This is a genomic window from Pseudomonas sp. V88_4, from assembly GCF_029967985.1.
Taxonomy (GTDB): Bacteria; Pseudomonadota; Gammaproteobacteria; order Pseudomonadales; family Pseudomonadaceae; genus Aquipseudomonas; species Aquipseudomonas glycinae.
Window position 1 is genome coordinate 54,892 of record NZ_JASCAF010000044.1, and the last position, 230,686, is coordinate 285,577.

Here is a 230,686-nt window from a genome sequence, read left to right on the forward strand (position 1 = left end):
TAGAGCATCGGCCCGGAGCAGGCGTTGTAGAAGTCGATCAGCCCGGTCAGGTGCGTGCCTTCGAACATCGCGTTGTCGCGGAACAGGTCGGCGTGGATGTTCGCCCGTGGCAACGCGAGAATTTTCTCTTTCTGTTGAGTGATTTCATCCAGAGACTTTTGCAGCAACGCGCGCGGTTCGTCGTTCAAGTGCGAAAGAAACTGCGTGCCCTCTTCCAGCATCCAGTCCAGGCCACGATCAGTCTTGCGCTTGATCATGTTGTCGCCCTGGGTCGCCAGGTGCAAATGCGCCTGCAAGTCACCGACCTGCGCGCAATGCTGGGCGTTGGCCTGCTTGATGTGCTTGCCAGCCAGGCGCGGTTGCAGCAATGCCGGTTTGCCTTTCAGCTCGCGCAGGGCCACGCCGTCGGTGGTGCGCAGTGCGTAGGGCACGGGCAGATCGGCTTGGTGCAGGACATCGAGCAGGTCGATGAAAAACGGCATTTCCTGCACCGGGCCGCGCTCGACCAGGGTCAGGACGAACTCGCCCTTTTCCATGCTGATGAAGAAGTTGGTGTTTTCACTGCCGGCGGCGATCCCCTGGAAATCGAGCAGACGGCCGAGCCCGTACGGGGCGAGAAAGGTTTCCAGCTCGGGCCGAGCCAGGGGGGTGAACACAGACATGGTTAAAAACTGCTCAGTTCTGGCGCCGCCATCAAACGGCGCCGATTAAAAGTCAGGAAACTTACTTCCAGGTAAAGATTTCCCACGACGGAATCAGCATATCCGGCTGGTCGGACCGGATGTAGTTCGCGTCCGAACCATCGGCGCGCACCAGGAAATAGGGTTTACCGCCCTTCGGTGTGACCTTGATCGCGTAGACGAATCCACTGCGGCTGTATTCCTGAATGACCTTGTCGCCTTCCGTGTGCGTGCTAATGGTAACTTCCGGCTCCGACGATGGCGCATCATCCGCCGCGATCGCGGCCAGCGGTAAGACAGCAATCAGACTGACCAGCAGCAAGCGATTTAACGTACGCATGATAACCTTGTCCCTTTGTCGTCAACGGTCCCGCTATTCTAGCGCCGGGCCCGCCGAAAAGGTTGATTCTGCTCATGAGCCAAGCCCCCCTCGTCCTGGTGGACGGTTCGTCTTACCTGTACCGCGCCTTCCACGCGCTGCCACCGCTGACCACCTCCAAAGGCCTGCCGACCGGTGCGGTCAAAGGCGTGCTGAACATGCTCAAGAGCCTGCGCAAGCAGTATCCGGACAGCCCGTTCGCCGTGGTGTTCGACGCCAAGGGTGGGACATTTCGCGATGAGATGTACGCCGAATACAAAGCCAACCGCCCGAGCATGCCCGACGACATGCGCGTACAGATCGAACCGCTGCACCAGAGCGTGATCGCCCTCGGTTTCCCGCTGCTTTGCGTCGAAGGCGTCGAGGCCGATGACGTGATCGGCACCTTGGCCCGCAGCAGCGCGGCCGCCGACCGCCCGGTGATCATCTCTACCGGCGACAAGGACATGGCGCAACTGGTCGATGGCCACATTACCTTGGTCAACACCATGTCCGGTAGTTCGATGGATGTGGAGGGCGTGAAGGAGAAATTCGGCGTCGCTCCGGAGCAGATCATCGATTATCTGGCCCTGATGGGCGATTCTTCCGACAACATCCCCGGCGTTCCCGGCATCGGCCCGAAAACCGCGTCCGGCCTGCTGGTGGGCGTCAACGGCGGCCTGAACGAGCTGTATGCGCAGCTCGACATCGTGCCAACCCTGCCGATCCGCGGCGCCAAGACCTTGCCGGCCAAGCTCGAAGAACACAAGGAGATGGCGTTCCTCTCCTATCAACTGGCGACCATCAAGGTCGACGTGCCGCTGGATATCGGCCTCGACGACCTGCAAATGGGTCCGGAAGATCCGGCCAAACTTTACGAGTTGTACACCCTGCTGGAATTCAAGAGTTGGCTGAATGACCTGGATCGCGATGCCAAGCGCCAGGAACTGAGCGCGGCCGCCGAGCCTGCGCCGGCCGGTGATCTGTTCAGCGCGCCTACCGAAGAAGCGCCTGCCGCTCCGGCTGAAGCCGCGTACGAAACCATCCTCGATCAGGCGCGATTCGACGTCTGGCTGGAAAAACTGAAGAACGCCAAGCTGTTCGCCTTCGACACCGAAACCACCGGCATCGATGCGCAACAGGCGCAACTGGTCGGGCTTTCCTTCGCGGTACAGGCCAACGAAGCGGCCTATATTCCGCTGACCCATTCCTACATCGGCGTGCCGGAGCAACTGGATCGCGACACTGTGCTGCGCGCGCTCAAGCCGATCCTGGAAGACCCGAACAAGCTCAAGGTCGGCCAGCACGCCAAATTCGACATGAACATCCTGGCCAACTGCGCCATCGGCGGTGATCAGAATGAAGGCATCACCGTGCGCGGAATTGCCTTCGACACGATGCTTGAGTCCTATGTGCTCAACTCCACCGCCACCCGTCACGACATGGACAGCCTGGCGCAAAAGTACCTGAATCACACCACCGTGAGCTTCCAGGACATCGCCGGCAAAGGCGCCAAGCAACTGACCTTCGACCAGATCGCCCTGGAACAGGCCGGGCCGTATGCCGCCGAAGATGCCGACGTGACCCTGCGCCTGCACCAGACTCTGTTCGAAAAACTCAGCGCCATCCCGAGCCTGGCCAGCGTGCTGACCGACATCGAGATCCCGCTGGTGCCGGTACTCGCACGCATTGAGCGCCAGGGCGCGTTCGTCGACGCTGACCTGCTCGGCATCCAAAGCATTGAGCTGGGCAACAAAATGGTCGCGCTGGAGCGTGAAGCCTTCGAGATTGCCGGTGAAGAATTCAACCTCGGTTCGCCGAAACAGCTGGGCGTGATCCTTTACGAAAAGCTTGGCCTGCCGGTGCTGAAGAAGACAGCCAAGGGCCAGCCGTCCACCGCCGAAGAAGTGCTGGCGAAGCTGGCCGAAGACGACCACCGCTTGCCGAAAGTGCTGATGGAACACCGTTCCATGAGCAAGCTGAAGAGCACCTACACCGATCGCCTGCCGGAGCAGATCAACCCGCGTACCGGGCGTATTCACACTTCGTACCATCAGGCCGTTGCGTCGACCGGTCGCCTGTCGTCGAGCGATCCGAACCTGCAGAACATCCCGGTGCGCACCGCCGAAGGCCGACGCATCCGTCAGGCTTTCGTTGCGCCGAAAGGTTACAAACTGCTGGCAGCGGACTACTCGCAGATCGAACTGCGGATCATGGCCCACCTGTCCCGCGACGAAGGCCTGATGAACGCCTTCCGCAATAACCTGGACGTGCACACCGCCACGGCGGCCGAAGTGTTCAAGGTCGATCTGAATGAAGTGACGTCCGACCAGCGCCGGGGCGCCAAGGCGATCAACTTCGGTCTGATCTACGGCATGGGCGCGCAGAAACTGGGCAAGGACATCGGCGTCGATACCAAGACCGCCAAGGCCTACATCGACACCTACTTCGCGCGCTACCCGGGCGTTCGCGAATACATGGATCGCACCCGCGCCCAGGCAGCCGATCAGGGCTTCGTGGAAACGATCTTCGGTCGTCGTCTGTATCTGCCGGACATCAACTCCAACAAGCCGCAGGAACGCGCTGCCGCCGAACGTACGGCGATCAACGCGCCGATGCAGGGCACTGCAGCGGACATCATCAAGAAAGCCATGGTGGCGGTGGATAACTGGCTGTGCGCTTCCGGGCTGGACGCCAAAGTCATCCTGCAGGTGCACGACGAACTGGTGCTGGAGGTCCGCGAGGATCTGGTCGATCAGGTTCGCGAAGAAATTCGCGTGCACATGAGCGAAGCGGCGAAACTGGACGTGCCGTTGCTGGTGGAAGTGGGCGTTGGCAGCAACTGGGACGAGGCGCACTGAGGCCTCTGGGGCGAGGTTTTGCCGCGACAGCGCGTCGCGGCAAAGGCATCGAGGGGGCTTAGGTCGGATCGTTCTTGAGCTTATTCCAAAGTTTTTTGAAAAGAATCTGAACTAATCTTGCGCCAGGGTACTCAGAGATACTGAATGGCTGGTGAAGCCCTTCGATGCTCCTATGTTGTGTTAAGTGTTGGCAGATATCTGAACCCCGCCCTAGCGGTTCGGAACTTAAACCCCGGAACTTCTCCCTCCCCATATGAAGTCCGGGGCTTTTTTTGCCTGCGATTTACTCAGCAGGCAATTCAGCGCCTTTATCCGCCAACTCCATCCAGCCCGCCAACACAGTGTAGGCCTCTTCCAGGCCCATGCGTTTCGGGGCGGAGAACAGCTGGATCGTTACCTGATCGCCCCAACCCTTACGGATTTCCGACTGCACCTTGAGCAGCGTGTTCTTGGCTGCGCCGTAGGTCAGTTTGTCGGCCTTGGTCAGCAGGATGTGCATCGGCATGCCGGCGGCAACGGCCCAGTCGAGCATCAACAGGTCGAAGTCGGTCATTGGATGACGGATGTCCATCATCAGAATCAAACCCTTCAAACTCTCGCGGCCACCGAGGTAAGCCTCGAGGTGACGCTGCCAGTGCTGCTTGAGCGGGATCGGTACTTTTGCATAACCGTAGCCCGGGAGGTCGACCAGACGCCGTTCATCGTCTAGCTTGAAGAAGTTCAACAGCTGTGTGCGCCCCGGGGTTTTCGAGGTGCGCGCCAGGCTGGCGTGAGTCAGAGTGTTCAGCGCACTGGATTTACCGGCGTTGGATCGACCGGCGAACGCCACTTCGAAGCCTTCGTCGTCGGGGCACTGATCGACTTTGGCGGCACTGAGCATGAACGTGGACTGTTGGCACAGGCCGAGGATGGGATTCTTGAGTTGCATGGGATTTCCGATGTGGGCGGCGCCGGGATTAGGCGCGGAACGCGGTGTCGCTTCCGTTTCAGTGACGCCAGTATATAATGCCGCAGATTTTGTGTGTGCTTTGTCCCGGCGAAGGATGAAGTTCACGAGAGCGACAGACCTTGATTGCGCATTAGAACGCAGAACGCTCTCAACCCTGAAAAGGTCGTTTTATGACGAAATGGCTGCTGGCTGCCGGAGTCTTGATGCCGCTTTACAGCGCACAGGCTACACAGGATCCGGAAGCCGTGTACAACCGTGTTTGTGGAGCCTGTCATTCCGGCCAACTACCCATGGCGCCCAAAAGAGGCGATCAGGAAGCTTGGACGCCGAGGTTGGCGAAAGGTATGGAGACGCTGGTGCAACACGTGACCCAGGGTTTCAAGGCGATGCCGCCGCGTGGTTTGTGCATGGACTGCAGTGCCGAGGATTACCAGGCCATCATCCTTTGGATGAGCGAGAGTAAGCCCGGTCCATAACTCTTAACCCTTAGCCGTAGTTGGATTAGCTGATGAACAAACTGATCGTGAGTCTGCTGTTGACCGTGGGAATCTCAGGCTTCGCCCATGCTGCCGGTGATGCAGCCGCAGGCCAGGCAAAAGCCGCCGTATGCGGCGCCTGCCATGGCCCGGATGGCAACAGCATGGCGCCAAACTTTCCAAAGCTGGCCGGACAGGGTGAACGCTACCTGACCAAGCAATTGCACGACATCAAGTCGGGCAAGCGCACCGTTCTGGAAATGACCGGCCTGCTGACCAACCTGAGCGATCAGGACCTGGCCGACATCGCCGCCTACTTCGCCAGCCAGAAAGGCAGCGTCGGCGCCGCCGATCCTAAGATCGTCGCGCGTGGTGAAGCCCTGTTCCGTGGCGGCAACCTGGACAAAGGCCTGCCAGCCTGTACCGGCTGCCACTCGCCGAACGGTGCCGGCAACGCCGCCGCAGGCTTCCCGCACCTGGGTGGCCAACACGCTCAATACATCGCCAAACAACTGACCGATTTCCGCAAGGAAGAAGCCGGCCGCAACAACGACGGCGACTCCATGCCAATGCGCACCATCGCACGCAAACTGAGCGACGAAGACATCGCCGCGGTCGCCAGCTACATCCAGGGCCTGCACTAACCGCCCTGAATCGAGCGTTAACGGTGATGGACATCTCCTGCAACGTTAACACTCGATTAATCCGTCGCAGCAAGTATAAAAAGGGTGGCTTTGGCCGCCCTTTTTTGTGGCCGCTGCCGTTACACTACAGAACTCATGCCCGCCAGGATCTGTCTGAAAACAGGTCGCGCGAGGCGACCAAAATTGTCCAGGAGTAAAGCATGCGTAATCTGATCATCAGCGCCGCCCTCGTCGCTGCCAGCCTGTTCGGCGTCACCGCCCAGGCCGCCGAAGCCCCTGCTGCCCCTTACGTCGAGCTGAGCAACCCGGTACCGGTCGCCGTGCCTGGCAAGATCGAAGTGGTCGAGCTGTTCTGGTATGGCTGCCCGCACTGCTACGCGTTCGAGCCGGTGATCAATCCGTGGGTTGAAAAACTGCCGTCCGACGTCAACTTCGTGCGCATTCCTGCGATGTTCGGTGGCCCGTGGGACGCTCACGGCCAGATGTTCCTGACTCTGGAAGCCATGGGCGTCGAGCACAATGTGCACGCTGCCGTATTCAACGCGATCCAGAAAGAACACAAGAAGCTGACCGACAAGAACGACATGGCCGACTTCCTCGCCACTCAAGGCGTGGACAAGGACAAGTTCCTGGCCACCTTCGACTCGTTCGCCATCAAGGGTCAGATCGTGAAAGCCCGCGAGCTGGCCAAGAAGTATGAAATTTCCGGCGTTCCAACCATGATCGTCAACGGCAAGTATCGTTTTGACATCGGCTCTGCCGGCGGTGCAGAACAGGCGTTGAAACTGGCCGACCAACTGGTGGCCAAAGAGCGAGCGGCCAACAAGGCAGCCGCCAACTAAGCGCGGCAATCGCCATGCGCCGCTGGGGAGCCGAACGCGTCGTTGGCCTGCATGAACCGCAGGTCAACGAGCATCACCTGGAATCGACGGGCCTGCCCGCAGACAGCCGTCTGCGCCTGCTCAGTTTCAATATTCAGGTCGGCATCAGCACCGAGCGCTATCGGCACTACCTGACCCGCAGCTGGCAGCATCTGCTGCCGCACCCCGGGGGTTCGAGCAATCTGCAAAAGATCGGCAATCTGCTTGGCGACTTCGATCTGGTCGCCCTGCAGGAAGCCGATGGCGGCAGCCTGCGTTCAGGCTACGTCAATCAGGTCGAACACCTGGCCCAGCTCGGCGCCTTCCCCTACTGGTATCAACAACTCAATCGCAATCTTGGCCGACTGGCCCAGCACAGCAATGGCGTGCTCAGTCGCCTGCGGCCGTGGGCGATCGAAGACCACCCTTTACCGGGTCCGAAGGGGCGCGGGGCGATTCTGGTGCGCTTCGGCGAAGGCCCGGAAGCACTGGTGGTGGTCATGATGCACCTGGCGCTCGGCGCCCGAGTGCGCAGCATGCAACTGGCCTATATCCGCGAGCTGATCGGCGGCTACAAGCATCAGGTGCTGATGGGCGACATGAACACCCACGCCAGCGATCTGCTGCAACACTCGCCATTACGCGACCTCGGCCTGCTGGCCCCACAACTCGAAGCGACATTCCCCAGCTGGCGCCCCCAACGCTGCCTGGACCATATTCTGCTCAGCCCGACCCTGACCCTGGAAAAGGTCGAAGTGCTGGCACAACCGATTTCCGATCACCTGCCGGTCGCGGTAGAGATTCGTCTGCCGGGTTCGCTCACGGCCGATGCATTGCCCGCGTTGAGCACTGCCCTTCGCGGAACCCCTGAATGAGCGACGAAGCCCAGCGCTGGAAAGAGAAATACCTCAAAAGCATCGAACAACAGGAAAAACTCGAACGTCGATGGGACGCCCGGCTCGACCTGCTGCGTCGCGGGCTGGTGCGCAGCACCCTGGCAGCGGAAGGCACCGACCGGGTCGTCGATCAATGCATGAAAGAGATGCGCGACGTGGTGCGCACCGATGACATGGACGCCGGCCTCGCCGCCCTGCTCCCTCGCCTGGAAAAAGCCGTGCTCGATTCCGAGCAACGCCGGGAAACCCGGATCGAACAGGTCAGCACCGCACTGACTGCGCTGGTTACTCAATTGCAATCCCTGCCGCTGCCCCGAGAAGTGGCCCAGCCGCTGAAGAAGTTCGCCAAGCAGCTGGACGGCCGGGTGAGTCAGGCAAGGGAAATGCCGCTGCTGCTCAGCGAACTCAGCGGCCTGCAGGGCAAGGCCTTGAGTCAGCTGGCGACGCCGGCGGAACCGGGGCGTCCCGGGTTGTTGCAGCGCCTGTTCGGCAGCCGCGACAGCGAGGAAACATCTGCTCAAGTGGCCCAGCCCCCTGCGATGACCCCGTCAGTGCAGCCAGAGCAACCACCCGTCACACATGAAGCTGCGCCAACGCCGCAAGCGCCTGTTACAAGCGCTGAACAGGTCGCCACTGCGCCCGTCAGCCCAGCGCCGATCGCCGCCCCCGTGGCCGAACCATCCAAAGCTCCAGAGCCAATCCCAGAAGACTTTGCAGAGCCGGAGGTAGTGGCCTTCGAGCCCGCCAGAATCCTCACCGAATCCCCCGCCGCCTTCAGCGAACCAGAACCCGCCGAGCCAGAACCGGAGCCGCAGGCCTTCTCGCCTCCTCCGGTTTTCGCGCCGGCAGTGCCCACGGCCATCAACCCCGACGAGTTGATCCACCCCGGCGATACCCCACCGCCCGTGATCCTCGACAGCCTGCCCCTGCCCGAACCCATCGCCCAGGCATTGGCCGCCATCGATCCGGAACAATCCGAGCATGACATTCTCTATGCCCTGCCGGACTCGCCAGAGCCGTCCTACAGCTCGGTCGCCCGACACATTGAAGACACGCTGATCGGGTTGCTGGATGACCTGACCCTGCCGGAGCGCCACCGCCCGCAAGCCGAGGCGATGCGCGACCGGCTGAAAAATGGCCTTAACTGGTACGAACTGCTACCGATACTCGACGATCTTGCGACATTGATGCTGGCCATCACAGACAGCGGCCAGCACGAGTTCGAAGCCTATCTGCAGCAACTCAATGAACGCCTTGAAGCATTCCAGAGCAACTTGCAGGCGGCCAGCGAAGGACACGCCGACAACAGCTCCGCCGCGAGAGCAATGGACACGCAGATCCGCGAACAGGTCGACGGCTTGCAGACCAGCGTCCAGGAGGCGGCGGATCTGGATGATCTCAAGCAAGTGCTGGAAAACCACCTCGAAGGCCTGCTCGGCACCATGGATCAGCACCAGAAGCAGCGCGACGCTCGGGAACAGGAAGTCGCCGGACGCCTGAAAAGCCTGGCCGAGCGTGTCGCGCACATGGAACAGGAAGCGCTGGGCTATCGCGAACACCTTGAAGAACAACGCCAGAAAGCCTTGATCGATCCGCTTACCGGCCTGCCCAACCGCGCCGCCTGGACCGAACGACTCGAACATGAAATCGCCCAGTGGCAGCAACACGGCAATACTCTGAGCCTGGCCATGCTCGACCTCGATCACTTCAAACGGATCAACGATAACTACGGGCACCTGGCCGGCGACAAGGTGTTGAAGATCATCGCCACGGTCCTGCGCAAGCGTATGCGTGGCAACGATTTCATCGCCCGTTTCGGCGGTGAAGAGTTTGTCCTTCTGCTTCCCGCCACCTCCCCGGCGGTCGGCGCCAAACTTCTGGAAACCCTGCGCGCCGCCATCGAGGCCTGCCCGTTTCATTTCAAGGGCGAACGCGTCACGATCACCGTTTCCATGGGTCTGGCGACGTTCCGGGCCGGAGAACACAGCGATTTGGTGCTTAAAAGAGCCGATCAGGCGCTTTATCGGGCGAAAAACGCAGGACGAAACCGGGTGGAGCTGGGCTGAGGCAATTGTTCCATATTGTTTAAAACAGCCCTTTAAGCGTCGAAGCGCAAGGCGATACGTTACACTGTTGCATTATCGTCTTGCGTGTACTGCCCTCTGCCATGAAATTTTTTACCCTGCTCGCGTCGCTGCTCTTACTGGCCGGTTGTGCCAGCGGCCCGCGTTTCGACACCAGCCATCCTTCGATCAATCACGACAGTCGCGTGCAGTTTGTGATCGTGCACTACACCTCCGCCTCGCTTGAACGCTCACTGCAGTTGCTGACCCATGGCGAAGTCAGCAGCCATTACCTGATCGGCGACGACAAGAACGCCACCATCTATAAGCTGATGGACGAAAACCTGCGGGCCTGGCATGCCGGCGAAAGCGAATGGCAAGGCCGGACCTGGCTCAACTCCAGCTCCATCGGTATCGAGATCGTCAATCCGGGCTTCAAGGACACTCCGACCGGTCGCCTCTGGTACCCCTACAGCGAAGCTCAGGTACAGTCGTTAATCGTCCTGCTCAAGGACATCAGCAAACGCCAGGGCATCAGCCCGCGCCACATCATCGGCCACAGCGACATCGCCCCGCTGCGCAAGCTCGACCCGGGACCGCTGTTCCCGTGGAAACGCCTGGCAGCCGAAGGACTGGGGCTGTGGCCCGACGAGCAAGCGGTGGTACGCCAGCAGGCGCAGTTCGACGCCGAACTGCCGAGCATCACCTGGTTTCAGAGCCAACTGGCGCGCCTGGGCTACTCGACGCCGCAGACCGGCGAGCTGGATGTGGCAACCCGCCATGTGCTCGCAGCGTTCCAGATGCACTACCGCCCTGCGCGCTTTGACGGCACGCCGGATGCGCAAACGGCAGCGTTGCTGCTGGTGTTGAATCAGACAAAATAATGACGCCCGCCCGACGGTCAGGGCGAATTCACAATCAGCAGCTATAACTCATTGGTAATTCTTCGGATATCCATGATGGTTGCTACCCGAGAGACGCTGCGTAGCTGGTTTTATCGCCCCTGGTTTCTGGCGATGATCGCGGCTGTCCTCAGTGCGAGCCTGCTGATCACCGGTGGGCTGTTCGTGGCCATGCGCCAGGTCGAACAAAGCGAAAGCCAGGAAATGAACGCTCAGGGCGAGCGGTTCCTGGCGCGCCTTGAGCAACTGTTCGGCCAACTGCGCGAAAGCCTCGACGACCTCGAAGCCCAGCCCCTGCGCAGCTGCGACGACGAAATGATCGCAACGTTGCAGCAAGTGACGTTCAACTATCGCTTCGTCTACGAAGCCGCTTACATGGACGCCACGCGGATCTGCTCCAACCGTCCACGCCAGGAAGGCCTGTCGGTCATTCGCCCGCCGGACATCAAAGGCCCGACCTACAGCTACTGGCTGAACACCACCACCGAACCCGATGAAAACCGCGCAGCGTTGATGCTCGGGCGCGGCAACTTTCGCGTGGCCACTTCACGCGGGCATCTGACCGACATGGTTGATCTGTCGCCCGGCAGCAGTCTGCTGGTGGTGCTTGATCATGGAACCCGAGCGATTCCGGTACTTGGCGTGCCACAGGCCTGGCCACCCACCGAGCCCTGGCCGCCGAAAACCCCGAATGCGCTGCAAGTTACCCAGTCGCACCTGATCTATCGCATGCCCACCGACAACCCGGAATACCAACTGGTGCTCATCAGCCCGCGCACGGGCATGCACATTCCGGAGCTCTGGTGGTGGATGGTGCCGTTCTGCCTGGTGCTTGGGGCGTTTGTCGGAGTTCTGGTGTTCTGGATCGTCCGCCAGCGCCAATCGCTGGATGCCGAGCTGCACGGCGCAATCCGCCGGGGCGAGTTGCAGGTGCTTTATCAACCGATCTTCGATCTCGACAGTCGCAACTGCGTCGGCGCCGAAGCCTTGCTGCGCTGGCGTCGGCCGGACGGCACGCTGACCAGCCCCGACCTGTTCATCCCGATGGCCGAGAACACCGGGCAGATTCGCCAGATGACCGACTTCGTCCTGCAACGCTTGCTCGAGCAGCTCGGCCAGTTGCTGCGTGCCAATCCGCAGCTCTACATCTCGGTGAACCTGGCTGCCTGCGACGTGATGGTGCCGCGCATCGGCCAGGTCATGGCGCGGCTGTTGAGCCTGCACCGGGTTGCCGCGCGGCAAATTGCTTTCGAGGTGACTGAACGCGGCCTGATCGATGTGGTAGTGGCCCGGGAGAATCTGCAGGCGCTGCGTGATGTCGGACACCAGGTGCTGATCGACGATTTCGGCACCGGTTATTGCAGCCTGGCGTACCTGCAAACCTTGCCGGTGGACTGCCTGAAGATCGACAAGGCATTCATCGACGCACTCGGCCATGACGCCGCCAGCAGCGGTGTCGCGCCGCACATCATTCACATGGCTCAGGCGCTGGATCTCAAGGTGATTGCCGAAGGGATCGAATTCGAGTCACAAGCGGCGCTACTGAGCAGCGAAGGGGTGAAGTTCGGTCAAGGCTGGCTGTTCGCTCATGCCCTGAGCGCCGTGCAATTCATCGAACTGATCACCCGTGGACGGCGGCTCGCCGGACGCCGGCTCGACGACGAGGCCTAGACCGCCAGCGCCATGTAGAACTGCGTACCCTGCCCCGGCCGCGAGTAAACGCCCATCCGCCCACCGTGCAGCTGGACGATCTCCTTGCACAGCGCCAGGCCGAGCCCGGCCCCGCCCTTTTTCCTGCCGACCTGGACGAAGGGTTCGAAAATCCGCCCTTGCTGACCGTAGGCAATCCCTTCGCCGTTGTCTTCGACGCTGATGATCACCCGTTCGCCGTGCCGCCGGGCCTGCAAACGGATCAGCCCGCCGCGCGCGGTGTGGCGCAGGGCGTTGTCGATCAGGTTGTCGAGGACACGATCGAGCTGCGCCTGATCCGCCTGCAAGCGTGGCAGCGGGCCCTGCGCTTCGACATTCAGGGCAACGCCCTTCTGCGCTGCTGAATCGGCGAAACGCAAACGCGCCCGCTCCAGCAGTTCCTCGATGGAGCAAGGCGCCAACGTGAGTTTTTGCAAACCACTCTGATAGCGCGAGAAGTTCAGCAGATCGTTGATCAGCTGCATCAGGCGCTGCATTTCCTCATTAACCGTGTCGAGCAGGTCGGACTCCCGAGACTCCTCAGGAAACTTGGCCCGCTCGCGGAACAGTCCGAACGCCATGTGCATGCCCGTGACCGGTGTACGCAGTTCGTGAGACGCACGCAGGACAAACTCGCTGCGTACCCGTTCGAAGGCGCGTTGCTCGGTGACGTCATGCAAGACCATCACAGCACCGAGGATATGTCCCTGGGTATGACTGACGGGCGTCAGGCTGTAGGTCAGCAGGCGCGATTCGCCATCAACCTCGATGCTCAAATCTTCCGGTGCCCGTTCAAGGGTGCCGCCGCGCAGTACCAATTGCAGTTGTGCATCCAGCTCGGGTCGCTGAAGCGCGGTGCCGAGGCCCTCGCCGAAACGATCGCTGTCCCAGCCCAGTTGCCGCTGGGCCACCGGGTTCAAGTGTTCCAGTCGACCCTGACGGTCGATCATCAACAAGCCGTCATCGATGCTGTCGAGTACCGCTTGCAGACGCTGCTGGCCGGCAAGCAATTCGTCGACGTTGGTCGCCTGATGTTCGCGCAGGGCTTCGGCCATGAGCCCGAAGCGCCGGGTCAGGAGGTTGATCTCCATCGCCGAGGACACCGGCAGGGTCACCTCGAAATTGCCTTGGCCGATATTGTCCGCCGCTTTGGCCAGCGCTTCGATCGGCGCACCAAAACGCCGGGCAATGCCCTGGGCGGTAACGAAGCCAATGATCAGCACTGCCAGCCCCACCAGTCCCAACAGGCCGGCGATCAGCAACGCGCGGTCGCGAGCGGCGTGCTGGACCGAATTGATGTTGTTCAGCGCGTGTTTGTGTTCGGTGATCAACCCGTTGCGCAGGGTGTTGAACCGTTCACGCAAATCACCCGCACCACTCAGGGCGGCGGCCGGGTCTCGAGTGATGTCGAACGCCTCGAGAAAGCTCAGGTAATCGGCTTTGGCCTGACTGAAACCATACTGACGGTCATCGTCTTTCTGTTCCTGAGCGATGCCTTCATCGAGCAACTGGAAGTAATGCTGCTTGGACGCTTCGAACGCCACGGGATCGGGCTTTTCGGCGAGCATCATGATCAGTTGATCGCCGAGTGTCTGGCGCAGCTTGAGCCCCAGATCCAGGGTGACAAAGTTGTTGCGGATCAGCGCCTCCTGAGTGCCGGCCATCTGCATCACACTGACCAGCCCGAGCATCAGCCCGAGCAAGGCCACGGTGATCAGCGCGGAAATGCTCAGGAACAAGCGAGTCCGCAACTTCATCGCCAGTTTCATCGGCGGATGCTCACAGGTTGTACTGCTTGCGCTTGCGATACAGGGTCGAGGCGTCGATCCCCAGAGTCTTGGCAGCCTGATCGAGGGTCCCGGCGGTCGCCAGTACTGCGCCGATGTGGGCCTTCTCCAGTTCGTCGAGACTCAGCGCGGCGCCGACCCGTGGCGCGTTGTTGGCCGGTTGCTCGGCCATGCCGAGGTGGCTGATTTCCACGCGCTCCTGCGGGCAAATGATGCTCGCCCGCTCGACCACGTTGCGCAGCTCACGGATGTTGCCGGGCCAACGGTAGCCCAGCAGTGCTTCGCGAGCCTCGTCGCTGAAGCCCCGGGCCGGACGCGCATACTCCTTCACGAAACGGGCGAGGAAACGGTCGGCCAGGGTCAGGATGTCTTCGGCCCGCTCACGCAGCGGCGGCAGATGCAGGGTGATGACGTTCAGGCGATAGAGCAGGTCTTCGCGGAAACGTCCGTCGCGCACCATGTCCTCAAGGTTGAGGTTGGTGGCGGCAAGGATGCGCACATCGGCGCGGCGGGTGACCGGATCCCCTACCCGCTCATATTCCTTGTCCTGAATGAAACGCAGCAACTTGGGTTGCAATGTCAGGGGAAAATCGCCGATTTCGTCAAGAAACAGCGTACCTCCATCGGCTTGATTGACGCGACCCAGGGTGCTTTCGCTGGCCCCGGTGAATGCGCCACGACTGTGACCGAACAGTTCGCTTTCCATCAGTTCGGCCGTCAGCGACGGGCAATTGATGGTGACGCAGGATTTCTTCTCGCGCTTGCTCCAGCCGTGAATGGCTCGGGCCAGTTCACCTTTACCGGTGCCGGACTCGCCGAGGATCAGGATGTTGGCGTCGGTGCCCGCCACTTGCCGCGCTGTTTCCAGTACGACTTTCATCGCCGGGCTGTGGGAATCGAGGCCGTCCTTGGGTTTGCGGATCTCGCCTTCGAGGGCTTCCAGACGCGCCGACAGCTGGCGCACTTCAAGCTGCTTGGCGGTCGCCAGGCGCAATTGATCCGGGCTGCACGGTTTGACCAGATAATCGGCAGCGCCGGCCTGAATCGCGTCTACCGCGGTATCGACGGCCGAATGGGCGGTAACGATGACCACCCGCATCCACGGCGCCTGAATGCGCATCTGCGCCAATACATCCAGGCCGTTGTCTTCACCCAGGCGCAAATCAAGGAAGCACAGGTCGAACACCTGGCGTTGCAGCAGCGCGTCAGCCTGAGCCGCGCTGTTGGCGGTGGCGACGGTATAACCTTCGTCTTCGAGGCAATAACGAAAGGTTCGCAGGATGGCGGATTCATCGTCCACCAGCAGAATGCGGCCTTGGTGCTCAGTGGCTGATTCCATTTTTCCTACGCTCCATAAGTGAATGTCTTGGGTTAGTCCCGGAAAAATCGGGCAAGTTGCATGGTTGATTCTGATCGATTCCAGTCATAGCAGGGTAGCTCTCTCCTGCCATAACGGCTAATCCACTGATTTCATTGGTTTTTTAAACATCGCACAGTTTCAGGTCGGTTTCCTGCCTACTTTTCTGACATCCGTACCCTGTCCTCAATTCAAAAATAATGATTTCTCCTACGAAATAATCGTGCATTACGCACGACCCTGCGCGGGCCATCGTGCAGGATGCGTCGTCATGAATTTCCATACCGTTTGTAACTTGCTGATTTTATTGGTTTTTTTCAAACAAAAAAGCTGGCACGCAGGCTGCAATACCTCTTTCAGCCCGGGCAGATATGCACTGCCCCAATCGAACAAGAGTGAGGAACCCAGGATGACTCGCCCACGTGCCGCCCAAATGCGTATCTCGCCACTGCACTTGCAGCAGGCCCTGTTTGGCGCACTTGCGCTGCTGATCACTTTGATCGCCTGCCAGCAATACCTGCGCTGGGAGCACAGTCAGCAACCTGAGCCTTTGATCTCGACGCAACACGCGACGCAGACGCACTTCAGCGCCGTCAGCAGCAGCCAGGCCGACAACGGCGCGATGCGCATGATGGACGTCGACCAGCCACAGCCACTGGGCGACATGCCCCGTGAAGAACGCTGGGTTTTCTGATCAACGAATCTGGGCGCCGCTGCGCCGAGACCGGCAACATCCCTAAATAGAAGCAAGGAGAATCACCATGTTGAGCTGGGCAATCACATTCCTGATCATTGCCATCATCGCCGCAGTACTGGGCTTCGGTGGTATCGCGGGCACCGCCACGGGTATCGCCAAGATTCTCTTTGTCGTGTTCCTGGTGATGTTCATCGCTTCCTTCTTCTTTGGCCGTCGCGGTCGAGGTTGAACATGAAGGGTTTAAAGACATTGGCAGCCGCCCTGCTTCTGGGCGGTAGTGCCTTGGCGATGGCGGCCAATGACGGCCAGACGCGGGTCAACGAACTGTTGAGTTCAGACCCGCAATACAGGGAAACCTGGGAAGGCGTGGTGAAGAAGGAAGAACGCCTGCCGGAATGGGTGATGAACCTGTCCGGCACGCCTGACCAGCAGATGAATGCCGTGACCGAGGATGGCGACAAGTATCTGGTCGGCCCGCTCTGCGAATCCGCAGACAAGTGCATGAACCATCGCTTGATCGTCGCGTTCAGTTTCGACAAGAAAGATGCTTACGCCATGCTTGTGGATGTGCCTGAAGGGCTGCCGGCAGACAAGTCGCCCACGCGACATGCCACTTACCGCTTCCTCGGCAAACCCGATCAGGGCATGCAGGATCTTCTGATGGAAACGCTGAAGAAAGATCCGAACTGGTATTGAACACGAGGGCAGCCGAAAGGCTGTCCTCCATTGTGTCGGCCCGAGGAAGGCCGGTGCATGACCAGGGGGCCGGGATGTTCTGACTGTTGCAGGGTCGGAGTGACCTACGGGTACAGGGAGTGCCTGCGATGAGGGCCGGGTCAGGGTAAAAGCTGCGACGCAAGTTCGCCAACCGAAGCGGTTTGACGGACTTGCGCTGAGCTTTCAACGTGACAAAACGTTGATCCAGAGCGTTCTGCTCTTCATTTTTATCGCCCACACTGCGTGCGAAAGCATTTCGCGGTGTTTCCTGGCGACCGTATATCGAGAAAGAGTCGATCCACCAAGTCGGACATTTAGTTTCCGAACGTAGGCTTTTTCCTAAATTTTTCGTCGAAATCACTCGTTCAAAAAACAACCAACCTAGGCTGTAATGGCCGGTTCACGGCACTTATGCCTGCCGAAATGTCGTATTCGAACCGGTTGGGACGCCAGTTTCATTTAAAAAAGCTCATGCCGATTCGGCATAGGGTAGGCGTTTACGGCATTAGACGGCGCAACCTTGCATCGGAATAGTTGCGCCTTTTTTCGCCTGCCGGAGAGCCGTAAACACGCGCTTCGGGGCACCTTATACGGAGGCAGATGCACAGACTTTTCCGCTGATGAGCGTTCCAGTTCCTGCATGTGCCTGAGTCAAACGCAAGTAAGGGTAAAGATAATGAAGAAGGCAAAGCTTAGCCTCGCCTGGCAGATCCTCATCGGTCTGGTATTGGGAATTGCAATCGGTGCGTTGCTCAACCACTTCAGTGCCGAAAAGGCCTGGTGGATCAGCAATGTCCTGCAACCGGCAGGCGATATCTTTATCCGTCTGATCAAGATGATCGTGATCCCGATCGTTATCTCTTCCCTGATCGTCGGCATTGCCGGCGTGGGCGACGCCAAGAAGCTCGGGCGCATCGGCCTGAAGACCATCATCTACTTCGAAATCGTCACCACCATCGCCATCGTTGTCGGCCTGCTGCTGGCCAACCTGTTCCACCCGGGTGCCGGCATCGACATGAGCACCCTGGGCACTGTGGACATCTCCAAGTACCAGGCGACCGCCGCCGAAGTGCAGCATGAACACGCGTTCATCGAGACCATCCTCAACCTGATCCCGTCGAACATCTTCGCGGCCATGGCACGCGGCGAAATGCTGCCGATCATCTTCTTCTCCGTACTGTTCGGTCTCGGTCTGTCGAGCCTGCAGTCGGACCTGCGCGAGCCGCTGGTGAAGATGTTCCAGGGCGTCTCGGAAAGCATGTTCAAAGTCACCCACATGATCATGAACTACGCCCCGATCGGCGTATTCGCCCTGATCGCGGTGACCGTGGCCAACTTCGGTTTCGCCTCGCTGCTGCCGCTGGCCAAACTGGTGATCCTGGTTTACGTCGCCATCGCCTTCTTCGCCTTCGTGATTCTGGGCCTGATCGCCAAGATGTTCGGCTTCTCGGTGATCAAGCTGATGCGTATCTTCAAGGATGAGCTGGTGCTGGCTTACTCCACCGCGTCTTCGGAAACCGTGCTGCCACGTGTGATCGAGAAGATGGAAGCCTACGGCGCACCGAAAGCCATCTGCAGCTTCGTAGTACCGACCGGCTACTCGTTCAACCTCGACGGCTCGACCCTGTACCAGTCCATCGCGGCGATCTTCATTGCTCAGCTGTATGGCATCGACCTGTCGATCAGCCAGCAACTGCTGTTGGTCCTGACCCTGATGGTCACCTCCAAAGGCATCGCCGGCGTACCGGGCGTGTCCTTCGTGGTACTGCTGGCTACTCTGGGCAGCGTCGGTATTCCGCTTGAAGGCCTGGCCTTCATCGCCGGTGTCGACCGCATCATGGACATGGCACGTACCGCCCTGAACGTGATCGGCAACGCCCTCGCCGTACTGGTCATCGCCCGTTGGGAAGGCATGTACGACGACGCCAAGGGCCAGCGCTACTGGAACTCGCTGCCGCACTGGCGCAGCAAGGAAAAACTGCCGGCCGGCGAGATTTCCAAGAACTGATCGCCGCCTCTGTGCAGCCCTGACAAACCCCGGAGAAATCCGGGGTTTGTCGTTTCTGGCAGCCCCGCTATCATTCGCCGCATCTTCCGGGAGATTTGACTGATGCTTAATGGCCTGTGGCTTGGCTTCTTCGTCGTCGCAGCCGTTTCGGCGCTGGGGCAATGGCTGATCGGCGGCAACGCCGGGATCTTCGCGGCGATGGTGGAAAGCATTTTTGCCATGGCCAAGCTGTCGGTCGAAGTCATGGTGCTGCTGTTCGGCACGCTGACCCTGTGGCTGGGTTTCCTGCGCATTGCCGAAAAGGCCGGCATCGTTGAATGGCTGGCCAAAGTGCTCGGGCCACTGTTCCTGCGGCTGATGCCGGAGGTTCCGGCCGGGCATCCCGCGCTGGGCCTGATCACCCTGAATTTCGCCGCCAACGGCCTGGGCCTGGACAACGCCGCCACGCCGATCGGCCTCAAAGCCATGAAGGCGCTGCAAGAGCTCAACCCCAGCTCGACCATCGCCAGCAACGCGCAAATCCTGTTCCTCGTGCTCAACGCTTCGTCCCTGACTCTGTTGCCGGTGACGATCTTCATGTACCGCGCCCAGCAAGGCGCGCCGGACCCGACGCTGGTGTTCCTGCCGATCCTGCTGGCCACCAGTTGCTCGACCATCGTCGGCTTCCTGTCGGTGGCGTTCATGCAGCGCCTGCGCGTGTGGGACCCGGTGGTGCTGGCCTACCTGATTCCCGGCGCGCTGATCCTCGGCGGCTTTATGGCGTTGCTCGCGACAATGTCGGCCACTGCGCTGGCGGGGCTTTCCTCGATCCTCGGCAACCTGACGCTGTTCGGCCTGATCATGCTGTTCCTGGTAATCGGCGCCTTGCGCAAAGTGAAGGTCTACGAAGCGTTCGTCGAAGGTGCGAAGGAAGGTTTCGACGTTGCCAAGAACCTGCTGCCGTATCTGGTGGCGATGCTCTGCGCGATCGGTGTATTGCGCGCATCGGGCGCGCTGGACTTCGGCCTCGATGGCATCCGTCATCTGGTGGAGTGGGCAGGGTGGGACACGCGCTTCGTCGATGCGCTGCCGACGGCGATGGTCAAACCGTTCTCCGGCAGCGCCGCCCGGGCGATGCTGATCGAGACGATGAAGACCTCGGGCGTGGACAGCTTCCCGGCGCTGGTGGCCGCAACGATCCAGGGCAGCACCGAAACCACGTTCTACGTATTGGCGGTGTACTTCGGCGCGGTGGGCATCCAGCGCGCCCGGCATGCCGTCGGTTGTGCGCTGCTGGCCGAACTCGCGGGCGTGCTCGGCGCTATCGGCGTCTGCTACTGGTTCTTCGGTTAAGCCTCAAGGCCGGGCAGGTGGGGCAACCTTCTGCCCTTGCTCCACCGCCCACGCCACGACTTTCGCGGTGAGACGATCACTGGCCTGCCCGAACCCGGCCACCACCGCCGGAACCTTCACATCACTGAGCGGCTGACGCTCTTCAAAGCGACGACTGGCGAGAATCCGCTGGTCGTAACCGCGCACCAGCAACGCATCGACACGCACCACCACGCTGGCCTGTGTGCCCTGATACTCGGTCTGAAACGCCTGCAGGCTGCCGCCCAGTTCCAGATCCGCCTGGAAATTGCTGTCGTCGGTGCTCAACAGCGATACCCGGCCATCGCGCTGAAAACCATCGAGCAAGCGGTTACGCACCAGCGCCGGCGCCGGATCGCTCCAGCGCGAGGCCTTGTAGCTGCTGATCACATCGCCCTGAGGAATCACCGCGATGCTTGGTCGGTTCAGCGCTTCGCTGGCCTGCAGTTTGTTCAGGCGCAGCGACCAGTGCTGCGTAGATGCCGAACTGGCCGAGGCGGGCGCCTGTGCGGCTGGCAAACGGTAGACGTCCAGCGGTTCGGACTTGGGCAGGATCGAGCACGCGCCGATCAACGTGAAGCCGGCGAGGAGGGCGAGGCGAGTCAGCTTCATGGCGTGAACTCCTTGTTCTTGTCACTGCCCAGCAGGTAACCGCTGGGGTTGGCCTCCAGGCGTTGGGAAATGGCGCGCAGCGAGTTCAGGGTTTCACGCAGTTCGCGGATCGCCGGTGCCAGGCCGTTGAGGCCCTGCATGCCGCTGTCGAGGGAATTCTGATTCTTGCTGAGCAGGCCGTTGATGGTGACGCTGCTTTGCTCCAGGGATTTCATCGCCTGTTCGGCACTGCCCAGCGCCTGTTTGCCCTGATCGTTGAGCAAGCCGTTGGCGTTGCGCATCAGCGCAGACGTCTGTTCGAGCATGTTGCCGGCCTGTTTACCCACTGTCGCCAGTTGCTGCATGGCCTGGCGCAGGTCGCCGCGCTGATCGTTGATCGAACCGGTGGTCTGCTCCAGATGCTCAAGGGTTTTGCTCACGCGCTCAATGTTGTCGGTAGAGAACATCTGATTGGCATTACTGAGCAAGGTCGTGACCCCGCTCATCAGGTCCGTGCTGTCATTGAGCAGCCGCGAGATCGGCGAGGGCGAGGCGACGATGGTTGGCAGATTCCCATCGTGCCCCTTGAGTTTCGGGCTCTCTGGCGTGCCTCCGCTGAGCTGGATGATCGAGGTACCGGTGATCCCGGCCAGGGCCAGTTTGGCCTGAGTGTCTTCCTTGACCGGCGTATCACCCGCCAGGCGAATCCGTGCCAGCACTCGACGCGGATCCTTCGGGTCGAGGCGCAGGCTGACCACATCGCCGACCTTGATCCCGCTGTACTGCACCGGGCTGCCCCGGGACAGACCGCTGACCGCCTCGTTGAAGACGACTTCGTAATCCTTGAACTCGGTATCGACACTGGACTTGGCCAGCCACAGGCCGAAGAGCAGGGCGCCTGCCACCACAATCACCGTGAACAGGCCGATCAATACATGATGGGCTCGGGTTTCCATGTCAGACCTCGTTGAGCTGTGTGGCGGCGTCCAGCGCCGAGCGGCCGCGAGGGCCGTGGAAGTATTCGTGAATCCACGCGTCGTCGGTTTCCGAGACCACGTCGATGGGACCGGCCACCAGCACTTTCTTCTGCGCCAGTACCGCGACGCGGTCGGTGATGGTGTAGAGCGTGTCGAGGTCGTGAGTCACCAGAAACACGCTCAGGCCCAGCGCGTCGCGCAAGGTCAGGATCAATTGGTCGAACTGCGCCGCGCCGATCGGATCGAGGCCGGCGGTGGGTTCGTCGAGAAACAGGATGTCAGGGTCCAGCGCCAACGCCCGGGCCAGTGCCGCGCGCTTGATCATCCCGCCGGACAGTGAGGCCGGGTACTTGTCCGCCGCCGACAGCGGCAGCCCGGCCAGCGCCAGCTTCACTGCCGCCAGATGCTCGGCGTCGTCGCGGCTGAGCCCGGCGTGTTCGATGAGGGGCAGGGCGACGTTCTCGGTGACGGTCAGCGACGAGAACAGCGCGCCCTTCTGGAACAGCACACCGAAGCGCCGCTCGATCAGCGAACGCTCATGCTCCGCCAGGCTCGGCAGGTTCTGGCCGAACACCTTGACCATGCCTTCGCTGGGCTGGCGCAGGCCGACGATGCTGCGCAGCAGCACCGATTTACCGCTGCCGGAACCGCCGACCACGGCCAGGATCTCGCCTTTGTACAAGTCGAGGTCAAGGTTCTCGTGCACGCTCTGGCGGCCGAAGCGATTGCACAGGCCACGGACTTCGATCACCGCCTCGGACGGCGCGCGGGGTAGACGACTCACCAACCCATCTCCATGAAGAACAACGCGGCGACCGCATCGAGCACGATCACCACGAAAATCGATTGCACCACGCTGGAGGTGGTGTGGGCGCCGACCGATTCGGCGCTGCCGCTGACCTTGAAGCCTTCCAGACAGCCGATAGCGGCGATCAGGAACGCAAAGATCGGGGCTTTGACCAGGCCCACCAGGAAATGTTGAATCCCTATGTCGCTTTGCAGCAGCGACAGGAACATCGCCGGCGAGATATCCAGCGACACCGCGCAGACCACCGCACCGCCGACGATCCCGCAGATCATCGCCAGAAAGGTCAGCATCGGCAGGGCCACCAGCAGCGCCAGCACCCGCGGCACCACCAGCAATTCCATGGGATCGAGGCCGAGGGTACGAATCGCGTCGATTTCCTCGTTGGCCTTCATCGAACCGATCTGCGCGGTGAAGGCACTGGCGGTGCGGCCGGCCATCAGGATCGCTGTGAGCAACACACCGAACTCGCGCAGGAAGGCGAAGCCGACCAGATCCACGGTGAACACGCTGGCGCCGAAACTGGCCAGCACCGTCGCCCCGAGGAACGCCACCACCGCGCCCACCAGAAAGGTCAGCAACGCCACGATGGGAGCGGCGTCGAGGCCGGTCTGTTCGATGTGGGCGATCATCGGCGTGATCCGCCAGCGCTTGGGCCGGAACAGGCTGCGGGCGATGGTTTCGAGGATCAGGCCGACGAAGCCGAGCAATTGCAGGGTGTCTTGCCAGACCGTGTCGACGGCCCGACCGATGCGCGTCAGCAGTTGCACGCTGACGCTGATTTCCGGCTCCTTGATCGGCACGCAGAAATCGGTCAGCGAGCGATACACGGTTTGCAGCAAGGCGCGGTCGGCGCTGGAAATCGTGCAGTCGGGGTGTTCGGCGGACTTGCCCAGCCGCTCGGAGCCGAGCAGTTCCACCAGCAGCGACGCGCCGGCGGTGTCGAGGGCGCCGAGGCCGTTGAGATCGATGGGGGTGTTGGCGTCGTACTGGCCGTGGAGCGTTTCGCTCAGTTGCTTGAGCTCGGCGTAATGGGCAAGCGTCCAGTCCCCGGTCACCCGCAGGCGGGCAGGGGTGATCGAGGTGTCCAGGCGGGCACTGCCGGTCGTTGGGCTGCTGGTCATAAGCTCCGTGCTTGTTCGGCTTTTGAGACGAACCTACGTAATAGCACGAACCCGGTTACTTTTCTTTGGTCGGTGTGCTGTCCGTGACCTCGAAGCGCAGCACGCCGATCACCTGTCCGTCCTCGGTCAACACCCGCACCTGCCACTTGCCCGCCGGGTTGCCGGGGAAATTCTGTTTGTGGGTCCAGGCCCGGTAGCCTTCCTTGCGCCCGCCGTGAATGTCGAGGGCGATGCGGTCGACCTCTTTGCCGTTGAACTGCCAGACGTGATAAATCCGCTCATCGAGCCCGCGCGGTGCGTTGATCGCGGTGTAGGCGTAGAGCCCGCCGCCACGAATCTGTTCGGCGCTGACTTCCTTGAGGCTGGCGCCCGGAACCCGGTCCTGCACCTGGGTGCTGATCGCCACGTCAGTCATCCACAGCGTCGCCGGCGGCACCCATGAACGCAGGACCCAGCCCACGCCGCCGATCCCGATAGTGATGCTGAGAATCGCCAGCGCGTTGCGCACGGTGCGGATCGGGAAGATCGACGCCAGGCTCGGGAACGACAACACCACCGCAATCCCCAGCGCCCATTTGAAGCTTTGCGAGGTGGTCAGGTGCATGATCACCGGCAGCGCCGTAAGCAGGGCGGCGAACAGGGTCAGAGTGTGCAGCGCGAGGAACGCCCAGCGCCGTGGCGCCAGCCACTTGTAGTAGAGCGGGTCGATGATCGAGATCAGCGCCGCGATGCACAGCAGTCCGGTGAAAAACAGCTGGCCGCTGTTCCAGGTGGTGGTGATGAAGAAGAACGGCAGGACGAAAAACAGGCTTTCCTGGTGGATCATCTGCGTCGCGTAACGCAGCAGCGGCTGAGGAATTTCCCGTTTGAAGATCCGCGTGAACAGCCTGGTCAGGCTGTTTTCCAGCATCAGCCAGATCCAGCTCAGCAGCATGATCGTGGTGATCCAGCTCGCCAGTCCCTGTTGCCGGTCGACCAGAATGAAGCTGCCGACCCCGGAAATGAAACCGCCGAGCGCAATGACCCCGGGGTAGCGCTTCATCAGTTCGAGAATGCGCTGGATCAGGAGGGTCAATTTAGACATGGGGGCGGTTCACGACTGGATAGGAAAAAAACCTCGACAGAGTACCGCCCGCCGGGCCCCGTGGCGAGGCTGCCGGTCAGTCTGGATCCACGGGCTTGCGCCGATGCAGGCGCCAGCCCAGCAGAATCAGCACCAGCACGCCCAATCCGCCCGCCAGCAGCCACAGCACCTGATCATCACTGAGCAGCGCCTTCTCGATCCGCAGATAGCCGGGTTGCAGCAGCAACTCGCGCATGGCCTTGTTCGCCGCCTCCAGCGTCACGCCTTGCAGCTCCCGCGCAGGATCGGCAAAGCGGCCATCCTCGTAGTCGCCCAGCGCGCTCCAGTAGTAGTCGGCCAGGGCACTGGTGCCTTGCACGGCCCAGGCCTGATGGGCGATGGCGGCTTGTTTCAAGCGATTGAAAGTGTCCGCGTCGAGGCCGTTTTTTAGCAGGTCGGCCTTGAGGTCTTCCAGCACTTGTTCGGCTTCGGCGATGTCACCGCGATCCAGGTCGGCGTTGAGGCTCATGAAGCCGACACCGCCGAACACTTCGCGCTCGGCCCACGGCCCGTAGGACAAGCCGTGGTTCAAACGCAATTGGCGGTACAGCGCCCACTCCAGGTACTCCTTGAGCAGGTCGAAGGTTTCATCGTACTGATCGTCCAGCACCGGCTCCGGCACCAGCCAGTGCAGCTTGGCGCTGTTGCCGATGAAGCCGCGCATTATCGTGCGTTCGTGGGCGGCGCTGGCGCGGATGTCCGGCAATGGACGGTGCTCGCTCGGCTCGACCGCTTCCAGCGCGCCCCACGCCCGTTCCAGATAGGCCGGCAGCAGTTTGTCGAGGTCACCGACGACGATCAGGGTCATATTGTTCGGCGCGTACCAGGCCTTGCGCACCTTATCCAGCTGCTCGCGGGTCAGGCCATCGACTTCGGCCCGCTGCGGGCACTTCAGGCCCAGCTCGACCGCCAGTTGATTGCTCGCGGTGTGGCCCAGATCCTGCCGGTCGAGGAAGCGTTGCAGGCGGGTGTAATGGCCGCCGTCCTCACGCTCGACCACCCGCTTGGCGGCGTTGATCGCGTTGTCGTCGAAGCGGGTCTGGGTCAGCAGAGCCAGCAGCAGGTCGAGGACCTTGCGCTGGTTTTTCGCCGGGGCTTCGATGACGAACGTGGTATCGGCGTTGCTGGTGAAGGCATTCCAGTCACCGCCGAGGGCCTGCATGCGCTCTTCGAGGCCACCTTCGCCGGTGGCGTCGATGCCGCTGAACAGCAAGTGTTCGAGCAGGTGCGGCAGCTCCTTTTCATTGCAGTCGAAATCGTCGAGACCGACGCCGATCACCAGCCGGATCGCCACGTGCCCACGCTCGGTGCCGGGCTTGAGCAGCAATTGCAGACCGTTGGGCAGCGCATAGCCTTCGACCTGAAAACGATCCAGGGCGAAGGCGGGCAGGGAACCGAGCAGCAGACAAGCGAACAACAGGCAACGCATAACGAGCTTCCATACGGCTGAATTGGAGATCCGTGTCGTCAGTCCGGCCGCGAGGCCAAACCTTGAGTTACTGACTGACCACAACCCCAGACGTTCAAGGCGAATGCGTGATGTCCGCCATATCGTCCGCCGCCAGCGCGCCGGTATCGGAAGTTTCCAGCACCACATAGGCGCTGCTGCAGAACAGCGAGTTCAGGCGTTTCATGTCGGCAATCAACTCCAGGTGCAACGAACTGGTCTCGATACTCTGCACGATCTTGCGTTGCAATCGGCTGACATGGGCGTGGGCCAGGCGCCGTTCCTGGGCGCGAAAGCGCCGTTTCTCGCGCAGCAACTGGCGGGCGCTTTCCTTGTCGCCGCTGAGGAACACCGACAGCCCCAGCCGCAGGTTGGCAATTAATTGCTGGTGCAGGCCGGCCAGCTCTTCCAGCCCGTCTTCGGAAAACGACCGGCGTTGCGAGGTCTTCTGCTGCTGCACTTTGCGCAGCATGCGTTCGATCAGATCGCTGGCGAGTTTAAGGTTGATCGCCAGCTCGATAATTTCCGCCCAGCGCCGACTGTCCTGTTCGCCGAGATCCTCGCGGGGCATCTGCGCCAGATACAGCTTGATCGCGCTGTACAGCGCTTCGACGTCATCGGTCAGCTTGCGCATTTCCTGGGTGACGGCGGTCTGCTTGCCGCGCAGCACGTCGAGGGTCGCGTCGAGCATGTTGTCGATCAGGTCGCCCATGCGCAGGGTTTCCCGGGCGGCGTTGGCCAGCGCCAGACTCGGCGTGACCAGCGCGGTGGGATCAAGGTGACGGGGCTTGGCGGTGCCGTTGACCTCCGGCCGCTCCGGCAGCAGCCAGGCGCACAACCGCGCCATCGGCCCGACGCTCGGCAGCAGGATCAGGCAACGCGCGGTGTTGTAGAGCAGATGGAAGCCGATGACCATTTCCTGGGGGCTGAAATCCAGGCTGTCGATCCAGTGCACCAGCGGGTCGAGCACCGGGATGATCAGCAGCAGTCCGATCAGTTTGTACAGCAGGCTGCCCAGCGCCACCTGCCGGCCGGCGGCGTTCTGCATGCTGGTGCTCATGAACGCCAGCACACCACTGCCGATGTTGGCGCCAATCACCAGACCGATCGCCACCGGCAGGCTGATCACCGCAGCGCCAGCGAGCGTCGCGGTCAGCAGCACAGCCGCCAGGCTGGAATAGGAAATCATCGCGAACAGCGCACCGACCAGGGCGTCGAGCAGGATATCGCCGGTCAACGACGCGAAAATCACCTTCACCCCTTGGGCATGGGTGATCGGCGCGGCAGCCTCGACGATCAGTTGCAGCGCCAGAATGATCAGCCCCAGCCCGATCGACACACGGCCCATCTGCCCGAGCCGCGTCTGTTTGCGCGACAGAAAGAAAATCACCCCGATAAAAATCAGCAGAGGCGACAGCCACGACAGGTCGAACGTCAGCACCCGCGCCATAAGCGCCGTACCAACGTCGGCGCCGAGCATGGTCGCCAGGGCCGGGGTCAACGCCATCAGGCCCTGACCGACAAAGGACGTCACGAGCATGGCGGTGGCGTTGCTGCTCTGCACCATCGCGGTGACGACGATGCCGGCGACAAAGGCCAGCCAGCGCCTGGACATGTTCTGGCCGATCACGTGGCGCAGATTGGTGCCGTACACCCGCAGGATGCCGGTTCGGACGATGTGCGTGCCCCAGATCAGCAGGGCCACGGCAGACAGCAAATTGAGCAGGGTGAGCATGCAGACCCCCTGTAATAGCAGCGCCCCAGAGGGGCAAGTTGACGGTACCGCGCAATTTCTACGTTCTGATACTTAAGCTGTAGTTGGCTAACGGTCTGGGCGCCAGCATTGCACAGCTAAAGCGGGGATTGAAACAAAAGTGTCATGAAAACAGGTTCATGCGGCCATGAAAAAAGGGCCCGAAGGCCCTTTGATCATCAGTGCAGCATTCGGGTTACTGACCCGGAATATCCTTGCGCAGTTTTACCGGATCCTGCTGTTTCTTCTTTTTTGCGATGGCGGTGCGCATCTTGATGTTGATCGCTTCGACCGCCAGCGAGAACGCCATGGCGAAGTAGACGTAGCCTTTCGGTACATGCACATCGAACGATTCGGCAATCAGCACGGTACCAACCACCAGCAGGAACGACAGCGCGAGCATTTTCAGCGACGGGTGCTTGTCGATGAATTCGCTGATCTTGCCCGAGGCCGCCATCATCACCAGCACCGCCACGATGATCGCCGCGACCATCACCGGTACGTGGGACACCATGCCGACGGCGGTGATCACCGAGTCCAGCGAGAACACGATGTCGATGATCGCGATCTGGATGATGGTGTAGAGGAAGTTGCCGCCCTTGCCCGAAGGCTCGTCGTCGCTTTCGTCTTCACCTTCCAGTGCGTGGTACATCTCCTGGGAGCTTTTCCACAGCAGGAACAGGCCACCGAAGAACAGGATCAGGTCGCGGCCGGAAATGCCCTGGCCGAACACTTCGAACAGGTCGGCAGTGAGGCGCATGACCCAGGTGATCGACAGCAGCAACAGGATTCGCGTGATCATGGCCAGGCCAAGACCGAAGATCCGGGTGCGCTGCTGCATGTGTTTGGGCATGCGGCTGACCAGGATCGAAATCATGATGATGTTATCGATGCCCAGAACGATTTCCAGGGCGGTCAGGGTGAAGAAGGCAACCCAGATCTCAGGGTTGGTCAGCCATTCCATGTGTATTCCTTTGAGCGAGTGTTAAACCAGGACGCCAGCAATCAGCTGGCGTCCGGGTGAGTTTGGTGCCGTTACAACGTGCTGAACAGCGGGAAAGTCCCCAACAGCAAGGCTGCGACCAGTATGCACAGGCAGACCAGCACTGCCCACTTCAGGGTGAAACGCTGATGATCGCCGAATTCGATCCCCGCCAGTGCGACCAGCAGGTACGTCGACGGCACCAGTGGGCTCAGCAGGTGAACCGGCTGGCCGACGATCGAAGCACGGGCCATTTCCACTGCGGTAATGCCGTAATGGCTGGCCGCTTCGGACAACACAGGCAACACACCGTAGTAGAACGCGTCGTTCGACATGAAGAACGTGAACGGCATGCTCACCAGCGCCGTGATCACCGCCAGGTACGGGCCGAGGAAATCAGGGATCACCGCCAGCAGGCTTTTCGACATGGCATCGACCATGCCGGTGCCCGACAGGATACCGGTGAAAATGCCCGCCGCGAAGATCAGACTGACCACCGACAGCACGCTGCCGGCGTGGGCCGCGACACGATCCTTCTGCATTTGCAGGCACGGATAGTTGACGATCATGGCAATACTGAACGCCACCATGAACAGCACCGGCAGCGGCAGCAGGCCGGCGATCAGGGTGCACATCAGAGCCAGAGTCAGCAGGCCGTTGAACCAGATCAGTTTCGGACGACGGGCATCCGGGAATTGCGAGACGCTGATTTCGCTGTGATCGATTTCGTCGCCGATCAGGTGCAGCTCACCCAGACGCGCACGCTCACGTTTGCCGTAGAAGTAGGCAATGATCAGGATCGCCACCACACCGGCAGCCATGGCCGGGATCATCGGTACGAAGATGTCCGACGGGTCCACGTGCAGCGCGCTCGCCGCACGGGCGGTCGGGCCACCCCAAGGGGTCATGTTCATCACGCCACCGGCGAGGATGATCAGACCGGCCATGATTCGCGGGCTCATGCCAATGCGGCTGTACAGCGGCAGCATCGCGGCCACGCAGATCATGTAAGTGGTCGCGCCGTCACCATCGAGGGAAACGACGAGCGCCAGTACGGCGGTGCCGACCGAAACTTTCAGCGGGTCGCCCTTGACCAGTTTGAGGATCTTGCGCACGGCCGGGTCGAACAGGCCGGAGTCGATCATCAGGGCGAAATACAGAATGGCGAACATCAGCATCACGCCGGTCGGCGCAAGCTTGGTAATACCTTCGAGCATCATCGGGCCGATCTTCGGCGCGAAACCACCGAACAGGGCGAACAGGATCGGGATGATGATCAGAGCGATCAGCGCAGACAGGCGCTTGGTCATGATCAGGAACATGAACGTGATGACCATGGCGAAGCCAAGGAAAGTCAGCATGGGAATACTCCAGGCGTAGCGCGGCTAGGTAAGTGAGCGGATCGGGCGGGATCAGCGCAGAACGGGAAGCACGAGACGTACGGGCGGAGTTGCAGCGAAGAGGCGGGTTGCAGAGGACATCAGAATCACCATTGTTGTTGTTAATTGGGCCTGTCGTGCGAGCAATCACACGCGTTGGCCAACCGGTCTGTTGCCGGCAGTGGGGGCGATCCTAATCGGGGAACCTTTCAGCTACCTTTCGCGCAAGAAAGCTTTGGGCGAACGGCCAACCGGCCGTCGGATGCGGGCTAAAGTCAATGAACACTGGAAGCGGAGGACAGGGCGATGGCTGATTTACACGGCGGTGGCTGTCACTGCGGACATATCCGCTATCAGTTCAGCGGAGCGTTGCACGACATCGCCCACTGTCATTGTTCGATCTGTCGAAAGGTCAGCGGCGGCATCGTCACCACCTGGATCACGCTGCCAGCAGCGAACTTCCAGTGGCTGGCGGGGAAACCTTCGCGCTACGACTCCTCGACGAGTTGCGCTCGGTTCTTCTGTCCGAACTGCGGCGCACAACTGGCGCTGGTAACGTTGCTCAGTCCCGAGAGCATCGATCTGACCGTCGCCACCCTGGATCACCCGGAGCGGGCCGCCGCCGAGCGGCACATCTGGACCGACAGCCAGTTGCCATGGCTGCACCTGGACGAGCATTTGCCTGGCGAAGCCGAAGAAACCATCTGATCAAAAAACAGACAGATCCAGCGGCCGCATCGCGCCCATCCAGATTGCGTGTTCGGTGTGATCGAGCAAGTCATCGCCGGTGTCCGGGTGGAGGAACACCACCAACCCTTTGCGATTGAGCGCCAGCCACGGCAGCACGTCGCCGATCAGCTCCGGGCCGAAGGCCAACTGGCAGCTCCAGTCCGGGTGCGGGCCGACCGGACGTTCGTGCACGCGGCCCATCTTCAATGGAAACAGCGCTGCTGCCTGCTCACACAGAGCCCGCGCCTGTTTGATCGTGTCGACATCGTAATAAACGTGGGCGTGATAACCCTTGATCGCCTGCATCGCAAACCCTCTGAATCGGTTCGAACCCTCGCCGTTGACCGTATGTCACACGCCATACAAGGGAAAACAAAAGGGAACTCAGCCATGAAAAATGCCGAAACCCCGGCGGTGAAAGTGGTGCTCTATGGTGCCATGAGTAGCTTGGGCAGTGCGTTGATGGCTGAACTGCTGCGTCGCCAGCATGAAGTCATCGCGATCCTCGACGATTTGACGGCGCTCGCGCCTCGGCCGGGTCTGCGCACTAAAAGCGGCGACCTGCTCGATGCCGAGCGGGTCAACCAGAGTGTCGCCGGCAGCTCGGCAGTGATCTGCCTGCTGAATGCGCCGGGCTTGCCGCTGAGCAGCGATCATGTCGAGAAATCCGTGGTGTTGGGGCCGGTGGAACAGGTGCTGGCGGTGGATGCGTTGATCGACGGGCTGCAGGCGGCGAACGTCTCGCGGCTGTTTGTCATCGGCGAATTCGAAGCACTGGACGATCCGGAAAACGCCGACCCGCTGCAACGCCACGCCGCTCAAGAGGTGCGCGAAGCCCTGCAAAGCAGCCCGCTGCACTGGACGCTGGTGAACGCACCGCGCGGCGTGGCCGGGCTGACGATCGAGCATTTCAGTCAGGTCGGCCGCACGCTTGAATCGGGCCTGGCAGAACCGCTGGAGCGCCTGAACCGGGTGGCGGTGGGCATTGCCGATGAGCTGCGGCTGAATTTGCATCTGCGCCAGCACGTGGATTTTGTCGCCGCTTCTTGAACCGTTACACAGCAATCGACGGCAACGGCAGCCCGGCCAGGGATTCGGCGCTGCTGGCTTGTTCGGCCATCAGCCAATCCACGAACGTCTGGATCAACGCGCCCCGACGTTTGCGCTGCGGCAGCACCACGTAATAACCGAGGCGCGACAGGGTGGTTTCGGCGATCGGTCGGCACAACAAACCCTGGGTGAGCAAGTTATCCACAAGGTGGCGCCAGCCGATTGCCACGCCCTGACCGCCAATCGCTGCTTGAATCAGCAAGGTGTAATTGTCGAAGCGCAACTGGCCCGGGGCCGGCGGCGTGCTGATGTTCAGCGCGCGGAACAGACCGCTCCAGTCGAACCAGTTACTGCTGTTTTCCCCGCGCAGGTGCAGCAGCGGAAACTCCATCAATGCCTGGGCCGGCAAGGGCAGGGAACGATCCTTGAGCAATTGCGGACTGCACACCGGAAACACTTCTTCGCTGAATAGCCAGTGACTTTCGCCCTGTTTGAAGCGACCGTCGCCAAACAGTACGGCAACGTCGATATCCGGGCGCAGCATGTTGTGATTGCGCTCGCTGGTGACCAGGCTCACGTCCACCTGTGGATAAGCTTCATGGAAGCGGTGCAGACGCGGCATCAGCCAATACGCGGCGAAGGCGAAATCGGTGGCGACCTGCAGTACTTCATGTTGCTGCTGCGTGCTGATCGCGCTCAATCCTGCGTCGATATTCTGCAAACCGAGGGTAACCTGCTCGAACAGGATCGAGCCGACCTCGGTCAGTTCGATGCCCCGGTAGATGCGGTCGAACAGCCGCGTCCCGAGCTGTTCCTCAAGCCGCTTGATCTGCTGGCTGATGGCCGGTTGGGTCGTGCCGAGCTCCACCGCCGCAGCGGTAAAACTGCGATGACGGGCCGCCGCCTCGAAGGCGCGCAGCAGGTCCAGCGACAAATCACCGAGGGCGTCATACATAAGCTGTGCTTATCCTAGTCATTGTCCGGCGCGGGCTTTACCGGATATCGCGGGGAATCCATGCTCGATCGCAGCAATGTCGCATAAATATTCACTATGGAATGCCGCGATCACATGAAGCGCAAGAACATTCTTTTCATCATGGCCGATCAAATGGCCGCGCCAATGTTGCCGTTCTACGGCCCGTCGCCAATCAAACTGCCGAATCTCAGCCGCCTCGCCGAACAAGGCGTGGTGTTCGATGCCGCGTACTGCAACAGCCCGCTGTGCGCACCGTCGCGTTTCACCCTGGTCAGCGGGCAGTTGCCGAGCAAGATCGGCGCCTACGACAACGCCGCCGATTTCCCCGCCGACATTCCCACCTACGCCCATTACCTGCGCCGCCTCGGTTACCGCACCGCACTCTCCGGCAAGATGCACTTCTGCGGCCCCGATCAACTGCACGGTTACGAAGAACGCCTGACCAGTGATATCTACCCGGCCGACTACGGCTGGGCGGTGAACTGGGACGAGCCCGATGTGCGGCCGAGCTGGTACCACAACATGTCTTCGGTGTTGCAGGCCGGGCCGTGCGTGCGCACCAACCAGCTCGACTTCGATGAAGAGGTGGTGTTCAAGGCTCAGCAATATCTGTACGACCACATTCGCGAAGACGGCGACCAGCCGTTCTGCCTGACTGTGTCGATGACTCACCCGCACGATCCGTACACGATTCCCAAGGCATTCTGGGATTTGTACGACGAGGCGGATATCCCGCTTCCGACGACGCCGGACCAACATTCGCTCGATCCGCACTCACAGCGCTTGCTCAAGGTTTATGACCTGTGGGACAAGCCGCTGCCTGTGGATAAAATTCGCGATGCGCGCCGTGCCTACTTCGGTGCTTGCAGCTATATCGACGCCAACGTCGGCAAACTTCTGCAAACTCTCGAAGATTGTGGACTGGTGGACGACACGGTCATCGTGTTTTCCGGTGACCATGGCGACATGCTCGGCGAGAAGGGCCTCTGGTACAAAATGCACTGGTTCGAAATGGCCGCGCGGGTTCCCCTGTTGATAAGTGCACCCGGTCAGTTCAAATCGGGCCGTGTCAGCGCTGCCGTCTCTACCGCCGACCTGTTGCCGACCTTCGTCGAACTGGCTGGCGGTAGCCTGGAACCGAATCTGCCGCTGGACGGCCGCTCGCTGGTTCCGCACCTGAACGGGCAAGGCGGTCACGACGAAGTGTTCGGCGAATACATGGCCGAAGGCACCGTCAGCCCGCTGATGATGATCCGGCGTGGCGCCTACAAATTTATCTACAGCGAAACCGACCCTTGCCTACTCTTCGATGTGGATAACGATCCACGCGAGCAGGAAGAACTCAGCCAATCGCCACAACATCGCCAACTGTTCGACGATTTTCTCGCCGAAGCGCGGGCCAAGTGGGACATCCCGGCCATCCACCGCGAAGTCCTCGAAAGCCAGCGCCGCCGGCGTTTCGTCGCCGAGGCGCTGACGATCGGCAAACTGAAGAGCTGGGATCACCAGCCGCTGGTGGACGCCAGTCAGCAATACATGCGCAACCACATCGATCTCGATGACCTGGAGCGCAAGGCCCGTTATCCACAACCCTGCCAAAACCAATAACGTTAAGGGGAAGTCCATGGTCAAGTTATCCACAGTCGTGACGGTCAGTCTGCTGGCACTGGGCAGCGCATCCGCGTTCGCCGAGAGCTGCGACACGGTGAAAATGGCCGATCCGGGCTGGAGCGACATCGCCGCGACCAACGCCATCACCGGGTTTCTGCTCGATGGCATGGGCTACAAGGCCAAGGTCGACACGCTCGCGGTGCCGATCACCTTCGGCGGCTTGAAGGATGGCCAGGTCGATGTGTTCCTCGGCAACTGGATGCCGGCGCAGCAGGGTTTCTACGACAAGTTCGTCGCCACCGGGGACGTCACGCAACTGGCGAAGAACCTAGACGGAACCGAATTCACCCTGGCCGTGCCGGATTACGTGTGGGATGCGGGTGTGCATAACTTTGCCGACCTGAACAAGTACGCCGATAAATTCGAGAAGAAGATCTACGGCATCGGCTCTGGCGCGCCGGCGAACATTTCGCTGCAAGAGATCATCAAGAAGAACGACTTCGACCTGGGCCAGTGGAAGCTGATCGAGTCCAGCGAACAGGCGATGCTGGCCGAAGTGTCGCGGGCGGTGAAGAAGCAGAAGTTCGTCACCTTCCTCGGCTGGACCCCGCACCCGATGAACGTGCAGCTGAAAATGCATTACCTCAAGGGCGGCGAGAAGTACTTTGGCGACACCGGCAGCGTCTACACCCTGACCCGCAAGGGTTACGCCGAAGCCTGTCCGAATGTGGGTAAATTGCTGACCAATCTTTCGTTCACTCAGGAGATGGAGAACAGCATCATGGCCGAGGTGGTGAACAAGAAGGTCAGCAATGCGGAGGCGGTGAAGGCTTGGATCAAGGCGAATCCGGGGGTGTTGGATAAGTGGCTTGATGGCGTGAAGACCGTGGACGGCAAAGATGCGTTGCCGGCAGTTAAAGCCAAACTGTAACTGCGCGGGCCGATCGTTCCCACGCTCTGCGTGGGAATGCCGCAATGCACGCTCCGCGTCCCGGGCTGCGTACAATGCGCAAAATTTCACCCGCGAGGATCCATGGCCCTCCCCAGCCGTCGCTCACTGTTCCCCTTCCTGACCTGGCTGCCGCGGCAGACCCGCGCCAGCGTCGGGCGCGACCTGGTCGTCGGCCTCAGCGGCGCGATTCTCGCGTTGCCCCAGTCGATTGCCTACGCCCTGATCGCCGGTCTCCCACCGGAATACGGGCTCTACGCCGCCATCGTTCCGGTGTTGATCGCCTGCCTGTGGGGTTCGTCGTGGCATCTGATCTGCGGCCCGACAGCAGCGATTTCGATTGTGCTGTTTGCCAGCGTCAGCCCACTGGCCGTGCCGGCATCGCAGGACTACATCACCCTGATCCTGCTGCTGACCTTCCTCGCGGGGATTTTCCAGTGGCTGCTCGGCCTGTTGCGCTTTGGCGCGCTGGTGAATTTTGTCTCGCATTCCGTGGTGCTGGGTTTCACCCTCGGCGCGGCAGTGGTGATCGCCATCGGCCAATTGCCGAATCTGCTGGGACTGGAGCTGCCGGCCAAGGCCACGGCGCTGGACAGTCTGATGGATCTGCTGCGCCACCTCGGGGCTGTGGATAAACCGTCACTTGTCCTCGGTGGGGCGACGGTGGTGGTTGGCGCCTTGCTCAAACAATGGCTGCCACGCTGGCCGACGCTGTTGATGACCTTGGTGCTCGGCAGTCTGGTGGTGTGGCTGTGGCCGGCGATGTTCGGCCATGTTCAATTGGTCAGCGCGTTTGTCGGGCGCCTGCCACCGTTCAGTGGATTGCCGCTGGATATGGACCTGATCCTGCGCCTGCTGCCCAGCGCCGTGGCGGTGGGCATGCTCGGGCTGGTCACCAGCCTGTCGATTGCCCGTTCGATTTCCGCGCGCTCGCAACAGCTGCTCGATGCCAATCAGGAAGTCCGCGCGCAGGGTCTTTCGAACATTGTCGGGGCGTTCTTTTCGGGATCGCTGTCCGCCGGCTCGTTCACCCGTTCCGGGCTGAGTTATGAGGCCGGGGCCTGCTCGCCGCTGGCCGGGGTGTTTTCGGCGTTGTGGGTGGCGTTGTTCGCGATTTTCGGTGCCGGGCTGATCGCGCACATTCCGATTCCGGCCATGGCCGGCAGCATTCTGCTGATTGCCTGGGGACTGGTGGATCATCGCGGCATCCGTGCGTTGCTGCGGGTCAGCCGGGCGGAATTTGTGGTGATGAGCCTGACCTGCGTCGCCACGTTGCTGCTGGAGTTGCAGACGGCGATCTATGCCGGCGTGCTGGCCTCGCTGTTTTTCTACCTTAAGCGCACCTCGCAACCCAGGGTGCAGCATTGGCGTGATGGCGAGGACGATGTGCTACGGGTCGGCGGCTCGATCTTTTTCGGCGCCAGCCACTACCTGCAAGTGCGCCTGCAACGGATGCATGGCGCGCGGGTGGTGATCGAGGCGCAACAGATCAACTTCATCGACTATTCAGGCGTGGAAATGCTCCATCAGGAAGCCCGGCGCCTGCTGCGCCAGGATCGCAGCCTGACCTTGCGCCAGGCGCGACCGCAGGTGGTGGAGGAATTGCGCAAGCTCGAAGGGCCGGAGAAATGTCCGATCCGCTTTGAGGATTGATCTGATATTCAGTGTCGACTTCCATCGCTGGCAAGCCAGCTCCCACCAGGATCAGCTGAATCCCTGTGGCAGCTGGCTTGCCAGCGATGCTTTTAAAGTGCCAGTTGGCGGCGTAGCTCAGCCAGCACTGGCGCCGTGTCGGGACGCACACCGCGCCACAGGAAAAACGCCTCGGCAGCCTGCTCCGCCAGCATGCCCAAGCCATCCATCACCACGCCTGCGCCGTGCTCGCTGGCCCAGCGGCAGAACGCGGTCGGTTCCTTGCCGTACATCATGTCGTAGCACAGCGTTTTGCCGGGTTGGATCAGGCTTGGGGCAATCGGCGGCACATCGCCGGTGAGGCTGGCGGAGGTGGCGTTGATGATCACGTCCACCGGCTCGCGCAACCAGTCGAAACCGCTTGCCGACACTGGCCCCAGGTCGCAGAACAGTTCGGCCAGCAGCTCGGCCTTGTCCACTGTGCGGTTGGCGATGATCACCGAGGCCGGTTTCTCCGCCAGTAACGGCTCCAGCGCACCGCGCACCGCGCCACCGGCGCCGAGCAGCAGAATGCGTTTGCCGGTGAGGCTGAACCCGGCGTTGACCGTCAGGTCGCGCACCAGCCCGGCGCCGTCGGTGTTATCGCCGAGCAGGCTGCCGTCGTCGAGCTTGCTCAAAGTGTTCACCGCACCCGCGCGTTCGGCGCGGGCGGTCAGGCTGTTGGCCAGGCGATAAGCATCTTCCTTGAACGGCACGGTCACGTTGGCGCCGCGACCTTCCTGGAAAAACGCCGTGGCGCAGCCGGAAAAATCGTCGAGCGGCGCCAGCAGGGTGCTGTAGTCGAGGCTCTGCCCGGTCTGTTCGGCGAACAGTTTGTGAATCATCGGCGACTTGCTGTGGCCGATCGGGTTACCGAAAACGACGTAACGATCCATCAGAAGTCCTCAGGCCTGGGCCAGCCAGTCGCGGTCTTGCAGGAAGTACTCGGTCAGGCGCGCTTCTTCGCTGCCCGGCTCGGCTTTCCAGTCGTAGGCCCAGCGCACTTGCGGTGGCAGCGACATCAGGATCGATTCGGTACGCCCGCCCGATTGCAGGCCGAACAGGGTTCCACGGTCGTAAACCAGGTTGAACTCGACGTAGCGACCGCGGCGGAATTCCTGGAACTCGCGCTGTTTGGCGGTGAAGGCGTCGTTTTTGCGGCGCTGCACGATCGGCAGGTAAGCGTCGATGTACGCATCGCCGATGGCGCGCATGAAGGCGAAACTGGTGTCGAAATCCCACTCGTTCAGGTCATCGAAGAACAGGCCGCCGATGCCGCGCGGCTCGTGGCGATGCTTGATGTGGAAGTAGGTGTCGCACCAGGCCTTGTAGCGCGGGTAGACGTCCGGACCGAACGGCGCGCACGCCTGTTCGGCAACGCGGTGCCAATGAATGCAGTCTTCTTCGTTGCCGTAATACGGGGTCAGGTCAAAGCCACCGCCGAACCACCAGACCGGTTCTTCACCTTCCTTCTCGGCGATGAAAAAACGCACGTTGGCGTGGGACGTCGGCACATGCGGGTTGTGCGGGTGGATCACCAGCGACACGCCGAGGGCTTCGAAACCACGCCCGGCCAGCTCCGGCCGATGGGCACTGGCGGACGGTGGCAGGCCACTGCCGAAGACGTGGGAAAAATTGACGCCGCCCTTTTCGATCACTGTGCCGTTCTCGATCACCCGGGTCCGACCGCCACCGCCGGCCGGACGGGTCCAGGCGTCTTCGACGAAGCGCGTGCCGCCGTCTTCAGTTTCCAGCGCGGCGCAGATGCGGTCTTGCAGGTCGAGCAGATAGGCCTTTACGGCGTCGGTGCGGGTCGTCATGGCTTCACCTTGGATCGGGCGGAACTGCGCGGCGCCCCGCGCAAATGGGCGCGTAGCATACCATCGCAAACCGGCACGCCGCAGTTGACGAAGATCAAGCATGAGCGTTCGATAGGGACCTTCCCGAATGACCCAAGGAGTAGGCAGATGGCCAAGCGAATCCAGTTCCGCGCCCACGGCGGCCCCGAAGTGCTCGAGTACGTTGACTATCAACCGGCCGAACCCGGTCCGCAGCAGGTTCGCGTGAGCAACAAGGCCATCGGCCTGAACTTCATCGACACCTACTACCGCAGCGGTCTGTACGCGCCACCGGCCTTGCCGTCGGGCGTGGGTGCCGAAGGCGCCGGCATTGTCGAAGCAGTGGGCAGCGAGGTCACCCGGTTCAAGGTCGGTGACCGCGTGGCTTACGGCAGTGGTCCACTGGGTGCTTATAGCGATGTCCACGTCCTGCCGGAAGCGAATCTGGTTCACCTGCCGGACGCCATCAGCTTCGAAACCGCCGCCGGCGTGATGCTCAAGGGCCTGACCGTGCAGTACCTGCTGCGCCAGACCTACGAACTCAAGGGTGGCGAAACCATTCTGTTCCACGCGGCGGCCGGAGGTGTCGGCCTGCTTGCCTGCCAATGGGCCAAGGCCCTGGGCGTGAAGCTGATCGGCACTGTCAGCTCGAAAGCCAAAGCCGATCTGGCCAAGGCCCACGGCGCCTGGGAAACCATCGATTACAGCCACGAAAACGTCGCCCAACGGGTACTGGAGTTGACCGACGGAAAAAAAGTCCCGGTGGTCTATGACGGCGTCGGCAAGGACACCTGGCCAGCGTCGCTCGACAGCGTGGCGCCCCGTGGCCTGCTCGTGAGCTTCGGCAATGCGTCGGGCGCGGTGGACGGCGTGAACCTGGGGATTCTGGCGGCGAAAGGTTCGCTGTACGTCACCCGGCCGACCCTGGCGACCTACGCCAACAACGCCGAGAACCTGCAGCGCATGGCGGATGAGCTGTTCGGGATGATCATCAGCGGCAAGCTGAAAGTGGATATCAGCCAGCGTTATCCACTGGCTGACGCGGCGAAAGCGCAAACCGAGCTGTCGGCGCGGCGCACGACAGGTTCGACTGTTTTACTGCCTTAAGGCGTCATCGCCGGCAAGCCGGCGATTGAAGGCACCCGGCCTCAGGCCGGGCGCACGATATTACCGGTGGCAAGATCCCGAATCAGGCTCGGGTTCTTGCGACCGCCAAGCGCTCCGCCGAGCACCAGATCGACCTGACCACGGAAATACTGCTCGACCCGCAAGCGCGTGCGCGCTGCCGGCCGCCCTTGCGGATTGGCCGACGTCGAAATCAACGGTCCCACCAGCGAGCACAGATCCCGCACCTGCGGATGATCGCTGACCCGCAGCGCCACGGTGTCATGCACCCCGGTCACCCACTCCGGCAGCAGGTTCTGATGCGGCACCAGCCAGGTGTTCGGGCCGGGCCAGGTGCTGGCCATGCGGTCGATCCAGTCCTGGGGGAAATCCTCGAACAGAAAATCGAACTGACGAATGTTGTCGGCGACCAGGATCAACCCCTTGTCCACCGAACGGTTCTTGATCGCCAACAGACGATCCACCGCCTCTTCATTCCAAGGATCGCACCCCAGCCCCCAGACGGCTTCGGTTGGATAGGCAATCACCGCCCCGGCGCGAATCTCTCGTGCGGCTTGTTGCACACGCCAACTGTTGACCATGAAAAACTCTCCGCAAACAGGTTTCGCGCAGTTTACCGATCTTCAATGTAAAACCTAGCTTGCGCGTGCAAACCAGCGGCCGTTTTCGCAAACGGCGCGGCCATCCATCTCCAGTTCGGTCAATGCCGCCAACACTTTGGGCAACGCCCAGCCACTGCTGTCGGCCAGACCTTCGCTGGTGTGTGGCGCCGCGTGCAACAAGCTCAACAACGGGTTCTCCGGATTCGCTTCGGCTGTGGATACCGGCAGATGCTGCCAGCCGCGCAGGGCTTCGAGAATGTGCTCGATGGTTTCCACCAACACGGCTCCGTCACGGATCAGTTGATGACAGCCGCGAGCGCCGGGGTGATGGATCGACCCCGGAATGGCGTATACCTCGCGACCCTGTTCCGCCGCCAGCCGCGCAGTGATCAACGAACCGCTGGCCACGCTGGCCTCGACCACCAGCACGCCAAGGGACAAGCCGCTGATGATCCGATTGCGTCTTGGGAAGTTGCTGGCCGTCGGCCCGGTGTCCAGAGGAAATTCCGAAACCACCGCACTGCCGGACGCAATCATCACGTCCGCCAACCGCCGATTGCGCTGTGGATAAAAGTTTTCCAGGCCGGTACCGAGCACGCCGATCGTCTGCCCGCCGACGTCGACAGCGGCTTGATGCGCCGCCGCATCGATGCCCAGCGCCAGACCGCTGGTGATAACGAACCCGGCCCCGGCGAGGCTGCGGGAAAACGCAGCGGCGGTGTCCATGCCAGGGCGTGAAGCACGTCGACTGCCGACCATCGCCAGTTGCGGTTTTTCCAGAATCTGCGGGTCGCCAGCGACAAACAGCAGGGGCGGCGGGTCGGGAATCTGCGCCAGCAAGGCCGGGTAATCCGGGTGATCCCACATCAGCAAATGTTGACCCGCACGCTCTAGCCAGCGCAATGCGTGGCTGGCGCCGTCGCGAACTTCAGGACAGCGCCGGGCCTCGGCACAAGCCGCCGGCAAACCCAGCGAGCGCCAGGCGCTGGCCGGCGCGCTGATTGCCTTGGAGGCAGAGCCGAAGGCTTCGAGCAGTTTGGCAAAACGTTTGGGACCGACTTCCGGCAAGCGGTGCAGGCGCAGGCGCGCTTCCAGTTCCGCCGGGGAAACCGACGCAGAGAAAGGCATCATCATGGATCATCCTTGATCGTTATAAGGCCCGAACCTTTCGGAACAAGCTGTGGATAACTCTGTTGGTAACTTGTGAAGCCAGCTAAGGATTTCGCACCTTGTCCAGCACCGCGAGCGAGCGCGATGCGTTCAGCACGAGGCCGTAACTGAGTTTGTCGTAGGTGCGGAACACCATCAGCAATCCGGCGCGTTCATCGGGAATTTTCAGTGGCTGGCCAGTGATTCGGTCGCGCACGGTTTCCCCGGTTTTCATCACCACCAGCACGTTGCCCTCGGCCAGGCCGTCGCGTTTGCCCTTGTTCAGGGTCACCACGTCCATCGCGCCGATTTGAGTGACGCCGCGCGGCACATCGATGATCAGGCCATTGATGTCAGTGGCGGGAGCGCTGGGCATGAAGGTCGAGTTGATTGATCGCTCCTCGCCGCTGAACAAGCGATCACCGAGGCGCACTTCCTGGGTCGTGCGTTGCAGGGCGAGGGTGGCGACGTCTCCTTCAGTGGCGACGATTTCGCCGCCGCCGATGTCGTCGGCGTTGATCCCCAGAAACTCCTTGGTCTGCGGATCGGTGTAGACCTTGCCCTGGCGGAAGATGCCGTAGACCGGCTGATTGGGGTCGAAATGGCCTCGAGCGAAGATCCGGTCGCCGGTGCCGCTGAGCACCCGTTCGGCATCGCCGGCGACGATGTACGGCGCCTTGTCGAAGTCCTCGACCTTGTCGACGATGCGGTTGCTCAGCAGAAAGCTGTTGATGGATTTGAGCGGAATGCTCGGAATCGCCTCGGCCACCGGGCTGGTGCGGATGCGCGGCGACAATTTGATGGTGCCGCGAGACTCACCGCGATTGACAGTCAGGCGCGGCTGGCCGTTGACGTAAGTGAGTGTCAGCGTGTCGCCCGGATAGATCAGGTTGGGGTTTTCGATCTGCGGATTGGCCCGCCACAGCTGCGGCCACTGCCAGGGTTCGCGCAAATATTTACCGGAGATGTCCCAGAGCGTGTCCCCCGAAACCACCGTGTATTGCTGTGGAAAACCTTCCTTGAGTTGCACTTGCCCGTGCGCGGCGCCGGCCGAGGCCAGAAACAGCAGGGCGAGTAGTGATTTCCTCATGCGGTGAATCCCTTTATTATGTGCGTTCGCGTGAAACGCCAGAGCCCCCGTGGCTCGCTCCCTGCTCTATGCTGAAAATCAAGGAGCTACGTTTCACAACGGTAGCCTGCATCTTCGGACCCGCCAGGCCATCGCCCGACTTTACCTCACACGTGCAGCAATCAAGCTTATGGCCATTTTGAACATCCTCGAATTTCCGGACCCGCGTCTGCGCACTATCGCCAAACCTGTGGCTGTAGTGGACGACGAAGTGCGTCAACTGGTCGATGACATGTTTGAAACAATGTATGAAGCGCCGGGCATCGGCCTTGCCGCGACCCAGGTCAACGTGCACAAACGTATCGTCGTGATGGACCTTTCCGAAGACCGCACCGAACCCCGGGTGTTCATCAACCCCGAGTTCGAATCGCTGACCGACGAAATGGAGCAATACCAGGAAGGCTGCCTCTCGGTGCCGGGTTTCTACGAAAACGTCGACCGCCCGCAGAAGGTCAAGATCAAGGCTCTGGACCGTGACGGCAAGCCTTATGAACTGATCGCCGAAGGCCTGCTCGCGGTGTGCATCCAGCACGAATGCGACCACCTCAACGGCAAGTTGTTCGTCGATTACCTGTCCACGCTCAAACGCGACCGGATCAAGAAGAAACTGGAAAAGCAGCACCGCCAGAACGCTTGATGCCCCTCTCCAAAGGCTTGCTGCGGCAAGCCTTTTTCTTTTTATGAGACTCCCCCATGACTGAGCCACTGCGCATCGTTTTTGCCGGCACCCCGGAATTCGCCGCCGAACACCTCAAGGCCCTGCTGGACAGCCCTTACGAGATCGTTGCGGTCTACACCCAACCGGATCGCCCGGCCGGTCGCGGACAAAAACTGATGCCGAGCCCGGTCAAACAGCTTGCCCTGGAAAACAATATCCAGGTGTTGCAGCCGCCGACCCTGCGCAACGCCGACGCTCAGGCCGAGCTCGCTGCGCTCAAGCCGGATTTGATGGTGGTGGTTGCCTACGGCCTGATTCTGCCGCAAGCAGTGCTGGATATTCCGCGTCTGGGTTGCATCAACAGCCACGCCTCGCTGCTGCCACGCTGGCGCGGTGCGGCGCCGATCCAGCGCGCCGTGGAAGCGGGCGACGCCGAGAGCGGCGTGACCGTGATGCGCATGGAAGCCGGCCTGGATACCGGGCCGATGCTGCTTAAAGTCGTGACCCCGATCAGCGCCGAAGACACCGGCGGCAGCCTCCATGATCGCCTGGCCGAAATGGGCCCGCCCGCCGTGGTGCAGGCAATTGCCGGTCTGGCCGCCGGCACCCTGGAAGGCGAAGTGCAGAACGACGAACTCGCCACCTACGCACACAAACTGAACAAGGACGAAGCACGCATCGACTGGAGCCGCCCGGCCGTTGAGCTGGAACGTCTGGTCCGTGCCTTCAATCCATGGCCGATCACCCATAGCACGCTCAACGGCGAAGCGCTGAAAGTGCTGGCAGCGACACTGGCCGAAGGCAAAGGCGCACCGGGCACCATCCTCGGCGCCAGCAAGGACGGTCTGATCGTCGCCTGTGGCGAACAGGCGCTGTGCCTGACCCGTCTGCAATTGCCCGGCGGCAAGGCGCTTAACTTCAGCGATCTGTTCAACAGCCGTCGTGAGAAATTCGCCACCGGCATCGTGCTGGGTGCAGCGGTGGACGCGCAATGAACCCGCGTCTGGCCGCCGCCAAGGCACTCGCCGCTGTTCTCAGTGGCAAGGCTTCGCTCAACAGCTCCCTGCCTACACAACTGGACAAGGTCGAGGATCGCGATCGCGGCTTCACTCAGGATCTGGCGTTCGGCACCGCGCGCTGGCAGCCACGGTTGTCGGCGCTGGCGGAAAAACTGCTGCAAAAGCCGTTCAAGGCGGCGGACGCCGATGTCGAGGCGCTGCTGCTGGTCGGTCTCTATCAACTGCTCTATACCCGCGTCCCGCCACACGCCGCCATCGGCGAAACCGTCGGTTGCGCCGACAAGCTGAAAAAACCGTGGGCCAAAGGCTTGCTCAACGCCGTACTGCGCAATGCCCAGCGCGAACATGAGGCGATCTTCGCCGAACTGGAACGCGATCCGGTGGTGCGCACCGCTCACCCGCGCTGGCTGCAAAAATCCCTGAAGGCCTTCTGGCCTGAGCAATGGGAAGCCATCTGCGAAGCCAACAACGCGCATCCGCCGATGATCCTGCGGGTCAACCGCCGTCATCACAGCCGGGACGCGTACCTGGGTCTGCTGACTGAAGCGGGTATCGCCGCGCAGCCGTGCATTTTCAGTCGCGACGGTATCGTGCTGGAGGCCGCCGCCGACGTGCGCAGCCTGCCGGGCTTCGCCGAAGGCTGGATCAGCGTGCAGGATGAAGCCGCGCAACTGGCCGCCGACCTGCTCGACCTCGCACCGGGCCAGCGAGTGCTGGACGCCTGCTGTGCACCGGGCGGCAAGACGTGCCACATCCTCGAAGCCGAACCGGCGCTGGCCGGCGTGGTGGCGGTGGACCTGGAAGCCAAACGTCTGGTGCGAGTGAAGGAAAACCTTGAGCGTCTCGGCCTGAACGCCGAACTGATCGCCGCCGACGGTCGCGACACGGCAGCGTGGTGGGACGGCAAACCGTTCCAGCGCATCCTGCTCGACGCGCCGTGCTCGGCCACCGGGGTGATCCGCCGTCACCCGGACATCAAGCTGACCCGTCAGGCCGACGACATCGCTGCCCTCGCGCAACTGCAAGGCGAACTGCTCGACGCGATGTGGAAAACCCTCGAAGTGGGCGGCATCCTGCTCTACGCCACCTGCTCGACCTTGCCGACCGAGAACACCGAAGTGATCGCCGCGTTCCTTGAGCGCACACCGGGTGCCCGGGAACTGGATCTGGCCACCGCCGCCGGGATCAAGCAGCCCCATGGTCGCCAATTGCTGGCCCAGCAGGGCGGGCATGACGGGTTCTATTACGCCAAGCTGATCAAGATCGCTGCCGCGCGCGGCTAAACGGATTCAACGGAGTGACTGGATGAAAATCATCATCCTCGGTGCGGGACAGGTCGGCGGTTCGCTGGCTGAACATCTGGCCAGCGAGGCCAACGACATCACGGTGGTCGACACTGACGGCGACCGTCTGCGCGATCTTGGCGACCGCCTCGACATCCGCACCGTGCAGGGCCGTGGCTCGCTGCCGACCGTGCTGCGTCAGGCCGGTGCCGACGACGCCGACATGCTGGTGGCGGTGACCAACAGCGACGAAACCAACATGGTTGCCTGCCAGGTTGCTCACACCCTGTTCCACACCCCGACCAAGATTGCCCGGGTGCGCGAAGCTTCGTACCTCACCCGCGAGGAGCAACTGTTCCAGAACGAGGCGATTCCGGTCGACGTGCTGATCAGTCCCGAGCAGGTCGTCACCAACTACATCAAGCGTTTGATCCAGCACCCTGGCGCGTTGCAGGTGATCGATTTCGCCGAAGGCCAGGCGCAACTGGTCGCGGTGCGCGCCTATTACGGCGGGCCGCTGGTAGGCCAGCAACTGCGCCAGTTGCGCGAGCACATGCCGAATGTGGAAACCCGAGTGGCCGCGATTTTCCGCCGCGACCGACCAATCCTTCCTCAGGGCGACACGGTGATCGAGGCCGACGACGAAGTCTTCTTCATCGCCGCCCGTGCGAACATTCGCGCGGTGATGAGCGAAATGCGCCGGCTCGACGAAAGCTACAAACGCATCGTCATCGCCGGCGGCGGGCAGATCGGCGAGCGCCTGGCCGAGGCCATCGAAAGCCGCTATCAGGTAAAGATCATCGAGATGAACCCGGCACGCTGCCGTTATCTCTCCGATACCCTCGACAGCACCGTGGTGCTGCAGGGCAGCGCGTCGGATCGCGACCTGCTGCTGGAAGAGAACATCGCCGACGCGGACATCTTCCTCGCGCTGACCAACGATGACGAAGCCAACATCATGTCGTCGCTGCTGGCCAAGCGTCTGGGCGCGAAGAAGGTAATGACGATCATCAACAACCCGGCCTACGTCGACCTGATCCAGGGCGGCGACATCGACATCGCCATCAGCCCGCAACTGGCGACCATCGGCACCTTGCTGGCCCACGTGCGGCGCGGCGATATCGTCAGCGTGCACTCGTTGCGGCGGGGCGCGGCGGAAGCCATCGAAGCGGTGGCCCATGGCGATTCGAAGTCGAGCAAGGTCATCGGCAAGGCCATCGAAAACATCGCGCTGCCACCGGGAACCACCATCGGCGCGATCATCCGCGATGAAGAAGTGATCATTGCCCACGACGACACGGTGATCGCAGCAGGCGACCACGTGATCCTGTTCCTTGTGGATAAAAAGCATATTCGCGATGTGGAGAAGCTGTTCCACGTGGGCCTGAGTTTCTTCTGATTTTCGTCATTGACTGCACTGGTCCCATCGCTGGCAAGCCAGCTCCCACATCGTTCTCGGGTGAACATGGCAATTGTGAACAAACGAAGGTTCTGTGGGAGCTGGCTTGCCAGCGATGGCGGTTTCAGCAACACCATGATTCTGACCTGACACTTCTCATGCAAGGAGTCCACCGATGATCGAATCCCTGGAAAAAATGCTCGCCAAGGGTGTGGATAACTCGCTGCTCCGCTTCGGCCTGGGCAAGGGCTATCTGGATCTGGGGGACAATGCGAAGGCGGCCGAGCATTTCCAGCGGTGTGTCGGCTTCGATCCGAAGTATTCGGCTGCTTGGAAACTGCTGGGCAAGGCGCAACTGGCGCTGGGTGACCTGACGGCTGCGCGGCAGGCGTGGGAGCAGGGGGTGGAAGCGGCCCGGGCCCATGGCGACAAGCAGGCCGAGAAGGAAATGACGGTGTTTCTGAAGAAGCTCGATCGGCAGAAACCGTGACGGCTGTGGATATCCCGTTTGATCAGGTTATCCACAATTGCCCAGGTCTGATCAGTACCAGCGCGCCTCACCCGGAGGACGCTTCTTGAAGCGCTTCATGCTCCACATGTACTGGCTCGGATAAGCCGCCACATAACGCTCGACCACCTGACTCATCGCCGCGCAGGAGGTTTCGGTGTCGGTGCTGTACATGGCTTCCGGCGCCGCTTCGAGGATCACCTTGTAACCGGAACCGTCCGGCAGGCGCAGGGCATGCAGGAACACCCCAACGGCTTTGCCACCGGCGAGCATGTTCGGCACGAACTTGCTGGTCAGGGCCTGGGTGGCGAAGAACGGCACGAAGATCCCGGCGGATTCGGCCGGTTCCGGGTCCGCAGGAATCCCCACCTGACCGCCCTTGCGCACTTCCTTGATGACACTGAGAATGCCTTCCTTGGTCGACGCCGCTACGCGGTTGCCCAATTGCACCCGCTGCTTGCGCAGCAATTCATCCACAGCCTTGAGCTTGGGCGGGCGGTAGAAAATGATCGGTTTGCACTGGCTGCAATAGAAGTGGTTGAGCACTTCCCAGTTGCCCAGGTGGCTGGTGATGCCGACTACGCCTTTGCCTGACGCCAATGCATCCTTGAGGATGTCGAGGCCTTCGACCTCGCGCACCAGGTCAATGGAACGCTGGGCCGGCCAGATCCAGGCGCAAGCGCTTTCGGTCAGGGACTTGCCGATGTCTTTCAGGCTCTGGCCGACCAGACGCTCGCGTTCGGCCGGATCCATCTGTGGAAAACATTTGGCCAGGTTGATCCGCACCACATCCCGGGAACGGTTGGGGGTTTTCCACATGATCCAGCCGATCGCCGAACCCACGGCCTGCACGGCCCGCCACGGAAGCAGGGCAAACAGCCGCAGAGCGCCAACCAGCATGGCGCCTTTAAACTTTTCCACAGGTCACTCCTGATCTTGTGCTGTGCGCGAGGCGGCCATTCTAACCGCCGTTGGCGAGCTGCGCGTAGCGGTCGCAGTCCTGAGTGTGATCCATGACCATGCCCGAGGCCTGCATCAACGCATAGCAAATGGTTGGACCGACGAAGGTGAAGCCGGCCTTTTTCAGGCCTTTGCTCATGGCCACGGCTTGCGGGGTAATGGCCGGGACTTCGCTGCGATCCTTGAAATGATTGATCACCGGGCGGTTATCCACAAACGACCAAAGGAACGCCACCGGATCTTCCAGCGCCAGCCAGGCCTGAGCGTTGCGTCGAGCGGCATTGAGCTTGAGGCGGTTGCGGATGATCCCCGGATCGAGCATCAATTGATCGATTTCCGCGTCGCTCATCTGCGCCACGCGCTGTACGTCGAAGCCGAACAGCACCTCGCGATATCGCTCACGTTTGCGCAGCACGGTGATCCACGAAAGCCCGGCCTGGAACCCTTCGAGCAAAAGCAACTCGAACAAACCCTGCGCATCGCGTAGCGGCGTGCCCCACTCCTGATCGTGGTAAGCCATGTACAGCGGATCTTCGTTGCACCAAAAGCAGCGTGGCATAAGGCTCCAGGGGGTGGAGGTGCGACTGAATCGGGTATACTCCCGCTCTTTAAATCGCAGCCCAAGAAACAGGTGAATTTCGTGAGCCAGCCTACGCCAGCCGTGCGTACCTTCCAAGACTTGATCCTCGCGCTCCAGCAATACTGGGCCGAGCAAGGTTGTGTGGTACTTCAGCCCTACGATATGGAAGTAGGCGCCGGCACTTTCCACACCGCGACATTCCTGCGCGCCATCGGCCCGGAAACCTGGAACGCCGCCTACGTGCAGCCAAGCCGCCGTCCGACTGACGGCCGTTACGGCGAAAACCCGAACCGTCTGCAGCACTACTACCAGTTCCAGGTCGTCCTGAAGCCGAACCCGGACAATTTCCAGGAGCTGTACCTGGGCTCGCTCAAGCATGTCGGCCTGGACCCGCTGGTCCACGACATCCGCTTCGTCGAAGACAACTGGGAATCGCCGACTCTCGGCGCCTGGGGTCTGGGCTGGGAAGTCTGGCTGAACGGCATGGAAGTGACCCAGTTCACTTACTTCCAGCAGGCGGGCGGCATCGAGTGCTACCCGGTGACCGGCGAGATCACCTACGGTCTGGAGCGTCTGGCCATGTACCTGCAGGGCGTGGATTCGGTCTACGACCTGGTCTGGGCTGACGGTCCGTTCGGCAAAGTGACCTACGGCGACGTGTTCCACCAGAACGAAGTGGAGCAGTCCACCTACAACTTCGAACACGCCAACGTCGACAAGCTGTTCGAGCTGTTCGATTTCTATGAAAGCGAAGCCAAGCGCCTGATCGAACTCGACCAGCCGCTGCCGTTGCCAAGCTACGAAATGGTCCTGAAGGCCTCGCACACCTTCAACCTGCTGGATGCGCGCCGGGCGATCTCGGTGACTGCGCGTCAGCAATACATTCTGCGCGTTCGCACCCTGGCGCGTTCCGTCGCCCAAGCCTACCTGCTGGCCCGCGCCAAGCTGGGCTTCCCGATGGCAACCCCGGACCTGCGTGACGAAGTACTGGCCAAGCTGGAGGCTGCACAATGAGTGCTCAAGATTTTCTGGTTGAACTGGGCACCGAAGAACTGCCACCCAAAGCCCTGAATACCCTGGCCGAAGCGTTCCTGGCCGGTATAGACAAGGGCCTGCAAGCTGCCGGCCTGAATTACGAGAGCAAAACCGTCTACGCCGCGCCGCGTCGTCTGGCTGTGCTGATCACCGCGCTGGCCACCCAGCAGCCGGATCGCAGCATCAACCTCGACGGCCCGCCACGTCAGGCCGCATTCGATGCCGAAGGCAACCCGACTCAAGCGGCACTGGGCTTCGCCAAAAAGTGCGGCGTAGAGCTGAGCGAAATCGACCAGAGCGGTCCGAAACTGCGCTACAGCCAGAACATCGCCGGCAAGCCGACCGCCAGCCTGCTGCCGACCATCGTCGAAGACTCGCTGAACGACCTGCCGATCCCGAAACGCATGCGTTGGGGTGCGCGCAAGGAAGAGTTCGTGCGTCCGACCCAATGGCTGGTAATGCTGCTCGGCGACCAGGTCATCGACTGCACGATCCTCGCGCAGAAGGCTGGCCGTGAGTCCCGTGGCCACCGTTTCCATCACCCGCAAAGCGTGCGCATCGGTTCGCCGTCCAGCTACCTGGCCGACCTGCGTGCCGCCTACGTGCTGGCCGATGCCAACGAGCGTCGCGAAATCATCAGCAAGCGCACCGAAGAGCTGGCAACCCGTCAGGAAGGCACCGCGATCGTGCCTCCTGCGTTGCTCGACGAAGTGACCGCGCTGGTCGAGTGGCCGGTGCCGCTGGTGTGCTCGTTCGAGGAACGTTTCCTCGACGTGCCGCAGGAAGCGCTGATCACCACCATGCAGGACAACCAGAAGTACTTCTGCCTGCTGGATGCCGACGGCAAGTTGCTGCCGCGTTTCATCACTGTGGCCAACATCGAATCCAAAGACCCGCAGCAGATCATCGCCGGTAACGAGAAGGTGGTTCGCCCACGCCTCACCGACGCCGAGTTTTTCTTCAAGCAGGACAAGAAGCAGAAGCTCGAAGCCTTCAACGATCGCCTGCAGAACGTGGTGTTCCAGGAAAAACTCGGCAGCGTCTACGACAAGGCCGAGCGCGTGTCGAAACTGGCGGCGTACATCGCCGCACGCATCGGCGGCAACGCTTCGTGGGCTGCCCGCGCAGGCCTGCTGTCGAAGTGCGACCTGGCCACCGAAATGGTCGGCGAGTTCCCGGAGATGCAAGGTGTCGCCGGCTACTACTACGCCCTCAATGACGGCGAGCCGGAAGACGTCGCCCTGGCGCTGAACGAGCAGTACATGCCACGCGGTGCCGGCGCTGAACTGCCAGCCACCCTGACCGGTGCGGCCGTGGCCATCGCCGACAAGCTCGACACCCTGGTCGGCATCTTCGGCATCGGCATGCTGCCGACCGGTAGCAAAGACCCGTATGCCCTGCGCCGTGCAGCACTGGGCGTGCTGCGGATTCTGATCGAGAAACAACTGGATCTGGACCTGAACGACGCCGTGGCGTTCGCCGTGAATGCGTTCGGTGCCAAGGTCAAGGCTGCCGGCCTGAACGACGCGGTGCTGGAGTTCATCTTCGACCGTCTGCGTGCCCGTTACGAAGACGAAGGCGTGGATGTCGCCACCTACCTGTCGGTACGTGCCCTGAAGCCGGGTTCGGCGCTGGACTTCGACCAGCGTGTGCAAGCGGTTCAGGCCTTCCGCAAACTGCCGGAAGCGGCAGCGCTGGCGGCGGTTAACAAGCGCGTATCGAACCTGTTGAGCAAGGTGGAAGGCTCGGTACCGACCGAAGTCCAGGCCAAGTACTTCGACAACGCCAACGAGTTCTCGCTGTACTCGGCGATCCAGCAAGCGGACCAGGCTGTACAGCCAATGGCCGCAGCGCGTCAGTACAACGAATCGCTGGCACGCCTGGCCGCCCTGCGCGAGCCGGTGGACGCGTTCTTCGACGCGGTGATGGTCAATGCCGAAGACGCCAATGTGCGGGCCAACCGTTACGCGCTGCTGGCGCGTCTGCGTGGCCTGTTCCTGGGCGTTGCCGACATTTCGCTGCTGGGTTGAGGGACTGCTGTTGAAACTGCTGATTCTCGATCGGGACGGAGTGATCAATTACGACTCCGACGCTTACATCAAGTCGGTGGAGGAGTGGATTCCGCTGCCCGGCTCGATCGAAGCGATTGCGCAGTTGAGCAAGGCCGGCTGGACGGTGGCGGTCGCCACCAACCAGTCGGGCATTGCTCGCGGCTACTACGACCTCGCCACCCTTGATGCCATGCACGCGCGCCTGCGCGAACTGGTGGCGGAGCAGGGCGGTGAAATCGGGCTGATCGTGTATTGCCCGCATGGGCCGGACGAAGGTTGCGACTGCCGCAAGCCGAAACCGGGGATGTTGAAAACCATCGCGCAGCATTACAACGTCGCGCTGACGAATGTCTGGTTCGTCGGCGACAGCCTAGGTGACCTGGAGGCCGCCAAAGCCGTCGATTCACAGCCCGTTTTGGTAAAGACCGGGAAAGGCGAAAAGACTCAGGCCAAGACCTTGCCGGTGGGCACCCTGATTTTTGACGATCTCGCGGCGATTGCCGCAGAACTTATCCACAACTAGAGTGCTTCTGAAGTTCCTGACCAGGGATTGATCGGGAGTGCGCTTGAACAGTCGGGCATTGCCCGTAACGGTAAACGTCGCCATGTCGATACTGCAGGCCATCAGAATCTTCCTCTTTTACCTGCTGCTGGGCACCACCGCCCTGCTGTGGTGCAGCCTGAGCTTTTTTATCGCGCCCTTTCTGTCGTTCAAGGCGCGCTATCGTTTCATCAACGTGTACTGGTGCCGTTGTGCCTTGTGGTTGACCAAGGTGTTTCTCGGTATCCGTTACGAAGTCAAAGGCGCGGAAAACGTGCCTGACCGGCCCTGCGTGATTCAATCGAACCACCAGAGCACCTGGGAGACGTTCTTTCTTTCCGCTTATTTCTCGCCCTTGAGCCAGGTGCTCAAGCGCGAATTGCTGTACGTGCCGTTCTTCGGCTGGGCGATGGCCATGCTGCGGCCGATCGCGATTGACCGCGACAACCCGAAAGCCGCCCTCAAGCAGGTCGCGGCGAAAGGTGATGAGTTGCTCAAGGACAATGTCTGGGTGCTGATCTTCCCTGAAGGCACTCGCGTTCCTCATGGCACCATCGGCAAGTTCTCCCGCAGTGGCAGCGCATTGGCGGTGAATGCGGCGCTTCCGGTACTGCCGATTGCACACAATGCCGGGAAATTCTGGCCGAAAATCGGTTGGGGTAAAAAGCAGGGTGTGATTACCGTGATCATCGGTGAGCCGATGTACGCCGAGGGCAGTGGTCCCCGCGCCATCGCTGATCTGAACGACCGGGTGCAGGCGTGGAACGAGAAAACCCAGCGGGAAATGGGCTCGCTGCCTCCGGCCCCTCAGGCACCGGCTGCGAACAATCAGATCGCTGTCTGAGTTTTGTGGATAACCTGTGTACGGTTTGTTCGTAAAGTCCCGAATTATCAAATTAAGTGACTGATTTACTTATATATTTCCGAAGCTGATAAAACACCGTAAAAGGTGCATAAGTTTTTTTCGGAAGTAAGGAAACCGGCTGATATAGCCGGTTTTTTTATGCCTGCTCTTCGGGAATCAGCGGCAGTTCCAGACAAAACGTCGTACCTTTATCGACCACGCTCAGACACTCGATCCGACCGCCATGGTGATCCACCACGGCTTTGACCATCGACAACCCCAGGCCCACGCCATCGATACCCTGCGCAGAGGAAAAACGCCGGTACTGACTGAACAGGTCGGGCAGTTCCTCTGCAGCGATGCCTTTACCTTGATCGGACAGTTCACAACGCAGCCAATCGTCGTGGCAACTGACACGCAGGCCGACGGTGGATTCGGCCGGGCTGTACTTGATTGCATTTTCCAGCAGGTTGAACAGCGCGCGGGTCAACAAACCCTGATCGGCCATAATCAGACGCTCCTGTGATTGTTCGTCCATGTCGCTCAAGAGCTCGATGCGTTTTTGCTGAGCGATGGGCAACGCCTGATCCAGCACGTCCATGACCAGCATCCCGAACAGACTCGGTTGAAACTGATACGCCTCGGACTCGGCCCGGGCCAACAGAACGAAGCCATCGGTCAGTTCCAGCGCCCGACGGACCTGGCGTTCAATCTGTTCGAACAGCGGCGAATCAGTCCCCGTCTGATGCCGGTGTACTTCGAGCAGGGCAAGAATCGCCGAGTGGGGAGCGCGCAGGTCATGGGACAGGAAGCGCAGCAACACACCGCGCTGTTCCTCGGCGGCGCGTTCGGCGCTCAGGTCAGTGAGACTCAGCAGCCAGCCAATCGGTATGTCGCCATCCACTGGTAACAACGCGGCACGTTCCAGGCGCAGGCTACGTTCCTTGTGATCGCGGAACTCCAGCAGAGGCAGCTCGGACAGCGGCGGGCGCGGCATTGTGGATAACTCCGGGTAGCCCAGGCGCGCCAGCTGCTCGAGGACATCCTCGCCCACCAGAGTGTGATCGAACAGGTTCCGGGCCTTGCGATTGCCCAACAGGACCTGCCCTCGAGGATCACTGATCAGGGTTGCAACCGGCAGATACTCCAGCCCATCGGCAATGAAGCGGCGGGTATCGCGGGTGCGGCTCATGGCTTGCTCAAGCGCCATGATCTGCCCCTGCAAGCGGTCGGCGCTGGGAAACTGCGCCCGACGTCGTTCGGGAAAGACTTTCGGTTCGCTGTCCAGCCGCGCCAGCTCCCAGCCGAAGTAGGTGAGCACTACACTCAAGCGACGCCAGTTCCAGATCAGATAGCCGAACAGCATGCCCAGCACCGCCGGCGTCGGCGACCACCAACGCCTCATCTCCGCCAGGCCTGCACTGGTCAGCAGCACGCCGGCCATTCCGCCCAATGTCAGCCAGAGCGCCAGACGCGGGCGCCACAGCAACAACCCGAGCACGCACGCGACCAAGGCAACTGAAAGTCCCGCGCCCATCAACGGGGCCGGGTCGTGCAAATTGATCTGCGCCCGCCAGGAAAGCAGTGCAGTCAGCGGCAACAGCACTAGACTTATCCACACCCACTCGCGCACCAGTTGCCGGAACAAACGCTGAACCTGGCTGGGTACGCGGCTTTCGTGTCGGCGGTGGTTATTCATGGGGAACAGGGCAGGGCGGGTTGAATGGTTTCATAGGCAACCGGTCTGAGGACGTAGACCCGAAGAATCATAGCGGCTCACCCCACGGCGTGCCGCTTACTTTCACTGCATGGAGTGAGCCGATCCGGTCGGCACCCATTGCCCGAGCGACAAGGAACCACCGCGTATGCGCGTTGCGATACTGGACGATGAACCCGCCGAACTGCGTCGGGTCGAGCAGACCCTGCAACAAATGGCCGAGGCCGGAGGACAGCCCTGGTCACTGCACAGCTTCGAAAGCGGCGAAGATCTGCTACGCCAGTTGCGCCGGGAAACCTTCGACCTGCTGATCCTCGACTGGCAATTGCCCGACCTCACCGGGCTGGCGCTGCTGCGCTGGACCCGAGAACACATGGAAGCGCCGCCAGCGGCCATCATGCTGACCAGCCGCGATGGTGAGAGCGATATCGTCCAGGCCCTGAATGCCGGGGCCGACGATTACGTCAGCAAGCCGTTTCGGCCCAATGAACTGAAGGCCCGCGTGGCGGCGGTACTGCGCCGGCACAGCCTGCAACGTAACGCCCCGGCCGACGTCCTGCGTTTCAATGACCTGGTGTTCGACGACGCCGAACTGACCGTCACCCGCGACGGGAAACCGATTGTCATGACCGAGCGCGAGTATCGCCTCGCCCATTGCCTGTTCAGTAACCTCGGCCGACCGCTGTCACGGGATTACCTGTACGAACGATTCTGGCCCCACGAAGAAATGTCCACGTCGCGACCGCTGGACACGCATATCTATCGCCTGCGCAACAAGCTCGGGCTGACGGCGGATCGAGGTTGGCAGTTACTGACGATCTATGGGTATGGGTATCGGTTGGAGAGTGTGGCAGCGGGGGAGTAAATCGCAGGCAATAAAAAAGGCCAACGCTGGTGCGTTGGCCTTTTCGTTGGTGCCGACCGGGATCAGAAATCCAGGTTGGACACCGCCAGAGCGTTGCTCTCGATGAAGTCACGGCGAGGTTCGACCGCATCACCCATCAGGGTGTTGAAGATCTGGTCTGCGCCAATGGCGTCTTCGATGGTGACTTTCAGCATGCGGCGCACGCTTGGGTCCATGGTGGTTTCCCACAGCTGATCCGGGTTCATTTCGCCCAGACCTTTGTATCGCTGAATGGTGTGGCGCTTGGTGCTTTCGGCCATCAGCCAGTCCAGGGCTTCCTTGAACTCGGTGACCGCTTTCTTGCGCTCGCCACGCTGGATGTACGCACCTTCGTCGAGCAGGGTGCTCAACTGAGCGCCGAGGGTGACGACGGTCTTGTAGTCGTTGCTGCCAAAGAAGTCGCGGTTGAAGGTGACGTAGTTCGACAGGCCGTGGGAGATCAGTTCGACCTCTGGCAGCCACACGCCACGCTCGCGGTCTTCACGCAGGCTGGCCTTGTAAACCAGGCCCGACTTCTCGACGGTGCGCAGACGGACTTCGTACTGGGCCAGCCAGTCCTGCATCTTCGCGTGATCGCCGAGCATTTCCAGGCTCACCGCCGGCAGGTAGATGAAGTGCTCGGTCAGCTCCTGCGGGTACAGGCGCGACAGACGCTTGAGGGTCTTCATCACCATGCGGAAGTCGTTCACCAGACGTTCCAGCGCTTCACCGGAAATACCCGGGGCGTCTTCGTTCAGGTGCAGGCTCGCATCTTCCAGGGCCGACTGCGTCATGTACTCTTCCATGGCGTCGTCGTCTTTGATGTATTGCTCTTGCTTGCCTTTCTTGACCTTGTACAGCGGCGGCTGGGCGATGTAGATGTACCCACGCTCGATCAGCTCCGGCAACTGACGGAAGAAGAAGGTCAGCAGCAGGGTACGGATGTGCGAACCGTCGACGTCAGCATCGGTCATGATGATGATGTTGTGATAGCGCAGCTTGTCGATGTTGTACTCTTCGCGACCGATACCGCAGCCCAGCGCGGTGATCAGGGTGCCCACTTCCTGGGACGAGATCATCTTGTCGAAACGGGCTTTCTCGACGTTGAGGATCTTGCCCTTCAGCGGCAGGATGGCCTGCGTCTTGCGGTTACGTCCCTGCTTGGCAGAGCCGCCCGCGGAGTCACCTTCCACGAGGTACAGTTCGGACAGCGCCGGGTCTTTTTCCTGGCAGTCAGCGAGTTTGCCCGGCAGGCCGGCGATGTCCAGCGCGCCTTTGCGGCGGGTCATCTCACGGGCCTTGCGCGCCGCTTCACGGGCACGTGCAGCGTCGATCATCTTGCCGACGACCAGTTTGGCTTCGTTCGGGTTTTCCAGCAGGAAGTCCGAGAAGTACTTGCCCATTTCCTGTTCGACCGCGGTCTTCACCTCGGAAGACACCAGCTTGTCTTTGGTCTGGGAGCTGAACTTCGGATCCGGCACCTTCACCGAGATGATCGCGGTCAGGCCTTCGCGGGCATCGTCACCGGTGGTGGCGACTTTGTGCTTCTTCGCCAGGCCTTCCTGCTCGATGTAGTTGTTCAGGTTACGCGTCAGTGCGGAACGGAAGCCCACCAGGTGAGTGCCACCGTCGCGCTGCGGAATGTTGTTGGTGAAGCACAACAGGTTCTCGTTGAAGCTGTCGTTCCACTGCAGGGCGATTTCCACGCCGATGCCATCTTCACGCTGGATGTTGAAGTGGAACACCTGGTTGACCGCAGTCTTGTTGGTGTTCAGGTATTCAACGAACGCACGCAGCCCGCCTTCGTATTTGAACAGCTCTTCCTTGCCGCTGCGCTCGTCCTTGAGGACGATACCGACACCGGAGTTGAGGAAGGACAGTTCACGAATGCGCTTGGCCAGGATGTCCCAGCTGAAGTGAATATTCTTGAAGGTTTCCTTGGAAGCCTTGAAGTGAATCTGAGTACCGGTCGTTTCGCTGTCGCCGACGATCGCCATCGGTGCCTGAGGCACGCCGTGGACGTAGGTCTGTTCCCAGATCTTGCCGCTGCGGCGAACGGTCAGGACCAGTTCTTCGGACAGCGCGTTCACCACCGATACACCTACACCGTGCAGACCGCCGGATACCTTGTAGGAGTTATCGTCGAACTTACCGCCGGCGTGGAGGACGGTCATGATGACCTCGGCGGCGGAAACGCCTTCCTCTTTGTGCACGTCTACCGGGATGCCACGGCCGTTGTCTTTAACGGTGATGGACTCATCCGGGTGGATGATGATGCTGATGTCGTCGCAGTGGCCGGCGAGGGCTTCGTCGATCGAGTTGTCGACCACTTCGAACACCATGTGGTGCAGACCGCTGCCATCGTCGGTGTCACCAATGTACATACCGGGACGTTTGCGCACGGCATCCAGGCCTTTCAGCACTTTAATGCTCGATGAGTCGTACGTATTTTCTTCGCTCAATGCCTTCACTCCCGATGGTCGTGGGTCTGGGTGATACGGCCCTGTTCCACGTGGAACAGAGCAACTGGCGTTTCCGTCTGCCAGCCTTCCCTCAATAATTCGTGATCTACACAGGTGATAAAAACCTGGCAGCGTAAGTCTTCCAGCAAGCGGCATAGCGCGCGTCGGTGGCACTCGTCCAGTTCGGACGGCAAGTCATCCACCAGATAAATACACTGGCCGCGTCGGGCCTGGCTCACCAGATGCCCCTGGGCAATCCGCAATGCACAGACAACCAACTTCTGCTGACCCCGGGACAAGATGTCCGCGGCGTTGTGTGCGCCCAATCTAAGACGCAAGTCAGCCCGTTGTGGCCCGGCCTGGGTATGACCCATCTGCTGGTCCCGTTGAACGGATCCGGCAAGCACGGCACTCAATTCCCGGTCCTTGTCCCAGCCTCGGTAATAGCTGAGCGTCAAACCTTCGAGCTCAACCAGTTCGCTCAGGGTTTGTTCAAAGACCGGTTTCAAGGCTTTGATATAAGCGCGGCGGTATTCATCGATTTCAGCGCTGGCCTGGCACAGTTCCCTGTCCCAAACCGCTTGCGAAACGGCGTCAAGTGTACCATGCCGCAGCCAGGAGTTTCTCTGGCGCAAGGCCTTCTGCAAACGCTGCCAGGTGGCCATGAACCGCGGCTCGACGTGGAACACGCCCCAGTCGAGAAACTGCCGGCGAATCTTCGGCGCGCCTTCCAGCAGGCGAAAGCTGTCGGGGTTGATCAACTGCAGCGGCAGGATCTCCGCCAGTTGCGCAGCGCTGCGAGCGTTCTGACCGTCAATGCGGATCTGGAACTCGCCCTGACGGTCACGAGATATGCCCAATGCGCTGTGGCCACCCTCGGCGAGCTCGACCTGGCCGAATACGGTGCAGGCTATCTGCTCGTACTGGATGACCGGCAACAGCCGCGTGCTACGAAACGAACGCGCAAGCCCCAGCAGGTGAATGGCTTCCAGAACACTGGTTTTGCCGCTGCCGTTGGCGCCGTAAAGAATGTTGATTCGGGGGGAGGGGGAGAAGGTCACCGGGTGCAGATTGCGTACCGCGGTGACCGAGACGCGACTTAAAGACATCCAGAGTCAGCTGATTACAGACGCATCGGCATAACAACGTAAGCCGAATCGTCGTTGTCGGACTCTTGCACCAGCGCACTGCTGTTGGAGTCGGACAGGATCAGGCGAACCTGCTCGGTGGTCATCACACCCAGCACGTCGAGCAGATAGCTGACGTTGAAGCCGATTTCCAGGGAGCCGCCGTTGTATTCCACGCCTACTTCTTCTTCCGCCTCTTCCTGCTCCGGGTTGTTGGCCTGGATCTTCAACTGACCGCTGGCCAGTTGCAGACGGATACCGCGGTACTTCTCGTTGGACAGAATCGCGGTACGGCTGAACGCTTCGCGCAGCGCCTGACGATCGCCCAGTACCAGCTTGTCGCCGCCCTTCGGCAGAACGCGCTCGTAGTCCGGGAACTTGCCGTCGACCAGTTTCGAGGTGAAGGTGAATTCGCCGGTGGTCGCGCGAATATGGTGCTGGCCCAGCACGATGCTGACGTTGCCGTCCGGCTCGGTGAGCAGACGTGCCAGTTCGAGAATACCTTTGCGCGGCACGATCACCTGATGGCGTTCCTGCTGACCGATGTCGGCCTGCATCGAGCACATGGCCAGACGGTGACCGTCGGTGGCCACGGCACGGATCACACCGGTCGACACTTCCAGCAACATGCCGTTGAGGTAATAACGCACGTCCTGCTGGGCCATGGCGAAACTGGTGCGTTCGATCAGACGACGCAGCTTGCTCTGTTCCAGGCTGGTGGTCAGCGAACCCGGACCTTCTTCCACAGTCGGGAAGTCGTTGGCCGGCAGGGTCGACAGGGTGAAACGGCTACGGCCGGCTTTCACCACCAGCTTCTGCTCGTCGACCTTGATGTCGATCAGCGCATCGTTCGGCAGGCTCTTGCAGATGTCCATCAGCTTGCGCGCAGGCACAGTGATGGAACCTGTCTCAGCCGGCTCCTCGAGTTGCACGCGACCGACCAGCTCGACTTCCAGGTCGGTACCGGTCAGCGACAGTTGCTGGCCATCGACAACCAGCAGCACGTTGGACAGTACCGGCAAGGTCTGTCGGCGCTCGACGACGCCTGCGACCAGTTGCAGGGGTTTCAACAGGGCTTCGCGTTGAATGGTGAAATGCATGGTCTAGTCCCTTGCCTTAATAAGCTGCGCTGGTGTTCATCAAGTGGTCAGTGTACGCAGCAGGTTCTTGTAGTCCTCGCGGATGTCCGCGTCGGATTCCTTAAGTTCGTTGATCTTGCGGCAAGCGTGCAGCACGGTTGTGTGGTCGCGACCGCCAAACACATCGCCGATTTCCGGCAGGCTGTGGTTGGTCAGTTCCTTGGACAATGCCATGGCCACCTGACGCGGACGAGCGACCGAACGCGAGCGGCGCTTGGACAGCAAGTCGGAAATCTTGATCTTGTAGTACTCGGCGACGGTGCGCTGAATGTTATCCACAGAGACCAGTTTGTCCTGCAGCGCCAACAGGTCTTTCAGGGATTCGCGGATCAACTCGATGGTGATGTCGCGGCCCATGAAGTGCGAGTGGGCGATCACGCGTTTCAGCGCGCCTTCCAGCTCACGGACGTTGGAGCGAATACGTTGGGCAATGAAGAATGCCGCATCGTGTGGCAACTCGACTTTGGCCTGGTCGGCCTTCTTCATCAAGATCGCGACGCGGGTTTCCAGTTCCGGCGGCTCGACGGCAACCGTCAGGCCCCAGCCGAAGCGGGATTTGAGGCGCTCTTCAAGGCCTTCGATTTCTTTCGGGTAGCGGTCACTGGTGAGAATGACCTGCTGGCCACCTTCAAGCAGGGCGTTGAAGGTGTGGAAAAACTCTTCCTGGGAACGTTCCTTGCGGGCGAAGAACTGAATGTCGTCGATCAGCAGGGCGTCCACCGAACGGTAGAAACGCTTGAACTCGTTGATCGCGTTCAGTTGCAGCGCCTTGACCATGTCAGCCACGAAACGCTCGGAATGCAGGTACACGACCTTGGCATTCGGGTTCTTCTTTAATAGGTGGTTACCCACCGCGTGCATCAAGTGAGTCTTACCAAGACCTACGCCCCCATAAAGGAAGAGCGGGTTGTAGCCGTGCTTCGGGTTGTCCGCCACCTGCCAGGCCGCCGCACGGGCGAGCTGGTTGGATTTACCTTCGACGAAGTTTTCAAAGGTGAAGGTGCGATTCAGGTAGCTGGTGTGTTTGAGCGCGCCTTCGACCTGCACGGTGCGCTGTTCGGCACGAACCGGCGCCTGTTGCGAAGCGGCACCAGCCATCGGATCGAAGCTGTCACGGGACGGCTCTTCACTGATTTCTTCGGTTTTCTGCGTCGAACGCTTGGTCGGTGCAGGCGTATGAGCTGGCGCTGGCGCACTGGCCGGCACTGCGTTGGCCTGAGCCTGGGACACTTGCGCCGCGGCCAAGGGTGCATTCGGCGCGGCACGCGGGGCCGAACTGCGTTTGCTGCCTATTAACAAGGAAAGCGACGGTGCCAGACCGTTGCCATGCTCATCCAGCAGTTCAAGGACGCGCCCCAGGTACTTTTCGTTGACCCAGTCCAGAACAAAACGGTTCGGTGCGTAGACGCGCAACTCGTCGCCTTCGGCTTCGACCTGTAGTGGACGGATCCAGGTGTTGAATTGTTGGGCAGGCAGCTCTTCGCGCAAAAGCTCCACGCACTGCTGCCAAAGTTCCACTGACACGGATATCCCCTAAGTTGAAAGCCGGTGAGGCAAAAACAAGCGGCCATTGTAGCGGCCAGTCGTCCACTTATCCACATGCAGGTTGCCCGGTGGACATGATTTATCAATGCGTTAAAGGAGAAAAAGGCGACCGACGGTGTGTGCATAAGCTCTGTGGATAACCCTATCTGAGCACACTGGACAACCGGGGGCGAAAGTCGGTGGATAACCAGCCTGTGGATAACCATCCATTCCACGCACAGGTTATCCGACAGTGCGGCACAGGCTGAACACGGTTTTCCACTGTAGTTGTCATTCTCTGTACACCGCTTGATACAAGGCCTTGAGCCAGTTATCCACAGAGAAGGGCATACCTAGCTTTTACAAGCTTTACAGAAAAGCTTTAAATAATTCCCTTCTTTATTTTTATCTCTGGCAAACGGGTAATCAGGTTCCGGACGCTCCGAAGATCTATTTATAAGGAAACGTTGGTTGGAAATTGACCTATGGACTTGCTTTCTCTAGAATCCCCGGTCTCTTAAAACGGGGGCCATTCCGGCCCGTTGTGGACGAACCAGGTAACACGACATGAAACGTACTTTCCAACCAAGCACTATCAAACGCGCTCGTACCCACGGTTTCCGTGCTCGCATGGCTACCAAGAACGGTCGTGCCGTACTGTCGCGTCGTCGCGCCAAAGGCCGCGCACGTCTGGCAGTTTGATAATCCGGCACTGGAGGTGAGTCAGGACTTCAGTCGGGAAAAGCGTCTGCTTACTCCCCGGCATTTCAAGGCAGTCTTTGACTCCCCTACCGGCAAGGTTCCGGGGAAAAATCTCCTGCTCCTTGCGCGCAACAACGATCTCGATCACCCCCGTCTCGGGCTGGTTATCGGGAAAAAGAGCGTCAAGCTCTCCGTCGAGCGCAATCGCCTCAAACGTCTGATGCGCGAATCGTTTCGCCTGCACCAGGATTCACTGGTCGGCTGGGACATTGTTATCGTCGCGCGCAAAGGTTTGGGTGACGTAGAAAACCCCGAATTGATTCAGCATTTCGGCAAACTCTGGAAGCGTCTGGCACGCAACAAGCCGGTACCAGCAGTCAAAACCGAAACTGTAGGGGTAGACAGTCCAGATGCGTAAACTGGCACTCGTTCCGATCCAGTTTTATCGCTATGCCATTAGTCCCCTGATGGCCAGTCACTGTCGTTTCTACCCCAGTTGTTCTTGCTACGCGTATGAAGCCATCGAAAATCATGGCCTTCTGCGCGGTGGCTGGCTGACCTTTCGTCGTTTAGGTCGCTGTCATCCGTGGAATCCCGGTGGTTATGACCCGGTTCCACCTATCCCTACCTCCCGTTCTTCTTCGATGGCCGAGTAATCATGGATATCAAACGCACGATCCTGATCGTCGCCCTGGCAATCGTGTCCTACGTCATGGTCCTTAAATGGAACCAGGACTACGGCCAGGCTGCCCTGCCGACTCAGAATGTTGCTTCCAGTACGACTACATCCGGTTTGCCGGACACCGCCACTGGCAATAACGCTGCCGCCAGTGACGATATTCCGCGCGCCGCAAGCGATACCAGCGCACCTGCCGAAACGCCGGTCGCCGCCAGCAAGGATCTGATCCAGATCAAAACCGACGTGCTCGATCTTTCGATCGATCCACAAGGTGGTGATGTTGCTCAGTTGACGTTGCCGCTGTATCCACGTCGTCAGGATCGTCCGGACGTTCCGTTCCAGCTGTTCGACAACGGTGGCGAACGTACCTATCTGGCACAGAGCGGTCTGATTGGCACCAACGGTCCGGATGCAAACCCGGCCGGTCGCCCGATCTACTCTTCGGAGAAGAAGACTTATCAACTGGCTGACGGTCAGGACCAACTGGTCGTCGACCTGAAATTCAGCAAGGACGGCGTCAATTACATCAAGCGTTTCACTCTGAAACGTGGCCTGTATGACGTGACCGTGACCTATCTGATCGACAACCAGAGCGCTCAGCCTTGGTCCGGTTCGATGTTCGCCCAGCTGAAACGCGACGCCAGCGCCGATCCTTCTTCCACGACTGCTACCGGTACCGCGACCTACCTGGGCGCCGCCCTGTGGACAAGTTCCGAGCCGTACAAGAAAGTGTCCATGAAGGACATGGACAAGGCTCAGCTCAAGGAAACCGTCACCGGTGGCTGGGTAGCCTGGCTGCAACATTACTTCGTGACTGCATGGGTTGCTCCGAAGGGCGAAAACAACATCGTCCAGACCCGTAAAGACAGCAAAGGCAACTACATCATCGGTTACACCGGTCCTTCGCTGACCGCTGCACCGGGTGCGAAAGTCGAAACCAGCGCTGTTCTGTACGCCGGTCCAAAAAGCCAGGCGGTGCTGAAAGAGTTGTCCCCAGGTCTGGAACTGACCGTCGACTACGGCATTCTGTGGTTCATTGCCCAGCCAATCTTCTGGCTGCTGCAACATATCCACAGCATCGTCGGCAACTGGGGCTGGTCGATCATCTTCCTGACCATGCTGATCAAAGGGATTTTCTTCCCTCTGTCGGCCGCCAGCTACAAGTCGATGGCCCGCATGCGCGCCGTGGCTCCGAAACTGGCTGCACTGAAAGAGCAACATGGCGATGACCGGCAGAAAATGTCGCAAGCCATGATGGAGCTGTACAAGAAAGAGAAGATCAATCCGCTGGGCGGCTGCTTGCCGATCCTGGTGCAGATGCCGGTTTTCCTTTCCCTGTACTGGGTTCTGCTGGAAAGCGTGGAAATGCGCCAGGCGCCGTTCATGCTGTGGATTACCGACCTGTCGATCAAGGATCCGTTCTTCATCCTGCCGATCATCATGGGCGCGACCATGTTCATCCAGCAGCGTTTGAACCCTACACCTCCGGATCCGATGCAGGCCAAGGTGATGAAAATGATGCCGATCATCTTCACCTTCTTCTTCCTGTGGTTCCCGGCGGGTCTGGTGCTGTACTGGGTGGTGAACAACTGCCTGTCGATTGCCCAACAGTGGTACATCACGCGTAAGATCGAAGCGGCGACGAAAAAAGCCGAGGCGTAACTTACTCTGTGGATAACACCACTCAAAACGCCCCCTAGTGGGGCGTTTTGCTATCTGCCATTTTTGTCTGGAAACCGGTTTATGAGCGCACCTCGTGAAACCATCGCAGCCGTCGCCACCGCTCAGGGCCGTGGCGGCGTGGGCATCGTTCGAATTTCGGGGCCGCTGGCCAGCGTCGCGGCCAAAGCCATCAGCGGCCGCGAACTGAAACCACGGTTTGCCCACTACGGCCCGTTCTTCAGTGACGATAAACAGGTGCTGGATGAAGGTCTGGCGCTGTATTTCCCGGGGCCGAACTCGTTCACCGGTGAAGATGTGCTGGAACTGCAGGGCCACGGCGGCCCGATCGTTCTCGACATGTTGCTCAAGCGTTGCCTGGAACTGGGCTGCCGTCTGGCCCGTCCCGGTGAGTTCAGCGAAAGAGCATTCCTCAATGACAAACTCGACCTGGCTCAGGCCGAGGCCATCGCCGACCTGATCGAAGCCAGTTCTGCGCAGGCTGCACGCAACGCGTTGCGTTCCTTACAGGGAGCGTTTTCCCAGCGTGTGCATAACCTCACCGAACAACTGATCGGCTTGAGGATTTATGTCGAGGCAGCCATCGACTTCCCTGAAGAGGAAATCGACTTCCTCGCCGACGGCCACGTGCTGAGCATGCTCGACAAGGTTCGTAACGAGTTATCCACCGTATTGCGCGAAGCCGGGCAGGGTGCATTGCTGCGTGACGGCATGACCGTGGTGATTGCCGGTCGTCCGAATGCCGGCAAATCCAGCCTGCTCAACGCCCTGGCCGGTCGCGAAGCCGCGATCGTGACCGAAATCGCCGGCACCACCCGGGATATCCTGCGCGAACATATCCACATCGATGGCATGCCGCTGCACGTTGTGGACACTGCCGGTCTGCGTGACACCGATGACCATGTGGAAAAAATCGGCGTTGAACGAGCATTGAAAGCCATTGGCGAGGCTGATCGAGTGCTGCTGGTCGTCGATGCCACAGCACCTGAAGCTGCCGACCCGTTCGCCCTGTGGCCTGAATTCCTCGAAACCCGGCCGGACCCGGCGAAGGTCACGTTGATCCGTAACAAAGCTGATCTCACCGGCGAACCCATTGCCCTGGAAGTCAGTGACGATGGCCATGTAACGATCAGCCTGAGCGCCAAATCCGCTGGTGAGGGGCTGGACTTGCTGCGCGATCACCTCAAGGCCTGCATGGGCTACGAACAAACGTCGGAAAGCAGTTTCAGCGCACGCCGCCGGCACCTGGAAGCCCTGCGTCATGCCAGTGATGCTCTGGAACATGGACGTGCCCAGCTGACGTTGGCGGGTGCTGGTGAACTACTGGCCGAAGACCTGCGTCAGGCCCAGCAGTCTCTTGGGGAAATCACTGGAGCGTTCAGCTCGGATGATCTGCTGGGACGGATCTTTTCCAGCTTCTGTATCGGCAAATGACAAAAGGGGCTGTGGACATTTTATCCACAGCCCTTTTTTCTTCTTACCAGTTATAGGAAACCGTACCGAGCAAGGTGCGATCCTCACCCCAGTAGCAGCGGCCGGCATCGTTGCAGCCCGACACATATTCCTTGTCGAAAAGGTTCTTCGCGTTCAGATCGACAGTCCAGTGCGTGTCGATCTGATAACCGATCGCCGCATCCACCAGTGTCACATCGCCGGCGTCCAGCTTTCCGTACAGGGAAGGCGAGGTATAAGCGAATGCACTGTCGAAGTAACGCACACCACCACCCACGTAAAACCCCTTAAGGTCGCCATCAAGGAAGCGGTATTTCGCCCAGACCGAGGCCTGATTACGCGGCACGCCGGTCATCTGATGGCCTCTGACCAGTGATGTCGCTGCATCTTTGGTGATTCTCGCATCGGTATAGGTGTAGGCCGCAGTGACATTCAGGTTTTGTGTCAGATTGCTGTTGAGTTCAAGTTCCACGCCTTTGGAGCGACTTTCGCCCACCTGACGATAACTCGAGGTAGTGGCATCGAAGTAGGTATCGTCCTTTTTGCGCAGGTCATACACCGAGGCCGTGAACGCGGTGTCCCAGCCGTTCGGTTCGAATTTGAGACCCACTTCATACTGGCTGCTGGTGATCGGATCGAGAGGTGCACCGGCGTTGGAGATCTGTTGCACCGGCACGAACGAAGTGGAATAGCTGACATACGGCGTCATACCGTTTTCGAATTGGTACATCACTCCGCCCTGATAGGTGAACTTCCTGTCCTCGGAACTGATGTCGCTGGAGCGGGCCACCTTGTCGCGGAAATCACTGTCGACCCAGTCCTGACGGCCACCGAGCAGGAACAGCCAGCGGTCGTATTTGCTCTGGATCTGTGCATAAACACCTTTCATCTTTTGTTCGAGCAGGGTGTTTTGCACTGCGATCGGCGTGGTCGGATCGCGCAGATAGACAGGGTTATACACATCAATTGACCCGACCAGCCCCGCATTCCAGTCCTGATTGAAGGAGGTACGATCGTAGCTGGCGCCGACCAGCACGGTATTCTCCAGGCTACCGACCTGGAATTTGCCCTCCAGTTGGTTATCCAGCGAGTACACCATCGACTTATTAAAGCGATCGTAGGCGGTCATGTTCAGACGCGTGCCGAACCCGGCGTTGTTAAGGTTGCCCGGCCAGGTCTCATGTCGGGTGATGCGCGACTGCATGTAGCGAGAGTTCTGACGAAACTGCCAGTCATCGTTGAACGAGTGGGTGAATTCATAGCCACTGCTCCACGTTTCCCTTTCGAAGGTGTTCCAGTCGGGGTCTCCGAGCATGGTGCCTTTGGATAACTTGCCGTTGGGGTTTGTCAGCAAAGTCCCGGCGGCCGGCAGGCCCAGTTCCATGTTGGTGTGATCCTTCTGGTAGTTGGCCAGCAGGGTCAGGGTGTTGAAATCATCAAAATTCAGGGTCAGGGAGGGGGCGATGTAGATCCGATCATCCGGGACATGATCGGTCTGGGTGTCCGACTTGCGCCCGAGCATCACCACCCGGCCGAGAATGTTGCCGCTGTCGTTGAGCGGGCCGGATACATCGACGCCGACCTGCCGGCGATTGTTTGAGCCATAACCCAGTTGCACTTCACCCTGAGGGACAGCGGTTGGACGTTTGCTCACCAGATTAACCAGTCCGCCCGGTGCGTTTTCCCCATAAAGCAGTGAAGACGGGCCGCGGAAAATCTCGACTCGCTCAAGTCCGTAAGGCTCGGTACTGGTGTCATAACGGTTGCCCTGTACGCGCAGTCCATCACGCAACAGACCGTAGCCGTAATCGGTGGCGTTAAAACCGCGAATATAGAACAGATCCCCGGCCAGACTGTCGCCAGCGGCAAACGGTGGCGCAAAGATCCCCGGGACGTAGCCAAGTACTTCGGTGAGTGTCTGAGATTTCTGGTCCTTCATGCGTTGGGCGGTCACGACTGACACCGAACGTGGTGTTTCCGACAAAGGTGTACTGGTTTTCGTACCGACCCGGCTGTTCTGCGCCTTGTAACCGACGTCTGCGGCGTAATCCAGGTTCATCGGGTTTGCCAACTGAGCATTGATATTGGTGGGTGCCAGCTCCAGTGAATCGCCGTTTGGCAGGGCTTGCAAAATGTAGCTGCCCGGCGCCTGTGGCACGGCTTGCAATCCCGACCCTTGCAGCAGTTGGGCAAACCCCTGTTCCACGCTGAAGTTGCCGTTCAGCCCGGCGCTGCGCAAACGGCTGGTCTGTTGCGGCGAGAACGACAGAATCACATTGGCGGCAGCGGCGAACTGGCTCAGGGCATTGTCCAGCGGGCCGGAAGCAATGGTGTAACGTTGAGCCGCTTCCGCAGCGAAGGCGTCATTGGTGATGACCAGGCAGGACGCAGCACTGGTCATTAGTAAGCTGTAGGCAATGCAGTGGTGGGAAAAACGCTGACGGATCGTGGGAAGACGCATGTGTGGATAAGCCCTGAAGGTGGCAAAGAGCCGCGTTTATCGCGATTACCTGTAGGGCCGGGTCAGAGCAAAAAAAGATAACCCCTGTTCTTGTTTATTTTTCCCAAGGTGTTTTCGCTCAGGCGTTGTGACGGATAGAAACCCAGTAACGAGTGAAGTACCGGACGTTGATCGGTAGCGAGGCCTGGAGGTTGGCCAGCACTGCGTCGGTGGAATCGAGGCGAAAGGTGCCGGAAACCCTAAGATCCCGGACGCGTGTATCGCAATGCAAAACACCGCTGCGATAGCGCCCCAATTCGTCGATCACATCGCCCAACCGCCCATCGAGCACGATCAGTTGGCCGTTGGTCCACGCTACTTCCGAGGATTTGAAAGGTTGAATCAACCCGATGTGCCGACGATCAAAGTCTGCACCTTCGCCCGCCTTCAGGATCATTGCGGCTGTCGACAGGTCGGCGGGCTGGACGCTGACCCGGTCCTCCAACACTCCCACCCGGGTAGAACCCGATAATTGATGTACGGAGAACCGAGTGCCCAGCGCTTGAACTCGGCCATCGCGGGTTTCGACGAAAAAAGGCCGTTGATCACCGAGCTTGCCGGTTTGAATCAGGATCTCTCCAGTACGTAAACGGATCAATCGCTGGGCTGCGTCAAAAGACACATCAATCGCTGTGCCGGTATTGAGTTGAATCTGGCTGCCATCGGCCAATGCAATGTTGCGGCGCTGGCCGACGCCGGTTTTATAGTCGGCCCAGACATCGCCAAGAGAGGTACGCTGCTGAACATTCCAGCCAACGAAACCTGTCCCCGCGGCGAGCAACAACAACTTCAGCACCTGGCGCCGTTGCTGGCCGGTATTCAGCGCGCGACGTTTCAAATCCTGCGGCAGGGTACCGAGGTGACGCTGCAGTTGTTCAATCTGGTTCCACGCCGCCAGATGCGCTGGATCACTATCTATCCACAGTTGCCAGGCTTTCTGTTCGACGACGGTCGGCGGGTCGGCTTGAAACTGCACGTACCAACTGGCGGCGGTTTCGAAAACCTTGCGGCTGGGTGCAATGGCCATCAACGCTGCGCCATGATCAGGGCACATTCCGTCAAAGCGCGGATCATGTGCTTCTTCACTGTTGTCAGCGACACCTTCAACTGCACGGCGATCTGTTGATAAGTCAGCCCATCGATCTGCGAAAGCATGAAGATCCGCTGTGTTCGTGCGCCGAGGCCGGCCAAGGCTTTATCCACGGCAACCAGAGTTTCGATGATCAGCGCCTTGTCTTCTTCGCTGATGGCTGTGGCTTCGGGTCTGGCGGCGAGGGTCTGCAAATACGCGGCCTCGATCGCGCGTCTTCTATACCGATCAATGACCAGGCCGCGCGCAACGGTGGCCAGATAATCCCGAGGTTCGCGAATCTGAGCCGCATTGCGGGCGGCCAGAATCCGCAAAAACGTGTCATGCGCAACATCGGCTGCATCGCAAGCGTCATGCAGTTTTCCCTTCAGCCATCCATATAGCCACGAATGGTGTTGCTCGTAGATTTGCTCGATCGCAGCGTTATGTGCGGGTAGGGACATGGGAGCGACTGGTGAGTTAATGATAATGGCTATTATTAGCCTCTGTTACGTTCTCTCACAATAGCCCTGTCACTACCCTCCTGCGGCTCTTCTGTCATCACCTGTCCTGAGAGGCGCTTTCATGGCGCCCTGAAAAAGTCGTTTGGTCGATTTTCTGTGGATTAAGCCCTGTGAATAACTGCCGCTGAGGGCAGTTGATAACAGGGCCTGAAAACTGAACATAACTGCCTCTGTGGATAACCACCTCATTCATCCACAGGCTTACACCGGTTATCCAAGGGCCTCATGGCGACATGGCCACAGGGTTTTAAATCTCTGTACACATTGAAAATAGAGGCCTGTAGAGATCTATCCACAGAAAAGAAGGGCAGTAAGAATAAGCTTTAAAACAAAGGTTTTATAAATTTCTCTCTTTTTTATTCTTTTAACCGCGAGTTCTCCACAGCTGGTTAAATTTTGTGCAAAGGGTTCTTTAGGAAGGGCGAAGTCCCTATACTTGCCGACCAGGTCCAGAAACCTGATCTCAAACTATTCCTGAATGACCTACTTAAGCAGGCACGAGGTGCGTGGTGGATTTCCCTTCCCGTTTTGAAGTGATCGTCATCGGCGGCGGTCATGCCGGTACCGAGGCAGCACTGGCCTCAGCACGCATGGGTGCAAAAACCCTTCTGCTGACGCATAACGTGGAAACCCTCGGTGCCATGAGTTGCAACCCGGCCATTGGTGGCATTGGAAAAAGCCATCTGGTGAAGGAAATCGACGCCCTCGGCGGTGCGATGGCCATGGCTACCGATTTGGGCGGTATCCAGTTTCGCGTGTTGAACAGCCGCAAAGGTCCGGCTGTACGGGCGACCCGTGCACAAGCCGACCGTATTCTTTACAAGGCCGCTGTTCGCGAAATTCTGGAAAATCAGCCGAACCTGTGGATATTTCAACAAGCCGCTGACGACCTGATCGTCGAGCAGGAACAAGTGCGCGGTGTCGTCACGCAGATGGGTCTGCGGTTCTTCGCCGATTCCGTGGTGTTGACCACCGGTACGTTCCTGGGCGGACTTATCCACATCGGTTTGCAGAATTTTTCCGGCGGTCGCGCCGGTGATCCACCGTCGATCGCCCTGGCGCATCGTCTGCGCGAACTGCCGCTGCGCGTAGGTCGCCTTAAAACCGGTACGCCACCGCGTATCGACGGCAAGTCTGTGGATTTCTCGGTGATGACCGAGCAGCCAGGCGATACGCCGATCCCGGTGATGTCGTTCATGGGCAACAAGGAACAACATCCACGGCAAGTCAGTTGCTGGATTACCCATACCAACGCGCGCACCCACGAAATCATTGCCGCGAACCTCGACCGTTCGCCGATGTATTCCGCTGCAGGCGAAATCGAAGGCATTGGTCCGCGTTATTGCCCGTCGATCGAAGACAAGATTCACCGCTTTGCCGACAAGGAAAGCCATCAGGTGTTCATCGAGCCGGAAGGCCTGACCACCCATGAGCTGTATCCGAACGGGATATCCACAAGCCTGCCGTTCGACGTTCAATTGCAGATCGTGCAATCGATTCGCGGCATGGAAAACGCGCACATCGTGCGTCCGGGTTATGCGATCGAGTACGACTATTTCGATCCGCGTGATCTGAAGTACAGCCTGGAAACCAAAGTCATCGGCGGTCTGTTCTTCGCTGGCCAGATCAACGGCACCACCGGTTATGAAGAAGCCGGTGCGCAAGGTTTGCTGGCCGGTGCCAACGCCGCATTGCGTGCGAAGGGCAAAGAAGCCTGGTGCCCGCGTCGCGATGAAGCGTACATCGGGGTATTGGTTGACGACCTGATTACCCTCGGTACCCAAGAGCCGTACCGCATGTTCACTTCCCGTGCCGAGTACCGCCTGATCCTGCGTGAAGACAACGCGGACCTGCGTCTGACCGAAAAAGGTCGCGAACTGGGTCTGGTCGATGACGTGCGCTGGGCAGCGTTCTGCAAGAAACGCGAAAGTATCGAACTCGAAGAGCAGCGCCTGAAAAGTACCTGGGTTCGCCCGGGCACTCCGCAGGGCGATGCGATTGCCGAGAAATTCGGTACGCCGCTGACTCACGAATACAACTTGCTCAATCTCTTGAGCCGTCCGGAAATCGACTACGCTGGTCTGGTCGAAGTGACCGGGCAGGGCGCCGAAGATCCACAGGTCGCCGAGCAGGTCGAGATCAAGACCAAATACGCCGGTTACATCGATCGCCAACAGGACGAAATCGCCCGTCTGCGTGCAAGCGAAGACACGAAACTGCCTGTGGATATCGATTACACCAACATTTCCGGTCTCTCCAAGGAGATCCAGAGCAAGCTTGGCGCCACGCGTCCAGAGACGCTTGGCCAGGCTTCGCGGATCCCGGGCGTGACCCCAGCAGCGATTTCGCTGTTGATGATTCATTTGAAAAAACGCGGCGCGGGCCGTCAGTTGGAGCAAAGCGCTTGAGTTCTAAGGTCACTTCGCAACACGCCGAAGAGTTATCCACAGGAGCACGCGAGCTCGGTGTCAACCTCACTGAAACCCAGCATGAATTGCTGCTGGGTTATCTGGCCCTGTTGATCAAATGGAACCAGGCCTACAACCTGACTGCCGTTCGCGATCCGGACGAAATGGTGTCCCGTCACTTGCTCGACAGCCTCAGCGTGATGTCGTTCATCGAAAACGGCCGCTGGCTGGATGTCGGCAGCGGCGGCGGCATGCCGGGGATCCCTCTGGCGATCCTGTATCCGGACTCGCAAGTGACCTGCCTGGACAGCAACGGCAAGAAAACCCGCTTTCTGACCCAGGTCAAACTCGAACTCAAACTGGATAACCTGCAAGTTATCCACAGCCGCGTCGAAGCCTTCCAGCCTGCACAGCCGTTCAACGGGATCATTTCCCGGGCATTCAGTAGCATGGAGAACTTCACCAACTGGACTCGCCACCTCGGCGACGCCGATACGCGCTGGCTGGCAATGAAGGGCGTTCATCCGGCCGATGAGCTGGTAGCATTGCCGGCAGACTTCAAACTCGATAGCGAACACGCCCTGGCCGTACCCGGTTGCCAAGGCCAACGCCATCTGCTGATACTGCGCCGCACGGCATGATTGGGAACACAAGCAAGAATGGCTAAGGTATTCGCGATAGCGAACCAGAAGGGTGGTGTGGGCAAGACCACCACCTGCATCAACCTCGCAGCATCCCTGGTCGCGACCAAGCGCCGGGTGCTGTTGATCGATCTCGATCCACAGGGCAACGCCACCATGGGTAGCGGTGTGGATAAACATGGCCTGGAAAACTCGGTCTACGACCTGCTGATCGGTGAATGCGATCTGGCCCAGGCCATGCACTATTCGGAACATGGCGGTTATCAACTGCTGCCGGCCAACCGTGATCTGACGGCGGCTGAAGTGGTCCTGCTGGAAATGCAGATGAAAGAAAGCCGCCTGCGCAGCGCGCTGGCGCCGGTCCGTGAAAACTACGATTACATCCTGATCGACTGCCCGCCGTCGCTGTCGATGCTCACGCTGAACGCACTGGTCGCTGCTGACGGGGTGATTATCCCCATGCAGTGCGAGTACTTTGCGCTCGAAGGTCTGAGTGACCTTGTGGATAACATCAAACGCATCGCCGAACTGCTGAACCCGAACCTGAAAGTCGAAGGCCTGCTGCGGACCATGTACGACCCGCGCCTGAGCCTGATGAACGACGTTTCGGCGCAGCTCAAGGAACACTTTGGCGATCAGCTGTACGACACGGTGATCCCGCGCAACATCCGCCTCGCCGAAGCCCCGAGCTATGGCATGCCGGCGCTGGCTTACGACAAGCAATCGCGTGGTGCGCTGGCCTACCTGGCCCTGGCGGGCGAGATGGTTCGCCGTCAGCGCAAAAATTCACGCATCGCCGCTGCCCAGCCAACTTAAGGAATCCCCATGGCCGTCAAGAAACGAGGTCTCGGACGAGGACTGGACGCGCTGCTGAGCGGTCCGACTGTCAGCTCGCTGGAAGAACAGGCGGCGCAGGCTGACAGCCGTGAGTTGCAGCACCTGCCACTGGACCTGCTGCAGCGCGGCAAGTATCAGCCACGCCGGGACATGGATCCGCAGGCGCTGGAAGAGCTTGCGCAGTCGATCAAGGCCCAGGGCGTGATGCAGCCGATCGTGGTTCGCCCGATTGGTGGTGGTCGCTTCGAGATCATCGCCGGTGAACGTCGCTGGCGTGCAAGTCAGCAGGCCGGGCAGGAAACCATCCCGGCAATGGTCCGTGATGTGCCGGATGAAACGGCAATCGCCATTGCGCTGATCGAGAACATCCAGCGCGAGGACCTGAACCCGATCGAAGAAGCGGTGGCCCTGCAGCGCTTGCAGCAGGAATTCCAGCTCACTCAGCAACAGGTTGCCGACGCTGTGGGTAAGTCCCGCGTCACCGTGGCCAACCTGTTGCGCCTGATTGCGCTGCCGGAAGTGATAAAGACCATGTTGTCCCACGGCGACCTGGAGATGGGTCATGCCCGTGCATTGCTCGGTCTGCCGGACAATCAACAGGTGGAAGGGGCGCGACATGTTGTCGCACGCGGTCTCACTGTGCGCCAAACTGAGGCACTGGTTCGCCAATGGTTGAGTGGCAAACCGGAGCCGGTAGAGCCTGCGAAACCTGATCCGGATATCGCCCGCCTCGAACAGCGTCTGGCCGAGCGCCTAGGCTCTGCGGTGCAGATCCGCCACGGCAAGAAGGGCAGGGGGCAATTGGTGATTGGTTACAACTCCCTCGATGAGCTTCAAGGTGTGCTCGCACACATCCGCTGAAACAATTCCTCTTGTAGCGCGCAGTCGGAAATCACTACCTGACAGTTGAATAGGGGCAGAACCGCCCCTATACTCTGCGCGCATTTTGTCGGCACAAATTATGCCAAGTTATTGAATTTCGGCAGCCGACCATTGGAGAGCAATAGTGATGGAAACCCGCAAGCCAAACCGCCTGCCGTTCCATCGCCTGGCGGTCTTTCCGGTGTTGATGGCTCAATTTGTCATTTTGCTCATTGTCGCTTTGGCGCTCTGGCAATGGCACGGAGTCGTTGCCGGATACTCGGGACTTTGCGGAGGCCTGATAGCCTTGCTGCCCAATGTTTATTTCGCTCACAAGGCATTTCGGTTTTCCGGCGCCCGAGCAGCCCAGTCCATCGTCCGGTCTTTCTATGCCGGCGAGGCAGGCAAACTGATTTTGACGGCAGTGCTGTTTGCACTGGTGTTTGCAGGTGTGAAGCCACTGGCGCCGATCGCTGTATTCGGCGCCTTCGTGCTGACTCAGTCGGTCAGCTGGTTCGCTCCCCTGCTGATGAGAACAAGACTTTCGAGACCTTAGGGCGTTTGAGGCAACCATGGCAGAAACAACCGCTTCGGGCTATATCCAGCACCACTTGCAGAACCTGACCTTCGGTCAGCTACCCAACGGCGGCTGGGGCTTTGCCCACACCGCAGCAGAAGCCAAGGAAATGGGCTTCTGGGCTTTCCACGTCGATACTCTCGGCTGGTCGGTCGCACTGGGTCTGATCTTCGTCATTCTTTTCCGCATGGCGGCCAAGAAGGCGACTTCCGGTCAGCCGGGTGCACTGCAGAACTTCGTTGAAGTCCTGGTCGAATTCGTCGATGGCAGCGTGAAAGACAGCTTCCATGGCCGTAGCCCGGTGATCGCACCGCTGGCACTGACCATCTTCGTCTGGGTGTTCCTGATGAACGCCGTCGACCTGGTACCGGTCGACTGGATTCCTCAGCTGGCCATCCTGATCTCCGGCGACCACCACATCCCGTTCCGCGCCGTGTCGACGACCGACCCGAACGCGACCCTGGGCATGGCGTTCTCGGTTTTCGCACTGATCATTTTCTATAGCATCAAGGTCAAGGGCATCGGCGGCTTCATCGGCGAGCTGACCCTGCACCCGTTCGGCAGCAAGAACATCTTCGTTCAGGCCCTGCTGATCCCGGTGAACTTCCTGCTGGAATTCGTGACCCTGATCGCCAAACCGATCTCTCTGGCTCTGCGTCTGTTCGGCAACATGTATGCCGGCGAGCTGGTGTTCATCCTGATCGCTGTGATGTTCGGCAGCGGCCTGCTCTGGCTCAGCGGCCTGGGCGTTGTCCTGCAGTGGGCGTGGGCTGTGTTCCACATCCTGATCATCACCCTGCAGGCGTTCATCTTCATGATGCTGACCATCGTCTACCTGTCGATGGCGCACGAAGAAAACCATTAAGACCAGTCTCGACTAGTCTGATGTCCTTCCCGGTCAAACGGGAAGGGGCTCCTCACGGGGCACCATGAAACGATTTGTTTTACCGCTTTAATCTAAAAAACCTAAACCATACGACGTAAAAGTCGGGAGGAAAGATGGAAACTGTAGTTGGTCTAACCGCTATCGCTGTTGCACTGTTGATCGGCCTGGGCGCACTGGGTACCGCAATTGGTTTCGGCCTGCTGGGCGGCAAGTTCCTGGAAGGCGCAGCGCGTCAGCCAGAAATGGTTCCAATGCTGCAAGTTAAAATGTTCATCGTTGCCGGTCTGCTCGACGCCGTAACCATGATCGGTGTTGGTATCGCTCTGTTCTTCACCTTTGCGAACCCGTTCGTTGGTCAGATCGCTGGCTAATCATTCGGATCTCCGAGTGATTTGGTGTGATGGACAACGTAACTGCGAGGTGTTGGCGTGAACATTAATGCGACCCTGATTGGCCAGTCCGTTGCGTTCCTGATTTTTGTACTGTTCTGCATGAAGTTCGTATGGCCTCCGGTCATCGCGGCTCTGCACGAACGTCAAAAGAAGATCGCTGATGGTCTGGACGCTGCCAGCCGTGCAGCTCGCGACCTGGAGTTGGCCCAAGAGAAAGCGGGTCAGCAACTGCGCGAAGCGAAAGCTCAGGCAGCTGAAATCATCGAGCAAGCCAAGAAACGCGGTAACCAGATTGTCGAAGAGGCCGTTGAAAAGGCCCGCGTCGACGCTGACCGTGTGAAGGTTCAGGCTCAAGCCGAGATCGAACAGGAACTGAACAGTGTCAAAGACAAGCTGCGCGCCCAAGTGGGCTTGCTGGCTGTCGGCGGCGCCGAGAAGATCCTGGGTGCCACAATCGATCAAAACGCGCACGCAGAGCTGGTTAACCAACTGGCTGCTGAAATCTAAGCGAGGGCGATCATGGCAGAACTGACCACGTTGGCCCGACCTTACGCTAAGGCGGCCTTCGAGCACGCTCAGGCCCACCAGCAACTGGCCAATTGGTCAGCCATGCTCGGCCTGGCAGCAGCGGTGTCGCAAGACGACACCATGCAGCGCGTGCTCAAGGCCCCGCGACTGACGAGCGCAGAAAAGGCCGCCACGTTCATTGACGTGTGCGGCGACAAGTTTGATGCCAAGGCACAAAACTTCATCAATGTCGTTGCCGAAAACGACCGTCTCCCGCTTCTGCCGGAGATCGCCGCTCTGTTCGACCTGTACAAGGCCGAGCAAGAGAAATCGGTAGACGTTGAAGTGACCAGTGCTTTTGCATTGAACCAAGAACAGCAAGACAAACTCGCCAAGGTTCTCAGTGCACGACTCAACCGGGAAGTGCGCCTGCAAGTCGAGGAAGACAGCTCCCTTATCGGGGGGGTGGTCATCCGCGCCGGCGACCTGGTTATCGATGGCTCGATTCGCGGCAAAATCGCGAAACTTGCCGAAGCATTGAAATCTTGAGTTTGAAGGGGCAGCAGAGCAATGCAGCAACTCAATCCTTCCGAAATAAGTGAAATTATCAAGGGCCGCATCGAAAAGCTCGATGTGACCTCCCAAGCCCGTAACGAAGGCACTGTCGTCAGCGTATCTGACGGTATCGTGCGGATTCACGGTCTGGCCGACGTCATGTACGGCGAGATGATCGAGTTTCCGGGCGGCGTCTACGGTATGGCCCTCAACCTGGAGCAAGACTCCGTAGGTGCCGTTGTACTGGGCGCATACACCAGTCTGGCTGAAGGCATGAGCGCCAAGTGCACCGGCCGCATCCTCGAAGTTCCGGTTGGCAAGGAACTGCTGGGTCGCGTTGTCGACGCACTGGGTAACCCTGTTGACGGCAAAGGTCCACTGGGCAACACCGAGACCGACGCGGTCGAGAAAGTTGCTCCGGGCGTGATCTGGCGTAAGTCGGTAGATCAGCCTGTACAGACTGGCTACAAGGCTGTCGATGCCATGATCCCTGTCGGCCGTGGCCAGCGTGAGCTGATCATCGGTGACCGTCAGATCGGTAAAACCGCTCTGGCGATCGACGCGATCATCAACCAGAAAGACAGCGGCATTTTCTGCGTCTACGTTGCAATCGGTCAGAAGCAATCGACCATCGCCAACGTGGTTCGCAAGCTGGAAGAAAACGGTGCACTGGCTAACACCATCATCGTTGCTGCGAGCGCTTCGGAATCTGCAGCACTGCAATTCCTGGCTCCGTACTCCGGCTGCACCATGGGTGAATTCTTCCGCGACCGCGGTGAAGACGCGCTGATTGTTTATGACGATCTGTCCAAGCAAGCAGTGGCTTACCGCCAGATTTCCCTGCTGCTGCGCCGTCCACCAGGCCGTGAAGCTTACCCAGGCGACGTGTTCTATCTCCACTCCCGTCTGCTGGAGCGCGCATCCCGCGTTTCGGAAGAGTACGTAGAGAAGTTCACCAACGGCGCAGTGACCGGCAAAACCGGTTCCCTGACCGCACTGCCGATCATCGAAACCCAGGCTGGCGACGTTTCCGCGTTCGTTCCGACCAACGTGATTTCCATCACCGACGGTCAGATCTTCCTGGAATCGGCCATGTTCAACTCGGGCATCCGCCCTGCAGTGAACGCCGGTGTTTCGGTATCCCGTGTGGGTGGTGCCGCTCAGACCAAGATCATCAAGAAGCTGTCCGGTGGTATCCGTACCGCTCTGGCTCAGTACCGTGAACTGGCGGCATTCGCCCAGTTCGCTTCTGACCTGGACGAAGCGACCCGCAAGCAACTTGAGCATGGTCAGCGCGTTACCGAGCTGATGAAGCAGAAGCAATACGCGCCAATGTCGATCGCCGACATGTCGCTGTCGCTGTATGCCGCTGAGCGTGGGTTCCTGACTGACATTGAAATCGCCAAGATCGGCAGCTTCGAACAAGCGCTGATCGCTTTCTTCAACCGCGATCACGCCGACTTGATGGCCAAGATCAACGTTAAAGGTGACTTCAATGACGAAATCGACGCTGGCCTGAAGGCTGGTATCGAGAAGTTCAAGGCCACCCAAACCTGGTAAGCCGCAGCGGGAGCCGCAAGGCTCCCGCTTGCTAACCTGATAGGTGTTACATGGCAGGCGCAAAAGAGATTCGCAGTAAGATTGCGAGCATCAAAAGCACGCAAAAAATTACCAGCGCCATGGAAAAAGTGGCGGTCAGCAAAATGCGCAAGGCACAAATGCGCATGGCTGCTAGCCGTCCTTATGCGGAGCGTATCCGCCAGGTAATTGGGCATCTGGCCAACGCCAACCCGGAATACCGCCACCCGTTCATGATCGATCGCGAAGTAAAGCGCGTCGGTTATGTCGTCGTGAGCAGTGACCGTGGTCTGTGCGGCGGCTTGAACACCAACCTGTTCAAGGCCCTGGTCAAGGACATGGCGGTAAACCGCGAAAACGGCGTCGAGATCGATCTGTGTGTCGTTGGTAGCAAGGGTGCGGCCTTTTTCCGCAACTTCGGCGGAAACGTCGTTGCAGCTATCAGCCACCTGGGTGAAGAGCCGTCGATCAATGATCTGATCGGCAGCGTCAAGGTGATGCTGGATGCCTATCTGGACGGCCGTATCGACCGCCTGTCCGTGGTATCCAACAAGTTCATCAACACCATGACACAACAGCCTACCGTGGAGCAGTTGATTCCACTGGTGGCAACCCCGGATCAGGATCTCAAGCACCACTGGGACTATCTCTACGAACCGGACGCCAAAGAGCTGCTTGACGGCCTGATGGTGCGTTACGTGGAGTCGCAGGTGTACCAGGCGGTGGTCGAGAACAACGCGGCCGAACAAGCTGCGCGGATGATCGCGATGAAGAACGCTACCGACAACGCCGGTGATTTGATCAGCGATTTGCAGCTGATCTACAACAAGGCGCGTCAGGCTGCGATCACCCAAGAGATCTCGGAAATCGTCGGCGGCGCTGCCGCGGTTTAACGGTTCAAATATTCAGAGGATCCAGCTATGAGTAGCGGACGTATCGTTCAAATCATCGGCGCCGTTATCGACGTGGAATTTCCACGCGACAGCGTACCGAGCATCTACGACGCCTTGAAGGTTCAAGGCGCCGAAACCACTCTGGAAGTTCAGCAGCAGCTGGGCGACGGCGTGGTTCGTACCATTGCGATGGGCTCCACCGAAGGCTTGAAGCGCGGTCTGGACGTCAACAACACTGGCGCAGCCATCTCCGTACCGGTCGGTAAAGCGACTCTGGGCCGGATCATGGACGTACTGGGCAACCCGATCGACGAAGCTGGCCCGATCGGCGAAGAAGAGCGTTGGGGTATCCACCGCGCCGCTCCTTCCTTCGCAGAACAAGCTGGCGGCAACGAGCTGCTGGAAACAGGCATCAAGGTTATTGACCTGGTTTGCCCGTTCGCCAAGGGCGGTAAAGTCGGTCTGTTCGGTGGTGCCGGTGTAGGCAAGACCGTAAACATGATGGAACTGATCCGTAACATCGCCATCGAGCACAGCGGTTATTCCGTGTTCGCCGGTGTGGGTGAGCGTACTCGTGAGGGTAACGACTTCTACCACGAGATGAAGGACTCCAACGTTCTCGACAAGGTAGCCCTGGTCTACGGTCAGATGAACGAGCCACCGGGAAACCGTCTGCGCGTAGCGCTGACCGGTCTGACCATGGCCGAGAAGTTCCGTGACGAAGGTAACGACGTTCTGCTGTTCGTCGACAACATCTATCGTTACACCCTGGCCGGTACCGAAGTATCCGCACTGCTGGGCCGTATGCCTTCGGCAGTAGGTTACCAGCCGACCCTGGCTGAAGAGATGGGCGTGCTGCAAGAGCGCATCACTTCGACCAAGCAAGGTTCGATTACTTCGATCCAGGCCGTATACGTACCAGCGGACGACTTGACTGACCCGTCGCCAGCGACCACGTTTGCTCACTTGGACGCTACTGTCGTTCTGTCCCGTGACATCGCTTCCCTGGGTATCTACCCGGCGGTAGACCCACTGGACTCGACTTCGCGTCAGCTGGACCCGAACGTGATTGGCAACGATCACTACGAGACCGCTCGTGGCGTTCAGTACGTGCTGCAGCGTTACAAAGAACTGAAGGACATCATCGCGATCCTGGGTATGGACGAGCTGTCGGAAGCCGACAAGCAGTTGGTAAACCGTGCTCGTAAGATCCAGCGCTTCTTGTCGCAGCCGTTCTTCGTGGCTGAAGTCTTCACCGGTGCTTCGGGTAAATACGTTTCCCTGAAAGACACCATTGCTGGCTTCAAAGGCATCCTCAACGGTGACTACGACCACCTGCCAGAACAAGCGTTCTACATGGTCGGCGGCATCGAAGAAGCGATCGAGAAAGCCAAGAAACTGTAATCCCGGCGCCCGGCAACGGGCGCTAATTTAGGTTGAGGCAATCAGATGGCTATGACAGTCCATTGCGATATCGTCAGCGCGGAAGGAGAAATCTTTTCCGGTCTGGTCGAGATGGTGATTGCGCACGGTGCTCTGGGTGATCTTGGTATCGCTCTGGGCCACGCGCCGCTGATCACTAATCTGAAGCCAGGTCCGATCCGCCTGATCAAGCAAGGCGGGGAAGCCGAGGTGTTCTACATCTCCGGTGGTTTCCTCGAGGTTCAGCCGAACATGGTCAAGGTGCTTGCCGATACCGTGCAACGTGCCGCCGACCTGGATGAAGCTCAGGCTCAAGCAGCTCTCAAGGCTGCCGAAGCTGCTCTGCACGAGAAGAGCGCAGATTTCGACTACGGAGCTGCGTCCGCACGTCTGGCCGAGGCTGCAGCTCAGCTGCGCACCGTCCAGCAGATCCGCAAGAAGTTTGGCGGTTGATCCGTCAGCCACTTTTTGTGCGATTGTTAAAAAAGGGTAGCCTCGGCTACCCTTTTTTCTTTTCAGAATTCTACAAACCCGGTCGCAGTTGCTGACCACCCAGGATTGGTAGCCAGTCATGTCTCTTGAAATCGTTATCCTCGCGGCCGGCCAAGGCACCCGCATGCGCTCCGCGCTGCCAAAAGTGCTGCACCCGATTGCCGGCAATTCCATGCTCGGTCATGTTATCCACAGTGCCCGTCAACTTGATCCACAGCGCATTCATGTGGTCATCGGCCACGGCGCTGATGTGGTGCGTGAACGTCTGGCCGCGGACGATCTGAATTTCGTGTTGCAGGACAAGCAACTGGGCACAGGCCACGCCACCGCCCAGGCTGTTCCGTTCATCACAGCCGATACCGTACTGATTCTCTACGGCGATGTGCCGCTGATCGAAGTCGAGACCCTGCAGCGTCTGCTCAAGCACGTCGTACCCGGGCAGATGGGCTTGCTCACCGTCGAGCTGGACGACCCGACCGGTTATGGCCGCATCGTGCGCGATGCCGATGGCAAGGTCGCCGCGATCGTCGAACACAAGGACGCCAGCGAAGCGCAGCGGGCGATTACTGAAGGCAATACCGGCATCCTGGCGGTGCCGGCCAATCGCCTGGCGGACTGGATGAGTCGCCTGTCGAACAACAACGCGCAGGGCGAGTATTACCTGACCGACGTGATCGAGATGGCGGTCAGCGATGGCCTGACGGTCGCCACCGAACAACCTCACGACCCGATGGAAGTGCAGGGCGCCAACGATCGCAAACAGTTGTCCGAGCTGGAGCGTCATTACCAGTTGCGCGCCGGTCGTCGACTGATGGCTCAGGGTGTCACCCTGCGCGACCCGGCCCGTTTCGATGTACGGGGCGAAGTGACCGTCGGTCGCGACGTGCTGATCGACATCAACGTGATTCTCGAAGGCAAGGTCGTCATCGAGGACGACGTGGTCATCGGCCCGAACTGCGTGATCAAGGACAGCACCCTGCGCAAAGGCGTGGTGGTCAAGGCCAACAGCCACATCGAAGGTGCGGTGCTGGGCGAAGGCAGCGATGCCGGCCCGTTTGCCCGTCTGCGTCCGGGTACCGTACTGGAGGCCCGCGCCCATGTGGGTAACTTCGTCGAACTGAAAAACGCCCGGATGGGCGAGGGCGCCAAGGCCGGACACCTGACTTATCTGGGCGATGCCGAGATTGGTGCCCGCACGAACATCGGCGCCGGCACCATCACCTGCAACTACGACGGCGCCAACAAGTGGAAAACCGTGCTGGGTGAGGACGTGTTCATCGGTTCCAACAACTCGCTGGTGGCGCCTGTGGATATCTCCGCCGGTGCAACCACCGCTGCCGGTTCGACCATCACCCAAAATGTGGATAACGCGCAATTGGCTGTTGGCCGCGCACGGCAGAAGAACATCGATGGCTGGAAGCGGCCGGAGAAGATCAAGAAGAGCTGAGTTATCCACAACGCTGGAATCAAAAAAGACCGCCGCCAGCGGTCTTTTTTTATGGGCGTCGGCTTGACGATTTGCAGCTGATAGGTTTTGATTGCTTCCGTTATCTTTCGAATCGAAACTTACTCAGCCATGTCGAAACGCAACACACCTCAGCGCCGTCACAGCATTCTGGCTTTGCTCAATGAGCAGGGCGAAGTGAGTGTGGATGAACTGGCCAAGCGCTTCGAAACTTCGGAAGTTACGATTCGCAAGGATCTCGCAGCCCTGGAAAGTCATGGCTTGCTGCTGCGTCGCTATGGTGGCGCGATCACCATGCCCCAGGAACTGGTGGCGGACGTCAGTCAGAACGTTTCCAAATACAAACAGGCGATCGCCCGCGCTGCCGTCACACGCATCCGCGAGCACGCCCGCATCATCATCGACAGCGGCAGCACCACCGCCGCCATGATTCCCGAGCTCGGTCAGCAGCCAGGTCTGGTGGTGATGACCAACTCCCTGCACGTGGCCAACGCCCTGAGCGAACTCGAACACGAGCCTGTGCTGCTGATGACCGGCGGCACCTGGGATCCGCACTCGGAATCCTTCCAGGGCCAGGTCGCCGAGCAGGTACTACGCTCTTACGACTTCGACCAGTTGTTTATCGGTGCCGATGGCATCGACCTGGTGCGTGGTACCACCACCTTCAATGAATTGCTCGGACTGAGCCGGGTGATGGCGGAAGTGGCGCGGGAAGTGATCGTAATGGTCGAGGCCGACAAGATTGGTCGCAAGATTCCCAACCTGGAGCTGCCATGGAGCAGCGTCCATACCCTAATTACCGATGATCGCCTGCCCCTTGATGCGCGCGATCAGATTCAGGCTCGCGGTATCAACTTGATTTGCGCGACCGTCAGTCAGGAGAAATAAGCATGTGTGGAATTGTCGGCGCGGTAGCTGAACGTAACATCACCGCCATTCTGGTCGAAGGCCTCAAACGCCTCGAATACCGGGGCTATGACAGCGCAGGCGTGGCTGTCTTGACCAATGACGGAACCCTCGAGCGCACTCGTCGTGTCGGCAAGGTCAGCGAACTCGACGCGGCGCTGGCCGAACATCCGCTGGTCGGCCGTCTCGGTATTGCCCACACCCGCTGGGCCACCCACGGGGCGCCGAGCGAGCGCAATGCCCACCCGCATTTCTCCGGCGACGTCGCTGTCGTGCACAACGGCATCATCGAAAACCATGAAGCGCTGCGTGAGCAACTCAAGGCGCAGGGTTATGTGTTCTCTTCCGACACCGACACCGAAGTCATCGCCCACCTGCTGACCGAAAAACTCAAGAACCTGCCGGATCTGACCGACGCCGTGAAGGCAACGGTCAAGGATCTGCATGGCGCCTACGGTCTTGCGGTTATCCACGCACAGCAGCCGGATCGACTGGTTGCTGCTCGCAGTGGCAGCCCGCTGGTGATCGGTCTGGGCCTGGGCGAAAACTTCCTCGCTTCCGACCAACTGGCCCTGCGTCAGGTCACCGACCGTTTCATGTATCTGGAAGAGGGCGATATCGCCGAAATCCAGCGTGACAAGGTGCAGATCTGGGACGTGACCGGCAAAGCCGTCGAGCGCCAGACCGTGCAGTACACGGATGGTGCGGAAGCCGCCGACAAAGGCGAGTTCCGTCATTACATGCTCAAGGAAATCCACGAGCAGCCGTCCGTGGTGCAACGCACCCTCGAAGGTCGCCTGAGCCCGAACCAGGTGCTGGTGCAGGCTTTCGGCCCGCAAGCCGCCGAACTGTTCGCCAAAGTGCGCAACGTGCAGGTTGTTGCGTGCGGCACCAGTTATCACGCCGGTATGGTTGCCCGTTACTGGCTCGAAGAGCTGGCCGGAATCCCGTGCCAGGTCGAAGTGGCCAGTGAGTTCCGCTACCGCAAGGTCGTGGTTCAGCCGGACACGCTGTTCGTCACCATTTCTCAGTCCGGCGAAACCGCCGACACCCTGGCGGCCCTGCGCAACGCCAAGGAACTGGGTTTCCTGGGCAGCCTGGCGATCTGCAACGTCGGCATCAGTTCGCTGGTGCGCGAATCCGACCTGACCCTGCTGACCCAGGCCGGTCGTGAAATCGGCGTGGCCTCGACCAAGGCGTTCACCACACAATTGGTTGGTCTGCTGCTGCTGACCCTGTCTCTGGGTCAGGTGCGCGGTACTTTGGGTGAGGGCGTAGAAGCTACGCTGGTCGAAGAACTGCGCCGTCTGCCAACCCGTCTGGGCGAAGCGCTGGCGATGGACAGCACTGTGGAAAAAATCGCAGAGCTGTTCGCCGAGAAAAACCACACGCTGTTCCTGGGCCGTGGTGCGCAATTCCCGGTGGCGATGGAAGGGGCCCTGAAACTCAAGGAAATCTCTTATATCCACGCCGAAGCCTACCCGGCCGGTGAATTGAAGCATGGCCCGCTGGCGCTTGTGGATAACGACATGCCGGTGGTCACTGTCGCACCGAACAACGAGCTTCTTGAGAAGCTCAAGTCCAACCTGCAGGAAGTCCGCGCCCGCGGTGGTGAACTGATCGTGTTCGCCGACGAAAAGGCCGGGATGACCAACGGTGAAGGCACTCACGTGGTACAGATGCCGCACATCCACGACATCCTGTCGCCGATTCTCTACACCATTCCGCTGCAGCTGCTGTCGTACTACGTCGCTGTGCTCAAGGGCACCGACGTGGATCAGCCGCGTAACCTGGCGAAGTCGGTGACGGTGGAATAAGTTATCCACAGTTGATCACCCCATAAAATCGCAGCTTCGGCTGCGATTTTTTTATCCGGATCGAGGGCACCATGGATCGCTTCCAGGAAATGCAGGTTTTCGCCATCGTCGCCCAGGAACAGGGTTTTTCCGCCGCTGCGCGGCGTTTGGGTCTGTCGGCGGCGAGCGTGACCCGGGCGGTGGCGGCGCTGGAGCAGCGAATTGGTACGCAGTTGTTGATCCGGACCACCCGCAGCGTGCATTTGAGCGAAGCCGGTCTGCGTTATCTGGAAGACTGTCGGAGAATTCTCGCCGAGGTGCAGGAAGCGGAGGATTCCGCTGCCGGCAGTCATGCCGAGCCCCGCGGCCAGTTGACGGTAACGGCGCCTGTTTTATTCGGTGAACTGTTTGTCACGCCGGTGATGGCGCGTTATCTGACGCAATACCCGGACGTTTCCATCAACGCCCTGTTGCTCGACCGGGTGGTGAGCATGGTCGAGGAGGGCGTCGACGTCGCGGTGCGAATCGGCGAGTTGCCGGACAGCAATCAGCATGCGATCCGGGTCGGTGAGGTGCGGCGGGTAATTTGCGGCTCGCCGGAATACTTCGCGGTCCATGGTCGGCCTGCCCATCCGCAGGCCTTGGCCGGGGCGCCAGTGGTGGCGACATCGGCCATCGGTCAACAGCGCAGTTGGCCATTCATGGAACACGGTGAACTCATCGGCGTAAAACCGGAACCGCGTCTGGTGGTCACTGCCAATCAGGCCGCGATCACAGCAGCGTCGCTGGGCCTGGGGCTGACTCGGGTGCTGTCTTATCAGGTGGCCAGCAAGGTGGCTTCCGGCGAGCTGGAAATCGTCCTCGCCGAGTTCGAATTGCCTGCTCTGCCGATCCATGTGGTGTATCAGGGCGGGCGCAAGGCGCCGGCGCGGATACGCAGTTTTGTCGACTTCATAGTGCAGGCGCTGCGCGAGCATCCGGCGCTGAAAAACGCTGCGTTATTTCATCCAGAGAAATAATGGATTGCATTTGCTGGTGATTCTTTTGTTTTCGCGATCAGGGGAAGATGGCTCCCACGGCCACCGTCCATCCTGAACGGCGCCATCATCCAGCGGAGTCGACCATGCAAGCGATCAAACTCTACAACTTCCCGCGTTCCGGCCACGCCCATCGCGTCGAACTGATGTTGTCACTGTTGCAACTGCCGACCGAGCTGATCTTCGTCGATCTGGCCAAGGGCGAACATAAACAGGCGGCATATCTGGCCATCAACAGTTTCGGTCAGGTTCCGGCCATTGATGACAATGGTGTGGTGCTCGCGGACTCCAACGCGATTCTTGTCTACCTGGCACAGAAATACGGCAATGGCCGCTGGCTGCCAAGTGATCCGGTCGGCGCCGCGCACGTGCAGCGCTGGTTGTCGGCCGCCGCCGGGCCGATTGCTTTCGGACCCGCTGCCGCACGCTTGATCACAGTGTTCGGGGCGAAATTCAACGCCGAGGAAGTCATCACCCGTGCACACAATTTTCTCAAGGTGATGGATGCGGAACTGGGCAAAACCCCGTACCTGACCGGCACTGAGCCGACCATTGCCGATGTCTCGGCCTACAGCTATATCGCCCACTCGCCGGAAGGCAATGTATCGCTGGACGACTACGCTAACGTTCGCGCCTGGCTCTCGCGTATCGAAGCGCTGCCCGGTTTTGTCGGCATGCCGCGCACCGTTGCCGGCCTGCAAACCACCGTCTGACATTCAATCTGTGCCGACGGCGCAGGGGAGAGACCGTGATGGAACGTTCACCGTGGCACGCTGGCGAGCAACAGTTGCAGGCCCATGTCGGCGTTGCCGAGCGCATGGAGGAATTCGGTCGTAAGGTGATTCGCACCTGGATGCCGGATCAACACCGCCAGTTCTATCAGCAATTGCCATTCATGCTGTACGGCGCGGTGGATACCGAAGGTCGCCCCTGGGCCAGTGTGCTGGAGGGGGAGCCGGGCTTTGCTCACTCTCCCGAGCCGACGCAACTGCAGTTCGCCAGTCTGCCGGCTGCCGATGACCCGGCGCAGTTACACGCCGGCGCCGCGATCGGCCTGCTTGGTATCGAACTGCACACCCGCCGGCGCAATCGGCTCAATGGCCACATCGATCATCTCGACGCGAACGGCTTCGGGTTGACGGTCGATCAGTCGTTCGGCAACTGCCCGCAGTACATTCAGCTGCGTCAGTTTCAGCGGGTACCACTGACGGATCCGCAGAGCCGCAAAGCCGAACACCGTGACAGCCTCGATGATGCCGCCATTGCGCTGATTGAAAGTGCCGACACCTTCTTCGTCGCCAGTTACGTTGATGTCGACGGTGAGCGTTCAGTCGATGTTTCCCACCGCGGTGGTCAGCCCGGTTTTGTGCGGATTGAAGGCAATCGCCTGACGATTCCGGATTTTGCCGGCAACCTGCACTTCAATACCCTCGGCAATCTGTTGCTCAATCCCTTGGCCGGCTTGCTGTTCATCGACTTTTCCACAGGCGACGTGTTGCAGCTCAGCGGTCGCACCGAGGTCATTCTTGAAGCGCCGCAAATCGAAGCGTTTCAGGGCGCCGAGCGGCTGTGGACATTTGAGGTGGAAAAACTGGTCCGGCGTCCTGCGGCACTGGCACTGCGCTGGCGCTTCGACGGGATGTCGCCCACCAGTCTCCTGACCGGCAACTGGGCCCAGGCCGATGCACGGTTGCAGGCCAAGGCATTAGGTGACAGCTGGCGCCCATTGCGCGTGGCAAGAGTCGAAATGGAAAGCCGTCACATCCGCTCGATCTACCTGGAGCCGGACGATGGTGCGGGGCTGCCGGTGTTTCTCGCCGGGCAGCATCTGCCGCTGCGGTTCAACCTCGATGGTGAGATGCACATCCGCACCTACAGCCTGTCGGGTGCGCCGTCGGACGATTTCTTCCGGATCAGCGTCAAACGTGAAGGTCGGGTGTCGACGCATCTGCATGAGCAGATTCGTGTGGGCGATGTGCTGGAGGCGCGCTTGCCCCAGGGGCATTTCACGGTCGCGGCGCTGGAGCGCCGTCCGCTGGTGCTGTTGGCGGCCGGGGTCGGCATCACGCCGTTGCTGTCGATGCTGCGTGAGGTGGTCTATCAGGGCCTGCGGACGCGGCGGATTCGTCCGACCCTGTTTGTTCAGAGTTCCCGCAGCCTCGCCGACCAGCCGTTCCGCGCAGAGGTGGATCGTTTGCTGGAGGATGCCGGTGACGCCGTGAAAGTGTTGCGAGTGCTCAGCCAGCCGGAAGACGATCTGGTCGAAGGAAAAGACTTCGACCTGCGTGGCCGTATCGATGGCGATCTGTTGCGCAATCTGCTCACCGATGAGGACTTCGATCAGGTCGACTTCGTGCTCTGCGGTCCCGGCGGCTTTACCCAAGGCCTCTACGACATCTTGCGCGAACTGGATGTGCGGGACGGGCAGATCCACGCAGAAACCTTTGGTCCTTCGACCCTCAAGCGTCAACCCGATCCGGATGCGATCGTGATGGAACAACCGCCGGCCGCGACCACGTCAGTACCGGTGGTGTTCGACCGTTCGGCCAAGGAGGCGCGCTGGCAGCCCGACGGCGGCAGTCTGCTGGAGCTGGCGGAAAGCCGCGGCCTGCGGCCGGAATTCAGTTGCCGCGGTGGTTCGTGCGGCACCTGCAAGACGCGGCTGATCAGCGGCGCGGTGAATTATCCACAGCCTCCGGCTGAAGTACCGGAGGAAGGGCAGGTGTTGATCTGCTGCGCGGTGCCGGCCCAGAGTGCCCAGCCGCTGGTGCTGGATCTGTAACGGATCAGGCGTAGGACAACGCCTTTTCCTCCAGCAGCTCCTGATACAGCTCGGTCCATTTGCGGCCCATTTCATCGGCTGTGAATAACTGCCGATAGCGGGCCTCGGCCTTGAGGCCCATTTCGGCAGCGAGGGCCGGGTTTTCCCACAGGGTGCGCATCGCTTCGCGAAACGCCTGTGGATGACTCGGTGGCACCACCAGTCCCGTTTCTTTGTGGATATTGATGTAGCTGGTGCCGGTGCCGATCTCGCTGGAAATCATCGGTTTGCCATACATCGCGCCTTCGAGCAGCGAAATGCCGAACGCTTCCGAGCGCAGGTGCGACGGGAAGACGATGGCGTAGCTCAGTTGCAGCAGGGCGACCTTGTCTTCGTCGCTCAAACGACCGAGGAAATGAATGTTACGCAGACCCAGGGCGGCGGCCTGGGCGTGCAGTTCCTGCTCCAGCGGGCCGGCGCCGACGATCACCACCGGGTAATCCACATCCTTCAATGCATCGAGCAGGATGTGCAGGCCTTTGTAATAGCGCATTACCCCGACAAACAGGAAAAACTTATCCCCAAGCTGCTGCCGCCAGCGGTTCATGCGCTCAACGTCAGGCTGTGGATAACCGGCCTTGTTCAAGCCATACGGGATGACGCGGGTCTTGTCCTGAAATTGCTGCAACACATCGCTGGTGTGCAGATAGTTCGGCGAAGCCGCGACAATCCGGTCGGCGCTGGCGAGAAAGCGGTTCATCAGCGGGCGATACAGTTTGAGCAGGTGCTTCTGGCGAATGATGTCCGAGTGGTACGTCACCACCGTCGGTTTGTTCACGCCGCTGGCGAAATGCACCAAATCCATAAACGGCCACGGGAAGTGGTAGTTGATTACGTCGGCTTCGGCGGCCAGTTCACGAAACTGCTTGAACACGCTCCAGGAAAAACCCGTGGAGGCGAACTGGATATCCAGTTTGGCCCGATGCACCTCGTGCTGGCCGAGACGCACCACCGCAGGCTCTGGATTGGCGCTGAGGGTCAGCACCTGGCCTTCGATACCGTGCTGGGCGCCACTCTCGCAGAGTTGAAAGATGACTTGTTCGATACCGCCGACCGAGTCAGGCAGGTACGTCTTGAAGAAATGAAGAACTCGCATTCAACCTCCCATGGCCTGGTGGTAGGCGCCGGCCGTGGCCTGCGCGCAACGCTTCCAGGAAAAAAGCCGTGCCTGCTGCAATCCGGCTTCCCGGCATGCCTGCCAGTGCGCTTGATCATCGATCAGTCGGCTCATCGCATTACGCAAGCCGTCTGCATCGTCAGCTTCAATATAGTTGCCAGCGTCTCCCGCCACTTCCGGCATGGCCGAAGAGCGGGTGAGCACCACCGGCGTGCCGCTGGCCATCGCTTCCAGCACCGGCAGGCCGAAACCTTCATACAGCGAAGGAAAAATCAGCGCCCGGGCGCCGGCCAGCAATTGCGCGACTTGCTCATCGGGCAAATAGCCGAGCAGGCACACGTGCCCGCAAGCCAGGGCCTGATTCAATTCTTCACTGAACTGGTCGCGCTGCCAGCCGGCCATGCCGACGATCAACAGCGGGAAACGCTGGCGCACGGGATCCGGTAACAGCGCGTGGGCGCGCAGGGCCAGGTTCAGGTTCTTGCGTGGCTCCAGAGTGCCGACGCAGAGGAAATACTCCCGATACTCGACCGCATGGGCCTTGAGCACCGCATTGATGTCCTGCGGCTCGCGCGGATGGAAACGCTCGGCGACACCCAGCGGCGCGACCACGAAGCGCTCGGCGGGCAGTCCGAAATACTCCCGGGCCTCGTCAGCGATGGCTTGCGAGTCGGTCAGAATGATCCGCGCCTGGCGTACGCCTTCGGCGAGCCGGCGCTCGATTTCCCGCAGCCGCGCTGGCGGCTGGGTCTCGGGGAAATGCAGGTGCGTGAGATCGTGCAGGGTAATCACGGTCGGGCCATCGAAGGCCAGCGGCCACAGGCTCGGTTCGTGATACAGATCGACCGGTTGCGCCGGGCCCTGATCGAAGCGTTTCTGCTCAAGCCACCGGCGCGCCTGATAGGCCCCGGGGATCTTCCGCAGCAGCGGGGTCAGGCGCGAATAACCGGGCATCGCCGCTTCCGGCAGTTGCGAGCTCCAGCCCCAGCCATGGAACAGCGCCACGTCGATATCGGTTTCGGCGTGCAAGGCATTCACCAGTTCGGCCACGTAATGGCCGATGCCGGTGCGCGGCGCCTGGAGAATGCGGGCGTTAAGGGCTATGCGCATGTTGCCTCGCCGGCACCTGAGGCGCCTCCAGCACATGGCGCGCGGTACGCTCGGCCAGTTGCGCACTGGCTTCACGCCAGCCGATCCATTGCCAGTCGCTGACATCGCGGGCGGCGGGGAATCGACCGCTGCGCTCAAAGCTCTGCACCAGATCGGCGAGGCTTTGCGGTGACTGCAGGTCGAAATACGCCATGAACTCGCCACCGATCTCGCGAAATACCGGGATGTCGCTGCCCATCGCCGGCAGCCCGCGCTGCATGGCTTCCACCAGTGGCAGGCCGAAACCTTCGACGAACGATGGAAACACCAGCGCGCTGGCATGGGCGTAGGCGTGTTCGAGGCTGGTGTCGCTCAAGTCGTTGAACATGAACAGGCGTCGGTTCAGCTCGGGATGATGATGGATCCGGGCCAGCAGTGCGTCGCACTTCCAGCCAATGCGCCCGGCAATGCACAACCGGGCTTTCGAGCCGTTCGCCCAGGCGTGGTCGAAGGCATCCAGCAGATAGTCGTGGTTCTTGCGCGGCTCGATGGTGCTGACCATCAGGAACACAGGCTCCTTTGTTGCGAACAGCTTTTGTAGACGTGGTTCGACGGCGGCTTCGACGCTCTGCAGATCCAGCTCCGACCCGAGGTGAAAGTAGTCGAACCAGCGTTTGCCGACTTGTGCCGAACCCAGGCGACGTTGCAGTTCTGCACGTAGCTGATCGCGCACGGTGGCGGAAATCGCCATGAAGCCGTCGGCATTGCGGGCGATCCAGTCGAACCACTCGCTGTACACCTCGACCAGCCGCGTGTCGTAGAACTGCGGGTGGGACAGGGGAATCAGGTCGTAGATCACCGCAACGATGCCCATGCCTTCCTGTTTGAGGCGCTCGGCATGCAGGAAAAAGTCGGAATGCCAGGACGAATCCAGCAGGACCAGTTGATCGCCCGGCTGGTGTTGCAGCGGCTCACAGCGTTGGGGCATTTGATAGCGATTGACTAGCCCGACCAGCCGCAGCGGTAGCCCGAATGCACCGAACGAGGTCAGGCGATAGCCGACGTACAACACGCGCCTTGCCAGTTTTGTGCGGCAACGGGTGTCCAGCCGTTGATGCAGCTGCCAGAAACGATGAGCCAGCCGTTCCAGACGTTCGCCAAACGTGACGATGGCATTGAACAGCGGCGAATCCAGCGGCGCCAGACGCTTCACTCGGTACAACTGGCCCTTGAGCAGAACCACCGGCACGCATTCGACCCCTTCGGCGCTCGGCGGCAGCTGTTTGATGACGTTGCGCACCACCCGCTGAATCCCCGAATTGACCTTCGGGTGTTTGAACACGTGGGTGCATTCGACCAGCAGACGAGTCATGGCGCACGCTCCGCGAGGCTGTCCGCATGGCGGGTGATCGAGGTGCTGGCACCCAGCCAGGAACAGCCGACGAAATCTTCCTGACGGTTGTTGATCACGTGAAACACCAGGCCGTAGTCACGCCATTCGAAGTTGCGGTCCAGATGCGAGTCCAGTCGCGACAGACTCAGGGCCACGGAGTAATTGCCCTTGCCCAGGCCCATGACGAACGTGAAGCGATAGGTGACGCGTTCACCCGCACGCAGGTCTTCCAGCGCCTGGTTCTGACGGTGGGTGTTGATGCCGTACATGGCCTGACCCAGGCGATCCTTGATCATGAAGCCGAGCACCAGTCGCTCGATGTCCTGGCGAATCTCCACTTCGACTTCCAGGGTCACCGGCTGACCGACTTCGGCGGCGTCGATGGAACGTTCGCGTTCATCGAGCAGGCGTACGCTGAGGATCCCGGCCTCGCCGGTGCCGGACACAGTGCGCACCTGTCCGCCGTCGAGCAGTTCCTGGCGCACGGTCTGGCCTTCGCGTTCGGCGAGCAGGGCGTTGTAGTAATCCATGACCGCTTCGGGCTTGTCGTGCATCACCATGTGACCGCCTTCGAGCAGGATCGCCGAGTCGCAGATCGACTGGATCGCCGAGCGGTCGTGGGACACGATGAGCAGCGTGGTGCCGGCCTTGCGGAAGCTGCGGATGCGGTCGAAGCTCTTGTGCTGAAAGTAGGCATCGCCCACCGACAGCGCTTCGTCGACGATCAGAATGTCCGGGCGGCGCGCGGTGGCGACGCTGAAGGCCAGGCGCATCTGCATGCCGCTGGAGTAAGTGCGCACCGGGTGATCGATGGCCTCGCCGATTTCCGCGAAGCGTTCGATGTCCGGCATCAGTGCTTCGATGTCTTCGACCTGCATGCCCAGCAGTTGCCCGGCCATGATTGCGTTCTGTCGGCCGGTGAAGTCCGGATGAAACCCCATGCCCAGTTCCAGCAGCGCCGCGACCCGGCCCTCGAGCTGGATTTGGCCGCAGGTCGGTTGGGTGGTGCCGGTGATCATTTTCAGCAGGGTGCTTTTTCCGGCGCCGTTGACCCCGACAATGCCCACCGCTTCACCGGGGGCGATCTCGAAATTGATGTCCTGCAACACCCAGTACTGGCGATGGCGCATCGGCGAAAACGGAATCAGCCATTCGGCCAGGCGACTCCAGCGGGTGGGGTACTGCTTGTAGGCCTTGCCCAGGCCTGTGACGCGTATGTGCCCCATCAGAGTTCATCCACCATTTCGCCGACCCGCCGGCGAAACAGGCGCAGGCCGACCGCGCACAACAGCAGGCCGATGACGAAGATCGGCAGCAGCGAACTCCACACCGGCCACTGGCCGTAGAGAAACAGGTTCTGGTAGCTGCCGATCAGGTTGGTCAGCGGATTGAGTTGCAGCAGACGCTGCACCCACTCGGGCAGGATGCTCAGCGGATACACGATCGGCGTCAGCCAGAACCAGAATTGCAGGCAGATGGCGAACAATTGCCCGACATCGCGAAAGAACACGTTGAGCACGCCGAGGATCATCCCCAACCCGGCGCAGAACAGCACTTGCAACGCCAGCAGCGGCACCAGTGCCAACAGGGCCATGCCCGGCCAGCGTCCGCTGATCAACAGAAAACCGAGGAACAGGCCGATGATGATCGCGAAGTTGATTCCGGCATTGAGCAGCACGATCACCGGCAGGCACAGGCGCGGGAAGCTGATTTTCTTCAGCAGGTTGGCGTTTTCCAGAAACATGTTCTGGCTGCGCAGGGTGATTTCCGAGAACAGGCCCCAGGTCAGCAGCCCGGCGCACAGGTAGACGCTGTAGGCCATGCCGTCGTCCACGCCGGGCAGACGGGCGCGCATGATGTGGGAAAAGATCACCGTGTACACGATGATCATCGACAGCGGGTTGAGTACCGTCCACAGCGCGCCGAACAGCGAATTGCGATACCGCGCTTGAAACTCCCGCTTGACGCTACCGAGGATGAAACCCCGATAGTCGTGCAGCGAGCGGTACAGGGAAAGCAGCATTCACACCGTCCTGCCGTATTGGTCTTCGAAGCGGACGATGTCGTCCTCTCCCAGGTATTCGCCACTTTGCACTTCGATGATCACCAGGTCGATCACGCCGGGGTTTTCCAGACGGTGCTTGTGACCGGCGGCGATGAACGTCGATTCGTTCTTCGCCACTAGGGTCGTGCCGCTGCCGTTGTTGGTGACCTTGGCCATGCCTTCGACTACCACCCAGTGTTCATTGCGGTGATGGTGCATCTGCAACGACAACTTGCCGCCGGGCTTGACCACGATACGTTTGATCTTGAAGCGCGGGCCTTCCTCGAGCACCGTGTAGGTGCCCCACGGACGGCTGACCGTGCGGTGCAGGCGATAGGCTTCGTGGGATTTGTCCTTGAGCTGCTTGGCCACCCGCCGCACATCCTGGGCACGGTCGGCGTGGGCTACCAGTACCGCGTCGGCGGTGTCGATGACGATCAGGTCTTGCACACCCACAGCGGCCACCAGCCGGCCTTCGCTTTGAACGAAGTTGTTGCGGCTGTCGATGAAGATCGCCTCACCGCTCGCACGGTTGTTATCAGCGTCGGCCGGCACCAGCGCGGCGACCGCGCTCCACGATCCGATGTCGCTCCAGTCGAAACCGGCGGGAACCACCACGACTTTCTCCGAGCGTTCCATCAAGGCGTAGTCAATGGAGATGTCGGTGATCTCGGCGAACAGCTGCGCGGACAATTCCTGTTGCAGGCAACCGGCGGTTTCCACCGGTTCGCTGGCGGCCATGCAGGCGCGCGTCTGTTCCAGCAACTCGGGGGCGTGCAGCGCCAGTTCGGCAATCACCGTTGCGGTGGAGAAGCAGAACATCCCCGAATTCCACAGGAAGTTGCCGCTTTCCAGGTAATGGGTGGCGGTTTGCAGGTCGGGTTTTTCCACGAAGCGCTGCACCTTGGCCGCGCCCCGATCGTTGAGCGGTGCGCCTGTCTCAATGTAGCCGAAGCCGGTTTCCGGGGCGGTCGGCACCACGCCGAAGGTCACCAGATAGCCGTCCTTCGCCAGATTGACCGCGTGTTCGACCGCGCTTTTGAGCGCCTCCTCGTTGACGATCAAATGGTCGGCGGGCATCACCACCATGATCGCGGCATCACCGTGCAGGGCTTGCAGCGACAGTGCCGCCGCCGCAATGGCCGGTGCGGTGTTGCGCCCTGTGGGCTCGAGCAGGAAGTGCCCGCGATGCCGGGAAAGGCGCGCGGCCTGATAGTGATCCTTGCTCTGGAAGTAATATTCGCGGTTGGTCACCGTGACAATGTCGCCCCAGCCGTCCAGCAGCGCGGCGGCGCGGCGGTAGGTCTTGCCCAGCAGCGACTGGCCGTCGGGCAGGGTCATGAACGGCTTGGGATGGCCCTCCCGGGACACCGGCCACAAACGGGTGCCGGCACCGCCGGACAGAATCACGGGGATCAGCATGGCCTACTCCTTGGCGACGCGTTTCATGTCCGCATCCATCATCATGCGGATCAGGGTGTCGAGGTCGGTTTTCGGTTTCCAGCCCAGCACGCGCTGGGCCTTGGCCGGATTGCCGAGCAGCACTTCGACTTCCGCGGGGCGGAAAAACGCCGGGTCGATCTTCACGTAATCCCGATAGTTGAGGCCGACGTGATCGAAGGCGATGCGGCACATCTCGCGCACGGTGGTGGTGACGCCGGTGGCGACCACGAAATCGTCGGGCTTGTCCTGTTGCAGCATCAGCCACATGGCCTCGACGTAGTCACCGGCAAAGCCCCAGTCGCGCTTGGCATCGATGTTGCCCAGGGCCAGCTCCTGCTGTTTGCCGTGTTTGATCCGGGCGGCGGCATCGGTGACCTTGCGGGTCACGAATTCGATGCCGCGCAGGGGCGATTCATGATTGAACAAAATGCCGCTGCTGGCGTGCAGGTTGAAGCTTTCGCGGTAGTTGACGGTGATCCAGTGGCCATAGAGTTTGGCCACGCCGTAAGGACTGCGCGGGTAGAACGGGGTGTTCTCGTCCTGTTGCTCGGCCTGGATCAGACCGAACATTTCGCTGGTGGACGCCTGATAGAAACGCGTGTGCGGGCTGAACTGACGGATCGCTTCGAGCAGGTGAGTCACGCCCAGGCCATCGACGATGCCGGTGGTTACCGGTTGGTCCCAGGAGGCGGCAACGAAGCTCTGGGCCGCCAGGTTATACACCTCGTGCGGCGCCGACTTGATCACCGCGCGCTGCACCGAGCAGGCATCGGCCATGTCGCCATCCAGGTAGACGATGTCTGCTTCGACGCCCATCTCCCTCAGGCGCCAGCGTGAATCGCTGCTGCGCCGTGCGACAAGGCCGTGAACCTTGTAACCCTTGTCGAGCAGCAGCTTGGCCAGATACGCCCCGTCCTGACCGGTGATGCCGGTGATCAATGCACTTTTTGTCATTCTTGTCGTACTCGCGTCTCCCAGTCGGACAGGATCGCCCGCAGGGATTGTTGTGTAGTGATTTGCGGCGTCCATCCTGTGGTCCGGGCCAGCCGTTGGTGGCTGCCGCAGACGCGACGCTGATCCGCGCGGCGCATGCGTGCCGGATCCTGAACCAGTTGCAGCTTGACCTGGGCCAGGTCGGCCATCTGTTCGATGAGGCTGCGGATGCTTTGCTCATGGCCCGAGCAAATGTTGTAGACCTGTCCCGGCGTGCCTTTTTCCAGCAGCGCGAAATAGGCCGAGACCACGTCGCCGACGTCGAGGAAATCGCGGGTGACATCAATGTCACCGACTTCCAGTTGCGGCGCTTGCAGCCCTTGCCTGATGCGGTTGATCTGCCGTGCGGCGCTGGCGATGACGAAGCTTTCTTTCTGCCCGGTGCCGATGTGATTGAACGGGCGCGCCACCAGCACCGGCCAGCCTTCGCTCAACCCCCATTGCAGGCTGAGAAACTCGGCCGACAGCTTGCTGACTGCATAAGGATTGCGCGGGCAGGGTGGTTGTTGCTCGGTGATCGGCAGCGCGGGTTCTTCGACCTGGCCGTAGACATCGCCCGAGCTGACATACACAAACGTGCCCTTGAAGCCGCGGGCCTTGAGGGCCTGCAACAGGTTCAGGGTGCCAAGCAGGTTGATGTCGAAGGTACGTGCCGGATCGCGGAACGCTTCAGGGACAAAGGTCTGGCCGGCCAGATGAATCACCGCATCGGGCAGTTGCGGCCACAGGTCGATGAGGCTGTCCGGGTTTGTCAGGTCATAGGCAGAGGCGACAGGCAGCAGTTGCCACGACGCGTCTTCCCCTTGCAGACGTGACTGGATGTGTTGTCCTACGAACCCACTCAGGCCCGTGATGAACAGACTTTTTTTCAAACAGCGACCCCTTGGTCTTTAACTTTCACCTCTTCCCACAGGCTTTAAGGGAATGTCCGTCAGACTGAGAGAAAATCCGGCCGAGACAAAGGGTGAAGTCATTGTTGTAGTTGTTTGGCTGCCAATCTGTGCCAATTGCGCAGCAATTTCAACCGGCCAAACCGTGACCGGTCAGTTCTCGTCAGAGTAGTCGGGTTTTTCTCGCCGGGCGGTTCCCGAAGGCGCGACGGATGTGTTTAGAATGCCCCTCGTCGCGATCCCCGGCGGCTTTTCGCAAGGATCGTGCGACAGGGTAAAACCGACCATTAAAACAAGAACAGAGACGTGCCCGATGACGCAGGACGAACAGCGCTGATGCCGGTTCGATCCGACGCTCGGCCGTCATAGCGTGAAGCTGCCGGGATGGCGGTTGCACCGTGGGATGCCATGAATTTCATTCTCTACTCGGACGTCAACGACCGCTCCATCAGCCAGAGTCTGGGGCGTCCCGAATACAGCTACTACTTCGTGCTCAAGGCCTATCGCCCGGTGCTGGAAAGCCTGGGGCGGGTGCATGTGGTGTCTACCAGCGCCGAGGTTGATCCACTCTATCGGCAACTGCTCGCCGCCGGTGAAAGCAGCGTTTTCCTGTCCTTCACGCCGCCACAAAATACCCCGACCGACCTTGAGTGCCCGACGATCTGCGTGATTGCATGGGAATTCGATTCGATCCCCGATGAATCATGGGACGATGATCCGCGTCACGACTGGACGCAAATGCTCGCCCGACAGGGACGGGTCATTACGCTGTCGAGCCACACCGCCCGCGCGATTCGCCGCGCCATGGGCGAGGACTTTCCGGTACTCGTGCTGCCGACGCCCTTGTGGGAAAACTTCTCCGCCATTCGTGAGCAACATGTCAGTGCGCCGATCAATCCCGGCGCGACCCTGGCCATCAAGGGCTGCATTTTCGACAGTCGCATGCTGGGTCTTTGCGCCGATGACCTGTTGCCCAAGCCGCTGACTGCCGAGCAACTGGCCGAAATCGAGGCGCTACGCCCACCACCGCTGACGTTCAAACGCCGCCTGGTGATTGCCCGCCATTATCTGCGTCTGTGGTGGCTGGGGGCGGGTGGAGACCGGGTGACGTTCCTGCATCACTGGTATTGGGAAGGTGTGCAGGATCTGCTCTCGGATCGCATGCACGCCTGGCTCGAGAAACGCCTGCCGGCCATTGCCGCAGCGCATGCGGTGGCCGTAGCCGAGCCACCGCCGCTGGATCTGCCGGACACGTCCTCGGTGGTCGAGGCCACGGTAGAAGGCGTGATCTACGTGACCGTGTTCAACCCCAGGGACGGCCGCAAGAACTGGCATCATCTGGTTACCGCGTTCTGCTGGGCCTTTCGCGAAACGCCTGACGCGACGCTGGTGCTGAAGATTACCCAGAACGATCTGGCGTCCTACTACAGCGAACTGATGACCCTGCTCGCACAACTGACACCGTTCGCCTGCCGGGTGCTGGTGATGCACGGTTATCTGGACGATGCGCAATACGCGCGGCTTTACCAGGCCGCCAGTTTTTACGTCAACGCTTCACGCTGCGAAGGCCTGTGCCTGCCGTTGATGGAATTCATGTCCAGCGGCAAACCGGTGATCGCCCCGGATCACACGGCCATGGAAGACTACATCGACGACACCGTGGCCTTCGTCGTCCGGTCCAGCGAAGAGCTGACGATCTGGCCCCAGGACACCCGCATCATTTACCGCACTTTGCGCTATCGGCCGGACTGGGCTTCGCTCAAAAGCGCCTATGAGAACAGCTACCGGATGGCCAAGGCGCAGCCGCAGGAGTACGCGCGGATGTCTGCCGCTGCTGTCGAGCGCATGCACGACTACTGCGCGTTCGCCCCGGTGCAGCAGCGCATGGCGGACTTTTTCGGCCTCGCACCACTGACCGTCGATGCCGCCCCCGTGACGGACAACGCCTCATGCTGATCATCATTCACTCGGAAACCAACCAGCACACCATTGCGCAGAACCTCGGTCGTTCGGAGTACAGCTATTACTTCGTGCTCAAGGAATACCGACCGGTGCTGGAACGCCTTGGGCGTGTGGTGGAAGTCGTCGATCCGGCGCGCGAAGTCGATGCGCTGTACCTGGAGTGCCTGTCCCGTGGCGAGCCGTGCGTGTTCCTGTCGTTCTCGCCGCCGCACCGCACGCCGATCCACCTGGCATGCCCGACGTTGCCGGTGTTCGCCTGGGAATTCAGCACCATCCCCAACGAACCCTTCGACAACGAACCACGCAATGACTGGCGCATGGTGCTCCGGGCCTGCGGCGCGGCGATCACCCATTCCACCTACACGGTCAATGCCGTGCACGAAGCCATGGGCGCCGATTACCCGATTGTCGCGGTGCCGGCGCCGGTGTGGGATCGCTTTGCGGCCCGGGGCGCGCAGCTTCAGGGGCAACCCTCGACGGGTCCGGTGCGCCTGACGATCAAGGGACTGGTCGCCGACAGCCGTCAGCTCGACCTCGACGCGTTTGGCCCGAAACATTTGCGCCGTGGCCAGGGCATCGATTTCCAGGCACCGGTGCGTGAGCAGGAGTTGTTGCTGGACGGTGTCGTCTACACGTCGGTGTTCAATCCCGGTGACGGACGCAAGAACTGGGAAGACATGCTCAGCGCCTTCTGCGTGACGTTCCGCGACATCGAAGACGCGACGCTGGTGCTCAAGCTCACGCACCACGATGCCGAAGAAGCGCTCAGCGACATTCTTCATCACCTGTATAAAAACCAGACCTACCGCTGCCGCATCGTGCTGATTTACGGCTACCTCGCGGACGCCGACTACGAGCGTCTGGTGCAGGCCACCCGTTACGTGGTCAACACTTCCTACGGTGAGGGCCAGTGCCTGCCGCTGATGGAATTCATGTCCTGCGGCAAACCGGCCGTGGCGCCGCGTACCACGGCGATGATCGATTACCTGAGCACCGACAACGCGTTCCTGGTCGAGTCCACCGATGAACTCACGGCCTGGCCGCACGACCCGCGCAGGGCATTTCGCACGTTGCGCTACATGACCAACTGGGCATCGGTCTGCGTGGCCTATCGCGACAGCTATGAGGTGGCGAAGAACGATCCCGGGCGTTATGCGCAAATGTCGGCGCAAGCCGTTGCCAGTCTCCAGGGGTTCTGCAGTCAGGCGGTGGCCGAGCAGCGTTTGCGCGATTTTCTCGCTCATGTGCACGAGCTCCGCGCTGTCGCTGCAACGGAAGTCTCGGGCACATGATCCGCGCATGGCTGAGGCGTTTGCGTCCGGTTGCGCCATCGGTGCCGGACTCTCTGCCGAATCCTGTGTCCGTCAGCGTGTCGCCGCGGGACGTCGGCCTGCACGATGCCATGCTCGACGGCTGGTTTCACGGCGACAGTGGCGAGTTGCTCAAGGGCTTTGCCATTGACGCGGACGACACCCTGCTCGACGTGGGGTGCGGTGAGGGCGTGGCGACATTGTTCGCCGTGCGCCAGGGGGCCTCGGTGATCTTCACCGACAGCGAACACGACAAGGTGCGCGACCTCGCCCGGCAAGTCGAAGCGCAGAGCCGCAAGGCCAGTCTCGGCCTGGTCAGCAACAGCCTGCCACTGCCTCTGGCCGATGGTTGCGCAAGCAAAGTGGTGTGCATGGAAGTGCTGGAGCACATCGATCAGCCCGAGCCGTTCATGGCCGAGCTGGTACGCATGGGCCGGCCCGGTGCGCTGTACCTGCTCAGTGTGCCGGCGCCGTTGGGCGAGCATTTGCAGCAGGGCATTGCCCCGGCGGGTTATTACCAGTCGCCCAATCATGTGCAGATCTTTACCCCGGAACGCTTCGCGGCATTGGTTGAGGATGCCGGTCTGGTGATTGAGCATCGTCAGGCCACGGGGTTTTTCTGGGTCATGGGCATGATCTTTTTCTGGGCCAGCGAACGGGCTGCCGGCCGTGACCTCGGCGGTGCCGTGCGCGACCGGATCCAGGCGCCGTATCCACCGTTGATGGAGAGTTGGGCCAGGACCTGGCAGGACTTGCTGGCGCAGCCCGATGGCTTGGCGATCAAACAGATGCTGGACCGGTTCATGCCCAAGAGTCAGGTGATCATCGCTCGCAAACCGCTCGATGCAGGACGTGTGTCATGAGCGGCAAGCGGATCATGGACATCGAAGTGCTGCGGGCTATTGCGGTACTCGGTGTGCTGTTTCATCACTTGCAGGGCAGCCTGTTCACCGACCCGGTGCCGCTGCTTGAAAGGATCCATGCCTTGGCTCAGCCATGGTGGGGCGTTGATCTGTTTTTTGCGATCTCCGGGTTTGTCATCGCCCGCAGCCTGATCCCGGCGCTGCGCGGTTGCAGCAACCGCCGGGAATACTGGGAGCAGACGCGCAATTTCTGGCTGCGTCGGGCGTTTCGTCTGTTGCCCTCGGCCTGGCTGTGGCTGGCGCTGATGCTGCTGGCGTGCGTATTTCTCAATCGATCAGGGGCGTTCGGCACGTGGTCCGCCAACGTCCAGGCCACTCTGGCCGGGGTGCTGCAGTACGCCAACTTCCGCTTTGCCGATGCGTTCTTTCATTACGAATACGGCAGCAGTTTCGTCTACTGGAGTCTGGCGCTGGAGGAGCAGTTCTACCTGTTGTTCCCGCTGGTGATCCTGCTGTGCCGCAAGCATCTGGTGTGGGCATTGCTGGCACTGGTGGCGGTGCAATTGTTCACCGTGCGTACGCCGCTGCTGATGGTGATTCGCACCGATGCGCTGGCGCTGGGCGTGCTGTTGGCGATGTGGAGCGTGCAGCCGGGTTATCGCCGTTGGGAGCCGGTATTCCTGCGGCGGCCATGGGCCGGAGTGTTGGCGCTGATCGGCCTTGGAGCGCTGCTGAGCTTCATGGCCACCGACCGTTTCACCTTTGCCGGTTACCGCATCGGGTCTATCGCCGTGCTCAGCGCCGTGCTGGTGTGGATCGCTTCGTACGACCGCGATTACCTGCTGCCGGCCGGCAGGCTGCAACGACCGATGGCCTGGATCGGCAGCCGCTCCTACGGCATTTACCTGATCCACATCCCGGCCTATCAACTGGTGCGGGAACTGACCTTTCGTTTGCAGAGCGCTGGTCTGCCGAGTCCGGCGGGGCATCCGATCGTGACGCTGCTGATAGCCGGTGGTCTGATCGTGCTGCTCAGCGAACTCAATTACCGCTTGATCGAAATGCCCATGCGCAATCGAGGCGCCACGCTGGTGAAACGCCTCGGCACCTCGCGAACCGTCGTCTCGTCCCCTGGAGCCACCTCATGCTGAGCCTTTTGAAAAAACTCACGGCGGCTCCGGCCCCCGCACAAGCTGTCGCACCGGTCGCCGACAAGGTCGACCCTTACATGCTCGGCCTGCACGACGCGATGCTCAGCGGCTGGTTCAACCAGCAAACCGGTGAGCTGTTCAAAGGTTTCCCGGTAACCGCCGATGACACCTTGCTCGACGTTGGCTGCGGCGACGGTGGCAACGTGCATTTCTGCGGCATGCGCGGGGCGAAGATCATCATTGCCGACATCGACGGCGCCAAGGTCGAGGCGACCCGCCAGCGCCTGAGCGATACGCCGGCGCGCAGCGTCGAATGCCACGTGACCGACTGCAATCCGTTGCCGATTGCCGATGGCACCGCCACTCGCGTGGTGTCCACGGAAGTCATCGAGCACGTCGACGACCCGGCGCAGTTTCTTGCCGAACTGGTGCGTGTCGGCCAGTCGGGCGCGCTGTATTTGCTGAGCGTGCCGCACCCCAGCTCCGAAGACCTGCAAAAGGACATCGCCGCGCCGGAGTATTTCCAGAAGCCCAACCATATTCGCATCATCAGCGAAGAGCAGTTCAAGGCGATGGTCAGCGAGGCGGGGCTCGAGATCATCAGCCACAGTCAGTACGGCTTTTACTGGTCAATGTGGATGATGCTGTTCTGGGAGGCCAAGGTCGAATTCAGCAACCCGGATCATCCGCTGCTCAACCATTGGGCCGATACCTGGCAAGCGGTGCTCGACTCGCCGCGCGGCGCGCAGATCAAGCAGGCGCTGGATGCGGTGGTGGCGAAAAGTCAGGTCATCATTGCCCGCAAGCCCTGAACGCTTTTGTGTAACCTTGCAGCCTGATGTCTCAGGGATCTGCAAGGTATGCGCTTTATCATCGGGTGGGCAGCCCTGGCGGCTGTGTTGCTGCTGTGTGCTTGTGAACGACAGGACGCAGTGCCGCTCGACCAGCAGCTTTACGTCTGGCAACGGCAATGGACGCCGGCCCATGAGCTTGCCCTGAACGACAGTCGCAACGACTTTTCGACGTTGCGGGTCTTGGCGTTGCAGGCGTTCCCGAATGCCGGATGGAGCCGGGCACGAATCGATACCGCGCTGCTGAAACGCGATGCCCGGCCATTGATCGCGGTGATTCGCCTCGACGGCCAGCTCAAGGCGCTCGACCCGCAAGCGGTTACGGCGCAAATCCTTCAAGTGCTCGCTGACTGGCAAGGGCAGGGACTGACCCTGAGTGGCGTCGAGATCGACCATGACGCCGGCAGTGCCCGACTGTCCGCTTACACCGAATTCCTCACCCACTTGCGCGGCGCATTGCCGGCCAACCTGCCTCTGAGCATCACTGCGTTGCCCGCCTGGCTCGACAGCCCGCAGTTGCCGGCGCTGTTGGCGGCTGTCGACAGCAGTGTGTTGCAGGTGCACGCCGTCAGCGATCCGCGTCGCGGTCTGTTCGATCCCGAGCAGGCGCGGCGCTGGGCCAAGGCCTGGGGGCGGGTGACCGACAAACCGTTTTATCTGGCGCTGCCGGCTTATGGCGTGGCGCTGTTGGCGGAGGCCGATGGCGCCCCGGTGGTGGAAAGCGAAGTGCCGCTTGAGCGCGGTGGCCAGCGGCGCGAATTGCTCGCCGATCCGCAACAACTGGGCCGACTGGCCAATGAGTTACGCGAGGATCGCCCGGCGCATCTGGCCGGTCTGATCTGGTTTCGCCTGCCGTTGGCCAACGACCGCAGAGCCTGGAGCCTGAGCACGCTGCATGCGGTCGCCCGAGGCGATGCGTTGAGCAGCCAGCTCGGCGTGGTGTTTACCGAACAGAATGGCCTGCAAGACATTGCCCTGCGTAATGTCGGTAACCTCGACAGCGCCTGGCCCGCCCGCATCACCCTCAAGGCCCGGGGCTGCGAAGGGGCTGACGCGCTCGCCGGTTATGCGTTGCAACAGACGGCGGATCTGCTTACCTTCACCCGCCTGCGCGACGGCCGCCTGCCGGCGGGCGGGCAGCGGGCGATCGGTTGGGCACGCTGCGCAAATATTGATCAAGGAGGTTCGCATGTTGACCCGTAACTGGCCCCGCTATCTGCTTTGCCTGAGCCTCAGCCTGCCGCTGGGCTCGGCGCTGGCCTGCGGCCCGGATTTTCCGATGCGTCTGCTCGATGATCGTGGGCAATCACTGGCGGAACTGCCGGAGGGCAACTTCAGATTCGAGATCAGTCGCCTCGGCAAAACCATCGCCGGGCTGAAGAACGTCACCGCCGCCACCCACAATCCGGATGAGCTCTACGCCGAGGCGCCAGATCCCGCCGAGGTGCGCGACAAGGCCGAGCAGATCGGCCTGACCCCTGAACAGCAAGCGCTGGTCAAACAACTGCGCAGCCTGACCGATGCGCATCAGGTCGACGTGCAGGGCGCGAGTCTGCCGGCGGAACTGCGTCTGTATGTGGCGGGCGCGGTGGCGTTCGGCGCCGGTGACCATCAACTGGCGGTCGAGTATTTCCGTCAGTTGCTGGCGCTGCCGGCCGATCAGCGTGCGTTGCGCAGCACCTGGGCTGCCTATTCTCTGGGCCGGGCGTACTTTGCCATGAGCAGCGAAGCGGGCGATGCGCTCGAAGCCTGGGAAAACGCTATCGACGCGTTCCGCCAGACGCGGCAACTGAGCATCGACGGCTTCAGCGATCCGCTGGAGCTGGGCGTGGCCAGCCTCGGCGAAGAGGCGCGGGCGCTGCGCATGGCGGGTGACTGGAACAGCGCCATCAAGCTGTATGCCGCGCAAAACCTGCACGGCTCGAACGTCGGGTATACCTCGCTGAAGCAGTTGATGAACGAACTGGCCGAGGAGCCCGAAGATCGGCTGGCGAAATTGCTGCGCCGCGAAGCGGTGCAGCAACTGGTGACCGCCTCGCTGATTAGCCGGATCGGCTGGTCGTTCGGCGATGAACCGCCGAACGAGAAGAAGCTGGTCAAGGCGCTGCAAGCAAGCACCCGCGGCAGCCTCGATAACGCCGATCGCCTGGCGGCGATGAATTATCAACAGGGCGATTACGCCAGCGCCAAGGCGTTCCTCGAACACGCTGGCGACAGCGGTCTGGCGTGGTGGCTGCGGGCAAAACTGGCGGTGCGCGATGGCGACAGGAACGCAGCGGCTGCGGCCTACGCGAAGGCCGCGCAAGCGTTCCCGCAGGACGAATCCTGGGGCGAGCGGCGCACCGCCGACTGGAATCTCGAAACCGTGCAGCCCAAATGCCGGGTCGAAGGTGAAAGCGCAATTCTTGCGCTGCAACGTGGCGAGTACCTGCAGGCCTTCGACCAGTTGTATCGCAGCCAGCATATTTACTGGTTCGACGCCGCGACCGTGGCCGAGCGAGTGCTGACGGTCGATGAGCTGAAAAACTATGTCGATACCAACGTCCCGGCACCGCCCGCGCTGAGCCAGCAGGATCGCGACAATTACGTGCCGCTGCCAGTGGCCGCCAGCCTGCGCAATCTGCTGGGTCGGCGCCTGTTGCGTGAGGGGCATTACGAAGAAGCGGTCGGTTATTTCGACAATGCTGATCTGCAGAACAAGGCTCGGCTCTATGGCCAGCAACGCCTGAAGGCAGATTCAGCATGGTGGCCGACCAAGCGTGCCAGCGCGCTGTTCAATGCCGCGTGGACGGCCCGTGAGTGGGGCATGGACATCCTGGGCTATGAAATGGCTCCGGATTACGCGACCTTCGGCGGCAACTACAGCCTGGAAAATACCGAGCTGAAAGTCGGGCCGCTGGTCAGCGAAGCCGAAGTGCAGCGTCAGAAGACCAGTGAAGCGCAGCCGGATGAGCGTTTTCACTATCGGTTTGTCGCCACGGCGCTGGCCAGCCGTGCGGCGGACAATCTGCCGCACACCAGTCAGGCGTTCGCCGCCGTGTTGTGCTCGGCGGCGGGCTGGAACAGCAGCCTGGAAGAGCAGAGTGCCTTGTACAAACGCTATGTCGACGAAGGGCCGTACGTGCCGTGGGCCGTGGATTTCGGCCATCAGTGTCCTTATCCGGACTTCGAAAGTGCCGACAAGCGCTACGTCACTCAGGTGACCGACTCGGTGCGTTCGACACTGCGGCCGTACAAGTGGCCGGTGCAGATCGGTGCGATCGTGGCCTTCACCGCGGTGGCGTTGTTGCTGATCACCCGCCGCCAGCGCAAGGCCCGTAAAGCCTAAGCCTGCTGGACGAAGGTCAGGCGCACCGCAAAGCCGATCAACAGGCTGCCGAACAGCCACTGTTGCACCCGTTGGGCCGTCGGGCAGTGTTTCAGCCAGCGGCCCAGCGCGGCGCCGGTCAGGGCGTAGGCGCTGTCGAACAGCAGACCGGCGCCCACCAGCATCGCGCCGAGCACGGCGAATTGCGTCAGCACCGGTGCGCCATTTGCCACGATGAACTGCGGCAACAGCACCGAGCAGAACAGCAACGCTTTCGGGTTGAGCAGGTTGGTCAACAGGCCGCGACGGATGGCGGCGTACCACTGCGCATGACTGTCCGTGACGGTGCCGGCGTTCAGATCCGGCAGCAACGTGGTGCGCAGGCATTGAATACCGATCCACAGCAAATACGCCGCCCCGGCGATTCGCACGGTATCGAACGTCCACGGCGCCGCCTTGAACAGCGCTGCCAGCCCCAACGCTGCGAGCGCTACATGACAGCCTCGGGCAACGGCCAGGCCCACCGCCGTGGCCAGCGCTGCGCCGCGTCCCTGACGGGCACCGGTCTGCAACAGCAGGATCATGTCCGGGCCGGGCAACAGAAAGACCACTGCCAGCGCCAGGAAAAACAGCCAGAGACTTGCCATGTCGCACCCCTTTCGTTGTCGATTCGGTCGCCTCAGTCTAGGGCCGAAGGGCAGGGCAGGTGGTTGCGTAGTCAGCTTCTAAAGGCCTCTGAATTGGCATAATCTGCGCTTTTTCACCGCGTAAACCATCAGGATCTGCCAACCATGAAACTGGATGCCTTCGACCGCAAGATTCTCGCCGCGCTGCAACGGGACGGGCGCCTGAGCAACGTGCAGTTGGCCGACGAAATCGGTCTGTCGGCATCGCCGTGCCTGCGCCGGGTGCGAATGCTGGAGGAGGCCGGGGTGATTCGCGGTTATCAGGCCAATCTGGATCGTGATGAAGTGGGGTTGGGGCTGACGGTGTTTGTCGGGGTCAAAGTCGAGCGGCACAACGACGAACAGGCCGAGGCGTTTCATCGGGCGGTCACGGCGTTACCGGAGGTGATTTCGGCGTTTCTGGTGTCCGGGGAATCGGACTTTCTGCTGCAAGTGGTGGTGCCGGATCTGCGCGCCTATGACCGCTTTCTCACCGGGTGTCTGTTGAAGCTGCCGGGGGTGAGCGATATCCGCAGCAATTTTGCGATCCACACGGTGAAGACGCCCGGCGCGTTGCCGCTGGGGCATCTGCCATCCTGATACTTCCCGCATTGCACGGGAAGTATTCACACAGGGCTTACATCTGCGTCGCCATCCCCTCGACATTCATCGCCGCCTGACGCAACGCTTCGGAGCGGGTTGGGTGCGGGTGACAGGTCAGCGCGATGTCCTCGGCCGAGGCGCTGAACTCCATGGCCACGCAGAACTCGCCGATCATTTCACTGACGCTCGGGCCGACCAGGTGCACGCCGAGGACTTCGTCGGTGCGCTCATCGGCGATGACTTTGGCGAAACCTTCAGTCTCGTGATTGATCTTCGCCCGGCTGTTGGCGGTGAACGGGAATTTGCCGACCTTGTACGCCCGGCCTTCGGCCTTCAGCTGCTCTTCGGTCTTGCCGACGCTGGCCAGCTCGGGGCGGGTGTAGATCACGTTGGGAATCAGGTCGTAATTGACCTCGCCGGCCTTGCCGACGATCTGTTCGATGCAGGCCATGGCTTCGTCTTCGGCCTTGTGCGCGAGCATCGGCCCGGAGGTCACGTCACCGATCACCCACACGCCGGGCGCTTCAGTGCGATGCTGTTTATTGGCGAGCATGCCGCGTTTGTCGGTGCTCAGGCCGACGTTTTCCAGGCCCAGGCCCTGGGTGTACGGACGACGACCGATGGCCACCAGCACGTAATCGGCTTCAAGGATTTCCGCGCTGCCGCCAGCGGCGGGCTCGACGCTGAGCTGTACGCCGTTGGCCGATGAAGTGGCACTGGTCACTTTCGAGCTCAGCCTGAAGCTGATGCCCTGTTTGCTCAGCGAGCGTTGCAGGGTCTTGCCGGCTTCGCCGTCGACGCCGGGGCAGATGCGATCGAGGTATTCCACCACGGTCACCTGCGCGCCGAGCCGGCGCCAGACCGAGCCGAGTTCGAGACCGATTACGCCCGCACCGATCACCACTAGATGCTTGGGCACTTCGCTCAAGGACAGCGCACCGGTCGAGTCGAGGATGCGCTTGTTGTCGATCTCCACACCGGGCAGGGGAGTGGGCTCGGAGCCGGTGGCGATGACGATGTCCTTGGCAGTCAGTTCAATCCGGCTGCCCTGATCACCGGTCACGCTGACTTTTCCGGGGCCGTCGATGTGGCCCCAGCCCTTGATCCAGTCGACCTTGTTTTTGCGGAACAGGAATTCGATGCCTTTGGTCAGGCCGCTCACGCTTTCGTCTTTCTGCTTCATCATTTGCGCAAGGTTGAGCGTGGGTTTGACTTCGATGCCGAGGTTGGCGAACTCCGCTCCCAGGGCCGCTTCGTACAGCTCGGACGCATGCAAAAGCGCCTTGGACGGCATGCAGCCGACGTTCAGGCAGGTGCCACCCAGCGTGGCGCGGCCCTCGACGCACGCGGCCTTGAGGCCCAACTGGCCGGCGCGGATCGCTGCGTTATAACCGCCGGGGCCACCGCCCAGAATCACCACGTCATAGTTGCTCATGCTCTTGCTCCTGGCTGAAGGATGCGGATCAGTAAAAGTAGTTCGTGCTAAAAATTACGAACGTAATATGAGCGTTTCCCGACATTTCGGTCAAGGCTTCAGGCAAGCGACAGGTTGCGCATCTTTGAATGGCGCAAATGAGTACAAATATTTCACGACTTTCGTTATATCGTAACGATATGTGCAGTGAGCCAAGGGTTTTGGGGGGATATGCAAGTCGATCTGGATGAAGGCACGCCGGTCACCGGGTTGCCGCGCTTTCAGCAAGCGGCGACGCAGGGCCGGCGTTTGCGTCGCCTGGCGATCGGTCTGGCTGCGTTGGCCGGGGCAGGGTGGGTGCTGGCATTTTTTGTCGGGCTGTTTGCGCCGCAATCGCTGTGGCCCGCGCTGCTGGTCAATCAGAGCGCGGCACTGCTGGTGCTGGTGGCCGGGCTGCAATCGGCGTGGTGGGTGACGCAATGGCGGGCGCGGGTGATCAATCCCGTCGTGCCGGTGACGGCTGCTGAAGAGCCTGCGCCAGACGGCTGGTACGAGCGACTGCTGGATCGCATGAGTCAGCGCAGTCTGCACCTGCTAGGACAGATCGGCGCGCCCACATTGTGGCTGGGCGGGTGGTCGGTGCTGGTGCTGTTAAGCATCGAGCAAATGTGGAATCTGACGCTGCCGGCGGCGGGTATGGGGCTGTCCGCCACGGTCGGCGCGGCCATCGCGTTGCTGCTGGCGTTCGCTCTGCTGGTACTGGAGCGGCAGCTGGCGCAGGAAAACCCGGCGCAATGGCCCGAGGCCGGAGCGCTGGCGCAGCTGGCGCGGGTGGCAATCATCAGTCTGGTGCTGGGCGCGTTGTGTCTGTTGTTCGCCAGTGACAGTGCAATCTGGCCGGTGCGGCTGGCAGTGTTGATCGGCATTTTGCCGGGGTTGGTTGCCCTGGAATTGTTGCTGCGTGCGCTGCTGTCGCTGTTCAGCCCGCGCCGCGAACAACTCGAACCGGTGCTGCTGGCCCGCAGTTTTGTCGCTGATCTGCTGCGTTGGCCGCCACAACCGTTGCTCGCGTTGCAGCATGAACTGCATAACCGCTTCGGCATCGATCTGCGTCAGATCTGGGCTTTCAGTTACATGCGTCGCGCGTTCTTGCCGGTGTTGATACTGGTGGCAGCGGTAGGCTGGTTGCTCACCGGCCTTCACGAAATTCCGATGCAAAGCCGTGGCATTTACGAGCGCTTCGGTAAACCGGTGCAGGTGTTCGGGCCGGGGCTGCACGCCGGTTTGCCCTGGCCGCTGGGGCGGGTGCTGACCGTTGAAAACGGCGTGGTGCATGAACTGGCGACCAGCGTCGGTGAAAACTCCGCACCCGTGCAGTTGGACCCGGCAGAAGGCCCGGCGCCTCTCACCGCGAATCGTTTGTGGGACGCCAGCCACGTCAATGACAAGTCACAGGTGATCGCCAGCAGCCGTGGCGATCAGCAGAGCTTTCAGATCGTCAACATGGATGTGCGCTTCGTCTATCGCATCGGCCTCAGTGATCAAGACGCGCTGGCCGCCACCTACAACAGCGCGGACGTGCCGACGCTGATTCGCAGCACCGCCAGCCGGATTCTGGTGCACGACTTTGCCTCGCGCACCCTCGACGGATTGCTTGGCGAGGACAGAACCGGGCTCGCCGAAGAAATCGGCCGTGCCGTACAAAGCGATCTGCAGAAACTCGACAGCGGTGTGGAAATTCTTGCCACGGTGGTCGAAGCGATTCACCCGCCGGCCGGGGCGGCCAATGCCTATCACAGTGTGCAGGCGGCTCAGATCGGAGCTCAGGCGTTAATCTCCCGCGAGCGCGGTGCCGCTGCCGAAGCGAGTAATCAGGCGCAGTTGCAGGCCAGCCTCGCTCGGGATCAGGCCAGTGCCAACGCCCATGAAATCAACGCCACCGCCCGGGCGGCGGATCTGAAATTCAGCGCCGAACAAAAAGCCTACGCCAGCGCCGGCCAGGCCTTCGTGCTGGAGCAATACCTCAGCCAACTCAGCCAGGGTTTGAGCAAAGCCAAACTGTTGGTACTCGACCATCGCCTGGGCGGCAGCAGTAACGCACCGACCATCGACCTGCGTACGTTCACGCTGCCGGCAGATCCGGCGCGCACCACCGCTCAGCCAGGAGCCACCCATTGAGCCAGTCGCACACTCACGATCACCATGACCACAGCGGCCACGATCATGCTCATGGCGGCGGTCATCACCATCACGGGCATCATCACCATCACCACGGTGCGCCGGAAGAGGCGGGGCCTTTTCCGTGGAAACGCATGGGCTGGGCGGCATTGCTGGTGGCGTTCGCCATCGCGGCGGCGAGCCTGGTGCAAGTGCGCTCCGGTGAAGCCACGGTCATCACCCGGTTCGGCAACCCGTCCCGCGTGTTGCTGGAACCGGGACTGAGCTGGCGTTGGCCGGCGCCGTTCGAAGCGGCGATTCCGGTGGACCTGCGTTTGCGCACGACCTCCAGCGGCTTGCAGGATGTCGGTACTCGCGACGGTTTGCGCATCATCGTGCAGGCGTACGTGGCCTGGCAGGTGCAGGGCGATCCCGACAACGTGCAGCGCTTCATGCGCGCGGTGCAGAACCAGCCGGACGAAGCGGCGCGGCAGATTCGCACGTTTGTCGGCTCGGCACTGGAAACCACGGCCAGCAGTTTTGATCTGGCCAATCTGGTCAATACAGATGCCAGCCAGGTTCGCATCGACGATTTTGAAGCGCAGTTGCGTCAGCAAATCGATCAGCAACTGCTCGCCACTTATGGCGTTCGCGTGGTGCAGGTGGGCATCGAACGGCTGACATTGCCATCGGTGACCCTGACCGCAACGGTTGAGCGGATGCGCGCAGAGCGTGAAACCATCGCCACCGAACGCACCGCCATCGGCAAACGTGAAGCGGCGCAGATCCGCTCCGCCGCCGAACGCGATGCGCGAATCGTGCAAGCCGATGCCACGGTGAAAGCCGCCGATATCGAAGCCCAATCGCGAGTGGAAGCGGCGCAGATTTACGGGCGTGCTTACGCCGGTTCGCCGCAGCTGTACAACTTGCTTCGTTCGCTGGACACCCTCGGCACTATCGTTTCGCCAGACACCAAACTGATCCTGCGCACCGACGCCGCGCCATTCCGGGTGTTGGTCGACGGTCCGCCGAATCTCGACAGCAAGAGCGGATTGCAGCCATGAATGAAGTTCCACGTGGAACACATTCGCTGAACAGTCCGTGGATTCAAGCAGGACGTTTGGCGTTTTTCGCGCTGTACGCGGTTACCGTGCTCGCGGCATTGGCCTGGGCATTTTCCAATGTCCGGCAGATCGATCCGCAAAACCGTGCGGTGGTTCTGCATTTCGGAGCGCTGGATCGCATTCAGAATGCCGGTTTGTTATTGGCCTGGCCGCAGCCGTTCGAGCAGGTGGTTTTGTTGCCAGCGGCGGATCGGGTCATTGAGCGCAGGGTGGAAAATCTGTTGCGCAGTGATCAGGCCTTGCAGGCGGATCGCGTTGCAACCTTTGCTACGCCGTTGAGTGATGCGCTGGCTGGCTCCGGTTATCTGCTCACGGGTGATGCCGGTGTTGTGCAGCTGGATGTGCGGGTGTTCTACAAAGTCACCGATCCCTATGACTTCGTACTGCAAGGCGAACATGTGCTGCCGGCGCTGGATCGAGTGGTAACGCGCAGCGCCGTCGCACTGACGGCAGCGCGGGATCTGGACACCATTCTGGTGGCGCGACCGGAGTTGATCGGCGCTGATAATCAGGCGGCCGAACGTCGCGAACGGTTGCGCGGTGATCTGGTGCAAGGCATCAACCGACGACTTGCCGAGTTGAAGGCGAGCGGGCAGGGCATCGGCATCGAAGTGGCGCGGGTCGATGTGCAATCGAGTCTGCCAGAGCCGGCGGTCAGTGCTTTCAACGCCGTCCTCACCGCCAGCCAGCAAGCCGACAAGGCGGTTGCCAATGCCCGCACCGAGGCCGAGAAACTTACCCAGTCCGCCAACGAACAGGCCGACCGCACCCTGCAAGTCGCCCACGCCCAGGCCGGTGAGCGCCTGGCCAAAGCCTCCGCCGACACGGCGACGGTGTTGAGCCTGGCCAAGGCGCAACAGCAGGGTACGGACCCGCAACTGCTGTTGCGTCTGTACCGCGAGCGGATGCCGAAGATTCTCGGTCAGGCCGGTTCGGTCACCACGGTCGATCCGAAAGACGATTCCCGCCTGATCATTCAGGGAGCCAGCCAATGACCGCAACCACCTCTGCACCGAGCCTGTTGTCCTCGGCCGAACAACGCCGCGCCGCGCGCCAGTTGACCCTGGCGATGCTCGCCCTCGGCTTGCTCGGTCTGGGGCTGATCTGGCGCTGGCTGATGCCGGAGCAAACCGGCGTCAGTCAGTTGTTGCTCGGATTCGCTTCTTTATTAGTCGCGGTGCCGGTAATGCGTTCGGCGTGGTTCAGCCTGCGTTATCCGAGCCTGCACGGCATCACCGATCAGTTGATCGCCCTGGCGATGATCGGGGCCTGGGCCACGGGCGATCTGCTCACGGCCGCGCTGTTGCCGATCATCATGATCTTCGGCCACGTGCTGGAAGAACGCAGCGTGATCGGCTCCCAGGAAGCGATTCATGCCCTCGGCCAACTGACCCGCAGCCATGCGCGCAAGGTGCAGGCCGACGGCTCGATCATCGAAGTCGACAACGGCACGCTCAAGGCCGGCGATAACGTCGAAGTGCGCGCCGGGGATCGAGTGCCGGCGGACGGTCGGGTTTTGTCCGGCCAGGCCAGCCTCGATACGGCGTCGATCACCGGTGAGTCGGTGCCGGTGGAGGCGGGCGTCGGCATGGCGGTGTTCGGCGGCGCGATCAACCTCGACGGGTTGCTGCGAATCGAAGTGACCCGTACCGGGGATGAGTCCACCCTCGGCAAGGTCATCGCGCTGATGCAGAACGCCGAACGCTCCAAGCCACCAATCACCCGTTTGCTCGAACGTTATGCCGGCAGTTACATGGTGCTGGTGTTGTTGCTCGCGGCGGTGACCTGGTTCATCACCAACGATGCACAGGCGATGCTCGCGGTGCTGGTGGCGGCATGCCCATGCGCGCTGGTGTTGTCAGCGCCGGCCACGGCGATTGCCGGAGTGGCGGTGGCGGCGCGGCACGGGATTCTGATCCGCAGTTCGGCGTTCCTTGAGGAATTGGCCGATCTCACTTCGCTGGTCGTCGACAAGACTGGCACTCTGACTTACGGCACGCTGCGTTTGCAGTCGATCAACAGCCCGCGAGCGGATCACGGGTCGGTGATGGCGCTGGCCGCGAGCCTGGGTGCGGCGAGCAGCCATCCGGTCAGCCGCGCGCTGGCCGGACTGGTCAGCGCGGAAGAGGTGCTGGTGCTGACCGATATTCATGAGCGACAGGGGTTGGGCGTGGTCGCCGGGACGGAGCAAGGCGAGGCCGCGCTCGGGCGCCCGGAGCTGTTTGCGCAGTTGGGCATCCCGACCACGGCGATCCCCGAACACGATGGCCCGATTGCCGGGTTGGCGCTGAACGGCGAATTCCTTGCCTGGCTGTTGCTGGCCGACACGGTCAAACCGGAAGCGCGATTTGCCCTGAGTGAACTGCGTGAGCTCGGGCTGGGGCGGCAACTGCTGTTGACCGGTGACCGGCAAAGCGTCGCGCAAACCCTGGCCAGGGATGTCGGCCTGCACGAAGTCGAAGCCCAGGCGTTGCCCGAAGACAAACTCAATCGAGTGCTCAAGGAAATCGACAACGGCTTCCGGCCGATGGTGGTCGGCGACGGGATCAACGATTCGCTGGCGCTCAAGGCGGGCGTGGTCGGAGTGGCGATGGGCGCGGGCGGCGCGGACATCGCGCTGGCGTCCGCCGACATTGTGCTGATTGGCAGTGACCTGCGTCGGCTCGGCACCTGCGTGCGCCTGAGTCGTCAGTGCCGACGCACCTTGCAAGTTAACGTCATCATCGGTCTGGGCTGGACGCTGGCCATCGTGGTGTTCGCTGCTTTCGGCTGGCTCGGTGCGGCGGGGGCGATGATCGCCGCGTTGCTGCACAACCTGAGCACGCTGTTGGTGCTGGGCAATGCCGGGCGCCTGCTGCGTTTTCAGGAACCACTGCTGAAGCTGAAAGCGTCGGACTGATCAATTTTCGAACTGTGCGCCGCTCTCGCAGTCATTTGAGAAGGCGCACTGAACCAGGGATGACAGCGCCATTACAGCCACTGCGGCTGATAGTCGGCGACTATCAAATCGATAGCCTGCTAATTTTCAAGGATGGTCTACCCTCAGATCAGACGTCTGAAACCAGGGGGATATTCCATGCTCGCGCAACTTCCACCGGCCTTACAGAATCTGCAGCTTCCGCTTCGCCTGCGACTCTGGGACGGCCATGAATTCAATCTGGGCCCGACGCCCAGCGTCACCATCGTGGTCAAGGACCCGTTGATGGTGTCCCAGTTGACCCATCCGAGTCTCGACGCGCTGGGGGCGGCGTTCGTCGAGGGCAAACTCGAACTGGAGGGCTCGATCAGCGAAGTCATCCGGGTGTGCGATGAGCTGAGCTCCGCGCTGCTCGATGAAGACGAGGACAGTCAGCCGGTGCGTACGCTCCACGACAAGGAAACCGACGCCAAAGCCATTTCCTATCACTACGACCTGTCCAACGCGTTCTACCAGCTGTGGCTGGACAGCGACATGGCGTATTCCTGTGCGTATTTCGAAACCGGCAGCGAATCCCTGGAGCAAGCCCAGCAAGCCAAGTTCCGGCACCTGTGCCGCAAGCTGCGCCTGCAGCCCGGCGACTATCTGTTGGACGTTGGTTGCGGTTGGGGCGGGCTGGCGCGGTACGCCGCCCGTGAGTTCGGCGCCAAGGTCTTCGGGATCACCCTGAGTAAAGAGCAACTGGCCCTGGCCCGCGAGCGGGTCAAAGACGAAGGTCTTGAAGACCAGATCGAACTGCAACTGCTCGACTACCGCGATCTGCCCCAGGACGGGCGTTTCGACAAAGTGGTCAGCGTCGGCATGTTCGAGCACGTCGGTCATGCCAATCTCGCCGAATACTGCAAAACCCTGTTCGGTGCGGTGAAAGAGGGCGGTCTGGTGATGAACCATGGCATCACCGCCAAGCACACCGATGGCCGCCCGGTTGGGCGCGGTGCCGGGGATTTCATCGAGAAGTATGTGTTCCCCAACGGCGAGCTGCCGCACCTGGCGATGATCTCGGCCGAGATCAGCGAAGCGGGTCTGGAGATCGTCGACGTCGAGAGTCTGCGCCTGCACTACGCGCGTACCCTGGACCACTGGAGCGAACGGCTGGAGGACAACCTCGAAGCCGCCGCGAAACTGGTGCCGGACCAGGCGCTGCGTATCTGGCGTCTGTACCTCGCGGGCTGCGCGTATGCATTTGCCCGTGGCTGGATCAATCTGCACCAGATCCTCGCCGTGAAGGCCCATGCCGACGGCAGCCATGACCTGCCGTGGACGAGGGACGACATCTACAATCCTTGAACCTAGAGAATCGGTGAAATAAGCCGGGCGATCCGCATGCCGACCTGTTGCAGGCGGTGGATCTCCCGGCTTTCTTCTTTGGCGACCTCGTAGGCCTGGGCGAAGTCGTCGTTGAGCATCTGTTCCACGCTGGCGGCGAATTCGCTGTCGACGGTCAGCAGCATCACCTCGAAATTCAGCCGGAACGAACGATTGTCCAGATTGGCGCTGCCGATGGCGCTGATCTCGCTGTCGATCAACACCACTTTCTGATGCAGGAACCCCGGTTCGTAGCGGAATACCCGCACGCCCGCGCGTACCGCTTCGAAGGCGTAAAGGCTGGAGGCGGCGTAGACGATGCGATGGTCGGGACGCGAAGGCAGCAACAGGCGCACGTCGACCCCGCGCAACACCGCGAGGCGTAATGCTGCGAACACGGCTTCGTCGGGAATGAAGTAGGGGCTGGTGATCCACACGCGCTCGGTGGCGGCGTGGATGGCCTCGACGAAGAACAGCGAGCAGGTTTCGTAGGCATCCGCCGGGCCGCTGGCGAGCAATTGGCAAAGCACGCCATCCTCGGGGTACGCGTCCGGCAGGATCAGCGGCGGCAATGTCCGCGCGGCCCAGAACCAGTCTTCGGCAAACGACTCCTGCATGCACGCCACCACGGGGCCGCGCACTTGGACGTGGGTGTCGCGCCACGGTGCCAGCGGTGGCTTTTCACCCATGTATTCGTCGCCGACGTTGTGACCGCCGACAAACCCGATCACCCCGTCGACCACCACGATCTTGCGGTGGTTGCGAAAATTCACCTGGAACCGATTGAGCCAGCCGCTGCGGGTGGCGAACGCCTTGACCTCGACGCCGCCATCACGCAGCGCTTGCACGTAGCTGTGGGGCAGGGCGTGGCTGCCGATGCGGTCGTAGAGCAAATGAATCACCACGCCTTCGGCCGCTTTTTTCAACAGCAGATCGCGCAGGCGCTGACCAAGACGATCGTCGTGAATGATGAAAAACTGGATCAGCACCGCTTCCCGCGCCTGGTCGATTGCGTGGAAAATCGCCTCGAAGGTGGCGGCACCGTTGATCAGCAATTGCACTTCATTGTTGGCCAGGCACGGCATGCGTCCCAGCTTCGGCATCGCGCGCAATGAGTCATAAGCATTCGAGGCGCGGGCGGTCAGGGCTTCTTCCACCCACGGCCGCCAGTTGAGTTCGGAAATCGCCTGGCGCATCTGTTCGTTGGCCTGGCGGCGGGCCTTGATGTAGCCATCGAAGGTGCTGCGGCCGAACACCAGATAAGGAATCAGGGTGAGGTAGGGAATAAAGATCAGCGACAGCGCCCAGGCGATCGAGCCTTGGGCGGTGCGTACGGTCAACACGGCATGGATCGCGGCGATCGAGCCGAGGGTGTGTATCAGGGCGATCAGATAACCGAAAATGTGCGGTCCGAAATAATCCATGGGGCAACCTTGCTCCTGAAGATTCAATGCTTAACAGACCATGTTCCACGGCGATTGTCGCTATTTGTTTTCAAGCCGTCAGCGCCCGCCATGAACCGAAACAGGCGGCCGGCGTCTAACGGCCACTACTGATCAGGAGTTTTTCAATGAACGTTCGTCTGCTGGGTTTGGCGCTGGGCCTGGGTTTGGCCTTGCCGGTGGTTGCTCAGGCGCAAATGCTGCAGCCGGGGTTGTGGGAAATGACGTCGAGCAATGTGAAGGTCGACGATCAGGTGATGGATGTGCAATCGATCCTCGGTCAGATTCAAGGCCAGATCACCCCGCAGCAGCGGGCTGAACTGGAGAAGCAGGGGATCAACATCGGCGGCAAGGGCATCCGCGCCTGCCTGACGCCACAGCAGGTGGCGACCAACGATATTCCGTTGGCGGACCCGCAGTCGGGCTGCAAGCAGCAGATCACCGAGCGCGTCGGCAACCAGTGGAAATTCCGCTTCAGTTGCCCGAAAGCCCAAGGCACCGGCGTCGCGACGTTCCTCAGTGACCGCGAGTTCACCACCGTCGCCAATGGCACCTTCAATGCCATCGGGATCAACCAGAAGGGCAGTCTGGAAACCCGGGCGGTCTGGCTGGGGCAGGATTGCGGCACCGTCAAACCGAGAGCGTAACGTCATTATCGAAACCGCCTCCACATCGAGTGGAGGCGGTTTTTTTTCAGCGCATGAACCGCAGCGGCAATCCCTGACAGTTGTCATGGATCCGATGGTCATGCCACGCGATCTGCCCCGACACCATCGTCGTGCTGACCCTATGCCGAAAGCTGCGCTGAGCGAACGGCGTCCAGCCGCATTGCGACAGAACCGGTTGGCGGGACACCGCGACACCTTTGGGCTCCGGTTGAACCAACACCAGATCCGCCCAATACCCCTCGCGCAAATAACCGCGATCCGGAATGGCAAACAGATCCGCCACCCGGTGGCTGGTTTTGGCCACCAGCGTGGTGATCGGCAGCACGCCATCCTCCACCAGTTCCAGCAACGCCGGCAGCGCGTGCTGCACCAGTGGCAGCCCGGACGGTGCCTGTTCATACGCTTGCTGTTTTTCCGCCCAGGTGTGCGGTGCGTGATCGCTGCCGATCACGTCCAGTCGATTGCTCAGCAGTGCCTGACGCAGGGCGTCACGATCGCTCCGGGACTTGATCGCCGGGTTGCATTTGATCAGGTTGCCGAGGGTCGGATAGTCACGGTCATCGAACAGTAAATGGTGCAGGCAGACTTCGGCAGTGATGCGTTTTTGCGTCAGCGGTTTATCTTCGAACAGGGCCAGCTCGCGGGCTGTGGTCAGGTGCAGGACGTGCAGGCGAGTGCCGTGACGTTTGGCCAGATCCACTGCCAGAGACGATGAGCGAAAGCAGCTGTCGGCATTGCGGATCTGCGCATGGGCATCGGGTGGCAGTTGGTTGCCGTACCGCTCACGCAGGTTCGCGGCATTCGCTTCGATGCTCGGCGTGTGTTCACAGTGGGCCAGCAGAATCGTCGGCACTTCAGCGAACAGGCGCTCGAGGGTGTGCGGGTCGTCCACCAGCATGTTGCCGGTGGACGCGCCCATGAACACTTTGACCCCGGCCACCTCGCTCGGGTTGAGTGCTGCGACCGTGTCCAGATTGTCGTGACTGACGCCAAAGTGAAAACCGTAGTTGGCCACCGAGTTGATTGCTGCCCGGCGTTTTTTGTCGGCCAGCGCTTCAAGGGTGAGGGTGGCAGGGTGGGTGTTGGGCATGTCCATGAAACTGGTGATGCCACCGGCCACGGCTGCACGGGACTCGGTGTGGATGCTGCCCTTGGCCGGCGCACCCGGCTCACGGAAATGCACCTGGTCATCAATCACTCCCGGCAGCAGCCATTGGCCGTTGGCGTCGATTTCCCGGGTCGCGTTTTCACCTTCGATGCTGCCGGCGATCTTGACGATGCGCCCGTGGCTGACCAGCAGATCGGCATCGAACTCACGCCCTTCGTTCACCAGTCGCGCATTGCGAATCAGCACACTGCTCATGATTCAGAACTCGTTCTGCAAGGCTTTGTAGCCGCGCACCAGGTCAACGTTGGTGCGCGCCACGTCTTCGGAGAACTCCGAAGCACTGACGCTCACCGGCGGGAATTGTGAGAGGTCGGTGCCCGGGCCGATGCGGGTGGTGGAGGGCACGTAGAACGCGTCCGGCAGGTCCCGGCCGTCAACCACCGAGTTGTGTCGCACCACGCAACCGTTGCCGACCACGCAGTTGAACAACACGCTGTTGAAGCCGATGAACACCCGATCGCCGACCGTGCACGGGCCATGCACGATCGAGCGGTGGGCGATCGAGCTGAATTCGCCGATGGTCACCGCCGCGCCGGATTTGGAGTGGATCACCACGCCGTCCTGGATGTTCGAATTGGCGCCGATGGTGATCGGCTCCATCTCGCCCGTGGCGTCCACTTCATCGGCGCGGATCACCGCGTACGGGCCGACGAACACGTTTTCACCGATGACGACTTTGCCGCAGATGATTGCGGTTTTATCGACGTAGGCAGACTCGGCAATCTGCGGCAAATCACCGGAAGGGTTTTTTCGGATCATGGTTGGCTCAGGGCTTGGTAGAGGGTGTTGAGGTTGTATTCGAACAGCCCGGTAAAGGTGCTGGCCGGACCGCTGGCGGCGAGGGCGTCGGAGTACAGCGTGCCGCCGATGTGTGCGCCGCTTTCGTCGGCGATCTGTTTCAGCAGGCGCGCGTCCTTGATGTTTTCCATGAACACCGCTTTGACTTTGGCCTGACGAATCTGGGTGATCAGCGCGGCGACTTCGGCAGCGGAGGGCTCGCGCTCGGTGGACAGACCTTGTGGCGCCATGAAGTCGATGCCGTAGGCCTGACCGAGATAACCGAACGCGTCGTGGCTGGTGACGATCTTGCGGTTACCAGGCGGCAATGAACCGAGCTTGGCTTTCGCTTGGGCGAGGAGGGCGTAGATCTGTTTCAGGTAAGCCTGGCTGTTGCGCTCGTAGTCGGCTCTGTTGGCCGGGTCAGCAGCGATCAGCGCTTTGGTGATGTTGGCGACGTACAGCTCGGCATTCGCCAGGTTGTGCCACGCGTGAGGGTCGGGAACGGTTTCGTCGTCCTCATCCAGCGAGCGCGGAATCACGCCGCGACTGGCGCTGATCACCGGGGCTCTGGTGTCGGTGCTGGCGACCAGACGATCCAGCCAGGGCTCGAAACCCAGTCCGTTCTTGATGATCAGCTTTGCCTTGAGCAGTGCCTTGGCGTCATCTGGAGTGGGTTCGTAAGTGTGGGCATCGGCGTCAGGGCCGACCATGTTGGTGATCTGAATATGCTCGCCGCCGACCTTCTGCACCATGTCGGCAAGAATGCTGAAACTGGTGACCACCGGCAGTTTCTCCGCCGCCGATAACGACATCGACAGCATCAGGCTGAACAGCACGAGTAGAGCGCGCATCGGGAAACACCTCATTGGGATGTGAGCAAAGGCGGGCGGCGCAACAGACCGTGAACCGGTCCGAACACCACGGAAAACAGGTAACCGCCACCGGCGACCAGCACGATGGCCGGGCCACTGGGCAGCGAGTAGTGGAACGACAGCAACAGTCCAAGCCATACCGAAGCGCAACCGATGAGCGCGGCGATGGCGATCAGGATCGGCAGGCGTCGACTCCAGAAGCGCGAGGCGGCGGCAGGCAGCATCATCAACCCGACCACCATCAATGCACCGATCGCCTGAAAGCCGATCACCAGATTCAGCACCACCAGCGTCAGGAACACGCCATGGGCGACGGGGCCGAGTCGGCTGACCGTGCGCAGGAAAAACGGATCGAGGGTGTCGAGCAGCAACGGTTTGTAGATCAGCGCCATGGCCATCAGGCTGAGCGCCGATACCCACAACATGCCGTTGAGGGTCGGTCCGTCGACCGCCAATGCGGAGCCGAACAGCAGGTGCAGCAAATCGAGTCGCTTGCCGGCGATGCCGAGAATCAGCACACCGCTGGCCAGCGAGATGGGATAGATGGCCGCGAGGCTGGCGTCTTCGCGCAGCCCGGTGCGTCGGGTGATCCACGCGGCAAGTCCGGCCATGCTCAGACCGGCACCGAGTCCACCGAGGGTCAGCGCCGGCAGACTCAAACCGGCGAACCAGAACCCCAACGCGGCGCCGGGGAGGATGCCGTGGGCAACGGCGTCACCGATCAGGCTCATCCGGCGCAGGATCAGAAACACGCCCAGTGGTGCCGTGCTGCACGCCAGGACCAGACCGCCGAGCAGGGCCCGCCGCATGAAGACGAACTCGTGGAACGGCTGCCATAAATGGCTCAGCGTGAGCATCAGGCCACCTGCGTGTGAGGGATTTGCTGGATGAGGTCGGTGCTGCTGCCGAATGCGCAGCCGCTCTGTCTGATCAGCAAGGTCTGTGGAATGTGTTGGCGCACCGCGGCAAGGTCATGGCAAACCACGACCAGGGTTCGTCCTTGTTCATGCCAGGCGTGCAGGTGTTGCCACAATAGTGTCTGACCCAGTTCGTCGAGCGCGGCATGGGGTTCGTCGAGCAGCAGCAACGGTGTGTCAGCCAGACTCAGTCGAGCGAGCAGGGCGCGTTGCAGTTCTCCGCCGGAGAGGGCCATCAGCGGACGATGTTCCAGTCCGCTCAGGTGCCAGTCCTCGAGCGCAGCCTCGAGACGTTGGGCCCTCAGCTGGGACGACAGTCGGCGTCCCCAGAAACCGGCCGCCACTAGTTCCTGAAGACTGATCGGGAACTGTCGATCCAGATGCTGTTGCTGAGGCAGGAAGGACAAACCGCTTTGGCGTGGTACACCCAGTTCGACTTTGCCGGCCAGGGGTCGCTGTAATCCGGCGATGACTTTGAGCAGGCTGCTTTTGCCGCTGCCGTTGACGCCGATGATTGCCGTCAGACTGCCGTTTTCCAATCGGAGGTCGAGGGGCGCCGTGAGCGGTTGGCCGGGTATCCCCCAGCTCAGTTTATGGCAGCGAATCATGGCTGCTCCCGGCGCCAATGACTCTCGGCGACGGCGTCGTGAGCATGAAGGCTTTCGGCGTGGATGACTCGGACATGGAATTCGCTGACACCGGGTGAGCGACGCAGTGCCAGGTTCAGGCGTCGGGCGGCGTCTTCGCAGAACATCAGGTTCTGGCCGTTGGCTAGGGCGAAGGCCTGTTCGTCCGCGCGTTTCACAGCGGTTTGCACGGCGGTGCCGAGGGCTGCTTCGGCGTCGTTGATGATGGACGTCAGCGGTAGTTCGTCGACAAATTCGTCCAGGTGTAAATGCAACTGCGCGGTACTGCGCTGGCTGTGAGGTGTGGCCACGATGCCTTGTACCGAACCCAACCAAGTCAACACATCGGCGTGTTGCAGTGGCTTGTTGGCAAAGTCGTCGACGAATTGTTGCTGGATCAACTGCCTCGCCAATGCTGCGGAACAGGGGCAAGTTGAGGAGTAGGCGACGTCGATTTTCAGTTCCACGTGGAACACTTTGTTTTTTAGCAGGGTTGAAACGGTGATCGGATAGGTTTTCCATCCCGCCAAAGGACTGACCAATGCCGGTCTTCTGAGCAGTAAATCGGTGTGGATATTCAGATAAGCGGCGTCGGACAGATCTTCGTGGCTGTCGAGAAAACGCTGTAGAACCTGACGTAGGAGAGCGGGAGAAAGGTTCTGCTGCTCCAGCGCTTCCAGCCCCAGATAGAGCCGCGACATGTGAATGCCGCGTGCGTCTCCATCATCCAGACTGACGCCTGCATCCGCTTTGGCAGCCAAGCGTTGGCCTTCGATAAACACAGGTAATGCGATGCCGCACATCCCCACCCATTCGAGAGGCAGGGCCTGGCGGGCGGCTTGCGCCGCGACATCCGGCAAAGTCAGCGCGTTCATGAGCAGTTCCATCATGGTGATTGAATTTAATGTTACATTATAACAATTCAAACCACGATGCCTTTTTCATGAACAGGCTTTCATATGCACAGACGCCACTTGCTCAACCTCATGCTGGCCAGCGCGGCCTTTGTTTTGCCTTTTTCGGTGTCCGCCACGCAGATACGCAATGCGCGGCTTTGGCGTTCGGATGACAAGCTGCGTTTGGTGTTCGATCTAAGCGGGCCTGTGAGCTACAAGACATTCACTTTGAGCACGCCGGAGCGGTTGATAATCGATATGAGCGGGGCCAGTCTGAGTGGGGATTTCAGCCAATTGGCGTTATCCGGCACTCCGATTCGCTCAATTCGCTCCGGGCACTTTGGCCAGGGGAACACCCGGATCGTGCTGGATCTAAGCAGCCCGGTGCGGCTCAATTCATTCTTGCTGGCGCCTCAGAATGGGCAAGGACATCGCCTGGTTCTGGATTTGATGAGCGCATCAGCAGGACTCCCGGCGAGCGTTCCACGTGAAACACCCCAGGAAAAATCTCACCCCAAGCGCGACATCATGGTGGTGGTCGACCCAGGTCATGGCGGGAAAGATCCGGGTGCAATCGGCGCCAAAGGCGAGCGCGAAAAGGATGTGGTTTTGTCCATTGCACAACTGCTGGCACGTCGGCTTAAGCGAGAGAAAGGCTTTGATGTGAGGCTGGTTCGTAACGACGATTTCTTCGTCCCGTTACGTAAGCGCGTGGAGATCGCGCGTCGGCATAAGGCTGATATGTTCATCTCGGTGCACGCCGATGCTGCGCCGCGTCTGACGGCTTCCGGGGCGTCGGTGTATTGCTTGTCCGAAGGCGGCGCTACTTCCGCCACCGCGCGGTTCATGGCGCAGCGTGAGAACGGTGTGGATCTGCTCGGTGCAACCAGCCTGCTCAATCTCAAGGACAAGGACCCGATGCTCGCTGGCGTGATCCTCGACATGTCGATGAACGCAACCATCGCCGCCAGTTTGCAACTCGGAAGCACAGTGCTGGGCAGTCTGGCCGGCATCACCACGCTGCATCAAAAGCGCGTGGAACAGGCTGGATTTGCCGTTCTGAAGTCGCCGGATGTGCCGTCGATCCTGGTGGAAACCGGGTTCATTTCCAACCCGCGGGACAGTCAGCGTCTGGTAACCGCGCGTCATCAGCAGGCCGTGGCAGACGGTTTGTTTGAGGGCTTGCAGCGTTATTTCCAGAAGAATCCGCCTGTCGACAGCTACATGGCCTGGCAGCAAGAGCAGAAAGGATCGCGGGTTTAGCAGCCGTTGATCCGGCTGCAGGTGAACTTCGCACTGCTGCCGCCTGAGCTGGAGAACCGATTGATCGTCGTCCAGCCCACGCGGCGGTTGTAACCAACCCAGGCTTCTCCATCAGATGCGATGCCGGTGAAGAACGTCAGCTGGCCATAGCGGCTGTTGGTTTGTGCCCAGTAGCGGTTTCCCGCTTTCTCGAATCCGCGCAGGTAAATCGTGCTGCCGACGGTGTTGACGCTGTAGGCGTTGCCGTTGCCATCGATGCACGCCAACAAGTTCGCGCTGCGCGTGCAATTGGCGAGCCCCGGCACTTGTGCTTCTGCATTCAGCATCAGCAATGCCAGGCAAATGAACGAATATTTCAGCGCGGTTTTCATGATGTCACTCGGCGACGAACTGCTTGCAGCTTCCCGCCCTTTGTCACTTTGGGCAAGAAGAGAGTGGATTGGCTTTGTTGTTATACTATAACATTATTTGGACATGGCTTTCCGCGGCTCCCATTTCAAGCGTCCGCTTCCCTGGTGATCCCATCGAAGCCCAAGAACGCGCGCCCCGAGAGCCTCCAGCGCTGTTTAGCGACCGTCTGATGAGGTTTATCCAATGTCTTCCCGACTTCCCGTGACCGTTTTGTCCGGCTTTCTCGGTGCCGGAAAAAGTACACTTTTGAATTACGTACTACGTAACAGAGACGATCTGCGCGTCGCTGTTATCGTCAATGATATGAGCGAGATCAACATCGATGGCAGCGAAGTCCAGCGTGATGTCAGCCTGAACCGTGCCGAAGAGAAGCTCGTGGAAATGAGCAACGGCTGTATCTGCTGTACGTTACGCGAAGACCTGCTTGAAGAAGTCAGTCAACTGGCCCGTGAAGGGCGCTTCGATTACCTGCTGATCGAGTCCACGGGAATCTCCGAGCCGTTACCCGTGGCCGAGACATTCACCTTCCGTGATGAGCAGGGGCAAAGCCTCGCCGACATCGCTCGCCTCGACACTATGGTTACTGTAGTCGACGGTATGAATTTCCTGCCGGACTACCAGGCCGCGGAATACCTCGCCTCTCGTGGCGAATTTCTTGGTGAAGAAGATGAGCGTTCGATCACCGATCTGCTGATCGAACAGATCGAGTTCGCCGACGTCCTGTTGATCAGCAAGATCGACCTGATCAGCAGCCGCGAGCGGGAAGAGCTGATGGCCATTCTCAGACGTCTCAACGCTCAGGCCGAGATCATTCCGATGGTCATGGGTGAGGTACCGCTGGAGAAAATTCTCAATACCGGTCGTTTCGACTTCGAAAAAGCCGCCCAGGCCCCGGGCTGGCTGCAGGAACTACGTGGGGAACATGTGCCGGAAACCGAGGAGTACGGCATCGCCTCCACGGCTTATCGGGCACGCCGGCCCTTTCATCCGCAGCGTTTCTTCGACTTCATTGATCGCCCCTGGGTAAACGGCAAATTGCTGCGCTCCAAAGGCTTCTTCTGGCTGGCCAGCAAACCCACCGACGCCGGTAGCTGGTCTCAGGCAGGTGGCCTGATGCGCCACGGTTTCGCCGGGCGCTGGTGGCGCTTCGTACCGAAAGAACAGTGGCCGCAGGATCAGGAAAGTACCGCCGCGATCATGGAAAACTGGATCGCCAGCGTAGGCGATTGTCGTCAGGAACTGGTGTTTATCGGGCAGAACATCGATTTCGCACAGCTAGCGTCGGAACTGGATGATTGCCTGCTGACCGATGCGGAAATGGCGCTCGGTACTCAAGGCTGGCTACAACTACGCGATCCGTTTGGCTCCTGGCACGACGAGGTCGCCTGATGCTCGCCCTGAAATCGCTGCCAGGCAGCATTCGTCATCAGTCTTTCGGCCAGACCCCGCAGGCACTGGCGAACATTCTCGACGACGAGATCAACCTCGCGGTCTGGCAGCGCCAGCTTCCGCTGCACATTGCCGAGTTCGCTGACTTGTTGTTGTCTCTGAACGAGCCTTATGCCGAGGCGCTGTGCCTGGAATTGCCGGACGAAGACGCAGAACCGGATCTCACGGGACTGGCCAGCGGCTTTCGCGATCTGGAAGGCTACGAAGGGTTTATCACCGACTTGAAATGGCTGGTCAGTGCCTTCGCCTGCTTGCTCGGCGCGCGGCGGATCGGCTTGCGCCTGCGTGTGCTGGACAAGGCGATGTGTCCGCGTTTTCACGTCGATCATGTGCCGGTGCGGTTGATCACGACCTATTCAGGCGTTGGCAGCGAATGGCTCAAGGAAGGGGAAATGGACCGTCGGCAACTGGGACAGCCGCAAGCCGAGCCGCAGGAAACTTCACGGATTCAGCAATTGAATCGGGGCGAAGTGGCGTTGCTCAAGGGCGAAAAATGGCACGGCAACGAAGGTTTCGGGCTGATCCATCGCTCGCCGCAACCGGCGCCGGGTGAGCGGCGGCTGATGCTGACCCTCGACTGGCTCGGATAGCGCCTCAGGGCTTGAGCCATTTCCCCTGGCTCTGAGCCTCGCAATAGGGCTGCAAATACGCCGCATCGGTGGCCACACCGTAATAGTGGATATCTTGGCGATAAGGCATATTGGCGACTTGCGCGTTGCTGCACACGCCGAACGCGCCGGCGGGGCACTGGTCGACGTATTGAACCTCGACTTTCTGCCCGGCCAGGGTCGGCTGGCAGAAGCCGTCGCTGAACAGTTTTTCCGGGATGTTGCGGTTCTGCTGGCAGACCTTCACGTCGAGCCGCTCCGCCTGGCTGTGCACCACGCAGGCCTGTGCCAATGCCTGGCCAGATACCAGCGTCAGCAGCAACGACCATCCCATCCACCGCATCTTTGGCCTCCAGAAACCTTGATCATGTTGCAGAACATTCCCACCCACGTCATCGCCGGCCCCTTGGGCGCGGGCAAGACCAGCCTGATCCGCCAGCTCATGGTGCAGCGCCCGGCGGGCGAGCGCTGGGCGGTGCTGATCAACGAGTTCGGCCAGATCGGGCTCGACGCTGCGCTGTTGACCTGCGACGCCGATGGTATCGCACTGGGCGAAGTGGCCGGGGGCTGTTTGTGTTGCGTGAACGGTGCGCCGTTCCAGATCGGTCTGGGGCGTTTGTTGCGCAAGGCGCAGCCGGATCGCCTGTTCATTGAGCCCTCGGGGCTCGGGCATCCGGCGCAGTTGCTGAAGCAACTGAACGAGGCGCCGTGGCAAGGCGTACTCGCCGTACAACCTTGCGTGCTGGTGCTGGACGCCCAGGCCCTCGCCGCGGGCAAACCGCTGCCGGACGCGCAGCAGGAAACCTTGTCCAGTGCAGGCTTGCTGCTGTTGAACAAGGCAGAAAACCTCGACGAGCCCGCGCGTGAGCGAATCATTCGACAGTTGCCGCCTGTCCGACTGATCTGGACGCAACAGGCGATGTTGTCGCTCAGCGAGCTGCCGGGGCTGGCCGTACAGGCGCAGGCCGGTGTGGATAAGTTGATCGTCCCCCAAGGGCTGGCGCAGATGCCGGCCATCTGGAGCGATCCGGCATTGCCGATCTGCCTGAGTCAGGCGCAGGAGAGTGGCTGGAGCATCGGTTGGCGCTGGCATCCGAGCCAGGTATTCGATGTGTCGGGGATAACCCAATGGCTGAAAAGCCTGAACTGGCGGCGGGCCAAACTGGTGATTCACAGTCTGGACGGCTGGCAGTCAGCCAATGCGCTGGACAATGCCGAGCTTAGCTGGCTGCCCAGTGAATGGCGCAAGGATTCCCGGATCGAGCTGATTTTTGACGAACCGCAAGCGGTCGGTGAATTACAGGCCGGTCTGGCCAAGTGTCGGCTTCAGACAGGCTGATTCAAGGCTTCCACTTGGTGTGTTCCTGACGCCACTGGCTCAGCTCGATCACTTCACCACGCGGCTTGGTCACTTCCACTACAGGCGGTGTGTCATCGAACGGTGCCGGGTAGGGCGCCAGTTCAATCTGCGCGCTGTGTGCGCCGAATTGAGTGATGGTGCCGTTGTGTCGGGTTTCGCCGGTCACGGTAAATTCGAAATTGTAGACCCGGGCCAGGCGTCGCCGACCGCTGGCGTCCTTGATCAGGCCGATCTTCTTCAGCGCCACGTTACCGTCGAGCAACTCGACGCCGACATTCGCGCAATGCTGTTTGACCCGCTCCAGCGCCCGCTCGCGCAAGCCGTGGTTGTGCCAGAGCCACGCACCGGCGACGGCGAACAGCATCAGCACGAAAATGTTTTCCAGGGTGAGCATCAACACGAAACTCCAAATGATGGCGTCAGCTTAACTGCGTCGCCGGTCTGTCGTACAGGCTGCGTTTCGTCGCATACTGCGCGGCTTGAATTTCAATCGTTTTACGGAAAAACCCGAATGAAACGTACGCCTCATCTGCTCGCCATCCAGTCCCATGTGGTGTTCGGCCACGCCGGCAACAGCGCTGCGGTTTTTCCGATTCAGCGGGTCGGGGTGAATGTCTGGCCGCTCAATACGGTGCAGTTCTCCAACCACACGCAGTACGGCCAGTGGGCCGGAGAAGTGCTGGCGCCGCACCGGATCCCCGAACTGGTCGAAGGCATCGCCGCTATCGGTGAGCTGGGCAATTGCGATGCGGTGCTGTCAGGTTATCTCGGTAGCGCGGCGCAGGGCCGGGCGATTCTCAGTGGCATCGAGCGGATCAAGGCGGTCAACCCGAAAGCCCTTTATCTGTGCGACCCGGTAATGGGGCATCCGGAAAAGGGTTGCAGCGTTCCCGCCGAGGTCAGTGACTTCCTGCTGGAAGAAGCCGCTGCCGTTGCGGATTTCATGTGCCCGAACCAGTTGGAGCTGGACAGCTTTTCCGGACGCAAACCGCAGTCGCTGTTCGATTGCCTGGCGATGGCGCGGGCTCTGTTGGCACGTGGGCCGAAAGCGGTACTGGTCAAACATCTGGATTATCCGGGCAAACCGGCGGATGGCTTTGAAATGTTGCTGGTGACGGCCGAGGGCAGCTGGCATCTGCGGCGTCCGCTGCTCGCATTCCCGCGTCAGCCGGTCGGTGTGGGCGACCTGACGTCCGGCCTGTTCCTGGCGCGGGTACTGCTCGGCGACAGCCTGGTGGCGGCGTTTGAATTCACCGCGGCGGCGGTGCATGAAGTGCTGCTGGAAACCCAGGCCTGCGCCAGTTACGAGCTGCAGCTGGTGCGAGCGCAGGACCGGATTGCGCATCCGCGGGTGAAGTTCGAGGCCACGCCGATCAGTCTGTAATACCGAGCTGCCCCCATTCGCGAGCAAGCCCGCTCCCACAGGAACAACGCATTCCAAATGTGGGAGCGGGGTTCCTCGCTAAAGCTATCTACAGAGCGCCATAGATCCAAGGGCTGATCAGGCGTCGCCCTTGATTTCCTGATAGCGCTTTTCCAGCTCCTGACGGATCTGCCGGCGTTGCTGCGCCTGCATGTAGCGGCGCTTGTCTTCGCTGTTTTGCGGTTGCAGCGGCGGTACGGCGGCGGGTTTGCGCTTATCGTCCACCGCGACCATGGTGAAGAAGCAGCTGTTGGTGTGGCGCACCGAGCGCTCGCGGATGTTTTCGGTCACCACTTTGATGCCGACTTCCATCGAGGTGTTGCCGGTGTAGTTGACCGACGCGAGGAAGGTCACGAGTTCGCCGACATGGATCGGCTCGCGGAAAATCACCTGATCCACCGACAAGGTCACCACGTAGCGGCCGGCATAGCGGCTGGCACAGGCATAGGCCACTTCGTCGAGGTATTTGAGCAGGGTGCCGCCGTGGACATTGCCAGAGAAGTTGGCCATGTCAGGGGTCATCAGTACCGTCATCGACAGCTGGGCGTTTCCGGGTTCCATAACGTTCTCACGGGTCAAGGCAGGGTTGCTGGAAGAAACACCTCTGCGGGTGCCTGGTCGCTTTTCAAAAGCACCGATATCGGGACGCCAGGCAACTGGTCGCCGTCACGCCCGAAGCGATCTGTTTCCATATATTGCACCGCCTTTCAGCCGGAAGTCGCGGTGTTACCCTGCAAAAGCGCCGCCCCAAGGGCGATTCCTACACCCAAAGCGGATTTTTACTCAGCTCGCCCAGACATTTCCCATGCCTGCGTGAGCCTCGTCATTCAAGGAGCCCACACCATGCATGCCATCAGCTTTATTCAGGATCTGGCGGTGATCATGCTGGTCGCAGGTGTGGTGACCGTGCTGTTCCACCGCTTCAAGCAGCCGGTAGTGCTCGGCTACATCGTCGCCGGTTTCATCATCGGCCCCCACACGCCGCCGTTCGGCCTGATCCACGACGAAGAAACCATCAAGACACTCGCCGAGCTGGGGGTGATTTTCCTGATGTTCTGCCTGGGTCTGGAGTTCAGCCTGCGCAAGCTGTTCAAGGTTGGCGCCACGGCCTTCATCGCAGCGTTCCTCGAAATTGTCCTGATGATCTGGATCGGCTACGAAATCGGCCGCTGGTTCGACTGGAACACCATGGATTCGCTGTTCCTCGGCGCGATCCTGGCGATTTCCTCGACCACCATCATCGTCAAGGCGCTCAACGACCTGAGGATGAAAAACGAGCGCTTTGCGCAGCTGATCTTTGGCGTGCTGATCGTCGAGGACATTCTCGGTATCGGTATCATCGCCTTGCTGTCGAGCATCGCAGTCAGTGGCACGGTGAGTTCCGGCGAAGTGTTTTCCACGGTCGGCAAGCTCTCGCTGTTCATGATCGTCGCCCTGGTGGTCGGCATTCTGCTGGTGCCGCGACTGTTGGCCTATGTGGCGAAATTCGAAAGCAACGAGATGCTGCTGATCACCGTGCTGGGCCTGTGTTTCGGCTTCTGCCTGCTGGTGGTCAAACTTGAGTACAGCATGGTGCTCGGCGCGTTCCTGATCGGCGCGATCATGGCCGAGTCGCGGCAACTGCTGAAAATCGAGCGCCTGATCGAGCCGGTTCGCGACCTGTTCAGCGCAATCTTCTTCGTCGCCATCGGCCTGATGCTCGATCCGATGATCCTTCTGCAATACGCGTGGCCGATTGCGGTAATCACTGTCGCCGTAGTGCTAGGCAAGATGCTGTCCTGCGGTCTGGGTGCCTTTATCGCGGGGAATGACGGACGCACCTCACTGCGGGTCGGGATGGGGCTTTCGCAGATTGGCGAATTCTCCTTCATCATCGCGGCGCTGGGCATGACCCTGCAGGTCACCAGCAACTTCCTGTATCCGGTGGCCGTGGCGGTTTCGGTGATTACCACGTTACTGACGCCGTACCTGATCCGGGCTGCCGATCCGCTGTCGATCAAGCTGTCCGCTGCCATGCCGCAGCGCCTCGGTCGAGTGTTCGGGATGTACGGCGAATGGCTGCGCAGCATCCAGCCCCAGGGTGAGGGCGCGATGCTGGCCTCGATGATCCGGCGAATCCTGCTGCAGGTCGGGGTCAATCTGGCGCTGGTGATCGCGATCTTCTTTGCCGGCGCTTTCTTTGCCGGACGTCTTTCGATCTGGATGCAGGACTGGATCAGCGATCCAAGCTGGCAGAAGGCGTTGATCTGGGGTGGGGCGTTGCTGGTGTCGTTGCCGTTCCTGATCGCGGCCTATCGCAAGCTCAAGGCCCTGTCGATGCTGCTGGCGGAGATGGGCGTGAAGCCGGAAATGGCCGGGCGTCACACGCAGCGAGTGCGCCGGGTGATCGCCGAAGTGATCCCGATCATCTCGCTGCTGGTGATCTTCCTGCTGCTGGCAGCCTTGTCGGCCAGTATCTTGCCGACCAACAAGCTGCTGGTGCTGATTGCCGTGGTCGCGGCCGCCGTGGCAGCGCTACTCTGGCGCTGGTTCATCCGGGTGCACACGCGGATGCAGGTGGCCTTGCTGGAAACCCTCGACAACCACAAGGAGCCGTCGGGGCACTGACCACCCATCGAGGCGGGGCGTGTCAGCTTTCCAGCCAGACGTCCCGTGCCCAGTGCCAGACCGACTCCCAGGACTCTTCGGTGATCAGCTCTTCTTCGCCCGACCACAGCACCACGGTGCCGTCTTCTTCGACGCAGTAGTAGTCGTCGCCGTCCTGGCAGATCGGGATCAGGTCGCGCGGCACGCCGGCATCCCAGGCATTGGCAGCGACGTCCGGCAGGTAGGTGTGGGATTGCGGGTCGGTAACGGTTACCGGCTCCAGGCTGCCGTAAACCACGTCGCTGACGGTCAGCAGAAACTCCTTGAAGACGAACGGGATGTTGATGAAGAGTTCTTCTTCGATTTCCACCAACTGGTCTTCGTCGGGCAACTCCAAAGGAACCGGTACGGGTTCGTTGGCTTCGCGCAGTTGTTCGATGATTTCTTCCACGTCCGGGATCCTCTTGCTTGAATGGCGCGGTTTATATGGGCCGGTTTATACAGTAGCTCGCTATAGATGCAACCGCGAAATAGAAAACCCCGGCCAAGGCCGGGGTTTTTATTGCAGCGGATAAAGCGTCGCAGGTGATCAGCCGTTCTGACGGATACCGGCGACCAGCCAAGGCTGGTTGTCACCCTGTGGACGTTCCATGTTCCAGCTTTCGCTGAACACTTCGCCCTGCTGGTCGAAACGCGAGGTTTTCGACACGCCGCTGAAGGTCAGGGTGGCGATGGTCTTGTCGGCACGGTCATCCACACCATCCAGTTGCACCTGGAGGTTGTCGATGTAGGTGGACTGGAAGGCATCACCCAGTTCCGCGCGCTCGCGCTTGAGGAACTCGAACATTTGCGGGGTCACGAACTCGGCGATCTTGTCCATTTCGTTGGCATCCCAGTGCTGCTGCAGCGCCTGGAAGTGGCTGCGGGCGGCTTCGAGGAAGCGCTGTTCGTTGAACCAGGCCGGCGCGTTGATCACCGGACGGGCGGCAGCAGGCGCGGCCGAACCACCGAAGATCGAACCCATGGCTGCCGGTTTCTGTTCGAACACTTCACGCTGCATCGGCGCGCCGGCCGGAGCGAACTGCTCCTGCTGCTTGCGGCGACGGGCGGCGATGAAGCGGAAGATCACGAACGCGATCACGGCCATGATCAGGATGTCGAAGAACTGCATGCCTTCGAAGCCGCCGCCCATGAACATGGAAGCGAGCAGGCCACCGGCCGCGATGCCGGCCAGAGGGCCGAGCCATTTCGAAGCACCGCCGGCCTTGGCCGCAGCGCCCGCGGCACCGGCAGCACCAGCGGTCGCCGCAGCGCCGCCCATGCCTGGGGAAGAAGGAGCCATCTGGCTGGTCTGGTGCGTCGGCGCAGCGCCGGCGCTTTTGCCACCACCAAAGCGCTTGGCGTTGGCGTCGAGGCTCATCGTCAGGCCGATGCACAACGCCATGGCGATGCTAAGAAAACGTTTCATAAAGGGAATTCCCGTTTGTGGAGACACGCGCGCCATGTTGCACAGCTGAAGTGTTACTGGCTAGCGAGAGAGTGTTTCGGGCTTTTGCCTGACAGGTTACGTTCAGCTCGGTCGGGGCAATAAGGGCATGTGCTTTTGTCTGTAGGAAAAGGCGATAGGTTCAGCAGGAAATGGATCAGCGCCGCAAGGCGAGCATCACCACACCGGCGGTGATCAGGCCGATGCCGCCCCACTGGCGCAGGTCGAGTTTCTCGCCCAGCAGGATCACACCGAGCACCGCCACGAAGACCACGCTGAGCTTGTCCACCGGGGCGACCAGCGACGCCGGGCCGACTTTCAACGCGCGGAAGTAGCACAGCCACGAAGCGCCGGTGCCCAGGCCAGACAACAGCAGGAACAGATAGCTCTTGGCGGAGATCGATCCCAAGGACTGATATTGGCCCGTGGCGTACAAAATCAAGGCCAGACTGACCAATACGACGATTGTGCGCAGGAGGGTGGCGAAGTCGGAGTTAACGTTTTCGATGCCGATCTTGGCGAAGATGGCCGTCAGTGCGGCGAAGGTGGCCGAGAGCAGGGCCCAGAATGTCCAGGAGGAAAAGAAGCCAGTGCCCATCGACGTTGCCTCCAGTGTTCGCTCCCGCGCCGGGCGCGGGAACGGACGGTGACTTATATGGCTTCCAGCTTCGCGTACCCGAGCATCAGCCACTTGCTGCCTTCGGCGAAATTCACCTGCACCCGGGCCTGGGCGCCGGCGCCTTCGAAGTTGAGAATCACGCCGTCGCCGAAGATCGAGTGACGGACAGCCTGCCCGAGGCTCAGGCCGGTTTCCGGTATCTCGCTGCCGCTGAACAGGTTGCTGCCGCCCATCGACTGGTTGCCGCCGAACGGTCGGCTGACGCTGTTGGACAGGCGTACTTCCTGAATCAGGCCTTTCGGTACTTCCCGTACGAAACGCGACACCTTGTTATAGGTTTCGCTGCCGTACAGGCGTCGGGTTTCAGCATAGGTCATCACCAGATTCTGCATCGCCCGGGTAATGCCGACATAGGCCAGTCGCCGCTCCTCCTCAAGGCGCCCCGGTTCTTCCAGGCTCATCTTGTGCGGGAACAGGCCTTCTTCCATGCCCACCAGGAACACGTAAGGGAATTCCAGGCCCTTGGCGCTGTGCAGGGTCATCAACTGAATGCTGTCTTCGTGTTCGTCGGCCTGGGTGTCACCGGCCTCCAGTGAAGCGTGGCCGAGAAATGCCGCCAGCGGCGTCAGCTCTTCGTCTTCTTCGGTGTTCTCGAAGTTGCGCGCGGCACTGACCAATTCCTCAAGGTTTTCCACCCGGGCCTGGCCTTTCTCGCCTTTTTCCGCTTCGTGGTAGGCGATCAGTCCGGATTGCTCGATGACGGTCTGGGTCATCAGGTGCAACGGCGTCTCGGCGCACTTGGCGGCGAGGTTCTCGATCAGCTCGATAAACGCACCGAGAGCACCGGCCGCACGACCGGTCAAGCCTTTGTTGGCCACCAGCTGACGCATGGCTTCCCACATCGAGACATCGCTGTGGCGTGCATGGTCGCGAATCGCTTCGACAGTTTTCTCGCCGATGCCGCGCGCCGGAACGTTGATCACCCGTTCCAGGGCCGCATCGTTGCCGCGACCTTCCAGCAAGCGCAGGTAAGCCATGGCGTTCTTGATTTCCGCCCGCTCGAAGAAGCGCTGGCCGCCATAGATGCGGTACGGAATGCGTTCACGCAGCAAGGCTTCTTCCAGAACGCGCGATTGGGCGTTGGAGCGGTAGAGAATCGCGATATCGCTGCGAGCCAGGCCGGTTTTCAGCGCGCTTTCGATGGTTTCGACAACGTAGCGTGCTTCATCGTGTTCGTTGAAGGCGGCGTAAAGATTGATCGCTTCGCCATCGCCGCCATCGGTCCACAGCTCTTTGCCCAGACGCCCGGTGTTGTTGGCGATCAGGGCGTTGGCGGCCTTGAGGATGCCGGCCGTGGAGCGGTAGTTCTGCTCCAGACGGATGGTCACCGAATCCGGGAAGTCCGAAGAATACTGGTGGATGTTCTCGATTTTCGCGCCGCGCCAGCCGTAGATCGACTGGTCGTCGTCGCCGACCACCATCAGGCTGTCGCCGCCCTTGCCCAGCAGACGCAACCAGGCGTACTGCACGGCGTTGGTGTCCTGGAATTCGTCCACCAGAATGTGCCGGAAGCGCTTCTGATAGTGCGCCAGCAGGCCCGGGTGGTCGCGCCACAGGTCGAGGGCGCGCAGCAGCAGTTCGGAGAAATCGATGACGCCGGCACGCTGGCATGCGGCCTCGTACGCTTCATAAATGCCGCGCATGGTGGCCAGGAACAGATCGCCGCTGGCTTGAATGTGTTGCGGACGCAGACCTTCGTCTTTCTGCCCGTTGATGAACCACTGGGCCTGACGGGCCGGCCAGCGTTGCTCGTCCAGCCCCAGCTCGCGGATCACCCGCTTGACCAGGCGTTGCTGGTCGTCGCTGTCGAGAATCTGGAAAGTCTGGCTCAGCCCGGCTTCCTGCCAGTGCGCCCGCAACAGGCGGTGCGCCAGGCCGTGGAAGGTGCCGACCCACATGCCGGCCGGGTTGATGCCCAGCAATTGCTCGATGCGGTGACGCATCTCGGCAGCGGCCTTGTTGGTGAAGGTCACCGACAGAATCGAGTGGGGCGAGGCGTTTTCGACCTGGATCAACCAGGCGATACGGTGCACCAGCACTCGGGTTTTGCCGGAGCCGGCACCGGCCAGGACCAATTGACGGCCAACGGGGGCCGCTACGGCCTGGCGTTGGGCATCGTTGAGGGAGTTCAGCAGAAGGGAGAGATCATCGCGCATCGGGGCATTCTAGGGTGCGCCGCAGGCCCGGGCAAACCGAGCTTTGCATTAGCCGATGAAAGTGCTGCCCGTGACGACCGGTCGGTCACCGGCTACAGACGCTGGCCCGCCTGGCGTCGGGGCTTTGGAGGGTGGCGAGCCGCGAAAAAGTTTCGGTGAAATTATGATCTGGGGCAGTTTGGCAAGTGGTTCGGCTTGTGTATGCTCCGTCCACGTTTCCGGGCGCATGCTCACACTTATAAGAACAAGAACGTTGCCTATGACCCTCAGCTTCGACCTGTCGGGCCCCTCTGTGGAACCCCGGGTAATCCGCAAGCTTTACGCCACCCAGATGGCGGTCGAGCGCACACGCCTTCTTTATCAGGGTTCGCTGTTGCCTACCCTGTTCATGTTGATCAATGGTCTGGTCTGCGCCGGTCTGCTCTGGAGCCCGCAGCGGTATTTTGTGGTCAGCGTCTGGCTGGTGTGGCTGTTGTCGCTGGTAGCGTTGCGGGTGATTCAGGTCGCCGCGTTCGATTCGGCGATTCCCGATCGCCAGGCCCAGCCGATCTGGGGGCGGATGTTCCTGCTCGGCTCGACCATGACCGGCCTGACCCTGGCCGGCGCCGGCATCGCCCTGGTCCCCGCCGACAATTTCATGCAGCAGGCCTGGGTGTTCGGCCTGATCGGCGCCGCGACCCTGTCGGCCAGCGTGGCTTACGCCGTGAGCATTCCGGCCTTTCTCTCCTTTACCTTGCCGTGCCTGCTGCCGGCCATCGGTTATCTGTTCTGGGGCGGCGACGAGCAGGCGCGGGGCTGGGGCTGGCTCGGACTGATCCTGCTGGGCTCCCTGAGCGTGGTGGCGTGGCAGGTCAATCGGCTGATTGATCGCGGTTTGCTGCGGCGCTTCCAGAACCAGCACCTGATCGAACACCTGCAACAAGCGCAAGCCCGCAGCGAACAGCTCAATCAGGAGCTGGCGAAGGAAATCGAGCACCGGCGCTGCGCCGAGGGCAAACTGCGCGAAGCCCAGGTCGAGCTGGAAGACCGGGTCGCCCAGCGCAGCCGGGAACTGGACGTCGCCAACCAGGCCCTGAGCAAAAGCGAGGCGCGTCTGGCTTTGGCATTGAAGGCCAGTGAGCTGGGGCTGTGGGACTGGAACCTGCAGACCGACGAAGTTCACCACACGCAGATTCAGGAACTGTTCGGTATTGATCCGGAATACGTCACCGGACTGCTCAGGCATCTGCGGCCAAGGCTGCACCCGGAAGATGTGCCGCCGCTCAAGCGCGCGTTGATCGAGCACTTGAAGGGGCGCACCGAGGACTATCAGATCGAGTACCGCGTGCGCCATGGCGACGGCCACTGGGTCTGGATCGAAGACCGTGGGCGTGCAGTGGAGCGCGACGAGAACGGGCGGGTCATCCGCATGGTCGGCACCCGTCGCGACATCAGCGTCAGCAAAAGCCTGGAAGCCCAGCAGCAATTGGCGGCGACGGTGTTCGAAGCGGCCAGCGAAGGCATCGTGATCCTTGACCCGAATTATTCGCTGATCGCCATCAATCAGGCCTTCAGTCGGGTCACCGGCTATGAAATCGACGACATGCTCGGGCGCAACGTCGTCGAATTGCCTTGCAGTCGCGACGCCCGTCGGCACTACGTCGCGATCCGTCACGCGTTGGAGCAGCACGGAAGTTGGCAAGGCGAACTGGTGGAAACCCGCAAGAACGGCGAGCTGTATCCGCAGTGGCTGCAACTGAATGCCGTGCGCGACAATCGGGGAAATGTGAGCCATATCGTCGGTTTCTTCGCCGATCTGTCGGCGCGCCGCGAATCCGAAGAGCGCATGCGCTACCTGACCCACTACGACGAGCTCACTGGCCTTGCCAATCGCTCGCTGTTCCGCGAACGCCTGCACGAAGCTCATCAGCGCGTGCGGCAGGGCGGGCGCCGGAGTCTGGCGCTGCTGCACATCAATCTGGATCGCTTCAAGCTGCTCAACGACAGCCTCGGCCACGAGATCGCCGACCAGTTGCTGCAAAAGATGTCTCGGCGTCTGGTCAACGCGCTGCCGGAGGCCGACACCATTGCCCGGCTGTCCGGCGATGAGTTCGCGGTACTGTTCGACGCCTACGGCAACCTGTCGAGCCTGGCGCGGGTCGCCACGCGACTGTCGAGCAAGCTGCGCCTGCCGTTGACCGTGGAAGGGCATGAGCTGGTGGTCAGCGCCTCGATGGGCATCAGCATGCTGCCGGACAACGCCCGGGAGATTTCTGCGCTGGTCAGCCAGTCGAACATGGCCATGCAACATGCCAAGCACCTGGGCGGCAACAACTTCCAGTTCTACACCGACAGCCTGCAGGCCAGTACGCTGGAACGCCTGCAACTGGAAAACCAGCTGCGCAAAGCCATCGAGGACAAGCAGCTCAATGTCTTCTATCAACCGAAACTGTGCCTGGCGACCGGCCGTCTCAACGCGGCAGAAGCGCTGGTGCGTTGGGATCACCCGACCATGGGCCGGGTGCCGCCGGGGGACTTCATCGGTCTGGCCGAAGAGACGGGGCTGATCGGGCCGATCGGTGAGTTCGTGCTGCGCCAGGCCTGTTGGCAGGCGTGCGAATGGCAACGCCAGGGGCTTACGCCGATCCGGGTTTCGGTGAATCTGTCGGTGCATCAACTGCGTCAGGGCAAACTGGTCAGCCTGGTGCGCCAGGTGCTGGAAGAAACCGGTCTGGCACCGCACTACCTCGAACTGGAACTGACCGAAAGCCAGCTGCTCGACAGCGTCGAACACATCATCGCCACGTTCCAGCAACTACGGGATCTGGGGGTGAAACTGGCGATCGATGATTTCGGCACCGGCTATTCATCGCTGAGTTATCTGAAACGGATTCCGGTGGACTACGTGAAGATCGATCAGGCCTTTATTCGCGGGTTGGGCGAGGGCAGCGAGGATGCGGCGATCACCCGGGCGATCATTGCGATGGCTCACGGGTTGTCACTGAAAGTTGTCGCTGAAGGTGTCGAGCGTTCCGAGCAACTGGCGTTTCTGAAAGCTGAAGGCTGCGACGAAGTGCAGGGCTATCTGATCAGCCGTCCGGTGGAGGCAGTCAGTCTTGCCGCGTTGTTGCATGAGCAGGAAAAACCGCTGTAAAGGGCTACATGCAGCGCATGTCGCCTGATCCGGGGGGATCCAGTTACGCAATGAGCAGGCAAAAAGCCGATTCATGTAGTATAACTACAAGCTTGCTACATCCCTGGCATCTGGCCAAAGCACATCTTTCCATAACAAGAGTCCAGCCCCTTGAATCTGCTGCAACACATCGCCCAGTCACGTCACCTGTTACGCAAGTCGGAGCTCAAGGTCGCCGACCACGTGCTGCTTGACCCTGCGGCAGTGATGCACAGTTCCATGGCCGACCTGGCCCACAGCGTCGGCATCAGCGAGCCGACCATCGTGCGCTTCTGCCGGGCCATCGGTTGCTCCGGTTTCCAGGATCTGAAACTCAAGCTCGCGCAAAGCCTCGCGGCCGGCGCCAGCTTCGGTCAGTTCGCGATCCATGAAGACGACTCCGTCGCCGACTACAGCCTGAAAATCTTCGACACCACCTTGCACACGCTGATGGAGGTTCGCGAGAAGCTCGACCCTCTGGAGCTGCAACGGGCGGTGACGCTGATGTCCCAGGCCCAGCGCGTCGAGTTCTATGGTTTTGGTGCGTCGGGCGCGGTGGCGGCGGATGCGCAGCACAAGTTTTTCCGTCTGCTACTGACCGCTGCGGCGTATTCCGATCCGCACATGCAGGCGATGTCGGCGGTGACGCTGAAGCCCACCGATGTGGCGATCTGCATTTCCCAGTCCGGCCGCTCCAAAGACCTGCTGATTACCGCCAACCTCGTTCGCGAGAGCGGTGCGTCGCTGATCACGTTGTGCCCGAGTCAGACTCCGCTGGCCGAACTGTCGACCGTCAACCTGGCGATCGATGTTCATGAAGACACCGAAATCTATACGCCGCTGACCTCGCGCATCGCCCACCTCGTGGTGATCGACGTGCTCGCGATGGGTGTGGCCATGGCGCGCGGGCCGAGCCTGGTCAACCATCTCAAGAGCGTCAAGCGCAGCCTGCGCAGCTTGCGGCTGTCGCCAAAATCGGTGAAAGCGCTGGACGACTGATTGTCTTGGGGTGACGGCAATCTTCATCTGCCTGTAACCCCGACGCAGCCAAATCGTCATCCCCCGCGCCTATCGTGAAACTCCCGTACTCGCCTTGGGAGACTCGAAATGGCTCAGCCCTACGAAGAACGTAACAGCGCCGCGAAAACCCGTCGTCAGCAGGAAGACCAGCGCCGAATGGAATTTCGCCGCGCCATCGAAGATCGCTTCGAACTTCGCCAGCTTCAGAGCGAAATCAGCGATTTTCCCGAGGACATTGAACTCAACTACTGGCAGGCCGCGCCGGCAGCTTCCCGTCGAAGCGCTCAACCAGCGCGCTGATCTGCACCCGTTCGCTGCGGATAAACGCCAGGAAGGCGTGCGCCACCGGTGACAGCCGTTTGGCTTTGGCTTGCACCAGGCACCAACTGCGAAACAGCGGCAACTCTTCGACCGGCAGCTCGACCAGGCCGCCGGTCGCCAGCTCCAGGTTCAGGGCGTGGCGTGTCAACAGCGCCAAGCCCAGACCCGCCACCACGCATTCACGCTGGGCTTCGGCCGACGCCACTTCCTGGGTCTGGGTGAAGTGCACGCGCTTCTCTTTGAAATACTCCTCGCAGGCCAGCCGCGTGCCCGAGCCGGGTTCGCGGATCAGCAAGGTATACGGTTCGAGATCCTGCAAGCGCAGCGGGCCCATGTGTGCCAGCGGATGATCCGGACGCGCCACGGCGACGATCGGATTGTTGAGGAACGGCAGGAACTCCAGGCCCATGTCCTGTGGCACCATCGACATGATCACCAGATCGTCGCGGTTGTCGGAGAGCCGGCGGATGACCTGGCCACGGTTGACCACCGTCAGTTGCAGGTTTACTTCGGGATGCTGGCGCTTGAATGCCGCGAACAGGTGCGGCACGAAGTATTTGGCGCTGGACTCCACCGCTAGCTTCAACTGGCCCTGCAGTGAGCCCTGCATGTCCGACAGCTGCATGTCGAGGTTTTCCAGGCGGCCGAAAATGTCCCGGCTGGCGCGCTGAAGTGCTTCGGCCGCTTCGGTCATGTAGAGTTTTTTGCCGACGTAATCGAATAATGGCTGGCCGATCAGCTCTTCGAGCTGACGAATCTGTAGGCTGACGGCCGGTTGTGTGAGCGACATTTCCTCGGCTGCGCGGCTGTAGGAGCGCAAATCACACACTTCGTTGAAGATCTGCAATTGACGCAATGTCATACGCATCAAGGACTTACGCATTTTCTACCGACTCTGGCCATTGGCTGATGCGCTGACTATAAGTCTTTACTTATGCCTGACCCAATTTTTATTCATTTTTGTTAATCCCTTGGCGGCGCTAGTGTGGAGCCGAGACCAGATTGAAACATTTGGTCACGTGCCGACCTGGGTCTAGCAGGTCGTGGTGCCACCGGCTCAAGGGAACCTCCAAGTGATAACAAAGATCCTGATCGCCAACCGTGGTGAGATTGCCGTACGAATCGTGCGTGCCTGCGCCGAGATGGGCATCCGCTCGGTCGCGATCTATTCCGACGCCGACCGGCATGCCTTGCATGTCAAGCGTGCGGACGAGGCCCACAGCATTGGTGCCGAGCCGCTGGCCGGTTACCTGAACCCGCGCAAGCTGGTGAACCTGGCCGTGGAAACCGGCTGTGATGCACTGCACCCTGGCTACGGTTTTCTCTCGGAAAACGCCGAGCTGGCAGACATTTGCGCCGAACGCGGTATCAAATTCATTGGCCCATCGGCGGAAGTCATCCGCCGCATGGGCGACAAGACCGAAGCGCGCCGCAGCATGATCAAGGCCGGCGTACCGGTCACGCCGGGCACCGAAGGCAACGTCTCGGGCATCGAGGAAGCATTGAGCGAGGGCGACCGCATCGGTTACCCGGTGATGCTCAAGGCCACTTCCGGTGGTGGCGGTCGCGGTATCCGTCGCTGCAACAGCCGCGAAGAACTCGAACAGAACTTCCCTCGCGTCATTTCCGAAGCCACCAAGGCCTTCGGTTCGGCGGAAGTGTTCCTGGAAAAATGTATCGTCAATCCCAAGCACATCGAAGCGCAGATCCTCGGCGACAGCTTCGGCAACGTGGTGCATCTGTTCGAACGCGACTGCTCGATCCAGCGCCGCAACCAGAAGCTGATCGAAATCGCCCCGAGCCCGCAGCTGACCCCGGAACAGCGCGCCTATATCGGCGACCTGTCGGTGCGTGCGGCCAAGGCCGTGGGTTACGAGAACGCCGGCACCGTGGAGTTTTTGCTCGCCGAGGGCGAGGTGTACTTCATGGAGATGAACACCCGGGTGCAGGTAGAGCACACCATCACCGAAGAAATCACCGGGATCGACATCGTCCGCGAACAGATCCGCATCGCCTCCGGGCTGCCGCTGTCGGTGAAGCAGGAGGACATTCAGCATCGCGGTTTTGCCCTGCAATTCCGGATCAACGCCGAAGACCCGAAGAACAACTTCCTGCCGAGCTTCGGCAAGATCACGCGCTACTACGCCCCCGGCGGACCAGGCGTGCGTACCGACACGGCGATCTACACCGGCTACACCATTCCGCCGTTCTACGACTCGATGTGCCTGAAACTGGTGGTCTGGGCGCTGACCTGGGAAGAGGCGATGGACCGTGGTTTGCGCGCGCTCGACGACATGCGTCTGCAAGGCGTGAAGACCACCGCCGCGTACTACCAGGAAATCCTGCGCAACCCGGAATTCCGTAGCGGCCAGTTCAATACCAGCTTCGTTGAAAGCCACCCTGAACTGACCAACTACTCGATCAAGCGCAAACCCGAAGAGCTGGCCCTGGCCATCGCCGCCGCCATCGCCGCCCACGCAGGCCTGTGAGGAATACAAGAATGAGCAAGAAGATCTTTGTCACCGATACCATCCTGCGCGACGCTCACCAATCGCTGCTCGCCACCCGCATGCGCACCGAAGACATGCTGCCGATCTGCGACAAGCTCGACAAAGTCGGCTACTGGTCACTGGAATGCTGGGGCGGCGCGACCTTCGACGCCTGCGTGCGTTTCCTGAAAGAAGACCCGTGGGAGCGTCTGCGCCAACTGCGCGCCGCGCTGCCCAACACCCGTCTGCAAATGCTCCTGCGCGGCCAGAACCTGCTGGGCTACCGCCACTACAGCGATGACGTGGTCAAGGCGTTCGTCGCCAAGGCCGCGGTCAACGGCATCGACGTGTTCCGCATCTTCGACGCGATGAACGATGTGCGTAACCTGCGCGTGGCGATCGAAGCGGTGAAGGCTGCCGGCAAACACGCCCAGGGCACCATCGCCTACACCACCAGCCCGGTGCACACCATCGACGCGTTCGTCGCCCAGGCCAAGCAAATGGAAGCCATGGGTTGCGACTCGGTGGCGATCAAGGACATGGCCGGTCTGTTGACCCCATACGCCACCGGTGAGCTGGTGCGTGCACTGAAAGCCGAGCAGTCGCTGCCAGTGTTCATCCATTCTCACGACACCGCTGGCCTGGCAGCCATGTGCCAGCTCAAGGCGATCGAAAACGGTGCCGACCACATCGACACCGCGATCTCCAGTTTCGCTTCGGGCACCAGTCACCCGGGCACCGAATCGATGGTTGCTGCGCTCAAAGGCACCGAGTTCGATACCGGTCTGAACCTGGAGCTGTTGCAGGAAATCGGCCTGTACTTCTACGCGGTGCGCAAGAAGTACCACCAGTTCGAAAGCGAATTCACCGCCGTCGACACCCGTGTTCAAGTCAACCAGGTGCCGGGCGGGATGATTTCCAACCTGGCCAACCAGTTGAAGGAGCAGGGCGCTCTGAACCGCATGGGTGAAGTGCTGGCGGAGATTCCGCGAGTACGTGAAGACCTCGGTTTCCCGCCGCTGGTGACCCCAACTTCGCAGATCGTTGGCACCCAGGCGTTCTTCAACGTGCTGGCCGGCGAGCGTTACAAGACCATCACCAACGAAGTGAAGCTTTACCTGCAAGGCGGCTACGGCAAGGCGCCGGGCACCGTGAACGAAAAACTTCGTCGTCAGGCCATCGGCAGCGAAGAGGTGATCGACGTACGTCCGGCCGATCTGCTCAAGCCGGAAATGGCCAAGCTGCGTGCCGATATCGGCGCACTGGCCAAGTCCGAAGAAGACGTGCTGACCTTCGCCATGTTCCCGGACATCGGCCGCAAGTTCCTCGAAGAACGTGCCGCCGGCACTCTCACCCCGGAAGTGCTGCTGCCGATCCCGGAAGCGGGCAAGGTGGCTTCGGCCGGCGGCGAAGGCGTACCGACCGAGTTCGTCATCGACGTTCACGGCGAAACCTACCGCGTGGACATCACCGGTGTCGGCGTCAAGGCTGAAGGCAAGCGTCACTTCTACCTGTCCATCGACGGCATGCCGGAAGAAGTGGTGTTCGAACCGCTCAACGAATTCGTCGGCGGCGGCAGCAGCAAGCGTAAGCAGGCTTCAGCTCCGGGGCACGTCAGCACCACCATGCCGGGCAACATCGTCGATGTACTGGTCAAGGAAGGCGACACCGTCAAGGCCGGCCAGGCTGTACTGATCACCGAAGCGATGAAGATGGAGACCGAAGTCCAGGCCGCGATTGCCGGCAAGGTCACCGCCATCCACGTTGCCAAGGGCGACCGGGTCAACCCGGGCGAAATCCTGATCGAGATCGAAGGCTGAAATAACGGCCTCGATACAACGCTTTAAACCTCGGGGGGGCATGTGCTCCCCTTTTTTTTGCTTTCAAGGCGCTGCCGCAACGTGCGGCAGCAACCCGTCTGGGCTCAGAACGCCATCCGCCACTGCCCCGATACGCCGTGGTTGAGGCTATCCGAGCCGATTTCTCCGGCCAGACCGACACCCAATGTGTGGTTGTTCGAGATTGCCAGATCCAGCCCGGTGTCGAGTTTCAGGCTGTTTCGATCCAGTTCGGCGCCGTAAACGGTGTAGTCATGACCGCCCTTGGCCAGACGTTGGCGGGTGCTGGTGTAGATTTCGCCAGAGACATGTTTCAAGGCAACGCTGAATCGCGGGGTGAGGCGCATGCCGTTATCCAGTGTGCTGACGTTCGCCATGCGCAGGCCGACGGTGGTGTTGAAGTTGCCTTGGGATTGATCATCCACCCTGAGCGCCGCCGCCCCGCCTTTCTCGGTGTAGCCGTCACGCTGGTAGCGTTGATAGCCGATACCGACAAAGGGTTCGATGCTGACGTTGGCCCGCCCCAGGTTGTATCCCGACTCGATGAACGCTTGCTGGGTGCTGGCGTGGTAGTTGCCTTTCAGTCGGTCATGGAAGCGACCGAACGCGACTTCGCGGCGGGTACTGCCTTCATGGTTGCTCCAGGCTGCGCCGAGCCGAAGTGCCAACGGACCGGTCTGGCGCATGGCGTAGGCACCGAGGTGCCAACTGTCGAGATCGCCGTCCAGTTCCTTGCTATCAATACGTGTGTCGGAGGTGCCGCCCATCAAGCCCAGGTGCCATTCTTCATTGAGGCGCCAGTCCGCACCGAGCAGCAGTCCTTTGGTGGAGTGCTGCATGGGCTCCACATCGCGATCCAGTTTGCCGCTGTGGCCGAGGGCCTGCAGCCAGACCCTGCCACTCTCGGCGTTTCCGGCCGCGTGGCGGGGTGCGCTTGGCTGGTTGTCATGCTGGTCGTCGAGCTGAAGCATGGCCGACAGCAGGCTGGCGCTGACCGGTGTGACGCTGCTCAATGTGGCCTTGGCGAGGTTGGCGTTGCTGCCGCCGGACAATTGATCGTAGGCGAGAGCGGCCGTAGTTTCGTCGGCAGCGAGCAGGGCTTCGATGGCTGCGTTCCCCGGAGGTAGAGGGGAATCCGTTGACGGCGGCTGGTCTACCACTTGGGTTTGTTGAGTTGCGGACGTTTCGGCCAGAACCGATTCCGGTAAGGGCGCTGGTTTTTCCAAGCTTTCTTTGAGTGCGCTGCCGCTTTGCGTCGTGGCGACTTTCTCGGAGGGAATGTCATCGGGTGCAGGAAGGGGGGCCGCTGGAATCTCAGTGCTGACCGGAAATGTTTCTGGCGTCGACGCGATACTTTCTGCAAGCAGTGGCTCTGGAGCGAGACTCGGCGGAGCAGGTTTTTCTTTCTTCTTGCGCGCAGGCTTGGGTTTCACTTCGTCCACGACGGGCGCATCGGGCTCCGACTGCTCTGCCAGAGAAAATTCTACGCAACCGATTGCCAGGGCAACCGCCAGGACAAGGTGTTGGAGCTTGTATTTGTATTGAATGGGCATTCCGTTTGCCTCAGGTGAAATGAGGTCAAACTGTAAAAGTCGATGCCGGTGCGCCGATGCCGGGCAATTCCGAACCGTGTGCAGGCGATGACGTCTGCTTTTGTAGTTCGGGCGCTGGCGGGTAATGAACCCGCCATGATTACCCGATCGCCCAGACGCCTTTACCTACAACACCCGCTGAAATCCGGATTGGCGAAATCTCAGAAACTCATCTGCCACTGCCCGATCAACCCGTGATTGCGACTGTTGCTGCCAATCTCGCCGCTGTATCCCAGCCCCAGCGTATGCCGCGCGGAAATACCAAGATCCAGTCCTGCTTCGAGTACGAGGCTGTCACGATCCAGCGAGCTCCCATCGACGTTGAACGCAGTGCCGCCAACAACGAACGCCTGACGAGTCGAGCTGCTGACATCGCCGTAGGTGTGCTTCCAGCCGGCGGCCATTCGCGGGGTCAGGCTCATGCCATTGTCCAGCGAGCCGAGGTGCGCCAGGCGCAGGCCGAAGGTGCTGCTGAAGTTGTCCTGGGTCTGGCTGTCGACCTGCAAGGCCGCCGCGCTGCCCTTTTCCTGATAGCGGTCGCGGTGATAGCGCTGGTAGCCGAGGCTGGCGAACGGTTCGGCGCTGAGCCGTCCGCTGCCCATGGCGTAGCCGAGTTCGGCGAAGGCTTGCTGGCTGTCGGCGTCGTAATCGCCTTTGGGGCGATCGCTGAAACCGTTGAACGCGATCGTGCGCTTGCTTTCGCCCTGATGACCGCTGTAAGCCGCGCCCAGGCGCAGGGCCAGCGGACCGTTTTGATGCAGCGCATAAACACCGGCGTGCCAGCTCTCGACATTGCCGTCGACGCCGGTGGCATCCAGATCGGTCTTCGAATAGCCACCGAGCACACCCAGGCGCCATTGCGGATTCAGTGCCCAGTCGGCGCCGAGCACGCTGCCCTTGGTACGTTGTTCCAGGCCGCTGCTGCCGTGTTCGCCATCCAGCTTGCCGTAGCCGCCGATGGCCTGCAGCCAGAGCCGGCCACGGGCGTTCGGATCATTCAGGTTTCGCGCTTCGGACGGTACGCCGTTGGCCGCGAGGATCGGTGCGTCGCGCTGATCGAGGCCGACCATCAAACCGGGACTGCCGCCCATTTGCCGCATTGCCGAAAGCATGCTGCTGCCGACCTGGCTGCTGGCACCGAGGGTGGCGCTGGTCAGGTTGGCGTTGCTGGCGCCGGCCAGTTGCTCGATGGCTGCGCCGGCACTGGATTGGGTGGTGTTGAGCAAGGCGTTGTACAGCGCATTGTTCTTGCCCATCGTGGCCAGGCTGTTGGCGGCGTTGCTGCCGTTGCCGGTGACGGCGAATTCATTGAACGCTACGTCATTGCGGGTATAGGTCAGGTCGACCTGAGTCGGCGTGTAGGCAAGCGTCGGCGTGAGGAAGGCGTAGTCGCTGGTGACCGCGCCGAACGTGCCGTTGACCCGCGCAGCCTGCAGCACCGTGTAATGGCTCCGCCACGGATAAGTGCCGCTGCCGGGGTTGACCGCCAACGTTGCGCCGTTGAGGTTGGCCGTACCGCCGACCTGGACCGGCGCGCTGCTGCCATCGGCGTTGACGCCGTAGGCGAGGGTGGATGCGCTGCCCATGTTCAAATCGTGCACGACGGTCGCGGTGCCGAGGCGGGTGTCGGTGCGCAACGTGCCATTCATGTTGAGGCTGCCCACTGAACCACCGCCGGCATACACACCGCCGGCGTCCACGGTCAGGTCGCCGGCGATGCCGCCCTGGTTGATCAGTGTGGCGCCGTTGCGCACGGCACCGCCGTCGCTGAAGTCGCCGCTGCCGGTCAGTGTCCAGGCACCTTGTTTGACTTCCAGCCATTCAAAGTTGCGGCTTGCACCGAAGCTGCCGCCGGCTGCGTCATCCATCACTACGCGGTCGTAACCGCTGCCACCATCGACCACGCCGACAAAGCGGCTGCCGTTGCGCAGGGTCAGGCTGTCATTGCCACCGCCCAGGTCCAGCGCCAGGCCGTTGCTGCCGCTGATGGTGCCGCCGTTGATCACGTTGTCGGCAAACTCACCGACGAATTTCACCCCGAAACCGTCGAGGCCCTGAATCGTGCCGTAGTTTTCCAGCGAGGTGGCTGCCAGCCCCGAACCACCGCTGCCGTCGTCTACCAGAATGGCGCTGTTGGCACCGCTGATCAGCGCATCCTTGGCGTTAAGAATGTAACCGCCGCCCAGCGCGATACCTTCACTGCCATTGGCAAAACCACCCTTGTCCACACCACCGGCGCCGACGCCCTGAATGGTGCCGTAGTTTTCGATGTGGGCGATCTTGTCGATGTCCACGCCGTCACCGTCGCCATTGGCTTGCAACCCGGAATAGGCGCCGGTAATGGTGCCGTGGTTGATCACCGTGCCGTCGCCGTCGGAACCGAAACCGGAGCCGTTGCGCCCGGTGATTTGCCCGTAGTTGACCAGCGTCGCTCCGAGGTCAGTGGTGATGCCATGCCGGCCGCCCGAAATCACGCCGTAGTTGGTCACGCTGACGCCGGTCGCGGTGTCGATATCGATGCCGTCGAACTTCTGATCGGCGTTGTGCGAGTCACCCGTGGAAATTTCGCCGTAGTTGCTGATGGTCGCATTGGCGCCGGTCTTCATACCGTCGCTGGCGTCACCGCGAATCAGCCCGCCCGCGCGGTTGATGATCGTGGTTTTCACCCCGGCGCTGCGCAGCGCATCCAGATCCAGGCCCTGGCCGGTGGTCGAGCGAATGGTGCCGCTGTTGTCGATCAACAGGCTGCCGCTGACGAAGTTGCTGTCGATGCGAATTGCGTCGTTGGAACCGAGAATCTGCCCGCCGCTGCGGTTATAGAGGGTGTAGATGCGCGCCTGGGTCAGGTCGCCGCTGCTGTCGATGGCCCGGCCACCGGTAGAAATGATCTTGCCGGCGTTGTCGATGATCACGCCGATCCCACTGGTACCATCCTTGAGGCTCACGGCCTTGCCGCTGTTGGTAATGCTGCCCGGTGCGGAAATCGTCAGCGTGTCGCTGCCGCCCAGTGTCTGCGCTGCAGTGATGGCGGTGTCGATCTGCACGGTCTTGCCGTGGGCGGCGCTGGTGGCGATCAGCAGGGCAATGGCAAACGACAGGCGCTGGGGCGGGAAGGGCATGGTGAGAACGTCCTTTTTGTTATAAGCGAGGGCGTTCTGTATAGCGGAGGGTTTTTACAGAATGATGTATGGCCTATGTGCATTCTTTTGCAGTTCAGGCCTCAGATTTGGACGTTCATCTGCAATTCATTGCAGATCCGACGGTGGTGCAGAGTCGAAATCGCAGCCTTGGACATCGCTTGAATGAGATGCCGCAGGCTGCGCTCTTTTACGTTCACTGGCTCAACCGCGGCACTCAACCAACCCCTTCACCTGCCCATCCGCCGTCTGATTCTCATCGCTCAACCAGCGTTCGAAACCCTCCGCAATCGCCGGCCATTCCGAGTCCAGAATCGAGTACCACGCGGTATCGCGGTTCTGGCCCTTGACCACCATGTGCTGGCGAAACACGCCTTCGAAGCTGAAGCCCAGACGCTCGGCCGCGTATTTGGAGCGGGCGTTGCCGTTGTTGCATTTCCATTCGAGGCGGCGGTAGCCGAGGGCGAAGGATTCTTTGGCCAGCAGGTAGACCGCCTCGGTGCTTTTCGGCGAGCGCTGCATCGGCGCGCCGAAGGTGACATGGCCGATTTCGATGCGGCCCTGGGCCGGGACGATCGACATCAGGCTGAGGATGCCTTGCACCTGGCCGCTGGTGCGGTCGATGACGCTGAAGAAGTACGGATCGCTGTGGGCCGCGTGATTGTTCAGCCAGTCATTGAAGGCACTGCGCTCCGGAAACGGGCCGTAGGGCAAATAGTCCCAGAGTTTCGGGTCGGCGCCGGGGCCTTGCAGGGCATTGAACAGGTCGTCGCCGTGGCGTGCCGGGTCGAGTTTTTCCAGGCGGATGAAGCGGCCTTCGATCAGGGTGGTGGAGGGCGGCGGCACGCCTTTCCAGTCAGCGAGAGAAATCGTCATGCACGTGGCTCCTTAAATGGCTTTGCGAAACTGGATGAAACCCGGGCGTTCGGCGATGCGCTCGTAGAGCTGGATCGCCGTGGCATTGGTTTCGTGGGTCAGCCAGTGCACCTTGCAGCAACCGTCCGCCTTGGCCGTGGCGTAGACGTGTTCGATCAGCAGGCGCCCGACGCCGGTGCCACGGGTTTGCGGCTCCACCAGCAGGTCTTGCAGGTAGCAGGAGTTTTCGATGCTCCAGTTCGAACGATGGTAGATGAAATGCACCATGCCCACCGCTTTGCCGTCGGCCCAGGCGAGGGCGGCGTGGGTCGGCTCGTTCGGGTCGAGAAATCGCTGCCAGGTGCTTTGGCTGACGGCGTCCGGCAATTCCGTGTTGTAGAAGCGCAGGTAGGCCTGCCACAGCGGTAGCCACGCCGCGTGATCGGCGGCGCTGACCGGGCGGATTTCGATCTGACTCATGGTGATTTCCTTAACGCATCAAGTGAGCGAGGGTTTGATCGTTGATGTCGGGGCTGGCGGCCAGGCCTTCGCGTACGCCGGCGATATCTTCGGCGCTGCGGTTCTGGCTGAGCTTGCGCTTGCCTTCGAGCCGGTCGATCGGAATGGCGAAACCGACGATGGCCTTGAGCATGCCGTCGATGTAATCCGCCGGAGCATCGTCGACCGACCAGGGCTGGGCGCGGCCCGCTTCATGGCGGTCGGTGAGGGTGCTGACGATGTCCAGCAGCCGACCGCCATCGCTGAAGGTTTCGGCGTGACCGTAGGCGTGCACGGCGACGTAGTTCCAGGTCGGCACGACTTTGCCGTGCTCGGCCTTGCTCGGGTAAAAGCCCGGGCTGACGTAGGCATCGGCACCGGGAAAAATCACCATCGCTTCGGCGCCGTCGCGCAGGTCTTTCCACTGCGGATTGGCCTTGGCCAGATGCCCGTACAGCGTGCCGTTCGGACCTTGTTCGCGATGCAGCAACACCGGCACATGACTGGCCTGCAAGCCTTGTTCGCCGTGGGTGACCAGGATGGCAAGGCGGGTGGCGAGGATCAGTTCGTGCAGTTGGGACAAGTCGTCGATGGCAAAGGCGCGTGGCGTGTACATGGAGAAAATTTCCTTGGCGAATGCCTGCATCGTAGGCAGGCTATTGGCCTGTTGTAAGAGCCATTGATGACCAATTTCATAGGTCCATTGTCATGCCCGATTCGACCACGCTGTCGCTGCCGTTCAACCCTGCCGGTATCGAGCTTGACCGCCGCAAAGGCCTGAGCCGTCAGCTCTATCAGGCCTTGCGCCTGCGGGTGCTCGACGGACGTCTGGCCAGCGGCACGCGCCTGCCGGCCAGTCGCGATCTGGCGGCAGCGCTGGGGATTTCCCGCAACAGCGTGGTGCGTGCCTACGATCAGCTGTATGCCGAGGGCTTCATTGAAGGCCGGGTCGGGGACGGCACTTATGTGGCGCAGTTACCGCAATCGGTGGCGCCCGCGAAAAAATTATCCACAAAAATATCCACAGGGTTTTCAACAGGCTTACCCACAGCTTTATCCACAATTTCGATCAATTCCACTGGGTATTTATCCAGCAAAGTTATCCACAGCGGTGCGCTGCAGCGGCTTGAGCAGAACCATTTACCGACGCCACCAAGCGGTCCGCCGCGAGCATTCCGGGTCGGTGTTCCGGCGTTTGATCTGTTCCCGTTCGACGTCTGGGCCAAGCTGAACGCGGCTTTCTGGCGCAAACCCGATTTGCAGCAACTGTGTTACGGCGACCCGGCCGGCGATGCGCGCCTGCGCGGCCTGATCGCCGCTTATTTGCGCAGCTCACGCGGCATGCAGTGTTCGGCTGAACAAATTGTGATCACCAGTGGCGCGCAACAGGGAATCAGCCTTTGTGCACAGTTGTTGGTGGAACCTGGCGCCGGAGTGGGCATCGAGAATCCCGGTTATCGCGCAGCGGGTCATGCGTTCGCGCTGGCCGGCGGTCGATTGCACGGCATTGCGGTGGATGAGGAGGGCATCGACTGCGCGGCACTGGCGGCCGCCGAAGATTGCCGGGTGGCTTATGTCACACCGTCTCATCAATATCCGACCGGGGTGGTGATGAGCCTGGCGCGACGTCTGGAACTGCTGGCCTGGGCCGAGCGCACTGGCGGCTGGATCGTCGAGGACGACTACGACGGCGAGTATCGCTACACCGGCGCACCCTTGGCCCCGCTGGCAGCACTCGACCGCCAGGGGCGCGTGCTATACGTCGGCACCTTCGGCAAAGTCGCGTTCCCGGCGCTGCGCCTGGGGTATCTGGTGTTGCCGCCGACACTGGTGGAGGCGTTTGCGCAGCGGCGGGCGGTGGATGTCCGGCATTCTGAAGTGAGCACTCAAGCGGTGATGGCCGAATTCATGGCGGCCGGGCACTTCCAGCGGCACATCCGGCGGATGCGTCGGGCCGCACTGAGCCGGCGCAATGTACTTCTCAATGGCTGGCCCGAGGGGCTGGCGGGTGTCGGCGAACTGCCAGCCGTGTCGGCCGGACTGCATCTCACCGTGGCGGTCGACAGCGTGGCCCGTGAACAGCAATTGATCGAACAGGCCGCCAGGGTAGAGGTGGAAGTCAATGGCTTGAGCAAATATTGGCTGCCGGACTCGACGACGCCGCTCGATCAGCGCGCCGGTCTGGTGCTGGGTTTTGCGGCGGTGCCGGAGCCGGCGATCGAGTCGGCCCTGGCCCGTTTGCGGCAAGCCTGGGGTGAGTGAAGACGCAGCGTCGCTACCCAAAGACCCGCCGGGGCGGGTCCGGGTTGGATGAGCAGGTCTCAGGTGCCGGATTTGATCTTCGTCCACGCCCGCGTGCGTGCCCGTTCCGCATCGCGCGGTAATGGCTGCAGGGTGTACAGCGTATTCATCGCCGCATCGGTCGGGTACAGATTCGGATTGTTGCGAATCGCCGGGTCGACAAGTTCGGTGGCGTCCTTGTTCGGGTTCGGATAACCGACAAAATCGCTGACCGGCGCGATCACCTGCGGTTGCAGCAGGTAGTTGATGAAGGTGTAGGCGTCCTGCGGGTTCTTCGCGCCTTTCGGGATCGCGAGCATGTCGAACCAGATCGGCGCGCCTTCCTTCGGCAGGCGCATGTCCACCACCACGCCGTTCTTCGCTTCCTTCGCACGGTTGGCCGCTTGCGAGAAGCTGCCCGAATAACCGACCGCGACGCAGATATCGCCGTTGGCGATATCGGCCATGTACTTGGACGAATGGAAGTACGTCACGTACGGGCGAATTTTCATCAACAGCGCTTCAGCCTTGGCGTAGTCCGCCGGGTTCTTGCTGTTGGGATCCAGGCCAAGGTGCTGCAGGGCCAGCGGCAGGATCTCCGACGGCGAATCGAGCAGGGCCACGCCGCACTGCTTGAGCTTGCTGATGTTCTCTTCCTTGAAGATCAGGTCCCAGCTGTCCACCGGCGCGTTGTCGCCCAGCGCGGCCTTGACCTTGGCCGGGTTGAAGCCGATCAGGATGGTGCCGTACATGTACGGCACGGCGAACTTATTGCCCGGATCGTTGGCCTCGATCAGCTTCATCAGTTTCGGGTCGAGGTGGTTCCAGTTCGGCAACTGGCTGCGATCCAGCGGCTGGAACACCCCGGCCTCGATCTGCTTGGCGAGGAACACGTTGGACGGCACAACCACGTCATAGCCGGAGTTGCCGGTCAGCAGCTTGGCTTCCAGCGCTTCGTTGGTGTCGAAGATGTCGTAGACCAGCCTGGTCTGGCTGTTCTGCGCCTTGAAATCTTCCAGTGCCTTTGGGGTGATGTAGTCGAACCAGTTGTAGACGCGCAGGGTGCGTTCTTCCGCGTGTGCGGCGCCGCTCAGCAGCGCCGCGCACAACGCCGGCGCGATGAAGTGCTTGAGTCTGCTCATTGTTCGAAACCTTCGAGCACGTTCACCGCGTTGATGCCGATTTCTTCCACCGCGTAGCCACCTTCCATGACGAACAGCGTCGGTTTGCCGAGCGCCGCGATGCGCTTGCCCATGGCCAGGTAGTCCGGGCTGTCGAGTTTGAACTGCGAGATCGGATCGTCCTTGAAGGTGTCCACACCCAGTGACACGACGATGATGTCGGCGCCGTAGTTGTCGATCTCCTGGCAGGCCTGATCCAGCGCCGCGCTCCAGACGTCCCAGCCGGAGCCGGCCGGCAGCGGATAGTTGAAGTTGAAGCCTTCACCGGCGCCTTCGCCGCGCTCGTCTTCGTAGCCGAGGAAGAACGGGAATTCCGCTTCCGGGTGGCCGTGGATCGAGGTGAACAGCACGTCACTGCGCTCGTAGAAAATCGATTGGGTGCCGTTGCCGTGGTGGTAGTCGACGTCGAGGATCGCGACTTTCTTGTGGCCCTGATCGAGGAATGCCTGCGCCGCGATGGCGGCGTTGTTGAGGTAGCAATAACCGCCCATCAAATCACCGGCAGCGTGGTGTCCCGGTGGACGGCACAGGGCGAAGGCACCCCGGGCGCCACGCTGGATTTCCGCTTGCGCGGTCAGCGCCACCTGCGCCGCGCTGTACGCCGCTTGCCAGGTGCCGGCGGTGATCGGTGCGCCGCCGTCGAAGCTGTAATAACCGAGCTGGCCGTGCAGGCTGGTCGGCTTGACCTGACGCAAGGTGCGCGCCGGCCAGGTGTAAGGCAGCAAATCGCCGTCGGTGTTGAATTCGGTCCAGCGCGCCCACGCGCCTTTGAAAAAGTCGAGGTAGTCGCGGCTGTGAATGCGCTCGATCGGCCCGAGGCCGAAATCCTTCGGCGCCTCGACCGGGCCGAGGTTTTGATTTTTTACCCGTTGCAGCACGTGGTCGGCGCGCGACGGCATCTCGAAGCAAGGCTTGAGTTGCCCGTCGATCAATTCGCAGCGGCCATGGTGCAGGTGGTGATCGTCAGAGTAGATCGTCAGCATTTGTTGTTCTCCGCAGGGGCTGATTCGGTTGGCTCCAGTGTTGCGGCGCGGGGCGAATCGGAGAACGGCCAGAGAGGCCAAAAGGGGATCGATATGGCCAAAAATACTGACCTGATATCGCCCCTCGACGGTTTAACCGTGTGGTCGGAACTGACTCGGCGCCACGCCGCTCCAGCGCACGAACGCATGGCGGAAGCTGGCGGTCTCGCTGAAACCCAGGGTTTCGGCGATGCGATAGATCGGCAACTGGTCCTCACAAAGCATCTGCTTGGCCCGCTCGAAACGCAGTTCGTCGAGCAGTTCCTGATAGCTGCAACCCATGTCCTTCAGATGCCGGCGCAGGGTGCGCGGCGAGCAGTTCATCTGCTGCGCCAGACCTTCCAGGCCCGGTGCGGCATTGAGTTGGGCGCTGAGCAACTGGCGGATCCGCCCCAGCCACGCCTGACGGCCGGTGAACTCGGTGTTCTGCTTGCGGCAGCGTTCGGCCATGGCCTGGTGGGTGATGATGTCGGCCAGCGGCAGCGGCTGGTCGAGCCAGCGCCGGTCGAAGGCGAAGGCGTTGTCCTTGGCGCCGAAGTGCAGGGGCGCCTTGAAGTGATCGGCGTAGCTGTCGCGGTAATCCGGCGCGGCGTGTTCGAAGCGCGCGGCCAGCAATGGCAGCGGATGGCCGAGCAGGTCGTCGCAGATGACTTTCAGCGACACCAGACAGAACTCTGCATTGAACACAGCCATCGCCGGGCTCTCGCGGTAATCGGCGGCAACGAACCAGATGCGCTCGCCGTCATCTTCCAGGCTCAGTTCGAAAAGTGTTCCCAGCAGCGCCGGATAACGAATCGCCAGCCGCAAAGCGTCACCGAAGGTGGCACAGGTCAGCAGCGCGTAACCGAGGATGCCGTAGCAGGAAACGTGCATGCGCCGGCCCAGCTCCAGACCGATGTCATGCTTGAGCGCGACGGCGTTGGCGCAGACCTGCATCTCCTGATTGGTGGTGATGCGAGTGTCGGCCCGGCTCAGATCCGCCGCGCTGATGCCGCTGCCGGCCAGCAGTGCTTCGCTGGACAGGCCTTGATCCCTGAAGGTGTTGAGCACCAGGGCGACGGCGTTGAGGGTGGTGAGGTGGGAGTGAAGCATAGGATCTTCCAGCCTTGGGATAGCTGGAACGCAGCAAGTTATATGCCGGACGAAGAGTCAATTGTGGGAGCGGGCTTGCTCGCGAATGCGTTGTGTCAGACGACATCAATGTATCTGACATGCCGCTTTCGCGAGCAAGCCTGCTTCCACTGGGGATGACGTGGTCTCAGACCAGCTCACCACACAAATCGAGTTCAACCAGGCGTCGTACTTCAGCTGTCTCAAGGCCTGCACCGAGCAATCCGTTCAACTTGCCGAACGCTGCTTCGCGGGTCATGCCGCCCCCGGACAACACGCCAACACCGCGCAAGCGGCTGCCGGCTTCATACACATCCAGCTCCACACCGCCTTCATGGCATTGCGTGACCGCAACCACGACCACGCCGCTGTCCCGCGCCCGGCCGAGGCTGGCGAGGAACTCCGGATTGTCGCTCGGCCCGGTGCCGCTGCCGTAGCACTCCAGCACCAGACCCTGAATGCCGCTGTCGAGCAGGCCGTCGATGATCTCGGCGCCGATACCCGGGAACAGCGGCAATACGGCAACTTTGGCCAGTTGCCTGGGTTGGTTGTAGTTCAGCGCGGCCGGCAGCGAGGTGGCTTTCACGCCACCGCCCTGACGTTCCAGGCGTTTGAATGGATGACGACCGAAGCTGCGCACTTTTGCGCAACGGGTCGGGGCCAACAGTTCGCCGTGGAAATACAGATGCACGCCCGGCGCGATACCGTGGCCGAGGGCGACCAGTGCGCCGCTGAGGTTTTCCCAGGCGTCGCTGTCGGTGACGCCGGCCGGCAGCATCGAGCCGGTGAAGCACACGCGAGCATGCAGGCCGAGCAGCTGGAAGCTCATGGCGGCGGCGCTGTAGGCCAGGGTGTCGGTGCCGTGCAGGATCAGCACACTGTCGCAGCCCTGCACATCGACGGCGTCGACCACCGCTTCACGCAGTTGCTGCCAGTAGGCCGGGGTCATGTTGGCGCTGTCGATCAGCGGCGACATCTCGCGAAAGCGCCACTGCGGTACCACCAGCTCAGGCTGGCTGTGCAGGTAATCGCGCATCCGCGCTTCGAAACCGGACGCCGGAGCCAGGCCATTGGCGCTGGCCTGCATGCCGATGGTGCCACCGGTGTACAGCACCATGACGTGCTGGGCGGCAGGGTAGGTCGAGGAATTCATGGGGAGTTCTCCTGAACGAAGACAGCATGCGGTCGAGCATGACGCCGACCGCCGCTTGTGTCACGCCGGGCGCAAGACATGCGCCCGGTTTTTACCCGATCAGCGTTGCGCTGCGGGGATGCCTTGCGGCTGAGCGTTGGCCTGGGTGTCGGCCGACGGGTTTGCAGGCCAGGCTTTCAGGTCCAGATCCAGGTCGCTGAACTTGCTGGAGTCGAACACTGGCTGGTCGACGCCTGCGCGGCGCTGCGCGTCGTAGTCGCGCATCACGCGCATGCCGACCTTGAACAGCAGGGCCAGGGCCATCAGGTTGACGAAGGCCAGGCAGGTCATGGTGATGTCGGCGAAGGCGAATACGGTCGACAGGTCTTGCATCGAACCCCAGACCACCAGCGCCAGCACCAGGCCGCGGAACGTCATCAGCGCAGCACGGTTGCGAGTGAGGAACTGCAGGCTGTTTTCGCCCAGGTAGTAGTTGTAGAGGATGCACGTGAAGACGAACAGCGACAGCGCGACGCTGACGAACATGCGGCCCCAGTCACCCACCACGGCGGCCAGCGAGTTCTGGGTCAGGACGATGCCGTCACCTTCGAAGCCCGGGGTGTAGAAGCCCGACAGCAGGATCAGCAGCGCGGTGCAGGTGCAGATCACGAAGGTGTCCAGGAACACGCTGAACGCCTGAACCACGCCCTGAGCGCCCGGGTGTTTCACGGCGGCCACGGCGGCCACGTTCGGCGCACTGCCCAGGCCCGCTTCGTTGGCAAACACGCCACGTTTTACGCCCATGACAATCGCGCTGCCGAGCAGGCCGCCGAAGGCCGGGTCGAGACCGAAGGCGCTTTTGAAAATGGTGACCAGCATGGCTGGCACGTGTTCGATCTGGGTGCCGATCACGTACAGGGTCACGCCGATGTAGGCCAGGGTCTTGATCGGCACCAGCAGGTCGGACACCGAAGCAATACGCTTGATGCCGCCGATGAAGGTGATGGCCAGCAGCACTGCCAGGACGATGCCGGTGTGTTGCGGATCAAAGGCAAAGGCGTTTTGCAGCGAGTGGGTCACGGTGTAGGACTGCAGGCCGATGAAGGCGAAGCCGTAGGTGACCAGCAGCAGGATCGAGAACACCACCGCCATGCCTTTAAGCTTCAGGCCGTGCTGGATGTAGTACGCCGGACCGCCACGGTACAGGCCGTCGCCATCGGCGCGCTTGTAGACCTGGGCCAGCGTACATTCGAAGAAGCTGCTGGACATGCCGACCAGAGCGGTCACCCACATCCAGAACACCGCACCCGGACCACCCAGGGTCACGGCGATGCCGACACCGGCGATGTTGCCTGCACCGACGCGGCCGGCGAGGCTGAGCATCAGGGCCTGGAACGAGCTGAGTTGCCCGGCGCTGCCTTTGAGGCTGTCGCGGAACACCGCGAACATGTGGAAGAAGTGGCGCAATTGAACGAAACGCGAGCGAATCGTGAAGTAGCTACCGAGCCCGACAATGAGCACGATCAGTACTTTCCCTGAGAGGAAGTCGTTGATGACTTCGAGCATGGATTTTTCCTCGCTGTTTATTGTTTAAGCAAATGCTGGATGGTCAGAAACATCGCGTTACACCGGTGTGCGTGCGGCACAACGGGCGAGGCGAGGGTTTCGTCCCGGATCCATATCGCGGGTTTGTTATTAGTTCGGGTTTCGCATGGGTTATGGCCTCGTTACCGACGACCGCTCACGCGAAGAGGGGCGGCACTATACCGATCAGTGCGGCGCCCGTCTGCACGGTTGTGGTGCAAGCGACGAAACGAAGCTTTGAAACACCCGACGTTACCGGCGTCGGGCTTGTCTGGGAGCCGGTTTGCAGCCAGCTTCCATACATACGGTTCTCAGGTTCAAACAGTTAAAAAAAAGGGCTCGGGGAATGCTCCCCAAGCCCTCAAAAGGTGAGAGGTGTCTAGTCCCTCGACCTGGTGAGCGGTGCTACACGTCACGCGTCGGCTCAGGCTTTGAGCGGAACCAGACGCGGAGCAATCATGTTTTCCGGGCGCAGGATGTCGGCGAGCATGGCTTCGTCGAGCAAACCTTCTTCGCGCACCAGTTCCAGCACGCCGCGGCCGCTTTCAAGGGCGATACGGGCGATACGGGTGGCGTTTTTGTAGCCGATGTACGGGTTCAGTGCGGTGACCAGACCGATCGAGTGTTCGACCAGTTCGCGGCAGCGCGCTTCGTTGGCGGTGATGCCGACGATGCAGTGCTCGCGCAGCATGTCCATGGCGCGTTGCAGCAGGCGGATCGAGTCGAGGATCTTGAAGGCGATCAGCGGCTCCATCACGTTCAGTTGCAGTTGGCCGCCTTCGGCTGCCATGGTCAGTGCCAGATCGTTACCGATGACCTGGAATGCAACCTGGTTCACGGCTTCCGGGATCACCGGGTTGACCTTGCCTGGCATGATCGAGCTGCCTGGCTGACGCGCCGGCAGGTTGATTTCGTTGATGCCGGTGCGCGGGCCGCTGGACAGCAGGCGCAGGTCGTTGCAGATCTTCGACAGTTTGACCGCGGTGCGCTTGAGCATGCCGGAGAACAGCACGAAGGCGCCCATGTCGGAGGTGGCTTCGATCAGGTCGGCGGCTGGAACCAGCGGTTGACCGCTGATCAGCGCCAGACGCTGTACGGCCAGGGCCTGGTAGCGCGGGTCGGCGTTGATGCCGGTACCGATCGCGGTACCGCCCAGGTTCACTTCGGTCAGCAGTTCCGGGGCCAGCGTCTTCAGACGGGCCAGGTCTTCGCCCATAGTGGTGGCGAAAGCACGGAATTCCTGACCCAGGGTCATCGGTACGGCGTCTTGCAGCTGGGTACGGCCCATCTTCAGGACGTGATTGAATTCTTCACCCTTGGCCGCGAACGCCTGAATCAGGCTGTCGAGGCTGGCCAGCAGCGCGTCGTGACCCAGCAGCAGACCCAGACGGATCGCGGTCGGATAGGCGTCGTTGGTCGACTGCGCCATGTTCACGTCGTCGTTCGGGTGCAGGTACTGGTATTCGCCTTTCTGGTGACCCATCGCTTCCAGCGCGATGTTGGCGATCACTTCGTTGGCGTTCATGTTGGTGGAGGTACCGGCGCCACCTTGAATCATGTCGACCACGAACTCTTCGTGGAAATCGCCGCGGATCAGACGGGCACAGGCTTCGCTGATGGCAGCGTGCTTGGCTTCGCTCAGGTGACCCAGCTCGCGGTTGGCGTCAGCGGCAGCCTGTTTGACCATCGCCAGACCGACAACCAGCTTCGGGTAGTGCGAAATCGGAACGCCCGAGAGACGGAAGTTGTTCACCGCTCGCAGGGTCTGGATGCCGTAATACGCTTGAGCAGGGACTTCGAGGGTGCCAAGCAGGTCGTTTTCTGTGCGGAATGATGCAGCGGAGGACATGATAGAAATCATCTCGATATGGACCCGGTCTGTGCCGGAACGCTGCGAATGCTAGGCTTGTGGGAATTTTTGGGCCAATGCTGTTAAACACTGCCCTATGCACATTCGGCATAATGCCCGTGTGACGCCGCGTGCGCGGCAGACGTGTGACCTGTTTTGGTGCGTGTCCGGGAGGACGTGATGAATCTGGAAAGCAAATGGCTCGAGGACTTCAGTGCTCTGGCCGCCACCCGCAGCTTCTCGCAGGCGGCCGAACGGCGCTTCGTGACCCAGCCGGCGTTCAGTCGGCGGATCCGCAGCCTGGAAGCGGCTCTCGGACTGACGCTGGTCAACCGCTCGCGTACGCCGATCGAGCTGACGGCGGCGGGACAACTGTTCCTGGTGACTGCACGCACCGTGGTCGAACAGCTCGGTGAAGTGTTGCGCCATTTGCATCACCTCGAAGGTGGGCAAGGCGAAGTGATCCAGGTCGCAGCGGCGCATTCGTTGGCGCTCGGATTCTTCCCGCGCTGGATTGCTCAACTGCGCAACGAAGGCCTGAACATTGCCACGCGGCTGGTAGCGACCAACGTCGGCGACGCGGTTCACGCGCTGCGGGAAGGTGGCTGCGATCTGATGCTTGCGTTCTATGACCCGGACGCCGCCATGCAGATGGACCCGGAAATCTTCCCGTCGCTGCACTTGGGCCAGACCGAAATGCTCCCGGTGTGCGCGGCGGATGCCGATGGCAAACCGATGTTCGATCTGGAAGGCGAGGGCAGTGTGCCGCTGCTGGCGTACAGCGCCGGGGCGTTCCTCGGGCGTTCGGTGAATGGCTTGCTGCGCCAGCGTCAGCTGCGTTTCACCACGATCTATGAAACTGCCATGGCCGACAGCCTGAAAAGCATGGCGCTGGAAGGCCTCGGTATCGCCTGGGTTCCGCAACTGAGCGTACGAGCCGAACTGGCCCGTGGCGAACTGGTGGTCTGCGGAGGTCCGCAATGGCATGTGCCGCTGGAGATCCGCCTGTACCGCTGCGCACTGGTGCGCAAGGCCAATGTGCGGTTGTTGTGGCGCAAGCTGGAAGGCGGTGCAGCGAGTGGCAATAACTGAATGAAAGCAGAGGCGAATGGTGTTTTTCGCCTCTGCCAAGCCGGGTGAGCTTTATTAAAATACGAGAGCTCGTGGGATGCGGCAGGTTTGCATCAGTTCAATCGTCGTCCCAGTCGTCTTGGGGGCGCGGCACGGCCCGCTGTGCAATCGGTTTGTCCAGGTAGTTGCGAATGTTCTCTCTGTTTTTATCACTGAAGCGGTTGGCATTGCTTCGAAGTGGTGAGAAATCATCATCACTCATGATTGTTTCGCTCCACCAGCCGTTGTACAGGATTTCGCTGTCTTCATGAGTCGCGCCGAACATGTGGCCTGCTTCGTGAGCAGGAACCATGTCGCTTCTTATCGAGGATATACCCGCGTAACCCTTGTTTTGTGCAATTCCCATTGTGCTCGGGTTTATATTGTCGCGGGTCAGCAATAGATACTTGTTGAATCTTGTGTGCGAGTCTTGCAGGAGTACGGAGCCGAAATGGCTTCTTAATTTTTCTGCCCAAGCGTCCAAAGAACTGGCGGCAGATATTTTTTTATAATCAAAACCACTCAAGGTTACTGCTTCTGACGGGGTGAACATATTAACTGTTAGCTTGCGGCCGGAAAGTTTCTGGATTTCGTCGGTAAACCAGGAAAAATGAGTGTTGTACAAGTCTCGTCTGCTGTCGTCCGATAAGTCCTCATGGATGAAGACATTCAGTGTTAAAGGCTGTTTGGCCATGTTCCGTTCCTTGGAAGATTGCAATTTACTTGATAGCGACAGGCAGGCCTGATGGTGCCAACTGTCCTGCCGTTGCGATTTTGGAAGTGTTTTCAAATATGGATTTGTTGCTGTGCAATATAAGTTTTGTTTTTTGGTGGGCTCTCTGTTTTTTTGTTTTGTGCTTGGTTGTATATCATTTAAATTTTGTTGTGGCTCTTGGGAATGTTTTGATTTTTATTACATGAACTCATGCGGAAATTTGAGTACGCTCTCCATCCGACCTGTTGTTCATGTTTCCCGTGTGAAAAAACGAAGCAGTATTCTTGAACCTCGAGTCAGCAAAATGTGTGGTTAGGTTCAGATGACAGATGGTCGCGACGGGGGCTGTTTATTGCTTTCTTTGCGGTATACTGCGCGGCCTTCGGCCGGTTCGTCCGGCCATTTTTCCTACAACAAGCCACGCATTCTGCGTGGCTTGTTGTTTTTGACGCGCCTGCGGGCGCCCAGAGAGAAGAGGCGCGACGATGAGTGCACTGGTTGGCGTGATCATGGGCTCCAAGTCCGATTGGTCCACCCTTAGCCACACCGCCGATATGCTGGAAAAGCTCGGCATCCCGTACGAGGTCAAGGTGGTTTCCGCCCACCGCACCCCCGATCTGCTGTTCCAGTACGCCGAAGAGGCTGAAGGCCGCGGCATCGAGGTGATCATCGCCGGTGCCGGTGGCGCAGCCCACCTGCCAGGCATGTGTGCGGCCAAGACCCACCTGCCGGTGCTGGGCGTTCCGGTCCAGTCGGCGATGCTCTCGGGCGTCGATTCGCTGCTGTCGATCGTGCAGATGCCGGCCGGCATTCCGGTTGCCACCCTGGCCATCGGCAAGGCGGGCGCGATCAACGCAGCCCTGCTGTCGGCGAGCATCCTGGGCGCCAAGCATCCACAATTCCACGCGGTACTGAAAACCTTCCGTGCCGAGCAGACAGACAGCGTCCTGGACAATCCAGACCCACGTATTGCCTGAGGTTGTTGAGATGAAGATCGGTGTAATCGGTGGCGGCCAGTTGGGTCGCATGTTGGCTCTGGCGGGCACTCCGCTGGGCATGAACTTCGCTTTCCTCGATCCTGCGCCGGATGCGTGCGCCGCTGCGCTGGGCGAACACCTGCGGGCCGATTACGGCGATCAGGATCATCTGCGCCAGTTGGCCGATGAAGTCGACCTGGTGACCTTCGAGTTCGAAAGCGTTCCGGCTGAAACCGTGGCGTTTCTTTCGCAATTCGTGCCGGTCTACCCGAGCGCCGAAGCGCTGCGCATCGCTCGCGACCGCTGGTTCGAAAAGAGCATGTTCAAGGACCTGGGGATTCCGACCCCGGCGTTCGCCGACATCCAGTCGCAAGCCGACCTGGACGCCGCCGTCGCGTCGATCGGCCTGCCGGCCGTGCTGAAAACCCGCACCCTGGGTTACGACGGCAAGGGCCAGAAAGTCCTGCGCAAGCCGGAAGACGTGGTCGGTACCTTCGCCGAACTGGGCAGCGTGCCTTGCCTGCTGGAAGGCTTCGTGCCATTCACTGGCGAAGTGTCGCTGATCGCCGTGCGCGCCCGCGATGGCGAGACGAAGTTCTATCCACTGGTGCATAACACCCACGACAGCGGCATCCTCAAGCTGTCGGTTGCCAGCTCCGATCACCCGCTCCAGGCCCTGGCCGAAGATTATTCCAGCCGCGTGCTCAAGCAGCTGGATTATGTCGGTGTGATGGCGTTCGAGTTCTTTGAAGTCGACGGCGGCCTCAAGGCCAACGAAATCGCACCGCGCGTGCACAACTCCGGGCACTGGACCACCGAAGGCGCCGAGTGCAGCCAGTTCGAAAACCACCTGCGGGCCGTTGCCGGTCTGCCGCTGGGTTCGACCGCCAAGGTCGGCGAGAGCGCGATGCTCAACTTCATCGGCGTTGTTCCGCCGGTTGAAAAAGTCATCGCCATCGACGATTGCCACCTGCATCACTACGGCAAGGCCTTCAAGGCCGGGCGCAAGGTCGGTCACGCCAACCTGCGCTGCAAGGACAAGGCGACTCTCGAGCAACAGATCCTCAAGGTCGAAGCGCTGATCGCCGAGTAACGACAGTTTCATCTGGCATCGGCGGAACCATTAAGGGGCCGCCGTTCTCTGATGGCAGGATGCGAAAGTCTGGCTAGGCTTCATCGCATATCTACCATTCAGAGGGAAATGCCATGGGAATTATCGGAACCATCTTTATCGGCCTCATCGTCGGCCTGCTGGCGCGGTTCCTGAAACCGGGCGATGACAGCATGGGCTGGATCATGACCATCCTGCTCGGTATCGGCGGTTCGCTGGCAGCCACCTACGGCGGCCAGGCCCTGGGCATCTATCAGGCGGGGCAGGGCGCAGGCTTCATCGGTGCACTGGTCGGCGCGATCGTGCTGCTGGTGATCTACGGCCTGATCAAAAAGAACTGATCCAAAGCGACAAAGCCCTCTCTGCCAATCGGCGGGGAGGGCTAGAATGCTCGGCGATTCAGCGTTCCCTCCCTATTCGAGCATCCTTTACCGAGCACTTTCATGCGCCGTCTTCTGTTGACTCTCCTTTTGCTGGGCAGTGGTCTGGCCCACGCCGGCGAACTGCCGGAAACCGACTGGCTGGAACTGATGCCCAAGTCGGACCAGAAAGCCCTCGAGGCCATGCCTGAAATCGACCACAACTCTCCGGAAGCCACCGGCACCTTCACCCAGAAAGGTGGGATGAAGCAGGCCAAAGGTTTGCCGGCGGTGATGTATTCGACCAAGACCGTGGCGTCGATGAACGACAAACACATCCGCATCGGTGGTTATCCGGTGCCGCTGGAATCCGACGCCAAGGGTCGCAGCACGCTGTTCTTCCTCGTGCCGTATCCGGGCGCGTGTATCCACGTGCCGCCACCGCCACCGAATCAACTGGTGCTGGTGCGCTATCCAAAGGGCTTGAAGCTGGATGACATCTACACACCGCTGTGGGTGACCGGCACGCTGAAGATCGAAAAGGTCAGCAATGATCTGGCCGATGCGGCGTACGCGCTGGAAGCGGACAAGGTGCGGGTGGTGCAGGAATCTGATCTGTAATAGGCATCCCAAAACAACTGTGGGAGCGAGCAGGCTCGCCCCCACATTTTGTTTTGCGGTACTGGTTAAAGCGGTTTGCTGCCGACACTGACGCCCATGGTGTGGCTAGCGCCCGGCGCCAAAGTCACCACGTCGTCCATCACGTTCGCCGTCTCGATGCACAGCATGCGCTGCCAGCCGTCGTTGTCCATGTCGCTGAGCGCCGCTGCGCGGTCGATCCACGGGTTCCAGATCACCGCTGTGCGCGAGCCGGTAGCCGTCAGCACAATGCGCCGCTCCCAGGCCGGGTCGACGATGCTCAGTTGCGGCGGGGCGTCGAGATAGATGCGGTCGGTTTCGCCGGCAAAGTGCAGGTCGCCTTGCTGGGTGCAGGTCTTCCAGTCGTCGAGGGTCTCGATGTAGTTCAAGCCATCGACGCCGGCGACGCGCACGTTGCGCACGTCGCTGACGGAAAAATACGTGTGCAACGCCTGACTGAGGCTGACGGTGTCGTTGCCACGGTTGTGGCTGGTCAGGCTGAACTGCAATTGCTCGGACAAGTGCAGGGTCAGGGTCAGGTCGACCTGATGCGGCCAGCCCGGCAGTCCGCCTTCAGGGCGGGGCAGCCTGAATTCGACCTTGACGCCGTCAGCCTCTGATTCGATGCCGCCCAGCTCCCAATCCATTGCCCGCACCAGGCCGTGCGCGGGGGCCGGTTGCGCACCTGTGTACATGGCCTGCACGCTCTGCGGGTTGCGTTCGAACTTGCCGAACCACGGCCAGCACACCGGCACACCGGCGCGGATGCTTTTGCCGGTCTGGAATACGGCCTTGTCGTTGAGCCAGATGATCGGCGGCTGGCCATCGATCTGATAACTGAGAATGTGCGCACCTTGCTGGGCCACCAGCACTTCGGCCTGACCGTGGCGGATGCGCCAGCAGTTCAGTTCATCCAGTTTCACGGCTTCAACGTTGGGCGTGTTCATGGGACAACTCTCGATCAGCAACTTGGACGACTATCGACCGTGAAACGGTCGCGAGGTTTAACGTGCGCGTGGCGGAACCGAACGGGTGCGACCGCTGCCATCGATGGCAACGAACACAAACACCGCTTCAGTCACCTTGCGCCACTCGCTGGACAGCGGGTCGTCGCTCCACACCTCGACCATCATCTGGATCGAGCTGCGGCCGATTTCCAGGGTCTGGGTATAAAAGGACAATTGCGCGCCGACGGCCACCGGGACCAGAAACGCCATGCGATCAATGGCAACGGTCGCGACACGGCCACCGGCAACACGGCTGGCCATGGCCGTGCCGGCCAGGTCCATCTGTGCCACCAGCCAGCCGCCGAAAATATCGCCGAAGCCGTTGGTTTCGCGGGGAAGCGCGGTGATTTGCAAAGCCAGGTCGCCTTGCGGGATCGGATCTTCTTGTTCTAGCTCTATCATGCCGGGGGGCCTCTGACCCGTGACTCTTCGTGGGTGCTGCTGGTAGTAGCCGTCTTCGGGAAAAACGATTCAGCACCGAACATACTACGTTCGTCACGTTTTCCATCAGGCGCCTAAGGAGAAACTCTGCGAAATCGGCTAATCCCGAGCAAAGGTCGGGCCAACGACGTTTTCGCACAGCAACCCCCTACAAACCGGAGCAAGGTTGCGAGTATATCGGTCGGTAGACTCCGCGACGACCGTCCGGTTCTCATTTCGACCGGCAAATACGCGCCTCTATGTGCTTTTTCGAACAATTTGCTATGGTGCCGAACCTGCCCGAGCCACAGCCAGCGTTGTTGTGGCGGCAGATCCGACTATAAGAGAAGACCTTGCCATGACCACAGCGCCCTCGAGCCTCGCGCAGCCCGACCAACCCGCACGACCGTTGACCCGCAATGACTACAAGACTCTGTCGCTATCGGCCCTGGGGGGCGCGCTGGAGTTCTACGATTTCATCATTTTCGTGTTCTTTGCCACCGTGGTCGGCAAATTGTTCTTCCCGGCCGACATGCCTGAGTGGCTGCGCCTGATGCAGACCTTCGGCATCTTTGCCGCCGGTTACCTGGCGCGGCCGCTGGGCGGAATCGTGATGGCGCACTTCGGCGACCTGCTGGGGCGCAAGAAGATGTTCACCCTGAGCATTTTCATGATGGCGGTGCCGACCCTGATCATGGGCCTGCTGCCGACCTACGCGCAGATCGGCCTGTGGGCGCCGATTCTGCTGCTGTTGATGCGCGTCATTCAGGGCGCGGCGATTGGCGGCGAAGTGCCGGGGGCGTGGGTCTTCGTTTCCGAACACGTGCCCGGCAAGCACATCGGCTACGCCTGCGGCACCCTGACCAGCGGCCTGACGGCGGGCATCCTGCTCGGTTCGCTGGTCGCTACGGCGATCAACAGCATCTATACCCCAACGGAAGTCTCGGATTACGCCTGGCGGATCCCGTTCCTGCTCGGCGGCGTGTTCGGTCTGTTCTCGGTCTACCTGCGTCGCTGGCTGCACGAGACCCCGGTGTTCGCCGAGCTGCAACTGCGTAAGGCGCTGGCCGAGGAAGTGCCGCTGCGCGCGGTGCTGCGAGACCATCGCGGGGCGATCGCGGTGTCGATGCTGCTGACCTGGCTGCTGTCCGCCGGCATCGTCGTGGTGATCCTGATGACCCCGACCGTGCTGCAGACGGTCTATCACTTCTCGCCGACCACCGCGCTGCAATCCAACAGCCTGGCAATCGTGTTCCTGAGCTTCGGTTGCATCATTTCCGGCGCGCTGGCGGATCGCTTTGGCGCCGGTCGCGTGTTTGTGTTCGGCTGCGCGGCTCTGCTTGCCAGTTCCTGGGCCTTCTATCACAGCCTCGCCGATCACCCGAACTGGCTGTTCCCGCTGTACGCGCTGACCGGTTTCCTGGTCGGCACCATCGGCGCGGTGCCTTATGTGATGGTCAAAGCGTTCCCGCCGGTGGTGCGCTTCAGCGGTCTGTCCTTCTCTTATAACGTCGCTTACGCCATCTTCGGTGGCCTGACCCCGATGGTGGTCAGCCTGCTGCTGAAAGAAAGCGCGATGGGGCCGGCCTACTATGTGGCGGTGCTGTGCGGGATGGGGATCCTGGTCGGCGCGTGGTTGTGGAGCAAAGGTCGCTAAGCCACCTTCACACTTGCGGTTACAACTGAAAGGCCAGCCTTCCGACAGGGATGCTGGCCTTTCATCCAATTGTCATATTTCAGCCATAGAGTGTTCACACGGCCTGCTGATACTTGGCCCCGACTTAACACACCCTATCTGCTAGGAGTAAGGCATGAAACTGAAGCGTTTGATGGCGGCAATGACTTTTGTCGCTGCTGGCGTTGCGACTGCCAACGCGGTTGCCGCTGTTGACCCTGCTATCCCGAGCTACACCAAGACCACTGGTGTGTCGGGCAATCTGTCCAGCGTCGGTTCCGATACCCTGGCCAACCTCATGACCCTCTGGGCTGAGAACTACAAAAAAGAATACCCGAACGTAAACATCCAGATTCAGGCGGCTGGCTCCGCTACCGCGCCACCTGCGCTGACTGAAGGCACCTCCAACCTGGGCCCGATGAGCCGCAAGATGAAGGACACCGAACTGGCGGCCTTCGAACAGAAATACGGCTACAAGCCAACCGCTATCCCGGTTGCCGTGGACGCCCTGGCTGTGTTCGTGCACAAGGACAACCCGATCCAGCACCTGACCATGGAACAGGTTGACGCGATCTTCTCGTCCACCCGTCTGTGCGGCGCCAAGACCGACGTGAAAACCTGGGGCGACCTGGGCGTGACCGGCGACCTGGCCAACAAGCCGGTTCAACTGTTCGGCCGGAACTCGGTATCCGGCACCTACGGCTACTTCAAGGAAGAAGCCCTGTGCAAAGGCGACTACAAGCCTAACGTCAACGAACAACCAGGCTCGGCTTCGGTCGTGCAGTCGATCAGCTCCTCGCTGAACGGCATCGGTTACTCGGGCATCGGCTACAAGACCGCCAGCGTGAAAACCGTTGCTCTGTCGAAGAAGGGCAGCACTGACTTCATCGAAGACACCGAAGAAAACGCCCTGAACGGCAAGTACCCGCTGTCGCGTTTCCTGTACGTGTACGTCAACAAGGCCCCGAACAAGCCTCTGGCCCCGCTGGAAGCCGAGTTCGTGAAACTGGTTCTGTCGAAACAGGGCCAGGAAGTGGTAGTGAAAGACGGCTACATCCCGCTGCCAGCCAAGGTTGCTGCAAAAGCACTGGCTGACCTGGGTCTGCAGGAAGGCGGCGCTGAAGTCGCAAAAAAGTAACAAACTGAGTCAGGGGTGAACCCCGCCTGACTCCCGTGTGGGGCCCGGCCCGCAAGCGGCCTGGCCCCCACACTCACCGAATTCTTCTATCCACTGCCAGTGCCCTGCTGGCGGCGGATTTGGTGCGTCACTGCATTGTCATCTTTCTGTCATACAGGATCGCTAGGGTGTGCGCATGAATGATCTGGCCAATTCCAAAATGACTACGAACCCTCCCAAGCGCATTGACTTCAATACGCCTGAGTTGCAACGCAAGCGCCGCATTCGCGCGCTCAAGGATCGCTTCACCCGCTGGTACGTCCTCGTCGGCGGTCTGGCGGTGCTGGCAGCCATCACCCTGATCTTCTTCTTCCTCGCCTACGTGGTCGCGCCGCTGTTCAAAGGTGCTGACCTGACTGCGAAAGATGCACTCACCCCGGCCTGGATGCAGGACGCCGGCAAGCCGCTGATGATTTCGCTCGAAGAGCAGAATCAGGTGGCCATGCGCGTTTCCGACAAGGGCCAGGCGCTGTTCTTCGACATCGACAGTGGCGCTGAATTGAAGCGCGTCGATCTGCCCCTGCCGGCAGGCGCCAGTGTGACCTCCATCGGCGAAGACCAGCCGGGCCATCCGCTGGTGGCCGTGGGCCTGTCCAACGGTCAGGCGCTGGTGTTCCGTCACACCTATAAAGTCAGCTACCCGGATGGCAAGAAGACCATCACTCCGGCCATCGAGTACCCGTACGGCGAGACACCGATCGCACTTAACGAAAGTGGCGGTGCGCTGGAGCATGTCAGCCTCAATGCCACCGATTCGACCCTGATGCTGGTCGGCTCCACCGGTTCGCAACTCAATGTGCTGTCGCTGACCAGCGAAGAAAACATGATGACCGGCGAAGTCACCAACGAGCAGAAGCGTATCGATCTGCCGCAGATGACCGAGCCTGTGAAAAACATCTTCGTCGACCCGCGCCAGCAATGGCTGTACGTGGTCAACGGGCGTGCCCAGGCCGACGTGTTCAGCCTGCGCGACAAGAGCCTCAACGGTCGCTACAAGCTGCTGGAAAACGCCGATGCCGAAGTCACCGCCGCCACGCAACTGGTGGGTGGCATCTCGCTGATCGTCGGTGACTCCAAGGGTGGCCTCGCCCAGTGGTTCATGGCCCGCGACACCGACGGCGAGCTGCGCCTGAAGCAGATCCGCACCTTCCAGATGGGCACCACGCCGATCGTGGAAATCTCCGCCGAAGAACGTCGCAAGGGCTTCCTGGCCCTGGATGCCAGCGGCAAGCTCGGCGTGTTCCACAGCACCGCGCACCGCACCTTGCTGGTCGATCAAGTCGTCGAAGGCCAGGGCCTGTTCGGCCTGTCGCCGCGCGCCAACCGCGTGATCGTCGAAGCCGGCGGCAAGCTGCAACCGCTGCTGCTCGACAACCCGCACCCGGAAGTCTCGTGGAGCGCGCTGTGGAGCAAGGTCTGGTACGAGAACTACGACGAGCCTAAATACGTCTGGCAATCGACTGCGGCCAACACCGATTTCGAACCGAAACTGAGCCTGTCGCCACTGACCTTCGGCACCCTGAAAGCCGCGTTCTACGCGATGCTGCTGGCTGCACCGCTGGCCGTCGCCGCTGCGATCTACACCGCGTACTTCATGGCCCCGGGCATGCGCCGCAAGGTCAAACCGGTGATCGAACTGATGGAAGCGATGCCGACGGTGATCCTCGGCTTCTTCGCCGGCCTGTTCCTCGCACCGTATGTAGAAGGGCATCTGCCGGGCATCTTCAGTCTGCTGATGCTGCTGCCGATCGGCATTCTGATCGCCGGTTTCACCTTCAGCCGCCTGCCTGAATCAATCCGCCTGAAAGTCCCGGACGGCTGGGAAAGTGCGTTGCTGATCCCGGTAATCCTGTTCGTGGGCTGGCTGTCGCTGTACATGAGCCCGTTCATGGAGAACTGGTTCTTCGGCGGTGACATGCGCATGTGGATCTCTCACGACCTGGGCATCACCTACGACCAGCGCAACGCCCTGGTGGTCGGTCTGGCCATGGGCTTTGCGGTGATTCCGAACATCTACTCGATCGCCGAAGACGCCGTGTTCAGTGTGCCGCGCGGCCTGACCCTGGGCTCGCTGGCCCTCGGTGCCACGCCGTGGCAGACCATGACTCGCGTGGTCATCCTGACTGCCAGCCCGGGCATTTTCTCGGCGCTGATGATCGGCATGGGCCGTGCGGTCGGCGAAACCATGATCGTGCTGATGGCCACCGGCAACACCCCGGTCATGGAAATGAACCTGTTCGAAGGCCTGCGTACCCTGGCCGCCAACGTCGCGGTGGAAATGCCGGAGTCGGAAGTGGGCGGCAGCCACTACCGCGTGCTGTTCCTTTCGGCGCTGGTGCTGCTGTTGTTCACCTTCGTCATGAACACCCTCGCGGAACTGATTCGTCAGCGTCTGCGCAAGAAATACTCGTCGCTTTAAGCAAAGGTAGAAGTCTGTGAAACAGAACTCCCTGAAAGGATGGTTCAAGAGCGGCGCCCCCGGCGTCTGGATCAGCGGCGGCGCGGTGTCCATCGCGGTCATCATGACCATTGGCCTGCTGGCGGTGATCGCCGTGCGCGGTCTGGGTCACTTCTGGCCGGCGGATCTGATCCACGCCAGCTATGACGTACCGGGCCAGGGCCAGCATCTGGTCGTGGGCGAAGTGGTGCAGAAAGAAGAAGTGCCGCGCGCCCGTCTGAAGAGCGCCGGCCTGCCGGTGCCGGACGAAGGTCCGGAATTCATGACCCGCGAGCTGATCAAGGTCGGTAACCGTGACCTGAACGGCAACGACTTCACCTGGATCGTCGGCGAGTGGCTGACCGACCAGAAGAATCCGCCGGAGCTGATGGCGCTGGAGCGTCGTGAGTGGGGCAACTTCTACGGCTACCTGGTCAACGTCAAACAGGACGGCAAGGTGATCGCCGAAGGCGAAGCCGCCTGGCCTGAGCTGCAAGCGCGGATCAACCGCGTGAACGGCCTCGCCGCGCAGCTCAAATCGCTGGAAAAAACCGACATCGGCGCGATCAACGCCGGTCTCGAGCGCATCCGTCTGCACGGTCGCAAGCTGGAGCTGGAAGGCAAGCTCGACGCCACCGCGCAAGCGGACATGGACGCCGAGCGTGCCGAGCTGAACGCCCGCTATCAGGACGTTGAAGCCCGTCTGGCCGACCTGCACGCGCAGTTCAACCGTGACGCTTTGACCGCTCGTGATGCGAACGGCAAGGAAATCGAAATCGGCCTGGGCAAAGTGGTTCACGCCTACCAGCCGAACGCGATGGGTACGTTCACCAAGATCGGTTTCTACTTCAGCAAGGTCTGGGAATTCCTGTCCGACGACCCGCGTGAAGCGAACACCGAAGGCGGGATTTTCCCGGCGATCTTCGGCACCGTGATGATGACCCTGATCATGGCGATGATCGTGACCCCGTTCGGTGTGCTGGCGGCGGTGTACCTGCGTGAATACGCCAGGCAGAACACCCTGACCCGGGTGATCCGGATCGCGGTGAATAACCTGGCGGGTGTTCCGGCGATTGTTTACGGCGTATTCGGTCTGGGCTTCTTCGTCTACGTGCTCGGTGGCTCGCTCGACCGTCTGTTCTTCCCTGAAGCGCTGCCGGCACCGACCTTCGGTACACCGGGTCTGCTCTGGGCTTCGTTGACCCTGGCGCTGCTGGCGGTGCCGGTGGTGATCGTGGCCACCGAAGAAGGTCTGGCGCGTATCCCGCGCACCGTGCGTGAAGGCTCGCTGGCCCTCGGCGCGACCAAGGCTGAAACCCTGTGGAAGATCGTTCTGCCGATGGCCAGTCCGGCCATGATGACCGGCATGATCCTCGCCGTGGCGCGTGCCGCCGGTGAAGTGGCGCCGCTGATGCTGGTAGGTGTGGTGAAACTGGCGCCGTCGCTGCCGGTGGACGGCAACTACCCGTACCTGCACCTGGATCAGAAGATCATGCACCTGGGCTTCCACATCTATGACGTTGGCTTCCAGAGCCCGAACGTCGAGGCCGCGCGGCCGCTGGTATACGCCACGGCGCTGCTGTTGGTGCTGGTGATCGCCACCCTGAACCTGTCGGCGGTGTACATCCGTAACCACCTGCGCGAGAAGTACAAAGCACTGGACAGCTAAAGCCATTAGCCACAAGCGGCAAGCTACATGCCGCTTTTGCTCAAACTTGCGGCTTGCAGCTAAAAGCTTGCAGCTACGAACGGAGTGAGACCCATGCAGCACGAAACACATACCCACGGCATCAACATGTCTGCCCTGGGCCGCGACAAGCAGAGCCTGAACCTCGAACAGGAAACCGTGGCCATCGAAGTGCCGGGCCTGAGCCTCTACTACGGCGAGAAACAGGCGCTGTTCGACGTCAGCATGAACATCCCGAAACAGCGCGTGACCGCCTTCATCGGCCCGTCCGGCTGCGGCAAGTCCACGCTGCTGCGTACCTTCAACCGCATGAACGACCTGGTGGACGGCTGCCGCGTCGAAGGCGCGATCAACCTGTACGGCAACAACATCTACCGCAAGGGCGAAGACGTGGCCGAGCTGCGTCGCCGGGTCGGCATGGTGTTCCAGAAGCCGAACCCGTTCCCGAAGACCATCTACGAAAACGTGGTCTACGGCCTGCGCATCCAGGGCATCAACAAGAAGCGCATCCTCGACGAAGCCGTCGAGTGGGCACTGAAAGGCGCGGCCCTGTGGGACGAAGTCAAAGACCGCCTGCATGACTCGGCCCTTGGCCTGTCCGGCGGTCAGCAACAGCGTCTGGTGATCGCCCGTACCATCGCCGTGGAACCGGAAGTGCTGCTGCTCGACGAACCGTGCTCGGCCCTCGACCCGATCTCGACCCTGAAAGTTGAAGAGCTGATCTATGAGCTCAAATCCAAGTTCACCATCGTCATCGTGACCCACAACATGCAGCAGGCAGCGCGGGTGTCCGACTACACGGCGTTCATGTACATGGGCAAACTGGTGGAATTCGGCGACACCGATACCTTGTTCACCAATCCGGCCAAGAAGCAGACCGAAGATTACATCACAGGGCGATACGGCTAGCCGTACAGCTGCAAGCGGCAAGCTTCAAGCGGCAAGTTAGAAGCGATGCGGCAGGGAACACCACATAACAGCTTGCAGCTCGTAGCTTGCAGCTCTTGGTTAAACGCTTTTTCGGAGCGAACGCATGATTTCCAAAGAAGGCCTCACCCATCACATTTCCGCGCAGTTCAACGCCGAACTGGAAGAAGTGCGCAGCCACCTGCTGGCCATGGGCGGGCTGGTCGAGAAGCAGGTCAACGACGCGGTCACCGCGCTGATCGAGGCCGACTCGGGCCTGGCCCAACAAGTGCGCGAGATCGACGACCAGATCAACCAGATGGAACGCAACATCGACGAAGAATGCCTGCGCATTCTGGCCCGTCGTCAGCCGGCGGCGTCCGACCTGCGGCTGATCATCAGCATCTCCAAGTCGGTGATCGACCTGGAGCGTATCGGCGACGAAGCGACCAAGATCGCCCGCCGTGCGATTCAGCTGTGCGAAGAAGGTGAAGCGCCGCGCGGTTACGTCGAAGTGCGTCACATCGGCGACCAGGTGCGCAATATGGTGCGTGATGCGCTGGACGCATTTGCCCGCTTCGACGCCGATCTGGCGTTGTCGGTGGCGCAGTACGACAAGATCATCGACCGCGAATACAAGACCGCTCTGCGCGAACTGGCGACCTACATGATGGAAGACCCGCGCTCTATCTCGCGGGTCTTGAGCATTATCTGGGTGCTGCGTTCGCTGGAGCGGATCGGCGACCACGCCCGCAACATCTCCGAGCTGGTGATCTACCTGGTGCGCGGCACCGACGTACGCCACATGGGCCTCAAGCGCATGAAGGAAGAAGTTGAAGGGACAAGTGGTGAAACCGCTAATGTTCCGGGCGATGCTGACGATAAGTAAGATTGCCTGAGAAAAGCGCCCGGCCCTTTGGCCGGGCGTTTTTGTTTCTGCTTTTCACAGGCAGAACCGAATTAAAAAGCAGCACCCGCGAACGAAAAGTCCCGGCGTGACTGAAGAGTTTTGGCAATGTGCCATCAGCCAGCGTTATGCTTGCCGGGATTTTAATAGGGGTGTTGGATGAGCAAGATCAGTGTGTTGGTCGTGGACGATGCATCGTTCATTCGTGACCTGGTGAAAAAGTGCCTGCGTAATTACTTCCCGGGGATTCGCACCGAGGACGCCATCAACGGCAAGAAGGCCCAGGCCATGCTGGCCAAGGAAGCCTTCGACCTGGTGCTGTGCGACTGGGAAATGCCGGAAATGTCCGGCCTCGAACTGCTGACCTGGTGCCGTGAGCAGGACAATCTCAAGACCATGCCGTTCATCATGGTTACCAGCCGTGGCGACAAGGAAAACGTCGTGCAGGCGATCCAGGCCGGCGTCACTGGTTACGTCAGCAAACCGTTCACCAACGAGCAACTGCTGACCAAGGTCAAGCAGGCTCTGAACAAGGTCGGCAAGCTCGACACCCTGATGAACAGCGCCCCGACCAAGATGAACTCGGCGTTCGGCAACGACTCCCTGAGCGCGTTGACCGGTGGCAAGGCTGCCGTGGTCGGTTCCGCACCTGCTGCTGCTGCGGCCAACCCGTTTGCCAAGCCTGCCGCGGCGGCCCCGGCACCTGCCGCCGCGCCACAACGTGGCCTGCTCAACAGCCCGCCGGTGAAAGCTCCGGCAGCCTCCAGCGCTCCGGCCGGTGGTCGTGGTCAGGGCCAACTGCGCTTGCCGAGCGGCACCCAGCAATGCGTGATCAAGGCCCTGAGCATCAAGGAAGCGCTGCTGGTGGTGAAACGCACCGACACCCTGCCGCAAATCCTCGACAGCGCCGTGCTCGATCTGGAGCAGGGCGACAACGCCGAAATCGCCCGCCTCAACGGCTACCTGCACGCCGTCGTCGCCCACGAGCCGAAACCCGACAGCGACTGGCTGCAACTGACCTTCCGCTTCGTCGACCAGGACGCGCAGAAGCTCGACTACATCTCCCGCCTGATCGCTCGCGGCACGGCGCAGAAGCACTTCGTACCGGGCGCTTGATCTTCGTCGCCTGATCGTCCGCCATCGCCAGCAGGCTGGCTCCCACAGGGTTCACACCGAACCTGTGGGAGCGGGTTTGCCCGCGAAGGGGCCATCAAAATCACCACCCATCTCTCGCGCTGCCCAATTTGAAACATCTGTCGACTAGCCTGGTCTGCTTCAGCTGCTAGGCTCATTCCCAGGCCTTACTCGACAGAATTTTTGCCCATGCCCCTGCGCCTGCTGTTTTTCTGTGGTCTGTTCATGGCCTCCACCTCGACTGTGGCCATGACGATCTACAAATCCACCGATGCCAACGGAGTGGTTTCGTACAGCGACCGTCCGAGCAAAGGCTCCCAGGTGTTCGTGTTTCAGGACCGGATGGTCGAGCGCCTCGAGCGCCAGGTCTATCTCGACATCAAGAAGCAGAAGGGCGCGGACCTGGTATTCGTGCGCAATGATCTGTATGCGCCGGTCGAGATTGCCCTGGCGTTTACCGGGATGAGCAACGTTCGCGGCGCACCGGCGCAAACGATCCGCCGGGTGCTGCCGGCGCGCAGCAATACGCGGCTGGCGCTGCTGACGGCGGTGTCCGGTGGCAAGCCGCTGGTGTACACGCCGCAGTTCCATTATTCCCTCGGTGACCCGGCCGGCGCGGCTCAGGGCTATCGCTATCCGTTTCCGTGGCGTGGCGGGCCGTTCCGCCTCAGCCAGGGCGCCAACGGCGACTACAGCCACTTCGGGCCGAAGAACAAGTACGCGATGGACATCGCCATGCCGGTCGGCACGCCGATCATTGCGGCGCGGGCCGGGGTGGTGGTGAAGACCGAGAATGCCCAGAACGGGCGCGGCACCGATCCCTCCGGCAACTTCGTGCGGATACTGCACGACGACGGCACGATGGGTGTGTACCTGCATCTCAAGCAAGGATCGGTGAGTGTCCGCGAGGGGCAGCGGGTGGCGGTGGGCAGTCCGCTGGCGCTGTCCGGCAATACCGGCAACAGCAGCGGCCCGCACCTGCACTTCGTGGTGCAGCGCAATACCGGGATGGGGCTGGTGTCGATTCCGTATCAGTTCAACCGGCCGCTGGGGGCGTTGCCCAACTTTGCGTTGGGCAAGCAGTAACCCCCCGTCAGTCGAGCATCAGCACCTTGGCCAGAATGATCTTCGGACCTTTCATCTTCTTGATGATGATCCGCAGGCCTTCGACTTCCAGCACTTCTTCCTCTTCCGGCACCCGTTTCAGGGTTTCGTAGATCAGCCCGGCGAGGGTTTCGGCTTCGATGTGGTCCAGGTCGATCCCCAGCAGGCGCTCGACCTTGAACAGCGGCGTATCGCCCCGCACCAGCAACTTGCCCGGCTGGTAGGCGAGGATCCCGCGTTCGGCCTTGCGGTGTTCGTCCTGGATATCGCCGACCAGCACTTCCAGCACGTCTTCCATGGTCAGGTAGCCGATGATGTTGCCGTCGGCTTCTTCGACCACGGCGAAGTGCGAGCCGCCCTTGCGGAACTGCTCCAGCAGCTGCGACAACGGCATGTGCCGCGACACACGTTCCAGCGGGCGGGTCAGTTCGGCGAGGTTGAACGACTCGGGAATGTGGTCCAGCGCTGCCAGTTCCAGCAGCAGGTCCTTGATGTGCAGCAGGCCGACGAACTCCTTGCGCTCGCTGTCGTACACCGGATAACGGCTGAACTTGTGGCGACGGAACATCGCCAGGATTTCTTTCAGCGGGGCGTTGAACTCAAGGGTGATCAGGTCTTCCCGGGAGTTGGCCCAGTCGACCACTTCCAGCTCGCCCATTTCCACCGCCGAGGCCAGCACGCGCATACCCTGGTCGCTCGGGTCCTGGCCACGGCTGGAGTGCAGGATCAGTTTCAGTTCTTCGCGGCTGTAATGGTGCTCGTGATGCGGGCCGGGTTCACCTTGACCCGCAATGCGCAGGATGGTGTTGGCGCTGGCATTGAGCAGGTAGATCGCCGGGTACATGGCCCAGTAGAACAGGTACAGCGGCACTGCCGTCCACAGCGACAGCAGTTCGGGTTTGCGGATCGCCCAGGATTTGGGTGCGAGTTCGCCGACCACGATGTGCAGGTAGGAAATGATGAAGAACGCGGTGAAGAACGAAATGCCTTTGACGACTTCGGCCGACTGCACGCCGACCGCGCTCAGCAGCGGTTCGAGAATGTGCGCGAACGCCGGCTCGCCGACCCAGCCCAGGCCGAGGGAGGCGAGGGTGATACCGAGCTGGCACGCCGAGAGGTAAGCATCGAGCTGACTGTGTACGGTGCGCAGGATGTGCCCGCGCCAGCCGTGCTGTTCAGCGATGGCTTCGACCCGGGTCGAGCGCAGTTTGACCATGGCGAACTCCGCCGCAACGAAGAAGCCGTTGAGCAGAACCAGGATCAGAGCGAAAAGAATCATGCCGAAATCGGCGAATATTGTTGCGAGGGACAAGCCAGGGGAAGGGTCCATGATGGAGTTTTGCGGGTTCCGTGTGATTCGAAAGAAAGAAAAATCCGCACCTGAAAGGCAGGCGCAAGTCAGCCAATGTAGCGGCTGACCTGGCGATTGCCTAGTCCGGCATTACTCAGCGGCGCTGATGACCCGTGCCTGAGCGACTTGGGCCGGGGCGAAATGGCAGGTGAACGTGCTGCCATGACCGGGCACGCTGCTGATCTCCATCCGTGCACGATGGCGCAGCAGCACGTGTTTGACGATGGCCAGGCCCAGACCCGTGCCGCCGGTGTTGGAGTTGCGGCTGGAGTCGACGCGGTAGAAGCGTTCGGTCAGGCGCGGCAGGTGTTTGCTGTCGATGCCGATCCCGGAGTCCTGCACGCTCAGGTGCGCGCCCTGATCGTCGCCCCACCAGCGGATGCGGATATTGCCTTCGGCCGGGGTGTATTTGACGGCGTTGAACACCAGGTTGGAAAACGCACTGCGCAGTTCCGCCTCGCTGCCCTTGAGCAGAATGCTGGTGTCGGCTTCCAGGGTGATTTTCTGATTCTTCGATCCCGACAGCTGCTGGGCGTCGCTCTTGATCGACTGCAACAGGGTGTCGATGTGCACCGGCTGATTGTCCGACGGGTAATCGGTGGCTTCCAGCTTGGCCAGCAACAGCAAGTCGTTGAGCAGGGTCTGCATGCGCCCGCCCTGTTGCTGCATCTGCTGCAGGGCGCGGCTCCAGCGCGGGTTCACTTCCTCGACGTTGTCGAGCAGGGTTTCCAGGTAGCCGCAGATTACCGTCAGCGGGGTGCGCAGCTCATGGGAGACGTTGGCGATGAAGTCTTTGCGCATCTGTTCAAGCTGATGGATGCGCGTGACGTCGCGCACCAGCATCAAGTGTTCGTTATTGCCGTAGCGCGTGAGGTACAGCTGAATGCGTACGCGATCGTTGGTGGGCGAGGGGATTTCCAGCGGCTCGGCGTAGCTTTCCTGCTCGAAGTATTCCTTGAAGCGCGGATGGCGGACCAGGTTGGTCACCGGTTGACCGCTGTCCTGCGGGGTCTTGAGGCCGAGCAGGGTTTCGGCGGCGCGGTTCCACCATTCCAGGTTGCCGTCGCTGTCGAGCATGATCACCGCGTCTTTCAGCGCAGCGGTGGACTCCTGGACGCGGTCGATCACCGCTTGCAGGCGCCCGCGTACCCGTTGGTCGCGGCGTTGCAGGTGGTAGATGCTGTCGAACACCTCGCCCCACAGGCCGTAACCGTCGGGCGGTGCTTCATCGGGTTGGTGCAGGCGCAGCCATTCGTGCAGGCGCAGCAGTTGCTTGAGCGTCCAGGCCAGGTACAGGCCCAGGCCCGCCGCCAGGCTCCAGCCGTAGTAGCCGGTGATCAGACCGATCACCAGGCAGCCGGTGACCAGCAACAGCATGTGGCGAATCAGGGTGCCATGCCAGTTTTGATTCACGGAGCGTCCTTAACGCAGCTTCAAGTTTCAAGCCGCAAGCTATAAGTCAGGGCGGCTCGCTGTTGCTTGCCGCTCGTAGCTCGCAGCTTGCGGCTGTTTTCAAGCTTTGGTGGAGAACCGGTAGCCGGTGCCGCGCACGGTTTGTACCAGATTTTCGTAGGCGTCGCCGAGCGCCTTGCGCAGGCGCCGGATGTGCACGTCGACGGTGCGCTCTTCAACATAGACGTTGCCGCCCCAGACCTGGTCCAGCAACTGGCCACGGGTGTAGGCGCGCTCCTGGTGGGTCATGAAGAATTGCAGCAGACGGTATTCGGTCGGGCCCATCTCGGCCGGTTTGCCGTCGATGGTCACGCGATGGCTGATCGGGTCGAGCAGCAGGCCGCCGACTTCGATCGGCGCTTCGCCATCGGTCGGGCCGGCGCGACGCAGCACAGCCTTGAGGCGTGCTACCAGTTCGCGTGGGGAAAACGGTTTGGTGATGTAGTCGTCGGCGCCGACTTCCAGGCCCTGGATCTTGTTGTCTTCTTCGCCCTTGGCGGTGAGCATGATGATCGGGATGTCCCCGGTCAGTTCGTCACGCTTGAGGCGGCGGGCCAACTCGATGCCGGAGGTGCCGGGCAGCATCCAGTCGAGCAGGATCAGGTCCGGCTTGCGGTCGACGATGATGGCGTGGGCCTGCTGCGAGTTCTCTGCCTCGAGGCAGTCATAGCCGGCCATTTCCAACGCAACGGCGATCATTTCGCGAATGGGCGCTTCGTCGTCGACGATCAGAATGCTCCTGCCAACCATGCCTTAATCCTCTTGTCATTTAACTGTCTTGCGCCGCATTAGATAACGGAATTATTGCAGTCGTGTGACAGTATTTTAGTCCGGCGGCGATTGTGCGAATCCTGAACTAAGCTCTAAGTCCGAATCCTGACAACCACAAGAGAAGGTTTCCATGACTCAAATGACTGCTTCCTTTAAGGCTTTGCTGATGGCTGCCGCCCTGACTCTGCCCGGACTGGCGATGGCGGCCGAGCCGGCCATGATGAAAGACGGAATGATGGTCGACCACAAGGGCATGACGCTTTACACGTTCGACAAGGACAGTGGCGGCAAGTCGATGTGCAACGGCGACTGCGCCAAGAACTGGCCGCCGCTGATGGCTCCCGCAGGCGCCAAGGCCGAAGGCAAATGGACGGTCATCAAACGCGATGACGGCATGATGCAATACGCCTACGACGGCAAACCGCTGTATACGTTCATGAAGGATGAGAAGCCCGGAGAAATGAAGGGCGATGGCATGAAGGACGTGTGGCACGTGATGCGCGAGCACAAATAAACGCAAATGCCCTGTGGGAGCGAGCAAACTCGCTCCCACAGGTTCTGTGGATCAACGCAACGCATAATCCAGCACGATCCCGACGAAAATCGCCAGCCCGGCCCAGTGGTTGTGCAGGAACGCCTTGAAGCAACGCATCCGGTCCCGGTCGCGGGTGTACCAGAACTCCCAGACGTAGCACCCGGCCGCCACCAGCAGGCCGAGGTGGAACCACATCCCCAGCTCGAATTTCGACCCCGCCAGCACCAGGCAGCCCAGTGACAGAGCCTGCAAGGTCAGGATGATCACCCGGTCCGCGTCGCCGAACAGGATCGCCGTGGACTTCACGCCGATCTTCAGGTCATCGTCGCGGTCGGTCATGGCGTAATAAGTGTCGTAGCCCACCGTCCACAGCAAATTGGCGATCCACAGCAACCAGGCGGTCGCCGGCAACTCACCGGTTTCGGCGGTGAACGCCATCGGCATCCCCCAGGAGAACGCCGCCCCCAGCACCACTTGCGGGTAGTAGGTGTAGCGCTTCATGAACGGATAGGTGAACGCCAGCGCCAGACCGCCCAGCGACAGCCAGATGGTTGCGGCGTTGGTGCACAGCACCAGCAGGAAACTCACGCCCATCAGCAGCGCAAAGAACACCAGCGCCTCTTTCGAGCTGATCTTGCCGGCAGCGAGAGGCCGCTGCGCAGTGCGTTTGACGTGGCCGTCGACCTTGCGGTCGGCCCAGTCGTTGATCACGCAGCCGCCGGCACGGGTCAGCACCACGCCGAGGACGAAAATCACGATGTTGGCCAGCGATGGCGAGCCTTTGCCGGCAATCCACAGGGCCCAGAGGGTCGGCCACAGCAGCAGGTAAATGCCGATCGGCTTGTCCATCCGCGTCAGCTGGATGAAGTCCCAGGCGCGCGGGTTCAAGCGATTCAGGGATTTGAGCAGGCTTTGGTACATCAGCAGTTCTCCGGACGGGCGCGGACGGCTTCCCACAGCGCAGGCAGGAAAATCTCCGCCACCAGTACGCTCAAGGCACCACGGTCGAAACGCGAACGCCGACCCCACAGGCCGGCAGCCCGGGAACCTTCAGGCAGCCAGTGTTCCGGGTAATGACAGACTTCGATGGCGCGCCGCTGGAAGGCGTGATCGCAGAACAGCAGTTCGCCCAGCGAGCGGCTGCCCAGTTCATCCATGTGCAGGCCGTCACCCTGCAAGGCACTGCGTGACGCCACGCTGCGGGCGAACACCCAGGCCTGGCCATGCCCGCGCAGATACACCTCGCGCACCCATCCCTCGCTGCCTTCGGCCAGGTCCAGCGCGGCGCATTCGTCGTCGCGCAGGGTCTGCCAGCCTTCGAACAGCGGTGTGATGCTGAAGCCGTCATCGGACAGACGGGTCAGGCGGCGGGTCAGGGAGCCTTCGTCGAACAGCCAGTCGAGCGTGGATGTGTCGGGGAGGGGTGTCAGGTGGCTTTGCGGGCACCACAGCGGGGCATTTTTGAGTTGCACAATGAGTCAGTATTGGCAGCAAATGAGGCGGCGAGCTTACCATGCTGAACCGAGAGTTTGATTGATCCGGGACGCCGCTGCGCCGAACAGGCTTGCATCTGCCCGGCACGATCAGTACAAAACGCCCTGAGCCGGACGGCAACGCTGCACCATCGACCGTCCGCGCCGGCTAAAGCCTGAACCCTGAGGAAGTACCTGAATGAAAAAGTGGCAATGTGTGGTCTGCGGCCTGATCTACAACGAAGCCGACGGCTGGCCGGATGACGGCATTGCGCCGGGCACCCTGTGGCAGGACGTGCCGGAAGACTGGCTGTGCCCGGACTGCGGCGTCGGCAAGATGGACTTCGAAATGATCGAAATCAACTGAGAAAACACTGAGGAGTAGGGCATGAGCGCACCTGTCGTAATCGTTGGCACCGGGCTTGCGGGTTACAACCTGGCCCGCGAGTTTCGCAAACTCGATGGCGAAACCCCGCTGCTGCTGATTACCGCCGATGACGGTCGCTCCTACTCCAAGCCGATGCTGTCCACCGGCTTCGGCAAGAACAAGGACGCCGATGGCCTGAGCATGGCCGAGCCGGGCGCCATGGCCGAGCAATTGAAGGCCGAAATCCGCACCCACACCCGCATCAGCGGCATCGATCCCGGGCACAAGCGTTTGTGGATCGGCGAGGAAGCGGTGAGCTATCGCGACTTGATCCTGGCCTGGGGCGCCGAAACCGTGCGCGTGCCGATCGAAGGCGATGGCGCGGACCTGGTGTTCCCGATCAACGATCTCGAAGACTATGCGCGCTTTCGCGCCGCTGCGGCCGGTAAGCGTCGGGTGTTGCTGCTCGGCGCCGGACTGATCGGCTGCGAGTTCGCCAATGACCTGATTCTCGGTGGCTACGAGGTGCAACTGGTTGCACCGTGCGAACAGGTGATGCCGACCCTGCTGCATCCCGCGGCGGCGGCTGCGGTGCAGGCCGGGCTGGAAAGCCTCGGCGCACGTTTTCATCTCGGCCCGGTGCTGACCCGCCTGCAAAAAGTCGCGGATGGGCTGGAAGCGCACCTGTCCGATGGCCAGGTTGTCCCGTGCGATGTGGTGGTCTCGGCCATCGGCCTGCGCCCGCGGATCGATCTGGCGGCGGCTGCCGGCATCCAGACCAATCGCGGCGTGGTGGTCGACCGTCACCTGCAAACCTCTCATGCCAACATTTACGCCCTGGGCGACTGCGCCGAGGTCGACGGGCTGAATCTTCTGTACGTCATGCCCCTCATGAGTTGTGCGCGAGCGCTGGCACAAACCCTGGCCGGCAACCCGACCGTGGTGAACTACGGACCGATGCCGATCACCGTGAAAACCCCGGTCTGCCCGCTGGTGGTTTCTCCGCCGCCACGGGGCCGCGAGGGCGTCTGGACGGTCGAAGGGCTGGGCGCCGACGTCAAGGTGCTGTGCCACGACGCAGAAGGGCAATTGCTCGGTTACGCCCTGACCGGCGCGGCGGTGATGGAAAAACTCGCACTGAACAAACAGCTTCCGGCCTTGCTGGCGTAAATACCGGTCGTTCTGTCGGAATCACCCCGCTTTTGCCCCCACAAACGTCGCGGGGAGACTGGCGCCGCCCTTAACCGCGTGCCATCCTCACTCCCGTCTGCCGCAGAGTAGAGCCTGCGGCGCCTTGGGCGCTGTTCCAACGAGAACAGCACGGACATAACAACAAAAAACCGTCAAAGGGGCTTCACTAATGCGTAAACCAGAACTCGCCGCTGCAATCGCTGAAAAAGCGGATCTGACCAAAGAGCAGGCCAACCGCGTTCTCAACGCCGTTCTCGAAGAAATCACCGGCGCCCTGCACCGCAAGGACAGCGTCACGCTGGTGGGCTTCGGCACCTTCCTGCAACGCCACCGCGGTGCCCGCACCGGCAAAAACCCGCAAACCGGTGAACCGGTGAAGATCAAGGCCAGCAACACCGTTGCGTTCAAGCCAGGCAAATCGTTGAAAGACAGCGTCAATCCGTAATCGCGGCGAATGCCCGGTCAGCCGGGCACGCTGCATGAAAAATGGGCATACCGATTGCGGTCGGATGCCCATTTTTTTGGCTGATGGCGAGCCGAGCTGGTCTTGGTGGATCGTTATGGGATTCGTCTAGCCGGTTACCCGTAGGTGGCCAGCACCATTCTGGCGAACTCGTTCTTGCTTGGCTGGTGTCCATAGGATTTCAGGTATTTACGCCACTCGGACTCAAGTATGGGACTTTCGTATTCGCCCTCCGTCGCCAGATGTGTAGCTGCATCATCTATCAGGGCTTGGGTGTAATGTTTCGAGGATTTGTTTGCACTGGCTTCCGAAGTTGAAATGAACGGTCCCGCCACTGTGAAAAGCAAGCCGATACCCGTCAGCATTGAGAACTCCAGGGGACCACCGTTCACCAGGCATCCAATACCGACGCAGCCTTCCGCTCGAACAGAGGTGCTGGTTGTGAGCGTCAGCATGACAACCAGAGCGCATCCAAATCCCGATATTGATTGTTTATTGTGTCTACCGCTCATGATGCTTTTAACGCTCCCTATATTGATTACGGAATCCTTTGTGCAGCGATTGCACATGACAAGTGACTGGAGGGTGTTTGTGATGCCTTACCAGCTCCCGAAGGGGATGCCGTATTTTTCGATGTAGGTTTTGGACTCCGGTGAAAGAGGTAGCGCGTAGCGTCCTCCATTTTTCCCTTGATACGGCCCCTGCTTGACGATGCTCCCTTCAACCCGAGCAATCTCGACAGGCTTGAGACAAGGCCCACGCTGCCAAACCTTGGCAATGCCGCCGGGCGCCAATCCAATAGTTACGCGATCGCGGTAATCCGTGATCCATTTGCCATCCAGTCTGCAGTACGCCTTTTCCGGTTTGTGCATGATTTCCCGCGCAGATTCGGGAATCACAATGTAGGCCTCATAGGTTTGAGGCTCAGCCAGTGATTGCCATCGCACATAGATCAAGCGGGGAAGATCGGCACCAGTGACGTCACGTCCGCCGCCACTACCGGGGCTGTCAGGCCAGCCTGCGGGCTTGCCCTTGTTGTCGGCGGGTGTGTTCACCGAGGCAATCCCGGCTCCGGCGCGTTTGAACACACGCTCACGGATATCCACCACGTCGGCCGTTTCAATCCAGACCTCCATATAGGCGGGTGCTCCGAAGCCGAGATACCAAGGCCGTTTGGTGATCGGTTGTGCATGACTTTGAGTGCAAAGCACCAACAGCAATCCGAAGACGAACCCCGTGTGTTTTTTGACGGGCCGAGTGAACTGCAGGAAGGCAGGCTGACCGAGCAGGCCTTCCATATAGAAGTCGGGGTCTTCACTGACCAGTTCGACGTGGATGGCATAAAGGGTGCTGATGGTCTCGGTGCCTTCGAAGGCCAGCACCTTGAAGTCGTTGCGAACAGCGGGAATCTGCAGCGTAAAGCGCGCAGAACTGACAGCTCCAGACATGCGCTTGTCCTTAAGCAGAGAGGGGAAGACGGCGTGATGTCGAAACCCTCCCTGGTCAGCGCACGCGAACATTGGCCGGCACGCTAACAAGGCGTTAAACAGATTTATGTAAGAAGGATCGCTTGTTTGAGTCGGAGCTTTCCGGGTTGTAAAACAACGTGGAAATTGTGGGAAATGGCTGTGAGAAACTGACGGCGGGTGATTGGAATCCTGCGTAATAGTCTTATGCAGGCAAGGATCCAGGACTATTAAACATTTAAATGCCATCAAATTGATGGCACTTTTAATGTTGTCTGTTGTCGCCAGTCATTTGTTAATAAATGGTGGTGTATTTTCGGAAGCGTCCTACTTCAAATTTTTTCGGGGTTTGTCATGCTTTCTCCGCTTACTTGTGGAACGAGCGTGCAAATGCTCTCGACGCCGCGCGCCGGCCGCTCTGGCCCAATGCTTTCGGAAGGGATAGGCTTAAAAGTGAAATATAAAGGGACATCAGGGAATCCCCTGTCACATATAGGGCGATCTCCTACAGAGCCCAATGAACAGTTCGTCTTGTTGTTTAATCAGATGCTTGCTAGTGGCCATCATTGTGATTACGATGCGCGCACTTGAAAGAGCAAACACTCAATTGGATGAGTCTTCCGACTGCTCTTCGATACTGTCCCGCGCCGCTGCAAGTCCAATAGGCGCACGACCGTAATCCTTATAAAGGCCATGGATGTCCTACTCAAGCAAACTTTCCGCCCATTACCTCGAACTCGCTAAAGTCTCTGTTTCCAAAGAGAATTTTGCGGGCGAAGACGTTCGCTTCTCGAGCGAATTCGAGGCCTTGGAAAGCGAGCTGGCCAAAGCCTCGTCGATGCACGAAAGCGGGCAGATCGACTGGCTGAAAATTCGCGAAAACAGCGAAAACCTCCTGCGTACCCAATCCAAGGACTTGCGTGTCGGCGCCTGGCTGACCTGGTCGCTGTACCAGCGTGAATCCTTCCCCGGCCTGCTGGCCGGCCTCGGTTTTCTGCACCATTTGTCGGAAAACAACTGGGCCGAGATTCACCCGCTCAAACCCCGCACCCGGGCCGCCGCCATCGGCTGGCTGGTGCCGCGTCTTGAGCAGGTGATCACCGAGAACATCGCGATCAAGGAACAGCTGCCGATGTTCCGGCAACTGTCCGAGCATCTGTCCGGTCTCGACGCCGTCTGCACCGAGCATTTGGGCGATGATGCGCCGCTGCTGCTGCCGCTCTCCCGCCGCCTGAAAACCATGATCCAGCGCGCCGCCGATAATCAGCCGGCTCCCGGCGTGGTGGGCGCGGCGGTGGCCCAGGTCAAGCAGGCGGCGACTCAGTTGCTGGCACCCGGTGCGCCGATCGACAACGAAAAAGAAGCCCATAAGGCCCTGCGCGCCCAGCAGGAAAGCGCCCGCCCACTGTGCGCCTGGTGGCTCAAGCAGAAAGCCACCGACCTGCGCGCGCTGCGCCTCAACCGCACCTTGCTGTGGATGACGATCGACGCGGTGCCCGAGCGCAACGCCGAGCAGATCACCGTGCTGCGCGGGTTGCCGGTCGACAAGCTCAAGCAGTATCAGGACCGCTTCGATCAGGGCAAATATGCCGACCTGCTGGTGGAACTGGAGGCGAGCCTGGCGAAGGCGCCGTTCTGGTTCGATGGCCAGAGGATGGTCTGGGAATGTCTCCAGAACCTCAACGCCGAGCTGGCCATGCGCGAAGTGGAAATCCACTTCGCGCTTTTGATTCAGCGCCTGCCCGGCATCATCGAGCTGCGTTTCCATGACGGCGCGCCGTTCGCCGATCCGTCCACCCGGGCGTGGATCGCCGCCAACGTCATGCCGCACCTGCAAAGCGCCAGCGCGCCGCGCAAGGTCGAAACCGAAAACGCCGAAACCCAGCCGGCCTGGGAAAAGGCCCTCGAAGAAGTCCAGCCGATCCTGCGCAAGGAAGGCCTCAAGCCCGCAGTGCAGATCCTCAAGCAGGGGCTGCAATCGGCGCACGGCGGGCGCGAACGCTTCTTCTGGCAGTTCGCCCTCGCGCGGCTGTGTTTCCTGGCCAAGAAATACGAATTGGCCAAGAACCAGCTCGAAACCCTCGATCAGACATTACAGGACTCAGGCCTGCACGCCTGGGAGCCCGATCTTGCATTGGAAGTGCTGCACCTGCTGCACAGTTGCTGCGAGTTGTTACCGCAGAACCATGCCGTACGTGAACGCAAGGAAGAGATTTATCGCAGGCTGTGCCACCTCGACCTCGAAGTGGTACTCGAATAGGCCCCAGGGCCACAACCGCAAGGAGAAAAGCCATGGCCAAAGAAGGCTCGGTAGCCCCCAAGGAACGCATCAACGTCACCTTCAAACCCGCCACCGGCGGTGCTCAGGAAGAGATTGAACTGCCGCTGAAGCTGCTGGCAATCGGTGACTACACCCACCGCAAGGACGATCGCAAGATCGAGGATCGCAAGCCGATCAGCATCGACAAGATGACCTTCGACGAAGTGCTGGCCAAGCAAGAGCTGGGTCTGACGCTGAGCGTGCCGAACCGTCTGCAGGAAGATGGCGAGGCCGACGAGCTGGCTGTGCAACTGCGCGTCAACTCCATGAAGGACTTCAACCCGGCCAGCCTGGTCGAGCAAGTGCCTGAGCTGAAAAAACTGATGGAACTGCGCGACGCGCTGGTGGCCCTCAAAGGCCCGCTGGGTAACGCGCCTGCGTTCCGTAAAGCCATCGAAGGCGTGCTCGCCGACGATGAATCCCGCGGTCGCGTACTCGGTGAGCTGGGCCTGAACGCCGCAGCCCCGGACGCTTGAGACTCCAGCAGCCAAGGAAGCCAACACAATGAGCACTAGCGCAGCACAACAGAACGCCGCAGAAAACGGCGAGTACAGCATTCTCGACAGCATCATCGCCGAAACCCGCCTGACGCCGGACGACGAAGCCTACGACATCGCCAAGCGCGGTGTGTCGGCGTTCATCGAAGAGCTGCTCAAGCCGCAGAACAACGGTGAACCGGTCAAGAAAGCCATGGTTGACCGCATGATCGCCGAGATCGATGCCAAGCTCAGCCGTCAGATGGACGAAATCCTGCACCACCCGGACTTCCAGGCCCTGGAATCGTCGTGGCGTGGCCTGCAACTGCTGGTCGACCGCACCAACTTCCGCGAAAACATCAAGATCGAAATCCTCAACGTCTCCAAAGAAGACCTGCTGGACGATTTCGAAGACTCGCCGGAAGTCATGCAGTCGGGCCTGTACAAGCACATCTACACCGCTGAATACGGCCAGTTCGGTGGTCAGCCGGTTGGCGCGATCATTGCCAACTACTACATGTCCCCAAGCTCGCCGGACGTGAAGCTGATGCAGTACGTGTCCAGCGTAGCCTGCATGTCCCACGCACCGTTCATCGCCGCCGCCGGCCCGAAATTCTTCGGTCTGGAAAGCTTTACCGGTCTGCCGGACCTGAAGGATCTGAAAGATCACTTCGAAGGCCCGCAATTCGCCAAATGGCAGAGCTTCCGTACTTCGGAAGACTCCCGCTACGTTGGCCTGACCGTGCCGCGTTTCCTGCTGCGTAACCCGTACGACCCGGAAGAGAACCCGGTCAAATCGTTCGTGTACAAGGAAAACGTTGCCAACAGCCACGAGCACTACCTGTGGGGCAACACCGCTTACGCGTTCGGCACCAAGCTGACCGACAGCTTCGCTAAATTCCGCTGGTGCCCGAACATCATCGGCCCACAGAGCGGCGGCGCGGTTGAAGACCTGCCTCTGCACCACTTCGAAAGCATGGGCGAAATCGAAACCAAGATTCCTACGGAAGTTCTGGTTTCCGACCGTCGTGAATACGAACTGGCCGAGGAAGGCTTCATCTCCCTGACCATGCGCAAAGGCTCCGACAACGCGGCGTTCTTCTCCGCAAGCTCGGTGCAGAAGCCGAAGTTCTTCGGCATCAGCGCAGAAGGCAAGGCTGCAGAGCTGAACTACAAGCTCGGTACCCAACTGCCGTACATGATGATCGTCAACCGCCTGGCTCACTACCTGAAAGTGCTGCAGCGCGAGCAACTCGGTTCGTGGAAAGAACGTACCGACCTCGAGCTGGAACTGAACAAGTGGATCCGCCAGTACGTGGCCGACCAGGAAAACCCGAGCGCCGAAGTGCGTGGCCGTCGTCCGCTGCGCGCTGCGCAAGTGATCGTCAGCGACGTTGAAGGCGAGCCGGGCTGGTACCGCGTCAGCCTGAACGTGCGTCCGCACTTCAAGTACATGGGTGCCGATTTCACCCTGTCGCTGGTTGGCAAGCTGGACAAAGAGTAAGAGCGACTCATGGACGGATACGGCAGCCTTTTCGAGCGCCTCAACGGCGACGCGGAACAGCGCAAGGGCAAGAGCCTCGAGGCTTCGGCCATGGCGTCGGTGGCTGCCCATCTGGCCAAAATGCTCAGCACCCGGGCCGGCAGCGTGCAAACGCTGTCCGACTACGGGTTGCCCGATCTCAATGACATGCGCCTGAGCCTGCACGACTCCCTGAGTCAGGCCCGCCTGGCCATCGAAAGCTTCATCGAAGCCTACGAACCGCGCCTGAGCAACGTGCGTGTCATTTCCCTGCCGCGTGACCACGATCAGCTTCGCCTGGCCTTCAGCATCGAAGGCCTGCTGGAAGTCGAGGGTTTCAAGCGTCAGGTCAGTTTCGCCGCGCGCCTGGATGGCAGCGGTCAAGTGAAGGTCACCTAAGGAGAACCCCGATGTCTGGCAAACCTGCAGCACGCGTATCCGACCCCACCGCTTGCCCGCTCCCCGGCCACGGCACCAACCCGATTGCCGCCGGTTCCGGCGACGTGTTCTTCGACGGCCTCCCGGCCGCTCGCCAGGGCGATGCCTCGGCGTGCGGTGGTGCGTTGGTCGGCGACCTTGCGACCACGGTTCTGATCAATGGCAAGCCAGCTGCCACCGTAGGTTCAGTCGGGGCCCATGGCAACAAGGTCACTGCGGGCTCCGGGACGGTAATCATCGGGAATTCGCATACGCCTGCACCGTTTTCGGGGCTTGCTGCCGTTGCGGTCGCCGCTGCTCTGGAATACCGACTGGGTCTGAAGTCGGGTGGCAACTCGGTTTTGACTCCGTTGGAAATACCGGACTTCGATGAACTGAAGTCCGGAACATCGAAAAACCGCGAACTGGTCGACTTCGTCGTCGAGAACCGGATGGATGCGGCAGACAGTGTGAAGCTGGAAGTGCTGGACGGCGAAAAGCCGGTCTACACCGAAGCCAATACCGCCCCGTTGTTGCCCCCTGGCAAGCACCCGTGGCAATGGGATGGGTACGACACTGCCGGCATCCTCGACACCAAAATTCTGAAAAGCCCGAACCTCAAAGTTCGTCTGACCGCGACCGGAGCGGGCAAGCAGCAAGTCACCGAAGTGAAGCTCACTTGTTCGGCTGAAGAGGTGAAGTGGGTCGATGCGCGTATTGATCGCAATGCCAAGACCGTAGAAGTGACGCTGCGCCCGAGCTTCTCGGATGGTGGCAGCAGTGGTTCTACGCCCGGCCTGGTGCCTACGCCGTTCAGCACTTTGCTGGGTTGGGCCAAAGAAGGCATCGAATTGTATTGGTCACGCAATGGTTCGCGCGGCGGTGGTATTGCCGAAGGGATCACCACCAGCAAAGGGGTCTACAAAGTCACGGTCAAGGCCGAGGTCAACGTCGAGCCCAAGGCCGGGAACTTCCCCTTGATTGACTCGTTGTCAGCGGACTTCGGTCGTTCGACCAGCCTGGCAATTGCCCGGAAGGTTTACCACAACGCCGGCTATGCCTTTGACCAACTCGTCAAGCGTCAAGGCCTTGCGGCTGCGGATGCTGCCAACTATGCACAGGAAGAGTTCAAAGAGACCTCGGCCCATGAGTTCGGGCATCTGATTCTCAACGAATACGGTGGCGGACTGATCCCGAATTACTCGTGGACGCACAAAGAAACGTCAACGTTGATGCAAAACCCCAAGGCAAACCACCCGACACCGAGCACGGGGGAGGTGGATGTCATGCATTACTTCAGCAGCTACACCCATTCGGCCGCCAGCCTGCAGAAGCGCATGGCCGCTTCTGAACAAGACGTGAAAAGCCTGCTCTGGCTGGCCAGGGTTGAATTCGATGACTAGGTTCGCCGGTTTCATTCTGCTGTTTGTCTCCCTGTACGGCTGCGCAGCGCAGCAGGTCTACAACAACCATGTGTACATGGAAAACCGTTGTGGCCAGCCACTCGAGATGAAGGTTTCCAACAGCTCGAACATGCACTCACTGGATCGCAACCTGACCGTTGCAACAGGCGCTCGTGCGCTCGTGGCGAGCTTTGCCTCTTACGGTGAAGACGTGATCGAACAGATCCCGAGCAACTATCAGCTGACCATCAACGACGCTGCGGGCAGTAAATCCATTGACGCTACTCAGTTGAAACAGCGCCTGGCAGTTGTCGAGAAAGTCACTGAAGGAACCCAGCGCGAGTGGACGATCCGTGAGGCTTCGATCTGCCCATGAAACTGCCAGGAATGATCTGCATGTCGAGCTGGGCGGGCCTCTCATTGGCTGCCTGTACTGTCCAACAGGTTTACCGCAATGACGTGTACCTGCAGAACACTTGTGGAGTACCGCTGGTGAGAATGGGGACTGTCCCCGATGTCATTACCGATGTCAAAGGCAATGCCATGAAAGCGTCCCTTAGAAAGAGCTTTTTACCTTTTTCGTTGTGCGTGCTTGTGCCGATTTTGGTTCTTTTGGGCCTGAAGGTGATTAGCTCAAAGGCCGCGGAGCCTCTTTTCATTGATTGGAATGACTCCGGCAGTTGTTATATCGCAACGTATTCACCGAATTACAATTTTTTGGGTGCAGTGGCCGGTCGTGCATTTAAGTACTTCAGCAGTCCGTATTTTTATCGCGTTTATACAAAGAATAACGATCTACTAAAAACATCAGAATGGTATCTCTGGCGGGACGAGGGAAGTCCCGGCATTGCACCCGAGTTTCGCGGAGAGATGATTGTTTATCCAGGCTCTGAAGGCTGGGAAAGTTGGATAGTTTCAGAGTGTCGTTGATGCCTGATTTAAAGGCGGCCTCGCTACCTGAGAAAGTTGGAGAGCGTTATTCATGCACGCAATGAGTTTGCAGGGGTATCTGGCCAGTGTTGCTGACAGTGATCTGTTTGGCTGCCTGGCCTTGTTGAGCTTTGTATTGCTCCTGACTGCCTCACATCGGGCGGCTCGAAATTCACGCCTTCACCGCGCACTAACGCTCTCGGTTTTGGCTGCTGTTGTAGCTATCCATGGCCTTGGATCGTGGTACGGAAATCTGAGACCAGCATGAGCAACTACTACCGTATCGCCATGTGCCTGTTTGTCCATGCCTTCGGATGTGTGGCCTACGTGTTTTTGAATAATGCAGTAGTACATGCCTACAAGCATCTGAACGGCGGGTTCACCACGCGTGGGGTCGCCATCGGTATTGCCAGCTACGCGATGTTTTACATTTTTCTCGGTGTCAATTTTATTGCTGCGCTGATTCCAAGCCTCGTTGCCAAACTGGTGATTCTGAGCCTTATGGTGGGCTTCATCCTGCTTTGGATGCTCCCCGACAACCCATTGAGAGCCTTGTTTTATGGCGTGGCTCAAGGTTGCGTCACCTTGCTGGCAATCCTCGCTTCTCAAGTCATCGAGTTGCGCTGGGTATCAAGAAACATCGCTGGACGCATCCAGCCGAACCAGCCTGAGAGTGCCATCCAATGATCAGGTCAGGTATCGAGCGTAATCCACAGGACAGTTATTCCATGAGTTCCACTACCAGGCAGGTAACCCGTGTCCTTTAACCACTACTACCAAAGCGAACTCACCGCACTGCGCCAGCTGGGTCGCCGTTTCGCCGAGCGTAGTCCGGCGTTGGCGCCGTTCCTGGGGCAGGCCGGGCGGGATCCGGATGTGGAGCGGTTGCTGGAAGGCTTTGCGTTTCTGACCGGGCGGCTGCGTCAGAAGCTCGATGACGAGTTGCCGGAGCTCAGCCATTCCCTGATGCAGTTGTTGTGGCCGAACTACATGCGCCCGCTGCCGGCGTTCAGCATTCTGCAGTTCGACCCGCTCAAGCGTTCGGGGCCGGCGCTGAAGGTCGAGCGTGATACGCCGATCGAGAGCGTGCCGATCGAAGACGTGCGTTGCCGCTTTCGCACCTGCTACCCGACCGAAGTCATGGCGCTGGATCTGGCCGCGCTGAACTACTCGGTGAAGGGCGACGGTTCGCTGCTCAGCCTGCGCCTGGAGATGAGTGCCGATGGCCACCTCGGCGAGCTGGAGCTGAGCAAACTGCGCCTGCACTTTGCCGGCGAGCGCTACATCAGCCAGATGCTCTACCTGAGCCTGCTGCGCAATCTCGACGGCATCGAACTGATCCCGCTCGACGGCGCCGGCAAGCCGATCGATGGCGTGAGCGGCAAGCCGATGGCGTTCAAGATTCCGGGCGATCGGGTGAAGCCGGTGGGCTTTGCCGAAGAAGAAGCGCTGATCCCGTATCCGCTGAACACCTTCCGCGGCTATCGCTATCTGCAGGAATACTTCGCCTTCCAGGACAAGTTCCTGTTCGTCGATGTCCACGGCCTCGACATTCTCAAGGCGCTGCCGGAAGACACGCTCAAGCAGATGCGCGGCCTGGAATTGCGCTTCGACATCCGCAAGAGCGGCATCATGCGCATGCGTCCGACCCTGGATAACGTGAAGCTGTTCTGCACGCCGATCGTCAACCTGTTCAAGCACGACGCACTGCCGATCCGCCTCGACGGCAAACAGGATGAATACCTGCTGCTGCCGGCCGAATACGATCTGGAAAACTGCGGCGTGTTCTCGGTGGAGACCGTGACTGGCTGGAAACCCGGCGGCCTCGGTTATCAGGAGTACGTGCCGTTCGAATCCTTCGAACATGACCCGAGCTTCGACGTGCCCAACAGCCGTCCGCATTACAGCATCCGCCAGCGCTCGTCGCTGCTGCACGACGGCCTCGACACCTACCTGAGCTTCGGCATCCGTCACACCGAAGCCCATGAAACCCTGTCGATCGAGCTGGTCTGCACCAACCAAAACCTGCCGCGCAAACTCAAGCTCGGGCAGATCTGCATGGCCTGCGAAGAGACCCCGGAGTTCCTGAGTTTCCGCAACATCACCCCGGCCACTTCCAGTTTCGCGCCGCCGCTGAACCGTGACTTCCTGTGGAAGCTGATCAGCAACATGTCGCTTAACTATCTGTCGCTGGCCGACGTCAATGCACTGAAGGTGATTCTCGAAACCTACGACCTGCCGCGCTACTACGACCAGCACGCGGAGAAGGTCAGCAAACGCCTGCTCGGCGGTCTCAAGCACATCAAGCATCACCACGTGGACCGCTTGCACCGTGGTTTGCCGGTGCGCGGTCTGCGCACCGAACTGACCATCGACCCGGAAGGGTATATCGGCGAAGGCGACCTGTTCGTCTTCGCTTCGGTTCTCAACGAGTTTTTCGCGCTTTACGCCAGTCTCAATTCATTCCATGAGCTGCGGGTAAAAAGCACACAGGGAGAGGTGTACCAATGGACACCACGTATGGGCCTGCAGCCCCTGCTTTAAGCGGGCTGACGAAGGTAATACGCGAGTACTCGCTGTTTCAGGCCGTGCTGCTGGTGATAGACCGGCTGCGCGATGCACACCCGTACCTGAGCGAAGACGATTTGTACGACCAGCTGGAATTCCAGGCCAACCCGAGCCTCGGATTTCCGCGCAGCGACGTCGATCGCGTGGAGTTTTTTGAAGAGCACGGGCAGATGCGCGCGCGCCTGCGGTTCAACCTGATCGGTCTGGTCGGTTCCGGTTCGCCGCTGCCGGCGTTCTACGGCGAGCAAGCCCTGGGCGACAGCGAAGACGGCAACCCGACGCGCAACTTCCTCGACTTGTTCCACCATCGCCTGCAACGGCTGATGCTGCCGATCTGGCGCAAGTACCGCTATCGCGCGAGCTTCCAGAGCGGCGCGGTCGACCCGTTTTCGTCGCAGCTGTTCGCCCTGATCGGCCTCGGTGGCGACGAGATTCGCAAGGCCAAGGAACTGAACTGGAAACGCCTGCTGCCGTACCTCGGCCTGCTGAGCTTGCGGGCGCACTCGGCGGCGTTGATCGAAGCGGTGCTGCGTTACTACTTCAAGCACGAAGACCTGGTCATCGAGCAGTGCATCGAGCGCCGCGTGGAAATCCTCGAAGAACAGCGCAACCGCCTCGGCTTCGCCAACAGTGTGCTGGGTGAAGACCTGGTGCTGGGCGAACGCGTGCGCGATCGCAGCGGCAAATTCCGCATTCACATCACCGAACTCGACTGGGAGCGATTCCACGAATTCCTGCCGATCGGTTTCGGTTACCAGCCGCTCTGCGCGCTGGTGCGGTTCACCTTGCGTGACCCGCTCGATTACGACATTCGCCTGGTGCTGCGCCCGGAAGAAATCCGCGAACTGCGCATTGGCGAGAAGAACGACTGTCGCCTGGGTTGGACCAGTTGGCTGGGCTGCGAGAAAGCAGACGGCGTGGTGACCCTGGGCAGCAAAATTCATTAAGGACGTGAGCCATGATCAACGTAGACCTGCAACAACTCATCCAGGCGCTGGACGCCGAAACCCGTCGCGATCTGGAGCGTTCGGCCGAGCGCTGCGTGGCCCGTGGCGGCAGCAAGATTCTGGTCGAAGACTTGCTGCTCGGCCTGCTGGAGCGCCCGAACGGTCTGCTCTCCCGCGCACTGCAGGATGCCGACGTTGATGCCGGCGAACTGAGCGCCGCCCTGCAATCGCGGGTCGAGCACAGCGCTTCGCGCAACCCGGTGTTCGCGCCGGAGCTGGTGCAGTGGCTGCAAGACGCGCTGCTGGTGGCCAACCTTGAACTGGGCCAGACCTCGGTCGAAGACGCGGCGCTGATCCTCGCGCTGCTGCGCAACCCGATGCGTTACGCCGGCAGCCGCTACCAGCCGTTGCTGGCCAAACTGAACATTGATCGCCTGAAGGAATTTGCCCTGTCGCAACAGCCGCAAGCTGCGGCCAACGGCAAACCGGCCGCCCAGGGCGAATCGCTGCTCGAGCGCTTCACCCATAACCTGACCCAACAGGCCCGCGACGGCAAACTCGACCCGGTGCTGTGCCGCGATGGCGCGATCCGTCAGATGGTCGACATCCTCGCCCGTCGCCGCAAGAACAACCCGATCGTGGTCGGTGAGGCCGGTGTCGGTAAAACCGCCATCGTTGAAGGCCTGGCATCGCGCATCGCTGCCGGTGAAGTGCCGCAAGTGCTCAAGGGCGTCGAGCTGCTGTCGCTGGACATGGGCCTGTTGCAGGCCGGTGCCAGCGTCAAAGGTGAATTCGAGCGTCGTCTGAAAGGCGTGATCGACGAGGTCAAAGCCTCGCCGAAGCCGATCATCCTGTTCATCGACGAAGCCCACACCCTGATCGGCGCGGGCGGCAATGCCGGCGGTTCCGACGCGGCCAACCTGTTGAAACCGGCACTGGCTCGCGGCGAACTGCGCACCATCGCCGCGACCACCTGGGCCGAGTACAAGAAATACTTCGAGAAAGACCCGGCGCTGGCCCGTCGTTTCCAGCCGGTTCAACTGCACGAACCGACCGTGAGCGAAGCCGTCACCATCCTGCGTGGCCTGGCTCAGGTCTACGAAAAGAGCCACGGCATCTACCTGCGCGATGACGCGGTGGTTTCCGCAGCCGAGCTGTCTGCTCGTTACCTGGCCGGTCGGCAACTGCCGGACAAGGCCGTCGATGTGCTCGACACCGCGTGCGCCCGCGTGCGCATCAGCCTCGCTGCTGCCCCGGAAAGCCTGGAACGCCTGCGTGGCGAACTGGCTGAAGGCGGTCGTCAGCGTCAGGCCCTGCGCCGCGATGCCGAAGCCGGTCTGCTGATCGACCACGAAGCGCTGGAGGCACTGGAAGCGCGTCTGGACGAAGCCGAAGCCGAAAGGGTCGCACTGGAAACCCTGTGGACCGAACAGAAGCAACTGGCCGAGCGCCTGCTGGAACTGCGTCAGCAACTGGCCAAAGCCCGCGAGGCCGCTGCGGTCGAGCCGACAGTGACTGTTGAGGAAGACGCCGAAGGCACGGTGATCGAAACCGTTGCTGCTGACGTTGAAGAAGGCCAAAGCGTCGAAGCGCTGGAAGCGCAACTCAACGAAACCCACAGCGCCCTGACCGCCGCTCAGGTCAAGGAGCGTCTGGTCAGCTTCGAAGTCTGCCCGCGTCTGGTGGCTGAAGTGATCAGCGCCTGGACCGGCGTGCCGCTGGCGCAACTGGCCCGCGAGCACAACGCCAAGGTCGCCAGCTTCGCCACCGACCTGCGCACCCGCATCCGTGGTCAGGAACAAGCCGTGCACGCCCTGGATCGCTCGATGCGCGCCACCGCTGCCGGCCTGAACAAGCCTGACGCACCGGTCGGCGTGTTCCTGCTGGTCGGCCCGAGCGGCGTCGGCAAGACCGAAACCGCACTGGCGCTCGCCGACCTGTTGTACGGCGGCGACCGTTTCATCACCACCATCAACATGTCCGAGTTCCAGGAGAAGCACACCGTTTCCCGCCTGATCGGTGCACCACCAGGCTACGTCGGTTACGGCGAAGGCGGCATGCTCACAGAAGCCGTGCGCCAGAAGCCGTATTCGGTGGTGCTGCTCGATGAAGTCGAGAAGGCCGATCCGGACGTGCTCAACCTGTTCTACCAAATCTTCGACAAAGGCGTGGCCAACGACGGCGAAGGGCGCGAGATCGACTTCCGTAATACGTTGATCCTGATGACCTCGAACCTGGGCAGCGACAAGATCAGCGACCTCTGCGAAGACGGCGCGCGTCCGACTGCCGAAGTGCTGGAAGAAACCATTCGCCCGGTGCTCAGCAAACACTTCAAACCGGCGCTGCTGGCGCGGATGAAAGTGGTGCCGTACTACCCGGTCGGCGGCCCGGTGCTGCGCGAGCTGATCGAGATCAAGCTCGGTCGCTTGGGCGAGCGCCTGAACCGTCGCCAGCTGGACTTCACCTGGTGCCAGAACCTCGTCGATCACCTGTCCGAGCGCTGCACCCAAAGCGAAAGCGGTGCGCGCCTGATCGACCACTTGCTCGACCAGCACGTGCTGCCGCTGGTGGCCGACCGTTTGCTCGACGCCATGGCCACCGGTGAAAGCCTCAAGCGCGTGCATGCGACGCTCGACGGTGAAGCCAGCGTGACCTGCGAGTTCGCCTGAGGTGAGTGTGATGTTCACTCAAGTGCCGCAGCCACTGCTCTATGCCGAAGCCTTGCTGGCGCAGTTCGCCAGCTTGTCGCGCGCGGCGGACGGTGCTGCGCTGCTGGGTGACTTCGTGCGCGGCCTGGCCGGGCTGAGCGGTTGCGAACTGACCCAGCTGTATCTGCTGGATGCCACGCACACGTCGCTCGGGATGAACGCCGAATGCCTCGACGGCGAGTTGCAGCCGCGCAGTGCGGCGAGCCTGCCGGCGGACTACAACGGCGAGCAACTGTTGCAGTTCGCCCTGTGCCAGAACCGCGTGGTGTGCTTCGACGACCTGGGCGGCAGCTTGCACGAAACCAGTTTTCTGCCGGCCTCGTCCACGCCGTGGCAGTCGCTGTTGTGCGTGCCGCTGGTCAATCAGCAGAAGGCCGTCGAAGGCCTGTTGCTGTGCGCCAGTCGTCGCCACATCGACCTGCAAGGCTTCGCCGATTCCCTTGGCCAGCTCGGTTCGTTCGTACTGGGTCAACTGCACTTGCTGCAGCGTCTGCGCCAGCCAGTGGATGCGGCCGCGCCGGTCGTGCGCAGCCTGCCGAGTGCCAGTGGCTACGGCCTGATCGGCAAGAGTGCGGCAATGCGCCAGACCTACTCGCTGATCAGCAAAGTCCTGCACAGCCCGTACACCGTGCTGTTGCGTGGCGAGACCGGCACCGGCAAGGAAGTGGTCGCGCGGGCGATCCACGATTGCGGCCCGCGCCGGTCCCAGGCGTTCATCGTGCAGAACTGCGCGGCGTTCCCGGAAAACCTGCTGGAAAGCGAGCTGTTCGGCTACCGCAAAGGCGCGTTCACCGGGGCCGATCGCGACCGCGCCGGGTTGTTCGACGCGGCCAACGGCGGCACTCTGTTGCTCGATGAAATCGGCGACATGCCGCTGTCGCTGCAAGCCAAGTTGCTGCGCGTGTTGCAGGAAGGCGAGATCCGTCCGCTGGGTTCCAACGACACCCACAAGATCGACGTGCGCATCATCGCTGCGACGCACCGCGATTTGTCGGTGCTGGTCAGCGAAGGCAAATTCCGCGAGGACCTGTACTACCGTCTCGCGCAATTCCCGATCGAATTGCCGGCCCTGCGCCAGCGTGAAGGCGACATCCTCGACCTGGCCAAACACTTTGCCGACAAGGCCTGCACCTTCCTGCAACGTGATCCGGTGCGCTGGTCGGACGCAGCGCTGGAACACCTGTCCGGTTACACCTTTCCCGGCAACGTGCGTGAACTCAAAGGCTTGGTCGAACGCGCGGTGCTGTTGTGCGAGGGCGGCGAGTTGCTGGCCGAGCATTTCTCGTTGCGCCTGGAATCGGCGCCGGTGCCGGAAGACCACTGCGGCCTCAATCTGCGCGAACGACTGGAAGCGGTCGAACGCAATCTGCTGCTCGATTGCCTGCGCAAGAACGACGGCAACCAGACGCTCGCCGCCCGCGAACTGGGCCTGCCGCGCCGCACGCTGCTGTACCGGCTCGGCCGCTTGAACATCAATCTGGGTGATTTCGATGGGTAGGCGAAAGTCCGTCGGATTCACCTCGAAAACCTATTTCAGCGCCGCCCGCGAGGGTCGGCGCTTTGTGCTTTGTCTACACCTGGAGACCCTCTGATGTCTGTTCGTCACTGGCACGCTGTCCTGCTGACCCTTGTCGTTCTATGCGGCCTCGGCGGCTGCAGCGGCAATTACAAATTCAACGATAACGATTACCGCCCGCTGGGTGATCCGCAGGCGGTCAATCGCGGCAAGTGACCGCAAGGAGCATCAAACATGGAATTGGTTTTCGAAATGCTGAACACCAAGCAGTTCGTGCCCACCGAGCTGTGCCAGCGGACCTTCAAACAGGCCGGCGGCGTGATCGGGCGGGGCGAGGACTGCGACTGGATCATCCCTGACCGCAAGCGGCACTTGTCCAACCACCACGCCATCGTCAGCTATCGCGAGGGTTCGTTCTTCCTGACCGACACCAGCAGCAACGGTGTTCAGGACGGTGACAGCGGCGCACGCCTGCACAAGGGCGAACCGGTGCGCATCGAGCACGGCAGCACCTACGTGCTGGGCGACTTCGAGATTCGTGCGCGACTGGTACGCGATCCGGCGACGTTCGACGGTGAAGTCGGCCTGCCACGCGCCGCCGGCAGCATCATTCCGGACGACGCGTTTCTCGACCTCGACCCGTTGAAGTCGCTGGAGCAGCAAGAGCGCGTGTACTCGGAATTCGAGGAAATGCTCGCGCCGGTGACCGACCCTGAAGACTCCCGTCAGCGCGCCGACTATGCGCGGATCGACATGGAAAGCCTGATGGTGCCGGAGCTGATCGTCGAGCCCAAGCCTGAGCCTGCACCGGCACCGAAAGCGGTCGAGCGCCAGAGCGAAACCTTCTGGGACAAATTCGGCGCGGCCCTCGGCGTGAACGTGAAGAGCCTCAGCCACGACGAGCGTGAAGCCCTCGCGCTGAACGCCGCACGTCTGCTACGCCAGAGCATCGGCGGTCTGCAACAGAGCCTGCGCACCCGTTCCGAGCTGAAGAACGAACTGCGTCTGGCCCAGACCACCGTGCAAGGCACCAACAAGAATCCGCTGAAATTCGCCGTCGATCCGAGCGAAGCGCTGGACATCCTGTTGCAGCCGCACAAGCCGGGCCACTTGCCGGCCGAGCAGGCGATCTCCCGCGCGTTCCGCGACTTGCAGGCGCATCAGGTGGCGCTGCTGACCGCCAGCCGCGCGGCGGTACGCGGCACTTTGGAACACTTCTCGCCGGAGCAACTGACCCTGCGTTTCGAGCGCGACAACAAGCCGTTGCTCGCCACTGCTGGCGGGCGCTGGAGAGCGTTCAACCGTTACCACCATGCGCTGCGTCAGGACGACGACTGGAGCGAGCGCCTGCTGGCCCGCGACTTCGCCCAGGCCTACGAAGAACAGATCCGCCTGATCTCCACCCTCCACACCGACCACCAAGGATGATGCGCATGTCTCGCCGCTCGACCGCTTTTTTCAAGACGCTGACCGCGCTCACCCTGTTGGTGCTGCTCGCCGGTTGTTCGTCGCTGTCGCCGTATTCGAAAGTGACCAAGATCAACCTGAAGCTGACCGGCAGCGATCAATTGAACCCGGACCTCAACGGTCGTCCGTCGCCGATCGTGGTGCGCCTGTTCGAACTCAAGCACCCGGTGACGTTCGAGAACGCCGATTTCTTCAGCCTCTACGAGCGCGCCAAGGAATCCCTCAACCCGGATCTGGTGGCCAGCGAAGAACTCGAACTGCGCCCGGGTGAAACCGTGGAGCTGAAACTCAGCGTGGAGGAGGGCAGCCGCTTTATCGGCATTCTCGCCGCATACCGCGACCTGCCGGAAACCAAATGGCGCCACACCTTTCCGATCACGCCGCTGGAAGTCACCGAAGCCGATCTGACCCTGGATCAGGCCGGTATCCGCAAGACCAACGAAGTGCTCGCCAAGGCGGATGACTGATCATGAATACCCATAAAGTCATCTGGCAGGAAGGCATGCTGCTGCGTCCGCAGCACTTCCAGCACAACGACCGCTACTACGATCACCAGATGAAGACCCGCACCCAGTTGCTGGGCGGCTACACCTGGGGTTTCCTGAATCTCGAGATCGACTTGCAGTTCCTCAACATGGGCAAACTGGTAATCAGTGAAGCCTCGGGGATCCTGCCGGACGGCAGCCTGTTCGAACTCGGCGGCAACACCGAGCCGCTGGCGCTGGACGTGCCGCCGAACACTGGCAACATGCCGATCTACCTGGCGCTGCCGCTGGTCACCGGTAACCACATCGAGGCCCGGCGCCCGGAGCAGTCCGATGTGCTGGCGCGCTACACCGCGTATGACGCCGAAGTGGCCGACTCCAACGCCGGTGATGATTCCGCGAGCCAGGTCAGTTGCGGCCGCCCGGACTTCAAGCTGTTGCTCGGCGAGCAGCAGAGCGATCAGGCCTACGTGAAGCTGAAGATCTGCGACGTACTCGACACCACGCCGGACGGCGTGATCAGCCTCGACCCGGATTTCGTGCCGACCTACATTCAGGCCCACGCCTCCAGCTACCTGCTGTCGTGCCTGAAAGAAGTGATCAGCATGCTCGGCCACCGGGGCGACACCATTGCCGAGCGTATTCGTTCGAACGGCAAGGTCGGCGGCGCGGAAATCGGCGACTTCATGATGCTGCAACTGATCAACCGCACCGAACTGCTGCTGCGCCACTACCTGGGCCTGGAGCAGGTTCACCCGGAAGAGTTGTACCGCACGCTGCTGACCATGCTCGGCGATCTGGCGACGTTCTCCAGCGACAGCAAACGCCCGCGTCTGGACAGCCGCTACTCCCACGCCGACCAGGGCGCGAGCTTCCGCAAACTGATGGAGTCGATCCGTCAGGTGCTGTCGATGGTGCTGGAACAGCACGCCATCGAACTGATCCTGCAAGCGCGTCAGTACGGGATCATCGTGTCGCCGCTGCACGACCACAAACTGCTGGGCTCGGCGTCGTTCGTGCTGGCAGCCAGTGCCAACTGCGACTCCGAAGAACTGCGCAACCGCTTGCCTGCGCACCTCAAGGTCGGCCCGGTGGAGCGCATCCGCCAACTGGTCAACCTGCACTTGCCGGGGATCAAGGTCAAACCGTTGCCGGTGGCCCCGCGGCAGATCGCGTTCCACTCCAACAAAACCTATTTCATCCTCGAACTCAGTTCCGAAGACCTGGCACAACTCGAGCGCTCCGGCGGCTTCGCGTTCCATGTGTCCGGCGAATTCGCCGAGCTTGAACTGAAATTCTGGGCCATCAGGAACTGACCGACATGATCAAGGACATGGAACACAACCAGGACGACAAAACCGTCCTGCTCGACCGTCAGGGCCATGGCCCGGCGGCGAGTCCGCTGACCGACTTCGCCGCGCCGCCGCGCTTCGAACAACTGGAAGAACGGATGATCTACGCCGCGCGCCTGCGCCCGGCGGAGGCCTTCAACATCAGCCTCAATTCGCTGGTGGCGGCGTCGTCCGAACTGCTGTCGGAAGTGGTGCGCCTCAAACACAGCGAAACCCGCGAAGACCTCTACGCGCTCAACGAGCGCCTGACCGCCGGGCTCAAGCTGTTCGAAGTGCGCGCCCTGCACAACGGCGCCGAAAGCAGTCAGGTGATGGCCGCCCGTTACGTGCTCTGCACCGTGGTCGACGAAGCCGTCGTGACCACGCCGTGGGGCAACGAGAGCGAGTGGTCGCAGATGAGCCTGCTCAGCAGCTTCCACAACGAAACCTTCGGTGGCGAGAAGTTCTTCCAACTGCTCGATCGGCTGTCGAAAAACCCGGTCAAGCACCTGCCGATGCTGGAGCTGATGTACCTGTGCCTGTCCCTCGGTTTCGAGGGCAAGTACCGCGTGCAGGCGCGCGGCATGCTGGAACTCGAAGGCATCCGCGACGCCCTGTACCGCCAGATCCGTCAGTTGCGTGGCGACGTGCCGCGCGAATTGTCGCCGCAGTGGGAAGGCCTCAACGATCAGCGCCGCAACCTGGTGCGCATCGTGCCGGCGTGGATGGTGGTGCTGTTCACCTTCGTCTGTCTGGTGATGATGTATTCGGGCTTCGCCTGGGTCTTGGGCGAGCAGCGCGACACCGTTCTGCAACCTTATCAGCCGCTTGATCCGGCCGCGGCCCAGCCGCAGTCGCAGCCGTAAACAGGGACGTGTGATGAAAAAGTTTTTCAAGAAAGTCGGCGCCTTCCTGCGCCAGACCTGGGTCTGGACCCTGCTGCTGGTGCTGTTCGTGGCGCTGCTGGTGTGGTTCGTCGGCCCGTTGTTGGCAGTGGATGACTACAAGTTCTGGGAAAGCGCGACCTCGCGTCTGCTGACCATCAGCGTGCTGTTCCTGATCTGGGGCCTGACCATGGTCTTCGTCAGCTGGCGCGCCGGGATCCGCAAGAAAGCCGTCGAAGAAACCGAAGACGGCCAGGACCGTATCCGCCGCGAAGAGTTGATCGACGAAGAGCAGAAAGAGTTGAAGGAGCGTTTCAAGGACGCCCTGAAAACCCTCAAGACTTCGAGCCTGTATCGAGGCCGCAGCGAGCGCTGGCGCAATGACTTGCCGTGGTACCTGCTGATCGGCCCGCAGGCCAGCGGCAAGACCAGCCTGCTGGACTTCTCCGGGCTGGAATTCCCGATCAACAAGATCGATCGCAAGCTGACCCGTGACACCCACGGCACCCGTCATTGCGACTGGTACTTCGCCGACCACGGCGTGTTGATCGACACCGCCGGCCGCTACCTGACCCAACCGGATGCGGAAGTCGACGGCAGCGCCTGGACCACTCTGCTGGAACTGCTGCGCAAGCGTCGTCGCGGTCGTCCGCTGAACGGCGTGCTGGTGACCATTCCGGTGGAAACCCTGACCGGTGGCAGCGAACAGGACATCGAAACCCTGGCCCGTCAGGTGCGTGCGCGTCTGCAAGACGTCTACCAGAAGCTGCACGTCGATGTGCCGGTGTATCTGGTGCTGAGCAAGGCCGACAAGCTGCTGGGCTTCGACGAGTTCTTCGATCAACTGACCCGCGAAGAAAGCGATCAGGTGCTGGGTACCAGTTTCCGCAAGGATCAGGTCGGTACCGACGTGACGGTACTGCGCAACGAGTTCGAAGAGCTGCTGCGTCGCCTCAACAGCCAGGTGATCATGCGCATGCACTCCGAGCGCGATACCCAGCGCCGTGGCCGCATCCTCGACTTCCCGCACCAGATGGGCCAGATCGGCGAGCGTCTGTGCCTGCTCGTCGACATGGCGTTCACCGGCAACCGCTACCAGCGTGCGACGCAACTGCGTGGTTTCTACCTGACCAGCGCACCGCACCTGACCCAGGAAATGGATTCGACCACCGCCGGTATCGGCGCGAGTCTGGGCATGAGCGCCGGCGTGTTGCCGACCCTGCGCAGCGGTCGTTCGCGTTTCATCCATCACTTGCTCAGCCGGGTGATTTTCCCGGAGGCCGATCTGGCCGGTCTGGACAAGCGCGAACGCAGCCGCATCCACTGGGGCCAACGTGCGTTGTACGTCGGCGCGCTGGGTGCGCTGGTGCTGTTCGGCATGCTCTGGGCTGGCGGTTTCTCGGCCAACTGGGAGCGTCTGGAAAACCTGCGCAATCTGGCGCAGAACTGGACCCAGCAACGCACGGCACTGTCGCCGCGCGATGACGCCATGGGCGTGCTGAAAACCCTCGACACCAGCTACGCCGCGACTCAGGTGTTCCCGAAGAAGGGCGACGCTGCCTACCACGAACGGATGGGGCTGTATCAGGGCCAGGACGTCAATCCGGTGGTCAAGGAGGCTTACGAGCGCGAGCTTGAAAAGCAACTGCTGCCACGCGTCGCGACGATGCTTGAAGGCCAGATCCGCGCCAACATGAAGGACCGCGAAAAGCTGATCAACAGCCTGCGCGCGTACCTGATGCTGAACATGAAGGATCGTCGTGATGCGGCATGGCTCAAGGACTGGATCGCGGCTGACTGGTCGCAGCGCTACACCGGCAACACCGCGGTGCAGAACGGTCTGAACACGCACCTCGAGCGTCTGTTGCAGCAGCCGTTTATCTATCCGCTCAACGAGCAACTGGTGACTCAGGCGCGTCAGGTGCTGCGCAGCGAATCGCTGGCGACCGTGGTTTACCGCATGCTCCGCGAGCAGGCGCGCAACCTGCCGGACTACCGTTTCAGCCAGCACCTCGGGCCGCAGGGCTCGCTGTTCATCGGCACTGAATACGTGATTCCGGGCTTCTACACCCAGACCGGCTATCAGCAGTATTTCTCGGTACAAGGCGCATCGCTGGTGACCGATATCCTGCGCGACAACTGGGTGCTGGGCGAAGGCGCGGGCATCAGCGACATGGACTTGCGTCGCCTGATGGTCGAGCTGGAGCAACTGTACTTCCGTGACTACGCCAACTACTGGAGCGAGGCCGTTGGCCAGGTGGCGCTGCCGCCGATCAGCGATGCCGGTGAAGGCGCCGAACAACTGGCGGGCCTGACCTCGGCCAACTCGCCGGTGCTGGCGCTGCTGACTGAAGTGCGCGAGAACACCCGTTTCCCTGCTGCTCCCGATCCGGTGGACGAAGCCGGTGACGCGGCTGATGCGCTGGCCGGACAGAAAGGCAAACTGGGCAAGGTTGGCAAGCTCGCCGCGGCGGCAGCGGACAAGGCTTCGGCCTTGAACGTGGCGAAGAATCTGCCGGACACCGCCAAAAAGTCCCTGCAACGTCGCTTCGAGCCGCTGCACAAATTGCTCGACGACAACAACGGCCCGGCCGCTGACCTGACCCCGGCCTTCACCGCGCTCAACGACCTGCAACTGCAACTGGCGGGCCTGGCCCGTTCCAGCACGCCGGAGCAGGCCGCGTTCGAACTGGCCAAGACCCGCATGAGCGGCCAGCGTGATGCGCTGACCAACCTGCGCAATGCGTCGGGTCGTCTGCCGCGTCCGCTGAGCGTGTGGTTCAACGTGCTGGCCGAAGACTCGTGGCGCCTGGTGCTCAACGATGCCTACCAGTACCTGAACGGCCGTTATCAGAACGAGCTGTACAGCGTGTATGGCAAGACCATCAACAAGCGTTACCCGTTCAGCGCCTCGAGCACCAGCGATGTGGCGATCAGCGATTTCCGCGAGTTCTTCCGGGCTCAAGGCACCATCGACCGCTTCTTCGACAGCTACATGCGTCCGTTCGTCAGCGGTGATCCGGGCAACTACCGGATGCGCAGCATCGACGGTCGCAGCCTGCCGGTGTCCAAGGTCTTCCTCGACCAGATGGCGGCCGCCCTGAACATTCGTCAGAGCTTCTTCTCGATCAACCCGGCCGAACCGACCGTGCAGTTCAAACTTGAGCCGTACACCCTCGATCCGGCGGTCAGCCGTTCCGAGTTCAAGTTCGGCGACAAGACCATGGAATACCGCCACGGTCCGATCCTGCCCATGAGCTTCAAGTGGCCGACCGATGCTGAAGACGGTCGCACCAGCCTGGTCATGGACAAGATGGCCGGGCGCCCGATCGGCATCGAGAAGAACTCCGGCCCGTGGTCGCTGTTCCGTCTGTTCGACCTGATGCAGACCGAGTACCTGACCGGTCGCGACGTGCTGGTGCTGAAAGCCGACGTGGGTGGCCTGCGCGCCAACTACCTGCTGACCAGCCAGCGCACGCCGAACCCGTTCGACATGGGCGTGCTGCGCACCTTCCGTATGCCGGTGCAGCTCTGATGCTGGTGGCCAGTCCCTGGCGCAGCGCGGCGCGAACCGACCCGGGCAAGGTGCGGTCGCGCAACGAAGATGCCTTCCTCGACACCCCGCAGCATGGGCTGTGGGTGGTCGCGGACGGCATGGGCGGTCATCAGGGGGGCGACATCGCCAGCCAGTTGATCGTCGCCAGCCTGGCTGAACTGCCGCAACACGAGGACTTCGATGAACGCCTCAAAGCCATCCGCCAGTGCCTGCATTGGCTGAACCGGCGCCTGGGGCAGGAGTTGACCGTCACCGCCGGGCGCCACGACAGCATCATGGGCAGCACCGTCGTGGCGCTGCTGGTGGAAGGCAATCGCGCGGCCTGCATCTGGGCTGGCGACAGCCGTTGCTACATGTGGCGCGGGCAGCGGTTGTATCAGCTGTCGAAGGATCACTCGCTGCAGCAACAACTGATCGACGAACAGCAGATGAGCGTCGAACAGGCAGCGGCGCACCCGGCGGCCCAGGCCTTGACCCGGGCGGTCGGCGCGGCGGAACAACTGACGTTGGATGTGCTGGAGCTTGAGGTGTATCCGGGCGATGTGTTCCTGCTGTGCAGCGATGGTTTGTATCAAGGCCTGAGCAGCGATGCCCTCGGCAACGCCCTCAGCCTGGCGGCGCCGCATGTGGCGCTGGAACGTCTGTTCGACGGCGCCCTGCGTGGCGCCGCTCGCGACAATCTGACGGCCGTGGTGATCCGCCAATGACTGAAATCGAATCCTCAGTCGATGACTTGCTGATGAGCGAGGAGCAGGCCAACAACCTGACCTATTTCGCTTTTGCAAAGCAGCACAACGCCGAACCCGCGCTGGCGCCGACCAAGGCCAGCGTCGGCGCACTGCCCGATGTTCTGGCAGGCCGTTACCACCTCGAGCGCCTGCTCGGGGCCGGTGGCATGGGTGCGGTTTACCGGGCCCGGGATCTGCTGCACGAACAGTTCGGCGATCCCGATCCTTACATTGCGCTGAAAATCCTCAGCGAAGAATTTGCCGAGTCGCCGGACGCCAGTGCCTTGCTCTATAGCGAGTTCGCCCTGACCCGACGCCTGCGCCACGACAACGTGCTGCGACCGCACACGTTCGAAGTGGACACCGATTGCCAGCGGGCCTTCATCACCATGGAACTCATGCGTGGCCTGACCCTGGACAAACTGCTCTGCGAGCGGCCGCTGGGCCTGCCGTGGAAAGAACTGCGCGACATCGCGCTGCCGCTGCTCGACGCGCTGGCCTACGCCCACCGTCGCGGCGTGCTGCACGGTGACATGAAGCCGAGCAACGTCATGCTCAGCGAAGACGGTGTGCGCCTGTTTGACTTCGGTCTCGGGCAAGCCGAGGAGGGCATCCTGCCCGGCCTGCCGCACCTGAGCCGCGAGCGCTTCAACGCCTGGACTCCGGGCTACGCCGCCCCCGAACTGCTTGAGGGCCAACCGCTGTCGGCCAGCGCGGACGTGTACGGCGTGGCCTGTGTGATCTACGAATTGGCGGGCGGCAAACACCCGTTCCGCCGCTTGCCCTCGACCCAGGCCCGTGACGAACACCTGGAGCGCGAACTGCAAGCCCCGGCAAATCTGCCAACACACTGCTGGCCCGCGCTGCGCACCGCGCTGGCCTTTGACGCGGCAGAGCGCAACATTTCTGCCGACCAATTGCGTGACGCCTTGGGCGCCACTTCGTCCTGGCTGCAGCGTTTGCGACTGCGGGCGTAACGGATGACATTCGAACAGGGAGCACTTTATGTTCAACCCAGCTAACGAAACGCACTTCAGCCTGACCGTTGAAGATTACGTAGGCGACCTGCAAGTCCTGTCGTTCACCGGCACCGAAGGCATCAGCCAGCCGTTCCGTTTCGACCTGGAACTGGTCAGCGAAAACCCGGATCTGGACCTGGAAAAGCTTCTGCACAAACAGGCATTCCTCGCGCTCGATCCGCAGGGCTCGGGCATCCACGGCCAGATCTACCGCGTCGCCCAGGGCGATGCCGGCAAGCGCCTGACCCGCTACAAGGTTTCGCTGGTGCCGCAGTTGCAATACCTGCATCACCGCACCAACCAGCGCATCTACCAGCAGATGTCGGCGCCGAAAATCATCGCGCTGATCCTCGACGAGCACGGCATCAAGGGCAACGCTTACAGCTTCCAGCTCAGCCAGCCATGCCCGGATCGCGATTACTGTGTGCAGTACGACGAAACCGACCTGCACTTCGTCCAGCGTCTGTGCGAAGAAGAGGGGATTCACTACCACTTCCAGCACAGCAAGAAGGGCCATCTGCTGGTGTTCGGCGATGACCAGACCGTGTTCCCGAACCTCGGCCAGCCGACGGCGTATGTGCAGGGCAGCGGCATGGTCGCCGAAGAACCGGTGATCAAAGGCTTCAAGCTGCGTCTGGAAACCCGTACCAGCCGCACCACCCGCCGCGATTACGACTTCGAAAAACCGCGCCTGCAAATGGAGGCGGCGTACAAACCGGACGGCGCTCTCGATAGCAAAGACGCTGAACCGGATCTGGAAGACTACGACTACCCTGGCCGCTTCATCGACCGCGCGCGCGGCAAGTTCCTCAGCCAGCGCGCCCTCGAACGCCACCGTGCCGACTACCGCCAGGCCGAAGGTCGCGGCGATCAGACCAAACTGGTCAGCGGCCACTTCATGGAAATGTCCGATCACCCGCGCAGCGAGTGGAACGACCTGTGGCTGCTCACCGAAATCTTCCACGAAGGCAAACAGCCGCAAGTCCTCGAAGAATCGGTGACCAGCGACACCACCGACAACAAGGACGACTTCCACCAAGGCTACCGTAACCGCTTCCTCGCCACCCCGTGGGACGTATTCTACCGCCCAGCGCTGGAGCACCCGAAACCCCGCGTGCTCGGCAGCCAGACCGCCATGGTCACCGGCCCCAAAGGCGAAGAAATCCACTGCGACCAATACGGCCGCATCAAAGTGCAATTCCACTGGGACCGCGAAGGCCTGGCCGACGACAAAACCAGTTGCTGGCTGCGCGTCTCCAGCTCCTGGGCCGGCGACCGCTACGGCGCCATCTCCATCCCGCGCATCGGCATGGAAGTCCTCGTCACCTTCCTCGAAGGCGACCCCGACCAGCCCCTCGTCACCGGCTGCCTGTACCACAAGGAAAACCCGGTGCCGTACGCCCTCCCGGCGAACAAAACCCGCAGCGTCTTCAAAACCCTCAGCTCCCCGGGCGGCGGTGGCTACAACGAACTGCGCATCGAAGACAAAAAAGGCGCCGAACAAATCTTCATCCACGCCCAGCGGGATTGGGATGAAAACGTTGAGCATGATCAGAAGATTCGGGTTGGGAATGAACGTCACGACACCGTGGTGAAGAACACCTATACGGAGCTGAAGGCCGAAGAACACCGCACCACCATAAGCGACCGCAAGATCGAAGCACGCATGGATGACCACCTGACCATTGGCGAGAGCCAGCATGTGAAGCTCGGGACTGCGCAACTGACGAGTGCCGGGAAAGAGATTCATATCAAGGCTGGGGACAAGATTGTTATTGAGGCTGGGACTGAGCTGACGATTCTCGGCGGCGGCAGTTTCATCAAGCTGGATGGCGGTGGTGTGACGGTGGTTGGGCCGGTGGTGAAGATCAACGCCGGGGGCTCGCCGGGAGCGGGCACTGGCATCGGGATCAAACCGCCGGTGCTGCCGGGGGCGGCGGATAAGGATAAGGCGGGGAGTTTGATGGATCAGGCGTTGTTGAATGCGCCGCCACCTCCTCCGCCACCATCCGAGAAAAAGAGCTTCCGAATTCAGATGAAGCGTCCCTATGAGAAAAAGGGAATCGGAGGCCAACCGTATGTGTTGGAGGTTGATGGAGTGACCTATAAAGGCACAACCACTGCGGATGGTTTTGTAGATCAACCAGTTCCTCCAGCCGCAAAAAAAGGGAAACTTACGTTTTATCCATTTGGAACAGATTCTCAGCCGTGGATTTGGGAGCTTGACTTAAGTGCGCAATCCGACGCTTCGGACATTAAAGGACTCCAGTCTAGGTTAAAGAATCTTGGGTTTTATAATGGGAAGATAGATGGTGAGAACGGCCCGAAAACTAAATATGCCACTCGTTGTTTCCATCGCTCTTGCGAAATAACAGACAAAGATTATCTATTGGCTGCTGATATCAAGCGGCTCCAAGAACAGCACATTGCTTGAGGGAGCAAGGAATGACCTATGGTAATTTTGACCTCCGCCGTGGAGATCACGATGGAAAACCTGCGCAAAATAAGCCTCCACGATGGGGGGGGAATGACAATCCCGTTTTAACTGTGCTTAATGCCGAAACAACAGCGGCGTTTTTAGGGAGCAGTGCAGCGCTCGCTGTTCCTGAGCATGTTAGAAAACTTCAAGAGGATCTAGTTGCGCTGGGTTTCTCGATAGTTGGAAAGCCGGACGGCGGATTTGGTGCGCGCACTGGTTGGGCTGTTAGAGAGTTTCAAATATATGCATCTATGAATAAGGTCGCCTGTGTAAGGCCGGAAAAGCAGGGGCAACTGTTACTGGATCAGGCAGGATCCCCAGTAAAAATAAATAATTTAGACGTGTATTTTGATAGTTCTGCAGCGATTGTGGCGCAGGCGGGGAAGGCTCCTAGTGTAACCGGTTCTACAATCTCTCCAGTAAGTTATTACGTTGACAGTCTTCAGTCTGTAGATAATTCCGGGAAGTACGATGGGCCAATAAGCGGAGTGGTGAATGAGAAGACAAGGGCAGCTATAGAACATTGGCTTGATAATGATTACAGATGTCCTGTTGTTTTCGAAGCTTGGACAATGGCCCAGGGTGCTAGAAGTAATTTGGCTGCGGCTGGATGTAATATTTGGGCCGATAAAGACTTTACTGTTGGAGCTCCGCGAGTATTAGTGAGGGATTTTACTGATTATTTTGAATTTCCGGCAGGGAAGAATCAATCTGACTATCAATCTGTAGGGTATTACGAATCAAGTGGGTTTGGTGGGCCTAATGCTACAAAGGCGCATAGTTGGTCTCCTGAAGCAGAAATGTCGGTTAAAAATATTACTGGTGCTGAAGTCAATCCGGCGCAACTTAATACAGCCGCGTTATCAACATATCGTACCGTTCGAGTTGTAGCAGAGGCTGAATGCTTTGGGCGTTTTGATGTATTAAATGCGTGGGATAATGCGTTGATCTCCGCGGGGCCATGTCACTGGACTATGGGTTTGTTTAAAAATGGAAAGTATGGCAAGGGAGAACTTGTAGGGTTTATTGCTTATCTGAAAAATAAAAGTAATGAAGCTTTCAATAAGGCTTTCGGTAATTTTGGTCTTTATCCAATACATGATTGGGGCAGCTCGAGTTTGTATTCTGATGAAGTGAAGACTTATTCCGGTTGGGTTAAGTTGACGAATGACACCTTTGTCAAAGGTCAAGATGTTCATGCAGATACCGAATTTGATGAGTTAGCGAAAACGAAAGAAGAGGCGCACTATTTAAAGACTTGGCATTGGTTCTACAGGATGAGCATGTCGGGCCGGACTTTACAGGATTACAAGGCTGCGATGTGGTCGATGGCTAAAGTTCGAGTGACGGATATCTTAAAAAAAGAAGTCGCTTTTCATGTCGGAGCCACTACTGTAAATAGTACCTTAGGCAAAGTATTTACTTCGGAGAAGTCCGTAGCTATTCTTCTTCGGTGGCATGTATTTCGGCCATCTCATGTCGTACATGATGACTTTGAAAAAATCACCCCTGTCATACAGCAGGCAATAAACGGCACAACCGGAGTTAACTGGTCGGGTGCGGTGTCTAGTTGGGGGGATGCACATGAAACGGCTTTAACAGAGAAGTTGTTAGCGGCTGCGGCTGTAATTAACTCTACGATCACCACGAGCATCAACTTTGGTGCGAATCAGCCTCAGGGCTCCGTCAGGACAGGTAGGAATACCTTCGTATTGGAAGTTTAATTATGAAATATTTATTTGCTTTTCTAATGCTTTCTCCTGTAGTTAGCGCTGCCACTATTGATGTATGTGATGCTCCGGGAGGCGCGAAGCATTTTATTTCACAATGGTCTGATGGTGGAGATAATATAGATGTATTGTCTCGAGTAAATGGCGAAAAATTTTCCGTCCAAGAGGGGAAGGTGGTTTATAACGGCGATCTCAATGGTGATGGAGTTAAGGACTTTATATTTTCTTCCTATGATAGCGAAGGCTCTAGTAAAGAAATGACTTATGGTTTTCTAATTCAGTGTAAGGGTTACTTGAAATTTGTTGGGGGTGATTATTTTGCTCGAGTTGAGGTCTTAGAGAAGTCTCCTGTGGCTGCGGGCGGGTTTAAAGATATTCAGGTCTACTCCTACCAAAGAGATGGCGATGGGAATATTCGCTATAAAGGGAAGGAGGCGTTAACCACACCTCATACTTGGACCTTTAATTCGGAAGCCAAAAAATACGAAGGTAAATCAGAATAGGTAGTGGGAAGGGTGCATTTATTTTGTGATAAATAGATCTGCCCTGTTTTATGACTGCGAAAGGAAGTGGGGTGAGCAAGAGGGCGGATTTGATTGTTTGGCTCGACGTTATTAAGGATGACGACGGTTTAAATAAATTTGCCCGCTCGTTGATAGGAGTATTGCTTTGGCTGCTTGGAAAAAGGAGCGCAGATCGTCTCGATGACGTACACGAAGAAGTCCAACGGCAAGGTTTACTATTTTGGAAATAACACCAGCGTCGATTCCTCTTTGGAGTCCGGATGCAAGTGGGGGTAGGGCGAGTACATGAGATCAAAAACTCTAGCAGCATCACTGCTCGGCCTGCTGTGGACGATGCCGGTGTTAGCCGAAACCACTACATTCAGCCCAACCAAAGGCGTCGAAGCAATGCTGGTTCTCGAAGGCTCCACGCTGAAAATCGCGGTAAAAGGCGAAACGCATAACGATTCGCGGACAATCGATTTTCAAGCCGAAAACGAACTCCATGTGCAGTTCGATGATTTCAATTTCGACGGCGCCAAGGATTTCGCGATCCGGCAACTCGATGACGGCATGGGCACTTACGACTACTACCGGGTGTTCATTTACCAAGTCAAAACCGGCACCTTCGAAGAGTTACAGCCGGACTGTGGCGATGGCTTCGTTAATTTGCGTGTCGATAAAAAACGTAAGCGTTGCTCAGCACCTATTGGGAAATGAACATACCCAAGCAATGCGTCACCCGGTTCGCCAAACGCAAAGCCTGAATGACTCAAGGAAGAACATAGTGAAACGTTTTGTTTTTAGCCTGCTGGCCGTGCTGCTGCCTGTTTCAGCGGTGTACGCGCAGGATGACTGCAGCCATGTCACCTCAAGCCTGGAAATGGTGCCCTGCTCGGAGGCGGCGAAGAAGGCTGCCGATACGCAGTTGAACCTCAGCTACAAGCAATTGATGGCGCGGCTTGAGTCTGACTATCGAGCAGATCCGGCATTGGGCGCGGAGTACGCGGCGAAGGTTAAAGAGTCGCAACGCGCGTGGCTGAAATTGCGCGATGCGAATTGTCCGTTGGAGGCATTCGAGATCGAGACGGGAATGCCAGCGCATGTGGTCACGGTCAACTCGTGCATCGCCAGAATGAGTCGCGAGCGCTCGGCGTACCTGGACAAGATCGTCCCTGCTCTTGCATCCGACAAGAGCACTTCGACAGCGCCGGCCAACGGCGCTTGTCCTTCGGAGGAATTCCCAGCGTTCCTGACAGCGTTTTCCGCCGACAGTGAATCACAGCGTCGTCTCACTGCGATGACGGTCAAGTCGCTTGTGCTGAAGCCGGTTGTGGAGAAGGACCGTAGTGCCTTTGAGCCTTCGACCTCGGGCGTCAGCGGAGCTTCCTTCACCTACCCGCTGATGGCTGCCATCACACCCGGCAAGACACCCGGAGTCGAGATTGAAGAGGTCGATGACAGTCACGTCAACGTGGTCGATAAGCGGGCGGGCAACAGCAATGTAAAAATCTTCAATTTCTCTCGTCAGGCGTGCTGGGTGCTGGAGGGAGTTGAAGACTGGTCGATCAGCGAGAAGGATCTTGTCGCAACACTTAACCCTGCAATGAGCCGTGCCGAGAACTTCTGTGAACAACGTGCCGAGGCTTTGGGAGGGCTGGGTTCGCTCGAGCAATACCGTCTGACTGCGGAATTGTTAGAAGCGTCCCTGGAAAATTATGTCTGTGCGGCTGAGTCGGGTGATCCAGAGGCGAGCCTGTCAGCGGCGAGCTTGAGTCTTTCGCAGATGGCGTCTCAGTTGGAAACCAGCAAGGTTGAAGCGTTGTTCAAAGCGGCTTCGAAAATACCGAGTGGTGCGTTGGGCTACGCCACGTTTCTTTGTTCAGGAAACTCCACCGACTATAACGGTCCTTGCCTTCATCCCAAGCAGGCAGAAGAGCAGGTCATTCGGGCGATTACCATGGGCTCAAAGGAAGCGATGTTTTATCTAGCATCTACCCTTGAGGGGGGCGAGTTGGGAACGAAAGATATGTCCCGGGCGTTAGCCTGTTATCAAATGGCGGCTGACAAAGGTTATCGGTCGGGCGTCGACAGTGTGGCGCGATTGAAGTCGCAAGTTCCAGAGCCGATCAAGGCGAGCCATTGCATTTGAAGTTCGGGGTCGTGCTTGATGCGTTTCCGCACTTGTTGGGCGTGAGCTCGTCACGGTAAACGCTTAACGCTTGTGCATCTGACACCCCCCATTTTCCTTTAAACTCCCGCCCTCAAGGAACGCGCTCAGGACACGGAATGCCAGCCCCCTCTTTCTCTCTTCGCCCCGCGATGGTGCTTTGGCTGTATGCCGCCGCGATCGTGCATGTGCTCGCCGGTCTCACGCTGACCTGGGCCGGTCATTCCGGATTTCTCGACGGCTATCTTCATACCCTCGAACTCGCGTTCTGGGGCGCCGATGCGGTTCCTGCTGCCGGTCACGAGCTGCAGGTCTGGTGGCTCGCCCTGTTCGGCGCGACGTTGCAAAGTTATTCGCTGTACATGCTCGCGTTAGTGCACCTCGGCAACCGTCTTAAAGCTCCTGCAATTTGGGGGTGGTTGTTGGCTGGCGTGCTGTTATGGGCACCGCAGGACATGTGGCTTTCAGCTCAACAACAGGTCTGGTCGCATCTGTGGCTCGACGGTTTCGCGCTGCTGGTGCTGTTGCCGCCGTTGGTCTGGTTGTTGCGCCATGATCGTCGGAAATCCCCGCCGGAAAGAACCGTGAGCAAGTCCAACCCCTTTGCCGGCGGCGCCTACAAACGTGTGCTGATCACCGGGGGCACCGGGTTTATCGGTGAAGCCGTAGTCAATCAATTACTCGACGCCGGCCACACGGTCAGCGTGTTGGCGCGTGATCCGTTGAAAGCGTCAAACCTGTTCGATGGTCGCGTTCGCTGTGTGCGGTCGTTGAGCGAACTCGGCTGCGACGACCCCTTCGACGTGGTGATCAACCTCGCCGGCGCACCGGTCGCCGGCCCGCGCTGGAGCCCCGAGCGTCAGGCGCAACTGCTCGCCAGTCGGGTCGATACCACCGAAGCCTTGATGACCTGGCTGAAGCACACAAGCCACAAACCGGCGCTGTGGATTCAGGCCTCGGCCATCGGTTTCTACGGCGTGCGTGATGCCAGCGAAAACCTCGATGAGCAGGCCAGCAAGGGCGACGGTTTCATGGCCGAGCTCTGTGCGCGTTGGGAGGCTTCGGCGCAACCCGCGACGCAGTTTGGCGTGCGTCAGGTCGTGCTGCGCCTCGGCGTAGTGTTTGGCCCCGGCGGTGCGCTGTTGCCGTTGCTGATCCCGTTCCGTCTGGGTTTCGGCGGACGCATGGGCGATGGTCGGCAGATCATGAGCTGGGTGCATCGCGACGATGTGGTTCAGGTGATCGCGCGATCCTTCCACGATGAAAATTTGCGCGGCACCTACAACATGGTCGCGCCTGAAACCGTCAGTCAGGCAACGTTCGCCGAGAACGTCGGCAAAGTCCTCAAGCGCCCGGTGTGGTTCCACATTCCAGCCGCGCCAGTGCGTGCGTTGGCCGGGGAAATGGCTCAGCTGTTCTTCGACGGTCAGCGTGTGGTGCCGCAGCGTTTGAGCGAGGCGGGCTACACGTTCCGCTATCCGACCCTCGACGCCGCGCTGCGCGATCTGGCCTGAGGATCGCCCATGAGCAAGCCCCTGATGTACCTCTTGGCCGGCAACGGCAGCGCCGCCGATTGGTGGGATGACGCGCTGCCGCATTTTCAGCGTTACGAGGTGGTGCCGCTGGAGCTGCCGGGCTTCGGCGCCAATCCGCAGCCGCCCTGCGAGGATCTGGCGGCTTATGCGCAGACCTTGTTGGCGATGACGCAAAAGGGCAGCGCGATCATGGCCGTCGGGGTCAACGCGTTGCTGGTGCTGCATGCGCTGCAACGTCGGCCCGGGCACTTTTCTCGCAGTGTTCTGTTGGCGCCGGTGGGCGCCTTTTTGTGGCAGCGCCGATTGCCGGCGCTGATGTCACCGCTGCCGATCCGCAAGTCCATTCACTGGCTGCTGTCGAACAAGCCCACACTGTTCGCGCGCAAATTCTCCAACCAGACCTGGACGCCCGCGCAGTACCAGCGCATGGGTGCCGGTTATGCGCGTTGCCGTGCGTTTGTGCCGCACTGGGATCTGATCCGTGCCGACACCGCGCTGCCATTGCTGGAGTGGATCACCGACCCGGTCGAGCTGGTCTGGGGCGATCAGGACAAGGTGCTCGGCATCGAACAAGCGGCGGCATGGTCGGCGATTCTTGCGCGCGCAGACCTGACCATCAGCCTCAAACCCGGTTGGGGTCATTACCCGTGGATCGACGCGCCCGCGCAGTTTGCGCAGTGGCTGGAGTCGGGCGAACGCGGGTTCGTCGCGCACACCAAGGGCGGTCGTTTGCGTCTGGCGGCACTGGCCCGGCAACCGGTGCCGGCGGCGCTGACCCTCAACGATTGCAACGACCCGCGACTACCGGGCTTCCTCGCCAGTCATCCGAGGGCGATCTGGGCGGTACGTTCCTCCAGTTACGGCGAAGATCAGGCCGACTCGGCGAATGCCGGTTTGAGCACGACCTATCTGCGCGAGCCGGCCGCCAACGTGCCAGCGCGCATCGCCGAGCTGACTGCCGAAGGTGTCGAGGAAGTGGTGGTGCAGCGCTTCATCACGCCGCAGGTGTCGGGCATCGCGTTTGTGCGTCATCTGTCGGTGGAGCTCGAGTGGGTTGAAGGTCATCTTGAGTCCCTTGCCGACGGTCAGATCAGCCCGGAACGGGCGACGCTTTCGCGGCTCGGCGATGCCTGGCGCAGTGGCACGTTCACGGCCGCCCACGGTTTGACCGAAGACGTGCTGTGGCGCTTTCTCCAGGATGTCTTGCGGGTGTTTCACTATGTGCCCGGCGATGTCGAATGGGCCTGGGACGGTTCGCAACTGTGGCTGCTGCAATATCGGCCGATCAGCGACTACGGCTGGCGCCGGCACCTGACGGCCGCCAACATCGCCGAGATCTTGCCGCCGCAACCCAGTGTGCTGGTGGAGTACGCCCAGCGCCGGGCCGCCGCGAGTATTCCGGCGATCATGGCCCGTTGGGATGCGCGGGTGTTGCAGGACAACGAACCGTTCACGGCTGTATTTGGCGGCGCGTCCTACATCAACAACGACCTGTTTCTCGCACGGTTGGCCGACTGGGGCATCAGCGCCAGCAACTATGCCGGTGAAGTCGGCGGCGCGACCCCGCATCTGCCGTGGCGACCGCTGCGGATGTTGCGTTCGCTGCCATTGTTTCTGCGTATGCAGTGCATCGCTCGCGGGCATTTGCTGAGCCTTGAACGCGGCTTGCAGCGCTTCGACCGGGAGCTGACCGACCTCGTCGCCCAGGGTGCGGACGGGCAACAACTGGCCGACTGGTTCACCCGGTTCTATGTGTTCGTGGTGCAGGGCAATCTGTGCATCGCCACGGCGCTGGCTAGCAGTGGCGGGGACTGGCTGGGCCGACCGCCCACCGCTTACGACAGCCTGGAAAACAGCCCCCATCGACTGCCGTGGGAGACCGATCCGGCCACACCTCGACCCGCGTCGAACGCTCTGCCCTTACAGGCCTTCCCGCAATGGTCAGGGCTGATTCGCCTCGCTCATTCAACCGGCCTGCCGGGCCTGCGTGGTTACTACCTGCAAGTGCGCGAGTGGTATCGCGACAACCTGATGCGCATCTTCTTCCGCCTGCATCACGCCATGCCGCTGGCGGATCGCGAACACTGGTTTGCGCCGCACCCGGACATCCGCACGCGCGACGGCAGCTTCTGGCAGGACGGCCGCGAAGGTGCCGAACAGGCCACCGGATTCATGATCTACCCGGGGCAGGTGCGGGGCATTCTTGGCGAAGACATCTTGCTGGAAGACACCCTCGATCCCGGGCGTCACGCGCACTATCAGGCAGCGCGGGCGGTGATTGCGCGAATGGGCGGGCGGTTGTCGCATGGTTCGACGTTGTTGCGGGAATTGCGCAAGCCTTCGGCGGTGATGCCGCAGGTGGATCTGGCGTGGATCGGGTGCGAAGTGTTGTATCGGGATGGTGAATTGGAATTGATGAATTCGAAGGATGTGAAGTGAAACGACTGCTGGTGTTATGCATGAGCTGGTTGCCAATGGCAGCGATGGCGTCGGATATCTGCAACGAGAAAAGCGATACCAAGACTTTTCTTACGCAATGGAAAGACAGTGGAGAAAGTGTCGAAGACATACATTCTGGCTTCTACGATGGCGAATTTTCTCTAGAGCGTGGCAAGGTGGTGTACCAAGGTGATCTCAATGGCGATGGCCGAGACGATTTCATCTTCCTCTCCTATTCAAGTCACGGCTCGGCCGGCGACATGACGTACGCCTTCCTGATCCAATGCCGTGGTTACTTGAAGCATACCGGCGGTGATTACTTTGCCGGGATCAAGGTACTGGACGGTCCGCCCAAGAACGGCGGAGACGTCAAAGACATCGAGATCTATTCCTACATCAGGGATAAACGCGGGCAGATTCGCTACAAAAATAACGTAGCCATGACCCGACCACATCTGTGGCAATTCAACCCGCAGACACAGCGTTATGAAGGTCAGTCCGAATAGATTTCAGTTCCGGAGTTACAGCGTGAAAGGATGTTCAGTTCTACTCGGCAGTCTCCTGGCCATTGTCACGTCCGTGGCTTTCGCCGCTGACCCGGACTTCAAGGATTACACCGTCACCCCGGTGTTCACTGGTATCAATCACGAACCGGTGCCGCAAGAACACAGCAACCCGAGGATGGATAAGGATCGTGCGCAGGCACTTAAAGGCAAGGTCAACTTTGCCGGCCACTACATCCTGCACCGAGTCGGTTGTGGTGGCAGTGCCATTTGCGGCGAAGTGCTGGATGCGCGTACGGGGGAGGTTGTCGGCGGACTGCCGAATGCATACGACGGCAATACCTTCAGCCTGTCGAACAAGCCCGATAGTCGTCTACTGATTGTTTCCGGCATTGCGGCCGATACCGAAGAGGACGCGCAGGGTAATGAGCTGGAAAGCCGCTACAGGACCCGCTACTTCGAGTTTGTGAACAACGAGTTCCGGCTGCTGACGTTCAAAGACTTGTGAGCGCCGCTGTTTGATTAAGGATGATTGGATGAACCGCTTTTCCATTCGGCCCATGCTGAGTGCACTTCTACTTTTGCCCCTCACCTACGCCATTCCGGCAAGTGCTGAGGCCGGGAGTTGCTACGGCTATCTCACCGAAATGGTTCGTAGAAGTAACTTCCCGTTTCGCTATGTCGGCAAGGACAAGGTCAATCTACTGATTGATGAAGACGACGGTGAAATGGTGCGAGCCCAGTTGCTCTTTGATACGGACGGCACCGGCACCATCGGCTGGATCAAATACACCCCGGCCACTGGAGTGTTGCTCAACACCTCGGCTGAACTGGAAGAGCCGGTGGAACTGTCTTTCGATGCCAAATTTGCCGATAGCTACGCAAAGCGCCTGGCTGGACAAAAGGCTGCTTAACGACAAACAAAATGAGAAAAGCAAATGAGTAGGATGTGTTTTTTGTATTTCAAGGGTTTGATTTCGAAATCTGTCTCGCTTGTTGAAAACATTTTCATGGCTGATTTAATGAGAAATATATATTCGACGCGTGTTTTTTTATCGTTAACTTTTCTGTTTTTTAGTTCGGTCGCACTTTCCGCGAGTTTCGATTGCGGCAAGGCTTCGACGGGCGTAGAAAAGAAAATCTGTAATTCTCCTTCTTTGTCAATAATGGATGAAAAGCTGAGTGAGCTTTTCAAACCGTTAAAGAGTCGACGGACTTTTCAAGTAATCGAGAGTGATTGGCTTGAGTCAGAGCGTAATTCTTGTGAGTCCGTTGAGTGTATAGAGGATGCTTATGTTCAGCAGATACAGTTCATGTCGCCGGTTACTATTGCGCCCAGGCCGTCTCAGAAAGATATAAAGTTGATGCCGGGGGATAAAACGTATACGCAGTTTGAGCGTTCATGGAAGGTCGTTGATTTAGCATGGCTTCCCAATGAAAAAGGTGCTGTTGAACGATTTATAATTTCCGCCGAAACAATATCAAGCATGTTGCATGTCATCGTATTTGAAGGGCATTTTGATCCAGCGATGATTGCGTATCGGGGTAATCTTTATGAGTACGTTGATCGCAATGACAGGCCTGTGTTGCACACGATTGCAAAAGATATTGGCTTTGATGGTGCTCTAAATCTGGGTTCGAACGACGAAGGGAAAAGGTTTGCTGGAATATTGGATGGGTCGTTTTACTATCGTCAGCAGCTTTCGAAAAATCAGTTGCGGGGGATGGCTTATAAATTCGGATCTAGGCTGCCGCCGGTTGAAAGTAGTTTATTGTTCCAGCAGTGGTCAAATACTGATGAAAATGCTGTCAGTGGTTTGACATTCGGTTGGGGTGGTGATTATGGGAAGTTGCAAGCGTATTATTCGCACACCAAAGGATATGAAACGATAGCTCCGGTTGACCGGCCGGAAGTGGGTTGGAATATTTATAGTCCGATTTGGAGCAAGACCCGACCGACGTTTTACTTCAAAAATGGTACTAACACTATTTGGCGTGCCAATGTCTCGGATAAGACGCTGACGAAAGTTGTGGCGGCCAGTGATGACGGAATGATTTATAACCCTACGCCTGTAGATATAAACGGACGCGAAGCAGTCGTTTATCTAAATGGATATACTCTGAAAATGGCTATATCGCTTGATGAATAAGTGCGGCTTAAAAACATATCTTCGAAATTTTGTTGGAATTCCCCGTGAATAAATATTTTATTCCAGCGTTGCGCGGCGTACTGTTTGGTAGTTTATCTCTGTTAGGGGGACATGCGTTCGCACAGGATGCATGTGTCGATATCACAACGAACTCCCAGAGTGAAAGATGTTCTGTGAGTGCCAAGGCTGCTGCAGATGCTCAGTTGAATACCAGTTATCAAGAATTGCTGGTTCGGCTCGAAGGTG

General features: G+C 60.6%; 204 protein-coding genes and 2 pseudogenes (2 of these 206 running past the window's edge). 128 read left to right on the top strand and 78 right to left on the bottom strand.

The window, feature by feature from the left end; translation table 11 throughout:
• A protein-coding gene (locus QLG12_RS21460) for a homoserine kinase (RefSeq protein ID WP_197869004.1) crosses the window boundary here: on the bottom strand, positions 1 to 662 show its 5' portion. The gene continues 292 nt to the left of window position 1, outside the view; the window shows 662 of its 954 coding nt (coding positions 1–662); its start codon is at positions 660 to 662; the stop codon falls past the left edge of the window.
• A 61-nt stretch (positions 663 to 723) separates the two neighbouring features.
• Positions 724 to 1,020 carry a DUF2782 domain-containing protein gene (locus QLG12_RS21465; protein ID WP_282475196.1) on the bottom strand — a complete coding sequence of 99 codons (297 nt, stop codon included), beginning with the start codon at positions 1,018 to 1,020 and terminating at the stop codon, positions 724 to 726.
• A 74-nt stretch (positions 1,021 to 1,094) separates the two neighbouring features.
• Between QLG12_RS21465 and polA the strand changes: the two genes are divergently transcribed.
• Complete coding sequence (gene polA / locus QLG12_RS21470) at positions 1,095 to 3,899, top strand: DNA polymerase I (RefSeq protein WP_282475197.1); 2,805 nt, start codon at positions 1,095 to 1,097, stop codon at positions 3,897 to 3,899.
• A gap of 283 nt (positions 3,900 to 4,182) precedes the next feature.
• Here the strand turns inward: polA and yihA are convergent, their stop codons facing one another.
• The gene (yihA, locus tag QLG12_RS21475) at positions 4,183 to 4,827 is read right to left on the bottom strand and encodes a ribosome biogenesis GTP-binding protein YihA/YsxC (protein ID WP_011331778.1); all 645 of its coding nucleotides are present in this window, start codon (positions 4,825 to 4,827) and stop codon (positions 4,183 to 4,185) included.
• Between the two features lie 191 nt (positions 4,828 to 5,018).
• On the opposite strand from yihA, the gene QLG12_RS21480 reads away from it, so the two are divergent.
• The 7 genes from QLG12_RS21480 (at position 5,019) to QLG12_RS21510 (ending at position 12,360) form a co-directional block, all read left to right on the top strand.
• Entirely contained in the window at positions 5,019 to 5,324 is a 306-nt protein-coding gene (locus QLG12_RS21480; RefSeq protein WP_085696557.1) for a c-type cytochrome, read from the top strand.
• A gap of 32 nt (positions 5,325 to 5,356) precedes the next feature.
• A complete protein-coding gene (locus QLG12_RS21485) occupies positions 5,357 to 5,968 on the top strand; it encodes a c-type cytochrome (RefSeq protein WP_197869002.1) in 612 nt (203 codons plus the stop codon).
• Between the two features lie 200 nt (positions 5,969 to 6,168).
• Complete coding sequence (locus QLG12_RS21490; protein WP_039764866.1) at positions 6,169 to 6,810, top strand: thiol:disulfide interchange protein DsbA/DsbL; 642 nt, start codon at positions 6,169 to 6,171, stop codon at positions 6,808 to 6,810.
• Positions 6,811 to 6,824: 14 nt separating this feature from the next.
• Complete coding sequence (locus QLG12_RS21495) at positions 6,825 to 7,703, top strand: endonuclease/exonuclease/phosphatase family protein (protein ID WP_282475198.1); 879 nt, start codon at positions 6,825 to 6,827, stop codon at positions 7,701 to 7,703.
• Entirely contained in the window at positions 7,700 to 9,790 is a 2,091-nt protein-coding gene (locus QLG12_RS21500; RefSeq protein WP_197869000.1) for a diguanylate cyclase, read from the top strand. Before QLG12_RS21495 ends, QLG12_RS21500 begins: the two co-directional genes overlap by 4 nt.
• Before the next feature lie 101 nt (positions 9,791 to 9,891).
• Complete coding sequence (locus tag QLG12_RS21505; protein ID WP_197868999.1) at positions 9,892 to 10,671, top strand: N-acetylmuramoyl-L-alanine amidase; 780 nt, start codon at positions 9,892 to 9,894, stop codon at positions 10,669 to 10,671.
• A gap of 72 nt (positions 10,672 to 10,743) precedes the next feature.
• The gene (locus QLG12_RS21510; protein ID WP_197868998.1) at positions 10,744 to 12,360 is read left to right on the top strand and encodes an EAL domain-containing protein; all 1,617 of its coding nucleotides are present in this window, start codon (positions 10,744 to 10,746) and stop codon (positions 12,358 to 12,360) included.
• Here QLG12_RS21510 and QLG12_RS21515 read toward each other — a convergent pair.
• Together QLG12_RS21515 and algB are read right to left on the bottom strand one after the other, a co-directional pair.
• The gene (locus QLG12_RS21515) at positions 12,357 to 14,147 is read right to left on the bottom strand and encodes a KinB sensor domain-containing domain (protein ID WP_197868997.1); all 1,791 of its coding nucleotides are present in this window, start codon (positions 14,145 to 14,147) and stop codon (positions 12,357 to 12,359) included. The genes QLG12_RS21510 and QLG12_RS21515 overlap by 4 nt on opposite strands.
• A gap of 10 nt (positions 14,148 to 14,157) precedes the next feature.
• A complete protein-coding gene (gene algB / locus QLG12_RS21520) occupies positions 14,158 to 15,504 on the bottom strand; it encodes a sigma-54-dependent response regulator transcription factor AlgB (protein ID WP_007954049.1) in 1,347 nt (448 codons plus the stop codon).
• Between the two features lie 427 nt (positions 15,505 to 15,931).
• On the opposite strand from algB, the gene QLG12_RS21525 reads away from it, so the two are divergent.
• The 5 genes from QLG12_RS21525 (at position 15,932) to QLG12_RS21545 (ending at position 20,276) form a co-directional block, all read left to right on the top strand.
• Positions 15,932 to 16,216, top strand: coding sequence for a hypothetical protein (locus QLG12_RS21525; protein WP_282475199.1), 285 nt, complete (start codon positions 15,932 to 15,934; stop codon positions 16,214 to 16,216).
• 67 nt (positions 16,217 to 16,283) lie between these two features.
• Positions 16,284 to 16,448, top strand: a complete 165-nt coding sequence (locus tag QLG12_RS21530) for a DUF1328 domain-containing protein (RefSeq protein ID WP_003177151.1) — start codon at positions 16,284 to 16,286, stop codon at positions 16,446 to 16,448.
• A 2-nt stretch (positions 16,449 to 16,450) separates the two neighbouring features.
• A complete protein-coding gene (locus tag QLG12_RS21535; RefSeq protein WP_197868996.1) occupies positions 16,451 to 16,915 on the top strand; it encodes an inhibitor of vertebrate lysozyme family protein in 465 nt (154 codons plus the stop codon).
• Between the two features lie 697 nt (positions 16,916 to 17,612).
• Positions 17,613 to 18,944: a glutamate/aspartate:proton symporter GltP gene (gltP, locus tag QLG12_RS21540; RefSeq protein WP_197868995.1), complete on the top strand. Its 1,332-nt coding sequence runs from the start codon at positions 17,613 to 17,615 to the stop codon at positions 18,942 to 18,944.
• 102 nt (positions 18,945 to 19,046) lie between these two features.
• Entirely contained in the window at positions 19,047 to 20,276 is a 1,230-nt protein-coding gene (locus tag QLG12_RS21545; protein WP_011331768.1) for a spore maturation protein, read from the top strand.
• Between the two features lie 3 nt (positions 20,277 to 20,279).
• On the opposite strand, the gene QLG12_RS21550 is transcribed toward QLG12_RS21545, so the two are convergent.
• From QLG12_RS21550 to QLG12_RS21590, 9 genes are all read right to left on the bottom strand, one after another.
• Entirely contained in the window at positions 20,280 to 20,906 is a 627-nt protein-coding gene (locus tag QLG12_RS21550; RefSeq protein ID WP_282475200.1) for an ABC-type transport auxiliary lipoprotein family protein, read from the bottom strand.
• On the bottom strand, positions 20,903 to 21,841 hold the full coding sequence (locus QLG12_RS21555) for an MlaD family protein (protein WP_197868993.1): 939 nt from the start codon (positions 21,839 to 21,841) through the stop codon (positions 20,903 to 20,905). The genes QLG12_RS21550 and QLG12_RS21555 overlap by 4 nt, the downstream gene beginning before the upstream one ends.
• Before the next feature lies 1 nt (position 21,842).
• Positions 21,843 to 22,646, bottom strand: a complete 804-nt coding sequence (locus QLG12_RS21560) for an ATP-binding cassette domain-containing protein (RefSeq protein WP_197868992.1) — start codon at positions 22,644 to 22,646, stop codon at positions 21,843 to 21,845.
• Positions 22,643 to 23,791 (bottom strand): ABC transporter permease, encoded by a 1,149-nt coding sequence (locus QLG12_RS21565; protein ID WP_064379597.1) that lies wholly within the window; start codon positions 23,789 to 23,791, stop codon positions 22,643 to 22,645. Before QLG12_RS21565 ends, QLG12_RS21560 begins: the two co-directional genes overlap by 4 nt.
• Positions 23,792 to 23,846: 55 nt before the next feature.
• Positions 23,847 to 24,875 carry a DUF5924 family protein gene (locus tag QLG12_RS21570; protein WP_197868991.1) on the bottom strand — a complete coding sequence of 343 codons (1,029 nt, stop codon included), beginning with the start codon at positions 24,873 to 24,875 and terminating at the stop codon, positions 23,847 to 23,849.
• Positions 24,876 to 24,951: 76 nt separating this feature from the next.
• A complete protein-coding gene (locus tag QLG12_RS21575) occupies positions 24,952 to 26,343 on the bottom strand; it encodes an insulinase family protein (RefSeq protein WP_236192520.1) in 1,392 nt (463 codons plus the stop codon).
• A gap of 94 nt (positions 26,344 to 26,437) precedes the next feature.
• Positions 26,438 to 28,096, bottom strand: coding sequence for a Na/Pi cotransporter family protein (locus tag QLG12_RS21580; protein ID WP_011331761.1), 1,659 nt, complete (start codon positions 28,094 to 28,096; stop codon positions 26,438 to 26,440).
• 214 nt (positions 28,097 to 28,310) lie between these two features.
• A complete protein-coding gene (locus QLG12_RS21585) occupies positions 28,311 to 29,078 on the bottom strand; it encodes a TerC family protein (RefSeq protein ID WP_197868988.1) in 768 nt (255 codons plus the stop codon).
• Between the two features lie 71 nt (positions 29,079 to 29,149).
• On the bottom strand, positions 29,150 to 30,457 hold the full coding sequence (locus QLG12_RS21590; protein WP_007954069.1) for a CitMHS family transporter: 1,308 nt from the start codon (positions 30,455 to 30,457) through the stop codon (positions 29,150 to 29,152).
• A 324-nt stretch (positions 30,458 to 30,781) separates the two neighbouring features.
• On the opposite strand from QLG12_RS21590, the gene QLG12_RS21595 reads away from it, so the two are divergent.
• Positions 30,782 to 31,183, top strand: a complete 402-nt coding sequence (locus QLG12_RS21595; RefSeq protein WP_282475201.1) for a GFA family protein — start codon at positions 30,782 to 30,784, stop codon at positions 31,181 to 31,183.
• Here the strand turns inward: QLG12_RS21595 and QLG12_RS21600 are convergent, their stop codons facing one another.
• Complete coding sequence (locus tag QLG12_RS21600; RefSeq protein ID WP_197868986.1) at positions 31,184 to 31,510, bottom strand: DOPA 4,5-dioxygenase family protein; 327 nt, start codon at positions 31,508 to 31,510, stop codon at positions 31,184 to 31,186.
• An 84-nt stretch (positions 31,511 to 31,594) separates the two neighbouring features.
• Between QLG12_RS21600 and QLG12_RS21605 the strand changes: the two genes are divergently transcribed.
• Positions 31,595 to 32,254: an NAD(P)H-binding protein gene (locus QLG12_RS21605; protein ID WP_197868985.1), complete on the top strand. Its 660-nt coding sequence runs from the start codon at positions 31,595 to 31,597 to the stop codon at positions 32,252 to 32,254.
• Positions 32,255 to 32,258: 4 nt separating this feature from the next.
• Here QLG12_RS21605 and QLG12_RS21610 read toward each other — a convergent pair whose 3' ends face one another.
• Complete coding sequence (locus QLG12_RS21610; protein WP_282475202.1) at positions 32,259 to 33,209, bottom strand: LysR family transcriptional regulator; 951 nt, start codon at positions 33,207 to 33,209, stop codon at positions 32,259 to 32,261.
• A gap of 114 nt (positions 33,210 to 33,323) precedes the next feature.
• On the opposite strand from QLG12_RS21610, the gene betC reads away from it, so the two are divergent.
• The 3 genes from betC to QLG12_RS21625 all read left to right on the top strand — a co-directional run bounded on the left by betC (position 33,324) and on the right by QLG12_RS21625 (position 37,443).
• Positions 33,324 to 34,838, top strand: a complete 1,515-nt coding sequence (gene betC / locus QLG12_RS21615; protein ID WP_197868983.1) for a choline-sulfatase — start codon at positions 33,324 to 33,326, stop codon at positions 34,836 to 34,838.
• A 16-nt stretch (positions 34,839 to 34,854) separates the two neighbouring features.
• Positions 34,855 to 35,772 (top strand): choline ABC transporter substrate-binding protein, encoded by a 918-nt coding sequence (gene choX, locus QLG12_RS21620; protein ID WP_197868982.1) that lies wholly within the window; start codon positions 34,855 to 34,857, stop codon positions 35,770 to 35,772.
• A gap of 102 nt (positions 35,773 to 35,874) precedes the next feature.
• Complete coding sequence (locus QLG12_RS21625) at positions 35,875 to 37,443, top strand: SulP family inorganic anion transporter (protein WP_197868981.1); 1,569 nt, start codon at positions 35,875 to 35,877, stop codon at positions 37,441 to 37,443.
• A gap of 92 nt (positions 37,444 to 37,535) precedes the next feature.
• Here the strand turns inward: QLG12_RS21625 and aroE are convergent, their stop codons facing one another.
• Both aroE and hemF read right to left on the bottom strand, forming a co-directional pair.
• Positions 37,536 to 38,357 (bottom strand): shikimate dehydrogenase, encoded by an 822-nt coding sequence (gene aroE / locus QLG12_RS21630; protein ID WP_236192510.1) that lies wholly within the window; start codon positions 38,355 to 38,357, stop codon positions 37,536 to 37,538.
• A 9-nt stretch (positions 38,358 to 38,366) separates the two neighbouring features.
• Positions 38,367 to 39,281: an oxygen-dependent coproporphyrinogen oxidase gene (gene hemF / locus QLG12_RS21635; protein WP_007954079.1), complete on the bottom strand. Its 915-nt coding sequence runs from the start codon at positions 39,279 to 39,281 to the stop codon at positions 38,367 to 38,369.
• A 147-nt stretch (positions 39,282 to 39,428) separates the two neighbouring features.
• Between hemF and QLG12_RS21640 the strand changes: the two genes are divergently transcribed.
• Positions 39,429 to 40,406, top strand: a complete 978-nt coding sequence (locus QLG12_RS21640) for an NADPH:quinone reductase (protein WP_282475203.1) — start codon at positions 39,429 to 39,431, stop codon at positions 40,404 to 40,406.
• Between the two features lie 41 nt (positions 40,407 to 40,447).
• Here QLG12_RS21640 and QLG12_RS21645 read toward each other — a convergent pair whose 3' ends face one another.
• The 3 genes from QLG12_RS21645 to QLG12_RS21655 form a co-directional block, all read right to left on the bottom strand.
• Positions 40,448 to 41,005 carry an L-threonylcarbamoyladenylate synthase gene (locus tag QLG12_RS21645; RefSeq protein ID WP_011331748.1) on the bottom strand — a complete coding sequence of 186 codons (558 nt, stop codon included), beginning with the start codon at positions 41,003 to 41,005 and terminating at the stop codon, positions 40,448 to 40,450.
• Positions 41,006 to 41,059: 54 nt separating this feature from the next.
• Positions 41,060 to 42,160 (bottom strand): DNA-processing protein DprA, encoded by a 1,101-nt coding sequence (gene dprA, locus QLG12_RS21650; RefSeq protein WP_282475204.1) that lies wholly within the window; start codon positions 42,158 to 42,160, stop codon positions 41,060 to 41,062.
• A gap of 79 nt (positions 42,161 to 42,239) precedes the next feature.
• The gene (locus QLG12_RS21655; RefSeq protein ID WP_282475205.1) at positions 42,240 to 43,265 is read right to left on the bottom strand and encodes a LysM domain-containing protein; all 1,026 of its coding nucleotides are present in this window, start codon (positions 43,263 to 43,265) and stop codon (positions 42,240 to 42,242) included.
• Positions 43,266 to 43,434: 169 nt separating this feature from the next.
• Between QLG12_RS21655 and def the strand changes: the two genes are divergently transcribed.
• The 5 genes from def (at position 43,435) to QLG12_RS21680 (ending at position 48,153) form a co-directional block, all read left to right on the top strand.
• Positions 43,435 to 43,941: a peptide deformylase gene (def, locus tag QLG12_RS21660; protein ID WP_007954104.1), complete on the top strand. Its 507-nt coding sequence runs from the start codon at positions 43,435 to 43,437 to the stop codon at positions 43,939 to 43,941.
• A gap of 56 nt (positions 43,942 to 43,997) precedes the next feature.
• Positions 43,998 to 44,957 (top strand): methionyl-tRNA formyltransferase, encoded by a 960-nt coding sequence (gene fmt / locus QLG12_RS21665; protein WP_011331745.1) that lies wholly within the window; start codon positions 43,998 to 44,000, stop codon positions 44,955 to 44,957.
• Positions 44,954 to 46,264 carry a 16S rRNA (cytosine(967)-C(5))-methyltransferase RsmB gene (gene rsmB / locus QLG12_RS21670; RefSeq protein ID WP_197868975.1) on the top strand — a complete coding sequence of 437 codons (1,311 nt, stop codon included), beginning with the start codon at positions 44,954 to 44,956 and terminating at the stop codon, positions 46,262 to 46,264. Before fmt ends, rsmB begins: the two co-directional genes overlap by 4 nt.
• Positions 46,265 to 46,286: 22 nt before the next feature.
• Complete coding sequence (gene trkA, locus QLG12_RS21675) at positions 46,287 to 47,663, top strand: Trk system potassium transporter TrkA (RefSeq protein WP_064379627.1); 1,377 nt, start codon at positions 46,287 to 46,289, stop codon at positions 47,661 to 47,663.
• A 175-nt stretch (positions 47,664 to 47,838) separates the two neighbouring features.
• Positions 47,839 to 48,153 carry a tetratricopeptide repeat protein gene (locus QLG12_RS21680; protein WP_236192496.1) on the top strand — a complete coding sequence of 105 codons (315 nt, stop codon included), beginning with the start codon at positions 47,839 to 47,841 and terminating at the stop codon, positions 48,151 to 48,153.
• A 51-nt stretch (positions 48,154 to 48,204) separates the two neighbouring features.
• Here the strand turns inward: QLG12_RS21680 and QLG12_RS21685 are convergent, their stop codons facing one another.
• Positions 48,205 to 49,092 (bottom strand): lysophospholipid acyltransferase, encoded by an 888-nt coding sequence (locus QLG12_RS21685; protein WP_085713088.1) that lies wholly within the window; start codon positions 49,090 to 49,092, stop codon positions 48,205 to 48,207.
• 40 nt (positions 49,093 to 49,132) lie between these two features.
• Positions 49,133 to 49,690: a DNA-3-methyladenine glycosylase I gene (gene tag, locus QLG12_RS21690; protein ID WP_064379633.1), complete on the bottom strand. Its 558-nt coding sequence runs from the start codon at positions 49,688 to 49,690 to the stop codon at positions 49,133 to 49,135.
• Positions 49,691 to 49,771: 81 nt separating this feature from the next.
• Between tag and glyQ the strand changes: the two genes are divergently transcribed.
• The 4 genes from glyQ (at position 49,772) to QLG12_RS21710 (ending at position 54,182) form a co-directional block, all read left to right on the top strand.
• Positions 49,772 to 50,725, top strand: a complete 954-nt coding sequence (glyQ, locus tag QLG12_RS21695; RefSeq protein WP_003187265.1) for a glycine--tRNA ligase subunit alpha — start codon at positions 49,772 to 49,774, stop codon at positions 50,723 to 50,725.
• Positions 50,722 to 52,776, top strand: coding sequence for a glycine--tRNA ligase subunit beta (glyS, locus tag QLG12_RS21700; protein ID WP_064379634.1), 2,055 nt, complete (start codon positions 50,722 to 50,724; stop codon positions 52,774 to 52,776). Before glyQ ends, glyS begins: the two co-directional genes overlap by 4 nt.
• Positions 52,777 to 52,780: 4 nt before the next feature.
• Entirely contained in the window at positions 52,781 to 53,320 is a 540-nt protein-coding gene (gene gmhB / locus QLG12_RS21705) for a D-glycero-beta-D-manno-heptose 1,7-bisphosphate 7-phosphatase (RefSeq protein WP_197869043.1), read from the top strand.
• Between the two features lie 82 nt (positions 53,321 to 53,402).
• Positions 53,403 to 54,182 carry a lysophospholipid acyltransferase family protein gene (locus tag QLG12_RS21710; protein WP_197868971.1) on the top strand — a complete coding sequence of 260 codons (780 nt, stop codon included), beginning with the start codon at positions 53,403 to 53,405 and terminating at the stop codon, positions 54,180 to 54,182.
• Between the two features lie 157 nt (positions 54,183 to 54,339).
• Here the strand turns inward: QLG12_RS21710 and QLG12_RS21715 are convergent, their stop codons facing one another.
• Positions 54,340 to 55,881 carry an ATP-binding protein gene (locus QLG12_RS21715; protein ID WP_282475206.1) on the bottom strand — a complete coding sequence of 514 codons (1,542 nt, stop codon included), beginning with the start codon at positions 55,879 to 55,881 and terminating at the stop codon, positions 54,340 to 54,342.
• Positions 55,882 to 56,047: 166 nt separating this feature from the next.
• Here QLG12_RS21715 and QLG12_RS21720 point away from each other — a divergent pair, with 166 nt between their 5' ends.
• Entirely contained in the window at positions 56,048 to 56,764 is a 717-nt protein-coding gene (locus QLG12_RS21720) for a response regulator transcription factor (RefSeq protein WP_197868969.1), read from the top strand.
• 62 nt (positions 56,765 to 56,826) lie between these two features.
• Here QLG12_RS21720 and gyrB read toward each other — a convergent pair whose 3' ends face one another.
• From gyrB to dnaA, 4 genes are read right to left on the bottom strand one after another with little or no spacing between them, the layout of a single operon-like run.
• Complete coding sequence (gene gyrB / locus QLG12_RS21725; protein WP_085686140.1) at positions 56,827 to 59,244, bottom strand: DNA topoisomerase (ATP-hydrolyzing) subunit B; 2,418 nt, start codon at positions 59,242 to 59,244, stop codon at positions 56,827 to 56,829.
• A gap of 5 nt (positions 59,245 to 59,249) precedes the next feature.
• Complete coding sequence (gene recF, locus QLG12_RS21730) at positions 59,250 to 60,353, bottom strand: DNA replication/repair protein RecF (protein ID WP_282475207.1); 1,104 nt, start codon at positions 60,351 to 60,353, stop codon at positions 59,250 to 59,252.
• 14 nt (positions 60,354 to 60,367) lie between these two features.
• The gene (gene dnaN / locus QLG12_RS21735) at positions 60,368 to 61,471 is read right to left on the bottom strand and encodes a DNA polymerase III subunit beta (RefSeq protein WP_007954131.1); all 1,104 of its coding nucleotides are present in this window, start codon (positions 61,469 to 61,471) and stop codon (positions 60,368 to 60,370) included.
• Between the two features lie 39 nt (positions 61,472 to 61,510).
• Positions 61,511 to 63,034, bottom strand: a complete 1,524-nt coding sequence (dnaA, locus tag QLG12_RS21740) for a chromosomal replication initiator protein DnaA (protein ID WP_064379644.1) — start codon at positions 63,032 to 63,034, stop codon at positions 61,511 to 61,513.
• A gap of 567 nt (positions 63,035 to 63,601) precedes the next feature.
• Between dnaA and rpmH the strand changes: the two genes are divergently transcribed.
• The 5 genes from rpmH to mnmE all read left to right on the top strand — a co-directional run bounded on the left by rpmH (position 63,602) and on the right by mnmE (position 67,529).
• Positions 63,602 to 63,736, top strand: coding sequence for a 50S ribosomal protein L34 (rpmH, locus tag QLG12_RS21745; protein WP_003213577.1), 135 nt, complete (start codon positions 63,602 to 63,604; stop codon positions 63,734 to 63,736).
• 16 nt (positions 63,737 to 63,752) lie between these two features.
• A complete protein-coding gene (gene rnpA, locus QLG12_RS21750; RefSeq protein ID WP_011336726.1) occupies positions 63,753 to 64,154 on the top strand; it encodes a ribonuclease P protein component in 402 nt (133 codons plus the stop codon).
• Positions 64,147 to 64,392 (top strand): membrane protein insertion efficiency factor YidD, encoded by a 246-nt coding sequence (gene yidD, locus QLG12_RS21755; protein WP_010465488.1) that lies wholly within the window; start codon positions 64,147 to 64,149, stop codon positions 64,390 to 64,392. Before rnpA ends, yidD begins: the two co-directional genes overlap by 8 nt.
• Positions 64,393 to 64,394: 2 nt before the next feature.
• Positions 64,395 to 66,077, top strand: coding sequence for a membrane protein insertase YidC (gene yidC, locus QLG12_RS21760; protein ID WP_197868967.1), 1,683 nt, complete (start codon positions 64,395 to 64,397; stop codon positions 66,075 to 66,077).
• Between the two features lie 81 nt (positions 66,078 to 66,158).
• On the top strand, positions 66,159 to 67,529 hold the full coding sequence (gene mnmE / locus QLG12_RS21765) for a tRNA uridine-5-carboxymethylaminomethyl(34) synthesis GTPase MnmE (RefSeq protein ID WP_197868966.1): 1,371 nt from the start codon (positions 66,159 to 66,161) through the stop codon (positions 67,527 to 67,529).
• Positions 67,530 to 67,572: 43 nt separating this feature from the next.
• On the opposite strand, the gene QLG12_RS21770 is transcribed toward mnmE, so the two are convergent.
• The 3 genes from QLG12_RS21770 to QLG12_RS21780 all read right to left on the bottom strand — a co-directional run bounded on the left by QLG12_RS21770 (position 67,573) and on the right by QLG12_RS21780 (position 71,580).
• The gene (locus QLG12_RS21770) at positions 67,573 to 70,008 is read right to left on the bottom strand and encodes a TonB-dependent siderophore receptor (protein WP_282475208.1); all 2,436 of its coding nucleotides are present in this window, start codon (positions 70,006 to 70,008) and stop codon (positions 67,573 to 67,575) included.
• 118 nt (positions 70,009 to 70,126) lie between these two features.
• Positions 70,127 to 71,074, bottom strand: a complete 948-nt coding sequence (locus tag QLG12_RS21775; protein ID WP_282475209.1) for a FecR domain-containing protein — start codon at positions 71,072 to 71,074, stop codon at positions 70,127 to 70,129.
• Complete coding sequence (locus QLG12_RS21780; protein WP_282475210.1) at positions 71,074 to 71,580, bottom strand: sigma-70 family RNA polymerase sigma factor; 507 nt, start codon at positions 71,578 to 71,580, stop codon at positions 71,074 to 71,076. Before QLG12_RS21780 ends, QLG12_RS21775 begins: the two co-directional genes overlap by 1 nt.
• 569 nt (positions 71,581 to 72,149) lie before the next feature.
• On the opposite strand from QLG12_RS21780, the gene mnmG reads away from it, so the two are divergent.
• From mnmG to QLG12_RS21875, 19 genes are all read left to right on the top strand, one after another.
• Complete coding sequence (mnmG, locus tag QLG12_RS21785) at positions 72,150 to 74,048, top strand: tRNA uridine-5-carboxymethylaminomethyl(34) synthesis enzyme MnmG (protein ID WP_236192474.1); 1,899 nt, start codon at positions 72,150 to 72,152, stop codon at positions 74,046 to 74,048.
• Positions 74,045 to 74,689, top strand: a complete 645-nt coding sequence (gene rsmG, locus QLG12_RS21790; protein ID WP_007911906.1) for a 16S rRNA (guanine(527)-N(7))-methyltransferase RsmG — start codon at positions 74,045 to 74,047, stop codon at positions 74,687 to 74,689. The genes mnmG and rsmG overlap by 4 nt, the downstream gene beginning before the upstream one ends.
• Positions 74,690 to 74,707: 18 nt before the next feature.
• Complete coding sequence (locus QLG12_RS21795; protein ID WP_064379652.1) at positions 74,708 to 75,505, top strand: ParA family protein; 798 nt, start codon at positions 74,708 to 74,710, stop codon at positions 75,503 to 75,505.
• 9 nt (positions 75,506 to 75,514) lie between these two features.
• Positions 75,515 to 76,387, top strand: coding sequence for a ParB/RepB/Spo0J family partition protein (locus QLG12_RS21800; protein WP_064379654.1), 873 nt, complete (start codon positions 75,515 to 75,517; stop codon positions 76,385 to 76,387).
• Positions 76,388 to 76,535: 148 nt separating this feature from the next.
• Positions 76,536 to 76,943 (top strand): F0F1 ATP synthase subunit I, encoded by a 408-nt coding sequence (locus tag QLG12_RS21805; RefSeq protein WP_197868961.1) that lies wholly within the window; start codon positions 76,536 to 76,538, stop codon positions 76,941 to 76,943.
• 16 nt (positions 76,944 to 76,959) lie between these two features.
• Positions 76,960 to 77,829, top strand: coding sequence for a F0F1 ATP synthase subunit A (gene atpB, locus QLG12_RS21810; RefSeq protein WP_039764981.1), 870 nt, complete (start codon positions 76,960 to 76,962; stop codon positions 77,827 to 77,829).
• Positions 77,830 to 77,963: 134 nt separating this feature from the next.
• A complete protein-coding gene (gene atpE, locus QLG12_RS21815) occupies positions 77,964 to 78,221 on the top strand; it encodes a F0F1 ATP synthase subunit C (RefSeq protein WP_003097235.1) in 258 nt (85 codons plus the stop codon).
• 57 nt (positions 78,222 to 78,278) lie between these two features.
• Positions 78,279 to 78,749 carry a F0F1 ATP synthase subunit B gene (locus tag QLG12_RS21820; protein WP_007954149.1) on the top strand — a complete coding sequence of 157 codons (471 nt, stop codon included), beginning with the start codon at positions 78,279 to 78,281 and terminating at the stop codon, positions 78,747 to 78,749.
• 12 nt (positions 78,750 to 78,761) lie between these two features.
• The gene (locus QLG12_RS21825) at positions 78,762 to 79,298 is read left to right on the top strand and encodes a F0F1 ATP synthase subunit delta (protein WP_011336717.1); all 537 of its coding nucleotides are present in this window, start codon (positions 78,762 to 78,764) and stop codon (positions 79,296 to 79,298) included.
• A gap of 21 nt (positions 79,299 to 79,319) precedes the next feature.
• On the top strand, positions 79,320 to 80,864 hold the full coding sequence (gene atpA, locus QLG12_RS21830; RefSeq protein WP_039764983.1) for a F0F1 ATP synthase subunit alpha: 1,545 nt from the start codon (positions 79,320 to 79,322) through the stop codon (positions 80,862 to 80,864).
• A 50-nt stretch (positions 80,865 to 80,914) separates the two neighbouring features.
• A complete protein-coding gene (gene atpG, locus QLG12_RS21835) occupies positions 80,915 to 81,775 on the top strand; it encodes a F0F1 ATP synthase subunit gamma (RefSeq protein WP_007960781.1) in 861 nt (286 codons plus the stop codon).
• 27 nt (positions 81,776 to 81,802) lie between these two features.
• Complete coding sequence (atpD, locus tag QLG12_RS21840) at positions 81,803 to 83,179, top strand: F0F1 ATP synthase subunit beta (protein ID WP_007954162.1); 1,377 nt, start codon at positions 81,803 to 81,805, stop codon at positions 83,177 to 83,179.
• Between the two features lie 45 nt (positions 83,180 to 83,224).
• A complete protein-coding gene (locus QLG12_RS21845; RefSeq protein WP_007954164.1) occupies positions 83,225 to 83,650 on the top strand; it encodes a F0F1 ATP synthase subunit epsilon in 426 nt (141 codons plus the stop codon).
• Between the two features lie 118 nt (positions 83,651 to 83,768).
• Positions 83,769 to 85,136, top strand: a complete 1,368-nt coding sequence (glmU, locus tag QLG12_RS21850; protein ID WP_197868960.1) for a bifunctional UDP-N-acetylglucosamine diphosphorylase/glucosamine-1-phosphate N-acetyltransferase GlmU — start codon at positions 83,769 to 83,771, stop codon at positions 85,134 to 85,136.
• Positions 85,137 to 85,265: 129 nt separating this feature from the next.
• Positions 85,266 to 86,042: a DeoR family transcriptional regulator gene (locus tag QLG12_RS21855; protein ID WP_282475211.1), complete on the top strand. Its 777-nt coding sequence runs from the start codon at positions 85,266 to 85,268 to the stop codon at positions 86,040 to 86,042.
• 2 nt (positions 86,043 to 86,044) lie between these two features.
• On the top strand, positions 86,045 to 87,877 hold the full coding sequence (gene glmS / locus QLG12_RS21860; protein WP_282475212.1) for a glutamine--fructose-6-phosphate transaminase (isomerizing): 1,833 nt from the start codon (positions 86,045 to 86,047) through the stop codon (positions 87,875 to 87,877).
• A 71-nt stretch (positions 87,878 to 87,948) separates the two neighbouring features.
• Positions 87,949 to 88,875 (top strand): LysR family transcriptional regulator, encoded by a 927-nt coding sequence (locus QLG12_RS21865; RefSeq protein WP_197868958.1) that lies wholly within the window; start codon positions 87,949 to 87,951, stop codon positions 88,873 to 88,875.
• A 104-nt stretch (positions 88,876 to 88,979) separates the two neighbouring features.
• A complete protein-coding gene (locus tag QLG12_RS21870) occupies positions 88,980 to 89,606 on the top strand; it encodes a glutathione S-transferase (protein WP_282475213.1) in 627 nt (208 codons plus the stop codon).
• A gap of 38 nt (positions 89,607 to 89,644) precedes the next feature.
• Positions 89,645 to 91,675: a pyridoxamine 5'-phosphate oxidase family protein gene (locus QLG12_RS21875; RefSeq protein WP_197868957.1), complete on the top strand. Its 2,031-nt coding sequence runs from the start codon at positions 89,645 to 89,647 to the stop codon at positions 91,673 to 91,675.
• A 4-nt stretch (positions 91,676 to 91,679) separates the two neighbouring features.
• On the opposite strand, the gene QLG12_RS21880 is transcribed toward QLG12_RS21875, so the two are convergent.
• From QLG12_RS21880 to QLG12_RS21915, 8 genes are read right to left on the bottom strand one after another with little or no spacing between them, the layout of a single operon-like run.
• Positions 91,680 to 92,810: a glycosyltransferase family 4 protein gene (locus QLG12_RS21880; protein ID WP_236192459.1), complete on the bottom strand. Its 1,131-nt coding sequence runs from the start codon at positions 92,808 to 92,810 to the stop codon at positions 91,680 to 91,682.
• Positions 92,811 to 93,941, bottom strand: coding sequence for a glycosyltransferase family 1 protein (locus QLG12_RS21885; RefSeq protein ID WP_236192457.1), 1,131 nt, complete (start codon positions 93,939 to 93,941; stop codon positions 92,811 to 92,813). It abuts the gene before it with no gap.
• Entirely contained in the window at positions 93,925 to 95,292 is a 1,368-nt protein-coding gene (locus QLG12_RS21890; RefSeq protein WP_282475214.1) for a glycosyltransferase family 1 protein, read from the bottom strand. The genes QLG12_RS21885 and QLG12_RS21890 overlap by 17 nt, the downstream gene beginning before the upstream one ends.
• Entirely contained in the window at positions 95,289 to 96,539 is a 1,251-nt protein-coding gene (locus QLG12_RS21895; RefSeq protein WP_282475215.1) for an ABC transporter ATP-binding protein, read from the bottom strand. The genes QLG12_RS21890 and QLG12_RS21895 overlap by 4 nt, the downstream gene beginning before the upstream one ends.
• A complete protein-coding gene (locus QLG12_RS21900; protein WP_074689844.1) occupies positions 96,539 to 97,336 on the bottom strand; it encodes an ABC transporter permease in 798 nt (265 codons plus the stop codon). The genes QLG12_RS21895 and QLG12_RS21900 overlap by 1 nt, the downstream gene beginning before the upstream one ends.
• Complete coding sequence (locus QLG12_RS21905) at positions 97,337 to 98,779, bottom strand: mannose-1-phosphate guanylyltransferase/mannose-6-phosphate isomerase (RefSeq protein WP_197868952.1); 1,443 nt, start codon at positions 98,777 to 98,779, stop codon at positions 97,337 to 97,339.
• A gap of 3 nt (positions 98,780 to 98,782) precedes the next feature.
• A complete protein-coding gene (gmd, locus tag QLG12_RS21910) occupies positions 98,783 to 99,754 on the bottom strand; it encodes a GDP-mannose 4,6-dehydratase (protein ID WP_282475216.1) in 972 nt (323 codons plus the stop codon).
• Positions 99,751 to 100,665, bottom strand: a complete 915-nt coding sequence (locus tag QLG12_RS21915; RefSeq protein WP_197868951.1) for a GDP-mannose 4,6-dehydratase — start codon at positions 100,663 to 100,665, stop codon at positions 99,751 to 99,753. The genes gmd and QLG12_RS21915 overlap by 4 nt, the downstream gene beginning before the upstream one ends.
• 426 nt (positions 100,666 to 101,091) lie before the next feature.
• On the opposite strand from QLG12_RS21915, the gene QLG12_RS21920 reads away from it, so the two are divergent.
• From QLG12_RS21920 to QLG12_RS21950, 7 genes are read left to right on the top strand one after another with little or no spacing between them, the layout of a single operon-like run.
• Positions 101,092 to 102,639: a glycosyltransferase gene (locus QLG12_RS21920; protein WP_232253746.1), complete on the top strand. Its 1,548-nt coding sequence runs from the start codon at positions 101,092 to 101,094 to the stop codon at positions 102,637 to 102,639.
• Complete coding sequence (locus tag QLG12_RS21925) at positions 102,633 to 103,937, top strand: glycosyltransferase (RefSeq protein WP_282475217.1); 1,305 nt, start codon at positions 102,633 to 102,635, stop codon at positions 103,935 to 103,937. Before QLG12_RS21920 ends, QLG12_RS21925 begins: the two co-directional genes overlap by 7 nt.
• Positions 103,934 to 104,818: a class I SAM-dependent methyltransferase gene (locus tag QLG12_RS21930; RefSeq protein ID WP_197868948.1), complete on the top strand. Its 885-nt coding sequence runs from the start codon at positions 103,934 to 103,936 to the stop codon at positions 104,816 to 104,818. Before QLG12_RS21925 ends, QLG12_RS21930 begins: the two co-directional genes overlap by 4 nt.
• Positions 104,815 to 105,969 (top strand): acyltransferase, encoded by a 1,155-nt coding sequence (locus QLG12_RS21935; RefSeq protein ID WP_197868947.1) that lies wholly within the window; start codon positions 104,815 to 104,817, stop codon positions 105,967 to 105,969. Before QLG12_RS21930 ends, QLG12_RS21935 begins: the two co-directional genes overlap by 4 nt.
• The gene (locus QLG12_RS21940; protein WP_197868946.1) at positions 105,963 to 106,781 is read left to right on the top strand and encodes a class I SAM-dependent methyltransferase; all 819 of its coding nucleotides are present in this window, start codon (positions 105,963 to 105,965) and stop codon (positions 106,779 to 106,781) included. Before QLG12_RS21935 ends, QLG12_RS21940 begins: the two co-directional genes overlap by 7 nt.
• 48 nt (positions 106,782 to 106,829) lie before the next feature.
• Positions 106,830 to 108,023, top strand: coding sequence for a DUF3142 domain-containing protein (locus QLG12_RS21945; protein WP_282475218.1), 1,194 nt, complete (start codon positions 106,830 to 106,832; stop codon positions 108,021 to 108,023).
• Positions 108,010 to 110,148 carry a hypothetical protein gene (locus QLG12_RS21950; protein ID WP_282475219.1) on the top strand — a complete coding sequence of 713 codons (2,139 nt, stop codon included), beginning with the start codon at positions 108,010 to 108,012 and terminating at the stop codon, positions 110,146 to 110,148. The genes QLG12_RS21945 and QLG12_RS21950 overlap by 14 nt, the downstream gene beginning before the upstream one ends.
• On the opposite strand, the gene QLG12_RS21955 is transcribed toward QLG12_RS21950, so the two are convergent.
• Positions 110,145 to 110,774 carry a LysE family translocator gene (locus QLG12_RS21955; protein WP_197868943.1) on the bottom strand — a complete coding sequence of 210 codons (630 nt, stop codon included), beginning with the start codon at positions 110,772 to 110,774 and terminating at the stop codon, positions 110,145 to 110,147. The genes QLG12_RS21950 and QLG12_RS21955 overlap by 4 nt on opposite strands.
• A gap of 144 nt (positions 110,775 to 110,918) precedes the next feature.
• Between QLG12_RS21955 and QLG12_RS21960 the strand changes: the two genes are divergently transcribed.
• The gene (locus QLG12_RS21960) at positions 110,919 to 111,392 is read left to right on the top strand and encodes an Lrp/AsnC family transcriptional regulator (protein WP_007954205.1); all 474 of its coding nucleotides are present in this window, start codon (positions 110,919 to 110,921) and stop codon (positions 111,390 to 111,392) included.
• A 37-nt stretch (positions 111,393 to 111,429) separates the two neighbouring features.
• Here QLG12_RS21960 and lpdA read toward each other — a convergent pair whose 3' ends face one another.
• Positions 111,430 to 112,830 carry a dihydrolipoyl dehydrogenase gene (lpdA, locus tag QLG12_RS21965; protein ID WP_197868942.1) on the bottom strand — a complete coding sequence of 467 codons (1,401 nt, stop codon included), beginning with the start codon at positions 112,828 to 112,830 and terminating at the stop codon, positions 111,430 to 111,432.
• Between the two features lie 210 nt (positions 112,831 to 113,040).
• On the opposite strand from lpdA, the gene QLG12_RS21970 reads away from it, so the two are divergent.
• The 5 genes from QLG12_RS21970 (at position 113,041) to cfaB (ending at position 120,354) form a co-directional block, all read left to right on the top strand.
• Complete coding sequence (locus QLG12_RS21970) at positions 113,041 to 114,987, top strand: protease modulator HflK (protein WP_282475220.1); 1,947 nt, start codon at positions 113,041 to 113,043, stop codon at positions 114,985 to 114,987.
• Positions 114,984 to 116,030 (top strand): protease modulator HflC, encoded by a 1,047-nt coding sequence (locus QLG12_RS21975; RefSeq protein ID WP_282475221.1) that lies wholly within the window; start codon positions 114,984 to 114,986, stop codon positions 116,028 to 116,030. Before QLG12_RS21970 ends, QLG12_RS21975 begins: the two co-directional genes overlap by 4 nt.
• The gene (locus tag QLG12_RS21980) at positions 116,027 to 117,085 is read left to right on the top strand and encodes a protease modulator HflK (protein ID WP_064379703.1); all 1,059 of its coding nucleotides are present in this window, start codon (positions 116,027 to 116,029) and stop codon (positions 117,083 to 117,085) included. The genes QLG12_RS21975 and QLG12_RS21980 overlap by 4 nt, the downstream gene beginning before the upstream one ends.
• Positions 117,082 to 118,989, top strand: a complete 1,908-nt coding sequence (locus QLG12_RS21985; RefSeq protein ID WP_282475222.1) for a heavy metal translocating P-type ATPase — start codon at positions 117,082 to 117,084, stop codon at positions 118,987 to 118,989. Before QLG12_RS21980 ends, QLG12_RS21985 begins: the two co-directional genes overlap by 4 nt.
• A 177-nt stretch (positions 118,990 to 119,166) precedes the next feature.
• Complete coding sequence (gene cfaB / locus QLG12_RS21990) at positions 119,167 to 120,354, top strand: C17 cyclopropane fatty acid synthase CfaB (protein WP_282475223.1); 1,188 nt, start codon at positions 119,167 to 119,169, stop codon at positions 120,352 to 120,354.
• 2 nt (positions 120,355 to 120,356) lie between these two features.
• On the opposite strand, the gene cls is transcribed toward cfaB, so the two are convergent.
• A complete protein-coding gene (gene cls / locus QLG12_RS21995; protein WP_197868937.1) occupies positions 120,357 to 121,796 on the bottom strand; it encodes a cardiolipin synthase in 1,440 nt (479 codons plus the stop codon).
• Between the two features lie 146 nt (positions 121,797 to 121,942).
• On the opposite strand from cls, the gene QLG12_RS22000 reads away from it, so the two are divergent.
• Positions 121,943 to 122,461: a DUF3617 domain-containing protein gene (locus tag QLG12_RS22000; RefSeq protein ID WP_007954220.1), complete on the top strand. Its 519-nt coding sequence runs from the start codon at positions 121,943 to 121,945 to the stop codon at positions 122,459 to 122,461.
• A gap of 46 nt (positions 122,462 to 122,507) precedes the next feature.
• Here the strand turns inward: QLG12_RS22000 and QLG12_RS22005 are convergent, their stop codons facing one another.
• From QLG12_RS22005 to folE2, 6 genes are read right to left on the bottom strand one after another with little or no spacing between them, the layout of a single operon-like run.
• Positions 122,508 to 123,845 carry a dihydroorotase gene (locus QLG12_RS22005; protein WP_282475224.1) on the bottom strand — a complete coding sequence of 446 codons (1,338 nt, stop codon included), beginning with the start codon at positions 123,843 to 123,845 and terminating at the stop codon, positions 122,508 to 122,510.
• 3 nt (positions 123,846 to 123,848) lie between these two features.
• Positions 123,849 to 124,409, bottom strand: coding sequence for a carbonate dehydratase (locus tag QLG12_RS22010; protein WP_011336655.1), 561 nt, complete (start codon positions 124,407 to 124,409; stop codon positions 123,849 to 123,851).
• Entirely contained in the window at positions 124,406 to 125,281 is an 876-nt protein-coding gene (locus QLG12_RS22015) for a metal ABC transporter substrate-binding protein (protein WP_282475225.1), read from the bottom strand. The genes QLG12_RS22010 and QLG12_RS22015 overlap by 4 nt, the downstream gene beginning before the upstream one ends.
• Positions 125,282 to 125,292: 11 nt before the next feature.
• Positions 125,293 to 126,159, bottom strand: coding sequence for a metal ABC transporter permease (locus QLG12_RS22020; protein ID WP_197868934.1), 867 nt, complete (start codon positions 126,157 to 126,159; stop codon positions 125,293 to 125,295).
• The gene (locus QLG12_RS22025) at positions 126,159 to 126,827 is read right to left on the bottom strand and encodes an ATP-binding cassette domain-containing protein (RefSeq protein WP_197868933.1); all 669 of its coding nucleotides are present in this window, start codon (positions 126,825 to 126,827) and stop codon (positions 126,159 to 126,161) included. Before QLG12_RS22025 ends, QLG12_RS22020 begins: the two co-directional genes overlap by 1 nt.
• On the bottom strand, positions 126,824 to 127,720 hold the full coding sequence (folE2, locus tag QLG12_RS22030; protein ID WP_282475226.1) for a GTP cyclohydrolase FolE2: 897 nt from the start codon (positions 127,718 to 127,720) through the stop codon (positions 126,824 to 126,826). Before folE2 ends, QLG12_RS22025 begins: the two co-directional genes overlap by 4 nt.
• An 84-nt stretch (positions 127,721 to 127,804) precedes the next feature.
• Here folE2 and QLG12_RS22035 point away from each other — a divergent pair, with 84 nt between their 5' ends.
• Complete coding sequence (locus tag QLG12_RS22035; protein ID WP_282475227.1) at positions 127,805 to 129,004, top strand: N-acetylmuramoyl-L-alanine amidase; 1,200 nt, start codon at positions 127,805 to 127,807, stop codon at positions 129,002 to 129,004.
• Here QLG12_RS22035 and QLG12_RS22040 read toward each other — a convergent pair.
• Entirely contained in the window at positions 129,001 to 129,375 is a 375-nt protein-coding gene (locus QLG12_RS22040) for a glutamine synthetase (RefSeq protein WP_197868930.1), read from the bottom strand. The two genes, QLG12_RS22035 and QLG12_RS22040, sit on opposite strands and share 4 nt — an antisense overlap.
• A 223-nt stretch (positions 129,376 to 129,598) precedes the next feature.
• Here QLG12_RS22040 and zigA point away from each other — a divergent pair, with 223 nt between their 5' ends.
• Positions 129,599 to 130,804, top strand: a complete 1,206-nt coding sequence (gene zigA, locus QLG12_RS22045; protein WP_197868929.1) for a zinc metallochaperone GTPase ZigA — start codon at positions 129,599 to 129,601, stop codon at positions 130,802 to 130,804.
• Positions 130,804 to 131,454 (top strand): DUF1826 domain-containing protein, encoded by a 651-nt coding sequence (locus QLG12_RS22050; protein ID WP_282475228.1) that lies wholly within the window; start codon positions 130,804 to 130,806, stop codon positions 131,452 to 131,454. The genes zigA and QLG12_RS22050 overlap by 1 nt, the downstream gene beginning before the upstream one ends.
• A 4-nt stretch (positions 131,455 to 131,458) precedes the next feature.
• Here the strand turns inward: QLG12_RS22050 and QLG12_RS22055 are convergent, their stop codons facing one another.
• Positions 131,459 to 131,815: an NADH:ubiquinone oxidoreductase gene (locus tag QLG12_RS22055; RefSeq protein ID WP_197868927.1), complete on the bottom strand. Its 357-nt coding sequence runs from the start codon at positions 131,813 to 131,815 to the stop codon at positions 131,459 to 131,461.
• Between the two features lie 24 nt (positions 131,816 to 131,839).
• On the opposite strand from QLG12_RS22055, the gene QLG12_RS22060 reads away from it, so the two are divergent.
• Positions 131,840 to 132,811 (top strand): CobW-like GTP-binding protein, encoded by a 972-nt coding sequence (locus QLG12_RS22060; RefSeq protein ID WP_282475229.1) that lies wholly within the window; start codon positions 131,840 to 131,842, stop codon positions 132,809 to 132,811.
• A gap of 1 nt (position 132,812) precedes the next feature.
• Here QLG12_RS22060 and QLG12_RS22065 read toward each other — a convergent pair whose 3' ends face one another.
• Complete coding sequence (locus tag QLG12_RS22065) at positions 132,813 to 133,226, bottom strand: DUF3301 domain-containing protein (protein WP_011336644.1); 414 nt, start codon at positions 133,224 to 133,226, stop codon at positions 132,813 to 132,815.
• Positions 133,227 to 133,343: 117 nt separating this feature from the next.
• Between QLG12_RS22065 and pdxY the strand changes: the two genes are divergently transcribed.
• Complete coding sequence (gene pdxY / locus QLG12_RS22070; RefSeq protein WP_282475230.1) at positions 133,344 to 134,216, top strand: pyridoxal kinase PdxY; 873 nt, start codon at positions 133,344 to 133,346, stop codon at positions 134,214 to 134,216.
• 117 nt (positions 134,217 to 134,333) lie between these two features.
• Here the strand turns inward: pdxY and QLG12_RS22075 are convergent, their stop codons facing one another.
• On the bottom strand, positions 134,334 to 134,816 hold the full coding sequence (locus QLG12_RS22075; RefSeq protein WP_282475231.1) for an acyl-CoA thioesterase: 483 nt from the start codon (positions 134,814 to 134,816) through the stop codon (positions 134,334 to 134,336).
• Positions 134,817 to 135,098: 282 nt separating this feature from the next.
• Here QLG12_RS22075 and QLG12_RS22080 point away from each other — a divergent pair, with 282 nt between their 5' ends.
• Entirely contained in the window at positions 135,099 to 136,862 is a 1,764-nt protein-coding gene (locus tag QLG12_RS22080) for a cation:proton antiporter (protein WP_197868925.1), read from the top strand.
• A 22-nt stretch (positions 136,863 to 136,884) separates the two neighbouring features.
• On the opposite strand, the gene QLG12_RS22085 is transcribed toward QLG12_RS22080, so the two are convergent.
• The 4 genes from QLG12_RS22085 to uvrD all read right to left on the bottom strand — a co-directional run bounded on the left by QLG12_RS22085 (position 136,885) and on the right by uvrD (position 141,162).
• Entirely contained in the window at positions 136,885 to 137,292 is a 408-nt protein-coding gene (locus QLG12_RS22085) for an SMI1/KNR4 family protein (RefSeq protein ID WP_007954245.1), read from the bottom strand.
• Between the two features lie 138 nt (positions 137,293 to 137,430).
• Complete coding sequence (locus QLG12_RS22090) at positions 137,431 to 138,309, bottom strand: Tim44 domain-containing protein (RefSeq protein ID WP_085653924.1); 879 nt, start codon at positions 138,307 to 138,309, stop codon at positions 137,431 to 137,433.
• 175 nt (positions 138,310 to 138,484) lie between these two features.
• Complete coding sequence (locus tag QLG12_RS22095) at positions 138,485 to 138,925, bottom strand: EamA family transporter (RefSeq protein ID WP_011336641.1); 441 nt, start codon at positions 138,923 to 138,925, stop codon at positions 138,485 to 138,487.
• A 53-nt stretch (positions 138,926 to 138,978) separates the two neighbouring features.
• Positions 138,979 to 141,162 (bottom strand): DNA helicase II, encoded by a 2,184-nt coding sequence (gene uvrD / locus QLG12_RS22100; RefSeq protein ID WP_282475232.1) that lies wholly within the window; start codon positions 141,160 to 141,162, stop codon positions 138,979 to 138,981.
• A 259-nt stretch (positions 141,163 to 141,421) separates the two neighbouring features.
• On the opposite strand from uvrD, the gene QLG12_RS22105 reads away from it, so the two are divergent.
• The 3 genes from QLG12_RS22105 (at position 141,422) to QLG12_RS22115 (ending at position 145,633) form a co-directional block, all read left to right on the top strand.
• Positions 141,422 to 144,295, top strand: coding sequence for an EAL domain-containing protein (locus tag QLG12_RS22105; protein WP_282475233.1), 2,874 nt, complete (start codon positions 141,422 to 141,424; stop codon positions 144,293 to 144,295).
• Positions 144,296 to 144,445: 150 nt separating this feature from the next.
• Positions 144,446 to 145,312 (top strand): transcriptional regulator HexR, encoded by an 867-nt coding sequence (gene hexR / locus QLG12_RS22110; RefSeq protein WP_007954250.1) that lies wholly within the window; start codon positions 144,446 to 144,448, stop codon positions 145,310 to 145,312.
• Between the two features lie 108 nt (positions 145,313 to 145,420).
• Positions 145,421 to 145,633 carry a hypothetical protein gene (locus QLG12_RS22115; RefSeq protein ID WP_007962241.1) on the top strand — a complete coding sequence of 71 codons (213 nt, stop codon included), beginning with the start codon at positions 145,421 to 145,423 and terminating at the stop codon, positions 145,631 to 145,633.
• Here QLG12_RS22115 and QLG12_RS22120 read toward each other — a convergent pair.
• Positions 145,575 to 146,537, bottom strand: coding sequence for a LysR family transcriptional regulator (locus QLG12_RS22120; protein ID WP_085653927.1), 963 nt, complete (start codon positions 146,535 to 146,537; stop codon positions 145,575 to 145,577). The two genes, QLG12_RS22115 and QLG12_RS22120, sit on opposite strands and share 59 nt — an antisense overlap.
• Before the next feature lie 190 nt (positions 146,538 to 146,727).
• On the opposite strand from QLG12_RS22120, the gene QLG12_RS22125 reads away from it, so the two are divergent.
• Together QLG12_RS22125 and oadA are read left to right on the top strand one after the other, a co-directional pair.
• The gene (locus tag QLG12_RS22125) at positions 146,728 to 148,143 is read left to right on the top strand and encodes an acetyl-CoA carboxylase biotin carboxylase subunit (RefSeq protein WP_007954255.1); all 1,416 of its coding nucleotides are present in this window, start codon (positions 146,728 to 146,730) and stop codon (positions 148,141 to 148,143) included.
• Between the two features lie 11 nt (positions 148,144 to 148,154).
• Positions 148,155 to 149,963 carry a sodium-extruding oxaloacetate decarboxylase subunit alpha gene (gene oadA, locus QLG12_RS22130; protein WP_039765069.1) on the top strand — a complete coding sequence of 603 codons (1,809 nt, stop codon included), beginning with the start codon at positions 148,155 to 148,157 and terminating at the stop codon, positions 149,961 to 149,963.
• A 104-nt stretch (positions 149,964 to 150,067) separates the two neighbouring features.
• Here the strand turns inward: oadA and QLG12_RS22135 are convergent, their stop codons facing one another.
• The 5 genes from QLG12_RS22135 to QLG12_RS22155 form a co-directional block, all read right to left on the bottom strand.
• Positions 150,068 to 151,141 carry an autotransporter outer membrane beta-barrel domain-containing protein gene (locus tag QLG12_RS22135; protein ID WP_349017018.1) on the bottom strand — a complete coding sequence of 358 codons (1,074 nt, stop codon included), beginning with the start codon at positions 151,139 to 151,141 and terminating at the stop codon, positions 150,068 to 150,070.
• Between the two features lie 593 nt (positions 151,142 to 151,734).
• A complete protein-coding gene (locus tag QLG12_RS22140) occupies positions 151,735 to 154,692 on the bottom strand; it encodes an autotransporter domain-containing protein (protein ID WP_282475234.1) in 2,958 nt (985 codons plus the stop codon).
• A gap of 222 nt (positions 154,693 to 154,914) precedes the next feature.
• The gene (locus tag QLG12_RS22145) at positions 154,915 to 155,586 is read right to left on the bottom strand and encodes a GNAT family protein (RefSeq protein WP_282475235.1); all 672 of its coding nucleotides are present in this window, start codon (positions 155,584 to 155,586) and stop codon (positions 154,915 to 154,917) included.
• Positions 155,587 to 155,598: 12 nt separating this feature from the next.
• Positions 155,599 to 156,045 (bottom strand): GNAT family N-acetyltransferase, encoded by a 447-nt coding sequence (locus tag QLG12_RS22150; protein WP_197868920.1) that lies wholly within the window; start codon positions 156,043 to 156,045, stop codon positions 155,599 to 155,601.
• Positions 156,046 to 156,055: 10 nt separating this feature from the next.
• On the bottom strand, positions 156,056 to 156,679 hold the full coding sequence (locus QLG12_RS22155) for an FMN-binding negative transcriptional regulator (RefSeq protein ID WP_197868919.1): 624 nt from the start codon (positions 156,677 to 156,679) through the stop codon (positions 156,056 to 156,058).
• Positions 156,680 to 156,771: 92 nt separating this feature from the next.
• Between QLG12_RS22155 and QLG12_RS22160 the strand changes: the two genes are divergently transcribed.
• Positions 156,772 to 158,325, top strand: a complete 1,554-nt coding sequence (locus QLG12_RS22160; RefSeq protein ID WP_282475236.1) for a PLP-dependent aminotransferase family protein — start codon at positions 156,772 to 156,774, stop codon at positions 158,323 to 158,325.
• A gap of 59 nt (positions 158,326 to 158,384) precedes the next feature.
• On the opposite strand, the gene QLG12_RS22165 is transcribed toward QLG12_RS22160, so the two are convergent.
• From QLG12_RS22165 to aspA, 6 genes are all read right to left on the bottom strand, one after another.
• Positions 158,385 to 159,485 carry a polyamine ABC transporter substrate-binding protein gene (locus QLG12_RS22165; RefSeq protein ID WP_221534011.1) on the bottom strand — a complete coding sequence of 367 codons (1,101 nt, stop codon included), beginning with the start codon at positions 159,483 to 159,485 and terminating at the stop codon, positions 158,385 to 158,387.
• The gene (locus tag QLG12_RS22170) at positions 159,482 to 160,507 is read right to left on the bottom strand and encodes a histone deacetylase family protein (protein WP_007954279.1); all 1,026 of its coding nucleotides are present in this window, start codon (positions 160,505 to 160,507) and stop codon (positions 159,482 to 159,484) included. Before QLG12_RS22170 ends, QLG12_RS22165 begins: the two co-directional genes overlap by 4 nt.
• Before the next feature lie 132 nt (positions 160,508 to 160,639).
• Complete coding sequence (locus QLG12_RS22175; RefSeq protein WP_282475237.1) at positions 160,640 to 161,638, bottom strand: AraC family transcriptional regulator; 999 nt, start codon at positions 161,636 to 161,638, stop codon at positions 160,640 to 160,642.
• A gap of 166 nt (positions 161,639 to 161,804) precedes the next feature.
• Positions 161,805 to 162,809 carry an asparaginase gene (locus QLG12_RS22180; RefSeq protein ID WP_282475238.1) on the bottom strand — a complete coding sequence of 335 codons (1,005 nt, stop codon included), beginning with the start codon at positions 162,807 to 162,809 and terminating at the stop codon, positions 161,805 to 161,807.
• A 99-nt stretch (positions 162,810 to 162,908) separates the two neighbouring features.
• Positions 162,909 to 164,354, bottom strand: coding sequence for an alanine/glycine:cation symporter family protein (locus QLG12_RS22185; protein ID WP_011336625.1), 1,446 nt, complete (start codon positions 164,352 to 164,354; stop codon positions 162,909 to 162,911).
• 442 nt (positions 164,355 to 164,796) lie between these two features.
• Complete coding sequence (gene aspA, locus QLG12_RS22190) at positions 164,797 to 166,221, bottom strand: aspartate ammonia-lyase (RefSeq protein ID WP_039765095.1); 1,425 nt, start codon at positions 166,219 to 166,221, stop codon at positions 164,797 to 164,799.
• Between the two features lie 180 nt (positions 166,222 to 166,401).
• Here aspA and QLG12_RS22195 point away from each other — a divergent pair, with 180 nt between their 5' ends.
• Complete coding sequence (locus QLG12_RS22195; protein WP_108563586.1) at positions 166,402 to 167,313, top strand: LysR substrate-binding domain-containing protein; 912 nt, start codon at positions 166,402 to 166,404, stop codon at positions 167,311 to 167,313.
• A gap of 97 nt (positions 167,314 to 167,410) precedes the next feature.
• Here QLG12_RS22195 and QLG12_RS22200 read toward each other — a convergent pair whose 3' ends face one another.
• Positions 167,411 to 168,025, bottom strand: a complete 615-nt coding sequence (locus QLG12_RS22200; protein WP_197868913.1) for a hypothetical protein — start codon at positions 168,023 to 168,025, stop codon at positions 167,411 to 167,413.
• Positions 168,026 to 168,531: 506 nt separating this feature from the next.
• Here QLG12_RS22200 and purE point away from each other — a divergent pair.
• The 4 genes from purE to QLG12_RS22220 all read left to right on the top strand — a co-directional run bounded on the left by purE (position 168,532) and on the right by QLG12_RS22220 (position 171,114).
• Positions 168,532 to 169,023: a 5-(carboxyamino)imidazole ribonucleotide mutase gene (purE, locus tag QLG12_RS22205; protein ID WP_007954291.1), complete on the top strand. Its 492-nt coding sequence runs from the start codon at positions 168,532 to 168,534 to the stop codon at positions 169,021 to 169,023.
• 10 nt (positions 169,024 to 169,033) lie between these two features.
• Positions 169,034 to 170,116 (top strand): 5-(carboxyamino)imidazole ribonucleotide synthase, encoded by a 1,083-nt coding sequence (locus tag QLG12_RS22210; protein ID WP_011336621.1) that lies wholly within the window; start codon positions 169,034 to 169,036, stop codon positions 170,114 to 170,116.
• Between the two features lie 113 nt (positions 170,117 to 170,229).
• Positions 170,230 to 170,475 carry a GlsB/YeaQ/YmgE family stress response membrane protein gene (locus QLG12_RS22215; RefSeq protein WP_003229635.1) on the top strand — a complete coding sequence of 82 codons (246 nt, stop codon included), beginning with the start codon at positions 170,230 to 170,232 and terminating at the stop codon, positions 170,473 to 170,475.
• Positions 170,476 to 170,577: 102 nt separating this feature from the next.
• Positions 170,578 to 171,114: a DUF3299 domain-containing protein gene (locus tag QLG12_RS22220; RefSeq protein ID WP_064379774.1), complete on the top strand. Its 537-nt coding sequence runs from the start codon at positions 170,578 to 170,580 to the stop codon at positions 171,112 to 171,114.
• Between the two features lie 65 nt (positions 171,115 to 171,179).
• On the opposite strand, the gene QLG12_RS22225 is transcribed toward QLG12_RS22220, so the two are convergent.
• Together QLG12_RS22225 and QLG12_RS22230 are read right to left on the bottom strand one after the other, a co-directional pair.
• Entirely contained in the window at positions 171,180 to 172,079 is a 900-nt protein-coding gene (locus QLG12_RS22225; protein ID WP_236192379.1) for a D-hexose-6-phosphate mutarotase, read from the bottom strand.
• Between the two features lie 57 nt (positions 172,080 to 172,136).
• On the bottom strand, positions 172,137 to 172,541 hold the full coding sequence (locus tag QLG12_RS22230; RefSeq protein WP_003229628.1) for an acyl-CoA thioesterase: 405 nt from the start codon (positions 172,539 to 172,541) through the stop codon (positions 172,137 to 172,139).
• A 376-nt stretch (positions 172,542 to 172,917) separates the two neighbouring features.
• Between QLG12_RS22230 and QLG12_RS22235 the strand changes: the two genes are divergently transcribed.
• From QLG12_RS22235 to QLG12_RS22270, 8 genes are all read left to right on the top strand, one after another.
• On the top strand, positions 172,918 to 174,216 hold the full coding sequence (locus QLG12_RS22235; RefSeq protein ID WP_197868910.1) for an MFS transporter: 1,299 nt from the start codon (positions 172,918 to 172,920) through the stop codon (positions 174,214 to 174,216).
• A 154-nt stretch (positions 174,217 to 174,370) separates the two neighbouring features.
• Entirely contained in the window at positions 174,371 to 175,372 is a 1,002-nt protein-coding gene (locus QLG12_RS22240; protein ID WP_007954316.1) for a phosphate ABC transporter substrate-binding protein PstS, read from the top strand.
• Between the two features lie 424 nt (positions 175,373 to 175,796).
• Positions 175,797 to 177,830 carry an ABC transporter permease subunit gene (locus tag QLG12_RS22245; protein ID WP_170928910.1) on the top strand — a complete coding sequence of 678 codons (2,034 nt, stop codon included), beginning with the start codon at positions 175,797 to 175,799 and terminating at the stop codon, positions 177,828 to 177,830.
• 16 nt (positions 177,831 to 177,846) lie between these two features.
• Complete coding sequence (pstA, locus tag QLG12_RS22250; RefSeq protein WP_197868909.1) at positions 177,847 to 179,517, top strand: phosphate ABC transporter permease PstA; 1,671 nt, start codon at positions 177,847 to 177,849, stop codon at positions 179,515 to 179,517.
• A 93-nt stretch (positions 179,518 to 179,610) separates the two neighbouring features.
• Positions 179,611 to 180,444, top strand: a complete 834-nt coding sequence (gene pstB / locus QLG12_RS22255; RefSeq protein WP_007954333.1) for a phosphate ABC transporter ATP-binding protein PstB — start codon at positions 179,611 to 179,613, stop codon at positions 180,442 to 180,444.
• A gap of 124 nt (positions 180,445 to 180,568) precedes the next feature.
• A complete protein-coding gene (phoU, locus tag QLG12_RS22260) occupies positions 180,569 to 181,330 on the top strand; it encodes a phosphate signaling complex protein PhoU (RefSeq protein ID WP_007954334.1) in 762 nt (253 codons plus the stop codon).
• Between the two features lie 177 nt (positions 181,331 to 181,507).
• The gene (locus tag QLG12_RS22265) at positions 181,508 to 182,464 is read left to right on the top strand and encodes a response regulator (RefSeq protein WP_011336612.1); all 957 of its coding nucleotides are present in this window, start codon (positions 181,508 to 181,510) and stop codon (positions 182,462 to 182,464) included.
• Positions 182,465 to 182,671: 207 nt separating this feature from the next.
• Complete coding sequence (locus QLG12_RS22270; RefSeq protein WP_282475239.1) at positions 182,672 to 183,568, top strand: M23 family metallopeptidase; 897 nt, start codon at positions 182,672 to 182,674, stop codon at positions 183,566 to 183,568.
• 7 nt (positions 183,569 to 183,575) lie between these two features.
• Here the strand turns inward: QLG12_RS22270 and QLG12_RS22275 are convergent, their stop codons facing one another.
• The 3 genes from QLG12_RS22275 to phoB all read right to left on the bottom strand — a co-directional run bounded on the left by QLG12_RS22275 (position 183,576) and on the right by phoB (position 187,139).
• Positions 183,576 to 184,916: a hemolysin family protein gene (locus tag QLG12_RS22275; RefSeq protein ID WP_007954342.1), complete on the bottom strand. Its 1,341-nt coding sequence runs from the start codon at positions 184,914 to 184,916 to the stop codon at positions 183,576 to 183,578.
• Between the two features lie 111 nt (positions 184,917 to 185,027).
• Entirely contained in the window at positions 185,028 to 186,314 is a 1,287-nt protein-coding gene (gene phoR, locus QLG12_RS22280; protein ID WP_232253752.1) for a phosphate regulon sensor histidine kinase PhoR, read from the bottom strand.
• A 135-nt stretch (positions 186,315 to 186,449) separates the two neighbouring features.
• On the bottom strand, positions 186,450 to 187,139 hold the full coding sequence (gene phoB, locus QLG12_RS22285; RefSeq protein WP_007896474.1) for a phosphate regulon transcriptional regulator PhoB: 690 nt from the start codon (positions 187,137 to 187,139) through the stop codon (positions 186,450 to 186,452).
• 151 nt (positions 187,140 to 187,290) lie between these two features.
• Between phoB and QLG12_RS22290 the strand changes: the two genes are divergently transcribed.
• Complete coding sequence (locus QLG12_RS22290; protein WP_197868906.1) at positions 187,291 to 187,674, top strand: hypothetical protein; 384 nt, start codon at positions 187,291 to 187,293, stop codon at positions 187,672 to 187,674.
• A gap of 51 nt (positions 187,675 to 187,725) precedes the next feature.
• On the opposite strand, the gene ubiA is transcribed toward QLG12_RS22290, so the two are convergent.
• Positions 187,726 to 188,616, bottom strand: a complete 891-nt coding sequence (gene ubiA / locus QLG12_RS22295) for a 4-hydroxybenzoate octaprenyltransferase (protein ID WP_282475240.1) — start codon at positions 188,614 to 188,616, stop codon at positions 187,726 to 187,728.
• A complete protein-coding gene (locus QLG12_RS22300) occupies positions 188,616 to 189,167 on the bottom strand; it encodes a chorismate lyase (RefSeq protein WP_282475241.1) in 552 nt (183 codons plus the stop codon). The genes ubiA and QLG12_RS22300 overlap by 1 nt, the downstream gene beginning before the upstream one ends.
• 199 nt (positions 189,168 to 189,366) lie before the next feature.
• Here QLG12_RS22300 and QLG12_RS22305 point away from each other — a divergent pair, with 199 nt between their 5' ends.
• The 3 genes from QLG12_RS22305 to QLG12_RS22315 all read left to right on the top strand — a co-directional run bounded on the left by QLG12_RS22305 (position 189,367) and on the right by QLG12_RS22315 (position 191,170).
• Positions 189,367 to 189,534: a rubredoxin gene (locus QLG12_RS22305; RefSeq protein WP_007954349.1), complete on the top strand. Its 168-nt coding sequence runs from the start codon at positions 189,367 to 189,369 to the stop codon at positions 189,532 to 189,534.
• Positions 189,535 to 189,555: 21 nt separating this feature from the next.
• Positions 189,556 to 190,704: an FAD-dependent oxidoreductase gene (locus tag QLG12_RS22310; protein ID WP_197868903.1), complete on the top strand. Its 1,149-nt coding sequence runs from the start codon at positions 189,556 to 189,558 to the stop codon at positions 190,702 to 190,704.
• Between the two features lie 190 nt (positions 190,705 to 190,894).
• On the top strand, positions 190,895 to 191,170 hold the full coding sequence (locus QLG12_RS22315) for an HU family DNA-binding protein (RefSeq protein ID WP_003213368.1): 276 nt from the start codon (positions 190,895 to 190,897) through the stop codon (positions 191,168 to 191,170).
• A 134-nt stretch (positions 191,171 to 191,304) separates the two neighbouring features.
• Here QLG12_RS22315 and QLG12_RS22320 read toward each other — a convergent pair whose 3' ends face one another.
• Both QLG12_RS22320 and QLG12_RS22325 read right to left on the bottom strand, forming a co-directional pair.
• A complete protein-coding gene (locus QLG12_RS22320) occupies positions 191,305 to 191,553 on the bottom strand; it encodes a hypothetical protein (RefSeq protein ID WP_232253745.1) in 249 nt (82 codons plus the stop codon).
• Between the two features lie 234 nt (positions 191,554 to 191,787).
• Positions 191,788 to 192,486 carry a DUF2931 family protein gene (locus QLG12_RS22325; RefSeq protein WP_282475310.1) on the bottom strand — a complete coding sequence of 233 codons (699 nt, stop codon included), beginning with the start codon at positions 192,484 to 192,486 and terminating at the stop codon, positions 191,788 to 191,790.
• Positions 192,487 to 193,351: 865 nt separating this feature from the next.
• Here QLG12_RS22325 and tssA point away from each other — a divergent pair.
• The 32 genes and pseudogenes from tssA to QLG12_RS22485 all read left to right on the top strand — a co-directional run.
• A complete protein-coding gene (tssA, locus tag QLG12_RS22330; protein WP_064379799.1) occupies positions 193,352 to 194,914 on the top strand; it encodes a type VI secretion system protein TssA in 1,563 nt (520 codons plus the stop codon).
• A gap of 32 nt (positions 194,915 to 194,946) precedes the next feature.
• A complete protein-coding gene (gene tssB, locus QLG12_RS22335; protein ID WP_003229587.1) occupies positions 194,947 to 195,450 on the top strand; it encodes a type VI secretion system contractile sheath small subunit in 504 nt (167 codons plus the stop codon).
• Positions 195,451 to 195,478: 28 nt separating this feature from the next.
• Positions 195,479 to 196,954 carry a type VI secretion system contractile sheath large subunit gene (gene tssC / locus QLG12_RS22340; RefSeq protein ID WP_011336600.1) on the top strand — a complete coding sequence of 492 codons (1,476 nt, stop codon included), beginning with the start codon at positions 195,479 to 195,481 and terminating at the stop codon, positions 196,952 to 196,954.
• Positions 196,955 to 196,963: 9 nt separating this feature from the next.
• Entirely contained in the window at positions 196,964 to 197,371 is a 408-nt protein-coding gene (gene tssE / locus QLG12_RS22345; protein WP_085685965.1) for a type VI secretion system baseplate subunit TssE, read from the top strand.
• Between the two features lie 11 nt (positions 197,372 to 197,382).
• A pseudogene (locus tag QLG12_RS22350) lies at positions 197,383 to 197,664 on the top strand (PAAR domain-containing protein); the annotation flags it as partial.
• A gap of 1,120 nt (positions 197,665 to 198,784) precedes the next feature.
• Positions 198,785 to 199,168 (top strand): hypothetical protein, encoded by a 384-nt coding sequence (locus QLG12_RS22355; RefSeq protein WP_085731352.1) that lies wholly within the window; start codon positions 198,785 to 198,787, stop codon positions 199,166 to 199,168.
• 20 nt (positions 199,169 to 199,188) lie between these two features.
• Entirely contained in the window at positions 199,189 to 199,722 is a 534-nt protein-coding gene (locus QLG12_RS22360; RefSeq protein WP_197868900.1) for a hypothetical protein, read from the top strand.
• A 264-nt stretch (positions 199,723 to 199,986) separates the two neighbouring features.
• On the top strand, positions 199,987 to 200,409 hold the full coding sequence (locus QLG12_RS22365; RefSeq protein WP_085606169.1) for a hypothetical protein: 423 nt from the start codon (positions 199,987 to 199,989) through the stop codon (positions 200,407 to 200,409).
• A 69-nt stretch (positions 200,410 to 200,478) separates the two neighbouring features.
• Complete coding sequence (gene tssF / locus QLG12_RS22370) at positions 200,479 to 202,266, top strand: type VI secretion system baseplate subunit TssF (RefSeq protein WP_011336593.1); 1,788 nt, start codon at positions 200,479 to 200,481, stop codon at positions 202,264 to 202,266.
• Positions 202,230 to 203,237: a type VI secretion system baseplate subunit TssG gene (tssG, locus tag QLG12_RS22375; protein ID WP_039765146.1), complete on the top strand. Its 1,008-nt coding sequence runs from the start codon at positions 202,230 to 202,232 to the stop codon at positions 203,235 to 203,237. Before tssF ends, tssG begins: the two co-directional genes overlap by 37 nt.
• Before the next feature lie 11 nt (positions 203,238 to 203,248).
• A complete protein-coding gene (gene tssH, locus QLG12_RS22380; RefSeq protein WP_282475242.1) occupies positions 203,249 to 205,906 on the top strand; it encodes a type VI secretion system ATPase TssH in 2,658 nt (885 codons plus the stop codon).
• 10 nt (positions 205,907 to 205,916) lie between these two features.
• Positions 205,917 to 207,443 (top strand): sigma 54-interacting transcriptional regulator, encoded by a 1,527-nt coding sequence (locus QLG12_RS22385; RefSeq protein ID WP_236192352.1) that lies wholly within the window; start codon positions 205,917 to 205,919, stop codon positions 207,441 to 207,443.
• 93 nt (positions 207,444 to 207,536) lie between these two features.
• Positions 207,537 to 207,677 carry a hypothetical protein gene (locus QLG12_RS22390; protein ID WP_003229566.1) on the top strand — a complete coding sequence of 47 codons (141 nt, stop codon included), beginning with the start codon at positions 207,537 to 207,539 and terminating at the stop codon, positions 207,675 to 207,677.
• 18 nt (positions 207,678 to 207,695) lie between these two features.
• Positions 207,696 to 208,889, top strand: coding sequence for a type VI secretion system-associated FHA domain protein TagH (gene tagH / locus QLG12_RS22395; protein WP_282475243.1), 1,194 nt, complete (start codon positions 207,696 to 207,698; stop codon positions 208,887 to 208,889).
• A 5-nt stretch (positions 208,890 to 208,894) separates the two neighbouring features.
• Positions 208,895 to 209,395, top strand: a complete 501-nt coding sequence (gene tssJ, locus QLG12_RS22400) for a type VI secretion system lipoprotein TssJ (RefSeq protein WP_011336587.1) — start codon at positions 208,895 to 208,897, stop codon at positions 209,393 to 209,395.
• A gap of 2 nt (positions 209,396 to 209,397) precedes the next feature.
• A complete protein-coding gene (tssK, locus tag QLG12_RS22405; RefSeq protein WP_011336586.1) occupies positions 209,398 to 210,729 on the top strand; it encodes a type VI secretion system baseplate subunit TssK in 1,332 nt (443 codons plus the stop codon).
• A gap of 5 nt (positions 210,730 to 210,734) precedes the next feature.
• Complete coding sequence (gene icmH, locus QLG12_RS22410) at positions 210,735 to 211,610, top strand: type IVB secretion system protein IcmH/DotU (RefSeq protein WP_011336585.1); 876 nt, start codon at positions 210,735 to 210,737, stop codon at positions 211,608 to 211,610.
• 13 nt (positions 211,611 to 211,623) lie between these two features.
• Complete coding sequence (gene tssM / locus QLG12_RS22415; protein ID WP_282475244.1) at positions 211,624 to 215,163, top strand: type VI secretion system membrane subunit TssM; 3,540 nt, start codon at positions 211,624 to 211,626, stop codon at positions 215,161 to 215,163.
• Positions 215,163 to 215,891, top strand: a complete 729-nt coding sequence (locus tag QLG12_RS22420; protein ID WP_039765158.1) for a PP2C family serine/threonine-protein phosphatase — start codon at positions 215,163 to 215,165, stop codon at positions 215,889 to 215,891. Before tssM ends, QLG12_RS22420 begins: the two co-directional genes overlap by 1 nt.
• Entirely contained in the window at positions 215,888 to 216,889 is a 1,002-nt protein-coding gene (locus tag QLG12_RS22425; RefSeq protein ID WP_085647080.1) for a serine/threonine-protein kinase, read from the top strand. Before QLG12_RS22420 ends, QLG12_RS22425 begins: the two co-directional genes overlap by 4 nt.
• A 28-nt stretch (positions 216,890 to 216,917) precedes the next feature.
• A pseudogene (locus tag QLG12_RS22430) lies at positions 216,918 to 218,924 on the top strand (type VI secretion system tip protein VgrG); the annotation flags it as partial.
• A 452-nt stretch (positions 218,925 to 219,376) separates the two neighbouring features.
• On the top strand, positions 219,377 to 221,134 hold the full coding sequence (locus QLG12_RS22435) for a peptidoglycan-binding protein (RefSeq protein ID WP_282475246.1): 1,758 nt from the start codon (positions 219,377 to 219,379) through the stop codon (positions 221,132 to 221,134).
• Positions 221,135 to 221,136: 2 nt separating this feature from the next.
• Entirely contained in the window at positions 221,137 to 221,643 is a 507-nt protein-coding gene (locus QLG12_RS22440; protein WP_232253744.1) for a hypothetical protein, read from the top strand.
• Between the two features lie 306 nt (positions 221,644 to 221,949).
• Complete coding sequence (locus QLG12_RS22445) at positions 221,950 to 222,363, top strand: hypothetical protein (RefSeq protein ID WP_282475247.1); 414 nt, start codon at positions 221,950 to 221,952, stop codon at positions 222,361 to 222,363.
• 67 nt (positions 222,364 to 222,430) lie between these two features.
• On the top strand, positions 222,431 to 223,795 hold the full coding sequence (locus tag QLG12_RS22450) for a lysozyme inhibitor LprI family protein (protein WP_282475248.1): 1,365 nt from the start codon (positions 222,431 to 222,433) through the stop codon (positions 223,793 to 223,795).
• A 137-nt stretch (positions 223,796 to 223,932) separates the two neighbouring features.
• On the top strand, positions 223,933 to 225,327 hold the full coding sequence (locus QLG12_RS22455; RefSeq protein ID WP_282475249.1) for a TIGR01777 family oxidoreductase: 1,395 nt from the start codon (positions 223,933 to 223,935) through the stop codon (positions 225,325 to 225,327).
• A 9-nt stretch (positions 225,328 to 225,336) separates the two neighbouring features.
• Entirely contained in the window at positions 225,337 to 227,787 is a 2,451-nt protein-coding gene (locus QLG12_RS22460; protein ID WP_282475250.1) for an alpha/beta fold hydrolase, read from the top strand.
• The gene (locus QLG12_RS22465) at positions 227,784 to 228,293 is read left to right on the top strand and encodes a hypothetical protein (protein ID WP_236192319.1); all 510 of its coding nucleotides are present in this window, start codon (positions 227,784 to 227,786) and stop codon (positions 228,291 to 228,293) included. The genes QLG12_RS22460 and QLG12_RS22465 overlap by 4 nt, the downstream gene beginning before the upstream one ends.
• A 22-nt stretch (positions 228,294 to 228,315) precedes the next feature.
• Positions 228,316 to 228,798 carry a hypothetical protein gene (locus tag QLG12_RS22470; protein ID WP_236192318.1) on the top strand — a complete coding sequence of 161 codons (483 nt, stop codon included), beginning with the start codon at positions 228,316 to 228,318 and terminating at the stop codon, positions 228,796 to 228,798.
• Between the two features lie 28 nt (positions 228,799 to 228,826).
• Positions 228,827 to 229,204 (top strand): hypothetical protein, encoded by a 378-nt coding sequence (locus QLG12_RS22475; protein WP_282475251.1) that lies wholly within the window; start codon positions 228,827 to 228,829, stop codon positions 229,202 to 229,204.
• Between the two features lie 96 nt (positions 229,205 to 229,300).
• The gene (locus QLG12_RS22480; protein ID WP_282475252.1) at positions 229,301 to 230,440 is read left to right on the top strand and encodes a hypothetical protein; all 1,140 of its coding nucleotides are present in this window, start codon (positions 229,301 to 229,303) and stop codon (positions 230,438 to 230,440) included.
• 44 nt (positions 230,441 to 230,484) lie between these two features.
• Positions 230,485 to 230,686: the beginning of a lysozyme inhibitor LprI family protein gene (locus tag QLG12_RS22485; protein ID WP_282475253.1), read on the top strand. The gene runs 1,166 nt beyond the window's last position; only the first 202 of its 1,368 coding nucleotides appear in the window; it begins with the start codon at positions 230,485 to 230,487; its stop codon lies off the right edge, out of view.

Coding starts and splice junctions, on each gene's coding strand:
- QLG12_RS21935 (WP_197868947.1), top strand. CDS start 104,815: ATGAGCGGCAAGCGGATCATGGACATCGAAGTGCTGCGGGCTATTGCG.
- QLG12_RS21500 (WP_197869000.1), top strand. CDS start 7,700: ATGAGCGACGAAGCCCAGCGCTGGAAAGAGAAATACCTCAAAAGCATC.
- QLG12_RS22065 (WP_011336644.1), bottom strand. CDS start 133,226: ATGCTCACCCTGGAAAACATTTTCGTGCTGATGCTGTTCGCCGTCGCC.
- QLG12_RS21570 (WP_197868991.1), bottom strand. CDS start 24,875: ATGTCTAAATTGACCCTCCTGATCCAGCGCATTCTCGAACTGATGAAG.
- QLG12_RS22170 (WP_007954279.1), bottom strand. CDS start 160,507: ATGCTGACGATCTACTCTGACGATCACCACCTGCACCATGGCCGCTGC.
- tssB (WP_003229587.1), top strand. CDS start 194,947: ATGGCCAAAGAAGGCTCGGTAGCCCCCAAGGAACGCATCAACGTCACC.
- QLG12_RS22115 (WP_007962241.1), top strand. CDS start 145,421: ATGGCTCAGCCCTACGAAGAACGTAACAGCGCCGCGAAAACCCGTCGT.
- QLG12_RS22165 (WP_221534011.1), bottom strand. CDS start 159,485: ATGAGCAGACTCAAGCACTTCATCGCGCCGGCGTTGTGCGCGGCGCTG.
- QLG12_RS22175 (WP_282475237.1), bottom strand. CDS start 161,638: ATGCTTCACTCCCACCTCACCACCCTCAACGCCGTCGCCCTGGTGCTC.
- QLG12_RS22025 (WP_197868933.1), bottom strand. CDS start 126,827: ATGATTCGCTGCCATAAACTGAGCTGGGGGATACCCGGCCAACCGCTC.
- pdxY (WP_282475230.1), top strand. CDS start 133,344: ATGAAACGTACGCCTCATCTGCTCGCCATCCAGTCCCATGTGGTGTTC.
- QLG12_RS21625 (WP_197868981.1), top strand. CDS start 35,875: ATGGCCCTCCCCAGCCGTCGCTCACTGTTCCCCTTCCTGACCTGGCTG.
- QLG12_RS21480 (WP_085696557.1), top strand. CDS start 5,019: ATGACGAAATGGCTGCTGGCTGCCGGAGTCTTGATGCCGCTTTACAGC.
- QLG12_RS21720 (WP_197868969.1), top strand. CDS start 56,048: ATGCGCGTTGCGATACTGGACGATGAACCCGCCGAACTGCGTCGGGTC.
- QLG12_RS21565 (WP_064379597.1), bottom strand. CDS start 23,791: ATGACCAGCAGCCCAACGACCGGCAGTGCCCGCCTGGACACCTCGATC.
- QLG12_RS21770 (WP_282475208.1), bottom strand. CDS start 70,008: ATGCGTCTTCCCACGATCCGTCAGCGTTTTTCCCACCACTGCATTGCC.
- QLG12_RS21600 (WP_197868986.1), bottom strand. CDS start 31,510: ATGCAGGCGATCAAGGGTTATCACGCCCACGTTTATTACGATGTCGAC.
- QLG12_RS22315 (WP_003213368.1), top strand. CDS start 190,895: ATGCGTAAACCAGAACTCGCCGCTGCAATCGCTGAAAAAGCGGATCTG.
- QLG12_RS21555 (WP_197868993.1), bottom strand. CDS start 21,841: ATGGAAACCCGAGCCCATCATGTATTGATCGGCCTGTTCACGGTGATT.
- QLG12_RS21715 (WP_282475206.1), bottom strand. CDS start 55,881: ATGAATAACCACCGCCGACACGAAAGCCGCGTACCCAGCCAGGTTCAG.
- QLG12_RS22275 (WP_007954342.1), bottom strand. CDS start 184,916: ATGGACCCTTCCCCTGGCTTGTCCCTCGCAACAATATTCGCCGATTTC.
- QLG12_RS22390 (WP_003229566.1), top strand. CDS start 207,537: ATGTCTGTTCGTCACTGGCACGCTGTCCTGCTGACCCTTGTCGTTCTA.
- QLG12_RS22220 (WP_064379774.1), top strand. CDS start 170,578: ATGCGCCGTCTTCTGTTGACTCTCCTTTTGCTGGGCAGTGGTCTGGCC.
- QLG12_RS21525 (WP_282475199.1), top strand. CDS start 15,932: ATGACTCGCCCACGTGCCGCCCAAATGCGTATCTCGCCACTGCACTTG.
- QLG12_RS21580 (WP_011331761.1), bottom strand. CDS start 28,096: ATGCTCACCCTGCTCAATTTGCTGTCTGCCGTGGCCCTGCTGATCTGG.
- QLG12_RS21800 (WP_064379654.1), top strand. CDS start 75,515: ATGGCCGTCAAGAAACGAGGTCTCGGACGAGGACTGGACGCGCTGCTG.
- QLG12_RS22090 (WP_085653924.1), bottom strand. CDS start 138,309: ATGAAACGTTTTCTTAGCATCGCCATGGCGTTGTGCATCGGCCTGACG.
- fmt (WP_011331745.1), top strand. CDS start 43,998: ATGACTGAGCCACTGCGCATCGTTTTTGCCGGCACCCCGGAATTCGCC.
- QLG12_RS22155 (WP_197868919.1), bottom strand. CDS start 156,679: ATGTACACGCCACGCGCCTTTGCCATCGACGACTTGTCCCAACTGCAC.
- QLG12_RS22365 (WP_085606169.1), top strand. CDS start 199,987: ATGAGCAACTACTACCGTATCGCCATGTGCCTGTTTGTCCATGCCTTC.
- QLG12_RS21505 (WP_197868999.1), top strand. CDS start 9,892: ATGAAATTTTTTACCCTGCTCGCGTCGCTGCTCTTACTGGCCGGTTGT.
- QLG12_RS21775 (WP_282475209.1), bottom strand. CDS start 71,074: ATGGCCATTGCACCCAGCCGCAAGGTTTTCGAAACCGCCGCCAGTTGG.
- phoU (WP_007954334.1), top strand. CDS start 180,569: ATGATTTCCAAAGAAGGCCTCACCCATCACATTTCCGCGCAGTTCAAC.
- QLG12_RS22305 (WP_007954349.1), top strand. CDS start 189,367: ATGAAAAAGTGGCAATGTGTGGTCTGCGGCCTGATCTACAACGAAGCC.
- QLG12_RS21605 (WP_197868985.1), top strand. CDS start 31,595: ATGAAAAATGCCGAAACCCCGGCGGTGAAAGTGGTGCTCTATGGTGCC.
- QLG12_RS22245 (WP_170928910.1), top strand. CDS start 175,797: ATGCAGGACGCCGGCAAGCCGCTGATGATTTCGCTCGAAGAGCAGAAT.
- ubiA (WP_282475240.1), bottom strand. CDS start 188,616: ATGTACCAAAGCCTGCTCAAATCCCTGAATCGCTTGAACCCGCGCGCC.
- oadA (WP_039765069.1), top strand. CDS start 148,155: ATGAGCAAGAAGATCTTTGTCACCGATACCATCCTGCGCGACGCTCAC.
- pstB (WP_007954333.1), top strand. CDS start 179,611: ATGCAGCACGAAACACATACCCACGGCATCAACATGTCTGCCCTGGGC.
- QLG12_RS21710 (WP_197868971.1), top strand. CDS start 53,403: ATGTCGATACTGCAGGCCATCAGAATCTTCCTCTTTTACCTGCTGCTG.
- aroE (WP_236192510.1), bottom strand. CDS start 38,357: ATGGATCGTTACGTCGTTTTCGGTAACCCGATCGGCCACAGCAAGTCG.
- QLG12_RS22150 (WP_197868920.1), bottom strand. CDS start 156,045: ATGAGTCAGATCGAAATCCGCCCGGTCAGCGCCGCCGATCACGCGGCG.
- QLG12_RS22060 (WP_282475229.1), top strand. CDS start 131,840: ATGTTGCAGAACATTCCCACCCACGTCATCGCCGGCCCCTTGGGCGCG.
- mnmE (WP_197868966.1), top strand. CDS start 66,159: ATGAGCGCACCTCGTGAAACCATCGCAGCCGTCGCCACCGCTCAGGGC.
- QLG12_RS22225 (WP_236192379.1), bottom strand. CDS start 172,079: ATGAACACGCCCAACGTTGAAGCCGTGAAACTGGATGAACTGAACTGC.
- QLG12_RS22215 (WP_003229635.1), top strand. CDS start 170,230: ATGGGAATTATCGGAACCATCTTTATCGGCCTCATCGTCGGCCTGCTG.
- tssG (WP_039765146.1), top strand. CDS start 202,230: ATGGACACCACGTATGGGCCTGCAGCCCCTGCTTTAAGCGGGCTGACG.
- QLG12_RS21980 (WP_064379703.1), top strand. CDS start 116,027: ATGAATGAAGTTCCACGTGGAACACATTCGCTGAACAGTCCGTGGATT.
- QLG12_RS21865 (WP_197868958.1), top strand. CDS start 87,949: ATGGATCGCTTCCAGGAAATGCAGGTTTTCGCCATCGTCGCCCAGGAA.
- QLG12_RS21970 (WP_282475220.1), top strand. CDS start 113,041: ATGCAAGTCGATCTGGATGAAGGCACGCCGGTCACCGGGTTGCCGCGC.
- QLG12_RS22015 (WP_282475225.1), bottom strand. CDS start 125,281: ATGCGCGCTCTACTCGTGCTGTTCAGCCTGATGCTGTCGATGTCGTTA.
- QLG12_RS22270 (WP_282475239.1), top strand. CDS start 182,672: ATGCCCCTGCGCCTGCTGTTTTTCTGTGGTCTGTTCATGGCCTCCACC.
- QLG12_RS21925 (WP_282475217.1), top strand. CDS start 102,633: ATGCTGATCATCATTCACTCGGAAACCAACCAGCACACCATTGCGCAG.
- trkA (WP_064379627.1), top strand. CDS start 46,287: ATGAAAATCATCATCCTCGGTGCGGGACAGGTCGGCGGTTCGCTGGCT.
- QLG12_RS22440 (WP_232253744.1), top strand. CDS start 221,137: ATGAAATATTTATTTGCTTTTCTAATGCTTTCTCCTGTAGTTAGCGCT.
- yidC (WP_197868967.1), top strand. CDS start 64,395: ATGGATATCAAACGCACGATCCTGATCGTCGCCCTGGCAATCGTGTCC.
- glyS (WP_064379634.1), top strand. CDS start 50,722: ATGAGTGCTCAAGATTTTCTGGTTGAACTGGGCACCGAAGAACTGCCA.
- QLG12_RS21495 (WP_282475198.1), top strand. CDS start 6,825: ATGCGCCGCTGGGGAGCCGAACGCGTCGTTGGCCTGCATGAACCGCAG.
- uvrD (WP_282475232.1), bottom strand. CDS start 141,162: ATGCGCGATGATCTCTCCCTTCTGCTGAACTCCCTCAACGATGCCCAA.
- def (WP_007954104.1), top strand. CDS start 43,435: ATGGCCATTTTGAACATCCTCGAATTTCCGGACCCGCGTCTGCGCACT.
- atpG (WP_007960781.1), top strand. CDS start 80,915: ATGGCAGGCGCAAAAGAGATTCGCAGTAAGATTGCGAGCATCAAAAGC.
- QLG12_RS22005 (WP_282475224.1), bottom strand. CDS start 123,845: ATGAGCAGTGTGCTGATTCGCAATGCGCGACTGGTGAACGAAGGGCGT.
- QLG12_RS21855 (WP_282475211.1), top strand. CDS start 85,266: ATGTCGAAACGCAACACACCTCAGCGCCGTCACAGCATTCTGGCTTTG.
- QLG12_RS21680 (WP_236192496.1), top strand. CDS start 47,839: ATGATCGAATCCCTGGAAAAAATGCTCGCCAAGGGTGTGGATAACTCG.
- QLG12_RS21930 (WP_197868948.1), top strand. CDS start 103,934: ATGATCCGCGCATGGCTGAGGCGTTTGCGTCCGGTTGCGCCATCGGTG.
- QLG12_RS22420 (WP_039765158.1), top strand. CDS start 215,163: ATGCTGGTGGCCAGTCCCTGGCGCAGCGCGGCGCGAACCGACCCGGGC.
- QLG12_RS22360 (WP_197868900.1), top strand. CDS start 199,189: ATGTCGAGCTGGGCGGGCCTCTCATTGGCTGCCTGTACTGTCCAACAG.
- QLG12_RS22455 (WP_282475249.1), top strand. CDS start 223,933: ATGCCAGCCCCCTCTTTCTCTCTTCGCCCCGCGATGGTGCTTTGGCTG.
- QLG12_RS21895 (WP_282475215.1), bottom strand. CDS start 96,539: ATGGGGCACATACGCGTCACAGGCCTGGGCAAGGCCTACAAGCAGTAC.
- atpD (WP_007954162.1), top strand. CDS start 81,803: ATGAGTAGCGGACGTATCGTTCAAATCATCGGCGCCGTTATCGACGTG.
- QLG12_RS22105 (WP_282475233.1), top strand. CDS start 141,422: ATGACCCTCAGCTTCGACCTGTCGGGCCCCTCTGTGGAACCCCGGGTA.
- QLG12_RS22095 (WP_011336641.1), bottom strand. CDS start 138,925: ATGGGCACTGGCTTCTTTTCCTCCTGGACATTCTGGGCCCTGCTCTCG.
- tssK (WP_011336586.1), top strand. CDS start 209,398: ATGAATACCCATAAAGTCATCTGGCAGGAAGGCATGCTGCTGCGTCCG.
- QLG12_RS21655 (WP_282475205.1), bottom strand. CDS start 43,265: ATGAGGAAATCACTACTCGCCCTGCTGTTTCTGGCCTCGGCCGGCGCC.
- QLG12_RS21825 (WP_011336717.1), top strand. CDS start 78,762: ATGGCAGAACTGACCACGTTGGCCCGACCTTACGCTAAGGCGGCCTTC.
- glmS (WP_282475212.1), top strand. CDS start 86,045: ATGTGTGGAATTGTCGGCGCGGTAGCTGAACGTAACATCACCGCCATT.
- QLG12_RS21585 (WP_197868988.1), bottom strand. CDS start 29,078: ATGGAATGGCTGACCAACCCTGAGATCTGGGTTGCCTTCTTCACCCTG.
- zigA (WP_197868929.1), top strand. CDS start 129,599: ATGTCTTCCCGACTTCCCGTGACCGTTTTGTCCGGCTTTCTCGGTGCC.
- QLG12_RS21510 (WP_197868998.1), top strand. CDS start 10,744: ATGATGGTTGCTACCCGAGAGACGCTGCGTAGCTGGTTTTATCGCCCC.
- QLG12_RS21985 (WP_282475222.1), top strand. CDS start 117,082: ATGACCGCAACCACCTCTGCACCGAGCCTGTTGTCCTCGGCCGAACAA.
- QLG12_RS21780 (WP_282475210.1), bottom strand. CDS start 71,580: ATGTCCCTACCCGCACATAACGCTGCGATCGAGCAAATCTACGAGCAA.
- QLG12_RS21905 (WP_197868952.1), bottom strand. CDS start 98,779: ATGCTGATCCCCGTGATTCTGTCCGGCGGTGCCGGCACCCGTTTGTGG.
- cls (WP_197868937.1), bottom strand. CDS start 121,796: ATGGATTATTTCGGACCGCACATTTTCGGTTATCTGATCGCCCTGATA.
- QLG12_RS22160 (WP_282475236.1), top strand. CDS start 156,772: ATGCCCGATTCGACCACGCTGTCGCTGCCGTTCAACCCTGCCGGTATC.
- QLG12_RS22010 (WP_011336655.1), bottom strand. CDS start 124,409: ATGATCCGAAAAAACCCTTCCGGTGATTTGCCGCAGATTGCCGAGTCT.
- QLG12_RS22140 (WP_282475234.1), bottom strand. CDS start 154,692: ATGCCCTTCCCGCCCCAGCGCCTGTCGTTTGCCATTGCCCTGCTGATC.
- QLG12_RS21845 (WP_007954164.1), top strand. CDS start 83,225: ATGGCTATGACAGTCCATTGCGATATCGTCAGCGCGGAAGGAGAAATC.
- tag (WP_064379633.1), bottom strand. CDS start 49,690: ATGCCACGCTGCTTTTGGTGCAACGAAGATCCGCTGTACATGGCTTAC.
- QLG12_RS21550 (WP_282475200.1), bottom strand. CDS start 20,906: ATGAAGCTGACTCGCCTCGCCCTCCTCGCCGGCTTCACGTTGATCGGC.
- QLG12_RS21530 (WP_003177151.1), top strand. CDS start 16,284: ATGTTGAGCTGGGCAATCACATTCCTGATCATTGCCATCATCGCCGCA.
- gmd (WP_282475216.1), bottom strand. CDS start 99,754: ATGACAAAAAGTGCATTGATCACCGGCATCACCGGTCAGGACGGGGCG.
- atpE (WP_003097235.1), top strand. CDS start 77,964: ATGGAAACTGTAGTTGGTCTAACCGCTATCGCTGTTGCACTGTTGATC.
- QLG12_RS21535 (WP_197868996.1), top strand. CDS start 16,451: ATGAAGGGTTTAAAGACATTGGCAGCCGCCCTGCTTCTGGGCGGTAGT.
- QLG12_RS21595 (WP_282475201.1), top strand. CDS start 30,782: ATGGCTGATTTACACGGCGGTGGCTGTCACTGCGGACATATCCGCTAT.
- hemF (WP_007954079.1), bottom strand. CDS start 39,281: ATGACGACCCGCACCGACGCCGTAAAGGCCTATCTGCTCGACCTGCAA.
- gltP (WP_197868995.1), top strand. CDS start 17,613: ATGAAGAAGGCAAAGCTTAGCCTCGCCTGGCAGATCCTCATCGGTCTG.
- QLG12_RS21955 (WP_197868943.1), bottom strand. CDS start 110,774: ATGGCAAGTCTCTGGCTGTTTTTCCTGGCGCTGGCAGTGGTCTTTCTG.
- QLG12_RS21490 (WP_039764866.1), top strand. CDS start 6,169: ATGCGTAATCTGATCATCAGCGCCGCCCTCGTCGCTGCCAGCCTGTTC.
- betC (WP_197868983.1), top strand. CDS start 33,324: ATGAAGCGCAAGAACATTCTTTTCATCATGGCCGATCAAATGGCCGCG.
- QLG12_RS21645 (WP_011331748.1), bottom strand. CDS start 41,005: ATGGTCAACAGTTGGCGTGTGCAACAAGCCGCACGAGAGATTCGCGCC.
- QLG12_RS21640 (WP_282475203.1), top strand. CDS start 39,429: ATGGCCAAGCGAATCCAGTTCCGCGCCCACGGCGGCCCCGAAGTGCTC.
- QLG12_RS22385 (WP_236192352.1), top strand. CDS start 205,917: ATGTTCACTCAAGTGCCGCAGCCACTGCTCTATGCCGAAGCCTTGCTG.
- QLG12_RS22320 (WP_232253745.1), bottom strand. CDS start 191,553: ATGCTGACGGGTATCGGCTTGCTTTTCACAGTGGCGGGACCGTTCATT.
- QLG12_RS22040 (WP_197868930.1), bottom strand. CDS start 129,375: ATGAAAACCGCGCTGAAATATTCGTTCATTTGCCTGGCATTGCTGATG.
- QLG12_RS22185 (WP_011336625.1), bottom strand. CDS start 164,354: ATGCTCGAAGTCATCAACGACTTCCTCTCAGGGAAAGTACTGATCGTG.
- QLG12_RS22035 (WP_282475227.1), top strand. CDS start 127,805: ATGCACAGACGCCACTTGCTCAACCTCATGCTGGCCAGCGCGGCCTTT.
- QLG12_RS22080 (WP_197868925.1), top strand. CDS start 135,099: ATGCATGCCATCAGCTTTATTCAGGATCTGGCGGTGATCATGCTGGTC.
- phoB (WP_007896474.1), bottom strand. CDS start 187,139: ATGGTTGGCAGGAGCATTCTGATCGTCGACGACGAAGCGCCCATTCGC.
- QLG12_RS21875 (WP_197868957.1), top strand. CDS start 89,645: ATGGAACGTTCACCGTGGCACGCTGGCGAGCAACAGTTGCAGGCCCAT.
- yihA (WP_011331778.1), bottom strand. CDS start 4,827: ATGCAACTCAAGAATCCCATCCTCGGCCTGTGCCAACAGTCCACGTTC.
- QLG12_RS22145 (WP_282475235.1), bottom strand. CDS start 155,586: ATGACGATTTCTCTCGCTGACTGGAAAGGCGTGCCGCCGCCCTCCACC.
- tssC (WP_011336600.1), top strand. CDS start 195,479: ATGAGCACTAGCGCAGCACAACAGAACGCCGCAGAAAACGGCGAGTAC.
- dprA (WP_282475204.1), bottom strand. CDS start 42,160: ATGATGATGCCTTTCTCTGCGTCGGTTTCCCCGGCGGAACTGGAAGCG.
- tagH (WP_282475243.1), top strand. CDS start 207,696: ATGGAATTGGTTTTCGAAATGCTGAACACCAAGCAGTTCGTGCCCACC.
- QLG12_RS22445 (WP_282475247.1), top strand. CDS start 221,950: ATGAGATCAAAAACTCTAGCAGCATCACTGCTCGGCCTGCTGTGGACG.
- aspA (WP_039765095.1), bottom strand. CDS start 166,221: ATGTCCTCCGCTGCATCATTCCGCACAGAAAACGACCTGCTTGGCACC.
- purE (WP_007954291.1), top strand. CDS start 168,532: ATGAGTGCACTGGTTGGCGTGATCATGGGCTCCAAGTCCGATTGGTCC.
- QLG12_RS21940 (WP_197868946.1), top strand. CDS start 105,963: ATGCTGAGCCTTTTGAAAAAACTCACGGCGGCTCCGGCCCCCGCACAA.
- QLG12_RS22120 (WP_085653927.1), bottom strand. CDS start 146,537: ATGCGTAAGTCCTTGATGCGTATGACATTGCGTCAATTGCAGATCTTC.
- QLG12_RS21960 (WP_007954205.1), top strand. CDS start 110,919: ATGAAACTGGATGCCTTCGACCGCAAGATTCTCGCCGCGCTGCAACGG.
- algB (WP_007954049.1), bottom strand. CDS start 15,504: ATGGAATCAGCCACTGAGCACCAAGGCCGCATTCTGCTGGTGGACGAT.
- QLG12_RS21610 (WP_282475202.1), bottom strand. CDS start 33,209: ATGTATGACGCCCTCGGTGATTTGTCGCTGGACCTGCTGCGCGCCTTC.
- tssA (WP_064379799.1), top strand. CDS start 193,352: ATGTCCTACTCAAGCAAACTTTCCGCCCATTACCTCGAACTCGCTAAA.
- QLG12_RS21890 (WP_282475214.1), bottom strand. CDS start 95,292: ATGACTCGTCTGCTGGTCGAATGCACCCACGTGTTCAAACACCCGAAG.
- atpB (WP_039764981.1), top strand. CDS start 76,960: ATGGCAGAAACAACCGCTTCGGGCTATATCCAGCACCACTTGCAGAAC.
- phoR (WP_232253752.1), bottom strand. CDS start 186,314: ATGCTGTTGCTGGTCACCGGCTGCCTGGTGATCGGTCTGATCACCGGC.
- glmU (WP_197868960.1), top strand. CDS start 83,769: ATGTCTCTTGAAATCGTTATCCTCGCGGCCGGCCAAGGCACCCGCATG.
- recF (WP_282475207.1), bottom strand. CDS start 60,353: ATGTCTTTAAGTCGCGTCTCGGTCACCGCGGTACGCAATCTGCACCCG.
- tssJ (WP_011336587.1), top strand. CDS start 208,895: ATGTCTCGCCGCTCGACCGCTTTTTTCAAGACGCTGACCGCGCTCACC.
- QLG12_RS22240 (WP_007954316.1), top strand. CDS start 174,371: ATGAAACTGAAGCGTTTGATGGCGGCAATGACTTTTGTCGCTGCTGGC.
- choX (WP_197868982.1), top strand. CDS start 34,855: ATGGTCAAGTTATCCACAGTCGTGACGGTCAGTCTGCTGGCACTGGGC.
- QLG12_RS22325 (WP_282475310.1), bottom strand. CDS start 192,486: ATGGAAGGCCTGCTCGGTCAGCCTGCCTTCCTGCAGTTCACTCGGCCC.
- QLG12_RS21465 (WP_282475196.1), bottom strand. CDS start 1,020: ATGCGTACGTTAAATCGCTTGCTGCTGGTCAGTCTGATTGCTGTCTTA.
- QLG12_RS22200 (WP_197868913.1), bottom strand. CDS start 168,025: ATGGCCAAACAGCCTTTAACACTGAATGTCTTCATCCATGAGGACTTA.
- QLG12_RS21795 (WP_064379652.1), top strand. CDS start 74,708: ATGGCTAAGGTATTCGCGATAGCGAACCAGAAGGGTGGTGTGGGCAAG.
- lpdA (WP_197868942.1), bottom strand. CDS start 112,830: ATGAGCAACTATGACGTGGTGATTCTGGGCGGTGGCCCCGGCGGTTAT.
- rsmB (WP_197868975.1), top strand. CDS start 44,954: ATGAACCCGCGTCTGGCCGCCGCCAAGGCACTCGCCGCTGTTCTCAGT.
- QLG12_RS21880 (WP_236192459.1), bottom strand. CDS start 92,810: ATGCGAGTTCTTCATTTCTTCAAGACGTACCTGCCTGACTCGGTCGGC.
- QLG12_RS22310 (WP_197868903.1), top strand. CDS start 189,556: ATGAGCGCACCTGTCGTAATCGTTGGCACCGGGCTTGCGGGTTACAAC.
- dnaN (WP_007954131.1), bottom strand. CDS start 61,471: ATGCATTTCACCATTCAACGCGAAGCCCTGTTGAAACCCCTGCAACTG.
- atpA (WP_039764983.1), top strand. CDS start 79,320: ATGCAGCAACTCAATCCTTCCGAAATAAGTGAAATTATCAAGGGCCGC.
- QLG12_RS22235 (WP_197868910.1), top strand. CDS start 172,918: ATGACCACAGCGCCCTCGAGCCTCGCGCAGCCCGACCAACCCGCACGA.
- tssH (WP_282475242.1), top strand. CDS start 203,249: ATGATCAACGTAGACCTGCAACAACTCATCCAGGCGCTGGACGCCGAA.
- QLG12_RS22055 (WP_197868927.1), bottom strand. CDS start 131,815: ATGCGGTGGATGGGATGGTCGTTGCTGCTGACGCTGGTATCTGGCCAG.
- QLG12_RS22230 (WP_003229628.1), bottom strand. CDS start 172,541: ATGATAGAGCTAGAACAAGAAGATCCGATCCCGCAAGGCGACCTGGCT.
- QLG12_RS21870 (WP_282475213.1), top strand. CDS start 88,980: ATGCAAGCGATCAAACTCTACAACTTCCCGCGTTCCGGCCACGCCCAT.
- tssE (WP_085685965.1), top strand. CDS start 196,964: ATGGACGGATACGGCAGCCTTTTCGAGCGCCTCAACGGCGACGCGGAA.
- QLG12_RS22050 (WP_282475228.1), top strand. CDS start 130,804: ATGCTCGCCCTGAAATCGCTGCCAGGCAGCATTCGTCATCAGTCTTTC.
- QLG12_RS21590 (WP_007954069.1), bottom strand. CDS start 30,457: ATGCTGACTTTCCTTGGCTTCGCCATGGTCATCACGTTCATGTTCCTG.
- QLG12_RS21515 (WP_197868997.1), bottom strand. CDS start 14,147: ATGAAACTGGCGATGAAGTTGCGGACTCGCTTGTTCCTGAGCATTTCC.
- QLG12_RS22075 (WP_282475231.1), bottom strand. CDS start 134,816: ATGGAACCCGGAAACGCCCAGCTGTCGATGACGGTACTGATGACCCCT.
- QLG12_RS21900 (WP_074689844.1), bottom strand. CDS start 97,336: ATGCTGCTTTCCCTGTACCGCTCGCTGCACGACTATCGGGGTTTCATC.
- QLG12_RS22355 (WP_085731352.1), top strand. CDS start 198,785: ATGACTAGGTTCGCCGGTTTCATTCTGCTGTTTGTCTCCCTGTACGGC.
- QLG12_RS21920 (WP_232253746.1), top strand. CDS start 101,092: ATGAATTTCATTCTCTACTCGGACGTCAACGACCGCTCCATCAGCCAG.
- cfaB (WP_282475223.1), top strand. CDS start 119,167: ATGCTCGCGCAACTTCCACCGGCCTTACAGAATCTGCAGCTTCCGCTT.
- QLG12_RS22210 (WP_011336621.1), top strand. CDS start 169,034: ATGAAGATCGGTGTAATCGGTGGCGGCCAGTTGGGTCGCATGTTGGCT.
- polA (WP_282475197.1), top strand. CDS start 1,095: ATGAGCCAAGCCCCCCTCGTCCTGGTGGACGGTTCGTCTTACCTGTAC.
- QLG12_RS22425 (WP_085647080.1), top strand. CDS start 215,888: ATGACTGAAATCGAATCCTCAGTCGATGACTTGCTGATGAGCGAGGAG.
- QLG12_RS22480 (WP_282475252.1), top strand. CDS start 229,301: ATGGCTGATTTAATGAGAAATATATATTCGACGCGTGTTTTTTTATCG.
- QLG12_RS22290 (WP_197868906.1), top strand. CDS start 187,291: ATGACTCAAATGACTGCTTCCTTTAAGGCTTTGCTGATGGCTGCCGCC.
- yidD (WP_010465488.1), top strand. CDS start 64,147: ATGCGTAAACTGGCACTCGTTCCGATCCAGTTTTATCGCTATGCCATT.
- QLG12_RS22460 (WP_282475250.1), top strand. CDS start 225,337: ATGAGCAAGCCCCTGATGTACCTCTTGGCCGGCAACGGCAGCGCCGCC.
- QLG12_RS21885 (WP_236192457.1), bottom strand. CDS start 93,941: ATGCGCATAGCCCTTAACGCCCGCATTCTCCAGGCGCCGCGCACCGGC.
- QLG12_RS21945 (WP_282475218.1), top strand. CDS start 106,830: ATGCGCTTTATCATCGGGTGGGCAGCCCTGGCGGCTGTGTTGCTGCTG.
- QLG12_RS21950 (WP_282475219.1), top strand. CDS start 108,010: ATGTTGACCCGTAACTGGCCCCGCTATCTGCTTTGCCTGAGCCTCAGC.
- folE2 (WP_282475226.1), bottom strand. CDS start 127,720: ATGAACGCGCTGACTTTGCCGGATGTCGCGGCGCAAGCCGCCCGCCAG.
- QLG12_RS21805 (WP_197868961.1), top strand. CDS start 76,536: ATGGAAACCCGCAAGCCAAACCGCCTGCCGTTCCATCGCCTGGCGGTC.
- QLG12_RS22265 (WP_011336612.1), top strand. CDS start 181,508: ATGAGCAAGATCAGTGTGTTGGTCGTGGACGATGCATCGTTCATTCGT.
- QLG12_RS22020 (WP_197868934.1), bottom strand. CDS start 126,159: ATGCTCACGCTGAGCCATTTATGGCAGCCGTTCCACGAGTTCGTCTTC.
- QLG12_RS22000 (WP_007954220.1), top strand. CDS start 121,943: ATGAACGTTCGTCTGCTGGGTTTGGCGCTGGGCCTGGGTTTGGCCTTG.
- QLG12_RS22435 (WP_282475246.1), top strand. CDS start 219,377: ATGACCTATGGTAATTTTGACCTCCGCCGTGGAGATCACGATGGAAAA.
- rpmH (WP_003213577.1), top strand. CDS start 63,602: ATGAAACGTACTTTCCAACCAAGCACTATCAAACGCGCTCGTACCCAC.
- icmH (WP_011336585.1), top strand. CDS start 210,735: ATGATCAAGGACATGGAACACAACCAGGACGACAAAACCGTCCTGCTC.
- QLG12_RS21575 (WP_236192520.1), bottom strand. CDS start 26,343: ATGCGTTGCCTGTTGTTCGCTTGTCTGCTGCTCGGTTCCCTGCCCGCC.
- QLG12_RS22180 (WP_282475238.1), bottom strand. CDS start 162,809: ATGAATTCCTCGACCTACCCTGCCGCCCAGCACGTCATGGTGCTGTAC.
- tssM (WP_282475244.1), top strand. CDS start 211,624: ATGAAAAAGTTTTTCAAGAAAGTCGGCGCCTTCCTGCGCCAGACCTGG.
- QLG12_RS21485 (WP_197869002.1), top strand. CDS start 5,357: ATGAACAAACTGATCGTGAGTCTGCTGTTGACCGTGGGAATCTCAGGC.
- QLG12_RS21545 (WP_011331768.1), top strand. CDS start 19,047: ATGCTTAATGGCCTGTGGCTTGGCTTCTTCGTCGTCGCAGCCGTTTCG.
- QLG12_RS22475 (WP_282475251.1), top strand. CDS start 228,827: ATGAACCGCTTTTCCATTCGGCCCATGCTGAGTGCACTTCTACTTTTG.
- QLG12_RS22195 (WP_108563586.1), top strand. CDS start 166,402: ATGAATCTGGAAAGCAAATGGCTCGAGGACTTCAGTGCTCTGGCCGCC.